This is a genomic window from Myxococcales bacterium (assembly GCA_016703425.1).
Taxonomy (GTDB): domain Bacteria; phylum Myxococcota_A; class Polyangia; order Polyangiales; family Polyangiaceae; genus JADJCA01.
This window is the reverse complement of the sequence record JADJCA010000001.1, coordinates 1,266,824-1,442,535: the sequence shown is the minus strand read 5'-3', so window position 1 is coordinate 1,442,535 and position 175,712 is coordinate 1,266,824. Positions and strand designations below refer to the sequence as shown.

Here is a 175,712-nt window from a genome sequence, read left to right as displayed (position 1 = left end):
CCCCGACCGCGAACGTCTCTACCGCACGCTCCGCGAGCACCCCCGGCTCGCGCACTTGCCGCCGCCGCCTGCGACGCTCACGCTCCGCACGTGGCTTGTGTTCATGGCGGAGACCGTGGCCGCGAGCATGCTTCACTGGATCGGGAAGCCACTCCTCCTCTGGTGGGCCGGGCTGCTGGTGCTCTGGGCGCTCGTTGAAGTTCTGACGCCCATTCTGTACCGCTTCCTGCTGTAGCGACTGCGGCACGTGTGTCAGCGCGGCAGGCGTCGCGACGCCCGCCCGCGCCACCGCGCGCCGCGCCTACCGCGCGAGCCCGCCGAGCATTGCGACGACCGCGGTGCCGACGCGGACGACGCGCTCGGCGGCCTCTGGCGAGGCGTCGCCTGCGTGGGCGGCGATCTCGACGGCGGCGACGGCCTCCGTGGCCTCGCCGCGTGCGATGCCAAAAACGCGCGCCTTGTCGGCGCGGCTTACGCGCCCGGCGGCCTCGGCGATGTTGAGGCACGCGCCTTTGGCCGCGCGCACGCGCCCCGCCGCGCCACCCCCGCCGTCGCCCGCGCCCCTCGCCTCGTCGCGCAGCTTCGCATCTGCGATGTTGGCGCCGCGCACTTCGCGGAGGAGCTCGACGGCGGCGTGAAAGACGATGAGCCGATGATGGGGAAGGCCGGACTGAAAGAGGGGCGGTTTGGTTTGGTCGGTCATGCCCAACCAGCGCAGGCGCCGTGACGAGGCCGATCGGGTCCGTGCGCGACGCGCCTCGGCCTCGGCGCGGGGCGTGCGCGCCCAGGCAGGACCGACCAAAGCAAACCGAGCGGAAGAAGGGCTGAGTCGAAGTTCGAGTCTGGGGCTGAGGCTGGGCGGGAAGGGGGAGGCAAGAAGCAGGAGGGCGGAAGGGAGAAGGAAGGCTGTCGGCCGACCTCCGAAGCCGGTGAAACGGCACGGCCCGAACTTGGGCGCGCAGCATTCAGTGGGTTCGCCCCCTCTCACCTCCGAGGAATCGCGCGTCATCTCCCCGCCGCACACGCGGAGATGTCCGGCCTCATTGGCGGCCGAAGCGGCGAGCCTCCCGGGTGCTTACCCGCCGGGCACGAGCTCCGGGTAGAGCGGCTCTGGGTAGCCGGAAAGATCGGGTGGCGAGACGACGATGGTGTCGGCCAGGTCAATGACCCACTGCAGCGCGCACGGCTCCGTTGAACAACCGCTCGACTTCATCACGGAGCACATCGTGCGGAGCGACGAGGGCGACGCAGGCTTCCGCGCTCGGATGATTGTCTGGTCGCGCACTCTCGTACTGACGCGGGGCGGCAGGTCCTTGCCCCAGCCCAGGTACGCGGTGCCGGTGCAGTCGGCGGACTCGTAGCCCTCGAAGGTCCCCGTAATCCCCTCATGAACGGGAGACACGAGCTTCCCTGCCGCCCGCAACGTCCAGACAACGCCGTTGCCATCGAAGAACCACGTCGAGAGGCTATTGCCGAACTCCAAGTGAATGCCGGTAGCCGGCAAGGCAGTGCCGTTCGCATCTCTCCAGACGACGCTGGGCCCGCGCATCGCCGGGGCGCCCGCTTCGCCCGGTGGTCCCTGCGCTCCGGCGTCACCCTGCGGACCCTGCGGTCCCGTTGGACCGGGCGGACCGGCTTCGCCGCTGGCGCCTTGCGCGCCGGCCTCACCGAGCGCGCCTGGTTCGCCCCGGTCTCCCCGTGCTCCTGGCTCGCCCCGCGTGCCCTGAGCGCCTCGAGCCCCGTCCGAGCCGTTCAATCCGCCAGGCCCCTGTTCGCCCTTCTGACTCGTGCAACCGAGGCAGCCCGCAAGAGCCGCCGCCACCATCACGCTTCTCATGGCTTCCTCCGGACGGGAGTGTCGCCGGCATGGCGAATCGGCTCAATGCTCACGGTCCGAAGCGACGGCGCGGGACCGTCCACTTCGCCACGATTCGCTGAGGCTTCCCGCTCCTCGCCGCTCACTTGGACGTGTCTAAGCGGCGAACGGCGACCGGAAGAAGGGCTGAGTCGAAGGCCGAGTCTGGGGCTGAGGCTGAGGCCGGGCAGGAGGCAGGAGGCAGGAGGGGGGAAGCAAGACGAGCGTCTCCAAAGCCGGTGGACGGCACGGTCCGACCTTGCACGGGCAGCATTCATGTGGCCTCTCGCCCAGCCTTCGCCTTCTTGCTTAGCCCTCTTGCTCAGCCTCAGCCTCCCGCCTGCCTCTCCTTCTTCTTCGGCCTTCTCTTCGCGCCCCCACACAACTTCTCCCTCAGCGCCGCCGAAGAGTCCTGCATGGTCTCTCTCGAACACGAGGTGCTGCTCTCGCTGTTCCAGACGCGGCCTGAGCTGGCGGCGGAGGTTCTGCGGCTTCTCGGGGTCGCGGTACCTTCTCGCTCGCGCGCGCGGACGGATTCCGCGGATCTCACGCAGCTCACGCCCACGGAGTATCGGGCGGATCTCGTGGTGGTGCTGGAGCGGGCGGAGGCGGCCGAGCTGGGCATCATCGTGGAGGTGCAGCTCGATTGGAATCCGAGGAAGCGCTTCTCGTGGCCGGTCTACGCGTCGACGTTGCGAGCGCGGCTCGAGTGCCCCGTCTGCGTCCTCGTCGTGACGCCCACGGAGGCGCTGGCGAACTGGTGCCGGAGACCCGTGGAGCTGGGGCCGAACTTCACATTTGCGCCAATGGTCATAGGCCCCAGCGCGATTCCGTATGTCACCGACGAGGCGGAGGCGCAGCGCGCGCCCGAGCTTGCGGTGCTCTCGGTCTTGGCGCACGCCCACGAGCCCGACGCCGAGCGCATCGCGGCGCCCGCACTCAAGGCTGTGGCCACGTTGGCGAGCGACTTCGCGCTGCTATATTCCGAAGTAATTCAAGAAGCGCTGAGCCCCGCCGCGAAGGCTGCCCTGGAGAAGCTGATGGACATCCGAAACTACGAGTTCAAAAGCGAGTTTGCCAAGAAGCACCGGGCGGAGGGCGCCCGCACCGCGCGCGTCGCGGACCTCCTCGCGTTCCTCGATGCTCGCGGCCTTGCCGTTTCCGAGGCGGAGCGCGAGACGATCGCCGCGTGCACCGACGACGCGACGCTCACGCGCTGGATTCGCAAGGCGGCAACGGTGGCGACCGTCGCCGAGGTCTTCGCCGAAGGGTGACGGAGGGGCTTCTGGCCCAGGCTTAGCCTCCGGCCTGCCACGAGCCGGACGAAGAGCTGATTGCCGTACCCGCGCTCAAAGCTGACCCCTAGGCCGTCAGGTAGGCTTTCGCTTGCCTTTCCTTCCCGGAACTCGGCCACTTGCGCGTTCTGGACAGCGTTCGCGCATCCGCCAGTCGTGGCGGATAGTTGGCGTACGGCTCCGAATGCTCGCTCTCTGCGCGCCACCGCGGGACGGCTTCTCTGCGCTCGAACCGTCCCGCCGATCACCCGCTCCCATCCCGCCCGGCCAGCGTGTAGACCGCGTTCTTCCTCGCCCCGCGCTTGGCGAGCACCCCGTCGCTGACCAGCTTCTGGAGCCGCCGCTGCACCGTGCGCAGAGGGGGCGCCTCCTTCCCAAGACCCGCGACGATCGCCGCGCTGCCGGCCTGCCCGAGGCGCTCGACCACCTCGTACAGGCGCGCGTCGAGCGCATCCGGCGGCGCGACGATCTTCCAGGGCAGGTGCTCCTCGCTGTCGCGCACGCGGCCCAGTGCCTCGAGTCGCTCCCAGAGGACGCGCAGCAGCGCCGAGGTGAACAGCTCGAAGTACTTCGTGAGGTCGCCTTCGACGGTCTCGGAGCAGATTGATCCGCGCCGTGTCGAGCTCGTGCTGCGCCACCGTCGCGTCGGTCAGCATCAGGAGCCTGTTGGCGTCGACGCGCCCGGCGCGTAGCTCGTGGTGCAGGACGACGTTGACGGAACGCCAGCCGATAGAGCAGCTTCAACCCCCAGTAGAGAGTTGCTGCCCGCAGGACCGCCGACCCGGACACGAGCGGGTCCTGGTTCGTCCAGTCGAACATCGCCCTCACGGCGCTGGGAACCGCGCTCGCGTCTTTGTGCAGGTCGAAGAGCTTGCCGCGCTCGCGGGTCGAGTACGCCATCCATCGGCCAGCGCGCAGAGTCGACATGGGCTGGCTAGCGCGTTCGTAGGCCATCGCCAGCTCCGGCGTGAGGCGGTTGTCGGAGCTGGCGCGTGCAGTCGAATAGTGGGCGAGCGCCTCCTCGACGATCGCCGCGCGACGGATCGCCTCGGCGATCGGCTCGCGCTTGTCGCCGAGGCGCGCGCCGCCGAGCACGGCATCGACCTCTTCGGGCTTCACGCTCCGATAGCTGCCACCGACGACCCAGAGGATGCGCATCCGCTTGGCCCGCGCCTCCAGCTCCTTGCGCCGGTAGAACGAGAGCGGGGCCGCGATCACCTGGCCCGCGGCGTCCGCAATGCGGACCAGGCTGTCGACGAGGTTGGGCGTGATGGTGTACCGCCAGGGCTGCCCCGGCAGCTCGGTCGGCCGCGTGAGGAGGCGGACTTCTTCCTCCGAGAGGGTGGACGGAAGGCGTCGAGCGCGCGGGCGCGTCACAGGCCCAGCTCCCTGCCGAGCACCTTCGTCACGAAGCGCTCGCCGCCCGCGCCTTCTGCGGCCACCATCTTGCGCACTCGCTCTTTCACCTCGGCCGCGCTGCCGTGGCGCTCCGCGGCCGCGAGCGTCGCGCGGTAGGCGTCCCACACGTCGACGCTCGTGATGTCGTAGCCGTAGCCCTGCACGAGCCAGTAAAGCGACAAGAGCCCCGCAGAGGCCGAAGGCCCCCCCCCCCCCCCCCCCCCCCGGGGGGCCCGCGCGCCGCGCCCGCCCGCCCCCCCCCCCCCCCCCCCCCCCCCCCCCCCCCCCGCCGCGGCGCCCCCCCCCCCCCCCCCCCGCTGCGGCGCGCCCGGGGGCCCCCCCCCCCCCCCCCCCGGGGGGGGCCCCCCCGCCGCCCGGCGGGGCCCCCCCCCCCCCCCCCCCCCGCCCCCCCCCCCCCCCCCCTCCGCCGGCCCGGGGGGGGGCCCCCCCGCCCGCCCGCCCGCCCGCGCTCAGGCACGCCGAGGTCCCGTGGAAGTGTCCGCGCAGGCTCGGATCGGGGCTCAGCGCCATGCGCGTGATGCCGACGAGCTTGTCTGCCCATGCCGACGCCACCTCCTTCGACGCGCACAGCTCGCCCCAGTGATCGGCGAGCCGCTCGATGTACGGGATCTGATCTTCCTGATGCGCCTCGAACAACCGCTCGAGCCAGGCGTCGCGCGTCTTCGCGTCGGCGGGTGCGTTCGCGATGATCGGCACCAGCTCCGCGATGGCGTTGCCGACCGCCGTGCCGATGGAACCAGACGAGCTGTCCACCTGCTCGAGCGCGGGCGACACCCGCTCGAGGAATGCTATGGCCCCCTCGGCGGCGAGCACCGGGTCCTTCTTGGCGACCTTCTTGATCTCGGCGATGGCCTGCTTGATGCGCGTGATCGCCGGCTGCGACTTCCAGCCGAAGGCGTGCCGGCGGAAGCGCGCCTTGAACTCCCACTTGTGCGCTTCAGCCATCGCCCGGAACCTTCACGTCCGCCGCGAGCCGCAGCGCGCGCTCCGCGGCCTCGCGCTCGCGGGCCAGCTCGGCGCGCAGCTCCTCCTCCGTGGGCAGGTACATCTGGTAGCGCGCGGCGAGGATCTGCTCGTTGTTCTCGGGCAGGGTGATCTTCGCCATCGCGTCGTTCTTCTCGGAGCAGAGGACGATGCCGATCGTCTTCGCCTCGTGCTCCGCGCGCTGGAAGCGGTCGAAGAAGTTCACGTACATCTGCATCTGCCCGAGGTCCTGGTGCGTGAGCTTGCCGAGCTTGAGATCGACGAGCACGAAGCAGCGGAGCAGGCGGTTGTAGAAGACGAGGTCGACGTAGAAGTGGTCGCCCTCGAGCGTCACGCGCTTCTGCCGCGCGACGAAGCAGAAGCCCTTGCCCAGCTCGAGGAGGAAACCCTCGATGCGATCGATGATGGCCTGCTCGAGATCGCGCTCCCGCCAGTGAGACCGCTCATCGAGCCCGAGGAACTCGAGCACGAAGGGATCCTTCAGCACGTCACCGGGCACCCCGACTTCGTGTCCGCGCCGAGCGAGCGCGAGGACCTTCTCCTTGTCGCGGCTCTTCGCGAGCCGCTCGAACAGGAGCGACGCGATCTGCCGCTCCAGCTCGCGGCTCGCCCAGCTCTCGCGCGCGGCCTCGATCTCGTAGAACGCGCGCGCCGTCGGGTTCGCGACCCGCATGAGGAGCAGGTAGTGCGTCCACCCGAGGTACGGCGGAAAGGGCGCGGGCACGCCGGCCGTTTCGGCCAGCGCCGCTGTACGAAGGCCTCGGCGCGATTCGCTAGGCACTGCCGAGCGAATCTTCGATGACGCTGATCCGCTAGGCAGCGCCGAGCGTTTCTCGGGGCGACTCGCGGCGCCGCCAAGCGCCCCGGGCAGCGCCGACCCCTCGGGGTACGTGAGGTAGAACTGCCGCATGTTGCGGAGGTTCGGGACGCTGAAGCCCTTGCCGACTCGCCCTGCCAGGCGCTTTGCGAGCCCCTCGATCACGCGCGCGCCGTAGCCAGCGCGCTTCTCGCCGTGCTGCTCGACCTCGACGATCTCGCGCCCGATCAGCCAGTACGCCTGCACCATCCCTGGCCCCCCCCCCCCCCGGCCGCGCGCCGCCTCGATGATGTCGACGACGCGAGCGAAGAGCGCGTCCTCGTGGCTCGCGCTCGCTGGCTTCGTCGCCGCGACGGCCTTCTTGCGAGGCGGCTTCTTCACGACGCCACCCAGCTCGCGCCGACGCGCGCCTGGTGTTCTTCCTGTGCTGGACGGCGCTCGCTCATGCGCTGGTGACCCGACGGCGAAGGCCCCGCCCAAGTCCACGAAAGGCCGAGCGTTGGGCGTCGTTGCGCTCTTTGTTTGTCTCTGCTCGCCGAGTTCATACGCCACACAGGTGGCGGACACCAGACTCAAAGGACGCGAGCGAAGTGGCCGCGGGGACCTCGCGGGCGACGACGGAGAGCGCGTCGGCGCTCTCGCGGGGGTGGGTCAGGCCGAGCCTTTCGTCAAGCATCCAGCGCCCCCCTCACTCCCCAAAATACGCGGCCATCCGCCTCTCCCGTCCGCTGACGCACTCGGCGTAGTGAGCCATGGCATCGAGCCTCGCGCGGTCGCGCGCGCGACAGACGACAAACCTGGCCTCGATGGCAGCGGCCAAGGCCTTCGCGTCAAGCCTCTCGCCTTGGCGCTCCCTCCTCACGCAGTCCGCGTGCGCGAGCACCACGCCAACCCTCCGCTCGCTGATCCCGGTCGCCTCAGCCACCCCCCTCAAGCGCTCCCGCCAATCCGGCCCCTCTTCCCCCCTCTCCCCGTAAACGTGAACGTGCCCGTGCCCGTGGACGCTCTCTCCCTCTCCCCGTTCTCCCTCTTCTCTCTCTTCTCCCGCTCCTCCATCTGCCTCTCCCTTCTCCTCTGCCTCCTGCTCACACACCTTCTGCACCTCCTTCGCGCTCGCGTACTTCTTCGCCGCAAAGAACTGCTGCACTCTTCTGTCCTCGTGCCGGTACAGCAGCACCGCGCGCGCCTCTTCTCCGTCGCGTCCTGCGCGTCCGGCTTCTTGCACGTAACTCTCGAGCGAGTCCGGCGCTTCGTAGTGCACGACGGCTCGGATGTCGGGCTTGTCGATGCCCATGCCGAAGGCCTTCGTCGCGACCATGACGCGCACCGCACCGCTCATGAAGCGCGCGCGGCTCGCTTCGCGCTCGGTCGGCGCCATCTTCGCGTGGTAACGCGCGACGGGCTCGCGCAGCGCGCCGAGCCACGCGAAGAGCGCGTCGGCCGTTTTTACCGTCGCCGTGTACACGAGCACGACGCCTCGCACTTGCGCCAAGACGCGCAAGAGCGCGGACCGCTTGGCGGCGTCGTTCACCGTACGTGAAACCTCGAAGTGGAGGTTCGGGCGCATCATGCTGGTGCGCACGATGCGCGGCGCGCGCAGGCCTAGCTCGCGCTCGATGTCGCGGCACGTCTCGGGCGTGGCCGTGGCCGTCAAGGCGACGATGGGCGGTCGGCCAAGGGCCGCCGCGGCCTCTGCGATGCGCAGGTACGCGGGGCGGAAGTCGTGACCCCACGAGGTGACGCAGTGCGCTTCGTCGATGGCCAAGAGCGAGACGCCCGCTTCGCGGAGCTCGGCGAGGCACGCGCGCGTCGCTAGGCGTTCGGGGGTGACGTAGACGAGATCGTGCTCTCCGCGCCGAATGCGCGCCCTCGCGCTGCGTTCGTCTTGGGCGCTGAGCGTGGAGTCGAGCTGCACGGCGCGCACGTGCGCGCGGGCCAAGTGCTCGACCTGATCTTTCATCAGCGCCAGGAGCGGCGAGACCACCACGACGGGCTGCTCGAAGAAGAGGGCAGCGAGCTGGTAGACGAGGGACTTGCCGCCGCCCGTCGGGAGGACGCCGAGCGCGTCTTGTCCCGCGAGGACGGCCTCGAGCAGCTCGCGCTGGCCGGGCCGAAAGCGCGTGAGCCCGAAGCGATGGGCCGCGAGGCCTTCGAGGCTCGGGCGAGGGAACGGTCCGGGGCCGGGGCCAGGGCCAGGGCCAGGGCCGGAGACGGCGCGCGGGGTCTCGGTGACCGTCGCGCAGGCAACATCGGGCGCGCCAAACATGTCAGGCCTCCACGAAGATGAGGTTGGTCGGATCGGTGGTGAGCGAGACGCGCCCCGCGCGCTCTTTGACGAGCGACGCGAAGAGGATGTTGGCGGCGTGTTTCACGTTCACGCGGTCGGGCGACGGCGCGCCGTGCGAGCCATGGCCCGCGAGCCACGCGCCGAAGGAGCCGTGAAACCCTTGCACGAGCGCGCGCCGAAAATCGACGACGCGCCGAAAGAGCTTGGGAAAGATGAGCGCGCCCGTGGGCGAGAGGGCGCGCTCGCCGCGCACGGCGAAGCCTCGCTCGGTGGCGTCGGCGCTGTGCACGCCGAGCTTCTTGGCGCGCGCGCCGCGCGCGACGTCGCGAAGGACGTGCCGGTGAAGGAGCGGCAGCGAGGTGTACATCAAGAGGTACACGTGGCCCGCAGCGAGGAGCGCCACGTTGGCGGTGGCGGCGAGCGCTTCGGCGTCGACGCGCTTTCGCTTGGGGAGCGCGGCGCTCTTGCGCGACGCGCCGGGCGTCGCGTCCGCGCGCTGGAGGTACGCGATGACGCGCCCGTTGGGATCGACGGCGTCGGCGAGGATGGTGACGGGCACGCCGGCGGGGTCGGCGTGCGCGATGGTGACGCCGTCGGCGGCGTACGTGACGCGGCCCACGCCGAGCCACGCGAGCAGCGCATCGCGCGCGAGCGCGCCGCGCGGTTGCGCTTCGCTGACGTAGTGGAGCTCGGGGGCATCGATGCCCTCGAGGCGGAGCTGGACGCTGCCGTTCACGGGCGAGGTGCGCAAGAGCCGTGCGCGACGAAGCTCGCCGAGCGCGCTCGCGTCACGCGGGAGGAAGCGAATGGAGTCGCCGTCGGGCGCGGACCCGGCAAGGAGCACATGGCCGTCGATGCGGCGATAGAGGGGCGCGAGCATGGGGGACGCTTTCGAGAGGGGTGAGAGGACGGGTTGAGACGACGGGTTGAGACGACCGGTTGAGAGGGGAAGCGCTGCAAGTGCGCGAGACCTCGTCGCGAACGGATGGGGGAGCGCTGCAGAGCAGTCGGGAAGCTCTGCGGAGCAGTCGGGTCGTCGTGCAGAGCCGTCGGGAGGCCCTGCAGAGCAGGAGCAACGCGCTCCGCCGGGTGGCGAAGGCGCGCGGACCGGAGCGAAGGCGCTGCGCACGGCGTGAGCAGCTCTGCGCGCCCGAGCGGAGACGCCGCGCCGCTGGCGCGAAGGTCTGCGCAGGAACGTGACGGCCGTCCGCCGAGATTGGTGGCATCGCGCATGCCGACCGAAGCCGCGCGTCACAACCGCGAGACCGTGTGGCGGGCGGCGGTGGGCATGCGCCGGGCCAAGAAGACGTGTTTCAGAATCGGGAAGGTCTGCGCACGTTGCGGGGACCTTCGCGCCGCTCGCGATCGCCTAAGCGCCGGTGGCGCAGGGGATCGGAAAAGTGGCGCAGAGGATCCGAAAACTGGCGCAGAGGATCGCGAAAGTGGCGCAGAGGATCCGGAAAGTGGCGCGAAGGATCGCGAGAGTGGCGCAGACCGCCGGGAATCGGCGCAGAGGATCGGGAAAGTGAAACGGACCTTCCGACGATCGGCGCAGGGGATGGCTCCGTTGCCACAGACCTTGCGAAACCGGCGGAGCGCTCCGGCGAAGTGGCGCATGGGATCCCCGAACCGGCGCAGAGGCGCGCGCGCCGGCGGAGTGCCTCGGAAAAGTGGCGCACGGCTCTCGGCGCCGGCGCGCGACCTCGCCGATCGGGCGCGGAGCTTCGGCCGCCGGCGCTCGGTGAGCGCGAGACGGCGCGAAGCTACGCGATCGGACAGCAGCCCCTCACGAGCGGGCGGTGTTCAGGCGGGCGGTGGCGCGATGACGACGGGCGCCTTCGCGGTGTCGGGTGCGGACGCAGCGGCGCCGCCGGCGCCGGGGGCGGGGACGGGGACGGGGACCTGCGTGGGAGCGGACACGGGCGCGACGTCCTCGGGCGCGTCGTCGAACTCTTCCTTGCCATCGGCCTTGCGCCGCCGGGCGATCCCGAGCGCGATGCGGTCAGCACGGCGCGTGACGATGGCGCGCGCGACCTCGGTCCATTCGGTGACCCAGCCGTAGAGGGCTTTCAAGTCTTCTTCGGATTGGCCTTCCGCGTCGCCGGGCATCGCGTCGTCCTTTTGCACGATCTCCACGAGGGCGCGGAGACGCGCACGTTCGGCGGCGTCGAAACCGCGCGTGGCGAGGAGCGCCACGGCGGCTTGGTCCTGGGCGCGCGTGGCGGCGCGACCATCCCCCTTCTCGAGCGCGTCGAGGCGCTCCAGGAAGATCGCGACGCCAAAGACGGCGCCCGGCCCCTGCGTGGCTTCGAGGCCTTCGAAGACGAAGTCGCCTTGCGCGGGATAGCTGCGCGCGAGCGCGGCGTGGGCCCGGTGAAAGGCCAGTTCGTCCCACGCGTCGAGCTCGCGCATGGCGTCCATGGCCGCGGAGCTGCTGACGCCCGACTCCCGGCAACCGACCTTGACGAGCAAGCGCCATCCTTCTTGTTGCTCGGCTTGGCTGTAGCCGTGGGCGTTCATGGCCTTTCGGAGCCGCGTAATGGCGGCGAGCGCGAGGAGAAACGTGGACGCGCGGCGGGGGGCTTCGGCGAGAGAGCGCGCGCTGGGCGAGTTGGATGAGGATGAGGATGAGTTGGAGGCGGCCATGACGAGTTCCTTTGAGCACCGCGGCGCGCCGCGAGATTGCGGCGTTGTGGCGCGGTGTGCTGGCCCCTAGAGCAGCCGCCGTGCCTACGCGGTGGGCGCGGGATTTCGCGGAGTTAGCCGCGGGGGCGCGAGGGCATTCCTGGGGATTCCTGCGGATTCCAGAGGGGGGATGGAATGGGCAGGAATTAGGAGGAATGGGGGGGCAGGGGGGGGAACTGGCTGTGAGGAGCGACCGCGACCGCGACCGCGACCACGACCGCGACCGCGACCACGACCACGACCCGCTTCCGAGCGTCGTGTCGTACAGGGTGCGGTCTTTCTACTACCTGGGTGGGATTTCCAAGTCGCGGATGACTCCATAAGCTCAGCGTGGATGAAGCGCTTTGCCGCGTGGGTCGAGCGCCAAAGGCTCTTGTGCCTCTGGCTCGTTGGTGGCCTCACGTGATGTTCCGACGCGGCAAAATGATCTGTTGGGGAAGCAACATCTTCGGACAAGCGCCGGCGCCGTGAGCGCGCAACGGGGGCACGTGGGAGGCTTATGAGGGGAGCGCTCAAGGAGGTGCGCCGGGCATTCACAGCGCAGCGTTGCGGATTCACGCTTTGCGTGGGCAAGCGACACATGCCTGCGGCTGTGGTGCTTCTGGTGGCACTGCAAGGCTGCGGGCACCTTGCTCTTGTCCCACTCGACGACGCACCCGCCGATGCTGCGCCAGACCAAAGCCCCGCTCAGCCACCGAATGCCGATGCCAGTCGGCCGCCGACGCGCCCGGTCGAAGGGGGGCTGGATGCGAGCGATGCGCCTTTGCGTAGCCCGGACGCGGCGGATGCTGGAACCGATGCGCCAGCCAGCGCGCGCTCGCCGGTGCCGACCCTGACGGCATCCACCGATCAACTAGACCTCGTGCATTTGGCGTGGGTCGCGCCTAGCGGGCCCGGGGTTAGTGGTTACCGCGTGCTGCGCGACGGTGTGGAGTTGGCGACCACCGGTCTCGTAGAGATCTACGATGATGTTTCAGCGCTCGCAGCGCCGTTGTCCGCACCGAGCGGCGTCACCGCGAGCGATGGAACACTGGAGACGGGGGTCCAAGTCGCTTGGCAACCCGCCACCGTCGGGTTGGCGCAGAGCTACGAGTATTCGATCGAGGCGCTCTACGGCGCCGAATCAAGTGCGCCTTGTGCGCCGGCGTTGGGACGGCGTGCGGCGCGAGTGACGGGATACGAGTTCAGTCGAGATGATGGTGCGTCGTGGCAATCCGTTGGCCTCGCTCTGTCTGCGTTGGATGGAGACGCTCCTCGCGCGCCGGTGATGTTCCCCACGCCTCGTGTTTCGTCGGACCTCGTGCGGTCGTACGTTCACCTTGAGTTGCCCGCACTGCCCTTGGTTGGCGCCACCCCTCCAGCAACCTACCGAGTTCGCGCTATCGCGGGGGCGGTCATCGGAGCGTCATCGGATGGCGCGGTGGGTCGACGCCGGGCAGCGAACAGCGACGCCATCCCCATTCAGTGGCAACGGTCGGATGCTGCCACCGACGGCTATGCCGATTTGCCGGAGGTAACGGGGCGAGTCTGGTTCGACACGACTGCGTCTACGACCGGACCGCAGTTCTTTCGTGCTCGCGCGGCCGCACCGTGGGCCGAGGGCGCCTCGGCTGGTATGCCCGCAATGCGCTTCGTTTACGCGAGTATCTCGGTAGGGTCTGGCTTCGGGTGCGGGGTGTTCGGCGGCGGCAAGGTTGCGTGCTGGGGACTCAACGTGAAGGGCCAAGCTCCAACGGCGATGACAACCGAGTCCTTCAAGGAGGTCTCAGCGGGCGGCGCACATGCGTGCGGTGTCCATACGGACGGCACCGTCACGTGTTGGGGTGACAACAGTGAGGGGCAAGCGCCGGCCGCGGTCTCGGGCTTGTTCGTCACGGTGTCCGCTGGCGATCGGCATACTTGCGGGGTGCGCGACGACGCGAAGGTCGTGTGTTGGGGAAGCAATCTGCACGGTCAAGCACCACCAGCCGCGACCGTCGACGGATTCAAGAGAGTCGCAGCTGGCCACACCCACACATGCGGTCTGCGGTCAGACGACCGGCTCCTTTGCTGGGGTTACAACGGCCTGGCCCAGGCCCCGAGTACGCCGAGCCTCGATACGTTCAAGAGTGTCTCAACGGGCAGTCATCACACATGCGGCATTCGCTCCGACGACACGATCGCGTGCTTTGGGTACAACGCCTTTGATGCCGCCTCGACACGCAATGGAGCCTACCTGGGCGTGGCGGTTGGGACGCTCCACACGTGCGGCTTGAGAACTGACGGTCGCGTGCTGTGCTGGGGCTTGAATCGGGATGGGGCAGCGCCGCCCGGCCCTTCGCGGGACACGTTCAAGAGCATCGCCGCTGCCGACGACGCCACCTGCGGGGTACGCACGGACGACAGCGTGCTTTGCTGGGGACTAAACGGGTTTCCGCCTGCCCCGCTCAATCGACCGATCGGCTCCGTCAAGAGCATCTCGGCCGGCGAGGACCACACGTGCGCCGTCCGGAGCGACAACAAGGTCGTCTGCTGGGGCCTTGACTCTGATGGTCGTGCGCCCGTTGGACCTTCGACGGCGGACTATCAGAGCCTCGGGGCAGGAGGACGACACTCCTGCGGCCTTGGCTTGGACGGAAGAGTGAGCTGTTGGGGCCGGAACGAGGAGGACCAGGCACCTCCAGGTCCCACGCTTGACCTCTTCAAGAGCCTGTCGACTGGTGGCCTCCACACATGCGGCGTGCGGTCCGACGACAAGGCGGTGTGCTGGGGCTACATTCAGTCATGGGTGCCGCCGCCGCCGAGCACGTTTCGGAGCCTGGCGGCCGGGGGCGCGTATTCGGTCGGCGCGCCGTTCTCGTGCGGACTTCGCACCGACTACAAGGTCGTGTGCTGGGGTGACGACTCGTTCGGCCAAGTGTCACAGGTTCCGGTCGCGTCGTTCAAGAGCATCGCAGCCGGCGGCCAGCGTGCGTGCGGGGTCCAAACGGACGGCAAGCTTGCATGCTGGGGCGACAACGGCATCGGACAGGTGCCCGACGCGCTCGCAAGCGATGAGTTCCAGAGCGTGGCGGTCGGCATAGAGGATTCGTGCGCCCTTCGCAGCGACGGCCGGGTCCTGTGCTGGTCCCGCGGCACGCCGCTAGCCGCACCGGTTGTTCCTTCGATCGACATCTTCAGAAGTGTGGTTGTGGGAGGCTCCCACGCCTGCGGGGTGCGCAGCGACGACAAGCTCGTGTGCTGGGGCAATAACAAATACGGACAAGCGCCGGCCCCGTGAGAAGCCGCGAGCACGGGCCGGCCGCCGCAGCCAAGGCGAAGCCGTTTCGCTCCATGCTCTCGAAGCGGGACTACGCGGAAGTTCGTCGACTCACCAGCGAGTTTCGCTCACGCCGCCCGCGAAGCGTCCTCGCGTGAGCGTTACGCGGCCGCGCGAGAACGGCGACGCGGCTTCCTGACCCTCGTGTCGTGTGCGAGCTCGATGCGGCAGCCCACCGCCGCTGCGACACGAAGGATTGTCGAAAGGGTCGGGTTGGGGCTCTTCGTCGTGAAGAGGCGGCGGATCACTTCCGGCCGAGTGTCGATGGCCGCGGCGAGCTGGGCTTTGGTGAGGCCTGCCTTCTCCCGCGCAGCATCGAGCGCGCGAACCATCTCGTCGATGGCATCGATCTCCGCCCGCGCCGCGGCGTAGCTCTTCGCGAACGACGCCGACGTCATCTGCCGGTCGATGAACTTGTCGAACCCAGTCTTGGTCTTGATGAGGCGCGGCATGAGCTTGGAGAGAGTAACTTATAAGTTACGTCGGTCAAGGCGGGCCGCGGCAAAGGAGGCAACCGCGAGCACAAGCACGACCGCGACTCCTGCTTCTTCGCCCGGCCACGCAACTTGTTCGGCGGCCCCGCCGAAGAGTCCTGCATGGTCTCCCGCGAGCACGTGGTGCTGCTCTCGCTAGGTTGCTCGCGTCGCTCGGATGCGCCCGGGCGCGATTCCGTACTCCGCGGGCGGTCGGAGGCCACGCACCGCCGACGTGGCGCTGCTTTGCGCGCGCCTACGGCAGAACCGCGGTGCCTGACTCTTCGCCAAAAACCAGCGCACCGCTGGACCTGGACTTGCGGTAACCGCAACTCGTGGTACGGTGCTTGTGCTGGCTGAGCCGGTCGCGCCGGATGCGGTCCGGCCCATCATCCGGGAGGCCCTCGCCACTGGGACGGTGTCCTTCTCAAGGCATGCTTGCGGTGAACTGGAGAAAGACCGGAAGACGACGGGCGACGCCATCAACGTCCTCCGCGGCGGTGTTGTCCGCGCCGGCGAGCGCGAGAACGGCTCCTGGCGCTATCGCGTCGAGACCGCGCGAATGGTGGTTGTCATCGCCGTACGGAGTGAGTCCTCGATCGTCGTCGTCACGGCATGGAAGGTGACGTCATGAAGTGCCTCAGTTGCGGAGCGAAGATGGTGACGACGACAGCGCCGCTCTTCCACTACACGGTGAGCGGTCTCTCGAACGTGTACCTCGCCAACGTGAAGCTTTCGCGCTGCCGAAAGTGCCACGAAGAGGAGGTTGCGATTCCTCGCATCGAGCAGCTGCACAAGGCACTCGCGACGATCATCGTGAAGCAGACGTCGCGACTCGCGGCAGAGGAGATCCGCTTCCTCCGAAAGACCATGGGCTTGTCGGGGGCGGACTTCGCTCGGCGCATCGACGTGACGGCGTCGCAAGTGTCGCGGTGGGAACGTGGGCACGAGACGATGAGCCACATGGCGGAGCGGCTCTTGCGGTTGATGGTCGTGACCGAGAGCCCGGTGCTCGACTACTCCACAGAGCTCTTCGAGCGGATCGCTGAAGACGTGCCCCGCTCAAGAAAGCGCGTCATCGCCAAGACGGACGGCGGCTGGCAGGCTCAGATCGCCGCGGCATAGGCCACCCGTCCAACAGCCTGTTGGAGCACTGCCCTGGGGCACAACCGGGTGCTCGTGACCAAGCTCAAGGACGGCGACGCGCGCCTTCAGCTCCGGCTTCGCCGCCGCGCGAGCGCGGCGTACACCGCGGACACCGAGAGCCCCAGGAGACGCGCGGCCTCGGGCACGTTCCCGCCCGTCTCGACGAGCGCGGCCGCGACCTTGTCGTCGCGCGCATCGAGCGCGCTCATGGGCGGCGGGACGGCGCTCGGCGCGGGCTGCGCGGGCGCGAGCTGCCGACGGCTCTTCCCATTGGGCCTCGACGAGCCCGCCGTGCTGATCGCGCGACGCGAGGGCAGCTTGGTCGATGGCGATGCCGAGCTCGCGGATGTTGCCCGGCCAACCGCGGAGCAGGCACGCGGCGACGAGGCGCCCTGAGGGCGTTTGGCCGTGCGCGCCGTGCTGCTTCACGAAGCGGTCGACGAAGAACGGAATCTCCTCGAGTCGCTCACGGAGCGGGGGCAGGCGCACTTGCCGTTGCACGAGGCGCATGAGGAGGTCACGTCGGAACTTCCCTTCGCGGACGAGCGCGTCGAGATCCGCGTGCGTCGCGCACACGAGGGCGACGTCGACGTCGCGCGCCTTGTGGGAGCCCACGGGCGTGACGCGGCGCTCTTCGAGGACGCGCAGGAGCTTCGATTGCACGTCGAGCGACAGCTCGGCGATCTCATCGAGGAAGAGTGTGCCGCCGTTCGCTTGCTCGAAGGCGCCGACCCGATCGCGCTCCGCGCCGGTGTACGCGCCGCGGACGGCGCCAAAGAGCTCCACCTCGGCGCGCTCGCGCTCGAGGCGCGCGCAGTTGATGGGCAACCAGGGGCCGTTCGCGCGCGGCCCGCGCTTGTGGAAGATGTCCGCCACGAGCTCCTTGCCGGTGCCCGTCTCGCCGTGCACGAAGAGCGAGCGTCCGTCGTAGGCGGCGGAGGCGGCGGCGGCCCACACGCGCGCCATGGCGGGGCCGAGGATCGCCTGCGAGGCGGGATCGACGAGATCGGTGTAGCCATCGAGGCGCCCGACATCGGGCTCGAAGACAAAGACGGTGCCGCCGACGCGCAGCACGGTGGGGCCGCTGCCTGATGCACTGCCTGATGCGCTGGCGGGCGCGCCGCCGGGCGCGAACGAGATCGTGGCGGAGTCGATGCGCTGCTCGTTGATGAAGGTGCCGTTGTTGCTGCCGACGTCGCGCACGTTCACGGTCTTGGCGGCGAAGTCGAACGTGAGCTGCGCGTGCCGCCGCGACACGGCGTTGTCGAAGGGAACGGCGAGGGTGCAGCGCGGATCGCGGCCGAGTTCGATGGGCTTTCCGGAGCCGACGCGGAGCGGACGACGGTGCGGGCCGAGGACGCCGAGCGCGTCGTCGGCGTCGCCGCTGGAGGCCGGGTGGCCGTCGTGGGCGCCGCTCGAGCTCTCGCGCGCGACGACGCGGCAATGCGGACGCCCGTCGCCGAAGAGGAGCACAAGGCCCGCCACGCGCCGCGCCGCTCCGAAGATCGGCGGCGGATCGTCAGCGGTCTCGTTGTCGTCGGCGGCGATCATGACGCGCGGGGATGAGGCGGGGATGAGGCGGGTGCTGGAAGAGCCCTCGCCGAACGAGGGTAGGCGAGCGTCGCGGGGGAGGGGAAGGGGGAGGGACAGGGAGTCAAAGTCTGAGTCTGAGTCTGAGTCTGAGTCTGAGCAGGAGGCAGGAAGCCAGAAGGGAAAGGCGCGGACGCGGATGGTGCACGGCACGAACAGGGGCGCGCAGCAGGTTCGCCCTTCTTGCGTCTGGCTCCGGCCTCAGCCTTCTCGCTCAGGCCCAGCCTCCTCTCGGCCTTTCCATCTTCTTCTTCGCGCCCCAGCGCGATTCCGTATGTCACCGACGCGGCGGAGGCGCAGCGCGCGCCCGAGCTTGCGGTGCTCTCGGTCTTGGCGCACGCCCACGAGGCCGACGCCGAGCCCATCGCGGCGCCCGCACTCAAGGCTGTGGCCACGTTGGCGAGCGACTTCGCGCTGCTATATTCCGAAGTAATTCAAGAAGCGCTGAGCCCCGCCGCGAAGGCTGCCTTGGAGAAGCTGATGGACATCCGGAACTACGAGTTCAAAAGCGAGTTTGCCAAGTTCGCCAAGAGGCACCGGGCGGAGGGGACGCGCCATGCGCTGCTCGCGATCCTCGACGCCCGCGGTCTCTCCGTTTCGGGCGCAGAGCAAGAGACCATCGCCGCGTGCACTGACGACGCGACGCTCACGCGCTGGATTCGCAAGGCGGCAACGGTGGCGACCGTCGCAGAGGTTTTCGCAGAAGGGTGACGGCTCCTGCCCCAGGCTTAGCCTCCGGTTGGCCGTTCCTCCGTCGTCGCGCAAGCGCGCAACTGCGTCGTGCCCGCGCTCAGGCGGTGCAGCCGCGCGTGCCCCGATCCTCGGCGTTCACGGCGGGATCGGAACCGCGATTCACGGCGGGAAACGACCGCGTCCCGTCCTGTCGCCGGCCGACGCCGTGAGTGTCGATCGGAGATCTCGCCGAGCGCGTCAACCGGCGCTGACGGATCGCGAAACAAGCACGGCTGCCCATGCTCGCGACGCGAGGCCGTGCGCACGCACGTCCTCGAAGAGGTTTGCGGCGGCAGCGTCGGACTCCTCGAGCTCGCGGGGGGCGGCCTGGACCTCGACCGCTTTGGGGACGCGTTCGTCGCGTTCCGCGCGGAGCTGTTCGAGACGTGCGTGCGTACGTTGGAACGACTTCGGGCGGACGGCGCCGTTCGACGCGTATCCCGGGCTCTCCTCTTCTTCGCGGTCAGCGACCCGACCCTCGCGCCGAGGACGAGATCCGGATGTTGAAGCGGCTCAACGGCGACTCGCCCTACGTCGCTCGGTACGTGCGGTGGGCCAAGAGCTGGGGAGAGATCTGAACGTCGTCTAAGGCTCTCTCCCCAATGGGGGCCTCGCGAGATCGTCTGCGCAGACTCAGCCTCTTCTCGCCGTCTACTTCGTCACTGCGCGACGCAACTTCTCCCGCGACGCTCAATAACATTCGGGTCCATGCACCGGAGTCCACTCGGTTTGCGTGTACCGAGACGCGCGCACCCGGAGGCGCGGCGTATCGATGTCGACGTCGAAGAGCGCCGTGCCAGCAAACGAATCTTGGGCGTCCACTCGCGCCCTTCGACGACGAACGAGACCGCGGGCTCAACCTCGCCGCTGAGGCTGCGGCAGGGAGCGCTCGCGTCAACCGTGGACGCGGCCGCCACGAGCCGCATCGACCGCCGCGGCCACGTGACGACGTCCCGACCAGCTCCCGTGCTGGAGCGACGCGCGCCGCGAAGAGCGCCGCGCTCAATTGCGCGGAAGGCGCCGGGCGCGTGAGCCGCGCCGACAAGGCTCGCGCTTCACGATCGCTTGCGGCGAGGCCGTCGCCGCCGTCGAGCTCGCCGCCCTCTGCGTCATCTACGAAGCAAGCTGGCGGGTGCGGCGCCCGCGACGAAGGGACATCCGCAAGTGCGAGTTTCAAAGCGATTTCGCCAAGAAACACCACGGACACCGCGTCGCGGATCTGCTCGCGATCCTCGACGCTCGCGGACTCGCTGTTGCCGCCGCGGAGCAAGGGACGATCGCGCAGTTCACATTTAGAATGCACTGCCACCAATTTGAGCTAGTACGCCGCCGTGTTCAAGGTTGGAACTAAGACTCTCGTCGCGTTTGCCTTGTTTTCGTCGACATTCTCGGCATGTGCGGCCACATCGCAGGGGCTTGGAAATGGCGACCCGCGTGACGGAGGTCCGTCCGTCGTTGCTGACGGAGGTGAGGCATCGGACGCCGTGCCGACGGACGCAGACCTAGCGCAGCTCGCAATAGTCGCCACATCGACGACCAACGCACCCACGCTTTCCGGCTTCGACAAGACAACCTGCGGAGTTCTCACAGACGGCTCGCTTGTTTGCTGGGGGAAAGGACCCGCCGTGACCCCTCCCAAGGGCACGTTCATGAGCGTGAGCGTTGGGCACGATGCCGGATGTGCCATCGGAACCAACCAGACGTTGACATGCTGGGGGGCCGATCCGGCCATCAACGCAGCGCCCGCCGGCACGTACACGATGGTAAAGCCTCGGCTACAATTTTGCGTGCGCGCTCCGCGCCGATCGAGCGGTCGTCTGCTGGGGCAGTGTTTCGGAAGTGTCCAGCGGTCCCTACGTTTCAGTTAGCGCCGGCAGCAGCGCGGCGTGCGCGGTGGGCGTGGACGGCGCGATTACCCATTTCGGGAGCAAGTTCAGCACAGGTGTTCCCCTGCCGCCCACTGGGACGTTCGCGTCGGCCGTCGTGGGCTCCGGGGTCGGATGCGGGAAGAAGAAGGATGAGACGCTCTTTTGCTGGGGGAGCTACCCCTCCCTCCCCGGCAGTGGGGTGAAGGACTTGCCCGGTGGGGCCTTCAGTGACGTTTCGATGCACGGTGGCACCCACGCGTGTGCGCGCCGCGGCGCTGGTTCGATCGCGTGTTGGGGGCTCGATCTGTCCGGCGAGACGCAAGCGCCGACGGGGGCTTTCGTGAACGTCGCAGCCGCTCATGGCTACACGTGCGGCACGCGAACGGACGGTACCGTAGCCTGCTGGGGCGACAACACGTACGGACAGGCTTTGCCGCCGCCAGCGTTGACGCTCGCTCACTGAATGACTCGCGCGTTGAGGGTAGCCCCGACACGAAGCGCATCCTTCTTCTTGCAGGCATCTTCCAGACGATTCCGTCGGCACGAGGTGCTCGTCTCGCCGTTGCAGACGCGTCCTCCGCTGGCGGCGGAGGTGTTGCGACTGGTCGCGCGCTGGAGGAATGGGGGGCTCGTCTGTGAGGAGCGACCACGACCTCGCCCGCGACCCGCGCCCGAGCGTCGTGTGGGGGGCGGTATTTCTACTGCCGGGGTGGGAGTTCCAAGTCCCGGATGACTCCATACGCGCGCGTAGTATGAACCGTCGGATGGGCCCCGTTTCGTTCGCTTCGTCGAGTCGTGACCGATCTCGACTCGCCTCGAAGGCTGCTGGTCGACAGCGAGGGGACGGTTGTGGAGACGACCCACGTACCCGGAGGGCTCGGTCCTGGAGGCCGCTCTGGCTTCTCGTCTGCCGCCGCCTTCTTGCTTAGCCCTCTTGCTCAGCCTCAGGCTTCCGCCTCAGCCTCCCGCCTGCCTTTCCTTCCTTTTCTGCTCTCTTCTTCGCCCGGCCACGCAACTTCTCCGGCGACCCAGCCGAAGAGTTCCGCATGGTCTCTCACGAAGGCAGTAGGTGCTGGGACAGCCCTGCCGCGAACTGCGCCACGAGTGCGCCGTGCTACCCTTCCAACGCGAGGTGGGGCCATGAGCTGGCGTGATCGAATCGTCTCCGACCCTGGTGTCCTCGGCGGTCAGGTCTGCATCAAGGGCACCCGGATCCCCGTCTCCGTCGTGCTCGACAACCTCGCTGCCGGGCTCTCCGAGGCGGAGATCACCGCGAGCTACCCCTCGCTCGTCGCGGATGACGTGCGCGCCGCCCTCCGGTACGCGGCGGAGCTCGCCCACGAGCAGCTCATCCCGCTTCGTGGAACGGGGACGTGATCGCGTTCAAGATCGACGAGAACCTGCCGGTCGAGATCCGCGAGCTCCTCCGACGCGCGGCTTCGACGCGCTGACGGTGGTGGATCAGACCGTCGAAGACATCCCGCCCTGACGCGCTCCAATCTTGCTCAGGCTTCAGGCTTAGCCTCAGGCTGCCGCTTTTCCTTCTTCGCTGGGCCACGCAACTTCTCCCTCAGCGCCGCCGAAGAATCCTGCATGGTCTCCCCGAGCACGAGGTGCTGCTCTCTCTCTCCGCTACGCCAGGGCCGCTTGCTGTCGTCGCGGCGCTTTGCAGTGAAGCTCGACGACCTCGCGGTCGCGCAGGCGAGCAGCCTTGACCGGGCGGATAACCATATGCATAATTCACTAAATAGTGATGGCGCTCCGACATGCCACGCTGGTTGCCAAGAGTCCTGACGCGCGTCCGAGAGCTCGCGACGGCGCGCAAGGTCCTCTTCACCTTGAAGGCCCGGCGCGAGCTGGTCGGGCTCGGGTTCGGCCTGGACGAAGAGGATGCGTGCGACGTCTTGGAGAAGCTCGCGGACGAAGACTCGGCTGGCCGGCTGGAGTCGGAGACGACCGGCGAGTGGATGTACCTCTTCAAGCCCTCGCTCGCCGGAGTGGTCGTCTACGTGAAGATCATGCTGCGGAACGACTGCATCGTGGTCTCGTTCCACGAGGACGAGGGTGTTGGTCATGAAGAAGAAGACGCCTAGCGCCAAGACCAAGACGTCTCCGCGCCGCGGTCGCGTCCTGGCCAACGATGCCTGCCCGGCGTGCGGGACGCCGATGGTGGAGAAGCGGGGCACGCTGCGGCTGCCCGTCAACGGCGACGAGATCGCGGTCCCATCCGCGGCTCACCTGAGCTGCCCGAAATGCGGGGAGGTCATGCTGCGCTTCCAGGACGCGAAGCGGCTCGGCGAAGATGCGATCGCGCGCTACCGCAAGAAGCACGGCCTGCTCTCGGCCGACGCGATCCGCGCGATCCGAGAGCACTTCAACCTCACGCAGGCCGACCTGGCGCGTCTGCTCCGGCTGGGCGCGAACACCGTGTCCCGCTGGGAGTCCGGCAGAAACGTGCAGACGGCGGCGATGGACATCTTGCTCCGCCTGATTCGCGACTTGCCGGGCAGCATCGACTACCTCCGCGAACACGCGGCGTGAGCTGCTCGCGACTCGACGGGACCCGCGATTCCACGAATTGTGGACTGTCTACATGGCAGCTTTGCTCGAGCGGTCGCCTCGCGCCCGATGTCAATCTTCAATGCCGGTACCGGATACGAGGGACCGACTTGGACGTGGACGTGCTCTCGCCGCAGGGCATGAACATCGGCGGCGGCAACTCACACCCGCCAGAGATCCTCCAGCCGAATCTCCATCGCCTCAAAAGGCTCCACGCGCACGACCGCTTCGTCGGACCACGCGCCCAGACGCTCCCAGCGAAGGTCTCGCAGCCGGTACGCCTCGAGCGTCCGCGGTCGCGGCGCCACGAGCCAAAGGTAGGCGAGCCCCTCGCGTGCGTAGAGGTTCATCTTGTCGCCGCGATCGAAGGCCTCCGTCGCGGGCGAGAGGACTTCGCATGCCCAATCCGGCGCAAGCGTGAAGTAAGGCTCGTCGGGCACGTCGCTCATTCGTTCGCGCCGCCACCCCGTCACGTCAGGCACGACGATGTCGGGCTGGGCGCCAAGGTGAAGCTCAGGCTCGAAGAGAATGATCCATCCACCGGGGCCGCCGCGACCGCGATGGAAGGCGCCGTGCAAGTCCGACCCCAAGGAGCTTGCTGCGACGGCATGCCGTGGACCGGGGCGCGGGCTCGTGTGGAGCACGCCGCCGACGACCTCAGCGACCACGCGCTCGGGCGCGGTCAGGACGTCGGCGTACGTAGCCCGGCGAGTTGCGGCGCTCGACATGCTCGTACTCTAGCACCCGACGCGACACCTGAGCGTCCGCTGCCTAGACGGAATAGCGACGCCCTTTCGCGCCACGCTCAGGCTCATGGCCAAGCCGGAAACCGAGCCATCCCTTCATCGTTTCGACAGAGATCTGATCTTCTCGGTCTTCCCAGGTCGCTTCGACATAGCGCTTCGATATGACGCCACCGCGGTAGCAACGCGCTTGCGGCAATGGCGGTCGAGGTCGTCAGGGATCGTTGAAGACGTGCTTGATCTCTTCCGCCTGGGCCGCCTCCCCGAGCCAGCGCACGAGGGTCGCGTCATCGGTGCAGCTTGTGATGCGAGCCTTCTCTGCAGCCGAAAGCTCGAGGTTCCGCGCGTCGAGGACGGTCAGGATGTCTTCGATGCGCGCCTCGCGTCGGCCGGCGGCGTGTCCCGCCGCGCGGTGCTCGTCGGCGAACTCTTCGAGAAGGGCGCCGGGAAATCCGTAGTTGTTTTGCGCCATGAGCGCCTCGAGCGCCGTCCGGCTGGCCTCCGTGATGGCGGCCAAGATCGCTTCCGAGACCGGGACGCGACAGAAGAGGTCTGCCACGCTGGCAGCGGTGACGGCCCTCCGCACCCAATGCGTGAGCTCTGCTTCATCGGTGCACGCAGCGATGTGCGCGCGCTCTTCGGGCGTGGGCGTTAGGCCACGCTCGTTGAGGATGGCGAGCAACACGGCGGCTTGGCCCTTTTGGAGCCCTTCACGCATGCCCTCTTGGCGCCCGACATGCAGTCCCTCCTTCCGCCCTTTCTCGCGGCCTTGGGCCAGGTGCTTCTTGGCGAAGTCACTTCTGAAGACGTACCCCTCGATCATGAGTCCCTCCGGCAAGCGGCCTAACGCTCGACGCGTTGGATTGGTTGGCTGGATTGGTTAGTTGGATTGGTCAGCTGGATTGGTTAGCGGTCGTTGCTCAAGGCTTCAGGGAACTCGCCGTCGTCCAAGACCGCCTGCCGCAGCCAGCGCACGAGCGTCGCGTCATCGGTGCAGCTTGCGATGCGAGCTCTGTCCGCAGCCGAAACCTGGAGGGCTTGTGCCTCGAGGACGGACACGATGTCTTCGATGCGCGCCTCGCGTCGGCCGGCGGCGCGTCCCGCGGCGCGGTGCTGGTCGGCCTGCTCGTCTAGACGAGCGCCCGGAAAGCCGTGCTTGTTCTGCGCCATGAGCGCCTTGAGCGTCGTGCGAGTGGCCTCGGCGACGGCGGCCAGGATGGCTTCCGAGACGTCCACGCGGCAGAAGAGGTCTGCCACGCTGGGAGCGGTGACGGCCCTCCGCACCCAACGCGCGAGCAGCGTTTCATCGGTGCAGGCAGCGATGTGCGCGCGCTCTTCGGGCGTGGGCGTGAGGCCACGCTCGGCAAGGAGGGCGAGCAACGCGGCGGCTTGGCCCTTCTGGAGCCCTTCATGCAGGCCCTGTTGGCGCCCAGCTTCGAGTCCGTCCTTCCGCCCCTCCTTGTGGCCGTGGGCCACATACTTGTTGGCCAAGTCCTTGTAGACGTACCCCAAGCTCATGAGTCCTCCGGCATGGCGACCTGTTCGCGCGGCGGAAGATAGCTCGCCCGTGCGCCCACGCCAGTCGGCGCGGGGGCGAACCGATGGCGGTCACGCCGGCACGTCCAGAAGCTCTGCGCGGCCATCCAACCTTGTTGTGCCCAGAATGGCTTCGCCGATGACTTCAAGACGTGTGAGCAAGGCGCCGCGGCCGTCCAGGCAGAGCTCGACAAGGAGCGCACCGAGCACCCCGAGTACGTCTACGACGCGCAGAAGGCGGGCAACTGCATCGCCAAGATGGCGGCCGCCGTCAGCACGTGTGCGCCCAGCAAGTCCACGTTCGATGAGGATGACGATCCGGATTGCGAGGGCATCCTTCGAGCCAACAAGACCCCCGGCCAGTCCTGCAAGTCGTCGAGCGATTGCGCGCTGGGCGCGTATCGGTCCACGTGTTTCCGCCAGGAGACCGGCCCAAGCGACGAAGGCGTGTGCATCGCGCTCAAGGCCCCGACCGAGGGCGACTCGTGCATCACCAGTGGCGTGGTGCCGAAGGCCGACACCACGTACGCATCGTGCGGCGTCGACCCCACGCTCCAGTGCGACCCCGAGACCAAAGCGTGCAAGAAGCTCGTGGTCAAAGCACTCGGCGACGCCTGCATCGGGTCGGGCCTCGAGTGTGGCTCGAGCGCCTATTGCGACTCCGCTACCAAGAAATGCACGGCCCGGCTCAAGGCCGGCGCTTCTTGCGATCCCGCGGCGACGACGGCGTGCGAGACCCGCTGCGACTCCGACACCAAGACGTGCCTGACCAAACGAGATCCGCAAGAAGGCCTGCGCGGGTTCCCTCGGCTGACGCCCTCGCTTCGGCCGACGTCTGCAGCCCGAAGCGAGCTTCTCCGATGCTGTCGGAATCCAGTGTCGATTTGAGCCTTGCAGGGGAACTCGGGTCCCGTTTGAGACGCTCCTCCGCGTGCGTGACGGCGGATGTCAGGCTTTACTCGCCGGCAGATGTTCCCGCGCACATCTCAATGGTCCGTCATCGCCGCTGCCAGTCTCGCGGCGGCCTGCTCCGCCGACCCGCGCGATGAGGCCCGCACCGGCGCCACGGCAAGCGCGCTCGAGAGCACCCTCACCTGCGGGCACGGGACGGAGCCGGCGTATTCGGATGGCGCGCCGCTCGGCGACGTGGAGCTCATGCTCATCGACGACGAGCCCGTCACGAAGACCACTGGCTACGCCTTCCTCGCCCTTCAGAAGCGAGCCGCGGCTCGGGGCATCGACGTGCACATCGAAAGCGGCTTTCGCACGATGCGCGAGCAAGAGTACCTCTGGCGCTGCTACCAGACGGGGCGCTGCAACGGCGGCAACCTCGCGGCGCGCCCGGGCTACTCGAACCATCAGAGCGGCACGGCTCTCGACTTCGCGACGGCCCAGCGATCGCAGCTCGCTCGCCTCATCGCCGAGGAAGGCTTGCCTTGGCAGCGCACGGTGCCCAGCGAGCCGTGGCACTACGAATACGTGGGCGGACCGCTCGCCGGCCCCTGCGACTGAACCGCTCGACCGGCGCGAGCCGGTCCGCTCCCGCGCACGGACACCGTCGGGGGAGCCGTGGGGCCTGCCTCGTTCCCTGCCTCGTTCCCGGAGGCTCTCGACGTCGAGCCGATGGGGCGCGCTCAGCGCCTACGGGCCTTCGACCAGCACTCGCCGATGGGGCCCCAGTTCATGCTGACGCCCCGCTCGATCTGATCACAGGAGAGCGCCTCGATGCAGGTCCCGTAGCTCCGCGCCTCGCTGGCCTCAGGGAGCTCCTTCACGCAGGCCGCGATGCACGCGTCGCGATCTTCGCGCGCGGCCGTGCACTCGCGGAAGCGATCGCACGCGGCTGCGCAGCCGACGCCGGCGGCGGGAACGTTGGTCGAGCGGCTCGAGCCCGCGAGGCTCGAGGGCGTTGGATCGTCGACTCGACCTCCGCACCCCGCTGGCCACGCCGAAGCCAAGAAGAGACCCGCGAACGTCAGCCAGCGCATGAGAGACGCCTATTACGGCGAGGGCACGGCCGCAACAGCGGGCGTCGACGGGCATCGGGCTTTGGCGCCGGTTCCTCCTGCGAACCGCTCCGCTCTTCGAGCGTCAGCCCGCATCGCATTTCAATGCGCTGAAGTCACGAGCAGCGAGTCGCTCACGCTCGATGAACACCATGAGCTTGTTGCCGTCTTGCCAGCACCACTCGAGTGCGTCGTGCGAATGGAGAGTCAGCAGCGACACCCATTCGGGCCCCGGCGTCGGGTCGTAGCCCAGACTGTAGTGGGAGGGGTAACCCAGCAGGTGGTCGGTGTGCCTGCAGCGCGGCGGGCGAAGGGCGTCCGTAAAGCGCGTCGGGATCGTCGATTGCGGCGTCCAAGACCCCGAAGTCGAAGGGCAGATCTTCGTAGAGCGCAGTCAGGCTCGGGAGATTGGCGATGACGCGATCGAAGTCTTGCTGATTCATGGCGGTCGTCCGAGAGCATACTTCGGGTGCGCGCGCGTCGCGGTCGCGGTCGCGGTGTGGACTTGCTGCTGATGGTCGTTGAGGGAATCGACCACGACCACGACCACGACCGCGACCGCGACCGCGACCAGGACCAGGACTGCGGCCGTCGGCTTAGGTCGAGGCCTCGCAAGGGAGGCCTCGACTACCAAGCACCCTACCTCGCGAGCGCGATGAGCATCCCCCGCAGCCGATGCGCCGCCGCAAGGACCTCCCTCGCGCGCCCCTCTGCGATGGCCCCCAACGCGAGCGCGAGGTCGATGGCCGCCACAACCTCGCAGAGGCTGTTGCGCGCGATCGTGAAGTAGCGGCGGCGCATGCCCGGCGCGTCGTTGGGCAAACCTTCGCTGAGCTGAAGGAAGGTGCTCACGCTCGCGCGCTCGGCCTGATCCCGCAGCTCGCGATGCGAAATCTTCGCACCGTGCACGGCCATCGCCATCGCCTTCGCGACCGCATAGGCATCAAGTTTCTGAAATGGGAATTGTTCCGTCATGTTCGGTCACCTCCTCAAATCCCGGCCGCAGGCCGGGGAGGTGACCGAACATGACGGAGCGAGTCCCTTCGAAGCGTTGCCTGTTGGGCGAAGAAGCTCCTTCCTCTGCAAGCGCAAAGTGCCGCCCTTAGGCGGCACGCGCTTGCGAGTGAGTCCTCACCGTGAGTGCGCAGGTCGGCAGGGTCGAGGTCGCGGTTCGAGGTTCGCGGTCGCGGTCGAGGTCGTGGTCGCGGTCGCGGTCGTGGTCGTGGTCGTGGTCGTGGTCGTGGTCGAGGTCGCTGGTCGCTGGTCGCGGTCGCTCTCACGCCTCTACCCGCGCCCCCCTCCATCCCCCTCAACCTCCAACCCCCCCCAAAACTCCTCAAGCTCCTTCGGAAACGGCGCGTCAATCACGAGCGCCTCCCGCGTCATCGGATGCGCCAGCTCCAAGCGCGCCGCGTGCAGCGCGTGCCGCGGGATCTCCAGCACCACCAGATCATCCGCCGTCAGCTCTCCATCCGCCCCCCGCGTGAAGAGGTGCTCATCCGGCCCGTAAAGCTTGTCCCCCACCACAGGCGCCCCCAGCGCTTGCAAGTGAACGCGTATCTGGTGCTGCCTTCCCGTCTCCAGATCGCAATCCACGCGCGCGTACCGCGCATCCCCCCGCGACGCCGTGGCCACGATGGCAAACCGCGTCGCCGCCTCCAGCGCGGCGCTCGTCTTGCCGAGGCACATCTTCACGCCGATGGGATTGTCTGGATCGAGCTCGAGGCTCTGCTCGAAGCGGAAGGCCGTTCGTCCAAGCCCCGCCGGATCCGTCGGCACGCCCCACGTGATGGCCTTGTAGCGCTTCTCGATGCCCACGCGCGCTTCGAGGTCGCGCTTGAGCGCGCGGTCGCACTCGCGCGTCTTCGACACGAGCATGACGCCGCTCGTCTCGCGGTCGAGTCGATGGCCTAGGGAGAGGAACTGCCCCGGCCGCTCCCCCTCCAAGATCTTGATGAGCGTGTTCTTGTGGTAGCGCGCCGTCGGGTGCACCGGCAGCCCCGCCGGCTTGTCGATCGCCAGCAGGTGGTCATCCTCGTAAAGCACCGGCACGTCCGTGGGCACCGGCGTCTCGTCCCAGGCGGCGCGCCACAAGAAGACCTTCTGCTCCGACGACAGCCGCTGCCCCGGGCGCATGCGGCGCCCCGCCTCGTCGAAGGCGCTCAGGCGAATGATGCTTTGTGCACGCGTTCGCGTGGTTCGGCGGAGCTCGCTTTGAAGGAAGACGTCGAGCCGTTGGCCCGCCTGCTCGGGGGGGACGCGGAAGACCGAGACGACGGCGCCCTCCAGGACCTCGGCGGGGCGCGGCAAGACCGCGCCTTTCGGTGGCTTCACTCGACTCAAGGGCGCCTGCCGCTCATTTGGATGGTTTTCCATGGTAGAAGGGGCGCCGCCAATGGAAATCCTCATCGCGACCACTGAGCTTGCTCCGTTCGTCAAAGTTGGCGGCCTCGCCGACGTTGGCGGTGCCCTGGCGAAGGCCCTTAAAGGACTCGGCCACTCGGTCACCCTCGTCCTGCCGCGCTTCGCTGGCTTCGAGGCCGGCGGCCTCTTGCTCGCGCGGCGCCTCACGCCCCTCAAGTTCGAGCTCGGCAGCCGCGCCTTCGAAGCCACGCTCTTCGACGGTCGCCTCGCCTCGCAGGTCGACCTCGTGCTCGTCGACCTGCCGGGCTTCTTCGATCGGCCCGCCGTCTACGGCGAGCGCGGCGAGGACTACCCCGACAACGCCCTCCGCTTCGCGGCCTTCTCGCGCGCCGTCGCCGAGCTCGTTCGCACGCGGCAGCAGGCCGGCGCGAAGGTCGACGTGGTGCACATGCACGATTGGCCGACGGCGCTCGTCGCGACCTACCTCAAGGCCCTCCCGGCGACCGACAAGCCGCTGCCGAAGACCGTTCTCACGATCCACAACGTGGCGCACCAAGGCGTCTTCCCCAAGGCGGTCTTCGCCGATCTCGGCCTCCCCGAGAGCGCGTTCACCATCGAGGGCGCCGAGTTCTACGGCAAGGTCAACATCCTGAAGCAGGGCATCGTGTCGGCCGACGCGGTGACGACCGTCAGCATGACGTACGCGCGCGAGATCCAAACGCCGGAAGGTGGCCACGGACTCGACGGCGTCTTGCGCGCCCGCGGCGCGAAGCTCGTCGGCATCGTCAATGGCGTCGACTACGCGGCGTGGAACCCCGCCACCGACCCGTCCATCGCGGCGCGTTACGACGCGCTCGACATCGCGCCCCGCGAGCGTTGCCGCGGCGCCCTCCGGCAGGCGTTGGGCTTCTCCATTGGCGAGGCCGTGCCGGTCGTCGGATTCGTTGGTCGTCTCGTCCACCAGAAGGGCATCGACACGCTGCTGGCGGCGATTCCGCGCTTGCTCGTCGCCACCGACGCGGCCTTCGTCATGGTCGGCGAAGGCGACGACGCGCAAGTGGCGCGCATCGAGGCCGAGGTCAAAAAGTCTCACGGGCGCGTCGTCTTCGTGCGCGCAGCCAGCGAGAGCCTGGTCCATTCCATCTTCGCCGGCGCCGATCTCATCTGCGTGCCGAGCCACCATGAGCCCTGCGGTCTCGTGCAGCTCTACGCGCAACGCTACGGCGCGCTCCCGGTGGTGCGAGCGACCGGTGGTCTCGTCGACACCGTCGTCGATTGCGACGCCAAGCTCGAGACGGGCACCGGCTTCGTCTTCGCGGAGGAGTCGCCCAATGACCTCGTCGCGGCCATCGAGCGCGCGCTCGCCGCGCGACACCTGCGGTCATGGGACGCGCTGATGCGACGCGTGATGCGCCTCGATCGCGGTTGGGATCGCCCCGCGCGGCAATACGAGCAGGTCTTCCGCGCCGTCTGACGCGCGGTAACGGCGTCGGAGCGCGGCCTACGCGAGCCGTATCGCCGCCGCGAGCCACGAGACCCGCAGCGCCGTCCGCGCCGCGGCCACCGCCTGGTGCGCCAGGAAGAGCACCACGAAGGCGCCCCCCGCGCGTCCGCCGAGACGCGTTGCGAGCTCGGAGGCCACGAAAACGAGACCGAGGCTCAGGGAGGCGCGCCACGCAAACGCGAGCGTGATGCGCGGTCTCTTAAGCACCGCGAGGTGCGCGCGAAGGAACCCAACGATCGGCGTCGCGCCGGCGTTCAGGAGCGCGATCGCCGACGCGTCGCGCGCCGCTTCGAAGTAGGGGATGAGGCAAAGGGCCGGCAGCGCCGCGAGGACGCCTGCGCGCTCCGCGAAGGGAAGGCCGCGGCCCTCGAAGGCCGTGGACGCGACGCCGTAGGCGATGCCCGCAAGGACGAGCGCGAGCACCTCTAAGATCAGCGTGGCGAAGCTCTGCGCCAAGAGGGGGATCGCGTGCGGAGTCGCTTGCGCGATGCCAGCGCGCCTTCGTGCGGCCGGTGAGCCCTCTCTCGAGAGCACCACGACGGCAGCGCCCGAACAAAGAGCGTGGAGCGCGAAGACGAGCGGAAAGACAACGACGACGTGCGCCGTGAGTGCGGGCGCGTACGAGGGCAAGTCCCGCGCGACGAAATCAACGAGCGCTTCGGCCCCCGGCTCGAAGAGGACGGCGTCGCCCTTCGGGTGCGCGCCATAGACGGCGCGAATGACGCTCGTCAAAGGCCAAACGATGACGAGCGAGGTGGCGGCGCGCAGGAGCCACAACGAGCCGATGAGGCCCGCGTGTTTGCGCGCGCGGACGGCGTGAGGCGGCTTCAGGGCGAGCTCGGTCACGGCGTGACCAACGAGGTGAAGGTCTGAGCCCAAAAGAGGAGTCGCTCAAAGGAGAGCGCCGCCGAGGCGCGCTTGCCGTCCGGCGCCAGCGCGAAGTTGTTCCGTGGGTTTCGGTCGAGGAGCACGCGTCGCTCCGGGTCCATCGAGACCATGCGCACGGGGCGCGCGTTCTTGAACCAGAAACGCTTCGTGTCGGTCTGGGCGTCCCAGCGCACGCGCTCCGTGGCGCCCCCTTCGAAGATGACGTCGATGTCGATGGGGAAGGTGAGCGTGCCCTTCTTCGCCACGAGGACCGTGCTGTCGAATCCGTCCGTTTGGTTGCCGCCGGAGACCGTCTCGCGCTTCCCGTTGCGATCGAACATGCCGAGCGGTGCGGCCGAACGTCGCGTCGCGACGTCGAGGACTTGGTAGTCGACCCATCCCTTTTCGGCGAGCGCGGTGCGGATGGACTTGGCTCCGTCCGCGCCGAACGCTCGCTCCACGGCGGCGAAGAGATCGTCGGGCCGCGGGTGCCGGAAGCGCGCCGTTTGGGCGTAGTCGCGGAAGAAGCGCCGCATCGTCTCGTCGCCGTAGACGCGACGGAACGTCTCGAGCACCGCCGCCGTTCGCACGTAGACGAGGCGCCCGTAGAAGCGCGACGTGACGAACTCTGGCGCCGCGATGGCGACCGGCTGCACGAGCGAGCCATCGTCGGAGAAGGACGCCGTGATGGCGGCTCCGTTGATTTCCAAGCCGAGGGCGGAGAACGAGGAGCCGGCGCCGAAGAAGGCGCCCATGGCCTCGTGCTCCGCGTACGAGTTCAGGCCCTCGTCGAGGAACGGGTAGAGGTTCTCGTTGGAGGCGAAGAGGCCGTAAAAATATTGGTGGCCGAACTCGTGTACGGTGACGGCCTCGGTGGCGCGGAGCGCCTCCGGCAGCCAAAACGGCCCGCCCGCTGTGATGAGCGTCGGGTACTCCATGCCGCCCGCCTCCCCGGCTCCCCACGGCGGGTGCACGATCGTGAGCACGCGGTAGGGGTACGGCCCGTAGCGCTCCGCGAAATGCGGGAGCGTCTTGCGCATCACGTCGACCTCGCGCGTGGCCACGGCCTCGTAGCCCGGCGGAAAGAGGGCGCGCACAGCGACGCCGCCGATGTTCTCCTCGCGCACGACGAACCTGTCCCACGCGGTCCAGGCGAAGTCGTGCACGTCCGCTTGAGCGTGCTTGACGATGCGGCGGCCGCCTTCCGTTCGCTCCTCGACCTTCGGCCCTGTCGCCCCGACGACGAAAGCCTCGGGCACGTCGAGGGTCACTTCGTAGGAGCCGAAGTCGGCGTAAAACTCGCTCAGGCGATGGAAGGGAAAGTGAGCCCAGGTGCCGTCGGCTTCGAGCCGCGCGATCTTGGGAAACCACTGCCCGGCGAAGTGGAAGCTCCCGTGGTAGCCCGTTCGCTCGACGACGCTCGGGAGCTTGTCCTCCCACTCCATGTCGAGCGTGATGGTCTCGCCGGGGAGCACGGCGCGCGGCAACGGGACCTTGGCGTCGGTCTCGTCCTCGTCGCCGTCGCGCTTCGTCTCGGCCTTCGGCCAGAGATCCACGTTGCCTTCGCGCAAGACGAGCTTCTTCACGTCGATGGCGCCCCAATCGGTGACGGCGTTGCCGCCGCGACCGGGCCCCAGCGGCTCCCGCAAAAAGACGCTGCGCTGGTTCTTGAAGGCGTTGAGGTACAGGTGGAAGTAGAGTTCGCTCACGCTGCGAGCGCTCGTGTTCGTCCAGGTGAGCGAGCCGGCGCCCTTGATGGTGTGCGCCGCAGGGTCGAGGCGAGCCGTGAGCTTGTAGTCGACGATGCTTCGGGGGCGATCGAGCGGCGCACCGGCCGTCGGCGTCGTGGTGGGGGCGGCCTCTGTCGGGACCGCCGTCGTAACCGGTGGCGTCCCCCGATCGCTCGTGGCCCGAACCGGCTCTCCGGAGCAAGCCAAGAGAAGGCAGAGTGCCGCGCGACGCATCGGCACGTTCTATCGCAAATCGTGGCGACACAGGACCGTTCATGCGCTCCTCGGAAGCGCCCTCGCCAATCGCCCGTGCCCATCGAGCTCAGCGAAACAGCGCCAGTTGCGGCCCGCGGGCGAGGGGGCGCTCGAAGGTCGCTCTCGGCGGAGGCAGCTCTTCGTAGCCGAGCCGTTTGGCGGTGGTGTCGAAGAGCGCCGCCACGCTCTCGGCGTAGGGCCCTTCGCCTTGGCCGCGACGGCCAAAGGTCGAGTCGTTCATGCGGCCGCCGCGCACCTCCTTGATGCGAGCGATGACGCGCTCGGCTTGCGCCGGAAGCTCCCTCCGCAATCGCTCGAGGAAGACGTCCTTGGCGGAGCCCGGCAGGCGCAACATGACGCGCCCCGCGAAGCGCGCGCCGGCTGCTCGCGCCGCCTCGAGGATCCTCGGCGCGTCGTCGTCCGTCAGACCTGGGATGATCGGCGCCACAAGAACCCCCACCGGCACCTTCGCCGCGGCCAAGCGTTCGATGGTGCGGAAGCGCCGCTCGGCGGGAGGAACGCCGGGCTCGAGCGCCTTGCCAACGGCGCGCTCGAGGATCGGGATGCTCATGGCGACGCGCACGTCGATGCGCTCCGCCGCCGCCGCGAGCAAATCGATGTCGCGTTCGATGAGCGGCGACTTGGTGACGATGAGAAACGGGTTTTGGTACTCCACACACACCTCGATGAGGGCGCGCGTCAGTTGATACTTGGCCTCGAGCGGCTGGTAGCAATCGGTGACGCCGCTCATCGCCACGGGCTCGCCACGCCACGTCGGTTTGTGAAACGCCTCGCGCAAGAGCTCGGCCGCATGCGGCTTGACGAGGAGCTTGCGGTCGAAGTCGGTGCCGGCGCCGAAGCTCAGGTACTCGTGGGTCGGGCGGGCGTAGCAGTACGCGCAGGCGTGCATGCACCCGCGATACGGATTCACGCTGAACGAGAACGGGACGTCGGGGCTGTCGTTCTTCGAGAGGATCTGGCGCGAGTGGTCCTCGTAGACGTCGAGGCTCTGGGTGGGCGCCTCGCCGTCTTCGTAGTGGAGCTCGGAGGCCAGAAAACGAGAGGGCGGGTTGAGGACGGGCAGCGCTCGCATGGCCCAACGATACCTGATCGCATGTGCAGGTACGAACTAACGGGAGCTAAATTCACGAGCCACGGTTGACTTCAATGCGAGTCGCATATATGTATGATGTATCGAAGATGCGGTTCCGCACTGGTGGCGGGGCCTCCTCTCGGTAGAGGATCCGATCATGTCGCCCAGCGTGCTCGAAACCGACGGTTACAAGTTCAGCATGGCGGAAGCCGGCTGGCCGCTCCGCCAAGAGACGTTCTACTACGCACACCGGCGCTGCCCTGGGCCGAACGGCGCGTCCGTCGTTCCCTTCGATCTCGAGTCGTTCCTTCGCGACCTCATGCCCACGAGCGACACCGGTGACTTTGCCTACCTGGCGGCGCAGGACTACGAGGTCGGCGGCGGCTTCAAGGCCGCGGTCGCCGAACCGCTCGGCAAGGTCGCCGTGACCGCCTTGCCAAAGGGCACGTGGTTTCTCCCCCGCGAGCCGGTCTTCTCAGTGACGGGCCCCTCGGCGCTCGTGTCGTGGCTCGAGCCGCTCGCACTGCAGCTCAGCTACGCCATTCAGGTGGCGACGCTCGCGGTCACCGAGCCCGACTTGCTCGCGCGCGAGATCTCGACGGTCACCTGCGACGCGCAGCGAGAGCTCATCCTCCGCACGCTACGCGGCCACGTGCCAGCGCCAGCACATGCTCGCCCTCGAGGCCCTGAAGTCGGTTGGCATCACGCGGACCAGCCACGTCTTTGGCGCGCGCGTCCTGGGCCTCGTGCCCGTCGGCACCATGGGCCACGAACACGTTCAACGTTTCGGCAATGACGAGGCCGCCTTTCGCGCCATGCGCGACCGAAGGCCCGGTCGCTCGAGCTACCTCCTCGACACCTTCGATACGGTGCGTTCGGGCATTCCCTCCGCGCTGCGCCTCATGGCCGAGGAAAACGCCCGTGGCGATTCGATTCGCTACGACTCCGGCGACAAGGAGGCGCAATACAAGTTCGCCATCGCCCGCGCCAAGGAGCTCGGTCTTCGTCCGGTCCAGATCCTCGAAGACTCCTTCGACGCGCCCCTCACGAAGCGCTTCGAAGACCTTCGCCGCGAAGTGGGCTGGCAATCGCACGAGCAGTTCTACGGCTACGGCGGCTACTTGGTCGCAAAGACCAGCGGCACCTCGCTCACGCGCGATCGCGTCGCGGCGGTGTACAAACTCAGCCAATCGGCGCGCACGCCGACCATGAAGTTCGGAGACGAAGCGGCAGACCCTCGCGGGGGCTCCGGCAAAGAGAGCGTGCCCGGTCGGCCCGTCGTGTTCCGTCGCTTGCCGGGACAGCCTGACGGAGCGCCGCTTGGACTGATCGGGCAAGCCGGCGAAGCGCCGCCTCCCGGCTATGAGCTCCTAAGCGGAGGGGCGCCGCACGTTTCGCGTCTGCCGCCATCGCCACCGCCACCGCCACCAGGCGCAAATCAGCACGCGGTGGCGTTGTCGCCAGCGACGGAGTTGCTCGTGGCTCCACTTCGCAAGGCGCGCGCTGAGCTGCTCTCCGCGCTCTAGAGAGAATCGTCACACACGTTGGATGAATGACGCGGCGTCGCTGAGCGACGCGAGCGCGAAGGAGTTTTCATGGCCGAAGCGATCGAAATTCAGGGAGGCAGCGTCGTCGGCCAGGCGCACGTGGCCTCCGGCAAGAGCAACCAGGACGCCTTCGCCTGGGCGCGCTCCACCGAGGACGGTCACCTCGTCGCCGTCGTCGCGGACGGTTGCGGCAGCGCGCGCCACAGCGGTGTGGGCGCCCAGCTTGGGGCGCGCCTCCTCGTCCAGTTCGCACTCGACGCGCTCCGCGAAGGGCTCGCCGAGGAAGTCGCGCTGATGGTGGCGCACGAACGGCTCGTGGTCGAGCTGCGTCGCCTCGCCGAGGCCATGAGCGGCGCGCCGATGGCCACGACGGAGTTCGCGCGCGTCGTGCTCGAGCACTTCTTGTTCACCGTCGTTGGCGTCGTGGTCGACGGGCGCGCGGGCCTCGTGACGCCGTTCTCGCTTGGCGACGGGCTCCTCGTGCTCAACGGGGAGCCCCACGTGCTGGGGCCTTTCGCCAACAACGAGCCGCCCTACCTCGGCTACGAACTCGTGGACGGCAATCGACGACCGTTTCGCCGTCATGCGTCCCTTCGCACCGACGCGTTTCGGTCGATGCTCCTCGGCACCGATGGCGTCGTCGACCTGATGAACGCGGAGCACGTCGCCACGGATGCCTCGTCCCATCGCGTCGGGCACGTCGGGCCGCTTCGTCAGTTTTGGGAGGAGGAGCGCTACTTCAAGAACCCCGACATGGTCCGTCGACGTCTCGCCGTCGTTTCGAGACTGAAGGGGCCCCGCGGCTCCCTCTTGGCCGACGACACGACGCTCGTCGTGCTTCGGCGTGGCGGGGCGCTTGCCGCCGAAGAAGCGGGAGGCTTGTCGTGGTAGCGCAAGCATCGCACGCCATCGGCTCATCGGCAGGACGAGCCCAGGTGCATCAGGTCTACATCGAGGGCCGTCCCTTCAAGCTCGACCCCGCGAAGTCCATCGGCAAGGGCGGCGAAGCCGATGTCTTCGGGCTCGACGCGCAGCGCGTCGTCAAGGTCTGGAAGTCGCCCGAGCACCCCGACTTCGACGGCTTTCCGGAAGAGCAACAGGCTGCGGAGGCGCGCATCGAGCTCCATCAGCGGAAGATGCGAGAGTTTCCAAACGCGCTCCCCGCCGCCGTCGTCGCTCCGCTCTCGCTCGCGACCGACCGTACGGGGGCGCGCGTCTTGGGGTACGTGATGCCGCTCGTCGCGGGCTCGACCTCGCTCATGTCGCTCGCGGAGCCAGCCCGCCGCGCCGTCACGCCCTCCGACTGGCTGCTCGGGGTCTTCCGCGGATTGCATCACACGCTTCTTGGCCTGCACGCGAGGTCCGTCGTCGTCGGCGACTTCAACGACCTCAACGTGCTCGTGACGCCCGGCGGCGAGCCGCGCGTCATTGACTGCGACAGCTTTCAGTTCGGCCCGTACCTCTGCCCCGTCTTCACGGAGCGCTTCGTGGACCCGCTATTGTGCGACGCTGCGGCTTCTTCGCCCAAGCCGCGACGACCGTTCGATTCGAACGCCGATTGGTACGCCTTCAACGTGCTCCTCTTCCAGGCGCTCCTCTCCGTCGGGCCCTACGGCGGCGTCCACCGACCGAAAGACCCAACGAGGCGCGTGGCCCACGGCGCGAGGCCCCTCCATCGTGTCACCGTCTTCGACGCCGACGTTCAATACCCGAAGCCCGCGCGCCCCGTGGCCGTCTTGCCGGACGAGCTCCTCGAACACTTTCGCGCGGTCTTCGAGCGCGATCAGCGCGGCATCTTTCCGCGCGCCCTGCTCGAGCGCACCACCTTCGCGGCTTGTGCGCGCTGCGGCCTGGAGCACGCGAGGCTCTTGTGCCCCGGCTGCGCGCGACCGACGCAGCTTCCGCCGCTCGCGGCGCTGGCGGCCGCGGGCTCACGCGTCTCCTCGGGCGTCGTGACGGCGACGGAGATCTTCAAGACGACGGGCGTCATCGTGCACGTGGCGCTCGTGGACGGCGCCTTGGTGGTCGTTCACCACGAAGCCGGCGCCTACCGGCGCGAGGACGGTCGTGTCGTCATGTCGGGCCCCTTCGACCCGCGGCTTCGATTTCGCGTCGCCGGCGAAGACACGTGGGTGGCCCGCGACACCGAGCTCGTCCGCCTTCGCGACGGCGCATCGCCGCAGCGGCTCTCCGTGGACGCGACCGCCATGGGCCCGCGCTTCGAGACTCACGGCGCGAAGTGCGTCTGGGTGGATCAGGGCCGGCTGCTCTCGTTGGCGCCGTCGCGCTTCGACGAGGCCGCGACCGAGCTCATCGGTGACGTGTTGCCAAACCAGACGCAGTTTTGGTTGGGGTCGACGTTCGGTGCTGGCTTCTATCGGGCCGGCGGCCTCTGCCGGTTCTTCGTGTTCGACGTCGAGCGCAAGGGGATCAACGACGGCCTCAAGGTGCCGCCGCTTCCCGGTGAGCTCGTCGCGGCTTCCGGCGCGATCTCGGAGACGCACGCCTGGCTCTTCCTCGGCCTCAAACATGCCGGCCGCCTCCGCCACGTTTGCCTCGTGTACTCACGGCGCGGTGAGCTGCTCGCGACGGCGGAGGGCGAACCTGGCGACGGCACGTTCTTGGGCTCTCTCACGGGGTTCTCGGCCGTTGGTGGGGCGCTCTTCGCGCCCACCGACGCCGGCATCGTCAGGCTCGAGATCGAGGCCGGCGGCATCAAGAAGGCTCGCGAGTTTCCCGATACGGAGCCGTACGTCGATGCCGCCTCGGGGCTCCACGCCTCACGGCAAGGGATCTTCGTGGCGTCGCGACGCACGATCGTTCGCCTCGAGATGAAGTAGTTCACAGGAGAGGAGAGTTGGTTCCATGACCGCACAAGCCAAAAACCTGCCGCTGCCCGCCTTTTTTGATCCAAAAAACGCCGAGGCCTTCGCCTACCGGCCCGACCAGGGGCGCCTCTTCGCCGAGGCGGCGACCACGAAGAAGCGGCACCAAGTCACGCCCGCCGCAAGTGATGCCAAGAACGTGCACCTTCTGCTCATCGACGTGCAGAAGGACTTCTGCTTCCCGGAGGGCTCGCTCTACGTCGCAGGGCGAAGCGGCAGGGGAGCGCTCGACGACAACCGGCGGACCGCCGAGTTCATCTACCGGAATGCCGGCGTGCTCACCAACGTGACGGCCACGCTCGACACCCACTTCGCGTATCAGGTCTTCTTTCCCTCGTTCTGGGTCGACAAGAACGACGCGCCGCTCCAGCCGTTTCGAGAGATCACGACCGACGACATCGATCGCGGGGAGGTGCGCCCCAACCCGAGCGTGGCGGCCTGGCTGTGCAACGGCAACTACACCTGGCTCCTCCAGCAAGCCCGGTACTACTGCGCCGAGCTCGAGAGGGCAGGGAAGTACAAGCTCTACCTCTGGCCGCACCACTGCATCCTCGGGAGCGACGGGCACGCGCTCGCGGGCGTTATCCACGAGGCGCGCATGTTTCATTCGTTCCTTCGCGGCACCCAGTCTTGGGTCGAGGTGAAGGGCGGCAACGCGCTCACGGAGAACTACTCCATCATGCGACCCGAGGTGCTCACGCGGCACGACGGGCAGCCGCTCGCGCAAAGGAACACCGCGTTCTTGAAGACGCTCTTGGCGGCCGACGCCGTGATCATCGCCGGTCAGGCGGCGAGCCACTGCGTCAAGAGCTCCATCGATGACCTGCTCGACGAGATCGTGTCGCAAGACAAAGCGCTCGCGAAGAAGGTCTACATCCTCGAGGACTGCATGTCGTCGGTGACCGTCCCCGACGGCAAGGGCGGCTTCGTGGCCGACTTCACGCCGCAGGCGGACGCCGCGAAGCGCCGGTTCATCGACGCCGGGATGCACGTCGTCAAGTCCACCGACGACATCGACCAATGGCCCGGCATGCGCTGAGAGGACGACGCAAACGAAGAAGCTGGAAAGGAGAGTTTTATGAGCAACCAGAACGGCAACGGCAACAACTCGAACGGCGTGAACGCGCCAAATGTGAACGGGCTCTTTCAGGCGGCCCACGCGGAAGGGGTTCTCTCGCCAACGTCGCTTCAGGCTCTCACAGGCGTCGACCTGGGCGCCCAAATCCAGGCGGGGCTCGGCGTCTCCGTCGATGACGTGCAAGCGAGCGAGGTCGTTCTCTTGACGATCATGCCCGACGACTCGGGCTCCATTCGCTTCGGAGGCAACGCCCAGGCGGTGCGCGAGGGTCACAACCTGGTGCTCGAGGCGCTCCGGGCGTGCAAGCAGAAGGACGGCATCCTCGCGCACACGCGCTACCTCAACGGGAGTGTCCTCTATCCGTACCGGCCCATCGACCAAGCCGTGCCTATGACGAGCGCCAACTACGATCCGAACCAGGGCACGCCGCTCTACGATCAGGCCGTCGTGCTCCTAGGCTCGGTGCTCGCCAAGGCACGCGAGTTTGAAGACAACGGCGTTGTGGCGCGGACCGTGACGCTCCTCATCACCGACGGCGCCGATCAGCACTCGACGCGCGCGAAGGCCAAGGACGTCGCGTCGCTGGTGCGCGATCTCTTGCGCGCCGAGAACCACATTGTGGCGGCCATGGGCATCAACGACGGCTCCACAGACTTTCGGAAAGTCTTCCGCGAGATGGGCATCGATGACCGCTGGATCCTCACGCCGGGCGACAATCCCACGGAGATTCGCAAAGCCTTTCAAGTCTTCTCGCAGTCGGCCATTCGCGCGAGCCAAGCGGCCACGTTCAGCAAGACGGCGCTCGGCGGCTTCGTGAACTGACGGGCCGACGGGCCGCGCGAACTCGAGAAGAGCTGAAGCGCAGGGCTACTCGAAGCGGAAGCTCTGGTGGAAGAGTCCCTCTTGGCCGTCGGTGTACGTGTGAGGTCGCGGATGCCGCCGCAAGTGCGTGTCGCAGCGCGCCTTCGGATCACCGGCCTTCGCCTGCGCTGCGACGCAGCCCTCGCAAGCGGGCTCGATGGCCGGAACTTCCGGCGTCAGGCGCACCGTAAGGACGTTGCACGGCGAGTGCCGTACGACCTCCTCCGCGACCGAGCCGAGGAGCGCGCGCGCCAACCCCGTTCGCCCGTGGGTGCCCACGACGATGAGGTCGGCGGCGATCTGCTTGCCGACCTCCGTGATCTCACGGGACGCCTTGCCGGTGCGCACGTGCCCGTAGACGCGGTCCGCGAGGCCCTTGGAGACGTCGGTGCACGCTTCCTCTACCTCCTTGCGAGTTCGGTTGAGCGTGTCGGTGAAGGTCGCCGCCATGTCTGCGGAGCCGACCACGGCCGCGTTGCCCACCGGCGGCGGCACCACGTGAACGACGTGCAGCTCAGCGTTCCCGGAGCGCAGGGCGAGCCCCTTCGCGGCAGACAAGGCCCGCCGCGAATGCTCCGAAAAGTCGTGGGCGACGAGAATGACGAAGGGCGTGTCCGTGGCGGTCATGGCGTTCACCCTCTGGGGTCGAAGTTCTTTGTGGATTGGGGAGGCGGTCTTGCGGAGCGTTAGTCGCGCGGGCCGTGAAGGACGATGACCGGTCGCGTGGCCGTGCGGATGATGTTCTCGGCGACGGAGCCGAGGAGGGCGCGTGCGAGGCCCTTCCGACCGTGCGTGCCGATGACGATGAGGTCCGCGCCGAGCTCCTCGGCCACGGCGTTGACCGTCTCGTAGGCAGGACCCATACGAAGGAGCGTTTCGAGCGGTACGCGGCCGCGGTACTTGTCGGTCAGGTCGGCGAGGGCGGTCTGGGCCGCGGTGCCGATGCGGCTGACGACGTCGCTACTGGCTACGAGGACGCCGTCGGGGAACCCGAGCGCCGGGATCTCGTAGGCGTGCAACAAGACGACACGACCGTCGAACTTTGCAGCGACCTCGATGGCGGTCTCGATGGCCTTCTCGCTGGTCTCGCTGAAGTCGACAGCAACCAGAACAGTTTTTGCGCGGAACATGCGGGCCCTCAAGCAAACGTCGCGCCACGCCGCGGTCGCAGGATCGGCCGGCGGAAGCGACGCCCGCCTAGAATGTCACGCGCTTTTTGCGCGCCAAACGTGCACCCGGTGCGTGGGTTCGCCCGTCAGTGAAGGACTTCGTCCTTCGAGAGCGCGTCGCGCGCGGTGATCTCGAAGGTGAGCTTCGCGTCGGTCTCGTGGCGACCCAGCGCGACGTGACCACCGTGTTCGAGCTTGCCGAACAGGAGCTCCTCGCCGAGCGGCTTCTTGACCTCGTCCTGGATGAGCCGCGCCAAGGGGCGCGCGCCGTAGTCGGGGTCGTAACCCTTCTCCGCCAGGTAGTCGCGAGCGCCCTCGTTGACGCTTAGGGTGACGTTCTTGTCGGCGAGCTGCGCTTCGAGCTCGCGAATGAACTTGCCGACGACGCGACGCATCGTCTCCATCGACAGCGGCGCAAACTCGATGCGCGCGTCGAGCCGGTTCCTGAACTCCGGCGCGAACATGCGCTTGTACTCGCGCTCGGCGTCGCCAAGGGCCTGGCCGGCGCCGAAGCCCACGGCGCGGCGCGCGAGGTCGCGCGCGCCCACGTTGCTGGTCATGGCGAGGATGACGTGACGAAAGTCTGTCGTCTTGCCGTTGTTGTCGGTCAGGCGGCCGTGGTCCATGACCTGGAGCAGGATGTTGAACACGTCCGGGTGAGCCTTCTCGATTTCGTCGAGCAAGAGCAGCGCGTGCGGCGTCTTTGCGACGGCGTCGGTCAAGAGGCCGCCTTGATCGAAGCCGACGTAGCCCGGCGGTGCGCCGATGAGGCGCGAGACCGTGTGCCGCTCCATGTACTCGCTCATGTCGAACCGAATGAACGAGATGCCCATGATCTTCGCGAGCTGCTTCGCGACTTCGGTCTTGCCGACGCCGGTCGGGCCCGTCAGCAGAAACGAGCCGATGGGCTTCTCGGGATTGCGGAGGCCGGCGCGCGCCAGCTTGATGGCGCTCGCGAGCTCAGCCACGGCGGCCGCCTGACCAAAGACGACGCTGCCCAGCTCGGTCTCGAGATCGCGCAGGCGTCCCTTGTCGTTGCTCGAGACCTCACGGGGCGGAATCTGAGCCATGCGAGCGAGGACCGTCTCGACGTCTGACACGGTCACCGCTGACCGAGCGGGCGCCTCCCCCTCGTTCGCGTCCTTCTCCGCGTCTTTCTCGTTGGCAGGTGCGGCATCGCTCGCCGCGAGCGTCGGTGCGCCATCGCGAAGCTTCACCGCGGCACCCGCTTCGTCCAAGAGGTCAATGGCCTTGTCGGGGAGCTTCTTGTCGTGGAGGTACTTTGACGCGAGGTTTGCCGCCGCGAGGACCGCGTCGGGCTCGTAGGTCACCCCGTGGTAGTCCTCGTACTTCGCCTGCAACCCTTTCAGGATGAGCACCGTGTCCTCGAGCGACGGCTCGAGCACCTCGACGCGCTGAAAGCGACGGCTGAGGGCGCGATCTTTCTCGAAATGCTGGCGGTACTCGTCGAAGGTCGTCGAGCCGATGCACTTGAGTCGCCCGCCGCCGAGCGCGGGCTTGAGGAGGTTCGACGCGTCCATCGAGCCACCGCTCGTGGCGCCAGCGCCGACGATGGTGTGGATCTCGTCGATGAAGAGGATGGCGCCGTCGAGCTTCTCGAGGGCCTTGATCACGGCCTTGAGGCGCTCTTCGAAGTCGCCGCGATACCGCGTGCCCGCGACCAAAGCGCCCATATCGAGGGCGTAGACCGTGGATTGGCGCAGAGCTGTCGGCACTTCACCGCCGACGATCTTGAGGGCGAGCCCTTCGGCGATGGCCGTCTTGCCCACGCCCGCGTCACCGACGAGGATGGGGTTGTTCTTCTTGCGGCGCGCGAGGATCTGAATGACCCGCGTGACCTCTTTCTCGCGTCCGATGAGTGGGTCGATCTTCTTTTCTTCCGCCTGGACGTTGAGGTTCACGCAATAGGCGGCGAGCGGGTCTTTGCCCTTGCCGTCTTTCGGGGCGTCCTCTCCGCCGGCGCCGGCGCCGCCGGGCGCGCGGGTCTCGTCGTCTTCGTCGATCTTCGAGACGCCGTGGGACAAGTAAGCCACCACGTCGAGGCGCGTTACGCCGTCAGCCTCGAGCGCTGAGACCGCGAAAGACTCGGCCTCCGAATACATCGCCACGACGATGTTCGCGCCCTTCACCTCTTCCTTGCCGGAGGACTGCACGTGCGCCGCGGCGCGCCGGATCACACGAAGGGCCGCCACCGAGAGGCTCGGCGCGCCGTAGGTGTCGTCGGGCAGCGCTTCGACGTGTTGGTCGATGAAGGTCTCGAGCTGCTTCTTCAGCTCCGGCACGTTGCCCCCGGCGTGGCGAACCACGTCGGCGGTCCCGTTGTCGAACAGCAAGGCATAGAGCACGTGCTCGAGCGTGACGAACTCGTGGTGACGCCGTGAGGCCTCGCTGGTGGCGAGCGAGAGGGCGATGTCGACTTCGGGGCTGATGCGCATCACTCGGGCTCCGCCGTCAGCATAAGCGGCATGCCGCATTGTTTCGCGTGATCCATCACCTGAGAGACCTTGGTCTCGGCGATCTCCCTTGTGTAGACCCCCGCCACACCTTTTCCGGTCTTGTGGACCGTGAGCATGACGTGCGTCGCCTCGGCCTGCGACTTGTGAAAGAAGCTCATGAGCGTTTCCACGACGAATTCCATCGTCGTGTAGTCGTCGTTGTGAAACAGCACCTTGTAGCGGCGCGGAACGACCGGTTTGACCCGGTCGACGACTTCCGTGTCGTCTTGCTCGTTAGGTTTTCGGTCGGGGCCGGCCATGCGCTCTCACGGTTGGGGAGGGGAGGGCCCCCCGCGTCTCGTTTCCCCACGTCGTGGGATGGACTCCGAACATCGATCCGCCGGACGACATTCGCAAGGGGAACCCTGACAAAACCGGGAGTCACGCGCCCTGGGAGGCTTCCAATGTAGGCCCATCCGCGCCACTTCGCCGCCAAAGTTCAAAGCGATCCTTGCCCCTGGCCGTACAAAAGGGAGAAGATCCGGGGGCGCGTAACTTTGTCGCGCGAGCGGCATCGAAGGAGTCAGCAGTGGAGCTCGTCGAAGGGGCGGTGGTCGCAGAGCGATTCCGGTTGAATCGCATGCTCGGCAGGGGCGGCATGGGATCCGTGTGGCACGCGACCCACCTTGGCCTCGACATCCCTTGCGCCGTGAAGTTCATCGAGGGCGAGTTCGCCGCCCTCCCTGAGGCGCAGCAGCGCTTCGAACGCGAAGCCAAGGCGGCGGCCCAGCTTCGGAGCCCCCACGTCGTGCAGATCCTCGACCATGGGATCTCCGAGGGGCGCCCCTACATCGCCATGGAGCTCCTCGACGGGGAAGACTTGGGCAAGCGCCTGACGCGTGTCGGCCGGCTCGCGCCGACTGAGACGGCGACGGTGATCATGCAGGTTTGTCGCGCCCTCACCAAGGCGCACTCGCTGGGCATCGTTCATCGCGACCTCAAGCCCGACAACATCTTCCTCGTGAGAGACGACGATCGAGAGATCGCCAAGGTGCTCGATTTCGGCATCGCGAAGAGCAATTCGACGGGGCTCGATGGCAGCAGCAACACGAAGACCGGCGCCATGCTCGGAACGCCCTATTACATGAGCCCGGAGCAGGCTCAGGGCATCAAGGCCGTCGACTACCGAAGCGATCTCTGGTCCCTCGCGGTCATCGCGTTCCAGTGTGTCACCGGCCGATTGCCGTTCGAGAGCGAGGCGCTCGGTGACCTCCTGGTGAAGATCATCGTGTCGGAGTTGCCGATCCCGTCTCGCGCGGCCTCCGTTCCTCAGGGCTTCGACGAGTGGTGGGCGAAAGCTGCCGCGCGCCAGCCCGACCATCGCTTTCAGAGCGCCAAGGAGTTCGGCGAGAGTCTCCACGCGGTGTTCCAGAACGCCGGCGTATCGGTGAGCACGCCCAACCTCCTCGCTGCGACGCCGCGGCAGCCAGAGCCGAGCCGCCCCTTCGGCATGACGCCACCTTCCGCGATGGCGCAGTCGGTGGTCGCCGGCCAAGGCGCTGCTCCGGCGCTCAACGCCAACGCCACGACGGGCGCCCCCATCGCACGCACCTACAGCGGCATGGTCGACGGCGCTCAAGGCTCCAAGCCGAAGACGAGCGCAGGCTTGGTCGTTGGCGCCGCGCTGATGGGGCTCTTGGTCATCGGCGGCGGTGCCTTCGTCGTCGTGGGCCGAAGCACCAACAAGGCGGCGGCCGTCGCCTCCACACCGGAGACGCCGAAGCCGCCCGTCGAGGTCAAAGCGCCCGAGGCCGCCAAGGTCGAGGCGAAGGTGGAGGCCAAGGTGGAGTCGCTTCCTCCAGCGTCGCCCGTCGGGTCAGTTGAATCGAAGACCCCGGCCGATCCCAAGAAGGACGAGAAGCTCGATGCGCGTGCCGAAGGCAAGGGGCGCCGCAACAAGCCCGCCGTTGTTGGCGCCGCGCCCGCGCCGGTGGCTCCGGCACCGGCGAAGCCCGCGAAGCCGCAGAGCGACGTCGAAAAAATGGGGTTCTGACGTGGCGGGGCCGCGTGATGCCGAGGCGTTGCTTCGCGCGACGCTCGGGATTCAAGAGGCGGACCTCCGATCGTCGTACGTCGCTCATGTGGTGCGCACCGTTTCCGCGAGCCACCGCCCGGCCTTCGCCGAGATGCTCGACGAGCTGTGTCGCCGAGCCGAGAGCATGGACGATGCAGCGCGCGAGTTCGTACTCACGCTGAGCGACGTTGCGAGCCGTTCCGATACGACCGAGGAGGTCCAGCGACTGCGAGAAGAGGCGGCCGGCGGGGCCCTTCTGTCACTGGAGCGCGCGCTGAGGTTGCCTCCGCCGTCGCCGGTGGGGCGCTCGCTTCCGCCGCGCACGACGCGGCCGCCGGACTACGGCTTTGGTCGCCCGGTGACCTTGGGTGAGCGAAAGTCCCTCGCCCGTCGCCCGACCCGCGAGATGATCGAACGGCTCCTCAACGACCCGCACCCCGATGTGATTCGTCGCCTCCTCGGAAGTCCGAGGCTCGTCGAGGAAGACGTGCTTCGCCTCGCGGCCAAGCGGCCCGGCAGGCCCGATGTCTTGGCTGAGATCTCGCGTTCGCCGAAGTGGATCCATCGCAGTCGCGTGCGCATGGCCGTGCTCCTCAATCCCGACACGCCGCCGGCCGTGGCGGCCGCCCTCTCGAGCGTGCTCTTGCGCCAGGAGCTGACGTTCGTCGTCCGTTCGCCGCGGGTCCCGCGGTCCATTCGGGCCCTGTGTCTGGAGCGACTTCGGATGCGACCGCCCATGCCGCCGCCGCCGTCGAAGAGCCCCATTCAGTAGACCTCGCAGGCGCCGCACACCCCACGGGACCAGTCGTCTGTCAGCCCTCGTCGTCGGGCGCAGTCCAGAGGCGAAGCGCGGTCATGCCGATGGCCGCAGCGCAGCCGGGGCAGAGCGGTGGCTCCTCGGCGCGCCTCTCGTCGCCGCGCGTCCAGAGGTACCGGCCGCGGCCCGAAACGGAAAAGGTGTCGTCGGCGGTCACCGCCACGGCCTCGCCACAGACGTCGCAGCGCTCCTCGTCGGTGCTCTTTGGCCCGCCGGTGAGCTCGAAAAGCGCCGCATGGCTCGCGACCACGTAGGTCTTCTCGCTCGCCGTCTCGATCGGCTTCTCGGTCGGTTTTGGCATCGGGGCCAGACCATAGCGCAACGATCCACGGAGCGCCCGTGCGGAATGTTGCCGGCCCGCCGCAACTTCCCTCGGGCCGCCGCCGATGGAGAGGCATGCGCTCTCTTCTCGCCGAAACGTTGCGGTGGCTGGTCGGCGTCGTCGTTCTCGCCGCCGGCCTTCCGGGGTGTGCGTCGCATCCTCCGGTGCCGCCCGCTGCGATTCAGCTGAACGAGGCGGGCGCCCGCGCGCTCGCGGGCGGTGAGTTCGAGGTCGCGGCGGCCCGTCTGGCCCTGGCCATCGAGTACAGCCCGCGCTTCACCGAGGCGTGGGTGAACCTCGGCCTACTCCAACTTGAACGCGGCGAACGCGAGGCTGCGCGCCGCACCTTGCGCCATGCACGCGTGCTCAATCCAAACCTGCCCGCGCCCCACCACGCGCTGGGATTGTGGGCCGAGGCGCACGACAAGCTCTCCGAAGCGGAGGCGCACTACCGCGCGGCGCTGAAGGTCGACCCTGGCTTTCCGCCGTCGCGGGCGAACCTAGGTCGCTTGCTCTTCAAGCGCGCCGCTTGGGATGAGGCGCGCGAACAGTTCTTGCGGCTCACCGAGGTCGCGCCCGGCGAGAGCGTCGGCTTCGTGGGCCTCGTCGAGAGCTACCTCAGGCAGGGGCGCGTTGGCGATGGGGACGCCGCGCTCGACACCGCGCTCCGGCATTTTCCCGAAGCGCCGGAGGTCCTGCTCTTGGCAGCACGTCGGCAGATTCGGCAAGGCCGCTACGCTGAAGCGGAGCGTGAGCTTGCGCGCATCGCCGGCGAAGCAAGTACCGACGCGCACCGCGCGGTGGCGCTCTCCTTCCTCGCGGTCGCGCAATGGGCTCGTGGCGACGCCGCTACGTCGACGTCAACGGCACGCGCCGCGCTCATCATCGACCCGAACCAGGACGTGGCGCGCTACGTCCTGGCTCAGACCGGCGCAAGCCCACCGTTGGCGCGTTGACGGAGCCTGCGGGCGAGGCTCCCGACGCGTTCGCTATCGCAGGAACAACATGGCCGTCGCGCCCACCAGCGCGAGCACACCCACCACGAGCATGATTACGACCGGCACCGGGACGTGCGTTCCGGGGATGTCGATGGGCTCGTCGTCTGCGAACGCTGGCGGCGCGACGCTCGCGGGGCGAGGCGCTTGAGCGGGGCCGTCGGGGTCGCCTCGCCGCGCGAGGACCTCAGCGCTCGCATCGGGACTCGTTTGCGGCCGCGTCACCTCGCCGTGCTCTTCTGGCAGCGAGTACTTGCGGTACTTGAGCGGCTCCGGTGCCTCCGCCAAGAGCGTCTCACCGTCGAAGCGCACCACGATGACCGTGATGTTGTCGTGGCCTCCGGCCTGATTTGCCTTGTCGGTGAGCGCCTTGCAGGCGTCGAGCGGTTCGGTGCAGGTGCGCAAGACCTCGCGGATCTCGTCGAAGCGCACCATGCCCGAGAGGCCGTCGGAGCAGAGCATCAGCACGTCGCCTTTGACGAGCGACGCGAAGGTGAGGTCGACCTGCACCGTGTCCGCGGTCCCGAGCGCCTGGAGGATGATGTTGTTGTGCTCGAAGGTCTCGGCCTCTTCTTCGGTGAGCTGCCCCGCTTCGATGAGCTGATTCACGAGCGACTGGTCGCGCGTCACTTGCACGAGGGTCTCGCCCCGCAAGATGTAGCCACGTGAGTCGCCGACCTGCGCGAGGAACAAGGTCCCGTCGAGCAACGCGGCGGCGGTGACCGTCGTGCCCATTCCGCGTCGCGTGCGATCGGCCTTGGCCTCTTGGAAGATGCGGAGGCCGGCCGTCTCGACGGCGCGAACGAGGCGACGCGCGAGCTCGTCGCGCTCGAGGGGCGCATCGGGCGAGAGGCCGTCGATCATCCGTTCGTAGATGATGTCGATGGCCATCTGGCTCGCGATTTCGCCGGCGGCGGCGCCACCCATACCGTCGCAGACCGCAAAGAGGTGGCCCTGCTTGCCCACCGTTGTGACGCGGCTGCCTTCCTGGAGGCCACGCGCGCGTCGGGTAAGGTCGGCGACGATGAAGTTGTCTTCGTTGTGCTCGCGCACTTGCCCGACGTCAGTGCGGGCGAAAACGTGCAGACCGACAGGCGGCGGCGTCGGCGAGGCTCCCGCCGGCGGCGTTCCCGCAGCCTGCGCTGCGGCGGGCTCCGCCACTGCATCCGTCGACACCGGCGCGTCAGGTTGGCTCACGTGTGCTCCTCACGAAACCCTGCGTGTGGCCGCCGGCCCGGTGGCGGCCACGGGCTCGCCCTGCGCGGGACCCGGTTCAATGCGAAACAGCTGCTGACCGATGCGGATCTCGTCGCCCGGCGCGATGGGCATCTCGCCCCGGGCACGCAAGAACGTTCCGTTCGACGAACCGGCATCGTGCAGAGAGAACGTACCGGTCTTCGCGTCGCGACGCACGAGGGCGTGCCGCCGCGAGAGGAAGGCGTCGTCGGTGAACACGAAATCGCCGAGCTCGCGCCCGAGTGCGACTTCGTCTTTCCTCACGTGGAACACGTCTCGTGTGACCCCTTCGACCGTACGTTGACAGAGACGAGCGTAAACCGGACCAGCGGGCGTACCGAAGAGGGCAGTGCCGTGCTGAGTCGCCGGGCCAAAACCCGCCTCCGCGTCCTTCACAACCTCAAACCTTATCACCTGTTGCCCGAGGAGTATCAAATCTTGGTCCTCGAGCGGCACTCCCTTGTTCAAAGCGCTGGCCGCGTCATGCGCCTCGATGCCCGTCGCAACCGCGCCGTTTTCCGGCGCCGGCCCTCTCACGCGGACGAACGTACCATTGACGGAACCAAGGTCGCGCGCGACGAGGACGCCGGGCCCTGCTTCGAGGCGGAGGTGCCGCGGTGACAAGTACGGGTCCCAGGTGATGATGACGTCGCCCTCGGAGCGGCCGATGTCGAGGCGCTCCGTCAGCTCGAAGGTCGCGTTCGCGGCGCCGTCGGGACCAATGCTCACGACGCGCGCTCGGACGAGCGCGGGGACAAGGTTTGTCTCGGCGCGTGCCGTGCGGTCGGGTTCAGCCAGCGTAGCCCCGCAGAACCTACAGAAGGCCGCCGCCGTGTCGCAGAGGCCACGGCAGCGGGGGCAAGCACGCCCCCGTTCGGCCACGAGAGGCAATTCCGGCGGCGCCGCGATTTGGATGGCCATCGGCGCAATCTCGGCTTGGGCCAACAAGTCTGGCGCCGACGGTCGTGGCGCCGATGGGCGTGACGAGCCGGCTCCCTCCTTCGGCGGCTCGCTCTTGTTGAAGCTCAAGTCGGGAGCGGGAGGCCGGAAAGCACCGTTGGTGTCGACGCGAACGCCCACGGGCGGCGTCGGAGCGGAGACCCGCGCCGCAAGGCGCGCTCCGCAGTCCTCGCAGAAGGTGAGGCGCGCGGGATTGTCCCGGCCGCAGGTCGCGCAAACCACGGTTCGGTGATCGGACAAACCTTCGGCCACGTCAAGGACGCCGTGCGGGGCGTTGGGGAACATCTTGCTTCAACGAGCCCAGGCCGTTGAGTTGCTCGGCGTTGAGAACGGCCAGACGTCGAGCCCCTCGAGCTGGAGATCAAAGCCAACGAGCGACGCAATGCCGCCGCCTCGGACGAGCCCTGCCGAGTCGGTGAACGAGCTAAGCCAAAGCGCCCGGTACGCGATGCCGAGCCCGACCACCGTGTCGCGGGCGATCTGAAATTGTGCTCCCACGCCCGTCGACACGAGCGGCCCCAGCGTCTCCACCCCCCACTCGTTGCCGTAGCCGGCTGCACCGGCGGCGAATTGCACGAAGGGGACCGTCACCCGGCCCGTCTCGACGTAGTAGCGCCCCTCGGCGCGCACCTGTTGGAGGATGCCAAGCCGATAGATGTTGTTCGAGCCCTGCTTCGAGAGCTCGTAGGCAAGGCCCCAATAGAGCGGCCCGCGCGAGCGCTGCCCCGCCCGCATCGAAATGCCCCCGCCAGAGGTCAGAATGCACGGCGCCACGCAGAGCGGTCCCGCCCCCACGACCTGCTCGATGGTCAGTGCCACGCCGTACTGAATCTGCGGCGGCTGGGGCGCGCTGGCACCGGCCGTCGCATCGGTCGCCGGGCTCGCGGCCACCGCTGACGCCGCCGCCGCCGAGAGGGCCGCAAGTATCTCGCCCACGGCGAACATGCTGGCGGGAGGATACGCCATGCCGGTCAGCACAGGTCGATGGCGTTCTCGACCGACGCCCAAAAGGAGCAGCGCGTACGCGGCGAGAGTCTTTCCTTCGCAAAGGAGACTCACCGTATTGACAGCGCGCTCCGCGATCACGTATTCGGCGTGGAGATTCGGAGTCACTCTGATGGAGATTCATCTCGACAAGCGTGCCGTGAAGCAGATTCGACTCTCGGCGCAGGATGCGATCGAAGAGGGCGACACCGAAACGCTCCGTGAGGACATCATGGAGTCGTTTACGGAGGAGCAGGTCGAGGAGATCGAACGCCGCCTCGACAGCGGCGACTTCTTCGAATTTCTCACCGACCTCCTCGATGAGTGGTCCGGCGACGACGCCGACGAGTTGTTCGAGCTGCTCGACACCCAGCTCGGCGATCTCGGTGTCGACATCAAGTTCGAAAAGAAGGCGCCCGCCGGCGACGCCGAGGAAGAAGACGAAGACAAGGACTTCGAGGAAGACGAAGACGAAGAGGACGACGACGAGGAGTACGACGACCTCGACGAAGAAGAGGAAGAGAAGGAAGAGGAGCCGTGACGCTCGCCATCGGCGCCTACCGCGCCGATGCCGCCGCCGATGCCGTTCTGATCCTTCTCTCGATGTAGTCCGGACAAGCCCCAGGGGCCTTGGCCGCTTCGTTGCAAATCACGGCGCTGCACCTCGCGTAGCGCGACGTGGGCATCGTCTTCGCCAGCTTGCGCATCGTCTCGCACGCGGCCTCGGCGCCGCGCGCGCTGAGGTCGAGCAGAGCCACCTCGAAGAGGGCGTCGTCGCGCGACGTCGTATGGTGAAAGTCGTCGACCACCCGAAGGTAGGCGGCGCGTGCGGGGCACGTCCTTCAGGCGATCGCGATAGATTTCCGCGACCCGGAGCGCCGCCGGGACGTATCGCCGACGCTCGTAGGAGCCGACGAGGCTCGTGGTCTCGCGGTCCGCCAGCAGTTCTTCCAAGAGGCCGATGGCGGCCCTCGCATTTCCCTCGCGCAGCTCAAGTTCGGCGGCGCGAAAGAGCGCGTCGTCGCGAAGCGCTCCCTGCGGATAGGGAAAGTCGTGCGCGAGGGCGATGAACGCCGCTTTTGCGCCGCGGAGATCGTCGGCGAGCTCGCGGGCGTTGGCCATTTCGTAACGCACGCGCTCCTCCATGTCGGTCTTCACGAAGTGCTTTAGGTGGGCCTCGAAGAACGCGAGGCGCTGTGGGCCCTCGCTTCCAGCTCGGCGCTCCGCGACGAGAAGGAGGGCGCGCCGCGCGAGGGCGCTCTCCGGGTGCGCGATGGCGAAAGCGAGGAGCGCCGCGAGGCCTTGTTCTTCGTCGACGGCAAGGTCAAGGAGGGCGCGTTCGAAGCGTGCGCGCGTGGCGTATTCGCCGCGCCCCGCCTGAAGCGCGTCGTAGAGGCGGGCGGCGTCCTGCCGGTTTCCGCTTTGCGCGTAGCTCGACGCGGCGAGGAACGTCGCGTAGTCGCGCTCCCGCGGCTCCTTGGGCACCGTCGCCGCCTGCTCGTAGAGGGTTGCGGCTTCGCCGTGGCGACCCGACGTTTTCGCGCGATCGCCCGCCGCCAGGGCGCGGACGAAGGATGTGTCGCGCGACGGTCCGCACGCCAAGGTGGCGACGCAGGCGAGCGCCGTCATCGCGCTGCGAGCCTTCATGTGCGCGCGCGGACCGCTTCCAAGGACTCGGCAAGGATCGCGGCGCATCGGGCGATGTCCTCGCGGCGAACGTCCAGGTGAAGCACGGCGCGAAGGCGCCCCGGCGCCGATGGGTTCAGCAAGAGGCCGCGGGCTCGCGCCTCCGCGGAGACCGCCTCCGGCGCGAGGCGCTCCACGTCGATGTTGACGATGTTGGTGTCGATGCTCGCTTCGTCGACGACGAGCCCAGGCACGGACGCGAGCTTTTGGCCGAGCGCCCGAGCCTTGTCGTGGTCTTCCTGGAGCCGTTCGACGTGATGGTCCAGCGCGTAGAGAGCAGCCGCCGCCAAGATGCCCGCCTGCCGCATGCCGCCGCCCCACATCTTGCGAAAGCGACGCGCCTTCTCCACGAGCGCCGCCGTGCCAAGAAGGGCGCTCCCGACGGGGGCGCCCAGTCCCTTGGAGAAACAAATGCTCACCGTATCGAAGGGCGCGGCGAGGCGCGCGAGCGGGAGCTTCGAAGCCACGTGAGTGTTCCAGAGGCGCGCGCCGTCGAGGTGAAACGCGAGGCCGTTGGCCCGGGCGACGGCGCCGATGCGCTCGATCTCGGCTTCGGGAAAGATTCGACCGCCCGCGCGATTGTGCGTGTTTTCCACGCAGATGAGCGACGTGCGGGGGGAGGTGTAGGCGCGCGGCTTGATTTCGCGCTCGGCGTCTTCGGCGGTGAACAGTCCGCCCCGACCGGCGATCGCGAACTGAACGCCCGAGAGCACCGGCGCGGCCCCCGATTCGTGGAAGACCGGGTGGGCGCCCTCGCCGACGATGACCTCGTCGCCGGGCTCGGTGCTGCAGCGAATGGCCAGCTGGTTGCCCATGGTGCCCGACGTCACGAACAAGGCGGCTGGCTTGCCGAGCATCCTCGCGATGCGGGCTTCGAGCTCGCGCACCGACGGGTCTTCGCCGTAGACGTCGTCGCCGACCGGGGCCGCCGCCATCGCAGCGCGCATGGCCGGCGTCGGCTGCGTCACCGTGTCGCTCCGGAGATCGATCATGGTGCTCGTATAGCGTTTCTACCGCGCTGCCGGGACCCCCCTGAGCGGCCGCGCCCAGCCCCCGCGACGGCGGCGTGGGGCGCACTCCCACCATAAGTGCGAAGCGCGTTGCGCACCTGGTCCCGTGCCCCATAATCACAAATATCTCGAAGAGGTAATCCGCTTGTCCAGGGAACCTGCGAAATCATTTACTCAGATCGGGACGCCTTCAGGGCCTCTCTCGAACTGGGAGCTTTGCTGGGCGCGACGAGCGTTCGAGGCCTTGTTCGGTGGGCCGATGGCGCCCGTCGAGCCGTCGCAGGTGCCCTTCGAGGCTGGCCTTCAGTCCTACCTCGTGGGCGTGCCCTCGCGGGCGCGCTTCGGCATTCGCCTGGCGCTCGTCGTCTGTGTTGGTGCGCTGTGGCTTTCCGGCGGTCGCTCGGCGCACACGCCGGCCGAGGCCCGCGCCGAAGCCCTGAATCGGCTTCTCACGAGCCGCATCTATGCGTTCCGGCAGCTCGCGACGTTGCTCAAGATGGTCGGCACGCTGCTCTACGCCCGCGTGCCCGAAGTGCGCGGGGCCATGCTCGGCGCTGCGGCTGTGCCGAGCGCGACCGTTTCGGGCACGCGCCTCGTACGTCGCGCCGACGAGGGAGGCCACGATGCCGCTCGACGGCTGGCCTGACACGACGGGCGCCTTGCCCGACGAATCGCTGCCGGAAGGCGCCGCCGTCGATGTTGCGACGCCCGGGCCCGACGTTGACGCGATCTTCGACGTGATCGTAGTGGGCTCCGGCGCCGCCGGCGCAGTGGCGGCCTTTCGTCTCGCTGCGAGCGGCTGCTCCGTGGCCATCGTCGAGGAGGGGCCGTGGATCTTCTCCCGTGACATGAAGAGGATCTCCTCGACGGCTTCCGAACGCTCTTTCGCGACGCGGGCATGCAGGCGCTCGAGGGCCGCGCGTTCATGCCGCTCTTGCAGGGCCGATGCGTAGGCGGCAGCACGGTCATCAATTCGGCCATCGCGTGGCGCGCGCCGGAGGACGTGCTCTCGGACTGGACCACGCGCTTTGGCGTGGGGCCGACGATGCACGAGCTCGAGCCGCACTACCGGGCTCTCGAGGCGGAGCTCTCCGTGCAGCCCGTGGCGGAGCACGTGCTCGGCGAGAACAACCGTCGCTTGCTCGCCACGAGAGGGGTTGAAGCCAGCGGCACGGGCCTCGAGCCGTCGGTGATGCGCCGCTACGACGGAGGATGCGAGGGGAGTGGGCGCTGCTTGACCGGCTGTCCAAACGGAAAAAAGCAGTCGATGAACGTCACCTTCGTGCCACGGACGCTCTGGCGCGGCGCCCGCATCTACTTCAACGCAAACGTGTCCCGCATCACCTTCGACGGACGCCGCGCCGACGGAGTCTTGGCCACCGGCACCGGACCCGAGGGGCGGCGCGTTCGTTTGCGCGCTCGGAGAGCCGTCGTGATCGCTGCGAGCACCGTGCAGAGCCCTCAGCTTCTGCGACGCAGCGGCATCAAGAACCGTCACCTCGGCGAACACTTTCAAGTGCACCCGGGGCTCGCGCTCCTCGGCCTCTTCGCCGATCCCATCGACATGTCGTTCGGCGCGACGCAGGGCGCTGAGAGCGTCGCGTATCGAAAGGAGCGCTTCAAGATCGAAGCCATCTCCATGCCGCCGGGGCTCGTGCTCGCGCGAATGCCGGGCGTGGGGCCGGGCCTCCTTGAGCGAATGCGCGACTACTCCCACGTCGCCATGTGGTCCATTCAGGTGCGCGCGGAAGCCGAGGGACGAGTCGGACGCACGCTCTTTGGGCGCGAACGCGTGACCTATTCGCCCACGCCCCGCGACATGATGACGGCTCGGTACGGTCTGAGCGTCCTCGCGCGACTCTTCTTCGACGCGGGCGCGCGCGAGGTGTGGCCCGGCGTCCATGGATTGCCCCCAACCCTTGCGCCTTCCGACGTCGGCAAGGTCCTCGGCGGACCCACCGATGCGCGCGCCTATTCGTTCATTGCGACGCACCTCTTTGGTGCCGCGCGCATGGGACCCGACGCCGCATCGGGCGTGGTGGACGGCGACGGCCTCGTCTACGGCACCGAGGGGCTCTACCTCGTTGACTCGAGCGTTTTTCCAACGAACCTCGGCGTCAATCCGCAGCACACCATCATGGCCATCGCGAGCCTTCTGGCGACGCGTCTCGCCGATCGGATGGCGCGCTGAGCGCGCCGCATCGCGGAGGGCGAACTAGCGGAAGAGTTCCATGAGGCGCACGCGCGGCAGGTCCTCGGGAGTGATGGACGCCTCCCGGTCCGCCAAGCGAAGGGCCACGCTCTCGTCGGGGTCGCCGGGAACGACGATGGCTCGAACCATCGGCCACGCCGAACCGAGGACGAAGCCCTCGTAGATGGCGTGGCCGAAGACGACGGCGCGCGCCCGTCCTGCCGCGACCGATTCTTCAATGGCCGCGCCGCTCGTCAGCGGCTCGGGGCTCTCGACGACCAAACCGCCCTCGTCGAAGAGCGCCAGTGCGTCTTGCGCTCGCGTTCGGGCACCCGGCAGGCGCCCCGTCGCGGGGTCGAGGCCGAGGCGCACGAGCTCGAACTGACGCGCGTGGAGGCTCCACTTGGCGCGCGGGTGAATCGCCCAAACCAGCGCGTTCAAGAGGTCGTGCCACGAACCGCTCCGCGTCGGGACGGTGCGGTGCGTGTGGATGGCGCCGTCGTAGAGGCTGTCGAGGCTGCGCGGGCCGACCCGTCGCTCCGGCGCTCGGACAAACGAGACCCCTGCGAGCGGTGAGAGTCGCTCGTGGATCTGCTCCGGGGAAGGAAACGCTGCGAGCGTTTCAAAGAGCGACGCGGGGCCGCGCACGGCCGCGAAGACGGCGTGTTCTTCGGCGAAGCGAGGCCGCCACGGCACCTGGGCTCTGAGCGCGCGAAAGGCGGTCATGGATGCGACGCCCCACTGGAGCCACCTTGGGGACTTGAACCCCAGACCTGCGGTTTACGAAACCGCTGCTCTACCGCTGAGCTAAGGTGGCGACCCGTGCGAGAGGCGAGCCGCCCGCAACGTGGACGCGCAACATACGCGCCCGTGCGGTTCAGTCAAGCACGCTGCGCGGCCTGTAGTGCCCACTCTTACCTATTTGTCCTCCTCCTGCGGCGATTCGCACCGAAGGGCCGACTTGGCGTAGAGTTCTTTCGGGCCTCAAAGACGCGCGCACCAGCGCGGCCGAAGGGGAGGGGACATGCACAAGATCCTAATCGTCGATGACAACTCGACGATGCGGCAAATCCTCAAGCTCTACATGATGGGGAAGATGCACACCTTCCTCGAGGCCGATAGCGCCCAGCGGGCGTTTGAGATTCTCGAGCAAGAGTCCGTCGACCTCCTCATCGTGGACATTCACCTCGGCAGGATTGACGGCGTCGAGTTCGTCCGAATGCTCCGTGAGAAGGATGCGTCGGCGCGTGACGTGCCAGTGGTCTTCATCAGCGGGGATCGCGACGGTAGCCAGGCCGTCACCGGCCTGAACACGGCCCGAGCACGTTCCTGCTCAAGCCCCTGGATCGCGAGAAGCTGGTCCAGGTCGTTGACTCGCTGTTGCCGCGGAAGGCCGGGTGAGTCGAGAGCGGTCCGCGGAGAAGGGGCCGCTCCAGCCGAGCCGCGGCGGAGCCGTCGCTCAGGCCCTTCCGCAGGTTCTGCTCGTCGACGACAGCGCGGCCATCGTCGCCTTTGAGGCGGCCGCCCTCTCTGGGCTCTACGCGCTCTCCACCGCCAGCGATGGCGCCGCGGCGTTGCAGCGCATTCGCGACGTGCGTCCGGCGCTCGTGCTGCTGGACCTCTCAATGCCCATCATGGACGGCGACCGCGTTGTCGAGGCGGTTCGCGCCGACACGTCGCTCGACGACGTCGCCATCGTGATCGTCTCGACGGAGCGGGAGCGAGCCCAGGCGTTGCTCAAGCTCGGGGCCAACGGCTTTCTCCCGAAGCCACTCAAGGCCGATGAGCTGCGAGCCACGGTGGCGCGGGTCCTCGAGGAGGTCGCGCGTCGCCAAGCCTCCGCGACGGTGCCCATCTTGCCGCTGCGGATCGGCCGCGTGGAGCTAGCCGTCAACGTGGAGCGTGTTCTCGCCGTGTCCTTGATGCCGCGCACCATCCCGCTTCCGGCGGGACCTCCGTTCATCAAGGAGATGCTCGACGTGCACGGCGAGCCGGTCGCCCTCTTCGACCTCGCGGAACGCTTGGGCGAGCCCTACGAGCTCTCGCGTGTAGACCGAAAGCTCGTCCTGATGCGCGCCGGCGATCGCGTGATCGCCTTCGCCGTCGACGAAGTCCGCGAGCCGATGCTGGTACCCCGCTCCGAAGTGGTCCTCCGTGCTTCCTTCGCCGGTGGTGAACATGAACCCCTTCGCGCTGTGCTCGAGGGGGTCGTCAGGCGCCCCGAGGCGCCGCTTCCATTGCTCGACGCGGCGGCGTTGCTCTCACCCGCCGCCGTCGAGTTCATCGCATCGGGCGTTCGTGCAGCAGCACAATTTGCGCCATGAACGACAAGACCTTGCGCCTCCTCGTGGCACGCGTCGCCGAAAAATTGGGTTTCGGCCCGACGCGATTCCCTACGCGGGGGCCGCGCAGGCGATTCGCGCACGTTTCCCGCGAAGCCTCGCGCCGGCGGAGGTCGCGCGCCGTGTTTCCTCCGGCGACGCCGAGCTCGAACGGACGCTGCTCGAGGCGGTGTCGGTCGGCGAAACGTTCTTCTTTCGGCATCCGGAACACTTCGGATTGCTCGTCGACTACCTCGCGTCGGTTCCGCGGAAGGACAGCCTCGTGGTCTGGAGCGCGGGCTGCGCGACCGGTGAGGAGAGCTACTCAGTCGCCGCGTGCCTGACGGCGAGCTTTCCCGGCGTCGACGTTCGGATTCTCGGCACCGACGTCGCGGCACGAAACGTCCTGGCCGCGTCGCGTGGGACCTACGGCGCGTGGTCGGTGCGCGATGCGGGGCCGATCCTCTTCCCCGTGTTCGACGCGCAAGAAGGAGACCCTGGCGCGTACACCGTCTTGCCGCGGATTCGCGCGTGCACGTCCTTTCAGGAGCACAACGTGCTCGACGAGCCTCCGGCGCCGGGGCGCTTTGACGTCGTGTTTTGTCGCAACGTCCTGCTCTACTTCTCCGAGGATGCCGCGGCGCGGGCCATCGAGCGCCTCGCCTCGGCGCTCGCGCCCGGAGGCCTGCTCGTCTTCGGAACCCTCGACTTGGAGGGAACTCCGCCGGGGACGGAGCGATTCGGGCCGCGCGAGGCGAACATCTTCGTGAAGCGCGGCCCTGCGCGGAAGACCAAGCGACCGTCGCTTCGTGCGCCGGCCCCGCTCGCACCGGTCGCTTCGCCGCGCAAGTCGGTCAAACCACCGCCGCGAGCGCGCTCGGTGCCGCCACCGAAGCTCCCGTCGCCTTCGATGGCACCGGCGGCGCCGCCCCGCGTCGCGCACGACGACGCGAACATCGCCGTTCACGTGTCCGTGCTCTCGGCCCTCGAGCGCGGTGACGCTGCGCGCGCCGAGGACCTGCTCGTGGCGCTACGAGCCTCGTCGCCGGACTACTTGCCGGGACTCTTCGAGCTCGCCGTCGTGCTTGCGCGTCGGGGCCAGCGCGGCGAGGCTGAGTCGATCATGCGAGACATCCTGCGTCGCACACGCACGCTCGATTCGCACGAGGTTGTCGTGGGGCCCGAGGAGCTGACGGTCGCGTATTACCGCGTGGCCGCCGAGGCGTACCTCGGCTTCGCCGTCGCCCCGGGAGGAGAGCGGCGATGAAGGAGTCGCTCTCCCCCGGCGCTCAGCGTTTGCTTGAGGCGCGGGCGATTCGCCTAGCGGCGCCGGCTCACGAGGCGGCGAGCGAAGAAACCGTTTGGTTGGCGACGTTCGCCGTGGGTGATCTCGAGGTTGGACTACCGCTTGACGCGTTGCGCGCGGCGCTTCCGCTGCGTCGCGTGACGCCGGTGCCGCTCGCGCCGCCGGAGGTGATTGGCGTCCTTCGCTTCTCTGGTGCGGTCCTGCCCGTCTACAGCCTCGCGTTCATGCTCGGGGGGCAGCCTTCGCGTCGTGATTCTACGCACCTCCTGGTGGTGGAGCGCGGCGCCGGACGACTCGTCGCCTTTGACTGCGTTCAAGTACCCCTCGCGACGACCCGGCCCGCGCGCGAAATCGAACTGGCTCGCGCTCGCACGCGCGAAGGAGAGCCGCTCACGGACGTGATGCTCGGTGACCGTGTCCTCACGCTCGTCGACGTGGGGCGCCTGTGTGCCGTCTGGGAGAAGAAGCGTGGCGCTTGATCCGCTCCTCGCTCCGCTCGTGCGTGGCTTCGCCGCCGAAGCGGAGGAGATCGCCGAGACGATCACGCGCGCCCTCTTGGATCTCGAGAAGGGCGGAACCGAGGGCGCCGACGAGCACTATCGGGAGGTCGCTCGCGGGCTCCACACGCTGAAGGGAACGGCCGGCTCGCTGGGCCTTTCGAATTTGTCGGAGCTCGCCCATAGGCTCGAGGACCTCGTGGGGCCCCTGCGCGCGGCCCGCGAGGCGATGTCCGCCGACGTCGCCGACCTCGTCTTGAGGGGCCTCGACTCCTACCTGACGACGTTGCGCGCCACCGCCGACGGCCGCGACGATTCGGCCGCCGAGGTCGCCCTGGGCGTCCTTGAGCAACCGTCGCCGACGTCGCGCGCGATGCTGGAGGAGCTGGCGCCGGCGTCCCAGGAGTTCGACGAGGTCGACATCGCGCTCCGCGTCGACGCGAAGAGCGCCACGGAATTGATGCGGCGCGTAGAGTTCCTGCGCGAGCTGCGGCTGCAGTTGGGGGACCGGCGCAGGGCCTTGCGCCAATCTCTGATCGCGGCGGAGCGCTTGCCTAAGGGGCAGACGGGGGAGCTTCGAACGCTCCTCGCTTCCCTGGACCGCGGCCTCGGCGCCGATGAAGAGCTGGCCGGTGACATCCTTCAAAACCTCGAAGAGTCGCTGCGGACCGTGTTCCTGCAGCCGCTGCGTACGGTCTTGGAGCCACTCCATCGCGGCGTGCGCGATCAGTGTCGGTCGGTCGGCAAAGAGGCGGCGCTGTCGATCGTCGGCGCGGAGATATCCCTCGACCGTCGACTCCTCGATGCGCTCCGCGCCTCGGTCGTCCAGCTCTTGCGCAACGCCGTGGACCACGGCATCGAGAAGCCCGACGACCGGCGCCGCGCCGGCAAGCACCGCGAAGGAAGCATCGTCGTCCGTGTCACGCAACACGGAAACCTTGTCTCCGTCGAGGTGTCCGACGACGGTGGGGGCATCGATCTCGAACGCGTTCGCGCCGTCGCCATCGAGCGCGGCGTCGTCGCCAAGGACGTCGCCGCCGGGTTGACCGAGCGCGAGCTGGCGGGGCTCATCTTCGCGCCTGGCTTCTCGACGAAGGCGGAGGTCACCAAGACCAGCGGACGCGGCGTTGGCCTCGATCTCGTGAAGGAGCGCATCGAGGCGCTCGGCGGCGGCGTTGTCGTCGACAGCCGCGCGGGGCAGGGGACGCGTGTGGTCTTGGATTTGCCGGTCGAGTTCGGCAGCTCGCCGCTCCTGGTCGTTGGTGTCGGCGATCACGAAGTCGCGGTGCCGATGCTGTCCGTCGAGTCGGTGCTGCGCTGCGAGTTGAGTCAGGTGACAGCCTTGCGCGGAGAGCTGCGCTTGTCGGTCGCCGCGGAGCTCGTGCCCATCCACGACCTCGGCGCGCTGCTTGGGGTTCGCTTTGAGCGCGCACCCACCAAGGGGGCTCCGCTGCTCCTCGTGCAGAGCCAAGGGCGGCGAGCCGCGCTCTTGGTCGACACTGTGCTCGGCGAGCGCGATCTCGCGATTCTCGCGCTGCCGGCGGAGCTGCGACACCTCGCGGCCTATCAGGGCGCCTCCATGGAGGCCGATGGGCGGCTCCTCATGGTGGTCAAGGCCGAGTGGGTGACGGACTCGAAGGTCAGCTCGGCGTCGTTGGAACGGCGGGCCCTGGTGATCGATGACTCGCTGACGGCGCGGGCGCTTCACCGCGCGATCCTTGAAGCAGGAGGCTTTGGGGTCCACGCGGTGAGCAGCGCCGAACTCGGCCTCGAGGCTCTCCGCGCGACCACCTACGAGGCCGTGGTGTGCGACATCGGAATGGCGGGGATGGACGGCCTCGCCTTCGCGGAGGCGCTGCGCGCCATTCCGGAGCGAGCGTCGACGCCGCTCGTTCTGGTGTCCGCGCGCGCCGACGCGGCGACACAACGCGAGGCGCTGGCGCGCGGCGCCGACGCCTTCGTCACGAAGGCCGAGTGCGCGGCGGGGCGCCTCTTGGCTGAGGTGCGCGGCGCTGTCACGCGCCGCCGGGGGGCGGCGTAGTGCGCAACGTTCGCGTCCTCGTGGCCGATGACTCCGTGACGATGCGCGCGGCGCTGCGGACCCTGCTCGAGCTCGACAGTTCCATCGACGTCGTGGGCGAGGCCCGCGACGGCGAGGAGGCGGTGGAGCTCGCATCGGTGCTCGCGCCCGATGTCATCACGATGGATGTGCTGATGCCGCGGCTGAACGGCCTTGAGGCCACGGGGCGCATCATGGCGAAGACGCCAGCCCGCATCCTTTTGGTCTGCGCCGTCGGCGACTCGGGCGGGGTCGATCTTTCGTTTCGCGCCATGGACATCGGCGCCCTTGAGCTCATCGCAAAACCTTCGGGGCACGATCTGACCGCTTGGGGGGCTGCCCTCCGGCAAACGGTGCGGCTCATGGCGGAGGTCCCCGTCGTCAGGCGCTGGCGCGCGCCCACGTCTGTGGCGCCGCCACCGCTCAAGACCGCGCCGCAGAGAGCCGTTGTCGGCATCGTCGCGTCAACGGGCGGACCGCCGGCGCTTGCCCAGCTCCTGTCTCAACTGCCATCAGGCCTGCCGGCCTCGTTTCTCGTGGCGCAACACATGGCGCAGGGCTTCACGTCCGGGCTGCATCGGTGGCTCGTCGACGTGAGCTCCCTGCCGGTGCACATCGCCGAGAGCGGAAGTCCGCTCGCTCTCGGCGCTGTCTACCTCGCGCCCGACGGTCAGGACCTGGAGTTGGGCCGCGACCAGCGCATCGCAGCGCGCACCCCGCGCTCGTCGCACACGCCGTCGGGAGACCGATTGCTCGAGTCCATCGCCCTGGCGGCCGGCACGAACTCCGTGGGGATGATCTTGACGGGCATGGGCGACGACGGAGTGCGAGGGCTCCGTGCGATTCGGGCCGCCGGGGGTCGAACGCTCGTGCAGGACGAGGCGTCGTCGGTGGTCTACGGAATGCCACGCGCCGCCGCCGAAGCCCAATTGGCCGACTACGTGGCGTCGCTCGACGTCATGCCAGCTTTGATCGTCGACATGGTGGCGAAGGAGAGAAAATGAGCGGAGAGCAACGGGCGTGGTGGATGGGCGTCACTCCGAAGTTTGCGGCGTTCATCGTCGTGGTCATCGCGGCGCTCTGTTTGGCGAACGTCTGGACGGCGACCAGGGCGCTGATGGGCGAGCGGACCAGCGCCTTCGAGCAGAAGGCGAGCGTCATCGCGCTCGATGTGCTTGGCACCCTCGACGGTGATGCCGACGCGAGCATGGCCCGCTCCGTGCGCGTCAATCGAACACACCGCGGCGTCCGCTACATCGCCGTTGTGGAGAAGGACGGGCATCCGCTCGTGCACACGTTCACCAACGGCGTCCCCGAGGAATTTCGTGGCGCCGTGGCGAACGCCTCGCGGATCTCCGGCGATCAGGGGCTGCGCGTGGCGCGAGACCTCAGCTTCCGCGCCTCCGACGGCGTCATCCACGTGCTCGACGTGCTCGGCACGAGCCCCCGCGGCGTCGCCGTGCACGTGGGCATGGACCTCGACCTCATCGAGGACGAAGCCTCGCGTATTCAGAAGTACATGCTGAGCGCCGGCTCCGGCGTGGGCCTCGTGGGCATCCTGGTCCTCGTATGGATCGCGCGGACCGTCGTCGTTCGTCCCATCCAGGAGCTCACGCGCGTCACGAGCGAGATCGTTCGGAAGGGCGACTTGACGCAGGAGATCGGCATCAAGTCCGAGGACGAGATCGGAGAGCTGGCGCGCTCCTTCAACGGCCTCATGAAGCGCCTTCGCGAGATACCGACGGCGCTGCGCGACTCGACGGAGCTCCTCGCCGCCTCTGTTGCCGACCTCTCCGCGTTCATGACGGGCCAGAGCCAGATGCTGACGAAGCAGGCCGCGGCGCTCCAGGAGACCCAGGTGACGGCCCAGGAGATCAAGCAGACCTCGCTCGTGGCGGCCCAGAAAGCCGAGGCCGTGATTCAGGTTACAGAGCGAGCCGAGAGCGTCAGCCGCGGTGGGGAAGCGGCCGTGGAGCAGAGCCTCAAGGCGCTCTTCGACATGCGCGCCCAGGTCGAGGAGATGGCGACCCGCATCGCAGGCCTCGGCGACAAGACGGTGCTCATCGGCGACATCACCCAGACGGTGAAGGACCTGGCCGACCAGTCGAACATGCTCGCACTAAACGCTGCCATCGAGGCGGTCCGCTCTGGCGAGCACGGACGGGGATTTTCAGTGGTCGCAAGGGAGATTCGAAGCCTCGCCGATCAATCGATCCAAGCGACGAACCGCGTCAGAGAGATTCTGGAGGACGTGCGCGGGGCCGTTGCCGGAACGGTCACCATCTCGGAGCGCGGTTCGAGTCGCATCGACGCGGGCTTGAAGGACGTTCGCACGACGGGCGAGAAGCTGACGGAGCTGTCGGGAATCGTGAAGGAGAACTCGGCCGTCGTTCGTCAGATCAACGCCGCCGTCGGGCAGCAGAACGCCGGTGTGGCGCAGATTTTCTCCGCCATCACGGACCAGAATCGAATGATGGAGGACACGATGAAACGCCTCTCGCAGACGGAGAGCGCCGTGAAGACGATCGAGGATGTGGCGATCCGCCTCGTGAAGCTGGTCGACGAGTACAAGTTCTGAGCCGCGCGGGCGCGTGGTCGGCACGCACCGTGGTCGGCACACCCCGTGGTCGGCACACACGACGAAGCCGCGCGCCGGCCCGTGGCGCAAAGAAATTCCGCGCAGGCCCAGCATTTCGCTAACCTGAGGTGTCCGAATGGTGAAGCAGATCCTCCTGATCGACGACAGCGCGACGATGAGAGAGATCCTCAAGGTCTACTTGATGGGCCGCGGCTTCTCCTTCATCGACTGCCCCGGTGCCGCACGCGCCCTCGAGATCCTGTCGTCGCAACCGGTTGACCTGATCATCGCCGACATCAACATGCCAAAGATGGACGGGTTGACCTTTGTCCGTGCGGTGCGTGTCCACGAACTCGAGGCGGTGCGAACGGTGCCCGTGATCCTCGTGACGGGGGACCGCGCCGACGACTTGAAGACACGGGGGCGCGACGCCGGCGCCAACGGCTTCCTGCAAAAGCCGCTCTCGAGCGACCAGTTGATGATGCTCGTCGATCAGCTGCTGCCCAAGACGTAGAGCGGGGCGCGAGGTCCGAGCGCGCGCTAACGCGCGGAGCTGGCCAGCATCGCTTCGACAACGGCGACGACGCTCTCGACGCGTGTCACGTCTGGCTCCAGCGCGTCAAAGTGCCCAAAGGGATCGATGAGCGCGGCGCGCATACCCGCTCGGCGTGCACCTACGATGTCTGTCGACACCATGTCGCCCAGGTGCAGGACCTCGTCGGCGGCAAAGCCGAAGGGGGCCCGCACCATATCGAAAATGCGAGGGTCTGGCTTTTCGACGCCGACGACGCCGCTGTCGAGGAAGACGTGGAAGAGCTCGCGGAGCGCTAGGTTCCGGAAGAGCGCGTCGAGCATTCCTTCCGAGTTCGACACGACGCCCAGTTTGACGCCGGTGGAGGCGAGCCACGCCAGCGCGTGGCGCAAGCCTTCGGGGACAACAGACCACAGGTTTTTGCGCACGTGCCCGGCCCACGCGCGCTCGAGGATCACTCGGACGGCGGCGCGAGGCGCGCCGGCCTCGACCACGAGCGTGCCGATCATCTGGCCCCAGGCGCGGGCGCCGGGGGCGCCGTCGTGCGCCCAGGCGACGGTCTCCATCGCGTCGTCAAGGTGGCGACGCTTCGCGCGCCCCTCGGCGGCCTCGAGGTCGAAGCGCCCGACGGCATGGCCCGCGGCCTCACAAATGCTCGCGAGGCGAGCGTGGTCGAAGAAGACGACGGTGTTGCCGGCGTCGAGCGACAGGAGACGCACGCCGCCGACGAGCGAGGGCGGAACCGTCGTCAAGGGCGCTCCGCCATTCGGTACAGGCTCGTGCCTCGGATGTTCTCGTCGATCTGGAGCGGATGACGCAGCGAGGGAAGGGCGCGCTGATCGCAGTCGGACCGATCGCACGTTCGGCACGTGACGCCCACTGGTACCGGGGCGCGCTTGTTGTCCAAGTCGACGCCTTCCGAGTAGATGAGCTCCCGCGCGTGCTCGACGCGGCAGCCGAGGCCGATGGCCTGCACAGGGTGCTGCGCGTGGTAGCCGCCGCTGTCCTTGTGAATGGTGCGCGCGATGCAGAAGTACGTGATGCCGTCAGGCATGCGCGAGAGCTGGATGCGGATCATGCCCGGCGTGAGGAACGCCGCGAAGACGTTCCAGCGCGGGCAGACGCCGGCGAAGCGTGCGAAGCGGATCCCCGACGCGCTGAAGCGCTTCGAGATGTTGCCGGCGACGTCGATGCGGATCATGTGGAACGGGACGCCCTCGGCGCCGGCTCTTCGCATCGTCGTTAGGCGGTGCGATGCCTGCTCGAAGCCCACGCGAAAGCGCCGGCCGAGCACGTCGATGTCGTAGCGCTCCTCGCGCGCGGCTCGCAAGAAGGGCTCGTAGGGCATGATGACCGCGCCGGCGAAGTAGTTGGCGAGCGTGACGCGCCCGAGCGCGCGCGCCTCGTCGCTCGTCAAGATGGGATCCTTCACGAGCCGGTCGAGAAGATCGCGTTCGAGCACCAGGCAGGTCTGGTGGGCGAGCTGGAAAACCCGACTCCGCGTGGGCAAGAGCTCGCTCAGGGCGAGAACCCGTCGCTCGGCGTCGAATTTTCGGAGCGTGTCTCGTTCAACGCCGGTTCGCGCGATGCGCACGGTGACGCCGCGAGTCTCGCCGAGGTGCCGAACCAGCCCCGTGTAGAGGTCCTCGCCTTCGAGCTTCGCGCGACGCCACAGGTCTTCGGCGCTCTCCTCAAGCTCGGGAAAGTGGTTCATGTGCTTCTGGATGAAGTCGCTCACCTCCTCCGACGGCAAAATGGACGTCGCGATGCCCGCCGACTCGTCGCCGTCCGTGAGCTTTGAGGAGAGCGATTCGGCGGACTGACGCGCACCGGCGTAGGCGCGGTAGAGCCCGAGAACCGCGCGCGCGGCGGCGGGACTCGCCTGCGCCATCTCGCGTACGTCCGCGTTGGTGAGCGAGTGGGCGTCGAAGAGCGGATCGGCGAAGACCTCGAGCAAATCGGCGACGAGCCTCGCGTCATCGTCGGCCGCGAAGGACTCGAGATCGACGTGGAAGAGTTGAGCGAGCTTGATGAGCAGGCCGGCGGGCAAGGGGCGCTTGCTGCCCTCAATGAGGTTTAGGTAAGAGGGCGACACGGCGAGCTTTTCGGCGAGCTGCACTTGCGTCAGCCCCTCGCGACGCCGCAGCGCGCGCACTTTGGCGCCCAGCTTTGGGCCCCCATCGACCTTAGAAATCGACATGATTGACAGTTTTACTGGTTGTCGTTGACAGGCGTCAACACGCGTTTCCGCGAGGTCTATTGAACTCGCCGGGCCTTTACTGCATTTTCAACGCATCGCAACATGACACCTACCAACGCGTCGACCGGGGTTGTGGTGAGCGGGGTTGTCGTGACGGACGCGCCCGCGAGCCTTGCGGCTTTCGAGCACCTGCTCACGGAAGGGGCTCGCTCGTTCCTCGCCGACTTGGTGCGTCGCTTCCGGCCGGCCATCGACGAGGCTCTCCTGGCGCGCGCCGAGCGGAAGCGCGCCTTCGACGGAGGCGCCCTCCCGGACTTCTTGCCGGAGACGCGCTCCGTTCGCGAGGACGCTTCTTGGCGTGTGGCGCCCATCCCCAGAGACCTCGAGGACCGACGCGTGGAGATCACTGGTCCCGTCGATCGCAAGATGATCGTCAACGCCCTCGGGTCGGGCGCGAACGTCTTCATGGCGGACTTCGAGGATGCGACGGCGCCGACTTGGGACAACCTCCTGGCCGGGCAGCAGAACCTCTTCGACGCGGTCCGCCGGCAAATCGACTTCACGGCGCCCGAGACCGGCAAGCGCTACGCCCTCCCTGAGAAGACGGCGACGCTCTTCGTCCGACCTCGCGGTCTCCACCTGCCGGAGCGGCACTTCGTTGTCGACGGCCGACCGGCACCGGGCAGCCTCTTCGACTTCGGACTCTTCTTTTTTCATAATGCCAAGGAGCTGTTGGTTCGCGGTACGGGGTCGTATTTCTACGTTCCGAAGCTCGAGAGCCACCGCGAGGCGCGAATCTGGAACCAGGTCTTCGCCTTCGCCGAAGCGGCGGTCGGTGTCCCCGCCGCCTCGGTTCGCGCGACGGTCCTCATCGAGACGTTGCCGGCGGCCTTCGAGATGGACGAGATCCTCTTCGAGCTGCGGGAGCGCTCCGCCGGGCTCAACTGCGGCCGCTGGGACTACATCTTCAGCTTCATCAAGAAGCTCGGCACGCACGCCGACCGCATCTTGCCGGATCGCGCGTTGGTCACCATGGGCGAGGCGTTCTTGCTGGCTTACAGCGAGCTGCTCATCAAGACCTGCCATCGACGAGGCATTCACGCCATGGGCGGAATGGCCGCGCAGATCCCCATCAAGGGCGACGCGGCGAGGAACGAGCAGTCGCTCGAAAAGGTGAGGGCCGACAAGCTCCGTGAGGTCCAGGCCGGGCACGACGGCACGTGGGTCGCGCACCCCGGCCTCATCGCCATCGCGCGCGCCGTCTTCGACGAGCACATGCCGGGAGCGCACCAAATTGCGCGCGCGCGCGACGACGTCTCGCCCTCGCAGAGCGCTCTCCTGGCGGTGCCCGGTGGCAAGCGGACCGAAGCGGGCCTCCGTCACAACGTCCGCGTCGGCATTCAGTACCTCGAGGCTTGGCTCGGCGGCCAAGGGTGCGTGCCGCTCTATGACCTCATGGAAGACGCGGCGACGGCGGAGATCAGCCGAGCCCAGATCTGGCAGTGGCTTCACCACGGCGTGACGCTCGATGGCGGCCCGGTCGTGACTGCCGCGTTCGTCGCGAGCGTCGTCGACGAAGAGCTCGCCCGGATTCGCGGCGAGGTCGGCGCCGAGCGCTTCGAGCGTGGGCACTTCCCTCGCGCCAAAGAGCTCTTCCTCAAGGTCGCCACCACCGAACCCTTCGAGGACTTCCTGACACTGCCGGCCTACGGCGATTTGTCCTGAGGCGCGCCGAACGCCGCTGCAACGGCGGCGGCGTCTTGCGCGGCATCAATGTAAACGATGTGCACATTCACCGAGTTGTCCCCATCCGCACTTGTCAAAGAGGAGAGCTACCCATGAGCGCAGCCGCCTTGCCCGTCCTAAAGACCGCCTACACGTCCGAGCAAAGTCCGCAGCGCTTTGCGGGCATCCTCCGGCCCTACACGCCGGGCGACGTTCAGCGGCTGCGCGGCTCCATGAGGGTGTCCCATACGCTCGCGGAGGTCGGCGCCCGCCGCCTGTGGAACCTCCTTCACAGCGAGGACTACGTCGCGGCCTTAGGCGCCCTCTCCGGTAACCAGGCGGTGCAGATGGTGCGCGCGGGCCTCTCGGCCATCTACGTGAGCGGCTGGCAAGTCGCCGCCGACGCCAACACGTCGGGCCAGATGTACCCGGACCAGAGCCTCTACCCCGTCGACAGCGTCCCCAACGTGGTCTCGCGCATCAACGCAGCGTTGACGCGCGCCGATCAAATCGATCACGCCGAGGGCAAGGGCGAGCGCTATTGGTTCGCGCCGCTCATCGCCGACGCCGAGGCTGGCTTCGGCGGGCCCCTCAACGCCTTCGAACTCATGAAGTCGATGATCGAAGCGGGCGCTTCCGGCGTTCACTTTGAAGACCAACTGGCCGCCGAGAAGAAGTGCGGCCACATGGGCGGCAAGGTCCTCGTGCCGACGAGTCAGTTCATCCGCACGCTCGCGGCGGCTCGTCTCGCGGCCGACGTGCTCGACGTCTCCACGCTCCTCATCGCGCGGACCGACGCCCAGAGCGCGCGGCTCCTCACGAGCGACATCGATGAGCGCGACCAGCCGTTCATCGAGCGCGGCGCGCGAACGCCAGAAGGCTTCTTTCATCTCAAGGGTGGCCTCGACTGCGCCATCGCGCGCGGCCTCGCCTACGCGCCCTACGCGGACCTCATCTGGTGCGAGACGTCGACGCCGGATCTCGCGGAGGCAAAGCGCTTCGCCGAGGCCATTCGCGCGCGCTACCCGAACAAGCTGTTGGCCTACAACTGCTCGCCGTCCTTCAACTGGCGAAAGAACCTCGACGACGCGACCATCGCCAAGTTCCAGCGCGAGCTAGGGGCCATGGGCTACAAGTTCCAGTTCGTCACCCTCGCCGGCTTCCACTCGCTCAACTACTCGATGTACGAGCTCGCTCGGAAGTACAAGGATCGCGGTATGGCCGCCTACTCGGAGCTCCAACAGGCCGAATTCTCCGCTGAGAAGGACGGCTACACCGCGACGCGGCATCAGCGCGAAGTCGGCACCGGCTACTTCGATCAGGTGACCGAGGTGCTGAGCGCTGGGAAGGCCTCGACGCTCGCGCTGACGGAATCAACGGAGGCGGCGCAGTTCGTGTGAAAAGTCCTTTGGACCGCCGCCGCGGCACGCGAACATGCGCGCCTCGTGCAAGCGAACCCGCGGCAGAAGGATGTCTCGACGCTCGCGGTCCTTTGGTTGGCTCTCTCCATCGGAGCCGTCGCATTCGGGGGCGGCTTCGCGATCATCGCCCGCATCAAGCAGAAGGTCGTTGACGAATACGGCTGGATGTCGACGGAGGCTTTCGCGGCCGTGTTGGCCGTGACGGCGGCGCTGCCAGGCACCAACGCGGCCAACCTCATGGCTGTCGTTGGCGCGCGGCAAAAGGGACCGCTCGTCGGTGCCCTCGCGGTCTTTTGTTTTCTCCTGCCGGGGAGCATCCTCATGCTGCTCCTCGCCGCGTCTTACGGGCGGCTCCGCGGCGTGCCGGCCGTCGGCGCGGCGCTGGCCGGCATCGCCGCGGCCGTTGTGGGGATTGTGGCCGCGGTCGCCGAGGAGCTTCGTCCCGCCGCCGTGAAGCGTCGCCTCGATCTCGTCGTCTTGGTCGTCACCTTTGGTTGCCTCGCCACGCAGGTCGTCGGCCTCCTCGAGTTGGTCGTGTTCGCCGGCCTTTATGGCGTTTTCGTGCACGGGCCCGTTCTTACGCGGGAGCGCCACCTCTCGCGCGACCGTGGCGACGATCGCTCGCCCTTCCTGCTCGCGGCGCCCGCCGCGGTGCCGCTCTCGACGGGGCTCTTCTTCTCCTTCGCGAAGATCAGCCTCGCCACGTTCGGCGGCGGCGTCGCGATGATCCCCGCCATCGAGCGCGAAGTCGTTGGGCGGGGGTGGGTCGACGGCGCGAGCTTCTCCGACGCCATTGCCTTCTCCCAATTGACGCCCGGCCCCATCGCCGCTTGCTCGACGTTCCTTGGCTACCGAGCCGCGGGCTTCCCGGGGGCGCTCGCCGCGACGGCGGGGGTCTTCTTGCCGCCGCTCATCCTTTCGTTGCTCGTCGCGCGCAGCCTGCCGTCGCTCGAGGCGCGCCCTCGCCTCCGCGCGTTCTTCTCCGGTGTGTCCGTCGCCGTCGTGGGTGCCATCCTCGCGGCAGCGTATTCGGTCTATCGCGTTGGCGTTCACGGTGTGGCGGCCACCGCGTTCGCCGTCGTCGTCTTCGGCTGGCGCCGCTGGCGGCCTTCCGACGGGACGCTGTGGCCGCTGCTTGCGGGCGCGACGTTCGGGCTGCTGCAAGGGCATCTTCGGTTGCCGTGAGCGACGCGGGCGCTCGGGGCTCGCAGCGCTGCTCGCCGCGCCCGAGGCGGCTGCTCGCTGTTAGGGGACGGTGACGAAGAGCGCGTAGTCCGTGGTCTGCTCAGGGACGACAACCTCCGTGCCGGCGCTGGCCTCGCGCTTGGCGAGCACGGCGGTGACGAGATCCATCGCGTCATCACGCCAGCGCACGTTGCGCAGGGGCGTGAACGCAGGGAGTGTGGTGCCCGGTGCGGCGATCGCAAACACCGACAAGTGCGGCACACCGGCGGCAACCCGGAAACGGAGGCCGGTCGTAGTGCCGGCTTTGCTCGTGCGCATGGTGGCAATTCGCGCCGCGGCGAGGAGCTCCGCCGGCACATCCGCGAAGGTGTTGTCGGCGGTGCCGTCAAGGTCGTAGAAGACGGGGCCGCCGCTCCACGGCGGTACGCCCACGAAGTAGGGGCGGTTGCCCGCGTTGGAAGCGGAGAGGTCCGTGATGGGATCGGCAGGGGCCGTCGCTGGAGTGGTTGGTGTCGCGTAGAAGATGCGCGAGCGCTCCTCGGTGCCCGCGCCGTCGGTGACCAAGACCTCGTTCAATCCGTCGCGTAGCGGAGCGGGCCAGTAGAAGACGTTGTCGACGCGGCGGTCGGCGGGGGCGCGGTAGTCGCCGTTGGCACGCGTGCCATGGTCTACGTCGTTGACGAAGAGGCGAAGCGCCGGCCGGTTTGAGTAGACCTTAATGCCGTTGTCTCGGCGCCCGCGCCGCAAGAAATAGGGCTGGCTGGTCGTTCGGAGCACCGGATGCGTCGGCCTCAGAAACGCCTGGAGCAAGTAGAAGGCATCCTTCCTGTAGGCGCCGTCGAAACTGATGATGCCGCTGTCGTTGACGCCCTTGGGCCGACCGTCGAGCAGAAAGTCCCGAAAGACCCACCAGGTGAACATCGCGGTGTCCTGCGCCCGATCGCGGAAGGCCACCTGGGTGTGGCTCTCCACAATGCGCTGCAGCCACTCTTCGGGCTCGAAGGTCGCGAGCTTGAGGGCCGCGTCGGCATAGTCGGTGTGATGCGTGACCACCGAACGGCCACCGGTCTCGGAGATGAGCTTTCGTTCGCTGGCGAGGGTGTCAAAGTCCCAAGGCGTTCCGCCGTACCAGCCGGGGTAGACGTTGTGCGCCACCGCGTCGATGGGGGCGGCACCGAAGAAGTCTGCGTTGTTGGCGTAGACCACCGTTCGTGTGGTGTCCTCTTCCTTGACGGCAGCGGCGTACCGCGTGGCGGCGTCCTGCGCTTCCGGTCCCAAGCGCGAGTCGATGACTTCATTGCCCACGCTGTAAAACATGACGCTCGGGTGACTCTTGGACTGGCGGACCATGTCACGCGTGATGCGGTCCCCCGTCGCCGTCCACGGACCCGGCGTCGAGAAGCCGTTTTCGACCCAAAGCGCCACGCCCAGCTCGTCCGCCAACTCGAGCTCGAGTTCCGCATGCGGATAGTGCGCCAAGCGCACGAAGTTGACGCCCAGCTCCTGCAGCGTTCGCCATTCAGCGCGGAGTTCGTCGTCGTTGACCGCCGCGAGGTGCGCTTCCGTCTCCTGGTGCTTGTTGATTCCTCGCAGGGCCACCCGGCTGCCGTTCAGGCGCGCGCCGTCGGGGCCAAAGGACCACGCGCGGAGGCCAACGCGCGTCGCCACGCTGTCGCGGACGGCGCCGTCGGCCTCAATTTCGGTGTCGATGCGGTAGAGCGCGCCCTTGCCGAGCTGCCAAAGCGTCGGACGCTCGATTCGGAGAGAGGCCTCCGCGCGCAATCGGCCGCGGCGCGCGACGCGCACGCTGGTGCGATGCTCCAGGACGCGTGTGCCGTCGGGTGCCGTCACGCGATGCACCACGTCGGCATCGACGTCGACGTCGAGCGTGTTTCGGAGCGGCGTCGCAACGTTGAGCGTGGCCAGACCTTCGCTGACGTCGGTCGAGGTTACGTCGACGCCTGTGGTTCCGTGCATCGGCTCCACGTGAATGGCGTCGGCCGCGAGCACGCGGACCTTCCGATAGATGCCGCCGTAGGGCTTGTAGTAGTTGTGCGCCAGCGCGAGGCGCGGCAGGCAGTCGTCGGTGCCCTCGTCGGTGTTGTCGACGCGGACCGCGATGACGTGCGGACCGGACTGGGCGAGGGCGCTCGTCGCGTCGAACACAAAACGCGTGTACGCGCCGCGGTGTTCGCCGAGGCGCGTGCCGTCCATGAAGACTTCGGCCACGGTGCCGACGCCTTCGAATATCAGGTAGGTGACGGGCGCCAACGGCCCCTCCGACGAGAGCGAGGTGCGGTACCAGGCCCGGGGCAACGTGACGAAAGGCGCCCGCTTGGTGTTCCAGGTGTGCGGCACCGCGACGGCGCCCCACTGTGAATCGTCGAAGGCCGGCTCGCGGGCTGCCGATGGTTCGTCAGGTGAGAAGCGCCAGCTCGTGAGCAGCGTCTCGGTCCGCTTGTTTGGTGCGGGAAGGCGCTGCGAGCCGGCCGTGGCAGGCAGCAGCTCCGGCGTACGAGCGTCGAGCCCACAGGAGACGGCTACGAGTAGAATGAGTCGTCTCATTCCCAGAGCATAAGCGCCCAGCCTATCTTCGCGGAAACACCGAATCTCCTCGCGAGGGGCGTCCGGCGCTGCTACGAGGCGTCGTGGACGACCACACCAAAGAAGCCCTCGGTCCCGCACTCAGCGAAGCACTCGAAAAGAAGGGCTACGCAGAGCTGACGCCGGTGCAGCTCGCGGTCCTCGAAGACGGGGTCACCGAGCGCGACGTCCGCATGACGTCGCAAACGGGGTCCGGGAAGACCGTCGCCATTGGGCTCTTGCTCAGGCACCTGGTGGCCGCCGCTCTTGCGCACGAGAGCCCAAAGTCGGCCGCCGGGCGACCAACCGCGCTGGTGATCACGCCGACACGCGAGCTGGCACGTCAGGTCGAGAGCGAGCTTCGCTGGCTCTTCGCGGCCATGGCCGTTCGTGTCGCCGTCGTAACCGGTGGCTCCAGCTACGGCCTCGAGCGCCGCGCGCTTGGCTCCGACCCGACGATCGTCGTCGGAACGCCGGGCCGACTCGTCGACCACCTCGATCGAGGCAGCATCGATCCCGCCGGGCTCCTCGCCATCGTGATCGACGAAGCGGACCGCATGCTCGACCTCGGTTTCCGAGAGGACCTGGAGAAGATCATCGGACGCGCGCCGGCGGGGCGCCGCACCCACCTTGTCTCGGCGACCTTTCCTCGCGACGTGGCGGCGCTCGCCAATCGCGTCCAGACGGAGCCGCTGCACGTCGAGGGCACGCGCCTCGGCGACGCCAACCTCGACATCGAACATCTCCTGCACCTTGTGCCGGCCCACGAGCGTTTTGCCGGTCTCGTCAACCTGCTGCTCTCCGATCACGACGGTCGCTCCATCGTGTTCGCCCGGACACGCGCCGAAGTGTCCGATCTCTCCGAGGAGCTTAGGCGCGCGAACTTTCGCGTCGCCGCGCTCTCCGGCGACATGGAACAGCGAGAGCGCAACCGCGCGCTTGCCGCCTTCAAGCAGGGTGAGCTCAACGTCCTCGTCGCCACCGATGTCGCCGCCCGCGGTCTCGACGTCGCGGCCGTCGATCGCGTCGTGCATTATTCGCCGCCCACGGAGCCGGACGCTTATACGCACCGCAGCGGTCGCACGGGGCGCGCCGGTCGGCGCGGCACGAGCCACGTGCTGGTGGCGCCGCGGGAGCTCTTGCGCGTGCGCCGGGTGCTCTCCGAGGCCAAGGTCACGTCGCGCGTCGAGCCGCTCGAAGCTCGCGAAGTCATCGAGGCGCGTCTTCGCGAGAGCTTCGTCGCCGAGCTCACGGCGGAAGGTGCGGACGAAGCCATGGACCCGCGCCTCGGTGCGCTCGCCAAGCGCCTCGCTGAGGTCCCCAACGTCGAGCCCGTGCTCCGTCGCCTCCTCATGCGTGGCGACTTCGCCCGCCTGCCGGCGCCGCGCGACGTGACGCCCGTTGACGCGCCCGTTCCCCGCGAGCGCGAATCGCGACGACGCCTGCCCTCGGCCAACGATGAGCGGGGGCCGCGCCCCGCCGCCGGCGATTGGGTGCCTTTCCGAGTCACGTGGGGCTCGGTTCACGGCGCCGATCCGCGTCGTCTGCTCGCGATGGTTTGCCGCCGCGGAGGCATTCAGAGTCGCAGCGTCGGCGCCATTCGCATCGGTCCCACGTGGTCGACGGTCGACGTGGCGCGGTCTGTGGCCGCCGAGTTTTCGAGCGCCGCGGCGGAGCCGGATCCGCGCGATCGTCGCGTGACCATCGCGGCCGATCGCGGCCCGTCGCCCGAGCGCGGGCCACGCTCCACGTCCCGTCACGAGGGGCCGCGTCACGAGGGGCCGCGCCACGAGGGGCCGCGCCCCGAAGGCCCGCGGCGTGACGCACCGCCCGGGCCACGAGGTCCGCGCTTTGACGCCCCGCGCGGGGATGGTCCGCGTCGAGACGGACCGCGGCAAGATGGCCCGCGTCGTGATGGACCGGCTCGCGGGGGACCCAGCCGTGAGGACCCCCGTCGGGACCGACCCGCTCACGAAGCACCGCATCGCGACAGCCCGCCGCGCGAGGACACCCGCGGCCACGACGCAGCGGCTCGCGAGCGACCGCGCCGCGAGGGCCCGCGCCCTGCGTATAACGAGAGGCCGGCGCCGCGCGCGGATGCCGCGTCGTCCGGCGCGCGGCCTCGCGACGCTGTCAAGGCCGAGAGGCCGAGTCGACGGTCGCTGCCCGAGGCGCCGCCGCGCGACGAAGGGGCCCGCCCCCCGCGCCGCGACGTCGTGCCGCGCGACCGCAGAGACGCGCCGCCGGCCGGTCCAGCGCCGCGCGACAGCGGCGGTCGCGCGCCGCCGCGTCGCCCCGCCCAAGGTGGCGCGTCCCGCTTCAGCAAGAAGCCGAAGGCGGGCCGCGGTCCTCGCTAGCGTTTCAATCAGAAGGTCGCGCGAACGTCGAGGCCTGCCGACCACACGCCGTAGCTGTCGGCTTTGACGAACTGCTTGCCCGGATCCTCGTTCGAGCAATACGACGAGCCCACAAATCCCGGTGCCGAGGTCGACGCCTTGAGACAACCGGCGACGGTGTTCGCGAGCGTGTACTCGAACGACGGTCCGACGGACAACATCGGAAGGACGCGGTAGTCGACACCGACGCCAAGGGGAACGGCGACGGCGTGGTGGTCCAGCGTCCAGTCGACGCTGACGTTGCCGAGGGGCCGCTTGTATGACTGGACGTCACGCATGTAGCCAACGCCGGTCCCCACCCACGGATCGATGTGCTTGCGGATGGCGGGGCTCATGGCGAGCGGGTACGCGCGGAGGTAGAGGCCGGCGTCCCATGCGCTGCGCGTGAGGTCGGTCGTGCCGTCGCTCTGGACGGAGGCCGACGCGGAGCGATAGCCAGCCCGCAAGCCTGCGCTGACGAGCGCATGGAAACGCGCGCCGACCATGGCTTGCCCCACGAAGCCCCCACCGAAGGGGCTCGCGCCGCCGGCCACGGCGCCGGGGTCGGCGCCGCTAAGCCCCGCCTGGGCGTTCGGTGCATAGCGCACGGGTGACGTGGCGGGCGCGCCGCCAAAGCTCGGCCGGAGCACGAGCTCGAGACCCGAGAGGTGGGTCGAGCCGGGCTCCTGATCAGCCTTTTCGCCGGCGGCGGCGTTGGGGATTTCTACGCTCGTTGTCTTGGTGGAGCTTGCTTTCGGCCCGTCAGCCAACGCCCCAGAAGAAAGGGTGAGCGTGCTGAGCGAGAGAAAGCCCACGGGGGCGAAGCGAAAAACAGAACGCATGGGAGCCTCGTAGGGGTCGCTTCCGCCATCGACATCGGTGGCGCGACGCGGTCGCACAAGCACCGCGCGTGCCGCTTCGCGCAGCAAACGAATCCACGTTTCTTCCGTCGCGCTGTGAAGTCCGCTTCACGAGGTGTGTTCGCCGGGTCACGGCGCGCGCGGGAAGGGGCTTCCGCAGCGGGAGAGAAGGGGATAGGTCTTGAGCGCCCGCCGCACCGGCGGCCCTTACCCGGAGACATCGATGAGCAAAGCGGAAATCCTGGCGTTGGCCTTGGCGGTCACGGCGGTCGGTTGCGACAAGAAGGACGACGCTCCCAAGAGCGCGCCCGCGCCGACGGCGACGGTGGCTTCCTCTACGGGCGCCGCCGCGTCCGCTGCGCCAGCCGCTTCTGCTGCGCCGACGGCCAGCGGGAGCGCCCGGTCTTATGCGCTCGAGGCCGGCGGCAAAGTCGCCATCGACATGGACGCTCCGAAGGAGCACATCAAGGCTTCCGCCGGCAACGTTGGCGGTGAGCTCAAGATCGACCTCGGAAACCTCGCGGCCACCAAGGGGGACGTCAAGGTCGACCTCACCACGCTCAAGACCTCGACGTTCAACGACCCGGGCAAAGACGGCAAACAAACCGAACACGCGCTCACGTGGCTCGAGGTGGGCGCTCAAGCGACGCCGGAAGACCGAGAGAAGAACAAGTTCATCGTCTTCTCCGTAAAGAGCGTGGAAGGCCTTGCCGTCACCGACCTCGCGAAGGTAGCGCCCACGAAGGATGGTGCCGACGAGGTGCGAACGGTGTCCGGCAAGGTCAAGGGCGAGGTGACGCTGCACGGCAAGAAGGCCGCGCGTGAAGCCGAGGTCCAGATCGCGTTTCGCGGACCTGCCGACAAGCCGTCGCGCGTGGACATCAAGACCACGAAGCCGCTGATGATTGTCCTGGCGGACCACGACGTGAAGCCGCGAGACAACTTCGGCAAGTTGGCGCAGGGGGCCTTTAACCTCCTCGGGACCAAGGTGGCCAACGACGCTGCCATCGTCCTCGAGCTATCTGCGAAACCGAAGTGAGGGTGACGCGTAAGGCTCCTAGGGCCTTCGCCGTTCCTTTTTCCGCCTGCCGTGTGAGTACAGACCAAGGAGTTCTTCAATGAGTCAGCTTTCGTTCCAGAAGTTTGCGTTCGTTCTCGCGGCTCTCGGCGGCACGGCCGCCTGTGGTGGCGGCGACCTCACGCCGCCGAAGGCGCCGGACGTCGCCGCGCCCAGCCCGGCCGCGCCCACGGCACCGGCGACCGACACGGCGAGTCCTTCGGCCCCGAAGGCCGACGCGCCGAAGGCGGATGCCCCGAAGGCCGATGCGGTGACGCCTCCGGCCGCTCCGGCCGCAGCGGCGACGGGCAAGACGGAGCCGGGCAAGACGGAGCCGGCGAAGGCGGACGCGAAGGCCGATCCGAAGAAGCCGACGGGCAAGAAGCCACCGGCAGCTCAGGCCGGCTGCGGCGCCGGCACCTGCTCTGCGGATGCCAAGACGGACGTAAAGAAGAAGCTCATCTGAGCCAGCGCCGGGAGTCAGGGATGCGCGAGTCTGCTGCCTCGATTCCGTTGGGATCGACGCGTCATGCTCGCGCTTCGCACTCGGACGAAGGATGACCCTCGGTCAGCTCGGCTTGGGCCTTCGTTGGGAGTTCGCCGACGAGCTCTTGGCGCGCGCGCCCGAGTCCGTGGACTTCCTCGAACTCTCACCAGAGAACTACATCGGCCGCGGCGGTTCGGCTCGCCGCACACTCGAGCGCGCCCTCGAACGATACCCCGTCGTGACCCACGGACTCACGATGTCCTTGGGAGGCGTCGAACCGCTCGATGACGCGTACCTCGCCGAGCTCCGCGCGTTCATCGCCGCTGTCGGGTCGCCGTGGCACTCCGATCACGCGTGCATGACGGCCCACGGCGGTCGCGTGCTCCACGAGCTCTTGCCGCTGCCCCTGACGCGTGCGCACGCGGCGCTCGTCGCGGAGCGCGTTAAGCGAGCGCGGGACGCTATCGGCGTGCCGCTCTGCGTCGAGAACGTGAGCGCCTACGTCAGGCTGGGGCAAGGGGAGTTGACCGAACCGGAGTTCATGCTCGCCGTCTGCGAACAGGCGGACTGCGATCTGCTCTTCGACGTCAACAACGCCATCGTGAACGCGACCAATTTCGGCCACGACGTTCGCGTCTGGCTCGACGACCGAATCCTCGCTCGCGTGAGGCAGGTGCACGTCGCGGGCCACGAGTGGTTCGACTTTGCCGACGGCGAGCTCCTGAACCGGGGAGACACGCGACCCGAAGCGGCGCCGCCGCTCACGCACGAGCGTCTGGTCGTCGACACCCACGGGGCTGCTGTCCAACCTGCAACCCTTGATTTTCTCGGCGAGGTATTGCGCCGCGTCGGCCCTGTTCCTGTCGTCCTTGAACGTGACGAGAACGTTCCCCCGCTCGCGGCCCTGCTTGCCGAGGTGGAGCGCCTTCGGGCCGTGGTCGCGCTCAGCGCCTCAGCGAGAATAGCCCCGCCGCGCTCAGCCGGCTGAGCAGTCGCGCGGCGTCCTCGAGGTGAGCCGCGGCGTTCGTGCCGGTTACGGTCAATTGCGCTACGGCGTCACCGAGCGGCGTGCCCGACATCAGGGCGGACACTAGCGTGTGTTCTGCTGCGGTCAGCGCGAACGCGTGGACCGTGAACGCGTCGTCGCGGCAAACCGCGACGTAGGTCTCGGCCTCGGCTGGAGCCAGGTCGCTACCCTCGAGAGCCGAGAGCACCGAATAGGTGAAGCGGTGGAGCTGGCTCGCCTTGGCGGCGACGAACCGCGACTGGAGGTGAAGCTCCGGCGCGTCGCCCACGGCCTCGTCGTCCTCGCAGACCATGGCCTGGAAGCGCGCGAGCTCCAGCGTGGTCAGCTCGTGGGGCCACGCCGGGAGCGACGCGTTCTGCCTCCAAGTTGCCCCCGCGAAAAGTGTGAACTCGCCGGGTACGTCGCGAAGGCGCGCAGAACGAGGGCCTCCATCGTTCAGGAAGCGGACGACGGTGTCGTCGAAGAGATCGTCGTGGTGCGCGTTCACGAGCTCGCGGCTGCGTTCGAGCACCCGGAAGAGAACGCGCGCGAGGTTGTTTCGCACAAGCGCCCGGTACACGCCGAGGCGCGCGCCCGTCGCGCCGAGGGCGGCCCCGTCGGCGTCTGACAACCCGTGGGCGCTGACGGCGAGCGCAAGATCGCTGACCTTCTCGCGGCCCCGTGCGTCGAGGCAAACCGACTCGAGGAGGTCGAAGAGCGCGCGGCTTTGGGGAGGTGCACCGCCCACGATGTTCAATCGAACGTGAACAGGTACCGGGCCGTCTGGGCCTCCGTCACGGTCACCTTGCCGGTCTTGCTGCGACCGCCGGCGTCGCACTTGAGCGAGTGCTCGCCGACGGCGAGCTGCGTCGACACGGGGGTCGCGCCCAGCGGACTGCCGTTCACAGACAGCGCGCACGTGCCCGGCTGCGCGACGACGACGAGGCTGCCGATGCCGCGGACGCGCGCGCCGGGCAACGAGTCGACTTGCACCGAGGTGGCCGAGGGCGGCGCCGTGGGCGCGGTCGTGACGGGGGCGGTGGTCGCTGGCGTGATGCTTCGTGGCGTCGAGGTCGTGTTGCGCGTCACCGCGATGACGAGGAGGGCGACGGCGAGGCCGAGCGCGAGAACGCCGAGGCCGATCACGAGACCTTGCGGCGGCGCCGGAGCGCGCACCGCCGGTGGAGCGAGCGAGGCGCTGGGCGTCCACGGTGCGCTGAAGTTGCCGCTCGGCATCCGCACGCCGGTGTCGGTGAGCGACGGCGGGCGATCGCTAGGGCGCACGACCGCCGGGAGCGCGTTCGTGGCGTCGGGGTCCGAAGGTGGACCTTTGGTGACCGGGGAGGGGAGCCGCGCCGGGTCGTGCTCCAGCACCGACGCCACGAGCGACAGCCGCTCGACGATCTCCTCGAAACCCTTGATGCGCTTGTTCTTGTCGGTCACGAGGCAGTCGCGCACGAGGGCGCGAAGGGACTCGGGCAAGTGGGGCGCGAGCTCGTCGATGCTGCGCGGCTGCGTCGTGGCGATGGTGACGATGAGCGCGTTGAAGTTGGGCGCGTCGTAGCAGCGGAAACCGACGAGCGCTTCGAAGAGGATGCCGCCGAAGGCAAAGACATCGGTTCGCCCGTCGACGTTAGGCGCGCCCATGGCCTGCTCCGGGCTCATGTAGAGCGGAGAGCCGAGCACGGTCCCGGCCACCGTTAGCGCGCCGGAGCCGCTTCCGTCGTCGTGGAATTTGCTTACGCCGAAATCGAGGACCTTGGGGACGGCGATGCCTACGCGATCCTTGTGCAGGTAGATGTTCGTCGGCTTGAGGTCACGATGGACCACGCCCGCGCGATGAGCCGCCGTTAGCGCGCGCGCCACGTCGAGCATGATGACGGTCATCTCGTAGATGGTCATCGGCGGGTTTTGTCGGCGGAGCGCGGTGTCGAGCGAGACGCCGCTCAAGAGCTCCATCACGAGGAAGAGCGCGCCCTCGTCGGTCTGGCCGACGTCCATGATCTCGACGATGTTCGGGTGATTGATGCGGGCCGAGGCCTTCGCCTCCATCAAGAAGCGCTGCGCCGCTTCGGCGGTGCGCGCCATGGCTGGCAGCATGAACTTGATGGCGAACTGACGCTCCGTGAACGTGTTGGTCGCAGACCACACCTGGGCCATTCCCCCCGTTCCGAGGAGCTGGTTGAGCCGGTACTTCCCGGCGATTATCTGGCCCGATTCCATCTGCACTTCCGAACCACGCGTCCCTGAGGTGCCGTAAAGCAACCCGGGCCCCCACTTCGCTTCAGCTCTCTTCCACAACAGTCCTTGAAGAATCAAAGGTCCTCGCGTCGGAAGGCGTACGGCCTCCTCTGCGGAGCCTGTCAGCCAATCGTCAGACCTCCGTCGATCACAAGGGTGTGTCCTGTCAAATAACTGGCCTCGTCGCTCGCGAGGTAGAGCGCGCCACCGGCGATTTCGGCCGGGTCGCCGACGCGACCAAGCGGCGTGCGCCGGACGACGTCCGCCAAGAGGTCTTTGTCGTCGACGATGGCGCTCGCGAACTTCGTCTTGATGAATCCCGGCGCGATGGCGTTGACGCGAATGTTGGCGCCGGCGAGCTCCACCGCGAGCGTCTTGGTCATGGAAATGACCGCGGCCTTTGTCATCGCGTAGGCGCCCTGCAGCGGCGTCGCCATGAGGCCCGCGACGCTCGCGACGTTCACGATGGCGGCGGGCGTCTTCTTCTCCATCGCGTGCTTGGCGACCTCGCGGGTCATGAAGAAGTAGCCCTTCACGTTGACCTCGAAGGTCTTGTCCCAAGCGGCCTGCTCGATGTTGAGCATCGGCCCGAAATAGGGATTCGCGGCCGCGTTGTTCACCAGCACGTCGACCTTGCCGAAGCGCTTCACGGTCTCTTCGACGAGGCGCACGCAGTCGGCCTCCTTGCCGGTGTGCGCCGCCACGGCCGCTGCGTTGGGGCCGAGCTCCTTGGCGAAGCTCTCCTCCACCTTGCGTGAGGCCACGACGACCTTCGCGCCGGCGTCGAGAAAGGCGCGCGCGATGGCCTCGCCAATGCCGCGGCTGCCGCCGGTAACGATGGCGACTTTGCCTTCGAGCCTGGTCTTGGACTGGGGCATGGGAGGGTGGGGCTTACCACACCACATAAGGGAACGGATCCCCCACCTGAACAAAACCTTCTAACGCCGCAATTTCAGCGGGTTATGTGCAACCCGGGGCAGCCTTGACGGCTCAGGCGCCGAGCGCGCCGAGGGCCCGAAAGCGCCGATACCGGTGTTCAACGAGCTCGTCTGGCGTCTTCGAGAGGAGCGCTTTGAGGGACCGATGAAGCGCGCGGTCGACGGCTTGGGCGATGGCGTCGGGATCTTGGTGGGCGCCGCCGGCCGGCTCCTCGATGATCGAGTCGACAACGCCAAGCCGCAGAAGATCGGGCGCCGTCATCTTCAAGGCTGCCGCCGCCTTGTCGGCTTGGGCACCGTCCTTCCACAAGATCGACGCGCACCCTTCGGGCGTGATCACGCTGTAGGTGCCGTATTCGAGGACGAGCACGTCGTTGGCCACGCCCAGCGCGAGCGCGCCGCCGCTGCCGCCCTCGCCGATGATCGTCGCCACGATGGGCACGCGGGCGCGCGCCATAGCGGCGAGGCACGCGCCTATGGCTTCGCTTTGACCGCGCTCCTCGGCGCCGATTCCCGGATACGCACCGGGCGTGTCGATGAACGTGAAGACCGGCAGTCCGAAGCGATCGGCCATGTCGTAGAGGCGTCTCGCTTTCCGGTAGCCCTCAGGCTGAGGCATGCCGAAGTTCCGCTTCACGTTCTCCTTCGCGCCGCGACCTTTCTGATGGCCGAGGACCATGACGCTGCGCCCGTGAAACCGAGCGAGGCCGGCAACGATGGCCGCGTCCTCGCCGAAGGTGCGATCGCCGTGGAGCTCCTGGAAATCCAGGAAGAGGCGCTCCACGTAGTCGAGCGTGTAGGGACGGTTCGGATGCCGACACAGCTGCACCTTCTGCCAGGGCGAGAGGTTCGCGAAGAGCTCGCGTACGAGCCACCCGGTCTTCTCTTCGAGGCGGCGGAGCTCGGCGCGCAGGCGCTTGTCGCCGGTCGCGAGCTCGCGCAGCTCACGAACGCGTTCGACCAACTCGACGACGGGTTTCTCGAAGGGAAGGACGTATGCGGCCACGGCTCTTCTGCGTCAGGAGTTGTGTGTAGCCGCCGAGGGGCGCTCTCGTTTCACGTTGAAGATGCGGAGCGGCTTCTCTTTGCCCTTGAGGGCCGTGGGCGGCAGCTCTTCGACCTCAAAGCGTTGGCCGAGCTTCGCCAGCGTAGGCTCGCTCACGATGATCTGCCCCGCGAGGGCGATGCCGCAGAGGCGTGCGCTCGTGTTCGCGGTGTCGCCGATGACGGTATAGCTGAGGGCCTTCGAGCTGCCGACGTAGCCCGCGATGAGCGGGCCCGTGTGGATGCCGATGCCGATGGCGAGCGGCGGGAGGTTTCGCTCCAAGCGCTTGCGGTTGAAGGTGCCGAGCGCCTCCATTTGATCGAGCGCGCTCTGAACCGAGCGAACGGCGTCGTCGGGATGGGTGGCCGGCGCGCCCCAGATGGCCATGATGCCGTCGCCCATGAACTTGTCGAGCGTGCCCTCGTACTTGAAGACTTGGTTCACCATCTCTTCGAAGTAGTCGTTGAGCATCTCGACGAGCTCGCCTGGACCGGCGCCCTCGCTCATGTTCGTGAAGCCGCGGATGTCGCTGTTGAAGACGGTGCACTCCTTGACGAGGACACCGCCCTTCTTGACCTCGAGCTTTCCGCTCGCGACCTGCTCGGCGAGGTTGGGCGAGAGGAGCCGTGAGAAGCGCTCGCGCGTCACGATCTCCTGCTCGATGCGCTTGGCGAGCAACGTGTTCTCGATAAACATCGCGGCCTGGTTGCCGACGGAGGTGATGATCTCGAGATCCTTCTGCTGAAAGACGGCGAGCGACTCGCTGTCGAGCCAGAGGACGCCGAGGACGTCGCTCTCGTGCATCAGCGGCACCACGATGGCGCTCGAGATCCGGTTCAGGATCATCGATTTGCCCTTCGATGACGCAAAGTCCATCGACGCATCGTGAGTGATGACGCTCTTCTTCTCGGTGATGACGTGGTTGAGGATCGTCGAGCTGATCTGAATGGGCGCTTCGGTGCCGTCGCGGCGGCGCGCCACGCGGGGCAAGAAGTCTTCCGCTTGAGGCGGCGCGCCCTTCGCTCGCTCGCCCTCACGGAGAAGGATGACGCCGCGGTCGGCGCGCACGAACTTGAAGAGGGCGCTGACGATCTTGTCGAGGAGGCGGTCGAGGTCGCGCTCGAGGCCGATCTCGCGCGTCAGCTCCCACGTCACGCGGAGTCGCTCGTAGTCGAGCTGCAGCTGCGGCGGGTCGCGCGAGATTTGATCAAAGGGCAAAAAGCCCTTCTGCTCGGCCGCGATCTGAGTCCCGATGGCGCGCGCCGAGTCGAGCACGTCGACGCGCGTGCCGGCAAAGCTCGGGGGCCGATGCGGAGCACGGGGCGCTTGGCCCGGGGCCGCGGGGGCCTGACCGAACATGGGCATCGCCGCTGTTCCGGTGCCGTGGCCGCCCACGCCTTGGGGTGGCAACGGGGCTGCGGAGCCTTGGGCCGGTGCGTGCGCCGGGTAGCCCATTGGAGGGTTCGGTCGCGGTGCCGTGGGCGCCTGCGGCGCTGCCGGACCTTGCGAAAACATCACCGGCGGCTGAGCCGCAGGGGCCTGGGGCGGTGCGGCCGCGGGCCAGTTGCCCGAGCCGGCTTGATGAACGGCCACGCCGGGGCTCGGTTGCGGCGGATCAAGGGCAGCGCCAGAGCCGTCGTCGTAGCGCGCGCGTGTGGAGCCAAGCGCGATCTCGTCGCCGTGCTTCAGGCCCTGCTCACCGCGAACACGCTCGCCGTTGATGTAGGTGCCGTTGAGGCTCCCGAGATCGCGCAGAATGAACTGCCCGTCGCGGAGCTCCACGATGCAATGCTCCTTCGACACGATCTTGTCGAGAAGCTGAATCGAATTGTTGGGGTGGCGACCGAGGCTGTTGACTGGCCTTAGCTCGATGGCCTGTTGCCCCTCGGCGGTCGCCAGAATCAGACGCGCCATGATCGAGACTCGAGCGCCAATATACGTGTCTCCATGGCCCGTTGGAAGCAGGCCCTTCGCTTTCTTTCAGTCGATGGCGCCGCCCCGAGCGCCGGGCGGCAAAACCGGATCGCCGTCGGCAATCCCTGGTACACATGGGGGGATGGCACCCTCCGATCTCCCGGTGCCGCCCCCGGACCGTGTATCCTCGGAAAATCCTGATTCTTCAGGGGAAGCGGCGGATAGCGCGGCAGAGCGGGGCGTGCCGCCGGCTCCCTGGAGCGATGTAAACCTCCCGCCCTCGCGCGGCCGCGACGCCTTCCTCGTCCCGGCTGAGAAGGTGACGGTCCATACGGACCCCAACCTCTTGCCTGAAAGCCCGCGTGAGAGCCGCGGCCTCTTTGGCCTCGTCGCGCCCATTGCGCGCCGGGCGCTTGAGCTGGGCCTGACGTCCCGCGAGCCGAGTTTTCACGTCTTCGTCTCGGCCGAACCCGAGGTGATGGTCGAAGACGAGATCGTTCGCTACGCGGAGCGCATCGCGCGCGCGAAAGATCCGCCGCCGGACATCGTCTATGTGCACGACTTTGATCGGCCCGAGGCTCCGCGGCCGCTCGTCCTCGCGGCCGGTGTCGGCGCGGTCCTCGTCGAGGCCATGGACGCCCTCGTGGGACGTCTTCGGGAGGAAATCCCCCGCGCCGTGACCGGCGAGGCCATGCAGAAGGCGCAAGCGACGCTCGCCCGTGAGCTCGAGGCGAAGAGCAAGGTCGTCTTGCAGGAGCTCGAGACGACGGCGAAGAACCTCGGCTTCGGTGTCCGGCACATTCAGGGTGGCGTTCAGACGTTTCCGATCCTGCATGGCAAGCCGCTCTCGGCGGAGCAGTTCGATGTCCTCGACGAGTCCACCAAGAAGGCGCTGAACGACGCCGAGACTCACCTTGCGTCCGAGGTCGAGAAGGTCGCCGACCTCGTCCGGCAGCACTCCGAGAAGTTCCAGGAGGTGCGCAGCGAAGCGCTCTCACGCGCCGCGCAGACCGTCATCGACGTGACGATGCAGACCCTCTACGAGGGGTTCGCTGAGCACGGCGACGCGCTCAAGGCCTACCTTGAGCGAGTCCACAAAGAGCTGGGCGAAGACTGGGAAGACTTTGTCACTAGAACGAGCGACGAGGAGAACGAAGAGCAGGACAGCGAGACGCCGGATCACGATCCGGAGCACGCGACGCGCCTGAATCGCTTCCGCGTGAACCTCTTCGTGGCGCACGAGGGTTCTGGTGACGATGGCGACGGGGCTCCTCACGCGCCCGTGCACTACGAGACCAACCCGACGTATCCGAACCTCTTCGGCTACCTCGAGCGACGCGCGCGTTTTGGCGCGTTGCTCACCGACTTCACGCGCATTCGGCCGGGCGCCCTGCAGCGCGCCTCCGGGGGCATCCTTATCGTGCGCGCCGCCGACTTGCTCGCGGACCCGATCATCTGGGAGCGCATGAAGCGTGTGCTCCGCGAACGCCAAATTGGCGCCGAGGACCCGCTCGGGCCGCTCGGCCTCTACGCGACGTCGCTGCGACCGGTGCCGGCGCCGCTCTCGGTGCGCGTGGTCCTTGTGGGGGCGCCGGCGCTCTACGCGGCGCTCCTGGAGCAAGATCCCGACTTCGCGGCGCTGTTCCGCGTCAAGGTCGAGGTCGAGCCGATCATCGTACGCACACCCGAGAACCTGATCCTGATGGACGCGTTCCTCATGGCGAAGGCCGAGGAGCGCGATTGGGGCACGTTTGACCGCACGGCGCGCGCGCGTCTCCTCGACATCGCGACACGCCTCGCGGAGCACCAGGAAAAGCTGGCGCTGATCATGTCGCCGTTGGAGGAGACCGCCGCCTTCGCGGGCGCGCTCGCCGCCGGCCGCGCGGTGATGGAGCTCGAGGGCACGCCAAGCATTCGCAGCGACGGCGGCGCGTTTCCGCTCTCCGCTTCACGCCCTCCGCCGGAGGGCGCCACGGTGATCGCTGACGACGTCGAGCAGGCGTGGCTTGAGCGTCGCGAGCGCATGGGGGCCGCCGAACGGCACGTGCGGGAGATCACGCTGCGCGGCGAGGTGGCGCTCGACACGGCGGGCAAGCGCGTGGGCGTCGTCAACGGTCTGTCGGTTTACAGCGCCGGTGACGTCGAGTTCGGTCAGCCGATGCGGATCACGGCCGTTGTGGCCTTGGGCCGCGAAGGCATCGTCGACGTCGAACGCGAAGCGCAGCTCGGTGGTTCCATCCACACCAAGGGCGTCGCCATCTTGCGCGGCTATCTTGGGCGACTCTTCGGCCAAGAGCGACCGCTGTCGCTCCGCGCGCAGATCGCCTTCGAGCAGAGCTACGGCGAGATCGACGGTGACTCCGCTTCATCGAGCGAGCTCTTTGCGGTCTTGAGCGCCCTCGCCGAGGTGCCCATCGATCAGGGTGTCGCGGTTACCGGCAGCGTCAATCAGCTCGGCGAGATGCAGACCATCGGCGGCGTCTGCGCGAAGATCGAAGGCTTCTTCGATCTCTGTTCGGCGCGAGGTCTCACCGGATCTCAGGGTGTTCTCTTGCCGCGGGCCAACACGCCGCACCTCGTCCTTCGCGAAGACGTCGCGGCGGCCATTCGCCGCGGGCAATTCCACCTCTACTCGGTCGAGTCGGTTCACGAGGGAATTGAGATCCTGACGGGCATGGCAGCCGGTGGACGCGATGAGGCCGGTCGGTTCCCGGCGGCGAGCGTCTTCGGCCGCGTCGAACGGCGCCTCATCGAGATCGCCGAACGGCTGCGCGAAGCGGAAGGCGGCCACCCCCATCACCTTCACGCGGCTCAAGAAGACGAGACGGCGCGCGGCGACGACGACTCGAACGATTTTCGTCGCGCGTTCAAGAAGCGCCGCTGACGCGCGGCCGACATGTTTCGCTCCTCGTCGGTCGGTCCCGCGTGCGCGCTGCTCGCATCGGTGTTCGCCCTCGTGGGGTGCCATGGAAGCGCGCCCATCGTGCGAGTGTTGTCCGGCGATCTGGTCGTCGGTCACGAGATTACGCCCGACGCGTACGCGGCGGTGCTCGCCGGTTCGCTCCTCGAGCGTGACGGCCGAAAGGTCGCAGCCCTCCTCCAGTACCGGCGCGCAACGGACGCGGATTCGCGGAGCGCCGTGGCGCCCGCCGCCATGGCGCGGGTCTTGTGCGCCCTGGGGCTCGCTCGCGAGAGCGAGAAGGCCCTCGCGGTGGCGATGGAGCGAGACCCGGCGAGCTCCGCCGTTGCCATCGCGCGCGCCACCTGCGCGGCGACGCCAAAGGCACGCTTCGACGAGCTCGCGAAGGCGGCCACGAGCGAGCCGCTCAGCATAGACCTCGAGGTGGCGCTCGCCGAGGCCGAGCCATCGGCCCAACGCGGGCTCGCGCGCATCGAGGCTGCGCTCCTTCTGCACCGCGCGAGCCCGAGTCTTGCCGCCGCCGGCGCCGCGCTGGCCCTCTCGGCCGGCCGGCCGCGGCGCGCCGCCGAGCTGGCCCTTGATGCCGCGCGACTCTCTCCGTCTGCCGTGCCCGCCGCGCTCGCCGTCGCGGAGCGCCTCGCGGACGGCGGCGCGCTCATCGAAGGGCGAGCGCTTTCGGCGGGCCTCGTCGATGGCGTGCGCTCGGCGATGCTGGCGCGGGCGCCGCGCGTGGCGCTCATGGCCGTCGATGAAGCGCTCTTGAGCGGCGATGCGCGGCGAGCAGCCATGCGGGCCACGCGCGTGCGCCTCTCGTTGGCGACGGTCGCGGGGCGAGCCCTGCTCTGGCGTTCCGAGGCCGTCGCGCGCGAGCTCTTGCCGCTCTTGGTCGAGTCCTCACCGGGTGAAGCCGCGGCCGTGCAGCTCGCGCTCGGCGAGGCGGCGACGCGCCCCGTGGGCGGTGACGTGGCGCCGGCCATCGCCTTGGCGGTGCTCCTCCGCGCGCGCTCGAGTGTGTCGACGATCGATGCGACGCAGGCGCTCGCGCTGACGGCGACCGCTGTGGTCGTCGATCCGAAGGACACGCTGCTTGTTCGGGCGAAGGCAGACCTTGCCCGCTCGGGCGCAAACTGACGCCACCGGAAAGCCGATTCCGGAAGAAAATTTCCGCATCGGAGGGAGCGCAATGGCTCGCCACTCTTGAGGAATTGGAGGGGAAGCTTCCGTCCGTTAGGGCGTAGGAACGGGCAGCCCACTGGCCGATGAACGGCCCGGGCTTCGGAGTTTGTTCCATGAAGCCGACGTCGCTCTCGCTCTCCATCGCTCTTCTGTTCGCGGCTACCGGATGCGGCATGCTCTTGCCTGGCGGCCAGCCGTCGAACGCAACGACCTCCTCGGGCGTCGTGGTCACCGACGAACAGAAGGATGTCGTTCGCAAGCAAGAGGCCGCGGCCGACCGGATGGAGCAAGAGACCGGCAACCTGGAGGTCGAGCAGATCGACCGCATGGAGAAGGATCTCGTGAAGGCCCTCAAGTTTGCTCTTGGTCAGCAGCCGGCGGCGCCCGGCATGCCGCCGCCCGAGACGTCGAGCTCCGTCGTGAAGGCGCTCCGCAAGGCGAACATCAAGCTTCGCATCGAAGCGGTCACCGATCAGGACGGGCGTGCCGTGAACGACAACTTCCTCCAGGTGAAAGACTCCTTCACCGATCGCGTGCAGCAACTCTCGCGCAAGATGGCCGAGCAGACGGCGACGGCGGCGGAGAAGCGGGAGATCATGGACGGCGCAAAACACGTCATGAAGCTCAACGACTTGAAGTCGCAGCTGAGCCAGGTCTCGCTCGTCACCATGACCTCGAACTCGCAGATGCAGACGTCGTCGCTCACCACGATGCTCCGCGCGGCCAGCATGGTCCGTACGCGGAAACAAATGGAGATGCCCGTCACGTCGGCTGACTACGCGCGCGTGGCGCGCTGGCTCGAACGGCAGCGGCGCATCGAAGCCGTTGCGGCGACGTCGATGGGGATCCTCGCGACCTACCAGGGCGTCCTCAACGACGGAGGTTCGCCAGCCGCGCTCGATGCGCTGGCGACGGCGTCGCTCAAGGCCTTTCCGCTGCGCGTTGCCGTGACCGAGGCCGAGGCGAAGGACTACGTCGCCAATCTGACGGCCAACGCGTCGCAGGTGAAGGCGAGTTACGAGGGCATGATGCGGAAGGTCCACGGCAGCGCGAAGTACGAGCGCCAATACAAAGGGGGCATCGACGCGATGTTTCGTCAGGCTGAGTCGGCGGCGAGCCAAAAGTCCGTGAGCGAGATGGCGGCCGACACGACCGCGCAATACAAGGTCGACCTCGCCAAGTGCGGCCGCGGCGAGGCCGTCTCCGCGGGGAGCCTCGTGTCAGGGCCGCGTTGCAAGGACGCCCGGCAAGCGGCGCTGCGCGGCGAGCCGATCGATGGCACTGTGGCGCCCGCCGCGGAGTCGTCGGGGGCGGGCTCCTCGGCGCGGTAAGCGGGCTGATCCCGGGCTTGAGTGTCATCAAGGGCTCACTCGACGGTCTGCAAGCGCTCATGAAAGGTGACGCGAAGGGCGCTCTCGGCGCCGCGCTCAGCATGGTGCCCGGTGGCGCCCTGGTGAAGCAGGGCATCGCCACCGCGACCGACGTCGTCGCCTCGCTCGACAAAGCCAAGGACGGCATGGGGGCCGTTCGCGAAGGCCTAAGCCTCGCGCAGAAGTTGCTCGGCTCGAAGGTGTGAGCGTTCGCGCTCGCTGCGGGGCGCGAGACGAAGATACAAAAGCGGAAGAGGCATCGACGCGATTGGCGCGCCGATGCCTCCGCCGTTGGCACATCGCTACTTGCGCTTGGTCTTCTTGGCCGCGGGCTTCGTCGCCTTCTTTGCGGCCGCCTTCGGCGTTTTGGCGGCCGCCTTGGCGACCTTCTTCCCGGCCTCCCAAACGCCGAGCGCTGCGCCGGTCGGGTCAACGAACACGCCGATGGCGCCGTTCGTTCCGATGGGATGATAGTCGAGTACGACGCGCCCGCCGCCCTTCGAGGCCTTCGCCAGCGTCTTCTTCACGTCCGCCACTTCGACGTACGCAAGCCAGGCGGTCGGCGCCTCCGGCATGGGCTTCTTCTGCATGCCGCCGCCAGTGCCCTTGCCGACGTCGATCATCGTGTACGGCATGCCTTTCATGTCGTTCAGCTTCCAGTCGAAGACGCTCTTGTAGAACTTCTTCGCTTTGCCAAGGTCGTCGGTGCTGAGTTCGATGTGTGCAAACGGATTGGCCATGAAACCTCCTCTTTGAGGGGCGCGATGATCGAGCGGATGGTGGCGGCGCGCAAGGCTCGCGGGGGCCACCGTGAAGCGGGGCTTGCGGCGAAGGGCTAAGGGCCGCAGTAGGTGGCGATCATTTCGTCCGAGCTCGAGCAGCCGGCGGGCCACGCTCCACCGCATGCGGTGTCGGCTTCGAAGTAGCTCTGGCATTGCCCCGAGGTGGATTCGGCCTCCGCGCAGGCGTTCTTCTGAGCGCCGGAGCAATGACCGCACGCCTTGCGCGTGCAGAAGCGCCAAGCGCTGTTCATCTTCACGCATGGCCTGACGTCGCCCGCGAGGGCGGCGCAGCCGGCGTAGTTGGTGAGCGCCGTGTCGGGGTCGACCACGACGAGCAGTCCCCATTCGGCGTCATTGACGTCCGAATAGACACACTTCGCGCAGGTCGCGCTCACGAGCGCGCGACGGGCCGCGTAGGAGCCGAGCCCGATCTTCTCGAGCGTGTCGAGATCGGCGGGAGAGCACGAGCCCTTTTGCAGCGGGTGCAACGCGTGAAGGTACTCGCTCTCGTCGAAGGTGCCGATGGCCGACGGGCAGCTGCCCGTCGGTTGGGGTTTCGCGTCGGGGGAAGCGCCTACATCCCGGGCCGCGCCGGCATCGGAGGCGCCTTCTGTCGACGTCGGTGGCGCCGCGGCGTCGGCGGAAGGCGCGCCTGTCGAGAAGGCCGGCGCCGCGTCGCTGCACGCGAGAAGCGCCACGGAAAGAACCCCAGCAAGAACGAGGAGCGAACGCATGCCGTGCGGTTAGCAGAGTGGCGGAGTGCGCGAACTTACGAGCGCCTTACATGTGCCGACGCCTGCTCGCGGACCGTGCAGTTAGCCCGATGTCACGTGACATGTCGCGCGACAGTGGAGCGCCCGCCTTGGCACGGAACGGCAAGTGGCTGAAATCGCGCCCCGCGTCGTGGAGGGGCCAACCGGCACAATCGCTGCACGCTCCGCCTCATGCACGACGAGACGAGGCGGGGGTCGGTTTGAGCGCGCTCTATTCGCTGCGGCCGATCCTGCCCATCGCGATGTCGCCCTTGGCGATCGCCGACGGTTGCCGCGATGCCGCGCTCGCCTTCTGCCGAGGCGTGTGTACCGGTTGGACCAAGCGCGAGCTCGCCGCTTGGCTCAAGGGGCCGTACGCGGCGGTGGCCGGCCTGGTCGACGTGAGCATTGCGCCGCCCATCGATGCACCGCCGCCGTCGACGATTCCGCCGGCCATGGGCCTGCTCGCCGACGATCACATCCGGTCGCTCTTGGAGCCGGCGTGGCGCAGCGCGATGAGCTGCATGGATTCGCTCTGCATCGGCGACGCGGACCGGTACGTCGATGAGGCCTTTCGTCGCGGTAGCCTCGTTGAAGCGCTGACGGTGCGCGGCGAGCTGATGCTCGTACCGATGCATCGGGGTCGTTTGCGCCTGGCGCAGCGAGTTCAGTCGCTGTTTCTCGCCGACTACCTGCATCGCGCCGACGACTACGTGCCCGACGCCGGCTATTGCGAAGCGTGTGGGGTCTTCCTCTTGGGGGCGGCGGCTCGGCAAACGCTGCGCTGCGCTGCGCATCGCCGGCAGAGCGGCATCGTCCTCAAGGATGGTCCGGGGGTCGTCACGGTGCGCGGGGGCGCGGCGGGCGCAGCGTACGAAGCCGCCATCGAGGGCGACGAAGACGCGATCGACGTCGACCTCAGCGAGCTGGGCTGACGCGCGAGGCGCGCGACTTCGCCGCCCCCAGGACCTACCGTGGGAGGCACCCACCGCCCGTTTGCCGCGGGCTTGGTGCATCACGGCCCAGAGGATCGGAGACGGCGCGTCGCGCGCTCGCGCGTACGATTTTGCGGATCAAAGTCGTCTATTGGGGACTAAATCGCGACATCCTTGGACGACGCGAAAAGCCTCTGTCACGCCACCACGGTGAAAACACCTCGTTGGGTTGCGACGCTCTCCATCGTGACGGGGCTTTTCTACGGTTGCTCGAGCGACGGCGACGCGTCTCCCGCGACGGTATCCGGGTCGCCAGACGACGCTGGGGCAGCGTTAAAGGACGGCGCCACGACCCCGGTCGCGACCGATGGGGCCGCGAGCGATGCCGCCGTGGCCGACGCGCCCACCGTCCCGGCCGTTGGCGCGCCCGCCATCGTGCTCCCCGTCTCGTACACGCGGCCCGACGTCGGCACGGCCGTTTCGCCGGCCGAGCTTGCGGCGGCGACCGACGAGCTCATCGCGCTTCTGAAGGACACTCGCTACTACGACTTCCTCGACGAGCGCCTTCACGGCTGGCCCGAGACGCACCCCCAAGGCGGCTTTTGGTGGGGCACCTTCTGGACCGGCATCACCGTGACGAAGGCGGGCGGCACCGTCACGTACAAGCACTCGAACGATGGGAGCGACAACGCGGGCATCCACACGTCGCCGTATCTGGAGGGCATGTGCTTTGCTCATCTCCTCGGCGGCGATGCCAAGACGGCGCATCTCGTTCGCAAGATGGCCCGAGGCTACTCGGCCTGGATCCTCGCGATGGTCAAGGACGCGAATGACAAGAACCCGCGCCTCTTGTCGCGGACCTTCTACTCCGCGCCCGTCACGTCGAACGATCGGGGCCAGGCGCTCGTCATCGACACGAGCCTGAACCGGCCCGGCATCGACAACGCGCCGTCGGATTACGTGCATGTTCCAAACAATCCGACCTTCGGCGACGTCTACATCAAGAACAAGCGCTCGAAGGACGACATCGGCCACATGCTCCGGGCCATCGCTCAGACGCAGGCGTGTGTGTCGCGCTTAGACGCAGCAGCGAAGGCCGACTTGGCCCAGACCAAGGAACTCTACGAAGCGTGGGCCAAGGAGGTCGACGCCCGCAACTTCATCATCCCTACGCTCGACAAGGACCTGAACCTCATCTCGCCGACGCAGCAGCTCGCGCAATACACGCTCGCCGGGAACGTCGAGTGCCCGAGCGCGCTGGCGATTCGGCTCATGCACTCGGGCGCGCCCGGCAACCTCGACTGCAAGAACGGCATCTCGAGCGGTGAGGCCCTCGCAGCGACGACCTGCGCCCTTGTGCCGGCTACGTGTCTGAAGAACGACGCGCGGCAAATCATGCGCTCGCACCAGTCGGCGGCCGTCGCCATTGCGTGGCAGAAGAACCAGACGGCGCTGGGCCTCGAGCTCTTGAAGGGCCTCGGCGAGCGCGTCGATATGGATTACGGCTTCGCGACGAGCGCGAGCCCGCCGCCGAGCGACAAGTTCAACCCACAAGACGTCCCGGGTTTCTTTGCCTACGCGGCGTCGGTTGGCGTGCCGCTGACGTCCCGCGAGGTGCGCTGGGTGCACGAGCGGTTGCATCAAGCCTACGTGGGCATGCGTGACCCCGCCCACGCGGCGACGTGGAACCTCTGGGCCGCCTCGGTGCCCGACGGCACCTACAGCTTCGATCCGCCCAATGTCGGCATCATGCACCGGGAGCTCGGCCTGCTCATCGGCAGCTGCGCATCACCCTACCGAAACCCGACGGCCCGCCCGCTCCTCGACTGCAACAGGCTGGAGCAGGGGCTGAAGAGCCTCTGAGCGAGGGACTGTGGCGTGGCACCACGGTCGCGGCTCCGCGCGCTACTTGATGATGATGCGCGGGCCTGCGTCGGCGGAGGTCGCCGGCTTCGGCGGCGGGCTCTTGTACTCCATCGTCACGTCGACGCGCGATACGACGTTGGCCCGAACCTCGACGGACTTGATGACGTCGCGATTGATGTGGCGAAGCCGCGCGTTGACGTCGACCTTGCCGACGGGGATGCCGTCGATGCGGAACGTACCGTCCTCTGCGGAGACCGCGTGGAGCGGCTGGAGGAGCGTGTAGACGTCGCTCACCAAGAACTCGTGCCCGAAGCGATCGATGAGCTGCGTGAAGCCTGGCTCGATGGGCCACAACTTCACCGGCTCCGCCTTGTGGGGCGCGACCATCAGCGCCGGGAGCGGATGGTTGGCGAGCTGCGGCGCAAAGAGGCGCCCGGTGCCCATGTCATTACCGATCTCGAGCCGCTGCCCGAAGGTGAGGTCGATGGTCTTTGGCGAGATCGCGCAGCCGCGGATGCGGATCGACTTCGCCTCGTTCTTCTCCGCGACGAAGCCCTTGTAGCCGGTGATGACCACGAGGGCGTCGGCCAGAGGACGTGCTCCGTCGGCGAGCGGCGCGCCTTCGCGAAACACGCGACCATAGACCGCCTCTGCTTCGGGGCACTTGGTGAAGTTCAGGCCGGAAGGAGGCGCCGGGTCGCCGATGACCGTAACGCGGCCTTCAACGCTGCCCGTAGCGCCGGCGTAGGGGGCGAGGCCGTCGGGGTTTACGGTCTCGGCGATCTTCGCGCTCGGAATCGGCGCGCCGCGTGCGGCCGTAGACGCTGCCGTTGACGCGACCGACACCGCCGGTGCCGCCGCGTCAATTGAGTTGGCGCCTCCGGCCGGCGCCGCGTCCTTGCGCGAGCACGAAAGGACGACGCAGACGAGCAGAACACCGAGGGGTCGCGACCGCATAGGGACCCAGCGCTGCAAGAGGAAGGCCCGCGACCGTGGCTACTTCGCGGGAGCGAACGTGGCGGCCGCCGCCGACGCCACGTCGAGCGAGGCGCCCGGCAAGACGCCCAGCGCGAGGACGAGCAGGGCGCTGATGATGAGCGCCGTGCCGACGTAGCCAGACCGCATGGGCTTCGCGATGGGCGCTCCCGCAGCGGGCTCGCGCATGTACATGAAGACGAGGACCCGCAGGTAGTAGTACGCGCCGAGCACGCTGTTCAGGAACGCGACGATGGCGAGCACGTAGAAGCCGCCGCCCATCGCTGCCTTGAAGAGGAAATACTTCCCGAAGAAGCCGGCGGTGGGGGGAATTCCTGCGAGCGAGAGCGCGAAGAGCGCGAAGGGCAACGCCGCCGCCGGGTGGCGTCGTCCGATGCCGGCTAGGTCTTCGTAGCTCACGGCTTCGGCGCCACGACTGCCGCAGAGAATGAGCGCGCCGAAGGCTCCCGCCGTCGAGACCGTGTAGGTCAAGAGATAGAACATGACGGCGGCGTTGGCCTCTGCGCCGGCGCGAACGCTCGCGACGACGCCGAGGAGCAAGTAGCCGGCGTGCGCGATGCTCGAGTAGGCCAGCATGCGCTTGACCGAGTCTTGTCGCCCGGCGATGAGGTTCGCGACGGTCATCGTGATGAGCGCGACCCACGCCAAGACCGGCGGCCAACCGGAGGACCAGGAGGTCGACTGCGGGTCGCCGAACATCGTCATGAGCACGCGGACCATCATCGCGAAGGCGGCGCTCTTCACGACGACAGCCATGTAGGTTGTGCCTGGCGTCGGTGCGCCTTCGTAGGCGTCCGGCGTCCACATGTGGAAAGGCACTGCGCTGATCTTGAACGCCAGCCCAACGAGGATGAGCGCGAGAGCGATAATGACGAGCGGATTCGAGCTCGCGCCAGCCTTGATGGCGTCGCCGATCTTGCCGAGCTCCGTCGAGCCGGTCACGCCGTAGAGAAGGGCGAAGCCGTAGAGCATCACGGCGGCTGCGAAGGCGCCCAAGAGGAAATACTTGAGGCCGGCTTCGGCAGAGCGCGGCGACGCGCGCCGGAATGCCGTCATGGCGTAGGCGCCGATGCTCATGGTCTCGAGGCCCAAGAAGAGCGTGAGCAGGTCGCCGGCGGCGACGAGCATCATGGCGCCGAACGTCGAGAAGAGGAGCAGCGAATAGAACTCGCCGCGATCAAGGTGGTGCTCCGGCAGGTAACCGCCGGCCAAGAGCGACGCGAGGGCGCCGCCGAGGCAGAGGAGCATCTGGAAGAAGAGGGCAAAGCGGTCGACGAGGACCCACGGCGCGAGCGAGGCGGCCACGGTGGGCTCGACGCCTTGTGCCCAAACGGCGGCCGCGAAGACGCCGGAGGCCACGAAGGCGGCGGTGGTGCCGAGGGCCAAGCCGCCCTTGTTTCTGGAGAAAGCCTCCGCGAGCATCAGCGCGAGAGCGCCGACGCCCATGACGAAGAACGGCGAGAGGGCGAACATCAGGTCCATCATGAGCCACCCCCAACTTCCGCGTTCTTCGCCGGCGCAGGCACGGGCGCTGCCGGAGCCTCGGGGCGACGCGGCAACATCTTGATGGGGCCCGTGTAGTAGCGCGGCCCCGGGCTCGACTGGATGCGCGCCTCGAAGTCGGTCCGGATGCGCGTCACAGCGCCCGCCATCGGGTTTAAGAGGAGGTTCGGGAACAGGCCGATGACGAAGATCAAGATGACGAAGGGCGTGAGCGCGAGGACCTCGCGACGCGTCATGTCGTCGAGATGCCGGTTCTCGTCTTTCGTGATGGGGCCGAAGAACATCTTCTGAACAACGCCGAGCATGTAGAGCGCGCCGAGGATGACGCCGATGGCGGCGCCCACGGCCTGAATGCCCGCGAAGTGGCCGAGGCGGCTCGAGACCGCTGTGCCGGTGATCACCATGAACTCGCCGGCGAAGCCGTTGGTGAGCGGAAGGCCAACGCTCGCGAGCGTCGCGACCACGAAGAGCGCCGCGTAGACCGGCATGACCTTCGCGAGGCCACCGAACTGGTCGAGCATGCGCGTGTGACGGCGGTCGTAGATGACGCCGACCAAGAGGAAGAGCGCTCCCGTCGAGATGCCGTGGTTGATCATCTGAAGGACGGCGCCCTCCATCGACGACTGGGTCGCCGCAAAGACCCCGAGCATGACGTATCCAAGGTGCGCGACCGAGGAGTACGCAACGAGGCGTTTGACGTCATCTTGCTTCCAGGCGCAGAGGGCGCCGTAGACGATGCCGCCGAGGACCGCCACGCCGGCGAGGTTCGCGGCGAACTCACCGCTCGACTCCGGAAAGAGTCCGAGGCAGAAGCGCATGTAGCCGTAGGTGCCCAGCTTGAGCATCACGGCGGCGAGGATCACGCTGCCCGCCGTGGGCGCTTCCGTGTGCGCGTCGGGCAACCACGTGTGCACCGGGAACATCGGCACCTTGATGACGAACGACAAGGTGAAGGCGGCGAAGAGCCAGATCTGAACGTTGCGCGGCACGAGCACGCGCTGGAGATCGAAGTAGTCGAAGGACATCGAGCCCGTCAGCTTCGAGTACGTGTAGGCGAGGTACAGGATGGCGCCCAGCATGAGGACCGAGCCGAACATCGTGTAGAGGAAGAACTTGATGGCCGCCTTGATGCGGTTCGAACCTCCCCAGACGCCGATCATGACGTACATCGGGATGAGCATCAGTTCCCAGAAGACGTAGAAGAGGAAGAGGTCGAGCGAGACGAACGCGCCGATCATCGCGCCCTCAAGGAGGAGCAGCGAGAAGCACCAGTCCTTCATGCGCGACTGGATGGACCCAAAGGAGGCGTAGGTCGCGATGGGCACCGTGAGCGTCGTCAAGAGGACCAGCCACAACGACAGGCCGTCGAGCGCGACGTGGTAGCGGATACCGAGCGACTCGAGCCAGACGAAGTCCTGGTTGAAGTGGAACTCCCGGCCCATCGGGATCCGCAGGAGGGCCGTGCTCGCGGCGAGCGTCGCGAGCATCGTGCCCAGCGTGGTCCACTGAAGGACCCGCGGCGCTTGCCGCGGGAGGAACAGGATCGCGATGGCGCCTGCGATCGGCAATCCAATGAGCCACGAGAGGAGCGTCTTGGGCTCCTTGGGGAGCTCGTCGGGGATCTCGGCGCTGTCGGAGACCCAGAGCGCCGTGATCATGAGCACGGCGAGGGCGGCCATGACCGCGATCGGCAGGCGAGTCTTGAGGCCGCCTTGCGTCGGCACGAAAGCGCCGACGGCGGCCGCGACGAGGAGGGGAACGGCCCAGCCGATGGCGCGAGAGAGGGCGAAGCCGCCCTCGGCTCGTCCGAAGAGGTGAAGTCCCGCAAAGAGCGCGGCGAGCACACCGAGCGTGGACAGCGCGGGGATGACCCACGCGGGCTGCGCCGGCGACGGCGTCACGTCACGAGTCGCCATCACTGGCCTCCCATCATGCCGGTCCCGACATCGAGAACTTTTGCTTTCTCGGGACGGGCCAAGTTGAAGCGCTTCGCGCCGACGCGGCCGAACGCGTTTTTCACTTCCAGAGTGACCGCCTGCGACTTTCCGGGGTCGACGTGCACCTTGACGGTCGTCTGCGTGCCGAAGTCACTGTCGGCTTTGCCGTCGCCGTCGGCGTCCCAGCGGAACGAGTAGCCCATGCCGGGCCCCGCCTCGAGGGTGTAGTCGCCGGAGGCTTCGGTCATGGTGGCGTCCGGGTGAGGCGTGGTGAAGTGCCACGCGAAGGCGGCAAGGCCAACGACCATGGCCAGCGCGTAGACGTGTACGACGCCGTTCTGGAACGCACGAAGGATGTGGCCCAGCGCCGCAACGAGCAGCGATGAGCCGCGCGCGAGCACGCCGTCGATGATGTAGCGATCGACTTGGGCCATGGTGTCGGCGAGGGCGTCGACGGCGGCGAGGATGGTTTTCTCGTAGAGCTCGTCGATGCGCCACTTGTCGAGCAAGAGTTGATGAAGCTTCGGCGCTTTTGCCGCGAGCTCGCGGGCCGGCGCGCCGTCTTTCATCATGTACATCCAGTAAGCGATGCCGGTGCCGATGGCGAAGGCTGCGATGCCTCCAAAGGCCAAAGGCCATTCGAGCTTTTGCGCGTCGGCGCGGGTGAGGATGGGCCCGGCGCCACCGCCGATCTTGAAGGTGCCCTCGAAGACCGGCTGGAGCCAATGCTCCATCGGGAGCGTGTGCGTCAGCGGTGCCGGGTTGAGGAAGCCGGCGGCGAACGAGAAGGCCGCGAGCACGATGAGCGGAACCGTCATCTGCCACGGGGACTCGTGGGGCGGCGGGCCCGGCACGGTGAGATCTTCCTCCTCGTGGTGGTGGTCGCCGTCGTGGTCGACCTCCTCATCGGCGGGGAGCGAACGGAAAGCGGAGGCGCGACCGACCTCCCAGCCACGGAAGTTGCCGTGGAAGGTGAGGAAGAAGCAGCGGAACATGTAGAAAGCCGTCATCGTCGCAGCGATGACCATCACCACGAAGACCGCCTGGCCGAACCAAGCCGGTGGAGCCCACACGGTGGCGCCGGCCTTGCTGCTGAGCTGCTCCGCGAAGGGGTTCACGCTCTTCGAGACGAACGCCTTGAAGAGGATCTCGTCCTTGGAGAAGAAGCCCGAGAACAGCGGCGCACCAGCGATGGCGAGCGTCGCCGTGAGGAACGTCCAATAGGTGAACGGCATGTACTTCTTCAGGCCGCCCATGAACCGCATGTCCTGCGACTTCACGTCGTCGTGGATGCGGCCATGCATCGCGTGAATGACGCTCCCGGCCCCGAGGAACAGGCAGGCCTTGAAGAACGCGTGCGTGAAGACGTGGAAGAAGCCGGCGGAGAACGCGCCCACGCCGACACCGACGAACATGAAGCCGAGCTGGCTCACCGTGGAGTACGCGAGCACCTTCTTGATGTCGTTCTGAACGAGCGCGATGGTCGCCGCGAGGATGGCTGTCGCCGCGCCGGTCACCACGATCGTCGTCATGACGAAGGGCGAGAGCACGAACACGAAGGAGAGGCGGCAAACGAGGTAGATGCCGGCCGTGACCATCGTCGCCGCGTGGATGAGCGCCGAGACGGGCGTCGGGCCGGCCATCGCGTCGGGGAGCCAAACGTAGAGCGGGATCTGCGCGCTCTTGCCCGCGCAGCCGAGGAAGAGCGCGAGGCCGATGGCCGTCGCCGCCGTGATCGTGATGGGGCTCTTCGGCTGCAGGAAGGCCAGCGCGCCCGTGTAGGTGCCGCCGCCGATGGGCCAGACGTGGATTTGGTAGTAGTCGCTCGGGTTGCTCGCGAGGATGTCGGCGCCGTTCTTGATGCCAGTCCAGTCGAGCGCGCCCGTGTAGTGGACGAGCAAGAACATCCCGCAGATCAGGCCGAAGTCGCCGATGCGGTTCGCGATGAACGCCTTCTTGCCGGCGGCGGCGTTGGGGAGGCCCTCGTACCAGAAGCCGATGAGGAGGTAAGAGCAGAGGCCGACGCCCTCCCAGCCGACGAAGAGCACCGGCAGGTTGTCCCCGAGGATGAGGACGAGCATCGAGAAGATAAAGAGGTTCAGATAGGTGAAGAAGCGCCAATAGGCCTTGTCCTTCCCCATGTACGACGACGCGTAGAGGTGAATCAGAAAGCCGACGCCGGTGACGATGAGCATCATCACGGCGTTCAAGGCGTCGATGCTGAACTTCGCGTCGATGGCGACGTTGCCGGCGCCTCGGCCGCCGACGGTGTGCATCCACTCGTAGGCGGTCCACGTGAGGCGCTGGTAGCCGTGCTCGCGGCTCACCATTTTGTCGAGCGCCAAGAAGGCGATGATGGCGCAGACGAAGCTCGCGCCGATGGCGGCCAGGGCCATCAGCTTCACAGCCTCCTTGCCGAGGCGCCGCCCCCAGATGCCGTTCACGAAGGCACCGAGCAGCGGAAGGGCGAGGATGATGCCGATCAGCGAGAAGTCGTTGGCGGGAAAGAGCGTCTCGATCATGAAGGTCTTTCGCGTCAGTTGCGGAGAAGGTCGGCGTCGTCGGAGCGAACCGTGCGACGAATGCGGAACATCGACAGGACGATGGCGAGGCCCACGGCCACCTCAGCCGCTTCCGCGGCGATGAGGAAGAACGCGAACATCTGCCCGCCCATGCCCTCAGGGCGCATGCGGTTGAAGGTCACGAGCGTCAGGTTCACCGCGTTGAGCATCAGCTCGATGCTCATGAGGGTGACCAGGACGTTGCGGCGCACGAGAAACCCGACGCCGCCAATGACGAACAGGAGCGCCCCGAGGACGAGGTAGTGGCTCGGTGTGATCATGACGGCCCCGCACCCTTTTCTTTGAGCTCGGCGGCTTCCTGCGCGGAGCGCCCACGAGCAACTGCGACGGCGCCGACGATGGCAACCATGAGCAGGGCGCTCGAGAGCTCGAAGGGCGCGAGGCCCTTGGTGAAGAGCAGGCGCCCCATGCCTTCGATGCCGCCGTATTCCTTCGGAGCCGCGTCGAACCAGCCGGTCTTCGTCGACTGCCAGAGCTGCAGCACCGCCCCGGCAGCGACGAGGCCGAAGACGACGCCCGAGACGGCGCGTGAGATCTGGCCGCGATGGTCACGTTCCGATTGAGCGTCAGGGCCCAAGAGCATGATCACGAAGAGGAACAGAACGACGATGGCGCCGGCGTAGACGATGAGCTGAATGAACGCGAGAAACTCGGCGTTGAGCGCCAAGAACAGGCCCGCGATCGAGAGCACCGTCAAGAGCAGGCCCATGGCTCCGCGAATGGGATTGCGCTGAGCGACCGTCACGATGGCGCCGGTCAGCGCGAGGAGTGCCAGGAAATAGAAGTAGATCTGACCGAGCATCAGCCGCACCTCGAAGCGAACGGGGTCGTGAGCAGGCACTTCGGGCTCATGGGAAGGGCACCAGCGTGGCGTTTGCGCGCGAGCGCTCACCGCGAACGTAGGCCTCGAAGTCGGCGCGGAACTTCTTCATGAAGCCCAAGGCCGGCATGGCGGTCCCTTCGCCGAAGGCGCAGATGGTGTTGCCCATGATGTTGTTGGCGATGTCCGACAGGTTGTTCACGTCGTCCATCGTGCCCTTGCCGTCGATGATCTTGGTGACCGTGCGGTGCAGCCAAGCGCTTCCTTCGCGGCAGGGCGTGCACTGTCCGCAAGACTCGTGATGGTAGAACTGCATCAAGTTCTCCATCGCGAGCACCGGGCAGGTACCCACCGCGAGGACCGTCGCGCAACACGTGCCGAGCATCGTGCCGAGGCCGCGGTAGGTCTCGACCCCGAGCGGGACGTCGAGGACGCTCTTGCCGTGCCACTCGTGAAGCGGATTCTTCTCGTCGGGCGCGTGAACCGTCTCGTTGGCGAGGAGCACCGGGGTCGACGAGCCGCCGGGGACGACGCACAAGAGGTCCTTGTCGCCTTGGACGCCACCGCCGAGGTCGTAGATGAGTTCGCGCATCGTGACGCCGACGGCCAGCTCGAAGACGCCGGGCTTCTTCACGTGCCCGTTGACGCCGAAGAGGCGGACTCCGCCGTCGTTCATTCCGTGAAGCGATGAGAGCTTCGAGAAGGCTTCGCCGCCCATTTCGATCATCGCCGGCACGATGGCGATGGTCTCGAGGTTGTTGACCGTCGTCGGGCAGCCGAAGGCGCCGACCTGAGCGGGGAAGGGCGGCTTGAGGCGCGGCTCGCCGCGTCGCCCCTCAAGGGAGTTGAGCAGCGAGGTCTCCTCGCCGCAGATGTACGCACCGGCGCCCGTGTGGACGTAGACCTCGACGGGGTAGTCCTTACCGAAGGGGTTCTTGCCGAGGTAGCCCTTGGCGCGCGCTTCCTTGATGGCGCCCCATAGGCGAGCCTTGGAGAGGTGCAGTTCGTCGCGCACGTAGATGTACGCAGCGTGGGCCCCGATGCCGTAGCAGCCGATGATGCAGCCCTCGACCACGGAGTGCGGATTGAGCTCCATGATGGTGCGGTCTTTGTGCGTTCCCGGCTCGCCCTCGTCGGCGTTGATGACGAGGTAGGCGGGCTTCTGCGACGGGCGCATGAAGCTCCACTTGATGCCCATGGGAAAGCCTGCGCCGCCGCGGCCACGGATGTTCGCCTTCTTGGCTTCGTCGACGACCGCTTCTTTGGTCATCGAGAGCGCCTTGCGCGCGGCCTTGTAGCCGCCCTCGCGCTCGTAGGCCTCGAGGGACCAGCCGTTGGGAGTGCCGTAGAGCTTCGTCAGGTAGTTGGTGCGCTTGATCATGGCTCCTCGCGCCTCACGCCTGAAGCTTCCGCAAGATCTCGTCGACCTTATCCATCGTGAGATTCTCGAAGTAGTCCTTGTCGACCTGCATCATGGGCGCCGTGCCGCAGCTCGCGAGGCACTCGGCGGAGCGCAGCGTGACTTTGCCGTCGGGCGTGGTCTCGCCGGCATGAATGCCGAGCTTCTTCTCGCAGTGATGCAGGACGTCGAGGCCGCCGCGGAGCGCGCAGGGCAACGTGCGGCACACCCAGACTTGGTGCTTGCCGACGGGCTTCTGGTTGAACAGCGTGTAGAAGGTGACGACCCCCTTCACGTGCGCCGGCGGGAGGTCGAGCCGCTTGGAGACGAAGTCGACGACCTCGTCGTTGATGTGCCCGTTCTGCTCTTGGCAGACGTGCAGGACCGGAATGCACGCGGCCATCCGGTTCGGATAGCGGCTGAGGATGTCGTCGAGCTCGCGCTCGCGTTCCGCGGTGAGGGCGAAGGGCATGGGACCGATAGGCGCGCGGGGAGGTTGAAGTTGCCCCTCGGGCGAGGCCGACGATGCTGCTATCGACCGCTTGAAACTCTTCGCCAGGCCGAAGGTTTTCCGCGAGGCGCGGCGAAACTAGTGGCGAGCCCGATAAGGTGTCAAGGAGTCCCCGCTTGGGGCGGCCGCGAAACCCGGAACAGCGGTCTCGAGGTCGATCGGGGTTGCCCTGTGCCCGTTCTCGTGGGGTGCGCGGCGCCGACCTGGAGTCCGCAAGGGCTTGAGCGGAGGCGGGGGCCCGGGTAGGTTCGGCGTCGTCCGGTTCCGTCATCGCCACCGCTCCCAAGGAGCGGGGCGGGGCGCGAGGTGGGCACTGTCCAAAGGAGCCCCCATGCGCCAACGTTTCCTCGTCGTCCTTGCAGCGCCGCCGTTTGCGTTTGCGTTCGCGTTCGGCTTCGCGTTCAGCGTGGGTTGCGGGAGCGAGCCGCCGCCAGCGCCGGTGGCTCCCGTGGCGCCTGCCGCGACGGAAAAGCCCGTCGTTGCGGCCCCGCCGGCGGCGTCCTCCGCGCCGAAGCGCCCGGTGAACGTCTCCGACGAAATTCGACGCCTGTGCTCCCTGCCCGAGCCCAAAGACGCGCCGCGCTTCGATTTCGATACCTCCGACGTGGTCGGTGACGATCGAACGACGCTCCAGGCGCTCGCCAAGTGCATGACCGACGGACCGCTCAAGGGGCGATCGGTCCGTCTCGTGGGACGAGCGGACCCCCGCGGCGAGCAGGAGTACAACATGGCGCTCGGTGCGAAGCGCTCATCCAACGTGAAGCAATACATGACGTCCCTCGGGATCGGGGATGCGCGCTTGCTTCAGACGTCGCGCGGCGAGCTCGACGCCAAGGGCACCGACGAAGACACCTGGCGCCTCGACCGCCGCGTGGACATCGAACTCGCCAAGTAGGTCGCGTCGCGCGCGCGGGATGACGCGATCTCGACGGCCTCAGGGAACGGCGCTTCAAGGACGGGGCACTCAAGGAATGGCTTGAGTGCGCAGGCGAGTGCCAAGTATGCTCCGCCGCGAAAGCTGGACCGGCTGGCGACTGCCGGCCCGACGGAGGATCTCCTAACGTGTTCTGCCCCAACTGCGGCACCCAAAACCCCGAAACGGCGCAGACCTGCACCAAGTGCTCCTTCAACTTGAAGGGCGCCGCCGCCCCGAAGTTCAAGGGAACGATGCTCATGCAGCAGTCGCCGCACGCGGCTCCGCCGCCTGGCGCACCAGCGCCTGCTGCCGCGCCGGCTCCGATGCCGAGCAAGCTCAAAGGCACGATGGTGGGCGTCGCTCCGCCGATGCCAGGGTCCGCTCCCATGGGCCCGCCGCCGGCCGATCCGGGCTTCCCTCCGCCGGCTGCCTTCGGACCGCCTCCCGCGGCGCCGCCGCCCGTGGCACCCGAACACGCGGCCTTTGGCTCCGCGCAGGGCGTGAACCCGCTCGGCGGCACCATGGTCGCGCCCGATGGCTTCGGCTCACCGCCGCCCGGCGCGCCCGGTGGCTACGGCGCGCCGCCACAAGATCCCAACATGGGCGCCTACGGGGCGCCGCCGCAGCAAGGCTTCGGCGCGCCGCCGCAGCAAGGTTATGGGCCGCCGCCGGGACAGGCGGGCGGGTACGGCGCTCCGCCAGGCGCTCCCGGCGGATACGGTGCACCGCAAGGGCAGCCGGACTTTGGCCAGCAGGTCAACCAAGGGTTCAATCAAGCGACCGATGCCATCAACCAGGGCATCAACCAAGCGCTCGGGCCCCAGGGCGCCTACAACCAACCGGGCCAGCAGCCGGGCCAGCCGTATCAGCAGCCGTACGGAGCGGCTCCGGGCGCACAACCGGGTTATCCCGGCGGGCCGGGCGGCCCGATGGTTCCCGCCGGTGGCGGCCCCATGATGGGCGGCGGCGGTGGTGGCGGTGCTCCGGGCCAACACGGGCCCAAGGGTCAAGTCCGCAACCCCATCAACGTCTTGCTCATCGGCATCGTCACGTGCGGCATCTACCAGATGATCTGGTTCATCTCCGTGGCCAACGAGATGTCGGCCTACCTCGGTCGCGAAGAGCCGAGCTGGGTCAAGATCATGCTCCTTAGCACCGTGACGTGCGGCATCTACGCGATGTACTGGCAGATCGTGAAGTGCGGCGCGCTGATCCAAGAGATGCAGATGCGGGCCGGTCTCCCTAACCCGGAGAACAAGGGCATCATGTACATCGTGCCCTACTACAACGTGATCTTGATGCAGCAGGAGCTCAACAAGGTCTGGGAAAGCCCGATGTGAAAGCCGCGCGCTAGCGCGTGGTGCGGCCGCTTGGTCTGAGACCGGCGGCCGCTCTTCTTTTGTGGGTCATGATGAGCGCTTGATGGAGCCGCCGGCACCCAACGTCACACGTCGTCTCGCGGCACCGCTCGCCCTCGCCGCCGTCGCAGTGCTCGTGCTCTGGTTCCTTCCGTCCCCGTGCCCAATCCGATTTTTCCTCGGTGTGCCGTGCCCATCGTGCGGTCTTACCCGCGCGGCTCGTGCGGCGGCGCACCTCGACTTCCACGCGGCAACGCAGTTTCACCCGCTCTGGTTCGTCGTCTTTCCGGCGCTCGCCCTCTTCGCGGCGATCGAGATGGGGAGCTACGTCTGGCGTGGCCGCACCGCGGGCCTCGATCGAAGTCCCGTCGTGCAGCGTGTGTTCACGGCCATCCTCGCCGCGCTCGTCGTGCTGTGGATCGCGCGGTTCTTTGGCGCCTTCGGGGGCCCTGTCGACGTCTGAGTGCGCGCTCCGCTACTTGAGGCCCTTCACGCGGACGCCCTTCGCCTTGAGGTTGCTCGCCACCGCCTTGATGCGCTCGGCGTCGCCCAGCTCGGCGTATTCAAGATCGAGCACGCGTAGCGCCGGCAGCTCCGCCAGCCACTCGGGAAGCGAGCCCACCTTGCCGCTGGAGAGGTCGAGCTTCTCGAGCTTCGTCAGCGTTCGGAGGTCGTCGGGCAACGTGGCCAGGTGATGGGCGCTGAGGTTTAGCTCCTTGAGCGCCGTGAGCCTCCCGAGCCCCTCGGGGATCGACGAAAACGGAAGCGAACGCACGGGGTCGTAGCGCTCCGTCGAGACGTCGAGCGACGTCAGCGTCGTCATGCGAAAGAGCGCGACGGGAAACTCGCGGAGAAAATTCGAACCGACGGCGAGCGAACGAAGGTTCGTGAGCTGCGCGATGGCCTCGGGGACTGTCGTGAGGCGGTTGCGCGTCAGGTCCAACGTGACGAGGGCGGTCATGGAAAGCAGGGTCGGCGAGATTTCGGACAGGTGGCAGCCGGTGAGGTCCAGCGTCGACAGGCCCTTCAAGGTGGTGAGCGCGGCGGGCAACTCGTCTAGCTCGCTCGACGAGAGGTCAAGCGACGCGCCGCTGCGCAGCGCCTCGAGGGCCCGTGCGGCCAACGTCTCGTCCTTCTTCGCGGCCTCGAACAGGTAGGAGAAGCCGCGCCGGCTGGGCAAGAGGAGGAGCGCCAGCTTGACGGGATCGATGTCACCCTTCGCCTGGCGCGCCAGCGACTTGATTCGCGACCGCACCTTGGTTTCGCCGGACAGGTAGATGCTCGTGCGAGCGAAGATCTTCTTCACGGCGTCTTGGACGTGGTTCGGTGCATACTGCAAGAAAAGCTTCTTGGCGCCGTCGCGCGCCTTCTTCTCGAGCTCCGTGTTCTGCATCGCGAGGAAAAGCTCCTCCAAGACGCCCGCCGGCACGCCGCCGCGTTTCATCATCTCGAGGGCGACCTGCACGGTGGCAGCGTCCTTCGACATCAAGAGCTCGCCGAGCTTCGCGGCAGACTCGCCGCGAGGGGCCGGCGCGGCGCTGCCGGCTTCGCCTCGCTTTCCTTTGGTCGCAGCCTTTGGCCGCGGGTTGTCGGCCGCGAGGTGTCCCGGATCGACGGCGTCGAGGGCGTCGCGCAAGTGCTCCTCGAGGGCGAGCATGACCGTGCCCCCGACCAAGCCGTCGGCCTTCCCTTTGGCCTGCTCCCCGACGATCACGGCCACGGTTTCAGGGGACACGTTCCGGGCCAGCGCCATGCCGCGTCGTGCGAGCCGCTCTGAGAGGACCGCACGGTCCATGAGGAGCTTGCCGAGGACAACGACGCTGGCGCCCTCGCGCAGCGGAACGGTGACAGCGCCGAGCCTCTTCGCGAGGAGCCGCAGCGCGAAACTCCTCACCTGTCCGACGTTGCTGTCGAGCGCCGACACGAGCGGGCCGATGCCTTCGGCGGCCCGCGCGAGGGCGACCTTCTCGTTCTGCAAGAGAAGCGCGATGTGCAGCATCCTCGTTGCGTGATCCGGCTTCGCCTTCGCGAAGCCACCGAGGAGACTGTTCACCTGCGCCATTTGGTACTTCTTGCCGAGGCCGCTGTCGTAAAACGAGAGCTCGCGCAACGACGGCATCGCCAGGATTTCATCTGGCAAGACCTTCATCGAGGCGTTCCAGTTCACCTTGAGCTTGCGGAGCTTCGTGAGCTCGGTGACCCATACGGGCACTTCCTTGAACTGTGAGAAGTGGATGTCGAGGACCTCGAGGTTCTTGAGCGTGCGGATCCCCTCGGGAAAGGTCTTCACGCCGCGGACTTCGAGGTTCTTGACTTGATCCGGCGTGGCCAACGCTGCGTCGAGGTCGTCCCACTCGGGCGGATCCATGTGCGCGAAGACCGCTTCGAAGCGCGGATGGCTCCGGAGCGGCGCCAGTAGCTTCTCGTCGCGGACGTTCTCGAGGTTGTCGTAGTTGTGCGCCTTCGCGTTCTCGATCTGCGAGAGCGCACCCTCGTGGTCGCCAAGCTCGAAGAGCACGCACGCGGCGTTGAAATAGATGGCCGGGTTCCGCGGCCCGTGGGGGAGGCACGCCTCGAGGTAGCGCGCCGCGCGCTCCGGCTGCGTGCCAAGCTTGCTGTTGTCGTTCTGGATGACCCAGAGCGCGTTGCAATAGACCTCCTTCGGGAGGTCGGAGAACTCCAGCAGATCGTCAAAGAGGATCGCGGCATCGGCCGGTCGACCACGCTGCATCCACTCCACGGCGACGACGTGAACGAGCCCCGACAGCGGCCCCTTGATCGACGGGCCCGCCCCGAGTGAATAGGACGGGGCCCGATTGCGATGAGGGCAAGCGTTCAAGAGGGAGCGCCGCTCGTCGGCCGTGAGCGCGAGCCACGTCTCGCCGTGGGCCTTGACCGACGAGTCGAAGCCTTCGAGCGCGCCATGGCCCGTGGTGGCCATCGCAGCGCGGAGCGACGCAAGGCTTCGGAACGGGTTTTCGTCGGTCTCCGAGTGTGTCCCCATGATCATTCCTGGTGGTGGGTTAGGCGCCCGCGGTTCGTGAGAGCTTGACGCGCCGGCCCGGCAAGTGCGTCGCCTCAAGAACGTCGTGCCCGTCGCGCGTCAGCACCCAGAGCATGGGCATACGTGTTCTCGTCGTCGGCTCGGGAGCGTGGCCGTCGGTGAAGTAGATGAGCGCGTCGGGCCGAAGCGCGTTGGCGCGCGCGATGGCCGGATCAAAGGCGGTTCCGCCGCGCCCCGTGGCGGCCTTGGGCGGCGTGCCGCGGTACTCGTACTCGCGGGTCACGGTGGCGTCGGCCTCGAGGATCGTCACCGAGGCGCCGCGCCGCCACATCGCGTGGATCTCTGAGAAGAAGACCGCAATGTCTTCCGCCGGCACGCTCCCCGAGGTGTCGACGGCCACGACGAGCTTGGTCCGCCGCTTGACGCGAATGCCGGGACAGGTGCCGTAGCGCTTGGAGGCGCGCGAGATCGTGTTCTTGAGGTACGTGCGCTCGCTCGACGCGCCGAAGAGCCTTAGGACGCGGCGCCAGGGGACCTCGCTGCGCTTGTCGATGAGGTGCTCCAAGAGTTCTTGAAACGACCCCGGCATGCGGCCCCAATTGCGGCACCGCGCCCGCTTGACGGTCGCCTCCACGAGGGCGTCGACGTTGGCGTCGAGGACCGAGAGGGCAGGGGACGGCAGGTTGGCGAAAGGCGCGCCACGACCCGTGAGAGCGGCACGCCTCCGAATCGCGCAAGAAATCGCGCAATGCGCGTTCCGGTGAGGAGGCGTCACCGCGACCGTCGCCGTCGCCAGCCTCGCCGGAGCACGCTCCGCCGTCGCACGCGCAGCGTTCGTAAAGCGGCAAGAGCGCCGCGTAGTAATGATCCGCCGTTTGGTTGGGCAGAAGGCCGGGAAACATCGCGAGCGTAAAGGCGCCTTCGAGGTGGGTCGTGTCGATGTACTGGTTGACGACGAGGTCGCAGGCGAGGCCGTAGAGCTCTAGGAGCGCGAAGCTCCGCGCCCGGAGCGGGTGCTTGAGCGTCAGGTGGAGCAGCTCGTGCTTCAGCGCCGCCTTGCGCGCTGCCGGAGAGAGCGTCTGCCAGCGCGCCGCGCCGACCTCGATGCGTGCGAGGTGCGCCGACGGCGAGAGCCTCGCGGCAAAATCGCCGGCCACGGCGAGCCGCAAGGTGCCGACCAAGAGGTGACCGAAATAGGGTTCGCCGATGAGGAGCTCTCGCGAGAGATCGTCGACGTTCTTGCGGATCGCGTCGGCGTCCATCGCTACTTCGACGAGGCCAAGCGGAGGAGCAGCTTCGCGACGTCCGGGTCGCCCATGATCTTGGCGATGCCCTTCTTGGCGTCGAGGAGGCTCAGATCCTGCGCGAGGGCGAGGCGCATGTCTTCGGGGAGCATCGGAAGCTTGACGAAATCGCGGAGATTTTGGAGCTCTTTGTCGGGGAGCGCGCCCTTCCTGAGCGTGAGGTGGTTGACCAAGCGCGTGCAGATGGCGGCGAGCATGTCGACGCGCTTGACGTCTCGGTCGACGAGCCGCCCGAGGCGGGCGGCGACGGTCTCGAGCTTCTTCGCTCCGAGAATGTCCTCCGGTGACACGAGGTCTTCGAGGTTCTGGTTTACGAAGGCGATGAACGTCGAAACGGTCGCTTTGTCGAGGCACGATTCACCGAGGATGGTGACGAGGTCGACCTCCTTCTTCAGGTCAGCGATGCCCGCGATGCGATCGAAGAACTGAACGAGGGTGCGCGGCGTGGTTCGCTCGCCGGTCACCGTCTCCGGGTACGTGAGGACGAAGGCGATCCCGCGCGGATCGACACCGGTTCGTTCAGCCCAAGCGGCCCAGCGCTTCACGTCGAAGCGGAGCGTGACGTGGAGCATGCGCGTGAGCATCGCGTCGTCCATCGGCGTCACCGAGTAGTCGCCACCGTCGGGGTTGGCGGTGAGCACGATCTGCCAGCCCGAGGGCAGTTTCCACCCGGCCAGCTCGTGATTTTGAAGGAGCTGCATGAGGCCGCGGAGGATGCGGTCGTCGGCGCGGTTTACGTCGTCGATGAGGAGCACCCCGGGCCCTTCGCGACGTGGCACCCACTCGGGCGGCGCCATGCGCGTAGCCTTGCCGTCGTCCACGACGACGGGCATGCCCATGAGGTCGCCCATCTCTTCGAACTGAGCCGGTGCGATGGCGACAAACTCGGCTCCGCGCGAGCGGGCGAGGCTCTCGACAACTTCGGTCTTGCCGATCCCATGGCGACCCCAAATGCAGACCGGCGTCTTGCGGCGACCGTCGGCCTCGAGCTTGTCGTTCACGGTCATCGTGTGGGCGAGGAAGCGCTCCAGCTCCGCCGTGTCACACGCCGTGCCGTAGTAGACGTAGTCGAAGGCTTCCTTCTTCTTGCTCATGGATTCGCGAGCATAGAGCCGCGCGGCTGCTGTGCCCTAGGGGCCAAAGTGGACTTGCGCGGGCCGGGGCGGCAAAAGGGGCCGTGCCTACGTAACTGGGGGTCCCGTGGTGCGTAGGACCCAAGCGTGCTCGCCTCCCTCTCCTCCCGCGTGTCGTCTGGGGCACCTTCCGGCGCACCCTTGCTGGCGTGGACCGCGTCGCACCGTGTAGGTTGGGCGCCCGTGACCGTCGCCGATCCCGTAAGCCGAGCGATGTCGCGCTACGCGGCGGGCGACGACGCGGCCTTCGCGGCGGTCTACGATGGCCTCGCTTCACGGCTCTTTGCGTACCTGCATCGGCTCGCGCGGAGGTCTGCCGATGCGGAAGACATGCTTCAGCAGACGTTCCTCCGAATGCACGACGCGCGGTCGCGTTTCCGCCACGACGCCGACGTCGTGCCTTGGGCCTATGCCATCGCGCGGCGCATCTTTCTCGACCATGCGCGCAAGGCCAACCGCTTCGTTCCCTCTGGTGACCTCGAAGCTGACGGTCACGCGCCGCCGAGCCCAACGCCCGACGCGGAGGCGGTCTTCGCAGCCATCGAGCTTTCGGCCGTAGCTCGCGCCGAACTCGAGGCGATGCAGCCGATCTTGCGCGAGGCCTTCCTGCTCGTGCGCGAGGAAGGCCTCTCGATGGCCCAGGCGGCCGATGTTCTGGGCATCTCCGTTGCTGCCACCAAGCTTCGTGCGCATCGGGCGTACGAGCGGCTGCGTGAGGTCCTCGCTGCGGAAGGTGTGAAATGAGCGACCCGACCTCTGCACTCCGAGACCGTGTCCTTTCGGCGGCGCGAGAACGATCCTCGCCAACGCGTCGTGAGCTCGCTAGGCGGCGCGCGGTGGCCGGCGCGGTGACCCTGTCTTGGGCAGCGCTCATCGCCCTCGTGATGGGACATGGAGCCGAGCTGGCTGCCGGCCTCGCCCTTACGACTGTGTGGGCTCTGGGCCTCCTCGTGAGCTACGTCGTGCTGTTTCGATTCCCCGGCCGAACGACCGGCGCGCCGCGCGCCGTGAGCACCGCCGTTGGGCTCGCCCTTGGGCTCGTCGTGACGGTTGCGGCGGCGGTCGTCACGCAGCTCCGGGGCCTGACCGACGCCGGTGAAGGGCATCACGTCGCTTGCTTCGGCATCAGCTTGGTCGTCGCCGTGGGCCCGATGGCGGCATTCTTGGCGACGGAGCGCGGCGCTGAGCCGGTGGCGCCGACGTCGCGGGGCGCCGCGTTGGGGGCTTTCGCGGGCGCCGCCGCTGGGCTCGCGATGTGCTTCGTGTGCAGCCACGTCGACCCCGTGCACATGCTCGCGGGGCACGTGACGGCGCTCTTCGTGAGTGTTGCGGTCGGCGCGGTCCTCGGTCAGCGCTTGCTCGCGATGCGTGGCTAGTGTGGCGGATGCCCCGTGCCACGGGGCGGGACGGCTAGCGTCGGCCCCTAACGGGCGCACGCGGCGAGGGCTCCCTCGCCCGCTTGCTTCGCGGCCCCCGCCAAAGTAACGAAAAGACGGGCTTGGCACCGCGGGGCCCACTTTCCCGAACACCTCATCGACTCCCTGAAAGCAACGCTCCATGGGCCTCTCCGTCGGCATCGTCGGCCTCCCCAACGTGGGAAAATCCACACTCTTCAACTCGCTCTCGTCGGCCAAGGCCGAGGCGGCCAACTACCCGTTTTGCACCATCGAGCCGAACGTCGGCGTCGTCATCGTCCCGGATTCGCGCCTCCAGGCCCTCGACACCGTTGTGCACGCCGACAAGATCGTCCCGACGTCGATTCAGTTCGTCGACATCGCTGGGCTGGTGCGCGGCGCCCACAAGGGAGAGGGGCTCGGCAATCAGTTCCTCTCACACATTCGTGAGGTCGACGCGATCGTGCAGGTCGCGCGCTGCTTCGAAGACTCGAACATCGTTCACGTCGAGAACCGCGTCGATCCGGTCGGCGACATCGCCACCGTGACGATGGAGCTGTGCCTCAAGGATCTCGAGACCGTCAACAAGCGCCTCGACCGAGCTCGGAAGTCTTCGAAGGGCGGCGACGCCAAGGAGAAGCTCGCCTTCGAGGTTTGCGACATGCTCGTGAAGCACCTCGACGCGGGCACACCGGCACGGACCTTCAAGCTCCCCGACAACGTCGACGCCTTGGCCATCGTCAAGGAGATGCACCTCCTCACGTTCAAGCCGAGCTTCTACGTCGCCAACGTCGACGAGGGGTCGCTGGCCAACCTCGAGAAGAACGCTCACTTCATGGCCCTCAAGAAACACGCCGACGCCGAGGGTGCGCCCCTCGTGCCGGTCTGCGCGGCCCTTGAGGAGCAGATCGCCCAGCTCGAGCCGCAGGACCGGCCCGAGTTCTTGGAGAGCGCCGGTCTCAAGGAGCCGGGGCTGCATGCGGTCATTCGAGCCGGCTACGAGATCCTAAAGCTGCAGACGTTCTTCACCGCTGGCAAAGTGGAGGTGCGCGCCTGGACGACGCGCATCGGCGCCAAGGCGCCGGAAGCGGCTGGCGTGATTCACACCGACTTCGAGAAGGGCTTCATTAAGGCGGAGGTCATTTGGTGGGAGGACTTCGTCAAGCTCGGCGGCGAAGCCAAGTGCCGCGATGCAGGCAAGATCGGCATCGAGGGCAAGGACTACGTCATGCGCGACGGCGACGTGGTCCACTTCCGCTTCAACGTATGAGAACGACGAGAGCCACGCGAGCCTCCATGGCGCTGGTCGCGCTCGTCCTCGCCGTGACGTTGTCGGGGTGCTTGTGCGCCCGGGGAACGGTGAACTCGAGCGACTCGCTGAGGTGGTGGCTCTTTTCGAACTTTGGGGCTCAGCGCGTCTGCCCTGAGATGCAGAAGCGCGGCGTGCCGCTAAAGCTCGCCATCGTCGGACCCAACGCCGTCGGTCGCTTCTTTCCGGCGCAGTGCGGCGTGCGCGTCAACGACGCCGAGCGCACCATCGTGGTCGACGTGACCGGCAGCGGCTACGCCGTCTTGCCGGTGACGCGTCGCGTGGGCTTCTATGCGGGCCTCAGCGTCGAGTACTCGATGGACTTCCGTCTCGAGAGCGACGCGACTTACGTTTGGGGTCGCTTCCGACGGCTCGCGGCGCCGCCGGACCTCCGCCTCTTGGGCGTCGAGAATGCCGTCGTCAACCTGGCCACGCAGACGCCGCTCGGCGACCTCGCCACACTGCTGGGTCGCGGCATCGTAGAAGGCGAGCTCGCCCGCGGCTTCACCGTCGTCAGGCTCGACGACGGCGACGACTTCACGATGGGACACCTGGAGCCGCCGGAGCGTCCGAAGCGATTCTTCTCGAGCGGTAAGGATCGTGTCGTGCTTGCCAGCGATCAGACCGAGCTGCGCGCCTCATCGCGCGACTACCTGGGCCCCTTCGAGGTGGCCCAGAAGGACGCCTCGATGACGGTGCGCTTGCGAGTCGCCGGGGCGCCAGCCGACTTCTTCCTCGTGGACAAGGCCCTCGGCGATGCATGGCGGCAGCCGTACGAGGCCGCGCGCCCCATCGGCCCACCGCCGGGCCCGCCGTTGACCTACGGGCAAGCGCCGCCGGGAGAGACTGTTCGCAGCTTCCCGCTCAATCCTGGCTACTACTACCTCGTCGTGGAAAATCGGGCGCCGGCGCCGGTCGCGGCCTTTGGCGTGTCGCTGCCGTTCGAGACGATCTCTACTGTCGCTTACAACGTCGAGCTCGGCAGCCGCTGATCGGGAGCCTCTGATCGATAAGGAATGTATGCTCCGGGGCGATGGACTCGCTTCGTGGTCGTACCGTGGCGCTCGTCGTGACCGGCAGCATCGCGGCGTACAAGGCTGCCGAGGTTGCCCGCCTCCTCGTGAAGGCAGGCGCGACGGTGCTTCCCGTGATGACGAAAGCCGCGACGGAGTTCTTGGGGGCCACGACGCTCTCGGGGATCACCGGCCACGCAGCCGCCATCGACATGTGGGACAAGGCCGTTTCTGGCGAGCTGCATGTCACGCTCGCCTCGCGCGCCGACGTGGTTTGCGTCGCGCCGGCGACGGCCGACTCGCTGTCGCGTTTCGCTCACGGACGCGCCGACGACCTCGTCGCCGCGCTCGTGCTCTGTGCGCGCGGGCCCGTCGTCGTGGCGCCCGCGATGCATCCGCGCATGTGGGACCACCCGGCGACGGCGCTCAACGTGCGCGCCCTTGAGCAGCAGGGGCGCGTGCGGCTCGTGGGACCCGTCGTGGGTGAGGTCGCGAGCGGCGAGCACGGCATGGGGCGCATGGCTGCCCCGGAAGACATCGTCTCCGCCGTGGCGGCGGCGTTGGGGCCACCGACGAAGCGTGACCTCGCGGGCAAGCGGATCGTCGTGACGGCCGGGCCCACCGTCGAGGATCTCGACCCGGTGCGTTTCCTCGGAAATCGTTCGACCGGAAAAATGGGGTTCGCCGTGGCGGCCCGCGCGGCCGCCCGCGGCGCTGTCGTCACGCTCATCGCGGGGCCGGTCAATCTAACGACGCCGCCCGACGTGCGTCGCACCGATGTGCGTCGAGCGCTCGACATGCAAGCCGCCCTGGCGGCGACGCTTGGTCCATCGCTCGACGGCGCCGACGCCCTCGTGATGACGGCGGCCGTGGCCGACTATCGTCCGAGGGTGCCCTCAGACCGCAAGCTGAAGAAGGAAGACGACCACGCCATCTTGGAGCTTCAGAAGAACCCCGACCTGCTCGCAGAAGTGGGCGCACGCCGAGCGCGAAAGACTCCGGTGCTCGTGGGCTTCGCCGTAGAGACCGGTGCGCCCGACGAGGTCGCGGCGTACGCGCGCAAGAAGCTCGCAGCGAAGAAGGTCGATCTCGTGGTGGCGAACGCCGCCGCCGACGCCTTCGGGGCCGACGAAAACGTGGCGATCTTCGTCACGGCGGAAGGAGATGAGCCGCTCGGCAAGATGCCAAAGGCCACGCTCGCCGACCGCATTCTCGACTTTGTCGTGGCCAAGCTTGCTTGAGTCGTGGGCATGGACACTGCTGCAAGCATCGAGTAACGCTGGCCGCTCGCGCGTGTCGATGGGAAGCCGGTGTGACTCCGGCACGGCCCCCGCCACGGTAACCGGGGACAATCTCGAGCAACGCCACTGAGGGCCTCCGCGGACATGTCCCGCGTCGGCAGCCGAACCCGCGCCAAACCAGCGGGGGGAGCACCTTGGGAAGGGCTCGAGGGAGGATGAACCGGGAGTCCGGAGACCGGGCACGCGCGGTGCAGTGAACACCCAAAGCCGCGCGTGGGGCGCGGCCGGAGTCGAAAAATGAAGCTGATTTTGGTAGCGACCGCGTCGCTGTCGTTGGGCGTGTTTGGTTTCATGGCCGGTTGCGACGAAGGCGAGGATTTCGAGCTCAAGGAGTCCGACGGCGGCGCCGCTGCCGATGGCTCCGTCGTCGACGCGGCGGCCAAGGCCGACGGCAGCGTGAGCCTCACGGATGGCGGCGCCGTCGACGGTGGCGCTGACGCCAACGGCGATGCGCAAGCGAAGAGTCCCTGGGTCTTGGTGTCCGTCAACGGAGCCACCTCGAGCGAGCTCGTGGCGATGCGCATCAACGACGGCAACGTCGCCGGCCGCCTCGGGTACGACGGCTTTATAGGTCTCACGACCATCGACTCGACGGGCCGCCCATTCCTGCTTCAGCAGCAGATCGATCGCGTCGTCGAGCTCGATCCGCTTGAACCATGGAAGGCTCGCGCCAGTTGGGACGTGAAGCTCAGCGACAGGGCCGACGGTGGGAGTAGCTACGCCGACCCGGTGGCGATTGTGCCCGCGACGCCCGGGAAGGCGTACGTGCTCCGCTTCAACCGCAATCGGATCGCCGTCATCGACGACACCGTCAAGGGGGATGCGTCGGCGCCCATCAAGACCGTCGATCTGACGCCGTTCTTCGACCCGACGGACACCGATACGTCGGTCGATCCCATCGCCGCGGCTTATGTTGACGGCAAGATCTACGTCTTGCTCGCGAACCTCGATCTCAACAACGTTGACCCCAAGGGGTACTTCACCATTTGCACGACGCAGAAGCCGAAGCTCGTGGTGCTCGATCCAACGACGGACACTTTCCAGACGGCGTTCGCCGCCGACGCGGGGGCGCCGGCCGACGCGGGGCCCGACGGTGGTGACGCTGGCAACAGCGCCGTTAGTGTCGCCCTTCAAGGGTTCAATCCGATCTTCGGCGGGCTCGTTCACGATCCATCGCGCCATCGGCTCTTGGTCGTCCACGGGGGCTGCAACTCGCAGCTCGGCGACGGCGGCAAGGGCCCCGTCGAGCGTCGCCAGGTCGACGCCATCGACTTGACGACCGGCGCCGTGAGCAAGGTGCTCGACTTGAACGCCGAGGGTTTCCCGAGCGCCATCGTGCGATCGAGCAGCGATGAGCTGATCCTCGGCTTCGACTTCTACTCGGCGCGACGCTGGTCCGTCACCTCGTCGTCGTTGGGTGGCGCGTTGCCCGATGGCCTTACGGCCATCGCCGCCGACGGCAAGGGCAAGGCCTTCGGCGTCGTCAACACGTCGTTCGTCGACGGCGGGAGCGCGAAGGAGCTCGTAGAGATGCCGCTCGACGGCGGCGCCTCACGCGTCCTTGGCGTCGTGCCCGAAGCCGGCGGCTTCGTCGGCGCCGCCGACTACTTCGCTTCGCCCTAACGAACCCGGAAGGAATCCCTCATGCGTTGGCTGTATCACCTCGTGCGTCGTGAAGAGCAGCCAAGGTTTTCGAGCGGGGTAGGGCGCGAGTATCGCCCCGCCTCGCTCGAGAGCGAGGGCTTCGTCCATTGCTCGTACAAGGAAGCCGTCGCGGCAAGCGCGGCGCTCTACTTCGCCGGCGAGCGTCCGCTCGTCCTCCGCATCGATCCGCGTCGTCTCTCCGCGCGGGTCGAGGAGGCGCCAACACCGCGCGGGCCCATGCCGCACGTGCACGGTCCCATACCGCTCGAGGCCATCGTAGAGGTGCTCATCCTCGGCGCCCTGGCGGAGGCTCCCGATGCGATCAGAGACGAGCCGGGTCTCGAGCCGGAGCCGGTCTCTTAGGAGCCGCCTTCGGCGGGGCCTTCGGGGCAGGGGGATGGCCTGACGGCTCCGTCGCCGCCGGACTTGGGACGCTCGCGGGGAGCCTTCGGTGCGAGGTCAGCTCATCGAGGAGCAACAGGTAGTCGCCGAGAAATTTTCCCCGGTCCTTGATGGCCGCCGCGCTGGAGAGGCTTCGCACCGTGTGCTCGATGGTGCCGCGGCGCTTCGCCGCCCCCTCGAGCATGTCGAGCCTGAGCAAGAAGCGCGCGGCAAGCACGTTGTCGTCGAAGGGCTTGCGGCGCGAGCGAAAGATGCCCACGGCGTTCGGGTCGACGGGTTGCGCGAAGAAGCCTCCTCCGACCTCGTCGTACAGGTTCTTCTCCAAGAATGTGGCGATGCGTCCGGCCTCCCGCTGGAGCGCGCCGTCCGTGAGCACGTCGGCCAGATGTGCGAGGCCGAAGCCCAGCGCTGCTGCGTCAGACAGGTGAACGCGCACCGCAGCGTCGCTTTGGTCGCCGCCGCCCTTCGCCTTCGCGAGGTGCAAGACGCCGCCTTCGGCCGTGATGTGCTCGCGGAGGATGTGGTCGGCGGCACGCTTGGCGAGCGCTGACGCGCTGCTGTCGTTCGTCGCGCGCGCGAGCGTTGCCAGCGCATAAATGGCGAGGCCGTTGTCGTCGGCGTAGATGTTGGGGTCGATGCGGGGAACCCCAAGCACGCGGCGCGCTGCGTCGGGCAGCTTGTAGTAGTCCTCGCCCTTCATGAACTCGCCCTTTCCGCGCGGTGACGTGGGGGCGAAGGGAACGCTCGAGGCGTGCGAGTTGAGGTCCGCGTCCTGCGTGCCGTAGAAGGCGCCGCCTTCACTCAAGAGGAATCCTTCGAAGTATCGGCGAATGTCGGCGGCGCGCGCGCGCTGCTTCGGATCGTTCGTGAGCGCAAAGGCTTCGGCGTAGGCAGCGAGGGCCCCGCGTTCCAGAACATGAGCTTTTCGAAGTGTGGGTGATCCCAGTCGGGCGCCACGGAATATTGGTAGATGCCGCCCCAGACCGGGTCGATGAGCTTCGTCTGCTTGTCGAGGATCGTGAGCGCGTGCTCCTTCGCGCGCGCATCGCCGCGCCGCGCGGCGGAGAGCGCGAAGAGCGTGTTCCATCCGAGCGGAACCTTGGGTTCCCGCCCCCAACCACCTTCCTTGTTGTCCCAGAACTCTTCGAGCTCCGTCTCGGTGAAGCTTCGAGCAAGCGCGAGGGCATCGTCGGAGAGCGGCGCTTTGGGAATGGAGACGACCGCGTCCTCGCGCGCTTCGGCGCGCGCGCCGCCGCTCACGACTCTGGCCAAGATCTCGAGGAATTCTTCCGGCGGAATGAACCCCCGGTACTTCCCGAGCTCGTGTCCGTCGGGCGAAAAGATGACCGTCGCGGGCCAACCCCAATCGGTGTAGCGCTCCTCGATGTCGGGACGCGTGTCGACGTCGACCTTTGACGCGAGGAAGTGCTTCTGAAGCACCGCGCGCACGCGCGTCGCCGTAGGTCTTCTCGTCCATCACGTGGCAAAAGTGGCACCACTCGGCGGCCCCATCGAGCACCACAAAACGCCCCTCCGCCTTCGCCCGCGCGAAGAGCGCCGGCGTAAAATCGTTCCAGGCGACGGGGGCCGCGGGCGGAGACGCAGCCCCCGGCGGGGTGCTCGGCACGGGGCGGGCCGCGCTCTGAGGGGGCCCGCCACAGCCGGCAAGCAGCGACAAGAGAAGGAGAGAGCGAAGGCGCATCTCCTCAAGCTACGCGTTGCCGCGCGGTCTGGATCGACGGCCCGATCGCGCCGGGAACGCGCAGGAAGGTGCAAATCGGAGTGACCACCAAAGGTAGTGGTGTGTGTGGAAATGGGTGCTAACCCAAGTGCCATGAAGAACGTCGCGCTCGCAAGCCTGGTCTTTTCCGCACTTTCGCTGGTGGCCTGCGGCGGCGTCGATGACGGGTCGCTGCCCGGCGCGGGTCAGGCCGACGAGACGGCCGATGAGCTCCGCACGGCAGGTATCAAGAGCATCGTCGTGACTCGCGGTCAGGGCTTCATGCCGCCGCCGATGCGTGGACGCTGCCATCCCTCGGGCCTTTGGGCGTTCGACTTCGCGAGTCGCGAGCTCACGGGCGATGCATGCGTCGGCTCGGTGCCGGTTCCCGTGCAGCGCACGCTTTCGGCGGAGGACGCTGCCGACGTGAAGAAGGCCGTCTCGGCGGTGCGCGTGACCGCGCGACCGGGCGCTTGCCCGACCGACGTTCCGACGAACTCGCTCACGGTGAAGAGGGCACAGTCGGAGACGCACTACGTGGACGCACGTTCGGCGTGCGGCGGTGGGGCAACGCCCGTCAAGGAGGCCAGCCTCCGCGCGCTCGTCGAGCTGCTCGAGGGATTCAGCACGCCCGCCACGCAGCCGCCGGCGGCCGAGGTCTTCGAAGGCACCTTGCGCCCGCGCATGTTTGCCATCGGCGGTGAGACCACCGGCCGGTTGCTTCAGACATCTACGGGCACCTTCGAGCTCGTCTTCGAAGGCAACGAGAGTGACGGCTACGTCGCTGGTCGCAAGGCTCGCGTCACCGGAACGCGTCGCGATGCGCCGGGCGTCGAGATCGCTATGCGTCACTACATCGACGTCGAAGACTTGCTCGTTTGCCCCGCGGCCGGCGCCACCGTGAACTGCATGCCGCCAACGACGTCCAAGGTCTGCAAGAACTCAGCTTGGATCGAAGACAACTGCGGCGGCGTGCTCATCACGCACTGAGGCCACCTTGGGCCGTTGCCAACGACGTGCTACGACCGGCGCCTCATGAGGTGGCCGGTCGTCGTTCTTCCGAGTGTCCTTGTCGCCGCAGGTGCGGTCATGGTCCGTGAGACGCCGGCGGAGGCGAAGCCAGCGGCCGCCACCGCGTCGCTCGGCGCGGCGTCCAAGGACAAGCCTTGGTGTGCGCCGGAGGTGACCGAGCTCGGCGACCACACGTGTTACTTCGATGGCGCCACGAAGACCGACGGCCGACGGACGCTCGTTGTCTACTTGCATGGCTCGCTCGCCACGACGCCGGGCTTCCAGTGGTTGCAACAGCGCGCCATGGCCATCCACGCGAAGCGGCAGCACTTCACGGTCCTCTTGCCGACGTCTCCGCTCGTCGACGGTGGTTACGTCTGGCCCACCGGCCGCGCGGCGCAGGAGCGCCACGAGGGTGACGTCTTGAGAGGGCTCGTGCAGTCCAAGAAGAAGCTGGAACGAACGCTCGGCGTTCACTTCGATGAGACCTTCATCGTGGGCTTCTCCCGCGGCGCCTACTACGGAAGCTCGCTCGCCGTTCGCGGCGCCCTCGACGTCGACGGGTACGTCCTCCTCGCGGGCGGCTCTTCGTGGGTGCGGCCCCCGTCTGACAAGTCGCGGCGCGTGCCGGTGTTTGTCGGCGTCTCCGCCGCCGACGGGCAAACAGCCGACCACTCGCGCGCCCTTGGAGCGACGCTCGCGGCGCTAGCGTGGCCGCACCGCATCGAAGAGCGCAACGCCGGACACATGGTCGACTGGACCTTCATGGACCACGGCATCGCGTGGCTCCGAAGTCGACCCCGCGCCAGCAGAACGAACTGAGCGATCGCTACCCCATCGCGCGCCAGTCGAGGACGTCGACGTGGCGCGGGTGCATGCGGTAGTCGACGCTCTGGCGGAAGCCCACGGCGTCACCGGCGATTTGCAGCGGCACAGGTCTCGAAAAGGTCATGCGCACCTCGGTTGCAAACCAATCGTGCATGCCCCGGACGCGGTCCCCGCGCCAGAGGCGCGGAATCGAACGCACCGCCTCGAGGGGCGGCGTCTCGAAGATGCGGATGTTGAAGGCGCCGGGCATGCGCTCCGCGAACGGGTAGGCCCGAAACTGGTAGCCGAACTCGGGGCACGTCGCGCAGCCGGCGACGCCGGAGGGGCCCTCGTAGAGGACCGAGCCGCGGCCCACGCCATCCATCAAGACGACGCGGCCACCGGCGTCCACGCGATGGACCGTGGGGCCGAGGTTCTCGACGAGGACCGTGGGCCGCCCGTTCACGAGGGTCTTCGGAACCGTGCGCAGCACCATGGCGCTGAGGTAGCCGTAGACCGTCTTCGCGAGCCGCCGCGACGGACCTTTCGCCGCCTCAACCTGCGCGCGGTAGTCGTTGAGCACCTCCGCGTCCCAGCCGCAGCCAGCGAACGTCGTCAAGATGCCTTCGCACTCGATGAGGCCGAAGCGCCGTGTCGGGACGGCGCTCGCGTGATCCCTCAACTGCCGCACCGCCAGGCCGAGCTTGAGGGCGCCCGCCGCGTGCGCCCAGGCGTTGCCCGTACCGAGCGGTAGGAGCCCAATGGCGGGGTAGGGCTCGTCTTCTGGGAGGACGCGACGGAGGGCGTTGACGAGCGCGATGGCCGTGCCGTCGCCGCCGGCCGCGAGGATGCACCGCGGTCGCGGCTCGCCATCGCGCAAGAGCGAGCGCAAGTAGGCATCCAGTTCGTCGGCGGAGCGGGTGAGGCGGACGCGCGCACCGGGTAGGGCGCGCCCGAGCTCAACGGCGATGCGACGGCCGCCACGTTTCGCGTTGGCGTTAACGACGACGCCAAGGCCTGCCCCGCTCACCTTGACGCGACCGGGAGGGCCCGAGGGAGCGACGCTCGCCACCGGCGGCGCAGCGGCGGACGCCGGTGAGGAAGGTGGGGCGGTGGCGGCGGGGGATCTCAAGGGGGCGCGTCAGCATACCCGCACTTTTCCCTGAAATGACGTGGCTCGGAGCCCTCGTTCCGACCCTTGCAGTCCTCGGGGCAGACTCGTAGCATGGCCTCCCCCGCGGCGGATTTTTCTGGCTGTTCTCGCGGGGTTTTGATGGCGATCGGCCTCCTAGGAGGCTGGCTCCGACCAGGTCCGCGTCCCGCACCGGGATCGCGAACCGCAACGACCCGAACGACGAACGGACCGAGCGACGATCGATGAGCGAGACGAACCTCCGCACGCTGCTGGCGCTGCTCCAAGATGACCCCGAGTCCGACGACGCGTGGACGCGCCTCGATGGCGAGCTCGCCGCTGGCGCTCCCACCGCGGAGGCGCGCGAGCTTGTCCTCGAAGCGCGACGCGCCCACGAGCGACGTCGCGAGCACGATGCCGTTGCCCGTCTCCTGCGCCACGAGGTCACCCTCGCGGCCGGCACACCGCACGAGGCGAAGCGACTCGAAGATCTGGCGCGCGTGCTCGACCTTGAGGTGCTCGACGAGTCCGGCGCCGCCCACGCCTGGGCTCGGTTGCTTGAGCTTTCACCGGGTCACGCGGAGGCCCTAGAGGCGCTCGAGCGGAGCGAGGTCAAGCGGAGCAAGTGGACGGAGATCGTCTCTCGCTATCGCGAGGAGGCCAAGGGCGCCGAGGAGCCGTCGCTGAAGGCGTCGCTGCTCGTGAGCGCCGCCGAGATCGCCTACCGCTACGGCAAGCCGGCCCTCGACGGCAGCGCCGGCAAAGCTCAACCCAAGAAGCTCGAAGCGCTGCTCAACAAGGTCACCGCGGAGCTTCAGAAGACGCTCGAGCTTGACCCGCGTAACCGACGCGCGCTGTCGCTCCTCGAGATCGTTTATCGCTCGCTAGGTGACTTCAAGGCCCTCGCCGAGACCCTCGAGCGTATCGCGCGCGAGGCGTCGGGCAAGGAAGACAAGGTCGCGGCCCTCTTGCGTCTTGGGCGCCTCTATCGACACAAGCTGGCGGACGCGACGAAGGCCGCCACCGCGTACGAACAGGTCATCGACCTCGACCCGGGGCATCGGGAGGCCACCAGTTCGCTCGTTGACCATTTCACGAAGACCGAAGACTGGGACCGGCTCGCGGCGCTCTACGACGAGCAGCTCGCGAGCGGCAACGTTCCGTCGGGCTCCGAAGGACCCCTCCTCCTCCAGGTGGGCATGGTCCATTGGAAGATGCGGGGCCAGCCGGCGGCGGCGGAGCCGTATTTTGATCGACTGCGGGCCATCGACCCGGGCCACCCGGGGCTCGTCGCGTTCTTTCGCGAGCTCTGTAAGAACCGAGGTGAGACAGCCAAGCTCGCGCAGATTTTGTCCGACGCGCTTCGCGTCATGCCCGATGGCGCGGACAAGGCGAGCGTGGCCGCGGAGGTCGCCGGCATGGCGGAGGAGGGACAAAGCTCCGCCAAGGCCATCGACCAGTGGAAGGCGGTGCTGCGCCAGGATCCGATGAACAAGCAGGCGCGCGACTCGCTCAAACGCCTCTACCGTCAGACGGGTCAACACGCGCTCCTCGCCGACGTCCTGCGCGGTGAGCTGGAGCGCACGCCCGCCGACGCCAAGGAGCAACGGCAGCCGGTCCTTCACGAGCTCGCCGCCGTGTACCGCGAGCACCTGAAGAACGACGCGGTGCTGGTGACGATCCTCACGCAGATCGTGGCGTTCGATCCCACCGACGTCGAGGCGCTTCGCGACCTCGCTCGCGTCTACGAAGCGCTTGGCCGCTTCCGCGATCTGCTCACGGTTCAGACGAAGCTTGCGGAGGTCGAAGCCTCCGCCGAGAAGAAGGCCGAGCTGTTCCGTTCCGTGGCTCGCCGCTGGCTCGACCAATTCTCCAACGTGCAGAACGCCGTGGAGGCCTTCGAGAAACTGCTGTCGGCGGCGCCCGGCGACGCCGAGGCCACCCTAAAGCTCAAGGACCTCTATACGAAGCGTCGAGCCTATCGGCCGCTCTACGATCTCCTGGCCGGCGAAGCGGAGCGCCAGACCGAGAGCGCGAAGCGCGCGACGCTCATGGAGATGGCGAAGCTCGCTGCGGAGCGGCTCGATCGCGCCGGCGACGCGCTCAAGTTGTATCGCGAGGTGCTTGCCCTCGACCCCACCGACAGCGCCGTCGCCGACGCGCTGGAGAAGCTCGCCGAGCGCGAGAAGGACTACCGCGCGTTGGCCGATGTCCTCGAAGCTCGCGTGGAGCATCGCGGCGATTTGGCGCAGAAGCTCCAAACGCTGCAGAAGCTGGGCGCCGTCTATTCGGATCGGCTCGCGAGCCCCGAAGGCGCGCTCCGCACGTGGCGCCGCGTGCTCGAACTCTCGCCCGGCAACGCGAAGGCGCTTCGCGTCTTGCGCGACGCGTACCTGCACGCAGGCGAATACGACGCTCTCAGCGAGCTCTACGGCGCGGCCAACGACTGGGAGGGGCTCGCCGAGGTCCTCTCGGCGGCGGCCGACAAGGCCACGGACCCGACAGCCAAGGTCGACCTTTCGTTCCGCGCCGCCGCCGTCTACGCGGAGCGCATCGGCGCGCCGGAGCGCGCCTTTCGCGCCTACGAGCGTGTCCTCGGCGTCCGGCCCGATGACCAAAGGGCCGCCGCGGCGCTCCTGCCGATCTACGAGAAAGAAGAGAAGTGGGCCCGTCTGCCCGCGCTCTATGAGGTGCGCCTCGCCCACGCGAACACGGACGACGAAAAGCTCGAGCTGCTCGGCAAGTTGATGCGGGTCACCGGCGGCGAGCTGGGCGACCGCGCCGCCGCCTTCGATTACGCACGCAAGGCCTTCGCCATCGAGCGGGGGCAGGCGGGGGCCCTCGACAAGCTCGAAGCCGCCGCCCGCGCAGCCTCCGACTATGAGGGGCTCGTGTCGGTGCTTCGCACGGAGATCGAAGGCGCTGCGGGGGCGGACCGTCGCACGCTCACGCGCAAGGTCGCGGCGATCCTCGCGAGCGAGCTCGATCGCGTCGACGAAGCCGTTGCGCTCTACAAGAATCTCGTCGTGGAGGACCCCTCCGACGCCGAGACCGTCGAGACTCTGGACCGGGCCCTTAGGGCCGCCGGGAAGAAGGACGAACTTCGCGAGCTCTTCGAGCTCCGTCTCAGTCGGGAAGGGGACGAGCGCAAGCTCGAGCTCCTTCGTGAATGGGCCACGCTCGAGGAAGACGTCTTCGAGTCGCCGGCGGAGGCCATCAAGCTTCATCGACGCATCACCGACGAGGCGCCCGACGACGCTCGGTCGCTGCGTGCCCTCGCGCGGCTTCTTCGCTCCAGCGGAGACGCGGAAGGGGCCGTCGTTGCCGTGGCCAAAGAGCGCGACCGGGCCGAAGGCAGCGAACGCGCGCGCCTCGAGGTCGAGATCGCGCGCCTGGAGCTGTCGCTCAAGAAGCCCGAGGCGGCGTTGGGCGCCGCCGAGCGCGCGCTCGACCTTGTGCCGGACGACGAAGACGCACGAAAGCTCGTCGAGGAGCTCCTCCAAGTTGGCGAGACGCGGGGCCACGCGGCGCAGTTGCTCGAGCGGATCTACGGTGAGCGCGGCGCCTTCGACAAGCAGACCGAGATGCTTGAGGTCCTCGTTGCCACGGCGCGCTCCAAGGACGACCGGCTCAGTCTGTTCCGTCGCTTGGTCGCCGTGCGCGAGGAGCGCATGGGCGATTTCGGTGCCGCCTACGACACCGTCGTGCGGGCCGTCGCCGAGTTTCCCAACGAGCTGTCCTTCTGGGACCGGCTCGCCGTGTTGGCCAATCGGACGCACCGCACCAAGGCCTTCGTTGAGACATTGGCTTCGGCGCTGCCGGAGACGGGAGAGTCGGGGCTCGCGGCCAAGGTTGAGCTCGACCTCGCCGAGCGTCTCGCCACGTTGCTCGTCGAGGCCGTGGGCGATACGAACCGGGCAAAACCCTACCTCGCGCGGATCCTCGCGAAGGAGCCCACCAACGAGCGGGCGTTCTTGCGACTCAAGCAGATCCTCACGAACGAGGAGCAGTGGGGGGCGCTCGAAGAACTCTACGAGCGCGCCTCGGAGTCCGCGCCGGGGGCCGATGAGAAGGCGTCGCTCCTCTCGGAGATCGCCCTTGTGGCCGAGGAGATCACCGGCGACAAGGCCAAGGCCATTCAGTACTACCGGCGCATCCTCGAGGTCGCGCCGGAGCACGAGCAAGCCTTCCGCGCGCTCGATTCTCTCTACGCGTCCATGGCCGACTGGACGGCCCTCGCGGCCCTCCTCGATGCGCGTGTTGGGCGCCTCGCGGGCGAGCAGGCGCTGCACCTCAAGGAGCGCATCGGCGTCATCATGTACCGGCACATCGGTCAGCCGGAGCGGGCGCTCGCCACGCTGGAGGAGGTCCTCACGGCCGACCCGTTGGCCAAAGAGGCGTGCGACGTCGTCGAGCAGTGCCTCTCCGTCGCGGGGCTAAGGCCGCGCGCCGCCGTCGTGCTGGAACAGGTGTATGTGGCACGCGATGATGCGCGGGGGCTTGTGCGCGCGCTCGAGGTGCGACTTGAAACCGCTCCCGACGCGGAACGCCGCGAGCTCATGCAGCGCGTCGCCGAGCTGCGCGACGAGCGCCTCAACGAAGGGGCCTTTGAGGCCTACGCCCGCCTCCTGCCGGTCTCGCCCGATGACGCGCATGCGCGCGAGCGGCTCGCCGACTTGGCGCGTCGGGCCGGCGCCTACGAGGAGCTGGCGCGGGTCCTCGCGGAGACCGCAAAGGCGGCCGCGGCGCCGCAGCCGCGCGCGGAGATCTTGAGCGAGCTCGCGCAGGTCTACGAGACGCACTTGTCTCGCCCCGAGAGCGCCGAAGCCGTCTACCGAGAGGTCCTCGAGATCGACCCCGACGACGCGGCCCTGGCGCTGCCGGCGGCACGCTCCCTTGAACGGCTCTACGTCGAGAGCTCCAACAACGCGGAGCTCGTCAAGATCCTCCGCGCCGAGGTGAAGCTCGAGGCCGACGGCGAGGTGCGCCGGAAGCTCTTCGGCCGCATCGGCGTCCTCGCCGAGAACCTCCTCGACGACCCAAAGGGCGCCATCGACGCATGGCGTGCACGGCTCGACGAAGACCCCGTCGACGAGGAGGCGCTTCGTTCGCTCGACCGACTCTACGACCGCGTCGGTGAGTGGCGAGCTCTCGTAGACGTGCTCCGCGCGCGCGAGCGGCGCGCCGGCAGCGATGCCGAGCGCCGTGAGCTCATGGAGCGCATCGCGACGACGCTCCACGAGAAACTGGCCGACGTGGCCGAGGCAGTCCTCGCGTTTCGCGCGCTCGTCGATGAGCTCGGGCCCGAGAAGCGCTGGCTCGAGGCGCTGGCGTCGCTCTACGAGAAGGAAGGCAAGAGCTCGGAGCTGGCGGAGACGCTCGAGGCCGAGTTGGCGCGCGCCGAAGCGACCGACGAGCGCCTCGTTGTGTTGGTTCGCCTCGGCGCGGTGCGCAAGGCGCAGCTTGGCGACACCGCCGGCGCGCTCGAAGCGTATCGCCAGGCCCTGACCCTCGACCCGAGGCACGCGCCCAGTCGCGAAGCGCTCGAGGCGCTCCTCGCCGACGATGGCGCTCGTCGCGACGCGGCGGCCATCCTAAAGCCGCTCTACGAGGGTGACGGCGATGGGCAGAAGGTCCTCCGCGTCCTCGACATCGAGGTCGAATACGAGGACACGCCCGAGGGCAAGCTCCGGGTCTATTCGCAGGCCGAGTCGGTGGCCGAGAACAGCTTGAATGACCCGGGGCGCGCCTTTGGCACGATGTGTCGTGCGCTCGAGGTCGCCGCCACCGAGCCGGAGCTGCCGCTGTGGCTCCAGATCGGCGACCGTTTGGCCGAGCTCACGGGGCGCAACGCCGAATACGTCGAGGCGCTCGAGAAGATCGTCGCCACCGTCGTCGATGAAGAGCGCGCCCTCGAACTCGCTCTCAAGATCGCGACCATGGCCCGCGCCAAGCTCGCCGACGCCGGTCGCGCGCGCACGTACTACCGGCGAGCGCTAGAGCTTCGCGCAGACGAGTCCGAGGCGCTCTCTGCCCTCGAGACAATCTACGAAGAGAGCGGAGAACATCCCGCGCTCCTCGACGTGCTGCGTCGTCGCGCCGCCACGGCAACGAGCGACGCGGACAAGAAGCGCCTGCTCTTCAAGGAGGCACGCCTGCTCGAGGGTACGTTGAGCGACGTCCCCGCGGCCATCGACGTCTACCAAGCGATCGTCGACCTGACGCCGGAAGCCGACGCCTTCGCCGCGCTTGAGCGACTCCTCACGCAAACGGAGCGGTGGGACGACCTCGTGGCGATCTACGAGCGGCAGATCGGCCTCGGGCCGGCGGCCGAACGACGCGCGACGTTGCACTTTGGCCTCGGTCAGGTGCTGCAGACGAAGTTGTCGGATGCGGAGCGCGCCTTCGACCAGTACGAACAAGCGCTGCGCCTCGATGGCCAACACGCGGCGACGGTATCGGCGCTTGAGGCGCTCATGGCGACGCCAGAGCACGCGTTCCGCGCCGCATCGATCCTCGAAGACGTCTACATGGCGCGCCTCGATTGGCGCAAGGTCATGGCGACCATCGAGGCGCGGCTGGCCGTCTCCGACGAGGCCTCCGAGCGCGTCGAGTTGCTCCGTCGTCTCGCCAAGCTTCACGAGGAGCAGGAAGAGAACTACGCCGCGGCCCTCGACACCACCGCCAAGCTCCTCGCGGAGAACATTGGCGACGAGGAGACTTGGGAGGAGCTCGAGCGGCTCTCCCGCGTCGCGAGCGCCGAAGCTCGCCTCGGTGAGATCTATGCCGGCGAGCTCGCGAAACACGAGAGCGACGACGCGGCGACGGCGCGCCTCTCGATGCGCACAGGCGAGATCTTTGAGGGGCAAAAGGATCCGGAGCGCGCCCTCGCGTTCTATAGGCGAGCGTATCGGTTCGATCCCGCCGACGGCGCCAAGGCCTTCGGCGCCATCGATCGCGTCCTCATCGCGCTAGGAAGCTCGGAAGACCGCGTCGCGCTTTATCGCTCCGCGCTCGAGCACCAGTCGGAGCCCGAGGCGCGCCTCGCGACGCTTCACACCATCGCCACGATCCAAGAGGACTCACTCAAGGACGACGCGGCGGCCATCGACTCGCACCGTGCGGCCCTTGAGGTCGAGGACACCGACACGGCGTCGCTCGATGCCTTGAGCCGGCTCTACCGGCGCGCACGCCGCTTCACCGATCTCGCCGAGCTGTTCCGCCGTCGCGCGGAGATGAGCGCGGCGCCTGATGAGGAGGCCGCGTTCCGCCTCGAATTGGCGCAGGTCTTGGAGGAGCACCTCTCGGACGTGTCATCGGCCATCGGCGAATACCAGAACACGTACGATGTCGCGCCCACGTCCAGCCACGGCGAAAGCGCCGTCCGCGCCCTAGAACGACTCCTTCAAAACGCCGAACACAAGGCGCGCGTCGTTGGGATCCTTTCGCCCATTTACGAAAAGTCCGACGACTGGCGTCGCCTCGTCACCATCGCCGACGAGAAGCTCCGCATCGCCGAGACCGATGGCGAGCGCGTGTCGGTTTTGCGCGACGCAGCGCGCCTCTGGGAGGCACAGGGGAAGGACACGGGCAAGGCCTTCGAGGCCGTTCGCGATGCCTTCGTCCTCGATCCGGAGGACGGCGAGAGTCGCAGCGAGCTCGATCGCCTTGCCGAGGCGACGAAACGTTGGGACGACCTCGCGGCGGCCTACGAGCGAGGCATCGAACGCACCGAGGCCCTTAGCAAGAAGGAGTTGCTCTCGAGCCTCGCCAAGGTTCACGACAAGCGGCGTGACGATCCCCGCCGCGCGCTCGACGCGTGGGCTCGCCTCTTCTCACTCGACGAGAGCGACATGGCTCCGCTTGAGGAGATGGACGCGCTGGCGACGCTCCTCAGCGACTGGTCGGTGCTCGTGCGGGTTCTTGCGAAGCGAGCCGAATTGGTCGGCGACGACGAGGAGCGGGCCAGCTTGTGGCGCCGCGTCGGTGAGGCGCGACGCGACATGCTCGACGACGCGACGGGCGCCATCACGGCGTACGAGCGCGCCCTTGAGCTGGAGCCCCAGAGCGCCTACACGCTCGACAACCTCATCCCGCTCTACGAAGGAAAGAACGAAGCCGCCAAGCTCGTCGACCTCTACCAGCGACGCGTGGAGCTCTGCGGCGAAGACGACGAGGGCCTCAGGTTCCAGCTCCACCTGGACGCGGCGCAGCGCTACGAAGAGGGGCTCGGCGATCGTCGCGAAGCCATCGCGCAGCTCGTGCTCGCGAACGACGTGCGCAGCGATGACGACGTCGTCCGCCGCCTTGGCGTCCTCTACGAGCAAGAGAAGCTCTGGAGCGAACTGCTCGAGAACCTCCGACTGCAAGCGGGCCGCAGCAGCGACGGTGCGGTCAAGGCGACCTTGCGAAAGCGCGCGGCCGGGCTGATGGCCAAGGAGCTGGAGGACCCGGCTGGCGCCGTGCAGGCGTACCGCGAGGTGCTCGACGCCGGCGTCGACGACGAGGCCGTGGCGGCGCTCTTCGCCTTGGGGCGAGCGGTCGAAGAGCTGCGCGCTGACGTCGTCGACGTACTCGAGCCAGTGCTCCGAGCGAGCTCGCGGCACGGGGAGCTCATGGACGCGCTCGAGATGCGGCTCCACGCCCAGACGGAGCCGATGGAACGTGCGCGAACGCTGCGCGAAGTAGCCCGCCTCGCGTCGACGGATGTCAACGACATGGAGCGCGCTGAGAAGGCGCTCCTGCGCGCTCTCTCGGAGGACGCGACGAGCGACGACGTGCACCGCGAGCTTGAGGCGGTCGCGGAGCGGCGAGGCATGGAGGCGTGGAAGCGATACGCCGATGCGTTGGCAGAACGAGCCGCGGCAACGCTCGAGGCTCCCGTGGCCGCCGACTTGTACGCGCGCCTCGGCGCCGTCGCCGAGACGCGAACGGAGGAGCTGGAGCGCGCGGCACGCGCCTACGCATCGGCTGCTGATCAGGGGGGCGACGGTGAGGCGACGCTCGTTGCCCTCGACCGTCTCTACGGCCGCATCGGCGACGCGAAAGCGCTGGCGGGCGTACTCGAACGACGCGTCTCAGCGGAGGTTGACGCTTCGAAGCAAGCGGAGTTGCTCTTCCGGCTTGGGTCGCTCCAAAAGGAGAAGTTTGGCGACGCGCCGCTTGCTCTCGCGACCTTCCGGACGGCGCTCGATCGCTCTCAGGAGCACGAAGGCAGCCGCGCCGCGCTCGAAGGTCTCCTCCCGGACCATGAGCTCTTCGCCGACGCCGCCGAAGCCCTTGAGGCGGTTTACCGGGCGACGGGCCGAATGACGGAGCTGGCGTCGCTCTACGAGAAGAAGGTCGAACGGAGCGAGGGTGGCGACCGGATTCGGGCGCGCCTCGACCTCGCCCGCATCGTCGAGGATGAGGTGAAGGACCCGGCGCGCGCGCAGCGAACGCTCGAGGCGGCGCTCCGAGAAGACGTGGCGGATGCCGACGTGTTGGCCGAGTTGGAGCGCCTCGCGACGGCAACGTCTTCCTGGACCGAGGCGGCCGCGGCGCTCGCCGATGGCCTCGCGAAGATATCTCCGTCGTCGTCGTCGCGAGGCGAGCTCTGGACGAAGCTCGCGACGTGGCGGCGGGATCGTCTCTCCGACCGACCCGGTGCGGAGCAGGCGCTCGTCGAGGCGCTCGCCGTTGACCCGGAGAACGGCGAACTCTTGCAGAGGCTCGAAGAGCTGCGCCGGGCCCCGGGACGAGAGCGCGAGCTCGTCGATACGTTGCGAGCGCGCGCCAAAGTTGAGCACGACCTCACGGAGCGTCGGCGGCTGCTGCGCGACGCAAAGGAGATCGCCGAGACCGTGCTCCGCGACGCCGCCATCGTTGAGGCGACGCTGCGCGCCGTTTTGGCCGACGACGAGAACGATACGTGGGCTCTGTTGGAGCTTGCTCGCGTCCGCGAGGAGGCGGGCGACGCGAAGGAAGTCGTGGAGCTCCTGTCCCGACTCGCCCACGCCGAAGCCGACGCCGAGCAGGTGGCGATGGTTCGGCACCGGCTGGCGAAGCTGCTCGTCGACAAGCTCGAAGACCTCCCGCGCGCCATCAAGGTCTACGAGACGCTGGTTGACGACCGGCCCGCCGACGACGAAGCCGCCGAGGCCCTTCGCAAGCACCTCGGCGCCATGGGCCGGCAACGGGACCTGGCGGAGCTGCTTCGCAAGCTCGTCGACCGGGCGACCGCCAAAGACAAGCGTGTCGCGTTGCGTCTCGACCTCGCCAAGCTGGAAGAGCAGCTCGGCGATCGCGACCAGGCGGCCGACACCTACCGGGCCGTGCTCGACGACGAGCCGGATCACGCCGAGTGCGTGTTCGCGCTGTCCCAACTGCTCGAGAAGGACGGCCGTGACGAGGAGCTCGCCGAGCTCATGAACGCGCAGATCGCGCGGGCCAAAGAGCGTGGCGACGTGGCTGGCGAGCTTGCCCTCGAGGTTCGCCTGGGCGAGATGTTCGAGTCTCGCCTGAAGGACCCGGAACGAGCCCTCGATGCGTTCGAAGCGGTGCTCTCGCGCGAGCCGAAGCACGAAGGGGCGCTGCAGGCAGTGGCCCGCATCGCCGAGGCTCAAGGGGACGTGGGGCGCGCCGCGGGCGCTCTCAAGACGCTCGTCGAGGCGTCGAGTGGCGAGAGTGGCATTGCGCTCGCGCTTCGCCTCGCCGATGCGCTCGCGAAGCAGGGGGACCTCGCCGGTGAAGAGGCGGCCTTGCGAAAGGCCATCTCCCTCGACCCGGAGGCCGCCAAGCCGCGCGAGCGCTTGCGGAGCCTGCTCGAGAAGGACGCCCGCCACGCCGACGTCGCCGCGCTCTTCGTGGAGGAGGCCGATGTCGTCACCGCGAGGCATCCCGACGTCGTCGTCGCCGCGCCGATCGCCATGCCCGCCGACACGCGCGGCTCGATTCGGCCAGGTGCCGCGTCGATGCCGCCGCCGCCGCCGGTCGCGGAGCCGCTGGGGCGGGTCATCAAGCTCCTTCGAAGCGCCGCCGACGTTCACCTGACGGCCCGCAAGGCGCCGGGCGATGCGCTGCCGCTTCTCGAGCGGGCGGCCACGCTCGTCCCTCACGATCGCGAGCTGTTGCTGCTGCTCTGCGATACCTACTCGAGCGAGGGCAGGGACCGCGACGCAGCGGTCGTGCTCGAGCGCATCATCGCTTCCTTCGGCTCGCGGCGAACCAAGGAACTCTCCGTCTACCACCATCGGTTGGGGCAAACGCTCGCCAAGCTCGGCGATCGCAACATGGCCATCGAGCAGTTCGACATGGCCTTCCGCATCGACCCGGGCTCCGTCGTGGTCCTTCGGGATCTCGGTACGCTCGCCCTCGAGTCCGACGATCTCGAGCGCGCTCAAAAGAGCTTCCGCGCACTCTTGCTCCAACGGCTCGATGACGCGGCGGGCATCTCCAAGGGTGAGGTCTTCTATTACCTCGGCGAGATCAGCGCTCGTCAGGGAGACAAGACCAAGGCGCTGCAGATGTTCGAACGCGCCGTCGAGAGCGAGCCAAAGCTCGATCGCGCGCGCGCGCGGCTCACGGAGCTCAAAGCGACGTGAGCCGCGAGGCGCCTTCGCCATCGCTCCTGCTTCGCGCGTTCGGTTCGCTCTTGGGCGCCGTCGCGTGGCTCTGGCTGAAGACCTTGCGCCTCGATGTCGTCGATCAGGCGCAGTCCGGTGACGCGGCGGCGCCGCCGCCAACGAGTGGGCCGCTCGCGCTTTGCTTCTGGCATGGAACGCAGTTTCCGCTGCTCGCGTGGCGGTTGGCGTGGCGTCGCCATCGCGCCACAACGGTGCTCGTCAGTCACTCGCGCGATGGTAGCCTCCAGGCCCGGGCGCTAGCGCTACTGGGGTTTCTCGTGGTGCGCGGCTCGTCGACCCGCGGTGGTGCGCGGGGCCTCGCGGCGCTCGTGCGTGTGATGAAGGCCAAAGAGGCGGACGCGGCTTTCGCCGTTGACGGTCCGCGAGGCCCGTACGGTGTCGTTAAGGAGGGGGCGCTCGTCGCGGCGCGAGCGACGGGCGCTCAGCTGGTGCCAATGGGAAGCGCTGCCGCACGGGCGTTCGTCTTTCGCCGCGCTTGGGACAAGTTCGTCTTGCCGTGGCCTTTCACGCGGATCGTCGTGGTCCTCGGGGCCCCGATCGACCCGGCCAGTGGGGACGCCACCTCGCTCCTCGAAGCGGGGATTCGCGCTGCAAACGCCCAGGCGACGGCCCTTGCGAGTTCCGTGCCTTCGGGGGCGGCGCCGCGTTTCGCCGGGCCCCCGGCCCGCCAACTGTTTGGAACGCCCGGTCCGAAACTGCGACCATGAGCCGCCTTTGAAGAAAAGTGCCGCCACCCCGTCGAATTGGGGTCGGCTGAACCGCCTGCCTCTATCCCTGCCAGGAGAACCCAGACCCATGCGCGCGACCGTCCTTTCCTCCTTCGCTCTTCTTGGTGTTTTTGCCCTCGCCGGTTGCACGGTTCAGGCGACGATCAAGACCCAAACGAAGTTCGTTTCGCAGGAGTCAGCCAAAGGCGCCGCCGCGGACTACGCCGGGGAGGAGATCGCGGTCACCAACGCGAATGGCTCGCTCACCGTTGAGTCCGACGCGGCGGCCACGAAGGTCTCCGTCACGATGAAGGCCGTGGCTTTCGCTGACGACGACGACAAGGCGAGCGCGGAGGATCTCCAGAAGCAGGTCCTGGAGACGTTCACCGTCACCGAGTCTGCGGGGAAGATCACGATCAACTGCGGTCAGGCCGCGCGCGGTGTCGGCTCGGCAAAGACGGGCCTCTCGGGCTGCCAGGATCTGCGCGTTAGGGTTCCCGCCAAGGCCATCAAGCTGACGGCCCTCTCGAAGAACGGTTCGGTCAACGCGAACAACCTGACGGCCGCCGACGGTGCGGTCCTCGACATCCGCTCCGACAACGGCAGCGTCGACGCGACGGTGACCGGCGGTGCGAAGGTCTTCAGCGACAACGGCGGCGTCACGCTCAGCTCGACGCCCACGAAAGGGTCGACCATTTCCGTCGAGAGCGACAACGGCGACGTCACGCTATCGCTCCCCTCGGCCTTCGCCGCCGATGTCGTGGCGCTCAGCGCCGGCAAGGGCGTGAAGGTCGAAGGGTTCAGCGATCTCACCGAGAAGAGCACCTCGCGAGGCACGAAGGGCGAGGGGGCCGCGAGCATCACGGCCAAGGCGAGCTCGCTCGGTCAGCTCGTCGTCAAGTCACGCTAAGGCGCGCCGAGGCGCCGGCCGCCGCGGCGCCGTCACGCCCCCACGTACGCGACCGCGTCGATCTCGACGCGGGCGCCGCGTGGCAAGGCCGCAACTTGCACGGTGGCTCGCGCCGGGGGCTTGTGCGAGAAGAGCTTGCCGTAGACCTCGTTGACGGTGGTGAAGTCGGCCATATCGATCAGGTAGATCGTTGTGCGAGCTACGTTGGCGTAAGTTGCTCCAGCGGCCTCCAGCACGGCACCCAGGTTCTTGAGGACCTGCTCAGTCTCCTTCGCGATGTCGCCGGTGATGAGCGTGCCGGTCGACGGATCGAGGGGAATCTGACCGCTCAGGAACACGAAGTCTCCGGCGCGCATGGCTTGCGAGTAGGGCCCAATGGCGGCCGGCGCGCCGTTCGAGTGGATGACGTCCATGGCCAAGCGGTAGCACATCGACGTCTGGGCCGGATCGCCGATGGTATCCTCGCTGTCGGTGGCCCCTCGCTATCCCGTCGATCTCGACTCCATCGCTCGGCACATGTGTCCGGGCTTTTCGACGCCGCCGCTGCTCGCGGAGTTTTGCGTCTGGCTACGCGCCCACGTGTGGGGTTCCGTCGGCTGCTTCGACCTTAGGGGCGAGCGGTTCCCCGACGGCTACGTGGAGGGCGGGGCCGATCTCGCACCCCATCTCGGGCTCTTCCTCCACATGCCCGACGGCTCGTTCCTCGGGTTTTGGCGCCCCAAGGGGAACGAGGCGACGCCGTCTGTCGTCCTGATCGGCTCGGAAGGGGAGCTGGCGGTCGTGGCGCGCTCCCTCGAGGAGCTGCTCTTCGCGATGGCTGGCGGCGTTGTGTCGAGGCGCCTGCTCGAGGATCTGCTCCCCAGCGATGAGGTGCCGGCGGCGACGAGCGCGCTGCGGGATTGGCTGGGCCAACGCGAGGTCAAGGCGCCATCGCCATCGCGTCTTGCCGCTCCCCTGAAGGCCGAGACGCGTGCCTTCAAGCAGTGGCTCTCGGCCCACGGAAGGAAGGCTGCGCGCGCGCTCGCGAAGAGCGCCGCCGCCAAGGAGCTCCGCGCGATTCTCATCAAGGACCTGCCGCCTCATGCCGAGCCCTGGGAGACGACCGGCATTGAGGTCGTCTTCGGTCCCAAGGGGCGCGCCGCGCTTCGCAAGTGGCCACCCTTCACGGCCAAGGGCACGCCTCGCGCCCCCTTCAGCGCAGCGAGGGAGACCGCGCTCTTGCGCTTGGCGTCGGAGCTCCGTCAGCACGACGCAGCCCTCACGCCCGAGCGCGGCCCGGCCCTGTCGCTCCGCGTGCAGGTCAGTTCGGAGCGCCTGACGGTCGCGCGAAACTACCTGGACGTGCCCGATCCGTGGCACGGCATGTCGCAGAAGGTGCTGGCGCGCGGAGTCTCCGAGCATCCGCGCTCGGCCTATTGGACGCCGACCTGGGTCACGCCGTCGCGATGAGCCGAAACCTTGCAAGGTGCGCGTCGTCGGCCGTGGTCGCGCTGTGCGCGGTGTTAGGTCTGCTCGCGTGCCGCGACGCGCCGAGCGGCGCGCCCGTTGTGGTCCCGTCGCCGAAAGAGGCCGGCGCTCCGCCTGACGGCCTTCTGTTGGCCGCCGTTCGCGCGAAGGACGCGGCGCGCGTTCCTGCCGTGGGATACGCGCGCGTTCGAGAGGGGCACGTCGCGTGCGGAGCCGTGGGCCTCGCCGACGCGGCCCTCGGCCGGCGCGTGGAGCGGGAGACGCTGTTTCCGGCGGCCTCGCTGGCCAAGCCCTTCGTGGCCGCGGCCTGCCTGCGCGCCGCCAACGAAGGACGCCTCCGTGTTGAGGACGACGTGTCGAAGCTCTTGCCGTTCAGCCTGAGGCACCCACGCTTTCCCGATCGCGCGGTCACCTTGAAGCACCTGCTGACGCACACGGCCTCGCTCGTAGACGACTGGGGCGAGTTAAGGCGCCACAGTCGCGAGGGCGATCCGGAAGAAGAGCTGCGCCCGTATTTGGTCCGCAGCTTTGGCGGCAAGGCGGCCGCTCGGCAGTTCGCGCCAGACGCGTCTTCGCCGGGCACGGCCGTCCGGTACGCGAACACCGGCTTCGCGCTCGCGGCGCTGGCCGTCGAAACGGCTGTTGCCGAGCCGTTCGAGGCGCTCGTCGAGCGCTGGTTCTTCTCGCCGCTCCGCATGCGGGCGGCCTTTCGAGCGTCGCGCAGCGGCGGCGAGCTGGCGTCTCCCCATGTTGCGGGGCGCGATGCCGGCGCCTTCGTGCCGCGACCGCTCCTTGCGCATCCGGTGTTCCCGGCGTCGGACCTGCGAGCCGAGCCGTGCGGTCTCGCTCGGTTTCTGGCAGCGCTGCTCGGCGGCGGGACCTACGACGGTGCGCGCGTGCTTGACGAAGAGTCAGTGCGCACCCTGCTCGCCATCAGTGAATTCCCGCTCGGCCAGAAGGGGGCGCTCGGATTTCAAGTCATGCGCGTCGGGGGCGCTGAGGTCCTGGGCCACGAGGGAGAAGACGACGGTGCATCCAGCGTGATGGCCCTCGACGTCGCGCGAAGGCGCGCGGCTGTTGTGCTCACCAACGGCGACGCGTTCTCGAGCAACGACGGCTCGCGAGCCGCCGCGCTCACGGAGCTCCTGCGCGGGATGCTCGAGGACTGAAAGGTTAGCGGGACGCGTCCGCTCGGTCAGGGCTTCTCCGCGGCGAGCTCCTTGTCCTTGGGAAAGAGCGGGCGAAGGACGTTCAGCACGCGGGCGCGCGAGGGGTCGAAATACGAACCGAAGACGGTGCGCGGGGCCGCGCTGCCGACGACGACCAAGATTCGGTTGCAGGTCATCTCGAAGGCGATCTCCGCAGGCACTTCCGCGCCGCTCGCATCCTTCACGAGGACGCGGAGCGCAACCAGGTGACCCATCAGGCAACGGCGCGCGACATCGTCGTTGTACCCAGCACGATCGTGGAGAATGTCGTTCAGCTCTCTGATCGCATCGGCGGGGAGCGGCACCTCGGTCTTCGGTCTCACAACGAAGCCGACGATACTCCCCGGGATCGCTGCGGCCGTTGCATCCCAACGCCGAGGCGCGTCGACGCGCGCCGCCGTGCCAGAAAGGATCGACGTGCCGGTGCGCCACGAGGCGAAGTTCGGAGAGACGCTCGCGTCGCGCGCTGCATCGATCGCGGACGCATCCGGGACAGCTCCCATCGCGCGCGGGCCAGCGGGCGCTGGGGCAAGAGCCGCGGGGGCGCTCGCTTGCCCGGTGCCGGCGCTCGGAGCGGGAGCTGTCGCCCGGGTCGGTTGCGGTGCCTCCCGGTTGCACCCTGCCGAGAGGATCCCGAAGATCAGAGCCGCGACGGGGGCGATAGCGCTCATCTCGGCAGTGTACGTCCAGCCGACACAGAAGTTCTCACGCTGCGTCGCTGCGCTCCGAGTGGTCAGGCCAAAAGGAGCAAGGCCCGCTCCGTTTCGCCCGGTCGCAAGGAGAACGCCGGCTTCCGGTTGGTGATGGCCGAGAGCTGCCCGTGCAGGTGCGGCGGAAACGTGGGGCGACCCACGAGGAAGGCGCCGAGCGCCGCAAGTGCTGGCTCGTCGGCCACAACAAGGACCGATTCGCCCGCCGAAAGCACCTGTCTCGCCGCCAGCTCCGGTGCGGCGCCTGCCGCGAGCGAGGCCATGATCTCAACGACGCCGAGGTAGTCGACGCGCTCGGCGAAGAGTTCGGCAGTCTGCACAGGGGGGCCGAGTGGGCTCGTCAGGACGCGGTCGAAGGACACGCTCTCGAGCTTCTGAAAGGTCGTCGCCGCGCACCGAATGACGCGCCTGCCCTCAAGGGTCAGGTGCACATCGCCGAGCCCGCAACGCAGAAGGTAGACGTTCATGACGCCGGAACTGTAACAGCGACGCCGCCGCCCTCGAACGACCATCACACGGCGCGCCCAATCGGCTAAGGGTCGTGCATGACGATCGTGCGTCCCCGCGCGTTGCCCGCAGCAAAGCCCAAGGCGGTACCCACCGCCCTCGCCGAGGCCACCGTCCTCGACGTGCCCTTCGCCATGCGCGCGCAGGCGACGTCGCTGGGCGCCAAGTATGACGCCGCGCTCGGCGCGTTCGTCTTCACGGGCGCGGCGTTGCCCAAGTCGCTCTCCGCCTTCCGTCCGGCGCGCTATTCCTTCGAGGAGAGGGTGCAGCGCACCCTCGGGACGGCCGGCGCCTGGCCGACGAAGCGTGGTTCAGCGAGCGCCGGGCCCCGTCCGACATTGAGACCCCACCAAGTGGTCGCTGTCGCCGCCATCGCGGCAGCGCGCGCCGCGAAGCGGCCCGGGTTCTTGCTCGCCGACGACGTCGGCCTCGGCAAGACCATCACGGCGTGGGAGGCGCTCCGCGGCTTCTCGGACGTTCGAAGCGTGCTCGTGGTGTGCCCCCTGGCTGTCGTGGCGCATTGGCGGCGCACCATCGAGCTGCTCGGCGATGGCGGGAAAGAAGTGGTCCTCCTCAACTACGATCGACTCGGCAAGCTCTTCGAGGTTACGGCCGAGGCGAAAAAGAAGATTCGCTCCAAGAAGGGGCTCGCGCGCGCCGGCACCGCGCCAGCCTTTGACGCCGTCGTGTGGGACGAGAGTCACCGGTGCAAGAACCCCGCGGCGGCTCGCTCGAAGCTCGCGGCGAAGCTCACGGCGAAGGCAGGCTTTGCGCTGTGGCTCTCGGCGACGGCCGGGCAAACGCCGCTGGAGCTTTCGTACCTCGCGCCGCTCCTCGCGAGCGTGACCGGCGCGCGCGCCGCGGACTTGAAAGACTTCGAGGCGTTCTGTCAGCGTGAAGGGCTCGGCCTTTCGCGCGGCACCTTCGGTCGCTGGGAGTGGCGTGGCGATCCGGCCGATTGCGAGAAGGTGAGGGCGCTGCTCTTTGACGCGCGCGGAAAGGCCCCCGCCGCGGGTCTTCGGCGTCGACCGGAGGAGATCGCCGGCTGGCCCGCGCTTCAGCGCATCCTCACGCCCGTCGAGTTGGACGCGCCGGCCCGTGCCCTCTACGACGAAGCGTGGAGCACCTTTCGTCGCGAGATGGACCTCGACCCTAGCGGGCGGGATCCCAAAACGGCGCTCGCGGCGGCGCTGCGATTGCGGCAGAAGAGCTCGCTCATTCGGATGCCGGGCACGGTCGAGCTCGCCACGGAGCTGCTAGAAAATGGGCACCAGGTGGCCATCTCCGTTGCGTTCACGGAGACCTTGTCGCTGCTGCAAGCGTCGTTCGAAGCGGAGAAGGTCCCCTGCGCTGTGATTCACGGAAGCCTCACGGCCGCGGCGCGAGAGGCGGAGCGTGTACGGTTTCAGCGAGGCGACGCGAAGGTCGTGCTCTTCACCGTCGAGGAGGGAATCTCGCTCCACCAAGGCGAGGTTCCTGGGAAGAGCGGCGATGCGCAGCGCTCTCAAGTCGTTCACGATCTGCGCTGGTCCGCTATCCAGATGGCGCAGATCGAGGGACGCTGCCATCGCGACGGAAAGTTCGCGCAGGTCTACTGGGTTTACGCCGACGAGACCGTCGAAGAGCGCATCGCGCGCGTCGTCGCGGGGCGCATTCAATCGATGAAGGAGATGATCGGCGACGACGTCGAGACGCTGCGGGAGATCGAGCGCCTGTTGGCGGAGCCGTGAATCGTCGCCGCGCGCGGGCTACAACATGAGGCCAAGACGCGCGTCCGAGGAGAGCGCGAAGCTCTCCGTCGTCCCATAGTCACCGTCGTCGACGACGACCGCATAGGCAAGCTGGGATCCGACCCGGAAGAACACGTGCCGCGAGAGCGGGAACACCGCAGCGACGCCCGCCTTCGGCGTCACCACGATCCCCAGGCTACGTTGCGTGAGGTCTGCATCAATGAACATTTCGCTTCGAAAGCGCGTCACTCCCAGCTCAACCTCGGGCCAAAGCGTGACTCCGCGACCAAGCGGGATGAGCACGCCCGCGCGCGGCGCGGCGCCCAGCGAATAGGCGTTTGCGGGCCTCGAGCTTGCGGCCCACCGGGTGGCAGTGAGCGCGCCGCCTACGGTCCATCGCTTGGCGACAACGACATCCGCGGCGGGTCGAAACGAGAGAGTTTGCGTGCCCGGCCCCGTGCCCGCCGACGACGAGATGGTCAGTGGTCCCGCCATGAGGCCGATGCCGGGAATCGGCGCGCCACTCGAGACCGTGACTCCGAAGAGGTCAGGCAGAAGCAGCGCTTTGTGTTCGATGCGATCACCGCTCGTCGCGCCAGGTTCAGCGCTCTCCTTGGCGCGGGCCCGAGCGAGCTCGTTGTCGCGAAGCACCCGCTCGTAACGTCCCTGAAGCTCGGCGGCCTTGATGCGGTCCTTGAGCTCGGCGATGGCGTCATCGCGCGTCGCCGCCGCCGAGGATGCCTGGTTCACGTCCCTAGGTTGCGCCCCGCGCTCCGGCTCCTCGACGGCACGCGCCGCCGAGGTCCAGTGAAGCGCGATGCCTGCGGCGCCGAGCGCCCACAACAAACTCGAATGTCTCATCGTGCGTGTGTCCTCCGTTGTGGTGGAGAACAACCGCACGTGGCGCGGCTTCCGCGAGCGCCGACGTTTGCCAACACGGCGCGCAGGCCGCGGGGCGCCCATGCGCACGCGACACTCTGACAGGCGCGCGGGCGCCACGCCCCTCGGGCGCGGCTTGAGCGGCGCGGCGGTCGAAATAGTTCCGGCCCCGGTGCGAGCTTGCGTGAGCCGCGGCCTGAGCTATCGCACGTGTAGCTATGCTCGCAGGTCGCCGGAGAGAAGTTGCAGCGCGGGCCGCGACGCTCGGTGCTCGCGGGTCGGCCTTCCTCGCGCGCGGCGCCTTCGAGGACGCGACGTTGCTCCTCGATTCGGCGTGTTTGCTCGCTGAGTCTTCAGGGGTCGATGCGATCGTCGCGGAGTCGCGCCTCGCGTTGGGCCGAGCTCACAACTTTGTGGGGAACCTCGACGACGCCCACACGTGTTTCTCGTTGGCGGCGGCGAGCTTTGAGGAGGCAGGCGCGGCCGGTAGCGCCATTGGAGCGCGCGCCCGGCTCGGCTTCCTCGCCTACGAGCGCGGCGACTTGGACGCGGCGAAGGCCGTGCTCGCACCGGCGCTCGACGATGCGGGCCAGCTGGGCGCCCACGCCGAGCGGGGGCTTGTCATGGGATATCTGGGCAACGTCGCGCGCGCGGAACGCCAGCTGGACCTTGCGTCAGCCTTCTATCAAGGTGCCCTCGGTGCGCTGAGCGAAGCAGGCCTCAGCCCCGATGCGCGGTACCTGGCAACCTTTGAAATGGACGCGGCGATCACACATCTGTTGCGCGGAGACGCCGTCAACGCCGGCGCGCGCTTGGGCGTGGCCCGTGAGCTCGCCGAAGCCGCGGCCGACCAGACGGTCCTCGAGTTGGTCGGCCACTACGACTTTCTGGCGCAAGCGCTCTCGGGTGGAGGCCGTGAGGGACCCCGAAGTCCGTCGATCGGCGGCAGACGGTCGGCGTTCCTCCGCGACGTGCGCGAGCTGGTTCACGCGACCGTTTGGCGGGCGCCTGACCGGGACCTCCGCGAAGACTTCGCCGAACTCCGTCAGCGGTGCCCGGACTACGCCCACGGGCGCATCGGCCTGTCGCTCCTCGCGCGGCTCTTTGGGCCATCGCAGCCGAAGGCACGCCTCGTCGTCGGCAGCGACGCCGCGTGGGCGCGCCTCGATGGCGGACCGGTTGTCGAGCTCACGGAGCAGCGGGCCCCGCGGCTCATCCTTCTTCAGCTCGTCCGCGCCGCGGGCACGGTCGTGAGCGCCGACGCCCTCATCGCGGCTGCTTGGCCTGGGGAGAGGATGCAAGCCGCCTCGGCGAGGAACCGGCTCCACGTCGCGCTCCACGCACTGCGCCGGCGCGGCCTTGGCCGCGCGATCGACCGGGCTCCCGGCGGCTGGCGCCTCGCGACTCCCGTCGAGGTCGTCGCCTGAGAGGGGACCGGTCGACCACGCAACGCGCTATAGCGCGAGCGCCCACAGGTCCGTGTAGATCGCAGTCTCGTTGCCAAAGCCGAGGACGGCGCGCCTCTGTGCCGCGTCGTAGACGCCCATGCCGCTCGCGCGCGGCGGGACGTCGCGCGGAACCTCGTGCGACGTCCATCGCTCCTGATTCGCCGTGAGCGAAAGGCTCTGAAGGCCCGGGATCGCCGTTCTTCCGTTGGCGGTGCCGCCCCAGACCAGGAGCCGGTGGCCGACGGGGTCGTAGACCCAGGCGCCGTTGCGCCTCGGAGCTGCCGCTGGATCCGACTCGAAGAGGAGCGTCCAGCGCGGCGGTGACTCGGCGAGGTTCAGACTCCATGTGTCCCCCGCGACGCTGCCGCCCGTCGCCGAGAGGGCGCCGCCGAAGAGGACGACGCGATCGGCCTCCTGGTCGTAGGCGTAGTGGAAGCCAGACCGGCCTCGCGGCGCCTTGCCCGCGGTGGCGACGGCGGCCCAGCCGCTCTTCGGCGTGTACGCGTCGACCTGGCAATGAACGCCGCGGTCCGTGTCCATCCCGCAGATGGAGAGCCATCGCTGACGCTTCGAATCGTAGACGAACGCGCCCGTGTAGCTTGGCGTGCTGCGGGAGGCGTCGGCCGCGTCGCTCCAGGCCGCGCTGTCGGCCCCGTAGCTGAGTCGCTTGAGCAGCGGAGCGGTCGCGAGCGCGCCGTTGGGCTTCACCGTTGCCCCACCGAAGTAGAAGAGGGCGTCCTCCCCGGGGATCGGGGCGACGCGCCCGCCGGGACTCAGCGGCGGCTCGCCGCTCATGATGAGCTTTCGAAAAGTCGAGGTGCCGAGGTCGAAGCGCCATAGGTCGGATGCCGGCGTGAACTGCTTGGGCTCGTAGACGAACCCTCCAAACACGAAGAGCTGGTTGGGGCGCGCCTCGTCGAGCCACATCGAGAAGTACTCGCGCCCCAAAGGCCCCTCAGCGCCCTCTTTCGCGCCGCCCTTCCACTGAGCAAGCTTGCTCCAAGTGAGCGGCTGCACGGTGACGGGGATCGCGACCTGTCGGCCTGCGCATTGCACACGGACCGCTCCTCCGACCTGTGGGGCAGCCTCGCGAACGACGAAGCGCGACTCCTCCGGGACCACCGCCACGCCCTCGCCAACGACGGCGCTGTCGACCAGCGCACCGCGAGCGAGGACCGCGCGCCCGCCCTCCGAGAGGGTCAGCGTCGCCGGAAGTGCCCCGCAGGGGTCTTCCGCGCCTGGAGCCGCCTGAGTGAGGTGCTCGTCGGCGCCGCCGCAGGCTGCGAGGGCGCAGAGGACTAGGAAACGTGTGAACCGCATGGGCAGAGCTTTGCCCTCGGGCGGCTCGGCGGGCCACTTAAGGCTGGCGCGGTCCGACTTAATTTGGCCAGCGTCGCGCAGCTACATCTTCTGTCGGCCCGCCAGCGCGCGACCCATCGTGATCGGATCGGCGAACTCGAGGTCGCCGCCGTGGGGCACACCGCTCGCGATGCGCGAGACGCTGACGGCGAGGTTCGCGAGCTCGCGCTTCAAGAAGAGCGCCGTGGCCTCGCCGTCGACGCTCGGTGGCGTCGCCAAGATGAGCTCCTTCACGCCGTCCTCGCGGATGCGCGTCAAGAGCTTCTCCGTCGGCAATTCGTCGGGACCGATGCCTTCGAGCGGTGAGAGCAACTTGCCGAGAACGAAGTAACGGCCGCGCATCGTGCCGGCGCGCTCGATGGACAGGAGATCATGCACGCGGGCGACGACGCAAAGCACCGACGCGTCACGCTTGTTGTCGCGGCAAACGCCGCAGATGGCGCGCCCTGCCTCGACCTCGGCGATGTTTCCGCAGCGCTCGCAGGGGCCAATGTGCTCGCGCAGCTCCCCCAGCTCGGCGGCGAGTCCCGCCGCAAGCTCCGGATGGGCCGTGAGCAGGAAGAGCACGTAGCGCTGCGCCGTCTTTTCTCCGACGCCAGGCAGCCGCGCGAGCAGGCTTTGGAGGCGCCGCGTCCGCGCGGGGAGCATCAGGTCATTCCGGGCAGCTTCACTCCGCCGGTGATCTTCTCGACCTCGGCTTCCATGGCCTTCTCGGCCAGCTCGAGGCCGGCGTTGATGGCGGCGCAGACCCCGTCGAGCGCCATGTCGATGCCTTCGGCCTTCAGGAAGTCGGGGTCGATCTCGACCTTCACGACCTTCTTGCCGTAGGTGACCGTCGCCTTGACCTTGTCGCCAACGGACGTGGCCGTGAGCTCCTTGTCGGCGACGGCCTTCTTGGCCTCGTCGAGCTTGCGTTGCATTCGCGCCGCTTGGCGCATCAGCTCGTTCATTCCACCGCGAAACTGCATGAGAACCTCTTATCGCAAGATCCAACGGGCCTCTGCCCCAAAAATGACGTGAAGGGCGCCGGCGCGCTTAGGCCTCTTCCGGCGGGAGTCGCACCTCGGCCTTCGCGTCGAACAAGCGCACGGCCTCTTTGACGAGCGGATGCGCGAGCACGCGCTCACGCGCCGCCAGGAGACGCGCCCGCTCCTTCTGTGCGTTCACGGCGGAGAGCGTGGCCTGGCCTGCGAGGCTCTTGGTCGTCTTCTCGATCTCGACGCTCGTCGCCGCGCCGAAGTGCGCTCGCACCTCGCGCGTCAAAAGGTCGAGGCCCTCCGTATCGCTGACTTGGTCAGCGAGAAACGAGTTGGCTTCGTAGGCCAGGCGAAGCTGCTCCTTGCCGATGGCCAAGACAACGGCGCCCTCAAAGAGTGCTGCGAAGCCGGGCTTCTTCTCGCGGATGCGATCGACGATCGTTCGGTAGGTCGCGAAGTCTTCCTCCGAGACCGTGTGAACGAGCGGCGCGAGCGTCTCGTCGACGGTCGGCCTCACCGATGGCGCGGGCTGGTCGGCCACCGGCTGCTGTTGCGGGGGCGCCGGCTGCCGCGAGACGTCGAGGGCGAGCGAGCCCTCGGAGCCCGGATAGGGCGTGTCCCAGGGTTCTGGCGCCGTCGACGGTCGCCGGACGGAAGGGCGCATCGACTGGGCGGTTGCCCGCGGGGTGTCCATGCTGACGGGGCGAGCCGCGCGCGCGTCGGGCACAAGCTCGACCGGCGATGGCGCTACGAAGTCTGCGCTTGCGCGCTCCTGACCGCGCGGCTCGCTGGTGATCGAGGTCGCGCGGGCGCCGCCGCCGCCAGCGCCACCGCCGCGCGGAGCCGGCGCCGCAGGGCCGGTGAGGCGCTTCTCGAGCTCGGCGACGCGCACGAGGAGCTCGTCGAGGGGCAAGAGAGGAGGGCGCCTCGAGAGGCGCACAAGGAGCATCTCGAGGGCGGCCTTCGGTTGGCCGCTGCGAACAACGTCGTCGAAGCCGCGCGAGAACCCTTGATAAAGGCGTGTGAGGTCGTCGAGCTCGGCGCCGTTGGCCAGGGCGACGACGTCGCGGACCTCCTCGTCGGCGAGATCGAGCAGCTCGCGAGAGCCTTCGCCGCCGACGCGCGCGACGACGAGGTCGCGCAGGTGGCGCAAGAGATCGCGCGCCGTGTGGGCGATGTCGAAGCCTTGCTCGGCGACGGCGTCGATGACCTTGAGGGCCGCGAGCGTCTCTCCACGCACAAGCGACGCGGCGAGATCGTGGATCACGCGGCGCTCCGCGAAGCCCAAGACGCGGGCCACGTCCTCCGCTGTGAGCTTGTCGCCGCTGAAGGCGATGACCTGATCGAGCAGGCTCATGGCGTCGCGCATCGAGCCGGCGGCCTCGCGCGCGAGGATCGACACGGCCGCCTCGTCGGCTTCGATCTTCTCGAGGCCGAGGACGTGTGAGAGGCGCTTCTTGATGGTCTGCGTGGCCAGCAGCTTGAAGTCGTAGCGCTGACAGCGGCTCAGGATGGTGACGGGGACCTTGTGGACCTCGGTCGTCGCGAAGATGAACTTCACGTGCGGCGGCGGCTCCTCGAGGGTCTTCAGAAACGCGTTCCAAGCCGCGTTCGAGAGCATGTGCACTTCGTCGACGATGTAGATCTTGTAGCGATCGCGCGCCGGGCGGAAGGCGAGGCCCTCTTGCAGGCGCCGCACCTCGTCGACGCCGTTGTAGCTGGCGCCGTCGATCTCCTGCACGTCCATGTCGTTGCCGGCCGCGATCTCGGTGCAGGCGGCGCACGTCTGGCAGGGCGTCGCCGTCGGGCCTGTGGCCTTGCCGTCGGCGCCGAGGCAGCTCAGGCACTTCGCGAGGAGTCGCGCGCTCGTCGTCTTGCCCACGCCGCGGACCCCCGTGAAGAGGAACGCGTGCGCCACGCGCCCCTGGGCGATAGCGTTGGCGAGGGTCTTGGCGACGTGCTCTTGGCCGACCAAGTCCTCGAAAGACTGCGGCCGGTACTTACGTGCGAGGACGAGATAACTCACGCCTGGTGACTAGCGCAGCTCCGCCCCCGCTGCGAGAGGCAAGGGGCGCCGCCGAAGCGGTCGCGCGGGCGACGGCGCAGAGCTACTTCTTGAGCTCGGTGACCAGCTCGGGGACGGCCGTGAAGAGATCAGCCACGAGCCCGTAGTCAGCGACCTGGAAGATGGGCGCGCTCGCGTCCTTGTTGATGGCGACGATGGTCTTCGAGCCCTTCATGCCGGCGAGGTGCTGAATGGCGCCGGAGATGCCGATGGCGAGGTAGAGCGCCGGCGCTACGATGCGTCCCGTCTGGCCGACTTGCAGCTCCGCCGGAGCGTAGCCGGCGTCGCAGGCCGCGCGGCTCGCGCCGATGGCTGCGCCGAGCTGGTCGGCGAGCGGCTCCAAGACCGCCGCGAACTTCTCTTTGAGGGCGCGCCCGCCGGAGACGATGACCTTGGCTTCGCCAAGGTCGGGGCGCTCGCGCTTGGCCGCGTCGAGCGACACGAACTCGACGCGCGCCGCGGCGGCGTCGGCGGGGGCCACGGCAATGGCCTCCGTGGGCGACGTTCCGCCGGAGGGCTCGGCCGCCGCGAACTCGCTCTGACGAACGCTAACGACCTGCACTGGCGTCGTGACCTCGGCGTAGCCGAAGGCGTTGCCGGCGAACATCGGCCGCTTGTAGACGAGCTTGTCGCCATCGGCCTTTACGCCGGCGACGTCGGGCGCGTACCCGGCACCGAGCTTGGCCGCGACGCGCGGCGCGATGTCTTTGCCAAAGGAGCTGGCCGTTATGACGATGACGTCGAAGCCCTTCGCGGCGGACGCGATGACGGGCGCGAAGCGCTCGCAGATGGGTTGAGCCAGCTCGGCGCTGTCGGCGACGAGGAGCTTCTGCGCGCCGAAGGCCGCGAGCTCGGCGGCGGCGGCGGCCGCGCCAGCACCGGCAACGAGCACCGAGAAGGTGCCTCCGGCCTGCCGCGCAAAGGCGATGGCGCTGTGAGGGGACTTGCGGACCTTGCCGTTTTCGAGCTCGGCCACGACGAGAATGTTCTTCATCTCAGACCACCTTCGCTTCCGTGCGGAGCTTTTGGACCAGCTCGGGGACGCTCGCCACCTTGACGCCGGCTTTGCGAGCCGGCGGCGGCTCGAAGGCGCCGTAGCGAATCTTCGTGGTCGCGTCGGGCGCGAGCTCGGCGAGCTTCATTTCGGAGAAGGGCTTCTTCTTCGCCGCCATGATGGCGGGGAGGGGAGCGAAGCGAACGCCATCGTACGTGTACGTGAAGCCCGCCGCCGAGTGCATCGACTGGACGCTCTTCGGCGCGACGATGCGGAGATCGACGGTGACGACGGCAGGAAGCGTGAGCTTCAGCGTCATGGTGCCGCCGTCGACTTCGCGACCCACGAGGAGCGCCTTGTCGCCTTCGCTCTTGATGGTGCCGGCGAAGGTGGCTTGAGGCCACCCGAGCAGCTCCGCGAGGATCTGACCGACTTGGTTCGAGTCGCCGTCGACGGTTTGCTTGCCGAGGAGGACCAGATCCGGCTTCTCCTTGTCGACGAGCGCCTTGAGGGCGCGCGCCACGACGTCGCCATCGAGGGCGTCGTCGGTCGCGTCGACGCGGATCGCGCGGTCGGCGCCGGTCGCCAGGGCGCCCGGTTGCAGGAGCGGGTCGATGGCCTTGGGGCCGAACGCGACAACCACGACCTCGCCGATGCGAGCCTTGGGGGCCGCGCCGTTCTCGGTCAGGCGGAGCGCCGTCTCGAGGGCGTATTCGTCGAAGGGATTGGGCCGGAGCTTCAGGTGCGAGGCGTCGACCTTGCCACCGCTGAACTTGATGGTGTTCGCGTTGTCGGGATCATTGACGGCCTTGAGGGGGACGAGAATCTTCACGCCGCTCACTCCTTGTCGTCGGCGACAAGGACGTCTCGGGAAAGATCGTCTCGGGGCCGACGCGTTCCCGCAGCGGCGGTGCGCCGGAGCGGGGCATTCTCCCGCGAAAGGCGGAGAGAAACGCCAATCCACATAGGGGAAGGCGCGGCCCTGTCAACGAGGGATCGGGCCGCCCCGGGTCGATGAATTTTGCGAAAAATCGCCGGCCCTGATCCGCGTGCTTTTTCACCTTCGGCGCTGGCTTTGGCTACGCTCCGCACCATGAAACGTACGCTTTCCGCAGTAGGCCTGGCCGCGGCGCTCGTAGCGCTTTCGAGTCCGGGAGCCGCGCAAGACAAGTCGCGTCCCGTGACTCGCCCCCTGCCTGTCACGACCGGCGCCGCTCCGGTCGCTCCGACGCCTCCGCCGCCGGCTCCCGTCGCACCTCCGCCGGTCGCGCCGGTGGTGGCGGCGCCCGTCGCGATCGGCGTGGCCGACGCCGGTGTGAAGGAGAAGGGCAAAGAGGGCGCGGAGCAGAAGAAGCGCCGCCGTGAGCACATCGACCGCGTGACGAAGATCGCACGGACGCTGGCGCGGGCCGACGGCGTCGTCACGGCCGAGGAGAAGGAGCTGATCCGTCAGCACTGGCGCCGAGCCATGCGCACGTTCCGCGTCCGCATGCTCGCAGAAGATGAGAAGGACGCCGCAACCATGGCCCGGTGCGATGCCTTGCTCGCGAAGAGCGAGACGGCCCTCGTGGAGAAGCTGCAGCCGAAAAGGGCGCGCATATCGTCGTCGATGGAGGCAAGAAATGAGCGCCCTCAAGGTTCGAAGCGTCCCCGTCCTGGTGCTGGGCGTCGCGTTGCTCGCCTTTGGCTCCGGCTGCGGCAAGCTCAAGGAAATGCTCTCGAAGAGCGAAGACGCTGGCTCTGATGCGGCCGTCGTCGTAGCGGCGCCGTCGGCGCCCGTCGTCGCGGCGCCGGAAGACGCCGGCAGCGACGCTGCGCCCGTGGTGCAGCAGGTTGACGACATTCCCGGGCCCGAAGGCGACGACCAAAGGGCGGCTCGCGACATTGGCTTTGGGAACTTCAAAGAGGAGCTCGACAAGCTCGAGAAGGAGTTCGACGCGCTTCAGAAGAAGAAGTAGCGGTCGCGCTACGGCAGCGTTCCGACGAAGGCGCGATCCCGTCGACCCGAAATCGGTCTATAGGGGAGCAGGCCCATGATCACCTGCGACTTCCTCGTTATCGGCAGCGGCGTTGCGGGCTTGTCGTTCGCCCTCGACGCTGCGGCTCATGGCGACGTGGTGATCGTCAGCAAGCGCGCCGCCGACGAATCGAACACGAAGTACGCGCAGGGCGGCGTGGCCGCGGTCTTGAGCCCCGGCGACACCTTTGAGGCGCACATCCAAGACACCATCGTCGCCGGCGCCGGCCTGAACCACGAGCGCGCCGTCGACGTGTGCGTTCGGGAGGGGCCGGCCCGCATCAAGGCCCTCCAGGCCATCGGCGCCCGCCTCGACAAGAGCCACGACGCGGGCCCCGCACACGCCGAGTTCGACCTGCACCTCGAGGGCGGTCACAGCGCAAGGCGCATCGCCCACGCCGGCGACATGACTGGCCGCGAGGTCGAGCGAGCGCTCCTCGAAGCTGTCCGCGCGAAGCCCAACGTCCGCATTCTCGAAGAGCACATGGCCGTCGACCTCATCACGCTCGCCAAGTTCGGCGGGCCCGAGGTCTGCTCCGGCGCGTACGTGCTCGACGTCGCCGGCGGTCGCGTGCAGACCATCGTCGCGCGGGCGACGATCCTCGCGAGCGGCGGCGCCGGAAAGGTCTACCTCTACACGACGAACCCCGACGTCGCGACGGGCGACGGCCTCGCCATGGCGTACCGCGCGGGCGCCGAGATCGCCAACATGGAATTCTACCAATTCCATCCGACGTGCCTCTTTCACCCGCAAGCCAAGAGCTTCCTCATCTCCGAGGCGTTGCGCGGCGAAGGCGCGATCTTGCGCCGCACCGACGGCACGCCCTTCATGACGGCGCACCACCCGCAGGCCGAGCTCGCGCCGCGCGACATCGTGGCCCGCGCCATCGACTTCGAGATGAAGCGCACCGGCGCCGAGCACGTGCTCCTCGACATCACCGACAAGAAGGCGTCATTCATCAAGGAGCGCTTCCCGGGCATCTACGCCGAGTGCCTCCGCTTCGGCGTCGACATCACGACGCAGCCGATCCCCGTGGTGCCGGCGGCCCACTACCAGTGCGGTGGCGTCACGACGGATCTTGAGGGCCGCACCACGATCCCGGGCCTCTGGGCCATCGGAGAGACGGCGCACACGGGCCTTCACGGCGCCAATCGACTCGCTTCGAATTCGCTCCTCGAGGGCCTCGTCTTCGGGCATCGAGCTGCGACGGCGCTGGCCGGCTCGCTCACGAAGGGGACTCCCTGGCCCTCGGTCCCCGAGTGGGACGTGGGGCAGGCAGGGACCTCCGACGAGGCCGTTGTCATCACGCAGAACTGGGATGAGGTTCGTCGCCTCATGTGGAACTACGTCGGCATCGTGCGCAGCGACAAGCGCCTCAAACGCGCCGAGCGCCGCATCGCGCTCCTGCAGGAGGAGATCGTCGAGTATTACTGGCGCTACTTCATCACGCGCGATTTTCTCGAGCTTCGGAACATCGCGCAGGTGGCGCAGCTCATCGTCGAGTGCGCGTCGGCCCGCCGCGAGAGTCGGGGCCTCCACTACACCATCGATTGCCCCGCGCTCGACCCGAAGCTTGCGCGCGACACGGTGCTGAAGCGCGGCGTCGGCGCGCACCTCCGGGGCTAGCACCTCGTGGACTCGAAACAGCCGACGTCGGCACCCACGCTTCGCATGTCGTTCCTCGCGGCGGCGCTCTTCGCCATCGCCAGCCGCCTGCTTTGGGCCAACCTCGTCGCGCTCGTCGAGTCGATGCGGCCCGGCGCGGCGCTCGATCTCGTCACCGTTACGGGGCTCCACGCCGCGACCACCCTCGCGCTCGTGCTGCTGGTCGCGCGCCTCTACGCGCGCGAGCTACCGCTGAGGACGCTTTTGGCGCTGCGTTCGACGGGCTCGCTGGTCCTCTTTACCTCATGCCTCGCGGGAGCCACCGCCGAGGTGCCGGTGGCCTACGCGGAGCGCTTTTGGGCGGCCCGGTTTCCACTGACCGAGTCGGAGCAGGCGGAAGTGAGCCGCATGATCTCGATGGAGACGACGCCGTCGAAGATCATCGTGTTCGTGTGCATCGCCGTCCTTTGGCCCGTGATGTTCGAGCTCTTCTTCCGCGGCGCCCTCTTCGGTCGCCTTCGCCTCTCGCGCGATGCCACCACCTCGACGCTCTCCGTCGCCGCCTTCTACGCGCTCTCATTGGGCACGCCGCGGGCGCTGCCGTCGGCGCTCTTTCTCGGTCTCGCCACGACGGCCCTTCGCTCCCGCAGCGGCTCGACAGTGACGGCCCTGGGCTTTCACGTGGCCTTTATGAGCGCCGCCGTGATCCGCGAGGTGAGGGGACCTTCCGACGAGGCGCTCGGCCCGCGCCACGTGGCCATCGCCGCGTCGCTCCTCGTGGTGGTGCTAGGAGCGCTCTTCTTCGGCCTCCGGACTGACAGGCGTGTGCTCGAAGCGCGAGCGGCCGACGATGTCGGCTAGAGGTTGCGCGGAGCCGCGCCTTCTTTGGGGTGGCCGCACGGCTCTCGCTGGCGTGAGCGCTCACCCCTTGAGGACGACCAGCGGCTCCAGCCGGAGCTCTGGAACCACGAGGTCGTCTTGCGCCTCGAGCACGCGACGAATGTCGCGGTAGGCGCCGGGCGCCTCTTCGACGAGGGCAGCCACGTTGCCTCGGGGGAAGACGATCCGGCGCATGCTGGCAACGAGGGTATCGGGCCGAATGCGGGTCCGCGCCTCGCGGCGGCTCATGACGCGCCCGGCGCCATGAGAACAGGAAGCGAACGAATCGCGATTGCCGAGGCCGCGTACGAGGTAGCTAGCGGTTCCCATCGAGCCCGGCACGAGAGCGAGCTCGCTCGCGGGTGCCGCGGCGGCTCCCTTTCGATGAATGTAGAGCGCATCGTTGCCCCACGGCTCGCGGCGGATGAAGTTGTGCGGTACGTCGATAGGGGGCGCGCAGGCCGTCGAGCTTCCCGTGATCTCCGCGAAGGCTTCGAGCGCCAAGGTGGCCAAGCGGGCGCGATTCGCTGCCGCGAAGGCCAGCGCCCACTCCTGGTCCGAAAGGTAAGCTTGGCCCGCAGCGCCTTGCAGCGAGAGCGCGGCGAGCGGATCCGCCCCCGATGTCGCATGACGATGATGGGCGCACAACGCGGCCCCCAGACCGCGCGAGCCCGAGTGGACCAAGAGCCACAGCCCGTCTTCCGGGTCGCGATCGAGTTCGATGAAGTGGTTGCCTCCGCCCAAGGTGCCCAGGTGCCGAGGCGCGAGCCGAGCGCGCAGGCGTTCCAGCGCGTGTGTTGACAGGCTGCCATCGAGCAGCACGTCGGGCACCTCGCAGCCCTTGCCTCGGTGCGTGGCGTCGCCAACGGGGATCGTTGCAGACCAACGAGAGAGGAGCCGCTCGAGGGTGCGCCGATCGAGGGCGCTTGCGCCTTGCGAGCTGCCTAGACGCGTCGCCGACATCCCGCATCCCAGGTCGCCGCCCAGCGCACCGGGCACAACGACGTCTGCCGTGGCAAACACGGTCCCGACGGCGACGCCAGATGCCATGTGGGCGTCTGCCATCGCCGCGACGTGGCTCACGACATACGGCATCGAAGCCACACGAGAGAGCTGGCGCAAGGTCTCCGGCGAGGCGTCCCCGGCCTCAGGGCTGGTCCAAAGAAGGACGGGGACGCGCTCGCCGTGACTTGTGTCCGTGAGGACGCGGACGCTCAAGGCTCACCGCTCATGGGCACGAAGCCCTGATGGATGAACCGCAAGTCGACCGCTCGCTTGAGGTCGACGGCCTCAGCGAGGCGAGCCCGCAAGAACGGGGTCGCTCGCGTGAGGCCGTCGGCCACGCGCGCGCCGCGACCGGGGCCGTCGGGGCCCCGGACGAGGTAGTGAACCCGAGCCGTCCGCGCATCGACGGACAGCTCGAGTTTGCAAAGGATCACGTCGGCGAGCCTTGGATCGCGGAGCTCGTCTTGAACGAGCGCTGCGAGCTCCTCGAAGAGAACCAGGTTCAGGCGCTCAATGCGGGCGCCGAGGGTGTCCGATGAATGTTTGCTAGACGAATCTTGTGAACGAGAACGACGAGACATGAGGAAACGACTCCCGAGCGCGAAAGCCGCGAGGCTCCGCGTGGATGAAGCTCATGTCCGCCGAGCGCATAGCTCGAACGGTCGGAGGGTCGCCACTCGCTGCGGCGTGTGGTCGATGGCTCCGTCGTTCAGGCGCTCGTGCGCGAGGCGGACGGGACTTGAGAGTCGTTTTGTTCAACAGGGCGCATGGTCCACCTCCTTCTGCTGCGAGCGCAGCGCACTCACCTTGATGCGCGATGGCGACGTCGTCAAGTCGGCGTCGCCGTCTCGTGAACGCGGCGCTGCGCCTCGACTATGCTGAGGGGCCGCATGGCTACGTTGTCCGACCTCGTCTCTCGCGCCCGCGCCCACGTGCACGTCGTGTCCCTGGAGGAGCTCCGGCGTCGCCTCGAAGCAGACGAGGCGCTCGTTCTCGTCGACGTGAGAGAGGTCGAAGAGCTCGCCAGCGGGATGCTGCCGGGAGCGATCTCGATCCCGCGCGGAGTGCTCGAGCTTCGCGCGCCGTCGCTGCTGCCCGATCGGGCGCGGCGCATCGTCACCTATTGCGCCCTCGGCTCACGCTCGCTCTTGGCGGCGCAGACCTTAAGGGACCTTGGCTACGAGCACGTCGAGAGCGCCGAGCCCGGCTTCACGGGCTGGCAGGAGCGCGGCTACCCGATCCAAGAGCACGGCGCCCAGCGCGGTGGTCGGCGACTCGACGGAGCCGCGCGCGCGCGCTACGCACGCCACCTGCTCTTGCCCGAGATCGGGGAGGCGGGGCAGCTCCGCTTGTCGGACGCGCGAGTCCTGGTCGTCGGAGCCGGGGGCCTCGGCTCACCGGTGGCCCTCTACTTGGCGGCCGCTGGCGTTGGCACGCTCGGGGTCATCGACGCCGACCGCGTCGAGATGTCGAACCTTCAGCGGCAGCCGCTCCACAGCACCGCTCGCGTCGGCTGGTCGAAGGTGAAGAGTGCGAGTGCCGCGCTCCATGAGCTCAACCCCGATGTCTCGGTCGAGGCGCACGAGGCTCGCCTCACGAGCGCCAACGTGGAACGTGTCGTTTCGGCCTTCGACCTGGTCGTGGACGGAAGCGACAACTTCCCGACGCGGTACCTCGTCAACGACGCGAGCGTGTGGCTGGGCAAGGCCGTGGTTCACGGCTCAGTCTCTCGCTTTGATGGCCAGGTGACGACGTTCTTGCCGGCGCGCGCGGCGGGCCGCTTCGGCCTCACTGCGGGGCCTTGTTACCGTTGCCTTTATCCGGAGCCTCCGGCGCCTCACCTCGCACCCAATTGCCAGGAGGCTGGCGTGCTCGGCGTCCTTCCGGGGGTCGTCGGGCTGCTTCAAGCGACGGAGACGCTCAAGCTGCTGTTGGGCATCGGCAGCTCTCTCGTCGGTCGTCTCATGACCTACGACAGTCTCGGCATGCGCTTCCGCGAGGTCCGTCTTCGGCCGTCGCCCGAGTGTCCGGTGTGCGGGCCCGCGCCCACCATCACCTCGTACGTCGACTACGAAGCGTTCTGCGCGACCGGAGGCTAGCCCGCCGTCGGAGGGGAGAGCGCGTCCTTGACCGCGTCACTTGACCGAGAAGTGCTGGCACGCGTCGCCGAAGACGTTGAGCGCGTCTTCGAGCGGCTTGACGAGATCGCCTTGGCAGATGGACCGGAAGATGGCGTTCTTGCCCGTCTGCGAGACGAAATCCTTGAGGCGCTTTGCCTCATCCGCGGTGCCGAAGGTCGAGTTGCAGGTGGTCTCGCCGGCGATGACGGCAGCGGCCCAACGCTCGCGTCCACCTTTGACTTGATCGAGGGTCGAGAGGAACGTGCTCAGCGGCTTGAGATCGTTGGCGTTGCAAGCGTCCTTGACCTTGTCGGTCACGTGCGAGCAGTCATCCTCGTCGGTGATGATGACGACCGCGAGCAGCGCATCGCTCCGAAGGAAGCCCGCGTTCTTTCCGTCGGTTTCTCGCTCAGTGACGGCGAGGCGGAGCGCGTCGAGCGGCATTTCGAGGCCCGGCCCGTCGGTGCCGACGTTGGCGGCGCACGACAGCTCCTTGGACCGATCGGCGTCGCTCTTTTCGATCCAGGCTCCTTTGAGCCCGCAGCCGCGCCGGAACGCGCCGTCGTCGCCCTTCTCGCCGCCGATGGAGATGGGGAGCGGAATGGGCAACACGTCGGTGTACGAGCGCCCCGTGGTGGTGACCGCGATGCGGTAGTCGAGCTTGCCGCCGCTTCCGGTCGTGTAGGCGTCGAGGCGGCCGGTCACGAGGGCGAAGTTGGTGGCGAGGTTCGACTGCTCTTCGCCCATCGAGCCGGAGTTGTCGACGACGAAGAGGATGTCCATCTTCTCGCAGCTCCCGCCGGACTTCGTCGAGGTCGTCCCGCCGGCCGAGCCCTCGAAGGTCGCGGCTCCGCCTCCCGCCGCTGGGCCCGCTTGCGAGGGCTTGTCGCTGCCTTCGAGCGCGCCGCGGTCGGAGGCGTCGCTGCATGCGACGGAGCAGAGGACGAGGGCCGCGCTCGTGAGCGCGATGACGAGGGGAGCGGTGCGAGCGAGCATCAGCGGTTCTTAACAGCCCTTTCGGGTGGCTCCTCGAACAACAACGCCCCCATGGCGTCTCGTCAGCGACAAAGGCCACTTATCGTTCCCCGCGGGCCCACGGTAGGAACGTTCGATGGGAGCGAGCCGCTGCGACTCCAATGTTTTCGAACGGCTGAACGCCCCGCCCCCTGAAGTGCGACTTGTGGGGGGGGAAATAGGGCACTCTTTGACTCGGTCGCGGGCGCGCCGCCGCGGCGTGCCTTACGGTTGAGGAGTGTTGGGACAGGTCATCGGCGAGGAGGGGGTGGCTCTCGACGTGCACGTCCTCAACCGTCTCATTCACGAGGCGGAGCAGGCGGTGTGGCAGCGCACCGCGCTGGGGCCGGCGGTGTACCTCACGTTCGGCGTGGCGATTTCGCTGATCTCCGACCTCGGAGCCGCGCATCCCTACGAATGTGCGGCCATCATCACGCTCAACGTCGTGGCTGGCTTGGCCCGCCGGCTGGTGCTCGGCCCGCCCGTAGCCGACGCGGCCAAGCGACCGACGTGGCGCCGCGCGTTCGCCGTCCTGTCCATGCTCTCGATAGCCGGCTTCAGCGGGCTAGTCGCGGCCGTCATCTATTGGCAGGGCATCGGCTTCCCCACGATGCTCGTCCTCGTCGCGTCGACGGGGATCGCCGCGGGTGTCGCGCATGCGTTTGCGCCCTGGCACACCCTGATGCGTCTTGGCGCGGCCACGCTGATCGTGTTGCCCCTTGGGGCCTGTTTGGCTCTCGGCACTCGGGAAGGGGTTTGCGCTTGGAGCGGTGCTCGCACTCCAGGTCACGTATTTGGCTTGGCTCGGTCGGCGCCTCAGCGCCGCCTACTGGCGCGGGGCCGTCTCGCGAGCCCGCGTCGAAATGGCACGCGACGATCTGTTGCGGGCCGAGCAGCGGATGCGCGACCTCATTGAACGGTTGCCGGACGCCGTCGCCATCATTCAGGAGGACACGCTCGAGTTCGTCAACGCCGCATGGTGCGCGCTCCTCGGCCGCACCACCGGGGAGGTCGTGGGCCAAAGGCTCTACGAGCTCGTCCATGAGGAGGATCGACCGGCGCTTCGTGAGTTCGTCGCCGAACCGCGCCCGGGTACTCCCCGCGAGGCGCGGTTTCTCCGCAAAGACGGCGGCTACGCGCTGTGGGAGGTCATCCTGAGCGATCCCTTCGAGCACGCTGGCCGCCGCGCTCGCCTCGTCGCCTCGCGAGACGTGACGGAGCGAAACCGCCTTCGCGCCCAGGTTGTCCTCTCGGAGCGACTCGCGTCGATCGGAACGCTCGCTGCCGGCGTAGCGCACGAGATCAACAACCCACTCACGTACGTCCTTGCGAACCTCGAATACCTGGACTCCGCGCTTCGCGAAGGCGTCCCCAGCGAGGCTGCCGACGTCGCGAACCTCTCCGAGGTCGTTGCCGAGGCTCATGCTGGCGCAGAGCGGGTCCGGGTCATCGTTCGCGACCTGAAGAATTTCTCGCGCCCGGCACGCGCCGGTATGACGCGCGTCTCCGTCAACGAGGTCGTTGATCTCGCCCTGAAGATGGCCGCGCACGAGCTCCGCCATCGCGCCCGCGTCACCTCCCTGCTCGCGGAAGTTCCCCTGGTGGTGGCGGACGAGGCGCGCCTCGGTCAGGTGATCCTCAACCTCATCATCAACGCCGCGCAGGCCATCGAAGCGGGGCGCGTCGAAGAGAACGAGGTCCGCGTCACCACACGCGTCGCTGCCACTGGTGTCGTCGAAATCGAGGTGAGCGACACCGGGGTCGGGATTCGGCCGGAGGACCTGCCGCACATCTTTGACCCGTTCTTTACGACGAAGGCCGTCGGCGTTGGTACCGGGCTCGGCCTCGCGATTAGCCACAGCTCCGTACGGGCCTTCGGAGGGAGCCTCTCGGTGGTAAGCGAACGGGGCCGCGGCTCGACCTTCACCGTGAGCCTCCCGGTTGCGCCGCCGCGGGTTCCGTCGGTCCCAGAGCGCGAGGCCAACGTCTCTCGTTCCGGGCGCATCCTACTCATCGACGACGACGCTGCGGTGGGGACCTCGCTCGAGCGACTCCTCGGAGAGCGCTACGACATCGTGTTCGAACAATCCCCCCACCGCGCGCTGGAGCGTCTGTGTCTCGAACCGGTGTTCGACGTGGTGCTCTGCGACATGATGATGCCCGAGATGACAGGCATCGAGCTCTACGAACGCGCGCGGGTTGAGGCCCCAGGGCAGTCGGAGCGGTTCGTCTTCATCACCGGCGGTGTGCACACGGAGAATGCTCGCGAGTTCCTGCTGCGTGTTGGGAACCCTTGCCTCGACAAGCCGTTCGATCGGCGCACCATCGAAGGGCTCATGGTCACGCGCACAAGCGCGCAAACCTGAATTCTCGGCGCACGTCGCGGTTCAACGGCCCGGAAGGGGTGAAAAATAAACCGAGGTGCGCGCGCTCTGCGACTCGCTAGACTCGCCCTCGTGTTAGCTCTCGTCCTCGACGACCCCCCGCGCGTCGTGACCAATTGTCCGCCGCCCGAGCGTCCAGCCGGCGAGGCGCTCGTTCGCGTCCGTGTGGCTGGCGTCTGCGACACGGACCTTCAATTGGCGCGCGGCTATATGGGATTCCGCGGTGTGCCAGGCCACGAGTTCGTCGGCGAGGTCGTGGCCGCTGACGGGCCACGTTGGATCGGCAAGCGCGTTGTCGCGGACATCAACGCGGGCTGCGGCGTCTGCCCCGAGTGCGCGTCACGCGGCAGCCACCACTGCCCGAGCCGCACGGTTTTAGGGATCGTTGGGCGCTCCGGCGCCTTCGCTGAGCTCGTGGCTGTTCCCGAGCGATGCCTTGTCGAGGTGCCAGCGGCGCTGCCCGACGACCGTGCCGTTTTCGCCGAGCCGCTCGCAGCCGCGCTGCATGTGCTCGACGAAGTTGCAGGTGTCGCGGAGCCACCGCGAGCGATCGTCTTGGGTGACGGCAAGCTCGGCCTGCTCATCGCCTTCGCGCTCGCGAGCGAAGGTGTCCAGACGACCCTCGTGGGTCACCACGCGCACAAGCTGGCGCGCGCCGCTTCGGTCGGCGTCGAGACGTTTCTTGAAGACAACCTGCCGCGCTCACGCGCCGGCGCGGCGCTCGTTGTTGAGGCGACCGGGACCGAAGCGGGCCTCGCCGCCGCGCTTCGCCTCGTCGCGCCACGAGGCACCGTCGTGCTCAAGACGACGGTGGCCGGCAAGCTCACCGTCGACCTCGCGCCCGTCGTGATTCACGAGGTGCGCATCGTCGGTTCTCGTTGCGGCGACATGAGGCGCGCCGTCGACGCGCTCGGGCAGGGAAGGGTCGACCCGAGCTCGCTCATCGAGGCGCGCTATCCGTTGTCGCGTGCTGTGGAGGCCTTCGCTCATGCAGGACGACGCGGCGCGCTCAAGGTGCTTATCGATGGTGCGTGACGGGCGGACGCCACACCACGAAGCTCACGCCGCTACGGAGAGGTTTCGCCGAAGAAGATGGCTTCGAATTTGAGCATCTTCTTTTCGTAGTAGGCGGCGAGAAAGTTGTTTCGTCGCGCCTCCCGCTGGGCCTCCTTTAGGAGAGCACGGCCGCGTCGCCAGGCGTCGCGCTTCACGGCCAGCTCCGGCGCGGCCCTCACAAACTTGGCGTACCAACGCAGCGCTTCCGGAGCCTCGATGTCGTCGGTCTTGGCTCGCCGCGCGACGCTCACGAGCGCGGCCTTCGTGAGCGCGCCATCAACCTTGGCCCGTGGCACGCGCCTCTCGATGGCGGGGCGCTCGACGCGGACGCGCGGAGGCTTCTTGAAGAGCGTCTTGCTGAAGAGGGGAATCAACGTGCCGATGGCTTTCGAGATCTCCTCGAAAATGGCGCGGGCGTCGTCCTCGCCTCGCATGTCGGCGGCCAGTCGACGGAGCACGAGAACGCCAATGCCGCGAACCTCGCGCGCCAAGGAAGCCTCACCGCGCCGCTCAAAGCGTTGAAGATGGCGTGCGCTTGCTCGGACGATCTTGTACCCGTCTTCGTAGCGCTTGAAGGTCTTCGCTTCGCGCCCGAGGCGCCCAATTTCGCCAGTCTTGGCGGTCGGTGATGGCTTCTTCACGGACTTCTTCATCCCCTCGCTCCCGCCGCGCAGGGTAGCCGAAACGCGCGTCGCCGGGCCGGATCCGCGCGATCTGCTATCAGGGCGGCGGCTTTCGCGTGCCCTTTGGATACGGTTTGAGCGCGGCTGCGGCCTCGCGCACCTTCGCGCTGGCGTCGTTCATGAGCAGCACTGGCGCCACCCCGTCGATGCTCGGCGAGCGTCCGCACTTGCGCGGGTGCCGCGAGACCGCCACCTTGAGTCGCACCTGGGCCGATGCGTCCTTGGCGAGCTCGCGTCGACGCTCGGATCGATGCGTGCGTCTTCATGGCGCTTCGTGTTCGAATTGTAGACGTCGCCCATGGCGAAGAGCGCGACACGCACGCGGACGTTGGGATCGCGCGCCAGGCGCTCTTGATCGGCGACGCCGAGGCCGCCGTTGGTGACGACTGCGGCACGCGCGGTCGCGTTTTCGTGCTTCGCGAGGCGGGTGAACCATGAATGCGCGACACAGTGCGACGCCCTGGCGTCTAGACGCGAGTGCTCTCCTAGTACACGCCCTCGCGACCCCGGAGCACGTCGGATCCGGAGCGCGTCTCGCACGTCGGCGCCACTCTGCGATCTCGCGATGTTACGAGCGCCAGGCGCACGCGGCGGTCAGGCCCGATGGGCTTGGTTGCTGGGATCGGAGCTTGCTCCACGGTGATCCTGGAGGCCCCGATGGCTCGTATGAACCGAAAGACGCTCGTTCCGTGTCTCGTGATGCTCACGCTCGCCGCTTGTGGCGATGCCGATCCGACCGGCGGAGAGGGCGTCGAGCCTGCGGCATCGCCGAGGCCCGAAGCGCCCGCCGCGCCTGGCGCGCCCGCGCCGAGCACGAACCCTCCGGCGCCGCTGCCGGGCAAGACGAGTGAGCCGCCGCCACCCCCGCCGCCGCCAGCCGATACGAGCGGGCTCTCGGCCGAATGCGTGACCATCGTTCAGAATCCGTCGACGGGTTCGCAGAAGGTCGGCTCGCTCAACCTCGACACCGGTGTGCTCGTCGAGGGGCCCGCCGTCAACGTTTTGGGGGGCGCTTCCACGGCCGGGTCGCTGGCCGTCGCTGGCGACAAGCTCCTCGTTTGCAACGGGCCCGCGAGCCAGCCGCGGATCGCGGCCATCGATCTCATCACCGGAGCGTTCCAACAATCGCAGCTCCCCTGCGGTGCCATCACGGCGAACGACGCCGGCCTCTGGCTGTTCCGCTACCCCGGCACGTTCAAGCGCTTCGCCGGCGCAGCGGAGCTCTTCGCGCAAGCACCGCTTGCCGAGTTCTCGGTTGTGCAAACGTTGGGGCGCTTCGGCCCGGGTGGCGCGGGGAAACTTCTTGCCGCAGGTGGCGCAGGATCGGAGGTGTTCGTGCTCGATCCCGCGACCACGACGGCGACATCGCTCTTGCTCGAAGGCTTCACCGACCGAATCTTCGGCATCAGTGCGGCGGCAGGAAACCGCCTCGCGGTCGCGAGCCCGGCCAACTTTGGCCCGGGCGGCGTGCACGTCTTCGACGCGACCACGGGGAAGCGCCTCGCGCACTTCGAGCCGACGCGGACCTTCCTCGGCCTCTCTTGCCGCAAGCGCCCCTGACCGACCGAGTCGGTCGTCACGCTGACGGCGCTCGAACGAAGATTTCGTCGTGCGCGGCCCCGTTGCGCTAGTCGAGCTTTGTTCCGTAGCGCGAGGTCACTTCTTGCAGACGTGCTTGGAGCTGCCGGACGCGAACCTTCAGTTCTGGTAGCTGGGGAGAGCACACCGGCATGAGACGCTCCGTCGGGGTGCTTCTGTGGGGAACGGTCGACCGCGGTTCGTCAAGCGCGGTACCCGTCCTCATCACAAGCGATCGAGGCCTTCGCCCAGGCAGCACGCCGCTCAAGGTCCTCATCGACGGCGTGCGAGGGCCGGACGCGTAGGTAGCGCGGTTCTCAGTCGTGCCCGCCGTCGAGGAAGACAGGCGGTTGGCCATAGTCGGCGGAGACGCCGCCGTCGTCGTCAAAGCCCGCATCGGGAGGTGCCCCGTACTCTGCCGCAACGCCGCCATCGTCTTGAACGAGGCCCGCCTCAGGACCGGCGTCGCCGAGGCCAGAGGGGCGCGCGGCCGGTGTGGAGCCAGCGTCGGGCGCGACGGACGCAGTCGGATTCACCGACGTGCCGGTCGCCGCGGCAGGCTCCGGTTGGATCTCCCCGCAGCCGGCCATAGCGAGTGACGTTGCGAACGTCAGGGTTGCGAGCCGGTCCAACCGCTTCTTTGCTGGCGGGACTGCGCGGGCTGCGAAGCCTGCCGGCACGGTCGCAGCGCAGAACGGGCACGCCAAGTGATCGACGCGAATGTGGCGGAGGCATGACGAGCAAGGAGCAAGGGGGGCCATGGGGCGCCCAGCGAGCAATTCTCGTGCCCTCGTGCGAAAGGCGAATTCTTTGGGATGGGCGCGTCAACTTGTGCCAGCGATTGGCGGATACGTCGACGACCCGTGCCGAGCAGCACCGAGCCGGCATCACCGGCGCGACCCTCGATGCCGTGCGAGAGCAGGAGCCGGCTCGGCAGGTGCCACGCGACGAACAGGAACGTCGCGAGGAGGATCGCCGGCAGGCGCCCAAGCCACGCAGTTCGAAGATTCGAGGTAGCCCCGCATAGTCGGAGATGACGGTGCGATCGCTCGACGACGGGTCGGGGACAATGACCAGGCCGCAGTGGGACGACTTCGGAAGAGCACCGGCGGCGCCGCGCGATCACACGCCTTCTCATAGACAGCGTCGGGACAGGGGGCCGCGGGGCGTGGACTCGCGGCCACACCGGCGCGCAACTTGTCCCGCTGCGAGGGCTCAAGTACGCGCCGCGGCTGGACTCGAGCGTGTCCGGAAGACGAAGAAGTTGGAGCTGGCCGCGAGGGCAGCTCCGAGCAGAACCGGCTCGAGCGAACGGCTGCAGGCGTTCACGAATCAGCGGCAGATCGGCTCGACCGCGATGGACGGCCAGAAGAGCCACGCGGCGCCTTGCCGCATGCCGATCTTCGGATCGAGGCCCGGCGGGTTTGAGAGTTGGAACGCGAACGGCTTTCCGTTCACCACCTCGGTCGCCTGGTGGAAGTCGAGCGCGTGTCCCGTGCCGAGCTTGAAGGCGCGCTGGCCGGAGTCGAGCGAGCTCATCAAGCGCTGCGCCGCGACAGCGTAGTCCGTTTGATCGGCCGCGGGCACCAGGCTCACGCTGCTCGCGGTCAAGCGACGGAAGTACTCCTTGAGCTCGGCGTACGAGTGCGTGGGCTCCGCGAAGAGTCGGACGAGCGTCGTCTCGACGAAGTCGCCGGCCGCGTAGCCGTTCACTTGATGCCACATCGCGTCGCCGAGGCCGTAGACCGCGGCGCCCGTGCGCGACGCAACCGTCGCGCCGCTCGCGCTCAGCAGTCGAATCTCACGCACGAGCGCGCCGGAGCCGAGGGTGCGCACTGCATTTGGCACTTGGTTCTTCGACGCTTGGAGATCGAGCGAGCCCATGCCGCGGTGGACCGCGCCGTCGCTCGTCACGAAGGCAACGTCAGCGGGGTTCCACGCTTGCCCGAATTGCTGCTCGAAGCTTCGCGGCCATGTGCAGGGCGGGGGAGGCGGCGGTGGCGGCGGGCTGCCGCACACGTTCGCGACGCCGCTACCTCCGCACGTGTCCGGGCTCGCGCAGGTGCCGCACGTGAGCGTGGCGCCGCAGCCGTCGTCGAGCGTTCCGCAATGGGCGCCGACGTCCGCGCAGCGCTTGGGCGTGCAGGCGGCCTTGCCTTCGAGGGTCACTGAGAACGAGGTCGCTTCGCCATGCGCCTCGCGGAAGACGATCATGAAGGTGCCGTCTTTGGGGAGCGTCGCCGTGAGGTGCGCGACGCGCGTGTCAGGCTTCGGCGCGAGCGCCGTGTCGCGCGTGACGACGCCGCGCGCGTCGTCCAAGAGCCACGCGACGGCGTCTTCGCAGTCGGCCTCGACCACCACGTCGACCGCGTCGCCGCGGTGGCCCACGAACGTGTACGCGAGCGCGCGTGGCCTCCCGCTGTAGCCGATCCCGGTGCGCTGATCGCCATACTGCAGAGCTCCCAGCTTGCGAATGGAGCCCGCCGACGGGGTGACGAGGGCGGATTCGGCGATGTCGTCCGAGGTGGAGCCCTCGGCGGAGTCCGCGGAGGCGCAGCCCGCCGCGAGGGTCGTCATGGAAAGGCCGAGGGCAAACGCGAGTCCGAGCGTGGTGTCGACAGGACGGTGCAGTTTCATAGATTGGGTCCTCCGGCGCTCGCGAGAGGGGTCGTGTGCGAGCCGGCCTCATTTGCCGCGCCGGGAGGCCATCGACGAGTGGACGAAAGGGACGGGAAGGTCTGGCGCGGTGCCACCGTAGAAGGTGGTGGCTAGCCCTATGTCCCTCCGCGGCTCCACGGTTGCGAATCGCTACGAGCGAGTGGACTTCGGCGAGGGGCTCCTTGGGTGGGTCTACGAGTACGTGAACACCGAGCCGGTCGTTCGCAAAGGCGGCATGGCGACCGGCCTCGAGATTGGCGTGCAGCTCGCGGGCGACTGGGTTCACGCGGGCACGCGGCGAGAGTGCCGCGCGTACGGCCCCGGCGAGGCGCACCTGATCAGCCCCGGCGAGCAGTACGCCCTCTCCATGCGCGCGAGCCCTTCCGACGCGGGCCTTCAGGTCGGCTTCATCGTCTACCCCGACGAGAGCGGCGGCATCGGCGCCGAGGAAGGTGACGTCGTCTTCTCACCTGCCGCGAAGCTGGACCGCACGTTCTTCGAGTTCTGTCGCGCCTATCAAGTGGCAAGCGACGCTGGCGCGGGCCTCCCCGCTCGCGAGGTTCGCGCCGAGGTGCGGAGCTTCGTGAAGAAGAACGTCGAGATTGCGCCGCGCGATCCGTTGGCCGCGGCGAAGCGCGCGATGGACGAGACGTTCGCGCGGCCGCTCTACCTCGAGCACCTGGCGTCGGTCGCGGAAATGCACCCACGCACGTTCGCGCGCCGCTTCGCCGGCCGCTACGGGACGACGCCCATCGCCTACCGACTGCAGCTTCGCTTGAACGAGGCCGCGCGCCTCTCGTGGACGGAGCCGACGCTCCCGCTCCGTGCGCTCGCGGAGCGGGTCGGCTTCGAGGACATGCCCTATTTTCACCGCGCGTTTATGGCCGAGTTCGGCGTGACACCCGCCGTGTACGGGAGACGCGGAAGGCTCGCTGACCGCAACCGCGCCGCCTTGACCCCCTATCCGCGCCGAGATTGACTGCCCGCGCGATGCATCGATACCTCCGACTCGAGGGCGGCGAGCTGACGTTTGCGGACCGTCCGCAACCTTTCCTTCGACTCCTCGGCGTGCGCCATGGGCTCCTCGTGCTGCTCCATGAGGTCGAGGAATGGACCGACGTCGTGGTCGGCCCGGAGGGTGGCGGCACGACGCGCACGCTGGCTCGGATCGACCCCAAGGGCTGCCAGATCGCAGCCGCCGCAGGGGATGACTTCGTGGTGATCGCTCGGACGGACGCCCTCGGGCTGAAGTCGGGCTGAAGGACGGCTTGCGGATCGTGCCGCTGCGCGACGATCAAGCGGCGCAGGCTCCTGTCGAGCTGGCGGTGCACTCCCTGTGTGAGCCGTTTTACGCCGGCGCGTTGCTGGTCGGATCGGCGGGCGGCGTGGCGATGCACGCGCTCGTGGACGACGAGTGGTCGATCGCCGCCTTCGGCGCGCGGGGGCTCGAGCGATACACGGGGGCGGAGCCGCAGACGATCCTCGACCTGGCCATTGACGAGCACGCCGTCGCCTTCGTTCGAGCAGACGCGGACGGAGTCGAGGTCGTGCGAATCGATCGGGCCGACCGCCACGAAGACCGAGCCGTCGTCGAGCGGCCCCGCGCGTTGGGTCTCGAGCAGGGCGTCCTGCACGTCGTCGACGGCGACCGTGTCGTCGCCTTCCGTGCGGGCTCGCTGGAGGAGATCGCCAGGGTCCCGGAGGAACTCACGTTGCAGAGTCCGCTCGTCGTCAATCCTCGTAAGGATGAGGTGTTCGTGGGCTTGCCCGAGATGCGCGCGCGGTGTGGCGATGACGACGAGTTCCTCGGCGCGGGGGTCGCCCGGATCGCGCGGGATGGGATAGCCGTCGTCCACTCCAATGGGCCGACGGGAGACTGGGACAGCGCCGAAGGCATCCGCTCGATGCTGGGGCAATTCGCGGCAGGGAACGTCCCGCCGGTGGCGCTCGAGGTACGGGGCGAGTGGCTGATGCTCGGCGGTGGGGCCGCACGCCTGCGCTGCGACGCTCCCCCGGTCCCTCGCCTCTCTCTGATTCCCTGACGTCCGCGTACTGGCCGCGATGTCTCAGTCGTCGATGAGCGCCATCAGGCGCCCGAGGTCAAGCTGCGCTTCAGCCGCCGCCGCTTCCTCAGAGCCGTGCATCGTGACGAGCCAGCGCGCGTAGGCGCGCTCGCAGGCGCGCATGGTCTCATCGAACGAGCGTCCGGGTTCGAAGCGGAACGTCGACTCGAGGCTCCGGAGCGCGGGGAGGTGACAGACGTCGATCTCGTTGGTGCCTTGCCCGCGCGCCAAGTGGAGCGCACGCTCGAGGACGTTGCGCAGCTCGCGGACGTTGCCGCGCCACTCGCGGGCGAGAAACTCGCTCATCACTTCGTCGTTGACGCTCATGTCTTTGCCCCCGAGCGCCGCGAGCATCGTCGTCACGAGCAGCGGGATGTCATCGCGACGCGCCCGGAGCGGCGGAAGTTGGATGGGAACGACGGCGAGACGAAAGTACAGATCCTCCCGGAAGCGACCCTCGGCGACGGCGCCGACCAGGTCACGTTTGGATGCCGCGATCAACCGAACGTCAATCTTGATCGGTTTCGATGATCCGAGGCGTTTGATCTCTCGGGCCTCGATGACGCGGAGCAGCTTCGGCTGAAGGTCGAGCGGCAGCTCGTCGATCTCGTCGAGGAAGACGGTGCCCCCCGAGGCGGCCTCGAAGATGCCGCGGCGCGCCGTGGCCGCGCCCGTGAAGGCGCCCTTCTCGTGACCGAAGAGTTCGCTTTCGAGCAGGTTCGCGCTCACGACGCCGCAGTCGAGGACCTGAAAGGGACCCTTCTTGCGGCGGCTCTCGGCGAGGACGGCGCGCGCGAGGGCATCTTTGCCGGTTCCCGTCTCGCCTTCGAGCAGGATCGTCGCGTCGCTGGGCGCCATGAACTCGAGGACGCCGAAGATCGTTCGCATGGCGAGGCTGCGTCCGACCGCGTCGCCAAACCGGTGTCGTTCGCTCGGCAGCACCGAGAGGGGCTGCGCGCTCGGCCGCAGGGCAATCTCGACCTCCCCCACACGCACCGTCGAGCCGGGTTTCACGACCGCATGGGCGACTTGGGTCCCGTCGACGCGGGTACCGTTGGTGGAGCCGAGGTCGCGGAGCTCGATGCCGCTCGTCGTCCGGACGAGTTCGCAGTGATGACGAGACACCGTGCGGTCGGGCAACACCAGGTGGTTGTCTTGTGACTTTCCGATCGTCATGCGCGTGCCGACGTAGCGCCTGGTGCCGCGAGCGGCGCCCGTGAGCACATGGGCCACGATGGCCACGCTCTCTGCGAGCTTGGAGCCCGGCTCCTTCTGTTCGAGCGCGGTCGGGTCGTCGGTCATGGCATAGTGATACCGCATGCGGCGCGCGTTTCGTGCAGACCTAGGACGGGTGACCCCGAGTCCGCTTGCGCTGGTCTTGGTGACAGCGTCTTGCCAGGCGTTAGCCGGCCTCGATGCGCCGCTCGAAGGACCGGTCTCCAGCGGGTCGACCGACGCCGGCACGCCCGCCGGCCAGCTCGACTCGTCGGCCGCGGGCGGCTCAGCGTATGCGCGCGCCGTGCTCGCCGACGCTCCCATCCTGTACCTGCGCTTCTCGGAGAGCGCGGGCGTGCGAGCCGCTGATTCGTCGGGGCAGAAGAAGGACGTCGTCATCTCGGGGGGGCCGACGCGTGGCCGGCCGTCCCTCATCGCGGGCGATCCCGATCCCGCCGTCGGAATGGGCGCCACCGCGCAGCTCCTGCTCGACGCCGTCTACGACTTTCCCCTCGCCGCAGCCTTCACCTACGAGCTTTGGGTTCGTCCGACGGCCTACGGCGATCTCATCTCCAACCAGGTCAATCGGCCCGAGCTCTACGGAACCGGGCTCTGCTTTTATCCGCAGCTTCCGTTCGTTCGCTTCGAGCGATGGGGCGGCACCATTTTGCGCTTCGCTCACGCGGAAGACGCCGTTCCCGCGCTCGGTGCCGTCCATCACGTCGTGGCCGTCAACACGCCCACTCGCCCGGTGCTCTTCGTCAACGGTGTGCGCTGGGAAGGAAAGCTCTCGTCGTCGTCCGCTCCACTCCCGAGCCCGTCGGCGCTGGCCGTGGCTAGCGGCGTCAAGGGTGACATCGACGAGCTTGCCATCTACGACAAAGCGCTCCCCGACGCGCGGATCCTGGCTCACTACGCGCTCGGGCGTGGCCAATAGGCGCCGCTCCACCCCGTGGTGATTTGCGACGAGCCTACCAACGCGTGAGCTGCGCCGTCGCGCTTGCGGCGTTCGGGCTCGGGCGCACCAAAAGATAGACCCCGACGGCGACCGCCACAGCGCCGACGCCGATGGCGATGTTCGAGACCCACGCCGCCGTCACGCCTTCGGCGTTTCGCTTTTGGCCGTCGTCGCAGAGTCCGCGGGCGCACAGCGACTCGGCCTCGCTTCGCTTCTGAAAGGCGACGACGCCGAAGGCCCCGCCCGTGCCGAGCGCCAGAAGGCCCGCGCCGCCGAGAGCCCACCCGGGCCACCGCACCGAATCCGGCGGCCGGTCGACGCGGCGCGCCGGCGCAACGCGCTCCTCCGTCAGCGCGGGAATCGACACCGCTCCAGTGGTGGCCGCTGTCGCAGTCACGGAGACGACGAACTTGGTGTGCCGCGGGGCGCTCGCTTCAAGCTGATGCGCGCCCGGGTCGACGGGCACGGCGGTGTTCCACGCGGCCTCCGGCAGCACTTGACCGTCGAGCCGTACGACGAGGTTCGGCGCGCTCCTCGTGACCGTGATGCGCAGTCGCGGAACGGTGCGCTCCAGCTCCCGAAGCCTCGCCTCGGCAAAGCTGACGCGCTCCTTTCGTCCTTCCTTCGAAGAGAGGTTCTTCGCCTCGGCGAAGGCGCTCCACGCGGAGGCCGTGCGGCCTTGCTTCTCCCGGCAGAGGGCGAGGTTGAAGAGCGTGCCGCCGCGCGGGTCGAGCTCGTGGCTCGATTGGAACTTCTCGCACGCGGCATCCCACGACTCTTTCTCATACAAGGCCTTGGCCTCGTCGAAGAGGGTCTGCGCCAACGCTTCGCGGGACGGGGCCTGCGCGGCCACCGGTGTCGTCGCGAGGAGGAGCGCAACCGCCACGAGCGTCGCGGGACCTCGTGGGTCAGTTGCGATCGAAGAGGCCATCTTGCGTCGCCTTTGGCTGGGGGGATCCGGCTGATTTTCGAGGGGGGAGGCGCGGACGCGGAGCCGGCGCCACCGGCGTGACGACGGGCGCGTCGCTCGCGTCAGGCGAAGGGCCTGCTCGCGGGGGAGCGGTGTTGGCGGGGCCGTCGGGCGGCGTGCTTGACGGATCGCCGGGCGCACGCGCCGGCGCGACGCTCGGCGCGGGCCCGGTGCCGGGCTGAAGATCTTGAGGAGCGGCGGCATGCTCGTCTCGCGC

At 68.1% G+C, this 175,712-nt stretch carries 151 protein-coding genes, 1 tRNA gene, 2 pseudogenes and 1 riboswitch (1 of these 155 cut by a window edge); of the genes and pseudogenes, 79 read left to right on the top strand and 75 right to left on the bottom strand.

What is annotated here, in order from left to right; genetic code table 11:
• A partial coding sequence (locus tag IPG50_06245; GenBank protein MBK6691792.1) for a hypothetical protein occupies positions 1 to 235 on the top strand: 235 nt, incomplete at its 5' end.
• 66 nt (positions 236 to 301) lie between these two features.
• Here the strand turns inward: IPG50_06245 and IPG50_06240 are convergent.
• Together IPG50_06240 and IPG50_06235 are read right to left on the bottom strand one after the other, a co-directional pair.
• A complete protein-coding gene (locus IPG50_06240) occupies positions 302 to 703 on the bottom strand; it encodes a four helix bundle protein (protein MBK6691791.1) in 402 nt (133 codons plus the stop codon).
• 372 nt (positions 704 to 1,075) lie between these two features.
• Entirely contained in the window at positions 1,076 to 1,837 is a 762-nt protein-coding gene (locus IPG50_06235; protein MBK6691790.1) for a collagen-like protein, read from the bottom strand.
• 434 nt (positions 1,838 to 2,271) lie between these two features.
• Here IPG50_06235 and IPG50_06230 point away from each other — a divergent pair, with 434 nt between their 5' ends.
• The gene (locus IPG50_06230) at positions 2,272 to 3,129 is read left to right on the top strand and encodes a hypothetical protein (protein ID MBK6691789.1); all 858 of its coding nucleotides are present in this window, start codon (positions 2,272 to 2,274) and stop codon (positions 3,127 to 3,129) included.
• A gap of 265 nt (positions 3,130 to 3,394) precedes the next feature.
• On the opposite strand, the gene IPG50_06225 is transcribed toward IPG50_06230, so the two are convergent.
• The gene (locus IPG50_06225; protein ID MBK6691788.1) at positions 3,395 to 3,652 is read right to left on the bottom strand and encodes a hypothetical protein; all 258 of its coding nucleotides are present in this window, start codon (positions 3,650 to 3,652) and stop codon (positions 3,395 to 3,397) included.
• A 49-nt stretch (positions 3,653 to 3,701) separates the two neighbouring features.
• On the opposite strand from IPG50_06225, the gene IPG50_06220 reads away from it, so the two are divergent.
• Positions 3,702 to 3,842 (top strand): hypothetical protein, encoded by a 141-nt coding sequence (locus IPG50_06220; protein MBK6691787.1) that lies wholly within the window; start codon positions 3,702 to 3,704, stop codon positions 3,840 to 3,842.
• A gap of 681 nt (positions 3,843 to 4,523) precedes the next feature.
• Here IPG50_06220 and IPG50_06215 read toward each other — a convergent pair.
• The 5 genes from IPG50_06215 to IPG50_06195 all read right to left on the bottom strand — a co-directional run bounded on the left by IPG50_06215 (position 4,524) and on the right by IPG50_06195 (position 11,303).
• Positions 4,524 to 4,730 carry a hypothetical protein gene (locus tag IPG50_06215; protein MBK6691786.1) on the bottom strand — a complete coding sequence of 69 codons (207 nt, stop codon included), beginning with the start codon at positions 4,728 to 4,730 and terminating at the stop codon, positions 4,524 to 4,526.
• A gap of 776 nt (positions 4,731 to 5,506) precedes the next feature.
• Positions 5,507 to 6,619: a DUF1016 family protein gene (locus tag IPG50_06210; protein MBK6691785.1), complete on the bottom strand. Its 1,113-nt coding sequence runs from the start codon at positions 6,617 to 6,619 to the stop codon at positions 5,507 to 5,509.
• Positions 6,620 to 7,058: 439 nt separating this feature from the next.
• On the bottom strand, positions 7,059 to 8,636 hold the full coding sequence (locus IPG50_06205; GenBank protein ID MBK6691784.1) for an ATP-dependent DNA helicase RecQ: 1,578 nt from the start codon (positions 8,634 to 8,636) through the stop codon (positions 7,059 to 7,061).
• 1 nt (position 8,637) lies between these two features.
• Positions 8,638 to 9,537 carry a hypothetical protein gene (locus tag IPG50_06200; protein ID MBK6691783.1) on the bottom strand — a complete coding sequence of 300 codons (900 nt, stop codon included), beginning with the start codon at positions 9,535 to 9,537 and terminating at the stop codon, positions 8,638 to 8,640.
• Between the two features lie 923 nt (positions 9,538 to 10,460).
• Entirely contained in the window at positions 10,461 to 11,303 is an 843-nt protein-coding gene (locus IPG50_06195; GenBank protein ID MBK6691782.1) for a hypothetical protein, read from the bottom strand.
• Positions 11,304 to 13,056: 1,753 nt separating this feature from the next.
• Between IPG50_06195 and IPG50_06190 the strand changes: the two genes are divergently transcribed.
• The gene (locus tag IPG50_06190) at positions 13,057 to 14,601 is read left to right on the top strand and encodes a hypothetical protein (protein ID MBK6691781.1); all 1,545 of its coding nucleotides are present in this window, start codon (positions 13,057 to 13,059) and stop codon (positions 14,599 to 14,601) included.
• A 140-nt stretch (positions 14,602 to 14,741) separates the two neighbouring features.
• Here the strand turns inward: IPG50_06190 and IPG50_06185 are convergent, their stop codons facing one another.
• Positions 14,742 to 15,038, bottom strand: a complete 297-nt coding sequence (locus IPG50_06185) for a helix-turn-helix transcriptional regulator (protein ID MBK6691780.1) — start codon at positions 15,036 to 15,038, stop codon at positions 14,742 to 14,744.
• Positions 15,039 to 15,456: 418 nt separating this feature from the next.
• Between IPG50_06185 and IPG50_06180 the strand changes: the two genes are divergently transcribed.
• Together IPG50_06180 and IPG50_06175 are read left to right on the top strand one after the other, a co-directional pair.
• Complete coding sequence (locus IPG50_06180) at positions 15,457 to 15,747, top strand: hypothetical protein (protein ID MBK6691779.1); 291 nt, start codon at positions 15,457 to 15,459, stop codon at positions 15,745 to 15,747.
• The gene (locus IPG50_06175; protein MBK6691778.1) at positions 15,744 to 16,238 is read left to right on the top strand and encodes a helix-turn-helix domain-containing protein; all 495 of its coding nucleotides are present in this window, start codon (positions 15,744 to 15,746) and stop codon (positions 16,236 to 16,238) included. The genes IPG50_06180 and IPG50_06175 overlap by 4 nt, the downstream gene beginning before the upstream one ends.
• Here the strand turns inward: IPG50_06175 and IPG50_06170 are convergent.
• Positions 16,176 to 17,810 carry a sigma 54-interacting transcriptional regulator gene (locus tag IPG50_06170; GenBank protein MBK6691777.1) on the bottom strand — a complete coding sequence of 545 codons (1,635 nt, stop codon included), beginning with the start codon at positions 17,808 to 17,810 and terminating at the stop codon, positions 16,176 to 16,178. The two genes, IPG50_06175 and IPG50_06170, sit on opposite strands and share 63 nt — an antisense overlap.
• A 222-nt stretch (positions 17,811 to 18,032) precedes the next feature.
• Between IPG50_06170 and IPG50_06165 the strand changes: the two genes are divergently transcribed.
• The 6 genes and pseudogenes from IPG50_06165 to IPG50_06140 all read left to right on the top strand — a co-directional run bounded on the left by IPG50_06165 (position 18,033) and on the right by IPG50_06140 (position 22,990).
• Positions 18,033 to 18,560, top strand: coding sequence for a hypothetical protein (locus tag IPG50_06165; GenBank protein ID MBK6691776.1), 528 nt, complete (start codon positions 18,033 to 18,035; stop codon positions 18,558 to 18,560).
• 1,794 nt (positions 18,561 to 20,354) lie between these two features.
• A pseudogene (locus IPG50_06160) lies at positions 20,355 to 20,411 on the top strand (hypothetical protein).
• Between the two features lie 69 nt (positions 20,412 to 20,480).
• Positions 20,481 to 20,912, top strand: coding sequence for a hypothetical protein (locus IPG50_06155; protein ID MBK6691775.1), 432 nt, complete (start codon positions 20,481 to 20,483; stop codon positions 20,910 to 20,912).
• Positions 20,913 to 21,589: 677 nt separating this feature from the next.
• Positions 21,590 to 21,826, top strand: coding sequence for a DUF433 domain-containing protein (locus IPG50_06150; GenBank protein MBK6691774.1), 237 nt, complete (start codon positions 21,590 to 21,592; stop codon positions 21,824 to 21,826).
• 389 nt (positions 21,827 to 22,215) lie between these two features.
• On the top strand, positions 22,216 to 22,542 hold the full coding sequence (locus IPG50_06145; GenBank protein MBK6691773.1) for a type II toxin-antitoxin system MqsR family toxin: 327 nt from the start codon (positions 22,216 to 22,218) through the stop codon (positions 22,540 to 22,542).
• Positions 22,523 to 22,990, top strand: coding sequence for a type II toxin-antitoxin system MqsA family antitoxin (locus tag IPG50_06140; protein MBK6691772.1), 468 nt, complete (start codon positions 22,523 to 22,525; stop codon positions 22,988 to 22,990). The genes IPG50_06145 and IPG50_06140 overlap by 20 nt, the downstream gene beginning before the upstream one ends.
• Positions 22,991 to 23,169: 179 nt before the next feature.
• Here the strand turns inward: IPG50_06140 and IPG50_06135 are convergent, their stop codons facing one another.
• The 3 genes from IPG50_06135 to IPG50_06125 all read right to left on the bottom strand — a co-directional run bounded on the left by IPG50_06135 (position 23,170) and on the right by IPG50_06125 (position 25,269).
• Positions 23,170 to 23,736, bottom strand: a complete 567-nt coding sequence (locus IPG50_06135) for a Uma2 family endonuclease (GenBank protein MBK6691771.1) — start codon at positions 23,734 to 23,736, stop codon at positions 23,170 to 23,172.
• Between the two features lie 229 nt (positions 23,737 to 23,965).
• Positions 23,966 to 24,574, bottom strand: a complete 609-nt coding sequence (locus IPG50_06130) for a hypothetical protein (protein MBK6691770.1) — start codon at positions 24,572 to 24,574, stop codon at positions 23,966 to 23,968.
• Positions 24,575 to 24,657: 83 nt separating this feature from the next.
• Positions 24,658 to 25,269 carry a Yae1 family protein gene (locus IPG50_06125; GenBank protein MBK6691769.1) on the bottom strand — a complete coding sequence of 204 codons (612 nt, stop codon included), beginning with the start codon at positions 25,267 to 25,269 and terminating at the stop codon, positions 24,658 to 24,660.
• A gap of 276 nt (positions 25,270 to 25,545) precedes the next feature.
• Here IPG50_06125 and IPG50_06120 point away from each other — a divergent pair, with 276 nt between their 5' ends.
• Positions 25,546 to 26,175, top strand: a complete 630-nt coding sequence (locus IPG50_06120) for a hypothetical protein (protein ID MBK6691768.1) — start codon at positions 25,546 to 25,548, stop codon at positions 26,173 to 26,175.
• A gap of 81 nt (positions 26,176 to 26,256) precedes the next feature.
• Positions 26,257 to 26,799: a D-alanyl-D-alanine carboxypeptidase family protein gene (locus IPG50_06115; protein MBK6691767.1), complete on the top strand. Its 543-nt coding sequence runs from the start codon at positions 26,257 to 26,259 to the stop codon at positions 26,797 to 26,799.
• 122 nt (positions 26,800 to 26,921) lie between these two features.
• Here IPG50_06115 and IPG50_06110 read toward each other — a convergent pair whose 3' ends face one another.
• The 4 genes from IPG50_06110 to IPG50_06095 all read right to left on the bottom strand — a co-directional run bounded on the left by IPG50_06110 (position 26,922) and on the right by IPG50_06095 (position 29,669).
• Positions 26,922 to 27,275, bottom strand: coding sequence for a hypothetical protein (locus IPG50_06110; GenBank protein ID MBK6691766.1), 354 nt, complete (start codon positions 27,273 to 27,275; stop codon positions 26,922 to 26,924).
• A gap of 103 nt (positions 27,276 to 27,378) precedes the next feature.
• Entirely contained in the window at positions 27,379 to 27,687 is a 309-nt protein-coding gene (locus tag IPG50_06105) for a DUF1963 domain-containing protein (protein ID MBK6691765.1), read from the bottom strand.
• Between the two features lie 245 nt (positions 27,688 to 27,932).
• Complete coding sequence (locus IPG50_06100; protein ID MBK6691764.1) at positions 27,933 to 28,268, bottom strand: four helix bundle protein; 336 nt, start codon at positions 28,266 to 28,268, stop codon at positions 27,933 to 27,935.
• 309 nt (positions 28,269 to 28,577) lie between these two features.
• Entirely contained in the window at positions 28,578 to 29,669 is a 1,092-nt protein-coding gene (locus IPG50_06095) for an RluA family pseudouridine synthase (protein ID MBK6691763.1), read from the bottom strand.
• A gap of 19 nt (positions 29,670 to 29,688) precedes the next feature.
• Here IPG50_06095 and glgA point away from each other — a divergent pair, with 19 nt between their 5' ends.
• Positions 29,689 to 31,131: a glycogen synthase GlgA gene (gene glgA / locus IPG50_06090; protein ID MBK6691762.1), complete on the top strand. Its 1,443-nt coding sequence runs from the start codon at positions 29,689 to 29,691 to the stop codon at positions 31,129 to 31,131.
• A 27-nt stretch (positions 31,132 to 31,158) separates the two neighbouring features.
• Here the strand turns inward: glgA and IPG50_06085 are convergent, their stop codons facing one another.
• The 3 genes from IPG50_06085 to IPG50_06075 form a co-directional block, all read right to left on the bottom strand.
• A complete protein-coding gene (locus tag IPG50_06085) occupies positions 31,159 to 32,007 on the bottom strand; it encodes a hypothetical protein (GenBank protein ID MBK6691761.1) in 849 nt (282 codons plus the stop codon).
• Complete coding sequence (locus tag IPG50_06080) at positions 32,004 to 33,992, bottom strand: M1 family metallopeptidase (GenBank protein MBK6691760.1); 1,989 nt, start codon at positions 33,990 to 33,992, stop codon at positions 32,004 to 32,006. The genes IPG50_06085 and IPG50_06080 overlap by 4 nt, the downstream gene beginning before the upstream one ends.
• An 88-nt stretch (positions 33,993 to 34,080) precedes the next feature.
• A complete protein-coding gene (locus IPG50_06075) occupies positions 34,081 to 35,106 on the bottom strand; it encodes a PA0069 family radical SAM protein (protein MBK6691759.1) in 1,026 nt (341 codons plus the stop codon).
• A 157-nt stretch (positions 35,107 to 35,263) separates the two neighbouring features.
• Here IPG50_06075 and IPG50_06070 point away from each other — a divergent pair.
• From IPG50_06070 to IPG50_06050, 5 genes and pseudogenes are all read left to right on the top strand, one after another.
• Positions 35,264 to 36,632 (top strand): annotated as a pseudogene (locus tag IPG50_06070) (nicotinate phosphoribosyltransferase).
• Positions 36,633 to 36,701: 69 nt separating this feature from the next.
• Positions 36,702 to 37,544, top strand: coding sequence for a protein phosphatase 2C domain-containing protein (locus IPG50_06065; GenBank protein ID MBK6691758.1), 843 nt, complete (start codon positions 36,702 to 36,704; stop codon positions 37,542 to 37,544).
• A 17-nt stretch (positions 37,545 to 37,561) separates the two neighbouring features.
• The gene (locus IPG50_06060) at positions 37,562 to 39,493 is read left to right on the top strand and encodes a hypothetical protein (protein MBK6691757.1); all 1,932 of its coding nucleotides are present in this window, start codon (positions 37,562 to 37,564) and stop codon (positions 39,491 to 39,493) included.
• 25 nt (positions 39,494 to 39,518) lie between these two features.
• Entirely contained in the window at positions 39,519 to 40,577 is a 1,059-nt protein-coding gene (locus IPG50_06055) for a nicotinamidase (GenBank protein ID MBK6691756.1), read from the top strand.
• A 78-nt stretch (positions 40,578 to 40,655) separates the two neighbouring features.
• The gene (locus IPG50_06050) at positions 40,656 to 41,438 is read left to right on the top strand and encodes a hypothetical protein (protein ID MBK6691755.1); all 783 of its coding nucleotides are present in this window, start codon (positions 40,656 to 40,658) and stop codon (positions 41,436 to 41,438) included.
• Positions 41,439 to 41,483: 45 nt separating this feature from the next.
• Here IPG50_06050 and IPG50_06045 read toward each other — a convergent pair whose 3' ends face one another.
• From IPG50_06045 to IPG50_06030, 4 genes are all read right to left on the bottom strand, one after another.
• The gene (locus tag IPG50_06045) at positions 41,484 to 42,104 is read right to left on the bottom strand and encodes a universal stress protein (GenBank protein MBK6691754.1); all 621 of its coding nucleotides are present in this window, start codon (positions 42,102 to 42,104) and stop codon (positions 41,484 to 41,486) included.
• Between the two features lie 59 nt (positions 42,105 to 42,163).
• Positions 42,164 to 42,607 (bottom strand): universal stress protein, encoded by a 444-nt coding sequence (locus tag IPG50_06040; GenBank protein ID MBK6691753.1) that lies wholly within the window; start codon positions 42,605 to 42,607, stop codon positions 42,164 to 42,166.
• 125 nt (positions 42,608 to 42,732) lie between these two features.
• Entirely contained in the window at positions 42,733 to 45,102 is a 2,370-nt protein-coding gene (gene clpA, locus IPG50_06035; GenBank protein MBK6691752.1) for an ATP-dependent Clp protease ATP-binding subunit ClpA, read from the bottom strand.
• Entirely contained in the window at positions 45,102 to 45,422 is a 321-nt protein-coding gene (locus IPG50_06030) for an ATP-dependent Clp protease adaptor ClpS (GenBank protein MBK6691751.1), read from the bottom strand. Before IPG50_06030 ends, clpA begins: the two co-directional genes overlap by 1 nt.
• Positions 45,423 to 45,742: 320 nt before the next feature.
• On the opposite strand from IPG50_06030, the gene IPG50_06025 reads away from it, so the two are divergent.
• Positions 45,743 to 47,155, top strand: coding sequence for a protein kinase (locus tag IPG50_06025; GenBank protein ID MBK6691750.1), 1,413 nt, complete (start codon positions 45,743 to 45,745; stop codon positions 47,153 to 47,155).
• Between the two features lies 1 nt (position 47,156).
• Positions 47,157 to 47,948, top strand: coding sequence for a hypothetical protein (locus IPG50_06020; GenBank protein ID MBK6691749.1), 792 nt, complete (start codon positions 47,157 to 47,159; stop codon positions 47,946 to 47,948).
• 40 nt (positions 47,949 to 47,988) lie between these two features.
• Here IPG50_06020 and IPG50_06015 read toward each other — a convergent pair whose 3' ends face one another.
• Positions 47,989 to 48,294: a hypothetical protein gene (locus IPG50_06015; protein ID MBK6691748.1), complete on the bottom strand. Its 306-nt coding sequence runs from the start codon at positions 48,292 to 48,294 to the stop codon at positions 47,989 to 47,991.
• Positions 48,295 to 48,389: 95 nt separating this feature from the next.
• Here IPG50_06015 and IPG50_06010 point away from each other — a divergent pair, with 95 nt between their 5' ends.
• The gene (locus IPG50_06010; GenBank protein ID MBK6691747.1) at positions 48,390 to 49,271 is read left to right on the top strand and encodes a tetratricopeptide repeat protein; all 882 of its coding nucleotides are present in this window, start codon (positions 48,390 to 48,392) and stop codon (positions 49,269 to 49,271) included.
• A gap of 33 nt (positions 49,272 to 49,304) precedes the next feature.
• Here the strand turns inward: IPG50_06010 and IPG50_06005 are convergent, their stop codons facing one another.
• The 3 genes from IPG50_06005 to IPG50_05995 are packed head-to-tail and all read right to left on the bottom strand — an operon-like array spanning position 49,305 to position 52,619.
• Positions 49,305 to 50,507 (bottom strand): Stp1/IreP family PP2C-type Ser/Thr phosphatase, encoded by a 1,203-nt coding sequence (locus IPG50_06005; GenBank protein MBK6691746.1) that lies wholly within the window; start codon positions 50,505 to 50,507, stop codon positions 49,305 to 49,307.
• Between the two features lie 9 nt (positions 50,508 to 50,516).
• Positions 50,517 to 51,791, bottom strand: coding sequence for an FHA domain-containing protein (locus tag IPG50_06000; GenBank protein MBK6691745.1), 1,275 nt, complete (start codon positions 51,789 to 51,791; stop codon positions 50,517 to 50,519).
• A gap of 6 nt (positions 51,792 to 51,797) precedes the next feature.
• The gene (locus tag IPG50_05995; GenBank protein MBK6691744.1) at positions 51,798 to 52,619 is read right to left on the bottom strand and encodes a hypothetical protein; all 822 of its coding nucleotides are present in this window, start codon (positions 52,617 to 52,619) and stop codon (positions 51,798 to 51,800) included.
• Positions 52,620 to 52,623: 4 nt separating this feature from the next.
• Between IPG50_05995 and IPG50_05990 the strand changes: the two genes are divergently transcribed.
• Positions 52,624 to 53,031: a hypothetical protein gene (locus IPG50_05990; GenBank protein ID MBK6691743.1), complete on the top strand. Its 408-nt coding sequence runs from the start codon at positions 52,624 to 52,626 to the stop codon at positions 53,029 to 53,031.
• A 1,102-nt stretch (positions 53,032 to 54,133) separates the two neighbouring features.
• Here the strand turns inward: IPG50_05990 and IPG50_05985 are convergent.
• Positions 54,134 to 55,168 (bottom strand): aminotransferase class I/II-fold pyridoxal phosphate-dependent enzyme, encoded by a 1,035-nt coding sequence (locus tag IPG50_05985; protein ID MBK6691742.1) that lies wholly within the window; start codon positions 55,166 to 55,168, stop codon positions 54,134 to 54,136.
• Between the two features lie 482 nt (positions 55,169 to 55,650).
• Between IPG50_05985 and IPG50_05980 the strand changes: the two genes are divergently transcribed.
• Together IPG50_05980 and IPG50_05975 are read left to right on the top strand one after the other, a co-directional pair.
• Entirely contained in the window at positions 55,651 to 56,139 is a 489-nt protein-coding gene (locus IPG50_05980; protein ID MBK6691741.1) for an FAD-binding protein, read from the top strand.
• Entirely contained in the window at positions 56,085 to 57,377 is a 1,293-nt protein-coding gene (locus IPG50_05975) for a GMC family oxidoreductase (GenBank protein MBK6691740.1), read from the top strand. The genes IPG50_05980 and IPG50_05975 overlap by 55 nt, the downstream gene beginning before the upstream one ends.
• 24 nt (positions 57,378 to 57,401) lie before the next feature.
• Here the strand turns inward: IPG50_05975 and IPG50_05970 are convergent, their stop codons facing one another.
• Positions 57,402 to 58,103, bottom strand: coding sequence for a DUF3025 domain-containing protein (locus IPG50_05970; protein ID MBK6691739.1), 702 nt, complete (start codon positions 58,101 to 58,103; stop codon positions 57,402 to 57,404).
• A 16-nt stretch (positions 58,104 to 58,119) separates the two neighbouring features.
• Positions 58,120 to 58,194 (bottom strand) — tRNA-Thr (locus tag IPG50_05965).
• A gap of 207 nt (positions 58,195 to 58,401) precedes the next feature.
• Between IPG50_05965 and IPG50_05960 the strand changes: the two genes are divergently transcribed.
• The 8 genes from IPG50_05960 to IPG50_05925 all read left to right on the top strand — a co-directional run bounded on the left by IPG50_05960 (position 58,402) and on the right by IPG50_05925 (position 66,652).
• On the top strand, positions 58,402 to 58,893 hold the full coding sequence (locus tag IPG50_05960) for a response regulator (protein MBK6691738.1): 492 nt from the start codon (positions 58,402 to 58,404) through the stop codon (positions 58,891 to 58,893).
• Positions 58,775 to 59,701 carry a response regulator gene (locus IPG50_05955; protein ID MBK6691737.1) on the top strand — a complete coding sequence of 309 codons (927 nt, stop codon included), beginning with the start codon at positions 58,775 to 58,777 and terminating at the stop codon, positions 59,699 to 59,701. Before IPG50_05960 ends, IPG50_05955 begins: the two co-directional genes overlap by 119 nt.
• Positions 59,676 to 60,965, top strand: coding sequence for a methyltransferase (locus tag IPG50_05950; GenBank protein MBK6691736.1), 1,290 nt, complete (start codon positions 59,676 to 59,678; stop codon positions 60,963 to 60,965). The genes IPG50_05955 and IPG50_05950 overlap by 26 nt, the downstream gene beginning before the upstream one ends.
• Positions 60,962 to 61,483, top strand: a complete 522-nt coding sequence (locus IPG50_05945) for a chemotaxis protein CheW (GenBank protein ID MBK6691735.1) — start codon at positions 60,962 to 60,964, stop codon at positions 61,481 to 61,483. The genes IPG50_05950 and IPG50_05945 overlap by 4 nt, the downstream gene beginning before the upstream one ends.
• Positions 61,473 to 63,542, top strand: coding sequence for a response regulator (locus IPG50_05940; GenBank protein MBK6691734.1), 2,070 nt, complete (start codon positions 61,473 to 61,475; stop codon positions 63,540 to 63,542). The genes IPG50_05945 and IPG50_05940 overlap by 11 nt, the downstream gene beginning before the upstream one ends.
• Before the next feature lie 20 nt (positions 63,543 to 63,562).
• On the top strand, positions 63,563 to 64,564 hold the full coding sequence (locus IPG50_05935; protein ID MBK6691733.1) for a response regulator: 1,002 nt from the start codon (positions 63,563 to 63,565) through the stop codon (positions 64,562 to 64,564).
• A complete protein-coding gene (locus tag IPG50_05930; GenBank protein MBK6691732.1) occupies positions 64,561 to 66,138 on the top strand; it encodes a methyl-accepting chemotaxis protein in 1,578 nt (525 codons plus the stop codon). The genes IPG50_05935 and IPG50_05930 overlap by 4 nt, the downstream gene beginning before the upstream one ends.
• A 136-nt stretch (positions 66,139 to 66,274) precedes the next feature.
• Positions 66,275 to 66,652 carry a response regulator gene (locus tag IPG50_05925; protein MBK6691731.1) on the top strand — a complete coding sequence of 126 codons (378 nt, stop codon included), beginning with the start codon at positions 66,275 to 66,277 and terminating at the stop codon, positions 66,650 to 66,652.
• Between the two features lie 26 nt (positions 66,653 to 66,678).
• Here IPG50_05925 and IPG50_05920 read toward each other — a convergent pair whose 3' ends face one another.
• Both IPG50_05920 and IPG50_05915 read right to left on the bottom strand, forming a co-directional pair.
• Positions 66,679 to 67,422 carry an HAD family hydrolase gene (locus tag IPG50_05920; GenBank protein ID MBK6691730.1) on the bottom strand — a complete coding sequence of 248 codons (744 nt, stop codon included), beginning with the start codon at positions 67,420 to 67,422 and terminating at the stop codon, positions 66,679 to 66,681.
• Entirely contained in the window at positions 67,419 to 68,870 is a 1,452-nt protein-coding gene (locus tag IPG50_05915; protein ID MBK6691729.1) for a DUF2083 domain-containing protein, read from the bottom strand. The genes IPG50_05920 and IPG50_05915 overlap by 4 nt, the downstream gene beginning before the upstream one ends.
• Before the next feature lie 102 nt (positions 68,871 to 68,972).
• Between IPG50_05915 and aceB the strand changes: the two genes are divergently transcribed.
• From aceB to chrA, 3 genes are all read left to right on the top strand, one after another.
• A complete protein-coding gene (gene aceB / locus IPG50_05910) occupies positions 68,973 to 70,595 on the top strand; it encodes a malate synthase A (GenBank protein MBK6691728.1) in 1,623 nt (540 codons plus the stop codon).
• A 113-nt stretch (positions 70,596 to 70,708) separates the two neighbouring features.
• Positions 70,709 to 71,995: an isocitrate lyase gene (aceA, locus tag IPG50_05905; GenBank protein ID MBK6691727.1), complete on the top strand. Its 1,287-nt coding sequence runs from the start codon at positions 70,709 to 70,711 to the stop codon at positions 71,993 to 71,995.
• Between the two features lie 45 nt (positions 71,996 to 72,040).
• Entirely contained in the window at positions 72,041 to 73,201 is a 1,161-nt protein-coding gene (chrA, locus tag IPG50_05900) for a chromate efflux transporter (GenBank protein ID MBK6691726.1), read from the top strand.
• A gap of 60 nt (positions 73,202 to 73,261) precedes the next feature.
• Here chrA and IPG50_05895 read toward each other — a convergent pair whose 3' ends face one another.
• Entirely contained in the window at positions 73,262 to 75,766 is a 2,505-nt protein-coding gene (locus IPG50_05895; protein ID MBK6691725.1) for a hypothetical protein, read from the bottom strand.
• Between the two features lie 83 nt (positions 75,767 to 75,849).
• On the opposite strand from IPG50_05895, the gene IPG50_05890 reads away from it, so the two are divergent.
• A complete protein-coding gene (locus tag IPG50_05890) occupies positions 75,850 to 78,141 on the top strand; it encodes a DEAD/DEAH box helicase (GenBank protein ID MBK6691724.1) in 2,292 nt (763 codons plus the stop codon).
• An 8-nt stretch (positions 78,142 to 78,149) separates the two neighbouring features.
• Here IPG50_05890 and IPG50_05885 read toward each other — a convergent pair whose 3' ends face one another.
• Complete coding sequence (locus IPG50_05885; protein MBK6691723.1) at positions 78,150 to 79,001, bottom strand: hypothetical protein; 852 nt, start codon at positions 78,999 to 79,001, stop codon at positions 78,150 to 78,152.
• A gap of 241 nt (positions 79,002 to 79,242) precedes the next feature.
• On the opposite strand from IPG50_05885, the gene IPG50_05880 reads away from it, so the two are divergent.
• The 3 genes from IPG50_05880 (at position 79,243) to IPG50_05870 (ending at position 81,551) form a co-directional block, all read left to right on the top strand.
• On the top strand, positions 79,243 to 80,058 hold the full coding sequence (locus tag IPG50_05880) for a hypothetical protein (protein ID MBK6691722.1): 816 nt from the start codon (positions 79,243 to 79,245) through the stop codon (positions 80,056 to 80,058).
• A gap of 79 nt (positions 80,059 to 80,137) precedes the next feature.
• Positions 80,138 to 80,542: a hypothetical protein gene (locus tag IPG50_05875; protein ID MBK6691721.1), complete on the top strand. Its 405-nt coding sequence runs from the start codon at positions 80,138 to 80,140 to the stop codon at positions 80,540 to 80,542.
• A 91-nt stretch (positions 80,543 to 80,633) separates the two neighbouring features.
• A complete protein-coding gene (locus tag IPG50_05870; GenBank protein MBK6691720.1) occupies positions 80,634 to 81,551 on the top strand; it encodes a DUF692 domain-containing protein in 918 nt (305 codons plus the stop codon).
• Here the strand turns inward: IPG50_05870 and IPG50_05865 are convergent.
• From IPG50_05865 to IPG50_05845, 5 genes are all read right to left on the bottom strand, one after another.
• A complete protein-coding gene (locus IPG50_05865) occupies positions 81,508 to 82,326 on the bottom strand; it encodes a putative DNA-binding domain-containing protein (protein MBK6691719.1) in 819 nt (272 codons plus the stop codon). The two genes, IPG50_05870 and IPG50_05865, sit on opposite strands and share 44 nt — an antisense overlap.
• Positions 82,323 to 83,792, bottom strand: a complete 1,470-nt coding sequence (locus tag IPG50_05860; GenBank protein ID MBK6691718.1) for a serine/threonine protein kinase — start codon at positions 83,790 to 83,792, stop codon at positions 82,323 to 82,325. Before IPG50_05860 ends, IPG50_05865 begins: the two co-directional genes overlap by 4 nt.
• Before the next feature lie 140 nt (positions 83,793 to 83,932).
• Positions 83,933 to 84,688 carry a glucose 1-dehydrogenase gene (locus IPG50_05855; GenBank protein ID MBK6691717.1) on the bottom strand — a complete coding sequence of 252 codons (756 nt, stop codon included), beginning with the start codon at positions 84,686 to 84,688 and terminating at the stop codon, positions 83,933 to 83,935.
• Positions 84,689 to 84,800: 112 nt separating this feature from the next.
• Positions 84,801 to 85,754 carry an acetyl-CoA carboxylase carboxyltransferase subunit alpha gene (locus IPG50_05850; GenBank protein MBK6691716.1) on the bottom strand — a complete coding sequence of 318 codons (954 nt, stop codon included), beginning with the start codon at positions 85,752 to 85,754 and terminating at the stop codon, positions 84,801 to 84,803.
• Positions 85,755 to 85,766: 12 nt separating this feature from the next.
• Positions 85,767 to 87,707, bottom strand: a complete 1,941-nt coding sequence (locus IPG50_05845; GenBank protein ID MBK6691715.1) for an FHA domain-containing protein — start codon at positions 87,705 to 87,707, stop codon at positions 85,767 to 85,769.
• On the opposite strand from IPG50_05845, the gene IPG50_05840 reads away from it, so the two are divergent.
• The 4 genes from IPG50_05840 to IPG50_05825 all read left to right on the top strand — a co-directional run bounded on the left by IPG50_05840 (position 87,706) and on the right by IPG50_05825 (position 93,379).
• Positions 87,706 to 90,591, top strand: coding sequence for an AAA family ATPase (locus IPG50_05840; GenBank protein ID MBK6691714.1), 2,886 nt, complete (start codon positions 87,706 to 87,708; stop codon positions 90,589 to 90,591). The two genes, IPG50_05845 and IPG50_05840, sit on opposite strands and share 2 nt — an antisense overlap.
• Before the next feature lie 12 nt (positions 90,592 to 90,603).
• Positions 90,604 to 91,758, top strand: coding sequence for a hypothetical protein (locus IPG50_05835; protein ID MBK6691713.1), 1,155 nt, complete (start codon positions 90,604 to 90,606; stop codon positions 91,756 to 91,758).
• Positions 91,759 to 91,916: 158 nt separating this feature from the next.
• Positions 91,917 to 93,134, top strand: a complete 1,218-nt coding sequence (locus IPG50_05830; protein ID MBK6691712.1) for a hypothetical protein — start codon at positions 91,917 to 91,919, stop codon at positions 93,132 to 93,134.
• Between the two features lie 17 nt (positions 93,135 to 93,151).
• Positions 93,152 to 93,379 (top strand): hypothetical protein, encoded by a 228-nt coding sequence (locus tag IPG50_05825; protein MBK6691711.1) that lies wholly within the window; start codon positions 93,152 to 93,154, stop codon positions 93,377 to 93,379.
• A gap of 96 nt (positions 93,380 to 93,475) precedes the next feature.
• Here IPG50_05825 and IPG50_05820 read toward each other — a convergent pair whose 3' ends face one another.
• Together IPG50_05820 and IPG50_05815 are read right to left on the bottom strand one after the other, a co-directional pair.
• A complete protein-coding gene (locus tag IPG50_05820) occupies positions 93,476 to 93,913 on the bottom strand; it encodes a VOC family protein (GenBank protein MBK6691710.1) in 438 nt (145 codons plus the stop codon).
• A gap of 95 nt (positions 93,914 to 94,008) precedes the next feature.
• Positions 94,009 to 94,689: a hypothetical protein gene (locus IPG50_05815; GenBank protein MBK6691709.1), complete on the bottom strand. Its 681-nt coding sequence runs from the start codon at positions 94,687 to 94,689 to the stop codon at positions 94,009 to 94,011.
• Positions 94,690 to 94,928: 239 nt separating this feature from the next.
• On the opposite strand from IPG50_05815, the gene IPG50_05810 reads away from it, so the two are divergent.
• Both IPG50_05810 and IPG50_05805 read left to right on the top strand, forming a co-directional pair.
• Positions 94,929 to 95,642, top strand: a complete 714-nt coding sequence (locus tag IPG50_05810) for a hypothetical protein (GenBank protein ID MBK6691708.1) — start codon at positions 94,929 to 94,931, stop codon at positions 95,640 to 95,642.
• A gap of 174 nt (positions 95,643 to 95,816) precedes the next feature.
• Positions 95,817 to 97,505 carry a hypothetical protein gene (locus IPG50_05805; GenBank protein ID MBK6691707.1) on the top strand — a complete coding sequence of 563 codons (1,689 nt, stop codon included), beginning with the start codon at positions 95,817 to 95,819 and terminating at the stop codon, positions 97,503 to 97,505.
• Positions 97,506 to 97,547: 42 nt separating this feature from the next.
• On the opposite strand, the gene IPG50_05800 is transcribed toward IPG50_05805, so the two are convergent.
• From IPG50_05800 to IPG50_05765, 8 genes are all read right to left on the bottom strand, one after another.
• Positions 97,548 to 98,465, bottom strand: coding sequence for a carboxypeptidase regulatory-like domain-containing protein (locus tag IPG50_05800; GenBank protein ID MBK6691706.1), 918 nt, complete (start codon positions 98,463 to 98,465; stop codon positions 97,548 to 97,550).
• 39 nt (positions 98,466 to 98,504) lie between these two features.
• Positions 98,505 to 99,989, bottom strand: a complete 1,485-nt coding sequence (locus tag IPG50_05795) for an NADH-quinone oxidoreductase subunit N (protein ID MBK6691705.1) — start codon at positions 99,987 to 99,989, stop codon at positions 98,505 to 98,507.
• A complete protein-coding gene (locus IPG50_05790) occupies positions 99,986 to 101,686 on the bottom strand; it encodes an NADH-quinone oxidoreductase subunit M (GenBank protein ID MBK6691704.1) in 1,701 nt (566 codons plus the stop codon). The genes IPG50_05795 and IPG50_05790 overlap by 4 nt, the downstream gene beginning before the upstream one ends.
• A 236-nt stretch (positions 101,687 to 101,922) precedes the next feature.
• On the bottom strand, positions 101,923 to 104,466 hold the full coding sequence (gene nuoL / locus IPG50_05785) for an NADH-quinone oxidoreductase subunit L (protein MBK6691703.1): 2,544 nt from the start codon (positions 104,464 to 104,466) through the stop codon (positions 101,923 to 101,925).
• A 14-nt stretch (positions 104,467 to 104,480) separates the two neighbouring features.
• Complete coding sequence (gene nuoK / locus IPG50_05780; GenBank protein MBK6691702.1) at positions 104,481 to 104,783, bottom strand: NADH-quinone oxidoreductase subunit NuoK; 303 nt, start codon at positions 104,781 to 104,783, stop codon at positions 104,481 to 104,483.
• Entirely contained in the window at positions 104,783 to 105,328 is a 546-nt protein-coding gene (locus IPG50_05775; GenBank protein ID MBK6691701.1) for an NADH-quinone oxidoreductase subunit J, read from the bottom strand. The genes nuoK and IPG50_05775 overlap by 1 nt, the downstream gene beginning before the upstream one ends.
• Positions 105,329 to 105,374: 46 nt before the next feature.
• Positions 105,375 to 106,727 carry an NADH-quinone oxidoreductase subunit NuoF gene (nuoF, locus tag IPG50_05770; GenBank protein MBK6691700.1) on the bottom strand — a complete coding sequence of 451 codons (1,353 nt, stop codon included), beginning with the start codon at positions 106,725 to 106,727 and terminating at the stop codon, positions 105,375 to 105,377.
• Between the two features lie 13 nt (positions 106,728 to 106,740).
• Positions 106,741 to 107,217, bottom strand: a complete 477-nt coding sequence (locus IPG50_05765) for an NAD(P)H-dependent oxidoreductase subunit E (protein MBK6691699.1) — start codon at positions 107,215 to 107,217, stop codon at positions 106,741 to 106,743.
• 370 nt (positions 107,218 to 107,587) lie between these two features.
• On the opposite strand from IPG50_05765, the gene IPG50_05760 reads away from it, so the two are divergent.
• The 3 genes from IPG50_05760 (at position 107,588) to IPG50_05750 (ending at position 109,993) form a co-directional block, all read left to right on the top strand.
• Positions 107,588 to 108,151, top strand: coding sequence for an OmpA family protein (locus IPG50_05760; GenBank protein MBK6691698.1), 564 nt, complete (start codon positions 107,588 to 107,590; stop codon positions 108,149 to 108,151).
• A gap of 167 nt (positions 108,152 to 108,318) precedes the next feature.
• Entirely contained in the window at positions 108,319 to 109,512 is a 1,194-nt protein-coding gene (locus tag IPG50_05755; protein MBK6691697.1) for a DUF4234 domain-containing protein, read from the top strand.
• A gap of 82 nt (positions 109,513 to 109,594) precedes the next feature.
• The gene (locus IPG50_05750) at positions 109,595 to 109,993 is read left to right on the top strand and encodes a DUF2752 domain-containing protein (GenBank protein MBK6691696.1); all 399 of its coding nucleotides are present in this window, start codon (positions 109,595 to 109,597) and stop codon (positions 109,991 to 109,993) included.
• Positions 109,994 to 110,005: 12 nt separating this feature from the next.
• Here the strand turns inward: IPG50_05750 and IPG50_05745 are convergent, their stop codons facing one another.
• From IPG50_05745 to IPG50_05735, 3 genes are all read right to left on the bottom strand, one after another.
• On the bottom strand, positions 110,006 to 112,534 hold the full coding sequence (locus IPG50_05745; GenBank protein MBK6691695.1) for a leucine-rich repeat domain-containing protein: 2,529 nt from the start codon (positions 112,532 to 112,534) through the stop codon (positions 110,006 to 110,008).
• 212 nt (positions 112,535 to 112,746) lie between these two features.
• Positions 112,747 to 113,796: a hypothetical protein gene (locus IPG50_05740; GenBank protein MBK6691694.1), complete on the bottom strand. Its 1,050-nt coding sequence runs from the start codon at positions 113,794 to 113,796 to the stop codon at positions 112,747 to 112,749.
• 2 nt (positions 113,797 to 113,798) lie between these two features.
• Entirely contained in the window at positions 113,799 to 114,932 is a 1,134-nt protein-coding gene (locus IPG50_05735) for an AAA family ATPase (protein ID MBK6691693.1), read from the bottom strand.
• A 222-nt stretch (positions 114,933 to 115,154) separates the two neighbouring features.
• On the opposite strand from IPG50_05735, the gene IPG50_05730 reads away from it, so the two are divergent.
• From IPG50_05730 to IPG50_05700, 7 genes are all read left to right on the top strand, one after another.
• A complete protein-coding gene (locus IPG50_05730; GenBank protein ID MBK6691692.1) occupies positions 115,155 to 115,715 on the top strand; it encodes an RNA polymerase sigma factor in 561 nt (186 codons plus the stop codon).
• Positions 115,716 to 115,807: 92 nt separating this feature from the next.
• Positions 115,808 to 116,347, top strand: a complete 540-nt coding sequence (locus IPG50_05725; protein ID MBK6691691.1) for a DUF1109 family protein — start codon at positions 115,808 to 115,810, stop codon at positions 116,345 to 116,347.
• Positions 116,348 to 116,528: 181 nt separating this feature from the next.
• Complete coding sequence (gene ychF / locus IPG50_05720) at positions 116,529 to 117,635, top strand: redox-regulated ATPase YchF (protein ID MBK6691690.1); 1,107 nt, start codon at positions 116,529 to 116,531, stop codon at positions 117,633 to 117,635.
• Between the two features lie 26 nt (positions 117,636 to 117,661).
• Positions 117,662 to 118,666, top strand: a complete 1,005-nt coding sequence (locus IPG50_05715; GenBank protein ID MBK6691689.1) for a hypothetical protein — start codon at positions 117,662 to 117,664, stop codon at positions 118,664 to 118,666.
• Between the two features lie 41 nt (positions 118,667 to 118,707).
• Positions 118,708 to 119,928, top strand: coding sequence for a bifunctional phosphopantothenoylcysteine decarboxylase/phosphopantothenate--cysteine ligase CoaBC (gene coaBC, locus IPG50_05710; protein MBK6691688.1), 1,221 nt, complete (start codon positions 118,708 to 118,710; stop codon positions 119,926 to 119,928).
• 58 nt (positions 119,929 to 119,986) lie between these two features.
• Positions 119,987 to 120,166: riboswitch (cobalamin riboswitch) on the top strand.
• Between the two features lie 59 nt (positions 120,167 to 120,225).
• A complete protein-coding gene (locus tag IPG50_05705) occupies positions 120,226 to 121,611 on the top strand; it encodes a hypothetical protein (GenBank protein MBK6691687.1) in 1,386 nt (461 codons plus the stop codon).
• Between the two features lie 21 nt (positions 121,612 to 121,632).
• Positions 121,633 to 121,995, top strand: a complete 363-nt coding sequence (locus IPG50_05700) for a DUF952 domain-containing protein (GenBank protein MBK6691686.1) — start codon at positions 121,633 to 121,635, stop codon at positions 121,993 to 121,995.
• Here IPG50_05700 and IPG50_05695 read toward each other — a convergent pair.
• The gene (locus tag IPG50_05695) at positions 121,955 to 123,736 is read right to left on the bottom strand and encodes a DUF255 domain-containing protein (protein ID MBK6691685.1); all 1,782 of its coding nucleotides are present in this window, start codon (positions 123,734 to 123,736) and stop codon (positions 121,955 to 121,957) included. The genes IPG50_05700 and IPG50_05695 overlap by 41 nt on opposite strands.
• 132 nt (positions 123,737 to 123,868) lie before the next feature.
• On the opposite strand from IPG50_05695, the gene IPG50_05690 reads away from it, so the two are divergent.
• Complete coding sequence (locus IPG50_05690; GenBank protein MBK6691684.1) at positions 123,869 to 124,744, top strand: hypothetical protein; 876 nt, start codon at positions 123,869 to 123,871, stop codon at positions 124,742 to 124,744.
• A 45-nt stretch (positions 124,745 to 124,789) separates the two neighbouring features.
• Entirely contained in the window at positions 124,790 to 125,587 is a 798-nt protein-coding gene (locus IPG50_05685; protein ID MBK6691683.1) for a hypothetical protein, read from the top strand.
• Positions 125,588 to 125,594: 7 nt separating this feature from the next.
• Here IPG50_05685 and IPG50_05680 read toward each other — a convergent pair whose 3' ends face one another.
• A complete protein-coding gene (locus IPG50_05680) occupies positions 125,595 to 126,704 on the bottom strand; it encodes a diacylglycerol kinase (GenBank protein ID MBK6691682.1) in 1,110 nt (369 codons plus the stop codon).
• Between the two features lie 245 nt (positions 126,705 to 126,949).
• On the opposite strand from IPG50_05680, the gene IPG50_05675 reads away from it, so the two are divergent.
• The 3 genes from IPG50_05675 to IPG50_05665 all read left to right on the top strand — a co-directional run bounded on the left by IPG50_05675 (position 126,950) and on the right by IPG50_05665 (position 139,945).
• The gene (locus tag IPG50_05675; protein ID MBK6691681.1) at positions 126,950 to 138,286 is read left to right on the top strand and encodes a tetratricopeptide repeat protein; all 11,337 of its coding nucleotides are present in this window, start codon (positions 126,950 to 126,952) and stop codon (positions 138,284 to 138,286) included.
• Positions 138,283 to 139,035 (top strand): lysophospholipid acyltransferase family protein, encoded by a 753-nt coding sequence (locus IPG50_05670; GenBank protein ID MBK6691680.1) that lies wholly within the window; start codon positions 138,283 to 138,285, stop codon positions 139,033 to 139,035. The genes IPG50_05675 and IPG50_05670 overlap by 4 nt, the downstream gene beginning before the upstream one ends.
• A gap of 88 nt (positions 139,036 to 139,123) precedes the next feature.
• The gene (locus IPG50_05665) at positions 139,124 to 139,945 is read left to right on the top strand and encodes a DUF4097 family beta strand repeat protein (protein ID MBK6691679.1); all 822 of its coding nucleotides are present in this window, start codon (positions 139,124 to 139,126) and stop codon (positions 139,943 to 139,945) included.
• A 32-nt stretch (positions 139,946 to 139,977) separates the two neighbouring features.
• On the opposite strand, the gene IPG50_05660 is transcribed toward IPG50_05665, so the two are convergent.
• A complete protein-coding gene (locus tag IPG50_05660) occupies positions 139,978 to 140,358 on the bottom strand; it encodes a RidA family protein (GenBank protein MBK6691678.1) in 381 nt (126 codons plus the stop codon).
• A 58-nt stretch (positions 140,359 to 140,416) separates the two neighbouring features.
• Here IPG50_05660 and IPG50_05655 point away from each other — a divergent pair, with 58 nt between their 5' ends.
• Positions 140,417 to 141,394, top strand: coding sequence for a hypothetical protein (locus tag IPG50_05655; protein MBK6691677.1), 978 nt, complete (start codon positions 140,417 to 140,419; stop codon positions 141,392 to 141,394).
• Complete coding sequence (locus IPG50_05650) at positions 141,391 to 142,581, top strand: beta-lactamase family protein (GenBank protein ID MBK6691676.1); 1,191 nt, start codon at positions 141,391 to 141,393, stop codon at positions 142,579 to 142,581. Before IPG50_05655 ends, IPG50_05650 begins: the two co-directional genes overlap by 4 nt.
• A gap of 26 nt (positions 142,582 to 142,607) precedes the next feature.
• Here IPG50_05650 and IPG50_05645 read toward each other — a convergent pair whose 3' ends face one another.
• Together IPG50_05645 and IPG50_05640 are read right to left on the bottom strand one after the other, a co-directional pair.
• Positions 142,608 to 143,291 carry a hypothetical protein gene (locus IPG50_05645; GenBank protein MBK6691675.1) on the bottom strand — a complete coding sequence of 228 codons (684 nt, stop codon included), beginning with the start codon at positions 143,289 to 143,291 and terminating at the stop codon, positions 142,608 to 142,610.
• 62 nt (positions 143,292 to 143,353) lie between these two features.
• Positions 143,354 to 143,797: a histidine phosphatase family protein gene (locus tag IPG50_05640; GenBank protein MBK6691674.1), complete on the bottom strand. Its 444-nt coding sequence runs from the start codon at positions 143,795 to 143,797 to the stop codon at positions 143,354 to 143,356.
• Between the two features lie 78 nt (positions 143,798 to 143,875).
• Here IPG50_05640 and IPG50_05635 point away from each other — a divergent pair, with 78 nt between their 5' ends.
• Positions 143,876 to 145,567 (top strand): DEAD/DEAH box helicase, encoded by a 1,692-nt coding sequence (locus IPG50_05635; protein ID MBK6691673.1) that lies wholly within the window; start codon positions 143,876 to 143,878, stop codon positions 145,565 to 145,567.
• Positions 145,568 to 145,585: 18 nt separating this feature from the next.
• Here the strand turns inward: IPG50_05635 and IPG50_05630 are convergent, their stop codons facing one another.
• Positions 145,586 to 146,428, bottom strand: coding sequence for a hypothetical protein (locus tag IPG50_05630; GenBank protein MBK6691672.1), 843 nt, complete (start codon positions 146,426 to 146,428; stop codon positions 145,586 to 145,588).
• A gap of 236 nt (positions 146,429 to 146,664) precedes the next feature.
• Between IPG50_05630 and IPG50_05625 the strand changes: the two genes are divergently transcribed.
• Positions 146,665 to 147,873 (top strand): hypothetical protein, encoded by a 1,209-nt coding sequence (locus tag IPG50_05625; GenBank protein ID MBK6691671.1) that lies wholly within the window; start codon positions 146,665 to 146,667, stop codon positions 147,871 to 147,873.
• Positions 147,874 to 147,900: 27 nt separating this feature from the next.
• Here IPG50_05625 and IPG50_05620 read toward each other — a convergent pair whose 3' ends face one another.
• From IPG50_05620 to IPG50_05595, 6 genes are all read right to left on the bottom strand, one after another.
• Complete coding sequence (locus tag IPG50_05620; protein ID MBK6691670.1) at positions 147,901 to 149,214, bottom strand: hypothetical protein; 1,314 nt, start codon at positions 149,212 to 149,214, stop codon at positions 147,901 to 147,903.
• An 81-nt stretch (positions 149,215 to 149,295) separates the two neighbouring features.
• Entirely contained in the window at positions 149,296 to 149,901 is a 606-nt protein-coding gene (gene recR, locus IPG50_05615) for a recombination protein RecR (protein MBK6691669.1), read from the bottom strand.
• Positions 149,901 to 150,221, bottom strand: a complete 321-nt coding sequence (locus IPG50_05610; protein ID MBK6691668.1) for a YbaB/EbfC family nucleoid-associated protein — start codon at positions 150,219 to 150,221, stop codon at positions 149,901 to 149,903. The genes recR and IPG50_05610 overlap by 1 nt, the downstream gene beginning before the upstream one ends.
• A 67-nt stretch (positions 150,222 to 150,288) precedes the next feature.
• Entirely contained in the window at positions 150,289 to 152,256 is a 1,968-nt protein-coding gene (dnaX, locus tag IPG50_05605) for a DNA polymerase III subunit gamma/tau (protein MBK6691667.1), read from the bottom strand.
• 82 nt (positions 152,257 to 152,338) lie between these two features.
• Positions 152,339 to 153,289, bottom strand: coding sequence for an electron transfer flavoprotein subunit alpha/FixB family protein (locus IPG50_05600; GenBank protein MBK6691666.1), 951 nt, complete (start codon positions 153,287 to 153,289; stop codon positions 152,339 to 152,341).
• Between the two features lies 1 nt (position 153,290).
• Entirely contained in the window at positions 153,291 to 154,121 is an 831-nt protein-coding gene (locus IPG50_05595; protein ID MBK6691665.1) for an electron transfer flavoprotein subunit beta/FixA family protein, read from the bottom strand.
• Positions 154,122 to 154,382: 261 nt separating this feature from the next.
• Here IPG50_05595 and IPG50_05590 point away from each other — a divergent pair, with 261 nt between their 5' ends.
• The 4 genes from IPG50_05590 to IPG50_05575 all read left to right on the top strand — a co-directional run bounded on the left by IPG50_05590 (position 154,383) and on the right by IPG50_05575 (position 157,773).
• The gene (locus IPG50_05590) at positions 154,383 to 155,033 is read left to right on the top strand and encodes a hypothetical protein (protein ID MBK6691664.1); all 651 of its coding nucleotides are present in this window, start codon (positions 154,383 to 154,385) and stop codon (positions 155,031 to 155,033) included.
• Entirely contained in the window at positions 155,002 to 155,247 is a 246-nt protein-coding gene (locus tag IPG50_05585; protein ID MBK6691663.1) for a hypothetical protein, read from the top strand. The genes IPG50_05590 and IPG50_05585 overlap by 32 nt, the downstream gene beginning before the upstream one ends.
• A 75-nt stretch (positions 155,248 to 155,322) precedes the next feature.
• Entirely contained in the window at positions 155,323 to 156,933 is a 1,611-nt protein-coding gene (gene nadB / locus IPG50_05580) for an L-aspartate oxidase (GenBank protein ID MBK6691662.1), read from the top strand.
• Between the two features lie 6 nt (positions 156,934 to 156,939).
• A complete protein-coding gene (locus IPG50_05575) occupies positions 156,940 to 157,773 on the top strand; it encodes a CPBP family intramembrane metalloprotease (GenBank protein MBK6691661.1) in 834 nt (277 codons plus the stop codon).
• Positions 157,774 to 157,833: 60 nt separating this feature from the next.
• On the opposite strand, the gene IPG50_05570 is transcribed toward IPG50_05575, so the two are convergent.
• Positions 157,834 to 159,009 (bottom strand): RtcB family protein, encoded by a 1,176-nt coding sequence (locus IPG50_05570; GenBank protein MBK6691660.1) that lies wholly within the window; start codon positions 159,007 to 159,009, stop codon positions 157,834 to 157,836.
• Positions 159,006 to 159,377, bottom strand: coding sequence for a ribosome-binding factor A (locus IPG50_05565; GenBank protein ID MBK6691659.1), 372 nt, complete (start codon positions 159,375 to 159,377; stop codon positions 159,006 to 159,008). Before IPG50_05565 ends, IPG50_05570 begins: the two co-directional genes overlap by 4 nt.
• A gap of 309 nt (positions 159,378 to 159,686) precedes the next feature.
• On the opposite strand from IPG50_05565, the gene moeB reads away from it, so the two are divergent.
• Positions 159,687 to 160,895, top strand: coding sequence for a molybdopterin-synthase adenylyltransferase MoeB (gene moeB / locus IPG50_05560; protein ID MBK6691658.1), 1,209 nt, complete (start codon positions 159,687 to 159,689; stop codon positions 160,893 to 160,895).
• A 36-nt stretch (positions 160,896 to 160,931) separates the two neighbouring features.
• Here moeB and IPG50_05555 read toward each other — a convergent pair whose 3' ends face one another.
• Entirely contained in the window at positions 160,932 to 161,912 is a 981-nt protein-coding gene (locus IPG50_05555; protein ID MBK6691657.1) for a VWA domain-containing protein, read from the bottom strand.
• Between the two features lie 788 nt (positions 161,913 to 162,700).
• Between IPG50_05555 and IPG50_05550 the strand changes: the two genes are divergently transcribed.
• Both IPG50_05550 and IPG50_05545 read left to right on the top strand, forming a co-directional pair.
• Entirely contained in the window at positions 162,701 to 164,296 is a 1,596-nt protein-coding gene (locus IPG50_05550; GenBank protein MBK6691656.1) for a PAS domain S-box protein, read from the top strand.
• A gap of 90 nt (positions 164,297 to 164,386) precedes the next feature.
• Positions 164,387 to 165,349, top strand: coding sequence for an alcohol dehydrogenase catalytic domain-containing protein (locus tag IPG50_05545; GenBank protein MBK6691655.1), 963 nt, complete (start codon positions 164,387 to 164,389; stop codon positions 165,347 to 165,349).
• 32 nt (positions 165,350 to 165,381) lie between these two features.
• On the opposite strand, the gene IPG50_05540 is transcribed toward IPG50_05545, so the two are convergent.
• Both IPG50_05540 and IPG50_05535 read right to left on the bottom strand, forming a co-directional pair.
• Positions 165,382 to 166,023, bottom strand: a complete 642-nt coding sequence (locus IPG50_05540; GenBank protein ID MBK6691654.1) for a hypothetical protein — start codon at positions 166,021 to 166,023, stop codon at positions 165,382 to 165,384.
• 67 nt (positions 166,024 to 166,090) lie between these two features.
• Positions 166,091 to 166,258, bottom strand: a complete 168-nt coding sequence (locus tag IPG50_05535) for a hypothetical protein (GenBank protein MBK6691653.1) — start codon at positions 166,256 to 166,258, stop codon at positions 166,091 to 166,093.
• An 8-nt stretch (positions 166,259 to 166,266) separates the two neighbouring features.
• Between IPG50_05535 and IPG50_05530 the strand changes: the two genes are divergently transcribed.
• The gene (locus tag IPG50_05530) at positions 166,267 to 166,491 is read left to right on the top strand and encodes a hypothetical protein (protein MBK6691652.1); all 225 of its coding nucleotides are present in this window, start codon (positions 166,267 to 166,269) and stop codon (positions 166,489 to 166,491) included.
• 219 nt (positions 166,492 to 166,710) lie between these two features.
• Positions 166,711 to 167,613: a hypothetical protein gene (locus IPG50_05525; GenBank protein ID MBK6691651.1), complete on the top strand. Its 903-nt coding sequence runs from the start codon at positions 166,711 to 166,713 to the stop codon at positions 167,611 to 167,613.
• A gap of 335 nt (positions 167,614 to 167,948) precedes the next feature.
• Here the strand turns inward: IPG50_05525 and IPG50_05520 are convergent, their stop codons facing one another.
• Entirely contained in the window at positions 167,949 to 168,392 is a 444-nt protein-coding gene (locus IPG50_05520) for a hypothetical protein (GenBank protein MBK6691650.1), read from the bottom strand.
• 571 nt (positions 168,393 to 168,963) lie between these two features.
• Positions 168,964 to 170,268, bottom strand: coding sequence for a hypothetical protein (locus tag IPG50_05515; GenBank protein MBK6691649.1), 1,305 nt, complete (start codon positions 170,266 to 170,268; stop codon positions 168,964 to 168,966).
• Positions 170,269 to 170,407: 139 nt separating this feature from the next.
• Between IPG50_05515 and IPG50_05510 the strand changes: the two genes are divergently transcribed.
• Genes IPG50_05510 through IPG50_05500 form a run of 3 tightly spaced genes read left to right on the top strand, consistent with a single transcriptional unit; the run spans position 170,408 to position 172,331 of the window.
• Complete coding sequence (locus IPG50_05510) at positions 170,408 to 171,268, top strand: helix-turn-helix transcriptional regulator (GenBank protein ID MBK6691648.1); 861 nt, start codon at positions 170,408 to 170,410, stop codon at positions 171,266 to 171,268.
• Positions 171,269 to 171,279: 11 nt separating this feature from the next.
• Complete coding sequence (locus IPG50_05505; protein MBK6691647.1) at positions 171,280 to 171,549, top strand: hypothetical protein; 270 nt, start codon at positions 171,280 to 171,282, stop codon at positions 171,547 to 171,549.
• 17 nt (positions 171,550 to 171,566) lie between these two features.
• Positions 171,567 to 172,331, top strand: coding sequence for a hypothetical protein (locus IPG50_05500; protein MBK6691646.1), 765 nt, complete (start codon positions 171,567 to 171,569; stop codon positions 172,329 to 172,331).
• A gap of 24 nt (positions 172,332 to 172,355) precedes the next feature.
• On the opposite strand, the gene IPG50_05495 is transcribed toward IPG50_05500, so the two are convergent.
• Positions 172,356 to 173,672 (bottom strand): sigma-54-dependent Fis family transcriptional regulator, encoded by a 1,317-nt coding sequence (locus IPG50_05495; GenBank protein ID MBK6691645.1) that lies wholly within the window; start codon positions 173,670 to 173,672, stop codon positions 172,356 to 172,358.
• Positions 173,673 to 173,703: 31 nt separating this feature from the next.
• Here IPG50_05495 and IPG50_05490 point away from each other — a divergent pair, with 31 nt between their 5' ends.
• Complete coding sequence (locus IPG50_05490; GenBank protein MBK6691644.1) at positions 173,704 to 174,504, top strand: hypothetical protein; 801 nt, start codon at positions 173,704 to 173,706, stop codon at positions 174,502 to 174,504.
• 34 nt (positions 174,505 to 174,538) lie between these two features.
• Here IPG50_05490 and IPG50_05485 read toward each other — a convergent pair whose 3' ends face one another.
• Positions 174,539 to 175,456 (bottom strand): hypothetical protein, encoded by a 918-nt coding sequence (locus tag IPG50_05485; protein ID MBK6691643.1) that lies wholly within the window; start codon positions 175,454 to 175,456, stop codon positions 174,539 to 174,541.
• Positions 175,434 to 175,712, bottom strand: the end of a protein-coding gene (locus IPG50_05480) for a protein kinase (GenBank protein MBK6691642.1). The gene runs 1,212 nt beyond the window's last position; the window shows 279 of its 1,491 coding nt (coding positions 1,213–1,491); its start codon lies off the right edge, out of view; it ends in the stop codon at positions 175,434 to 175,436. The genes IPG50_05485 and IPG50_05480 overlap by 23 nt, the downstream gene beginning before the upstream one ends.

Bases quoted from the DNA above. Each gene is read 5' to 3' on its own strand.
- IPG50_06045 (MBK6691754.1), bottom strand. From the start codon at position 42,104: ATGACCGCCACGGACACGCCCTTCGTCATTCTCGTCGCCCACGACTTT.
- IPG50_06175 (MBK6691778.1), top strand. From the start codon at position 15,744: ATGAAGTGCCTCAGTTGCGGAGCGAAGATGGTGACGACGACAGCGCCG.
- IPG50_05975 (MBK6691740.1), top strand. From the start codon at position 56,085: ATGCAGGCGCTCGAGGGCCGCGCGTTCATGCCGCTCTTGCAGGGCCGA.
- IPG50_06195 (MBK6691782.1), bottom strand. From the start codon at position 11,303: ATGGCCGCCTCCAACTCATCCTCATCCTCATCCAACTCGCCCAGCGCG.
- IPG50_05855 (MBK6691717.1), bottom strand. From the start codon at position 84,688: ATGCCCCAGTCCAAGACCAGGCTCGAAGGCAAAGTCGCCATCGTTACC.
- IPG50_05815 (MBK6691709.1), bottom strand. From the start codon at position 94,689: ATGCGTTCGCTCCTCGTTCTTGCTGGGGTTCTTTCCGTGGCGCTTCTC.
- IPG50_05750 (MBK6691696.1), top strand. From the start codon at position 109,595: ATGGAGCCGCCGGCACCCAACGTCACACGTCGTCTCGCGGCACCGCTC.
- IPG50_05495 (MBK6691645.1), bottom strand. From the start codon at position 173,672: ATGCGGTATCACTATGCCATGACCGACGACCCGACCGCGCTCGAACAG.
- IPG50_06125 (MBK6691769.1), bottom strand. From the start codon at position 25,269: ATGAGCTTGGGGTACGTCTACAAGGACTTGGCCAACAAGTATGTGGCC.
- IPG50_05845 (MBK6691715.1), bottom strand. From the start codon at position 87,707: ATGGCGCGTCTGATTCTGGCGACCGCCGAGGGGCAACAGGCCATCGAG.
- nuoF (MBK6691700.1), bottom strand. From the start codon at position 106,727: ATGATCAAGCGCACCAACTACCTGACGAAGCTCTACGGCACTCCCAAC.
- IPG50_05880 (MBK6691722.1), top strand. From the start codon at position 79,243: ATGAGCAAAGCGGAAATCCTGGCGTTGGCCTTGGCGGTCACGGCGGTC.
- IPG50_05745 (MBK6691695.1), bottom strand. From the start codon at position 112,534: ATGGGGACACACTCGGAGACCGACGAAAACCCGTTCCGAAGCCTTGCG.
- IPG50_05530 (MBK6691652.1), top strand. From the start codon at position 166,267: ATGCGTCCTTGGCGAGCTCGCGTCGACGCTCGGATCGATGCGTGCGTC.
- IPG50_06170 (MBK6691777.1), bottom strand. From the start codon at position 17,810: ATGATCGCCGCCGACGACAACGAGACCGCTGACGATCCGCCGCCGATC.
- IPG50_05600 (MBK6691666.1), bottom strand. From the start codon at position 153,289: ATGAAGAACATTCTCGTCGTGGCCGAGCTCGAAAACGGCAAGGTCCGC.
- IPG50_05945 (MBK6691735.1), top strand. From the start codon at position 60,962: ATGAAGGAGTCGCTCTCCCCCGGCGCTCAGCGTTTGCTTGAGGCGCGG.
- IPG50_06080 (MBK6691760.1), bottom strand. From the start codon at position 33,992: ATGCGTCGCGCGGCACTCTGCCTTCTCTTGGCTTGCTCCGGAGAGCCG.
- IPG50_05835 (MBK6691713.1), top strand. From the start codon at position 90,604: ATGTTTCGCTCCTCGTCGGTCGGTCCCGCGTGCGCGCTGCTCGCATCG.
- IPG50_05555 (MBK6691657.1), bottom strand. From the start codon at position 161,912: ATGCTCGCTCGCACCGCTCCCCTCGTCATCGCGCTCACGAGCGCGGCC.
- coaBC (MBK6691688.1), top strand. From the start codon at position 118,708: ATGGACTCGCTTCGTGGTCGTACCGTGGCGCTCGTCGTGACCGGCAGC.
- IPG50_06185 (MBK6691780.1), bottom strand. From the start codon at position 15,038: ATGACGTCGGCGTCGTTCGCGAAGAGCTACGCCGCGGCGCGGGCGGAG.
- IPG50_06150 (MBK6691774.1), top strand. From the start codon at position 21,590: ATGAGCTGGCGTGATCGAATCGTCTCCGACCCTGGTGTCCTCGGCGGT.
- IPG50_05960 (MBK6691738.1), top strand. From the start codon at position 58,402: ATGCACAAGATCCTAATCGTCGATGACAACTCGACGATGCGGCAAATC.
- nuoL (MBK6691703.1), bottom strand. From the start codon at position 104,466: ATGATCGAGACGCTCTTTCCCGCCAACGACTTCTCGCTGATCGGCATC.
- IPG50_06110 (MBK6691766.1), bottom strand. From the start codon at position 27,275: ATGCGCTGGCTGACGTTCGCGGGTCTCTTCTTGGCTTCGGCGTGGCCA.
- IPG50_05795 (MBK6691705.1), bottom strand. From the start codon at position 99,989: ATGATGGACCTGATGTTCGCCCTCTCGCCGTTCTTCGTCATGGGCGTC.
- aceB (MBK6691728.1), top strand. From the start codon at position 68,973: ATGACACCTACCAACGCGTCGACCGGGGTTGTGGTGAGCGGGGTTGTC.
- IPG50_06025 (MBK6691750.1), top strand. From the start codon at position 45,743: ATGCTCGGCAGGGGCGGCATGGGATCCGTGTGGCACGCGACCCACCTT.
- IPG50_05970 (MBK6691739.1), bottom strand. From the start codon at position 58,103: ATGACCGCCTTTCGCGCGCTCAGAGCCCAGGTGCCGTGGCGGCCTCGC.
- IPG50_05520 (MBK6691650.1), bottom strand. From the start codon at position 168,392: ATGGCCCCCCTTGCTCCTTGCTCGTCATGCCTCCGCCACATTCGCGTC.
- IPG50_06115 (MBK6691767.1), top strand. From the start codon at position 26,257: ATGTTCCCGCGCACATCTCAATGGTCCGTCATCGCCGCTGCCAGTCTC.
- IPG50_06140 (MBK6691772.1), top strand. From the start codon at position 22,523: ATGAAGAAGAAGACGCCTAGCGCCAAGACCAAGACGTCTCCGCGCCGC.
- IPG50_05820 (MBK6691710.1), bottom strand. From the start codon at position 93,913: ATGGCCAATCCGTTTGCACACATCGAACTCAGCACCGACGACCTTGGC.
- IPG50_05540 (MBK6691654.1), bottom strand. From the start codon at position 166,023: ATGAAGAAGTCCGTGAAGAAGCCATCACCGACCGCCAAGACTGGCGAA.
- IPG50_05685 (MBK6691683.1), top strand. From the start codon at position 124,790: ATGAGGTGGCCGGTCGTCGTTCTTCCGAGTGTCCTTGTCGCCGCAGGT.
- IPG50_05650 (MBK6691676.1), top strand. From the start codon at position 141,391: ATGAGCCGAAACCTTGCAAGGTGCGCGTCGTCGGCCGTGGTCGCGCTG.
- IPG50_06235 (MBK6691790.1), bottom strand. From the start codon at position 1,837: ATGAGAAGCGTGATGGTGGCGGCGGCTCTTGCGGGCTGCCTCGGTTGC.
- IPG50_06000 (MBK6691745.1), bottom strand. From the start codon at position 51,791: ATGTTCCCCAACGCCCCGCACGGCGTCCTTGACGTGGCCGAAGGTTTG.
- IPG50_05525 (MBK6691651.1), top strand. From the start codon at position 166,711: ATGGCTCGTATGAACCGAAAGACGCTCGTTCCGTGTCTCGTGATGCTC.
- IPG50_05700 (MBK6691686.1), top strand. From the start codon at position 121,633: ATGCGTTGGCTGTATCACCTCGTGCGTCGTGAAGAGCAGCCAAGGTTT.
- recR (MBK6691669.1), bottom strand. From the start codon at position 149,901: ATGCTCCCCGCGCGGACGCGGCGCCTCCAAAGCCTGCTCGCGCGGCTG.
- IPG50_06130 (MBK6691770.1), bottom strand. From the start codon at position 24,574: ATGATCGAGGGGTACGTCTTCAGAAGTGACTTCGCCAAGAAGCACCTG.
- IPG50_05485 (MBK6691643.1), bottom strand. From the start codon at position 175,456: ATGGCCTCTTCGATCGCAACTGACCCACGAGGTCCCGCGACGCTCGTG.
- IPG50_05840 (MBK6691714.1), top strand. From the start codon at position 87,706: ATGATCGAGACTCGAGCGCCAATATACGTGTCTCCATGGCCCGTTGGA.
- IPG50_05675 (MBK6691681.1), top strand. From the start codon at position 126,950: ATGAGCGAGACGAACCTCCGCACGCTGCTGGCGCTGCTCCAAGATGAC.
- IPG50_06145 (MBK6691773.1), top strand. From the start codon at position 22,216: ATGCCACGCTGGTTGCCAAGAGTCCTGACGCGCGTCCGAGAGCTCGCG.
- IPG50_05980 (MBK6691741.1), top strand. From the start codon at position 55,651: ATGCGTTCCGGCAGCTCGCGACGTTGCTCAAGATGGTCGGCACGCTGC.
- IPG50_05765 (MBK6691699.1), bottom strand. From the start codon at position 107,217: ATGCCCTTCGCCCTCACCGCGGAACGCGAGCGCGAGCTCGACGACATC.
- IPG50_05885 (MBK6691723.1), bottom strand. From the start codon at position 79,001: ATGCGTTCTGTTTTTCGCTTCGCCCCCGTGGGCTTTCTCTCGCTCAGC.
- aceA (MBK6691727.1), top strand. From the start codon at position 70,709: ATGAGCGCAGCCGCCTTGCCCGTCCTAAAGACCGCCTACACGTCCGAG.
- IPG50_05985 (MBK6691742.1), bottom strand. From the start codon at position 55,168: ATGATCGATCTCCGGAGCGACACGGTGACGCAGCCGACGCCGGCCATG.
- IPG50_05645 (MBK6691675.1), bottom strand. From the start codon at position 143,291: ATGAGCGCTATCGCCCCCGTCGCGGCTCTGATCTTCGGGATCCTCTCG.
- IPG50_05510 (MBK6691648.1), top strand. From the start codon at position 170,408: ATGTCCCTCCGCGGCTCCACGGTTGCGAATCGCTACGAGCGAGTGGAC.
- IPG50_05665 (MBK6691679.1), top strand. From the start codon at position 139,124: ATGCGCGCGACCGTCCTTTCCTCCTTCGCTCTTCTTGGTGTTTTTGCC.
- IPG50_05930 (MBK6691732.1), top strand. From the start codon at position 64,561: ATGAGCGGAGAGCAACGGGCGTGGTGGATGGGCGTCACTCCGAAGTTT.
- IPG50_05790 (MBK6691704.1), bottom strand. From the start codon at position 101,686: ATGGCCGCCCTCGCCGTGCTCATGATCACGGCGCTCTGGGTCTCCGAC.
- IPG50_05760 (MBK6691698.1), top strand. From the start codon at position 107,588: ATGCGCCAACGTTTCCTCGTCGTCCTTGCAGCGCCGCCGTTTGCGTTT.
- clpA (MBK6691752.1), bottom strand. From the start codon at position 45,102: ATGCGCATCAGCCCCGAAGTCGACATCGCCCTCTCGCTCGCCACCAGC.
- IPG50_06200 (MBK6691783.1), bottom strand. From the start codon at position 9,537: ATGCTCGCGCCCCTCTATCGCCGCATCGACGGCCATGTGCTCCTTGCC.
- IPG50_06135 (MBK6691771.1), bottom strand. From the start codon at position 23,736: ATGTCGAGCGCCGCAACTCGCCGGGCTACGTACGCCGACGTCCTGACC.
- IPG50_05875 (MBK6691721.1), top strand. From the start codon at position 80,138: ATGAGTCAGCTTTCGTTCCAGAAGTTTGCGTTCGTTCTCGCGGCTCTC.
- IPG50_06075 (MBK6691759.1), bottom strand. From the start codon at position 35,106: ATGCGAGCGCTGCCCGTCCTCAACCCGCCCTCTCGTTTTCTGGCCTCC.
- glgA (MBK6691762.1), top strand. From the start codon at position 29,689: ATGGAAATCCTCATCGCGACCACTGAGCTTGCTCCGTTCGTCAAAGTT.
- IPG50_05630 (MBK6691672.1), bottom strand. From the start codon at position 146,428: ATGAGACATTCGAGTTTGTTGTGGGCGCTCGGCGCCGCAGGCATCGCG.
- IPG50_05620 (MBK6691670.1), bottom strand. From the start codon at position 149,214: ATGCGGTTCACACGTTTCCTAGTCCTCTGCGCCCTCGCAGCCTGCGGC.
- IPG50_05735 (MBK6691693.1), bottom strand. From the start codon at position 114,932: ATGAGCAAGAAGAAGGAAGCCTTCGACTACGTCTACTACGGCACGGCG.
- IPG50_05990 (MBK6691743.1), top strand. From the start codon at position 52,624: ATGGAGATTCATCTCGACAAGCGTGCCGTGAAGCAGATTCGACTCTCG.
- IPG50_05925 (MBK6691731.1), top strand. From the start codon at position 66,275: ATGGTGAAGCAGATCCTCCTGATCGACGACAGCGCGACGATGAGAGAG.
- IPG50_05585 (MBK6691663.1), top strand. From the start codon at position 155,002: ATGCTCTCGAAGAGCGAAGACGCTGGCTCTGATGCGGCCGTCGTCGTA.
- IPG50_05715 (MBK6691689.1), top strand. From the start codon at position 117,662: ATGGCGCTGGTCGCGCTCGTCCTCGCCGTGACGTTGTCGGGGTGCTTG.
- IPG50_05915 (MBK6691729.1), bottom strand. From the start codon at position 68,870: ATGTCGATTTCTAAGGTCGATGGGGGCCCAAAGCTGGGCGCCAAAGTG.
- IPG50_06210 (MBK6691785.1), bottom strand. From the start codon at position 6,619: ATGGTGCAGGCGTACTGGCTGATCGGGCGCGAGATCGTCGAGGTCGAG.
- IPG50_06240 (MBK6691791.1), bottom strand. From the start codon at position 703: ATGACCGACCAAACCAAACCGCCCCTCTTTCAGTCCGGCCTTCCCCAT.
- IPG50_05895 (MBK6691725.1), bottom strand. From the start codon at position 75,766: ATGAGACGACTCATTCTACTCGTAGCCGTCTCCTGTGGGCTCGACGCT.
- IPG50_05705 (MBK6691687.1), top strand. From the start codon at position 120,226: ATGAAGCTGATTTTGGTAGCGACCGCGTCGCTGTCGTTGGGCGTGTTT.
- IPG50_06230 (MBK6691789.1), top strand. From the start codon at position 2,272: ATGGTCTCTCTCGAACACGAGGTGCTGCTCTCGCTGTTCCAGACGCGG.
- IPG50_06015 (MBK6691748.1), bottom strand. From the start codon at position 48,294: ATGCCAAAACCGACCGAGAAGCCGATCGAGACGGCGAGCGAGAAGACC.
- IPG50_06095 (MBK6691763.1), bottom strand. From the start codon at position 29,669: ATGGAAAACCATCCAAATGAGCGGCAGGCGCCCTTGAGTCGAGTGAAG.
- IPG50_05830 (MBK6691712.1), top strand. From the start codon at position 91,917: ATGAAGCCGACGTCGCTCTCGCTCTCCATCGCTCTTCTGTTCGCGGCT.
- IPG50_05515 (MBK6691649.1), bottom strand. From the start codon at position 170,268: ATGAAACTGCACCGTCCTGTCGACACCACGCTCGGACTCGCGTTTGCC.
- IPG50_05800 (MBK6691706.1), bottom strand. From the start codon at position 98,465: ATGCGGTCGCGACCCCTCGGTGTTCTGCTCGTCTGCGTCGTCCTTTCG.
- ychF (MBK6691690.1), top strand. From the start codon at position 116,529: ATGGGCCTCTCCGTCGGCATCGTCGGCCTCCCCAACGTGGGAAAATCC.
- IPG50_05860 (MBK6691718.1), bottom strand. From the start codon at position 83,792: ATGGAATCGGGCCAGATAATCGCCGGGAAGTACCGGCTCAACCAGCTC.
- IPG50_06120 (MBK6691768.1), top strand. From the start codon at position 25,546: ATGGCGGCCGCCGTCAGCACGTGTGCGCCCAGCAAGTCCACGTTCGAT.
- IPG50_06100 (MBK6691764.1), bottom strand. From the start codon at position 28,268: ATGACGGAACAATTCCCATTTCAGAAACTTGATGCCTATGCGGTCGCG.
- IPG50_05640 (MBK6691674.1), bottom strand. From the start codon at position 143,797: ATGAACGTCTACCTTCTGCGTTGCGGGCTCGGCGATGTGCACCTGACC.
- IPG50_06205 (MBK6691784.1), bottom strand. From the start codon at position 8,636: ATGTTTGGCGCGCCCGATGTTGCCTGCGCGACGGTCACCGAGACCCCG.
- IPG50_05695 (MBK6691685.1), bottom strand. From the start codon at position 123,736: ATGCGCCTTCGCTCTCTCCTTCTCTTGTCGCTGCTTGCCGGCTGTGGC.
- IPG50_06065 (MBK6691758.1), top strand. From the start codon at position 36,702: ATGGCCGAAGCGATCGAAATTCAGGGAGGCAGCGTCGTCGGCCAGGCG.
- IPG50_06055 (MBK6691756.1), top strand. From the start codon at position 39,519: ATGACCGCACAAGCCAAAAACCTGCCGCTGCCCGCCTTTTTTGATCCA.
- IPG50_06030 (MBK6691751.1), bottom strand. From the start codon at position 45,422: ATGGCCGGCCCCGACCGAAAACCTAACGAGCAAGACGACACGGAAGTC.
- IPG50_06010 (MBK6691747.1), top strand. From the start codon at position 48,390: ATGCGCTCTCTTCTCGCCGAAACGTTGCGGTGGCTGGTCGGCGTCGTC.
- IPG50_06040 (MBK6691753.1), bottom strand. From the start codon at position 42,607: ATGTTCCGCGCAAAAACTGTTCTGGTTGCTGTCGACTTCAGCGAGACC.
- IPG50_05660 (MBK6691678.1), bottom strand. From the start codon at position 140,358: ATGGACGTCATCCACTCGAACGGCGCGCCGGCCGCCATTGGGCCCTAC.
- IPG50_05870 (MBK6691720.1), top strand. From the start codon at position 80,634: ATGACCCTCGGTCAGCTCGGCTTGGGCCTTCGTTGGGAGTTCGCCGAC.
- IPG50_05635 (MBK6691673.1), top strand. From the start codon at position 143,876: ATGACGATCGTGCGTCCCCGCGCGTTGCCCGCAGCAAAGCCCAAGGCG.
- IPG50_05740 (MBK6691694.1), bottom strand. From the start codon at position 113,796: ATGGACGCCGACGCGATCCGCAAGAACGTCGACGATCTCTCGCGAGAG.
- IPG50_05625 (MBK6691671.1), top strand. From the start codon at position 146,665: ATGCTCGCAGGTCGCCGGAGAGAAGTTGCAGCGCGGGCCGCGACGCTC.
- IPG50_05505 (MBK6691647.1), top strand. From the start codon at position 171,280: ATGCATCGATACCTCCGACTCGAGGGCGGCGAGCTGACGTTTGCGGAC.
- IPG50_05775 (MBK6691701.1), bottom strand. From the start codon at position 105,328: ATGCTCGGTCAGATCTACTTCTATTTCCTGGCACTCCTCGCGCTGACC.
- moeB (MBK6691658.1), top strand. From the start codon at position 159,687: ATGGCTACGTTGTCCGACCTCGTCTCTCGCGCCCGCGCCCACGTGCAC.
- nadB (MBK6691662.1), top strand. From the start codon at position 155,323: ATGATCACCTGCGACTTCCTCGTTATCGGCAGCGGCGTTGCGGGCTTG.
- IPG50_05690 (MBK6691684.1), top strand. From the start codon at position 123,869: ATGAAGAACGTCGCGCTCGCAAGCCTGGTCTTTTCCGCACTTTCGCTG.
- IPG50_05590 (MBK6691664.1), top strand. From the start codon at position 154,383: ATGAAACGTACGCTTTCCGCAGTAGGCCTGGCCGCGGCGCTCGTAGCG.
- IPG50_05610 (MBK6691668.1), bottom strand. From the start codon at position 150,221: ATGCAGTTTCGCGGTGGAATGAACGAGCTGATGCGCCAAGCGGCGCGA.
- IPG50_05565 (MBK6691659.1), bottom strand. From the start codon at position 159,377: ATGTCTCGTCGTTCTCGTTCACAAGATTCGTCTAGCAAACATTCATCG.